Here is a 230,686-nt window from a genome sequence, read left to right as displayed (position 1 = left end):
TCTTGATAGTAAAGATACGCTTGCGTTAACCCAGGTTAAAAAATAATTAGGCAGGGGGAGATTTGCTCATCTGTTTGTACATTTGGCGGGTGAAAAAGACCGTGGCCATATTTTTTATGTGTATTTATATGCTGTCATTCTCAGAAATGCATCAGTTTCTGCGTGTGCCGGTATTAATACAACATTTTATAGAGCACCGGCAACTGGACCCTTCTGTGTCCTTACTTTCTTTCCTGAATGAACATTACATTCATCAATATGTAAGAGATGCTGATTATCAGCGCGACAATCAATTGCCTTTTCGGCATGCTGATTGTTGTGCCGTTACAACAGCCATAAATTGCGAATGTCCGGCTATGACGTTTATTGAATTGCCGGTACGTTCCACGGAAACAAAGACTGAGTTTGTTTTACTCGATGAAGAAAGTCACACCCTACTGTCAATAGCAGACATTTTTCAACCTCCCCGTTGCGCTTAATTCTATAGCAATTTTCTATTAATGTTGAACTAATGTGTTCAATCGTTTAACGATTGCGTGAATATTACAATTGTTTCATTGCACGTGATGCACGGGTGTTTTGCTGGCATTTTATTCGCTGGCTGAGCCTGGGGCGGTTTCACATTTGATCGTCTGTCCCGACTTATCGGTATCTCACGATTTAAAGTTTCACGATAAAAAGTATTTAATGATCCAGGCAATCATTCGTTTTTCAATAAAGAATAAGCTGGTAATCGGTTTATTTGTTTTGACCCTTTTGATCTGGGGCGGTTATGCGGTAACCCGGTTACCAATTGATGCTGTTCCTGATATTACCGATAACCAGGTTCAGGTGATCACCACTTCGCCATCATTGGGCGCGCCCGATGTAGAGCGATTGATCACCTTTCCCATTGAACAAGCAAACAGCACGATCCCCGGTCTCAAACAGATCAGGAGTTTTTCCCGTTTTGGGTTGTCGGTAGTAACTATTGTTTTTCATGAAGAGGTGGATTTATACTGGGCCAGGCAACAAATTGCCGAGCGGCTGCAACAAGTGCAAAGCCTGATCCCTGTACAACTGGGCAAGCCTGAACTGGCGCCTGTAACAACCGGTCTCGGGGAGATCTATCAATATGTGGTAAGAGCCAAAAAAGGATATGAGCAAAAGTATGATGCCATGGAGTTGCGTACCATCCAGGATTGGATCATTCGCCGGCAATTGCTGGGCACTCCCGGAGTGGCCGAGGTATCGAGTTTTGGCGGCCGGTTAAAACAATATGAAATAGCCGTGAATACCTCCCGTCTGAAATCGCACAACCTTACTATCAATGATATATTCACCGCTTTGGAAAAGAATAACCAGAATACGGGCGGCGCCTATATTGAAAAAGGCCCCACAGTCTTATTTATTCGCAGTGAAGGGTTGATCTCAAACGAACAGGACATTGGTAATATAGTAGTAAAAACAATGGAGGGTGGCATACCAGTGCTAATACGGGATGTGGCTGTCATTAATTTGGGTAGTGCCACCAGGTATGGGGCTATGACGTATAATGATAAAGGTGAAGTGGCGGGCGCCATAGTGATGATGCTGAAAGGCGAGAACTCATCGGCTGTGATAAAACGGGTGAAGGAAAGAGTAAAACAGATACAACAAACCCTGCCGGAAGGAGTGGTGATAGAACCTTTTCTGGACCGTACAAAAATGGTGAACCATGCAATCGGCACGGTTCAGAAGAACCTTATTGAAGGCGCGTTGATCGTGGTGTTTGTGCTGGTAGTATTCCTGGGTAACCTGCGGGCAGGATTGGTAGTGGCGTCTGTTATACCGTTATCAATGTTATTCGCCATTATATTGATGAATATATTTGGCGTAAGCGGAAATCTCATGAGTTTGGGGGCCATTGACTTTGGGTTGATCGTAGACGGAGCGGTGATCATTGTAGAAGCGGTAATGCACCGGTTAAGTCATTCAAAACATTTCTCGGGGATAAACCGGCTTAACCAAAGCAGTATGGATGAGGAAGTTCACCACAGTGCATCAAAAATGATGAACGCAGCCATTTTTGGTCAGATCATTATACTTGTTGTATATCTGCCTATATATTCATTACAAGGCATTGAAGGGAAAATGTTCCGGCCCATGGCGCAAACAGTAACCTTTGCTTTATTAGGGGCCTTCCTGTTATCATTCACTTATGTGCCTATGGTAACTTCCCTGTTCATCAGCAAAAAGTTATCGCACAAAAAGACGTTCAGTGATCGCATGATGGAGCAGTTTGAAAAAGCATATCAATTTGTGCTGGAACGAATGCTTCGGTTTCCCAAATTAATTATAGCCGGAAGTATAGGGGCCTTTGTGATCAGCCTGCTTATATTTTCCCGCCTGGGTGGAGAATTTATTCCCAAGCTTGCAGAGGGGGATTTTGCCGTTGAAACCAGGTTACTTACAGGAAGCAATATAAATGCTTCGGTAAATACCTTAACGCAGGCTGCACATATTTTGAAAAGCCGGTTTCCCGAAGTTCAAAAAGTGGTAGGCAAGAATGGCAGTAGTGAAATACCTACCGACCCCATGCCGTTGGACGCCAGTGACCTGATGGTAATCTTGAAAGATAAAAAGGAATGGACAAGCGCCCGCACCTATGATGAGCTGACTAACAACATGCAGCTGGCGTTACAGGAAATTCCAGGCGCTACGTTCGGGTTTCAATACCCCGTGCAAATGCGGTTCAATGAGTTGATCAGTGGGGCTCGTCAGGATGTGGTTTGCAAGATCTTTGGCGAAGACCTCGATACCCTGGCCCACTATGCGGATAAAGTATCGTCCATAATAAACGGAGTAAAAGGGGCAACCGATCTCTATGTAGAGACCGTTACCGGTATTCCACAAATTCTGGTCACGTATAACAGAACGGCTATAGCGCATTATGGATTGAATATCGAGGATATAAACCGCGTGCTGAATACTGCTTTTGCCGGGCAAAGCGCCGGACTGGTTTATGAAGGCGAACGGCGGTTCGATCTGGTAGTGCGATTGGAGAACCTGCAACGGCAGGATGTAACTGATGTTCAAAACTTGCTGATCCCTACACCAACCGGCGCGCAGGTACCACTTAGCCAGGTTGCAACAGTAGCGATCAAAGATGGCCCTAATCAAATACAACGCGAAGATGCCAAAAGAAGGATCATTACCGGATTCAATGTACGAGGACGGGATGTTGAAAGTGTGGTAGAAGAATTGGATAAAAAGATAAAACAACAAATACAGCTGTCAAGCGGGTACTACATTGTATATGGAGGTCAGTTCCAGAACCTGACCGAGGCGAGACAGCGCTTAGCCTTCGCAGTGCCAATTGCCTTATTGCTGATACTGGTAATGTTATACTTTGCCTTTGGAAAGATCAAGTATGGGCTGCTTATTTTCACGGCCATTCCATTATCTGCTATTGGTGGCATTCTGTTGTTATGGATGCGGGGGATGCCCTTCAGTATTTCTGCCGGTATTGGTTTTATAGCCCTGTTTGGCGTGGCCGTGTTAAACGGCATTGTACTGATCGCTGAATTCATTCGATTAAAGCATCATGGCATACACGATATAAAACAAATTATTATGGAAGGAACGCGTATAAGATTGCGTCCGGTCTTAATGACTGCCTCTGTAGCCTCGCTGGGTTTTTTACCCATGGCCCTGAGTCAGGGACCCGGCGCTGAAGTACAGCGACCACTGGCAACTGTTGTTATTGGTGGACTGATCACTGCTACCTTTCTTACGTTGATAGTGTTACCCGTGTTGTATTTGTGGGTGGAGAAATGGAAGAGCGTAAAGGCAGTACCACAGGTAGCTATAATGCTCATCGGGTTATTTGTATGCCAGTCTGCGTTTACCCAAACTGGTGTTGAACGATCACAATCGCTGGACCAGCTGTTGCAACAGGCCAATACCAACAACCTGTCCTTAAAAGCCAGCAGGTCGGGCATTGGTTACTGGAAACAATTACAAACGGCTACCGCTGAATTGCCTCGCACACAGATAGGAGGTGAATATGGTGGCATTAATAGTGTAAATAACGATACCCGGTTTTACATTAACCAATCATTTGAACTTCCTGTGGTTTATCGGCGGCAACGAGAATTGTATGGCGCAGAGGAACAGGTGGCCAATAGCCGGCTAGCATTAAAACAACAGGAGTTGCAGAAAGCTGTGAAGGCGGTATTCTATAATATGGTTGATCTGTTGGAGCGGCAGAAGCTATTGCTTCGGCTCGATTCCATTTACAGCCGGTTTCTGGATGCTGCCAACTTGCGGTTAAAAACCGGTGAAAGCACTATGCTGGAAAAAAGCAATGCCGAAACACAGATCCAGCAATTGAAACTGCAACAGGAGCAGGTAAAAGCCGATCTGCGGATGGAACAACAACAATTGCAATGGTTGTTGAATACAAAGGATTATCTGTTGCCAGCGTACCACTCATTGAAAAAGGAACATGAACAGGTAATTGATACCATGGCGGTGATCAGTCATCCGGCAGTACAATTGCAGCAGCAACAGGCAAAAGTTAATGCCGCGCAAACCAATATTGAAAGGGCAAGGTTGAATCCTGAGTTTATGGTGGGGTATAGTAATCAGTCTATAATTGGTTACCAAACAAAAGATGGCATTACGCAGAAATATTATAGTGGCAGCGACCGCTTTAATATTTATCAGTTGAGTGTAGGCCTGCCCATCTTTAATAAAGCCGTGAAGGCGCGTGTTAAGGCCGGTAAGTTACAGGAAGAAACAACCCGCCTGGAAGTAGATGTTACCAGCCAGTACCTCACCAATCAATGGCAGCAATTAAATGAATCGTATAAAAAATATGCTGTTCAGGTACAGTATTATGAAGCAACCGGGTTACAACAGGCGGCCCTGATAACCCGGAACGCCCGCCTGGGTTTTGAAAAAGGTGATGTGAGTTATGTGGAGTGGACCCTGCAAATGAATAATGCTGTTAATATAGAACTGGGTTATCTGCAAGCTGTACATGCCCTGAACAACACAATTATTGAACTGGAATACTTAACCGGAAAATGATCATTACATGAAGAACCCATTTTTATATATAACTGTTTTATTCTTCTGCGTTTCCTGCTCATCTGCTGATAAACCGGAGGAAGCAAAAAAAGAAGTGGATGCCAATATGGTGACCATGACCGATGCCCAAATGAAAAATGCGGGTATTGAAGTAGGCACGGTGCAATCGCAAAACCTGAACGACGTATTAAAAGTGAATGGACTGGTTGATGTACCGCCACAGAATATTGTATCGATTAGTTTTCCCCTGGGCGGTTATCTTAAAAATACCACCTTGTTACCGGGTATGCATGTAAATAAAGGACAGGTAATAGGTGTTATTGAAGACCAGGGGTTGGTCCAGTTACAACAGGATTACCTGATGGCCCAGGCCCGTTTACAATTTTTGCAACAGGAATATGATCGTCAAAAAGAATTGAGTGAACAACAGGTAAGCGCGGCCAAAACCTTTCAACAGGTGCAGTCCGATTTTTCAGCACAAAAAGTATTGGTAAAGGGATTTGCCGAAAAGCTGCGGCTGATCAGTATAAACCCCGGTTCATTGAATGAGAACAATATCTCCCGAAGTGTTCCCATGTATTCACCTATCAATGGATTTGTATCGAAGGTGAATGTAAATATTGGCAAGTTTGTAAATGCCACCGATGTATTGTTTGAACTGATCAATCCGGATGACATCCACGCAGCCCTGACGGTTTTTGAAAAAGATATGCCTAAAATAAAAATAGGCCAGGTGGTGAAAGTTTCATTTGTGGATGAACCGGGTAAGGAATACGATTGTGAAGTGATCCTGGTTACGCGGAACGTAGATGTAAATCGCAGTGGTATAATTCATTGTCATTTTAAAACAAGACCCGGCAATCTGTTACCCGGCATGTTCCTGAATGCTACTATTCATTTAGAGAACGTTCCCGCGCTTACGGTGCCCGAAGATGCGGTGGTGCGTTATGGCAATCAGCAATACATTGTACAGGCAACAGGTAAAAGCAATTTTCAACTGTTGAATGTGGAAACAGGGATTCGTGAAAAGGAACGGGTAGCCATCAGTTCAAAGACCACTGAGTTGTCAGGCATGCAGATTGTTACGAAGAATGCCTATGCCGTGTTGGGAAAGATGAAGAATGCGCCGGAAGAAGAGTAGGTTACCAGGAATTGACCTGTAAGGTTCGATTGATCTGCTTGATTGTTCAAGACTCGATGATGAACCTTACAGGTCGGTTCCTTAAAATATATAACTTATACTCTGTAATCTTCTCTTACAGGGGAGAATGCATCCAGTACTTTAACGAAAGTACGGGCAATGGCACTGTGGGGTACATTACCGGGAATAACATGCACCATGCCGGGCGTCAATAACATTTTTTCACCACCGATCACCATTTCCAGTTCACCTTCCAGGATAAAAGTTATTTGTTCGTGTGGATGGCTGTGTTCCGGTAGTTGGGCGCCTGGTTGAATGTCTACAAATGAAAGGGTCATGGTATCGCCATGCACAAACCGTCCGTATAAACCAGGAACTATTTCTTTTCCTTTAACGTCATCGAGGTGTTGCATACAGATCTTTTTTATAATTAACGTTCCATAAAGCAGGTGCTGCCGCCTACCCACTGTTTGTTCTTGTTATAATTTACTCCAATCATTTTGCCTTTGCTTAAACGGGCCAGGTTGATAACCGGTTGAGGACGGTCCCAGTCTTTTTTCCAAACATACATGATCCTGATCTCGGCTTTCGCTGGCTCGTCGGGTGTTTCAATAATAGCGGCGTATTCAACTTTCCGTTGTAAGATCCAGTTGTGCGGGTCATTTATTTTTTCAATGTCCTCACGGGTTACGTCTATCAATACGCCCTGGCCGGCAAAAGAGAACAATGGTTTTAATACATAATTCTCCAGGTCGGGTGGTAATTGTTTTATTTCGTTCAAAAAGTAGGTAGTGGGCACGTAGGGGTGGTGAAGAAAGGGCAGGGTGTACTTGCTGATGCGGTAAAACCAGTTGGGATGCGGTACCCATTGTACATTCAGGTTTTGCGTAATGTCGCAATACTTTCCTAATGCTTCTTTCTTTGCCAGCAGTTCATCAAATATAACGCGGTTGTAGATGCGTTTAACGGCTGTTTTTTTTCCGTCACGCATATAATACAGGTCTTTTCCTTCCTGTATCAGTTCTGTGATGCAAACGGGTTGAATACCGGTATATTCCTGGGTTAAATAAAAGTCAATGCGTGTTTTTTGTTCGTGGGGTTTAATTTCCAGCAGAATGGTATTTTCAACCGGCACATCATCCACGATCACTTCTTTCAATAGCTTCAAATAACTTTCATGGGTGTGTCCGTTCAGATACTGGCTGTAATTCTCAGGTATGGGAAAGTAGTTTCTAAACAGATCGGGGTAATACACCTGGAAGCCAAACAGGGTGGGGAAGCCCTGCATTTCTATTAACCGGGGTTCAGGCTGTTTATCCTCATTCCAGCAAATGCCAAAATCAAAGCAAAGCATGTCGCAGCGGTCGCTTTCATTAGGTACATGTTCGTGGGGAGGAATGGCCGCATCGGTCATTTTTTTGAATGCCGGATCTGTGATCACATCGATGATGTGTTCGCAGGCATCTATCATTTTGGCGGTAAATTCTTTATCTACGAATACCGGTGTTTCTGAAAGCCTGAATTCAATGGCGCCGGGATATTTACTGTTTAGGTCTTTTAAAAAGGCTTCGTACTGTTGCTCGGTGAATGACTCATTAAACGCTTTCCGTATTCCGGGAACCATAACACAACTGTTTTGCCGTTGAAGTTACGAAGTTCTGGGTTTTAAGTTATTAGGTTCGTAAGTTATTGGGTTAGGTTCAGAATTCCAGGTTCAAAGTTCCGGTTTGCTGGTTTAGAGTTTTGGGTTCAGAATTGCGCAATGAGTTGTATTGCTTGCAGCTTACAGCCTGAGGCTTGTAACTGTATTCCTACTGCCGATTGCCGTCTTCCCTTTGCCTATTGCCTACTGCCTTTCCTGCAGTTATTGCTTCAATTGCCAGATCGAGAAAATTGGGAAGAATATGCGAGTAGGTATACAGGATCTTATCAGGATCATTAAGCTGCTCAATCATGGATTGCCATTTTTCGAACCCATGATTTTTAATGACCATTTGTTTTTTGTCTTCCCTTTGCAGGTATCGGCTCATACCGGGCGCATCGGCCTCGGGGTGAAACTGGGTGCCAACCATGTAATCATTAAAACGCAGTCCCATAATAGCGCGTTCCAGGGGCACATGCGGCCGTTCTTTTTCAATGGCAAGGATAGTAGCACCTATACGCCGTAGTTGGTCATGATCGGGTTCCACCACCTGGTAATTACGGCTGTCAACCGCATAAAAAGGGTCCTGTAGATTAGTAAAAACTGGGTCTTCTTTGCCACCAGGGAGCATATGAATTGGAAAAACGCCAAAAGCGGTGGATTTACGTTTGGTTACATTGGCTGCCTTAAAATACCGGACGGCCAACTGAAAGGAGTGACAGACAAAGTACACATGTTTTTTAGGTCCCTGGGTCAGGTGGTTGTGTTGTTCCACCTCGCGGATCCAGTTAAAATACTGGGGTTCCCACTCGGCATCGGTAGCCAGCGGCGAACCGGGGCCGCCAGAAGAAATGTATATATCATGATGTAAATCAGGCAACTCGCATTTAAGCCGAACATCAAATTCCTCGACCACCAGGTTTATGCCATGCGCTTTACCATACTGATGCAGGATGTCCCTAATGCACCGCATACCCTCATTTACCTGGCCTTCATACAGATCAAGAAGGGCCAACCGTATGGTGTTTGGTCTAGTCATAGTAAAGCTGCAAACATAACGCATTTTGTGATTGTCATGTTGCAGCTTATACATTAACAAATTAATGGGGGAATGGTTATTTCACCAGCACCTTTAGCATTTCATCGGCCACCAGCGCATTGCCTTTGTCGTTCAGGTGAACGCCATCCGCAGTAAGAATGCCTTTCTCTTTGTTTTCCGGATTATTGGCCAGGTTATAGGCCAGGAAGGTTTTGCGTAGGTCAACCAGGGGGCAGTTATTTTTGACGGCAACAGCGCGAACGATATTCGCGTACTTGTTCAGGTCGCCATCCTGTTCATTGGAGAAATCAGTTTTTTCGCCAATGGTGGCAGGTGTACAAAGGATCACTTTTATATCTTTTGCCTGCAACTTCCTGATAATGGCATTATAGAACTGTTCGAATTTGGGCGCATCGGTACCAGTACCGCCTTTCTTATGCCATACATCATTAACGCCTATCCAGATCACTACAGTAGTGGGGTTTTTAGCCAGCACATCGTCTTCCATACGTAAATAAAGGTCATACACTTTATTACCGCCAATACCGGCGCCAGCTAATTCGTACTGGTCCTTTAGGCCCTTTTGTGCCATCAGGCTGCCCAGCACTGTTATATAACCTGTAGGCGATACGCCGGCTGCTGTAATGGAATCACCAAAGAAAACGACCTTTTGTTTTTGCTGCATACTGGTAAAACTTACTAATGTAATTGCGATGAATAAAGACACATACTGAAGCAATCTCATGGTTAATCGATTTTGAAGAAGAAAATATGTACTAAAACCCAGGCAGCGAATTTAATTGCAAAAGTTTGTATTTTTAACAGTATCCCCGGTTGCTGCCTCAAACACTTTCTGCTATCTATTAAAACTAATTGCATGCATGGCAACCCTTCATTAAAAAAGGTATTGAGACCAGTGCACCTTTGGGCACTGGCGGTTGGTTTGGTTATATCCGGTGAATATTTTGGCTGGAACCTGGGTTGGGCTGTTGCCGGAACAGGCGGTTTTTTGATTGCCACCATCCTGGTCACGATCTTTTACGTAACATTTATTTTCAGTTTTACCGAATTAACGGCTGCCATACCACAGGCTGGCGGCCCCTTTGCTTATGCTTATAAAGCACTAGGGCCAATGGGTGGATTGATAGCGGCTTATGCCACGCTGGTAGAATTTTTACTGGCGCCACCGGCGGTGGCTTTTGCCCTCGGCAGTTATGTACATTTTCTGGCACCGGCCCTCCCGGTCCTGGGAATAGCTATTGGCTGTTATATAGTGTTTACTATTATTAATTTTTTAGGTATTAAGGAATCGGTGGTGTTCTCGTTGGTGGTTACCCTGCTGGCGGTTGCTGAATTATTGTTGTTCATGGGGGTTGTGGCGCCTGGTTTCAAATGGGAGAATTTTAACCGCGATTCCATGCCTTTTGGCTGGGGTGGTGTTTTTGCCGCACTGCCATTTGCCATCTGGTTTTACCTGGCCATTGAAGGGGTTGCTATGGTGGCTGAAGAAGTGAGAGACCCGCAACGTACCATTCCCCGCGGCTATATTTATGGTATTGTGACCCTGGTGCTGCTGGCTTTTGGGGTCATGTTCTTTACTGGTGGGGTTACCAATTGGCATAACCTGGCCCATATTGATTACCCGTTACCAGAAGCCATTAGTGCCGTATTGGGAAAGCAAAACAGCTGGACCAAGGTCTTTGCGGGGATAGGGCTGTTTGGGCTGGTGTCCTCGTTTCACGGGGTTATAATCAGTTATAGCCGGCAGGTATATGCGGTGGCCCGCGATGGATATTTACCGGCCGTGCTGGCAAGGGTTAATTCGCGGCATAGAACACCGCATGTGGCAATGATCGCAGGCGGAATTGTGGGTATTCTTGCCCTATGTATTTTCAATACCGGCGATGTAATTACCCTGAGTGCATTGGGGGCAGTGGTGATGTATATCATCAGTATGATCAGTTTGTTTGTATTGCGTCGTAAACAACCGGGCCTGGAACGCCCATTCAAGGTACCTTTGTATCCCTGGTTCCCCCTGATTGCGTTAATACTGGCCGTAGTTTGTTTGATCGCAATTGTTTGGTACAATCTGTTTCTGTCGTTGATCTTTTTTGGTGCATTGGCTTTACTAATGATACTGTTTGCGGTTTTTAGGAGATCAGGTCCTTAGTTCCTTATTAACTAAATAACTCCCAAACTAACAAACTCACTAACTTCTTTATGGCTTATCGATACACCATACAGCACCATACTTACCAGTTTGAGACCATCGCTACGCTTTTGGCGAAAGCAAGTCCATTCAGATCGGGTGATGCGCTGGCGGGTGTGGCTGCTGTGGATTATAAAGAACGGGTGGCGGCGCAACTGGCGCTGGCCGATGTGCCATTGAAAAATTTTCTACAGGAAGCCGTTATCCCTTATGAGCAGGATGAAGTTACCCGGTTGATCATGGATGCTCATAATGCGGCCGCTTTTGCTCCGGTGGCTCATTTTACCACCGGCCAGTTCCGCGACTGGTTGCTGAGTGATGCAGCTGATACCGTTACCTTACAACAATTGGCGCCGGGACTAACGCCTGAAATGGTAGCCGCTGTTTCAAAATTGATGCGCAACCAGGACCTCATTAGCGTGGCCAGAAAGTGTGAAGTGGTTACTACTTTTCGCAATACGTTGGGATTAAAAGGCCGGTTATCGGTTCGATTGCAACCCAATCATCCTACAGATGATCCCAAAGGAATTGCCGCCAGTATTGTTGATGGGTTGTTATATGGCAGTGGTGATGCGGTGATCGGCATAAACCCGGCTACCGATTCTCCCGGTCATGTACTAACGCTGTTGCACATGCTGGATGCCATTATTCAACGATTTAATATTCCCACCCAAAGTTGTGTGTTGTGTCATGTTACCACTTCCTTACAACTGGTTCAGCAAAAAGCGCCGATCGACCTGGTGTTCCAGTCTATTGGCGGGACCGAAAAGACCAATAAAAGTTTTGGGGTGAACCTGTCTTTATTACAGGAAGCGTATGAGGCGGCTTTGTCGTTGCAGCGCGGTACGCTGGGGAACCAGGTGATGTATTTTGAAACAGGGCAGGGGAGTTCTTTATCTGCCAATGCGCATGAAGGAGTTGATCAGCAAACCTGTGAGGCAAGGGCCTATGCGGTGGCCCGCAAATTCTCTCCCTTGTTGGTGAATACAGTGGTGGGTTTTATAGGGCCTGAATATTTATTCGATGGCAAACAGATCATCAGGGCGGCACTGGAAGATCATTTTTGTGGCAAACTGCTTGGACTGCCCATGGGGGTGGATGTTTGTTATACCAATCATGCCGAGGCCGATCAGGACGATATGGACAACCTGCTTACTTTATTGGGAGTAGCCGGCTGTAATTATATTATGGGCATACCCGGTGCCGACGATATTATGTTGAATTATCAATCTACTTCCTTTCATGATGCTTTGTATGTGCGTAAGGTATTAGGGTTACGCCCTGCTCCCGAGTTTGAGCAATGGTTGTTAAGACAAGGGATCATGAATGAGGAGGGAATATTATTGCCGGTGAGCGATCGGCATGGGTTGTTAACGCTGGTAGATAGGCAATAGGCAATGGGAGAACGGCAGACGGCAGACAGCAAACGGCAGACGGCAAACGGCAAACGGCAGACGGCAGACAGCAAACGGCAGACGGCAAACGGCAAACGGCAAACGGCAAACGGCAAACGGCAGACGGCAGACGGCAGACGGCAGACAGCAAACGGCAGACGGCAAACGGCAAACGGCAGACGGCAAACGGCAGACGGCAAACGGCAGACGGCAAACGGCAGACGGCAAACGGCAGACAGCAAACGGCAAACGGCAAACGGCAAACGGCAGACGGCAATACACCTCTGCACGCAACAAAGAACGCTGAACTTTGAACTGAACCGAATGGATATTCAAAAAACGATAGTACAACAGGATGAATGGGCTTCATTAAAGGAATATACAGCCGCTCGTATAGCCTTGGGCAGGACCGGAACGGCTGAACCATTGCAATCGCTGTTAGCGTTCAGGATGGCGCATGCCAATGCACGGGATGCGGTGTATGCCGTATTGGACCAGCCGATGTTATTGCATGAACTGCAAATATTGCAGCAGGCTGTTTTTACTTTGAATACTCAGGCAGCCAGCCGCGGCGAATACCTGCAATACCCCGACCGTGGCCGGCGGCTGCATGCAAATGCTGCGGCTCAATTGAATGACTTCAACAGTACAGGCTACGATATTTGTCTGGTGCTGGCCGATGGTCTATCTGCCACTGCTATTAATAACCATGCTATTCCTGTATTGAAATTGTTATTGCCGCTTTTTGAAAGCGCCCGGTTATCTGTAGCGCCTGTCTGTATGGTACAGGGAGGACGGGTGGCCATTGGGGATGAATGCGGTTACTTGTTAAAAGCAAAACTGGTTGCTGTGCTTATTGGGGAGCGACCGGGTTTGAGTTCACCCGATAGTTTAGGGGTATATCTTACCTGGCACCCTGCACCGGGGTTGACCGATGAGTCGCGCAACTGTATCTCCAACATCAGGCCAGAAGGATTGAATTATCAAACTGCTGCGGAAAAGATCTTCTTTCTGATCAATGAATCATTGCGGCTGCAATTGTCGGGCGTAGCATTGAAAGACAATGCTGGTGGTGTAATTGAAGGTTGAATGTAGAAAGTTGAAGAGAGAAGATAGAAGGGGGAAGGCTTGCGCGAAGGCGGGTTGAAAGTGTGAGTTGTGAAAGGGGAGTGGTGAGTGAATTCGCGATAATGTAGCTATCTGAAAAATCGGGAACCCACTCACCACTGACCGTTGACCTCGTTTATTGCAGCTTCAATTTAAACTGACCATTCGAAATAACTGCAGAATCAGCATTGGGGTCAGTGCTGTTCATCAAATATAGTTTGCCCGAAAAAGTACCACTTATTGTTGTTGTGGTGATCTCGGTAAAAGTAACCTGGAATGGATTGGCATCATCGTACCGGCTGGCGAGCATTTTATCCGGCTCTATGGTGTTTGGGTTATAAAGACATCCCAAAATATAATCGGTAGTGGGATCAGTCTCTTTGTAAGTGCCCGGTGTTAATGGGATTGTTGATATAATGGAGAAGCCCAGATTTTCATTATCAGCTGGATCATTATTAGCTTTTCCATAAAAAGAATAGCTGGCTGCGCCTGAAGGATCCGCTACTTTCATAGCCCCAGGAGCGAAATTAAATGTTTTGTCTACACTGCCTATTTTGCATTTCAAATAGTATTGGGATACGTCTTCCTCAACACTCTTTTCTTTACCACATGACGCAATAAATACAGCCAATAGCATGACAGGCACGCTAACCAGGAATCTTTTCATACCGGAACAGATTTTGACCAAAGATATTTTTTTTCGGGAATTTCCTATGAATGTGGGGACGGAATTGGCGCTTTTAACGCCTAATTGTGTATAAATATTGTAGCGATACTACATGTTATGAAAAAAATGGATGCAATGAGTTGTTTACCGATTACAAAAAAATCTGGTACAGGTTTCATGTTACAGGGCCAAATACCTGAAGAATGCGAAAGAATAAAAGCATACAGCATGTCGGGCCTTGTAACCTGAAACTTGTGACCTGTTTATATTCCTGCCAGGAACTGGCTGTGGATGTAATCCACCACGTTCACCAGACTGTTAGTTTGTTGAAAAACCTTAAGCTGGCGGTCGGCGCCGGTGCCTTCTTCCATCAGTTTGGTAATATAATTAATGGCATGGCGGCTGCCCAGTTCATCTACCACATCATCTACAAAATCGAGCAGCTCGTATATCAGCACCCGGGTATTGACCTCTTCTTCCTTTCCAAAGTCGATCAGTAAACCGTCGATGCCATAGCGGCTGGCCCGCCATTTGTTTTCGTTGATGAGGGCGCGTGAGTATTGAATGAAGTTCAGGTTTTGTAAACGCAGCTTGTATATTTTGGCGCAAATGCCCTGGAATAATGCGGCGATGGCTATTGTTTCCTGTACAGTTAATGGTACATCGCAAATTCTGAATTCAACCGTATTGAAAAAAGGATGCACCCTGAGGTCCCACCAGATCTTTTTAGCATTGTCAATGCAGTTGGTTTTCACCAGCAGCTTTACAAAGTTGTCATAGTCCTCAATGGTATCGAATGTTTCGGGTATGCCGGTGCGGGGGAACTTGTCAAATACCTTTGTACGGTATGATTTGTACCCGGTGTTCCTTCCTTCCCAAAATGGCGAATTGGTGCTGAGTGCGTAAATATGGGGTAGAAAATAGCGAGTTGAGTTGGCAATGTGGTTGGCCATTTCCCGGCTTTCCATGCCTACGTGCACATGTAACCCAAAAATAAGGTTGCTTCGGGCGGCATCCTGAAGTATGTCCAGTATTTCTTTATAGCGGGCATGATCGGTGATCAACTGGCTTTCCCAATGACTGAAGGGATGGGTGCCTGATGCCCCTATCGAAAAGCCCAGATCGCCGGCAATATGGGAAATAGTACGGCGCAGGTTACTTACATCTTTAAAAGCTTCATCAACATTGCGGCAAACATCTGTGCCTACTTCTACTACAGCCTGGTGCATTTCGGCTTTTACTTTATCCCTGATCACTTTCTGTCCTTCGGTCACGATCCGTTGCTGGTGACTTTTCAACTCTCGGCTAACCGGGTCAAGCACCATATATTCTTCTTCAATGCCAAGCGTAAAATGCGATAAGTTGATATTTGCCATTGATTCGTTCTTAGTTCTAAGTTCTTAATTTTGAATTCGCAAAGGTACCTTGTTAAAATTGGTTTCAATTTATTTATTCATATCCTTCAGCCCTTCTCACCCCATCAACTTATTAACTGGTCAACATTGCTAAGCTCTCTGTTTCTAATTTTTCATTCATCATTTCGCCAATGTATTCCCGGTTAATGCTCCGTCTGGTATATTCACCCCAGGTAAGGTTATCTTTTCCGGGCTCATGAGAAAGCGCTCTTTCAATGGCATAGGTAGCTGCTGTATCAACTACCCATTCAAAATTATCATCGCCTACACTTGGCCGGTCAGCATCGGGCACCGGGTTGCAAAAATCAATGGCATAGGGAACGCCATCGCGTATGGCCAGCTCTACCGTATTGAAATCATAGCCCAGGTATTGATTGATGCGTATCACCAGTTCTTCCATCTGGTGCAACCGATCGGGCGTTGGCTTGAATGTACTGTTGTACCGAAGATGATGGGGATTACGCGGCTCGTATGGCATTATGTGCACATATTTACCACCGATGCAATAACACCGATAATATTCCTCAAACACAATTTCTTCCTGCAATAACATGACCAACTGGCCGGTTTCGCGGTGGTTATGGAAGAACTCTTCTTTGTTGTGCAGTTTGTATACATGCTTCCAGCCGCCGCCGGAAAAAGGTTTCATATAAGCGGGAAAGCCAACGTATTCAAAGATCTTTTCCCAGTTCAATGGGTAAACCAGGTTGGCAAACGATTCTGGGCTGGTATCGGGCGGTAATTCGAAGGAAGGCAGGATAACTGTCTTTGGGACAGGAACTCCTATTCTGGTAGCCAGGCAGTTATTAAAGAATTTTTCATCGGCACTTCCCCAGAAAGGATTGTTTATGACGGCGGTGCCGCAAATGGCTGCGTTTTTGAGGTAGGAGCGATAGAAGGGCACATCATGTGAAATGCGGTCGACGATCACATCATATTCAGCAGCAGCGCCTTGTATTACTTTGTCTATGTGAACAGGTTCGGCAATAATATCAGGTGTATTCCGGCCGTTTACACATTCTATAAATGCCATGGGAAAGGTCCTTTCCTGGCCAAAAAGAATTCCTATTTTTTTCATATCAAGCGCATTTAAATGATACAGATGCTATTGCACAAAACCTTGTTACCAAATTTACAATTCCTTTACATTTAACGTTACTGCTAAAGCAGATTTACCTAATTTTGGCCGGCTATGCAAACAGAAGTTAGTACGGGTATCATGGTAGAAACGATTGAATTGCCATCTGAAGCGCTCCAACGTACCATCACGATCAATTTTTACGGCCCCTCCAACCATTCCGCCAATCAACCGATAGGTTTATTACTTTTCAATGACGGTCAGGATATTGAAGCCATGGGCTTTGATAAAATGGTAGCATACCTTCTTCAAACAGAAGCCATTACGCCATTGTTGTGTGTTGGTATCCATGCGGGTGATGAAAGAATGCTGGAATATGGAATGATCAGCAGTCCCGATTTTAAAGGCCGGGGTGCCAAAGCCGGTCTGTATCGCCAATTTATAATAGAAGAATTATTGCCCTATATTCATACGCGTTATGCTCACCTCACTTTTAATGAAACTGCATTTGCCGGTTTTTCGTTGGGTGGCTTAAGTGCGCTGGACCTTGTATGGAACCATCCTGAAATATTTTCCAAAGTGGGCGTATTCTCTGGTTCTTTATGGTGGCGGTCGAAAGACAGGAAGGACAAGGATTTTAGTGAGGCCAACCACCGGTTAATGCACCGCCAGATCAAACAGGGGAAATACCAACCGGGGATGAAATTCTTTTTTCAATGCGGAGAACTGGATGAAACTGAAGACCGTAATGGTAATAACGTGATCGACTCCATAGACGATACCATCGATGTAATGCGTGAACTGATGGCCAAAGGCTGGCTGGAAGGGAGAAACATGCGTTATCTGCAATTGCCTGATGGCAAACACGATATCCGCTCCTGGGCCAAAGCCGTGCCTGTGTTTTTGAAATGGGGATGGCGGAGAAAAAGTGCCTAGATCAATTTTTACAATTCATTTTATAAATAAAAACGTCCCGATACAATCGGGACGTTTTTATTTATACTGTGCTAAAACCACTATCTGGTAAAACCATTATTTTTAACGGTCAGCGATGTGGTCCCCATTTGGCTGCTTAAATTAAGACCATAAGCAAAGGTAGCCGTAGACCGGATCTTTGTTCCTGCAGGTATTGCCGGAATGGTCATATAAATAGCATTTGTATCTGCATTTGTAAAGCGGATCATATTCGTCTTATAAAAATCAACTGTGTCGTATTTGACTTTGAAGGTCTTCATAAGATTACCACTCAACTGCACATTGGTAACTGAATCCACTGCTTTCAGTGTTATTGCAATTGAATATTTGGGGACTGTGTCTTTTACATACCCAACAACTTTGAATTTAAGCGTATCACCTTTACTCAGAATGGTGTCCCTTACATGTGAAATGCTGCTCAGGTTAAAAACAGTAGGAGGGGGTGTATAAGGAGGAAGCACATCATGATCGTCACAGGCTACCATAAAACTCATCACCACTGCTAATATCGATAATGCTATAGTTCTCATAATTGATTGTAATTAAATTATTAGTTAAACATATACCGGATACCAAATTGCATTTGCCAACGGCTACCAATACCAGTACTGTTGGTGAAGCTATTGGTATATGGAACTGCGTTCGTAGCATCCTGGTATGGGAATGAATAGGTAGGCGTTTTGTTATCTGCAGCCAGACCTTCATATTTCAACAGCTGGAAGCCCGATGAGTTGCTGCTTAAATTAGGCGTTTTGACCAGACCCCAATACTTGTTCAGGAAGTTGCCGGCATTGATCAGGTCCAGTGTCAGACGCAGGGTATGTTTGTTGGTTTCTTTTTTACCTTTTGAATAGAAATAGATATCCTGGGTAATGTTCAGATCTAATTTCTTGAACCAGGGGTAAACCCAGGCATTGGCCTTAGCATACTCACCGCGGTGTGAATTCAGGTAATTGTCCTGTTTGATATAGTTGTCTAATTGTGTCCAGATCTGTGCTGCGGTCCTTGTATCTGTGCTATTGGCTACAGGTACCAGGTTAATTTCGCTGGCATTGCGCGGAATGTAGATCAGGTCATTGGTATTACCATCGCCATTTACATCACCATTGTAGATGTAAGAGCTGGCGCCACTTGTTGATGCTTCAAATACAGCACCGATTGAAGTGGCAAAATGGTGACCGTAATCGAATCGGTAGCTGGCAAATGCAAGTACACGATGTGGTTGATAGAAGGAAGCATAAGCCAGGTTAGCGCTGTTAGGGTCAGCATTACCAACAGCTCTTGCGCTCCACAATGAAGAAGCGGTGCTACCACCTTCTGCCACGTTTTTAGAAGCGCTATAGGTGTAGGCAACACTGGCAAACAGGTTTTTGAAAGTTTTTTCTACTCTGGCAGTCAGGTTATAACCATAGCCTTTGTGGGAGTTGCTCATTAAAATAGCTGTACCAATCGAAGGATCATCTAAGGTATTGTTGGCAAAACTACTGCTGCTTGGTTTATTATAGTAGTATTTATTACTTCTATAAACATCGTAGGAATTGGTGCTTGCTACAATGTACCGGTTCCTGTTATCTACACCGCTTAATTGAAAGGCGCTGTCTTGTTTCAGGTTCAAATTAGAATAGTAAACGGCATTGATATCTTTGAAATAAGAAGCCTCCAGTGTGATGGTCCAGTCGCCAGGTAATTTCTTGTCAATGGCCAAATTTGATTTAAATACTGTAGGATATTTAAAGTCATCTGCAACCATTGCTGTGCTGTAGCTGGTATTTGATCCGCCGGTGGCTGGTTTATAACCAAAAGGAACTTTGGATGTTTGTAAAGCGCCAAACTGGATACCATTATTGCTGGCCTGGTTGCTGATCCATACAAAAGGTGGAGGACCAGAGAACACACCGGCACCGCCACGGACCTGCAGCGTTTTGTTGTTAAATACATCCCAGTTAAAACCAATACGGGGAGATATGATCAATGCATTACCGGGTGCTTTTCCAATGTTATATGTTTTACCGTCTTTGAACGCTAATTTGTCAAAGTAAGGATTGTCGGTAAATGATTGTTTGTAAATAGTCATATCTGCACGTAAGCCATAGGTAACAGTAAGGTTATTTAACAAGCGCCATTTGTCCTGTGCAAAGAAACCCAGTTCGGTTGAACCGGCATTAGCCCAGGGGAAACTACCATCGGGCAGGGCTGAATATTGCAACACATAGTTGGTAGCATTGGCTGCACCATACAGTAAGCTTAATCTGAAATCGTTCAAACTTGCAAACTGGTATACACCACGATAGGCAGGCGCAAAAGCGTTCTGGTATTTTCTGTAATAATCCTGTGTTCCGAAGGTCAGTTCATGCGCACCTTTATACATTTTGAAAATGTCTGATATCTGAAATACATCGGTATTCAGCGTATTGTTATACGTATACATTTCATAACCGAATGAAGTGAAGATGTTTCCGTTGGCTGCGCCATCAAGGATATCTACAAATGGCATGGTATCATTGGGAGAGTGTGGCGTACGGAAGTCTCTCAACGCGGTATAACCGATCTGTAATTTATTGGAGGCTGTATTTCCGAACCGGGTATTCAGCTCAGCAATAAAGATGTTGAAATTGTTGTTGATGCCATAACCTGCTGCAAAAAAAGGCAGGGCGTTGTTGTTGGCTGAACCTGAACCGCTGGTATTAAGTGAACTACCATTGTTAGGACGGCTGCTGCTGGGGAACTGGTCAGCATACGACTTCAGGTAATTGTATTTAAAAGTAAGGGTATTGTTTTTGTTGATGTTCCAGTCGAGTTTCAGTGTAAGCTTATCACTTCTGGTTTTGAAGTTATAGCCCTGGTATTTGCCGGGGTCATAACCACCCAGTTTTGGATTGTTTTTCAACAGATCAATTAATGCTTCCAGTGAATCTTTATTGGCCCGGCTCACGCTGCCGCTTACCGCTGGGTGCGACGCATCAGAGGCTGTGAAGCTGGTAGCGGGTAATTCCTGGCGAACCTGCTCGCCGCTTACAAAGAAGAAAAGTTTGTTTTCAATGATAGGGCCACCGACGGAGAACCCACGTAAGTTATAGTTGATGTTAGTTTTGGCAACGGCCACGTTTCCTACGTCATAGCCTTGTGTGCCAGCACCTTTCATGAATGTATATACAGAGCCTTTAAACTGGTTGGTTCCACTGCGGGTAACGGAATTGATACCCGTACCGGCAAATCCACCCTGTGTAACATCATAAGGAGAAAGGTTTACCTGTATTTGCTCAATGGCATCGATACTGATAGGCTGTGAGTTTGTTTGCCCACCTAATACAGATGAAAGACCAAATGAGTTGTTGAAGTTAGCGCCATCAACGGTCATGTTGTTGTACTGATTGGTACGGCCGCCAATGTTTAAACCATTGGCAGTTGGTTCCAGCCTGGTAAAGTCCTGTAACGACCGGTTGATGGTAGGCAGCCTTTCAATTTGTGTGCGGTTGATGATCTCCTGGCTACCAATATGGCTGGTATTGAACGTCTTGTTTTGACGGGATGCAGCCACTACAATTTCTTTAAGTTCTTTTCCATCACTCACCAGTCCAAAATCTGCTTTAAACTCCTGACCCAGCAACAGGTTGATATTTTCCTGTTCTGTTTTTTTATAACCTACATAGGTTACTGTAACAGTGTAAGGGCCACCTACACGCAGGTTGGGTAAATTAAAGCGGCCATCTTTACGGCTTGAAGTAGCATACTTTGTTCCTGAAGGAGTGTGAAGGGCAATTACTGTTGCACCTGATAAGGGGGCGCCACTTTCGTCTGTCACTTTACCTTGGATCTCAGATGTTGTTTCCTGAGAAAAAACATTGGCTCCAAGACATAACAGTGCCAGGAGTAGCATAAGAGTGCATCTTCTCATATTACTTGTTTGGTTTTAATTCGTGTGCAAAGAAACACGGCAGTTAGTACGTTAATCTCATTCAAGTTATTACCAAATAATTAAATCTCCTTAAGAAATCTGTATTTCAAATTGTGTTTGTTAATGGGACGTTATTCTATTACTATTTGGATGTTAGATTCTAACAAATGTTATAATCTAACATGTAGGAAATTTGTGGGTAGCAAGGAAATACATTGCATAAAAAAAGCCCCGACTATACCGTCGGGGCCTGTTATAATGGTTGTTATAACCTTTATTAATTGAAAATATAACGCAATCCTAACTGAATGCCCCAGGTGCTGGTGGTTGAATAGTTAGGTTGATAGGCTTTTGTTGGACCAGCAGGATCAAACGTGAATTTTGGTGCAGATTGAACAAATGGACTTTGTGTTCCCAATATACCCATATCCTGGAATGTACCAAATGTATAGCTGTACCGGTAACCCCATTGGCTGTTCAGCAGGTTTAAAAGGTTAATTACATCTACACTAACCTGTAATGTGTGTTTGGTAGTGCCTGATCTGTAAATAAAATCCTGTAAAACACGCAGATCAAGTGAGTGGTTCCAGGGCAGGGTGGCACCGTACTTGTTCATGTATTCACCTTTGTGGTCCTTCAGGTATTTATCATTTTCGATAAATTTAAAGAACGCATCGCTTTGTTGTTGAGCAGTATATTTTACACCGCCCAATGTAGCACCTTCTACAAACGAAATTTCTGAAGGATCTTTTGGTATATACATTACATCATTACGCTGACCGTCGCCATTGATATCGTTAGCATACCGGAAGGTGTAGCGTTCCTGTGGTTGGGCTGTATAAAAAATGCTGAAGGTGGTGGCCATTTTTTTATCCGCATATTCCAGTCTGTACGACCCATTGGCTACTATACGATGGGGGATGGAATAGTTGGAATAACCCATGTCGGGTTTGTTGGGGTTGAAGGTAATGTTGTTGGTATTGAAGCCGCTGGCGCTTTGGTCTGAACTACCAATGGCAACTTCTTTAGCGAGGGTATAGGTGTAAGCGAGGCCTGCTTCCCAATGCTCGGAGAAGGATTTTTGTAACTGAGCAGTTAACGACAGACTGTACCCTTTGCTGATGTTGTCCATTACGATCATCTGATTTACCAGGGGAACTGGTCTTGCAGCTGCAACATTGTTAAAGATTGGCCGTTTGTCAGCACCGTTTGCCAGTGTACCTGATTCGGGGCCTAAGTTGGCATTGCGGAAATATACGTTGTTGATCTGCTTTGTATATATCGCTTCGAATGTGGCGGTATAACTATTGGCGAAACGTTTGTCAACGGCCAGATTCGACCGCCATACCTGTGGCATTCTGAAATTTTTAGCAGCTGCGCTGTACGAAGACCCGTTAGGGATGGAAGTACCCACGGGTGCAGGATTTGGTGGCAGATAGGCATTTCTATCTGTGCTGTAGGTAATATTATTCAGTTCAGTAGAACCCGAGGCCGGTTGATACAAAGCGCGGATCACACCATCATCACCCACCTGGTTCACTAACCAAATAAAGGGAATACGACCGGTAAAGATGCCCGTACCGCCGCGAACCACTAATGATTTATCACCCTTTACGTCATAGGTAAAGCCAAGGCGGGGCGACCATAAAGGTTTTTGATCGGGCCATTTACTTACATCGAATTGCTCATCAACCCCATTGGGATCTTTAAATACCTGTTTTGCCAGCTCGGGATTGCTAGGTGGGGTGTAAGGATACATAGGAAGATCTACCCGTAACCCATAGGTAACTTTTAATTTAGGAGTAACTGCAAACAGGTCCTGTATGTAAAACCCTAACTGTGAAAATTTGGCTTCTGGTACTTTTATGCCACTGGGGTTGGTTGGATCATATGCCAGTGCATATATAAGCGGAGTTTGATTGTTCAAAAAGGAATTCAGATCGGCATACCGGTAATAAGCGGGGCCGGCTGCACTGGTGAATGAGTTCGCGAACTTCATGGCATCGAAGCTAATGCCCCCCGTGAAGGTGTGTCTGCCCAGGTTGTAGGTAACATTATTCGCTATGTTAAAAGCTTTGTCCTCTATTTCATTCCTATAGGAAAAAAGATCGGTGCCGAAAGAAATGTACACTTCGTTAATGGTGGGACTTTTCATTATATCAACAAACGGTACATTGACGTTGGGCACGCGGACCAGGTTATTACTGGTATAAGAAGCAATTAACTGGTTGCTCCAACTGCTGTTGAATGTGGAATTCAACTCTGCCACCCCTGACCATACTTTCACATTGTTCTTGAAGTTGGTACCGGTATAGGCCATGCCGCCGTTTGAGCCACCACGACGGCTGTTATTGAGACCTTGTACGCCGTTAATGCCGGTAACGCTGGATGCGTTCACCAGATCATCGTCATTCGTTTCTGAAGTAGTATAACGAAGGGTTAAGCGGTGCTTCGTGGTAATATTCCAGTCTACGCGGGCCAGGAATTTTTTATTGTCGGTCTCAAAATTATATCCCTGATAACTTCCCGGATCGAAATTGTATTTATTGATGATGTAAGTCCTCAATGCATCAAGGTCGCTGGCCAATACAGATGTGGCGTTGGGATCAGTAACGCCATCTTTTTTGGCAACATAAGTTTGACCAGGCTGTGTTCTTTTTTCTGACTCAAAGTTGGCAAAAAAGAACAGTTTGTCTTTAATGATGGGGCCACCCACACTGGCGCCGTATATTTTGGTTGAACGATTGGAATTGGGGACCTCTGTTCCTTTTACCTTTTTACCATTGAATTCCTGGTTGCGGTAGTACCCATAAACGGTTCCGTACCAATTGTTGGTCCCTCTTCTTGTTACCGCGTTAATACCACCGCCCACAAAACCAGTTTGACGAACATCATAAGGGGCAATGTTCACCTGTACCTGGTCAATGGCATCGATGGAAATGGCCGATGTAGCACCACCGGGCACCAGGCCATCACCACTGCGGCCAAAGTTGTTGTTGAACAGCGACCCATCAATGGTAATATTATTGAACCGGTTGTTCATACCTGCGAAACTGGTACCATTACTTTGTGGGGTTGCACGGGTAAGGTTGGTCAAACTGCGGGAAACGTTGGGCATGTTTTGTACCAGGCGGTTGCTGATGTTGGTAGAGGCGCCCGTTTTTTCTGTTACGCCCTTGCGGCCTGCCGTAACTACTACAGAGGTCATTTCTTTGTCAGACATGTCTGTTTGCAGATCGAACTTTTCACCCAATGGGATATTTATATCTCCTTTTTTGTAGGCAGCATAGCCAACATAAGTTATGGTGACATTGTAAGGTCCGCCGGGTGGCAGGTTATTCAGATCAAAAACACCCCCGGTACGGGTAATAGTTTGAAAAACAGAGCCGGTGGGCTCATGCCGTAGCACCACGGTTGCCCCAACCAGCGGTTCCCCCTTGCTCGATTTAACTGCGCCAGTCATGCTACTGGTTGTCACCTGCGAATACCCGCTTCCTATTCCGGAACCAAGTAGTAACAGGGTTAGTAAAATAGCCATAAAATTTCTCATATATGCTGTATTTAAGTTTACAAACATTAATTCAAGAGCACGGGAAGTAGTAGATAGAAAGAGGGGTGTCAGCAGTTTAACCTGACAGGTCTTGTTGGTGAAGTGGACAGCTGGTTACGTTGAAATAAATATAACAGATCAGGCAAAACCAGAGATGGTTTTGATCCATGCCGTTGAGACAGTTTCATAATGTTGCAGCAAATGTAGCTGAAATAAAAAATTTAATGCTGATCCCTTAATTAAAAGCAGTCCACAGGTTATTAACGCTAACAGGCATGTATGAATATTACCCAAATACCTGTATGCCATGGTTGTCCGTTGCCAGTCTGAGAGTGACCCGGATTTTATGTATGTAATAGAGGCAATTGGAAGTCTTAAAAGGCTGCATGAAGGTTAAACGTCAAATAAATAAAATTTCCCAATCATGCGGGAGGCAACCTGGAAAGGGAGGAGGCCGTAAAAAGGAAGGAGGGCCAGACAAATGAACAATTCATTTACCGGCGCGTTATTTATCTGTGATAGAAAGCGCAAATAGTCAGTTGATTATAAGCATTGGTTAAGGCCTGATTGATTCCTCAATCTCCTTGTCTGCTCATGAGTGCGGGCTGTTTGCTTTCCTGTTTTAGTTAACTTTGCCGAAATTTTGATAACATGTTGGATTCCATAGAAAGTGCCATAGAAGACATAAAAAATGGTAAACTGGTAATTGTTGTGGACGACGAAGACCGTGAAAATGAGGGTGATTTTCTGACCGCCGCGGAAAATGTGACCCCTGAGGTAGTGAATTTTATGAGTAAATACGGCCGGGGCCTTATTTGTGCTCCGTTGGAGGAGGACCGCTGCGCGGAATTACAACTCGACCTGATGGTCAATAATAATACGGCCCTTCACGAAACGGCCTTTACCGTATCTGTAGACCTGCTTGGGCATGGCTGTACTTCTGGTATTTCAGCCCACGACCGGTCAAAGACCATTCAGGCATTGATTGATCCCAATACAAAACCTGAAGACCTGGGCCGCCCAGGGCATATATTCCCCCTGCGGGCAAAGAGAGGAGGCGTTTTACGCCGCGCCGGGCATACAGAGGCAGGGAACGACCTGGCCCGTTTGGCTGGTTTTAAACCTGCGAGCGTGCTGGTTGAAATTATGAACGATGACGGCTCTATGGCCCGCTTACCGGAGTTGGAGGAAATTGCCAAAAAGTTTGATCTGAAGCTGATCTCTATAAAAGACCTGATCGAATACCGGTTGAAAACCGATTCGCTGATAGAAGAAATTGTTCGGGTTGATATGCCTACCAAATGGGGCAATTTTAAACTGATCGCCTTTAATGAAAAAGGTACCAGCAATGAACACCTGGCACTGATAAAAGGGGAATGGCAGAAAGACGAACCCGTAATGGTGCGGGTTCACTCATCCTGCTTTACCGGTGATATCCTGGGTTCCATGCGTTGCGATTGCGGGGAACAACTGCACGCTGCTATGGAACATGTTGAAAAAGAAGGTAAAGGCGTGATCTTATATATGAACCAGGAAGGTAGAGGTATTGGCCTGGTGAATAAATTGAAAGCCTACAAATTGCAGGAAAGCGGTTTTGATACGGTTGAAGCCAATCTGCACCTGGGTTTTCCAATGGATAAACGGGATTATGGTATCGGTGCTCAAATATTGCGTTACCTGGGTATTTCCAAATTGCGTTTGTTGAGCAATAATCCGAGGAAACGTGCCGGTTTGTTGGGCTATGGGTTAGAAATTGTAGAAGCTGTTCCTATTGAAGTAGTGCCTAACCCGCATAACGAAAAATACCTTACTACCAAAAGAGACAAACTCGGTCACGAGATCCTGAAGAAATAATTTTACCTCACTAATTTCCATGCGCCAAGTTTATATAAGTGCCATCCCAATGTACCGGGGTGGCCTTTTTTATTTCTTTGTTATTTAATTACTACCCGTCTCTGTTTTGGAGGTATCATTAACCGGTGGTGGTTTGATCTGTTTCTTTCTGTCGGCACGCCACAGATCGCTCAGGCGTTCAAAATCGCGGCGATAGCTGATACTGGCGCCGGAACGGTTTTGCCGGGCACCTGTACCTGAGAGGTAGTTGTAAGAGTCGCGGTAAAAGAAGGTGAGCACAAGTTTGCCGTCCTGGCGAATTTTCCAGTCGGCAGAGATATCGGGCAGGAACTGCAGGTTTTTAGTGGCCTGTACCTGTTGAGCCGATAAACCAAAGTCAACGGCGCTGCCAAATGTGAAGGTGAGGCGTTCGTTCAAAAAGCTTTTACCAATATTGAAGTTGAGGTTGGTACGGTCGATATTCAGTTTGCTGCGATCGATATTGTCAACCAGGTTGGAGCCGTTGTACAACTGCGCATTGAAGTTTACCTTAATGCTTTTATCGTTGAACAGTTTCTGGAATACGTTAGAGAACTGTCTGCTCAGTGTACTGGAGAGTACACCGGAAATACTGTTCACCACTACGCCGCTGAAAATATTACTGCCCAACGCACTCTGGTTGCTCGAGGAAGATACAGGGCCAAAGCTGTTGAATACGATCAAAAAGGCCACCTGTTTGTTCAACTCATTTTCGTCGCGCCTGATGAGTTGCAATATAGCCAGGGCATCCGGATCATCTTTTAACGGGCTGTTGGGTGGCAGTTGGATGTCGAACTTAATATCCGGCTTCATCAGGCTTTGGGTAAGCATGGTTTCCACAATTACCTTACCGCGCGATTTGCGCACGTTTGAATTGGCAATGGTAACGGCATCTGTTGCCAGGTCGCTGAAGCGCACGTCGTCTGCTTCGTATTCAGCATTGATCTTGATATAGGCATCGTAAGGATCGCCCTTCCATTGAATATAGTTACCTGAGTTCTCCTGTAATTTAAATGGCTTACGCAGCAGGGACTGGAAATTGAAATTATAATTACCGCGGTCGATGTTATACACGCCATTGATGGTGAAATCGCCATCGGTACTGGCTTCCATTTTAAGATTTCCATGCCCGTTAGCCTGTATGATATCACCGGTTAGCTCATCGATGATCACATACATATTGGCCAGGTTGTTGGCAGTTACATCGAGTGACACATGCAGGTTGCTTTCTTCTGCATTGCGTACCACCTTCATTTCGCTACCATATTGTTTCCACACAATAAAATTCGCCTGACCGCTCTCTCTGCCGGTTGATGAACGGATATATAGTTTGGAACTATCGGCTGGTTCGCCCCGAACATCCAACCGCATGTCTTCCAGGGGGCCTCTGAATGTGGCATTGGCCTTGGCGAACAAGGTCCCAAAAAAGGGATCTTTGGTGGAGTTAGTGGTATTCAGTACCAATAGTTTATTGGAACTGAAAGCAAAATCGAAAAACAGGTTGTCAAAAGCTTCGTGGTGTAAAATGCCTTTGGAAATATGACCGGTATTGCCAAATTCGTCTTTAAAGGCAAAGGTGCCAAAGTCGATGGCCCCATCTTTGAAATCGAACACTGCCGAAGGGATTTTGTACAATACGTTGGTATAGATCACCCGCAATTCGCCATCGCGCAGTTGCATGCGGCCCAGGTATTTCAGGTTGTTGGGCGGGCCCACAATGCGAAGCTGCCCGGTAGCATACCCATTCAGGTCGGTGAATACGTCGTTCAGGTATTTGTCGAGCAGGTTGATCTTCGTATCACGGAAGTTGCTCGTAATGTCAAGCGGCGCGGTGTTGGCTGTATCTGACAGATCGTACAGGCCTTTAACGTCAAAAATGTATTTGTCGTTTTCTGAAATGGTGCCGAAGTTAACCTTACCGGTCCTTTGGCTATAGCTGGCTGTTAATTTAAGCTTACCTATAGAGTCGTTATCGAGCCGGAATTGTTCGGCTTCGCCTTGCATATCAACCACCCTTTTGCCAAAAGGATCAATAATGTCTATGTTGGCAGTTAACAAACCTTCGAGCCGGTTGTCGGGTACTACATACGGCGCAAAGTCACCAATATTTACTTTAGTGAGTTCTATTTTTATATCATTGGTGGTGCCTTCGCCAGATGGATTGGTGGTAACCAGTATTTCCTGCTGACCGTTGTAGATCTTCACCCCTTCGGCTGAAACAAGTTCCTTACTTAATATCAGTTCTCCATTCTTTTCAATAGTCCAGTTTTTTCCATTCAGGTCAAAATTCGATTCATTGAAGGTGATCTGTACTCCGGAAGGCATGGTTTGCACCCGGGCAAAAAGATCAGCCGAGTTGAGTGTTTGGTTGGCCGCAGTTTTTAATTGCACCAGCGACATGTCATTGGCCGACCGTACGCGTAATTCGGTACCTGGAAAATGCAGGCTGTCGTTGATGTACACATCGGCAATGGAATTAGTGAGCGACAGGGTATCGAAATTACCGGTGCCCTTGAGGTTAAGGTTATAGAAGAGAATATTTTTATACCCGAACTGAGGCACCTCTGCATTCAGGTCCAGCAGGTTTTCCTTGCTGTTAATACGGCCGGAAACAGTACTAAAGTTAAACCCGCTGAGGTTTTTATCGATAAAGCCCATGTATTCATCCACTTTTTTAGTGGTGAAAACAAAGCTGAAGTTCTCGTTCTTCAGTTCCTTGTGCGACGGTTTTATGTAGCTGGGGTAATATTTATTCAGGAATAACCTTACCGCATCAGGCAAATCTTTGATGGAGAATTCGCCTACCAGGGCGCCATCAAATTCATTACTTACTACCGTAATTACTTTATTATTTCCCATGGCCTTCGATTCAATACTCAATGAATCGAACGAAATGGGTTTACTGTTTTTCAACACCGAAGCCTCATAAATACGGGCAGTACCCAGAAAGTTGTCGATATTACTGCCGGTAAAGTTCATCCTGAACTTACCTTTTACTTCAATAGAGTCGGTGGTAAGTTTAACATTATGCAGATCGGCCTTACTAATTTCGGCATCGAAGTTAAAAGTAGGTACTTGCTTGCTGAAGTCGATCAATCCGTTCAGGCGTGCCATTAAATTGGGATCGTTACTGATCACTTCCCCATTGAACAGGCGTTTGGCCACCGTTCCTTTTACTACAATGTTCTGATAATTGTAATTATTTACATCAAGCGAGCGAATAAAGCCGTCGAGTTTGGCATTGAGTGTACTGGCTTTTAGTCCATGACCGTTCACCGACCCTTTAAAATTGATCTGGCCCACCTGGGGCGCATCCAGGAATTCGCCCAGGGCAAATGACCTGGTTTCAATACCTCCCGTGTAAATGGTGGGCGCATTGTCGGGGAACTTCATGTTCACGTCGGTTACCACCACACCCAGCTTGGTTTCAAGGGTCCCAAAGGTTACAAAGTCTTTTATAAAGCCGGTGAAATTTCCCTTGAAGCGCAGGTATTCGAGTTTATCGAGCCGGGGTTGTGTAATGTCTTTCAGGTCGGGAATAAAGGTGACGGCGTCGCGATAAGTAGTGCGGAACTCATTCGCCTCAAAGTCGATATAGAATTTATCGAAATTGGTCATACTGTTCAGGCGAATATTTCCATTGAGGTAAGTATCCTTTCCAGCTTCTATGATCAGTTTGCGGGCTGTCAGGTTTTCAACGGTGCCTTTTACTTTACCCGTAAGCCGGATCTCTTTTTTCCAGTTTTGTAGTTCGGGAGCAAAATAGGCAATATCATCGCTGTTTATGACGGCATTGGTTAAGTCACCTTCCATGCGCACTTTGTCAACAAAGTCGCTCATATCGTCGAAGGTGGCATAGCGCATGGCAAAGAAGTTCGAAAGATGGCTGCGATTGGTTTGAATATTGAGCCGGGCAAATTCCATTGCTTCCGGATGCCATTTAACCCGGGCATCGAGTTTTTTCACAACGAATCCGCTGCGTTCTTTGGTTGAAAGCCGTAAAACAGCTGAAAGGGTATCCTGTTTGAGGGCTACTGTGTTGAAAGTGGCATTGATATCAGAGAACTGGATATGGTTGCCATCGAAATATTTATAGGGGAGCCTGTCTGTATGTACATCGCTGTAGAATGTGCCTTTATTGAGGACAAGTCGGTTAACCGCAATGTCCCAGTTGCCTGGATTCCAGCGCAGGTGTTTGGGATCGTTTATGATAGCGGTAGTATCGTCCTTGGGGCGTAGTGAATCGGGGCGGTTGCCATCATAGTTGTAAATAGCAAAAACCGGTTTGTCGATATCGATGGTATTGATGTGGACTACCTGTTTCTTCAGATTGATCTCTTCAGCATTCACATCCATTCTGGTCAGTTGCAGTGTCATGTTCTCTCCACGCCAACCATCCAACTGTTTCAATTGAATATTGCGCAATTCTACTTTCTCAAGGTCCAGGTCAATATTGTCCTGTTTTTTAGGTTCTTTTTTTTGAGGACTGCTGAAATAGTCTGCCAGAAAGCGGTAGTTCCAGGTGCTGTCGCTGCGTTTTAATTGAATGACCGCATTTTCGAGTCCGATGTAGCTAAGTACTACGCGGTCTTTTAGGAAGAACCAGTCGGTAATATTCACCTTTACGGTGCCGGCATACAACAGGGTATCGTTGTGCTGGTCGTTTACAAGAGTGCCCTCCAGCAACATTTTATTGAATAAAGCGAAATCAACGTGTTTAATACGAACATTGGCGTGGAGGTTCTTGGAAAGTTTGCCCGTGACCTGTTTTACCAACCAGTTTTGAACCGGAGTGGTTTGAATAGACAGCCATACCAGTATGATCAGTCCGATCAGTACCAGTAGCACGGTCCGGGATATTTTCCAAAACTTTCTCAGGGTTGGAGCGTATTAAATGTAAAAGTAATAAAACCGTTTTCGATATGGCGCAAAATCAGTACCAATGAATTGTTTTTGTGCAACTTTTCAGTGGCTTTAACATAGCCAGGAACCTGTAATGTGTCTGTTGCTGTCTTGTACATACGTAAAACGGGTGTGAAGGTTGGTTATTTCACTGGTTTTTAACTGAAAAATGGGCCAAATGGTTCAAAAAAAGGTAAACAGGGTAAATGGGTGGTTTTGGTCGGTTAGGTACGACCCGATCAGGCGCAGTAAGATAGAAAGAAAAGGGTTGGGGTCCTAGTGAGTGAGGGAGGAAATTATGATTTTAATTTTTTCATGCTATTGTTTGCCAGCAAAGATCTTATTTGGGAAATGGCAATTTCATTGAGTTGTTGCAATCGTTGCGATTGCGGAAGCTCCTGCCGTAAAAGGACTGCATTGATGCTTTCAAGATTACTAAGTACAACCAGTTGTTCAAGCGACGCTTCATCCCTGATATTGCCTGTTTTGCCCGGATTTTCTTTTCGCCAGTCGGCAGCTGTTTTTCCAAAAAGGGCCATATTTAACAGGTCCGCTTCACTGGCATAAATAGCACCGGTTTGTTGACGGGTGAGTTGAGGAGGTATCAGGGTTTCTTTAATGGCATCGGTGTGTATCCGGTAGTTTATTTTTGAAAGGGTCCGTTGCAGGTTCCATTCCAGCTGGTGGGTTTTGTTTTCTTCATCTTTAAGGCGTTGGAATTCTTTAATGAGGTATAATTTAAATTCTGCACTAAGCCAGCTCCCGAATTCAAAGGCGATGTCTTTGTGGGCGTAAACGCCACCACCATAACGACCTGCCTTTGAAACAATACCAATAGCATTGGTAGCTTCAACCCATTTTTTGGGTGAAAGGGCAAAAGTATTCAAGCCTGCCTGGGTTTTAACCCTATCGAATTCGATAGGGTTAAAATGGGGGTTATAAATTAGCTCCCAAATCCCTAAAAATTCAATGGTATTGCGATTACGCAACCAATTGTAAAGAATAATTTCATTTCCGAAAGGCTTTGCCATATCTGTCAAAGAAATATAATCCTGCTGATTTACTTCAATGATCGTTACGGGTGTTTCTTTTACAACAATGACTTTATTAATAGACATACGGGTTATTGTTTTGTTGTATAAAAGTACAACAAAGCAGGATTTATAGCAGTTGATTTAGATCAAAATATTATATATAAATATTTGATATCGTTTACTTAAGGCGGTTAAAATCTGTCCTGCCTCAATGATTCTTTGCCGGATCTTTTATGCCATCGCTTTTGTTATACGCTTCAGATTTACCTTTTTCGATCGACAGGCTTTGCCAGCCGGTGTTTTTGATCTGTTTGCCAATGTACAGGATCTGCCCCACGTGGTAGGGGTAGTGTGCCAGCTGGCGGTTGATGGCGTCTATTACCAGTAACGGTTCTTCACGAATGTAAATGGTTTTTAACAGGTCGTTTTCGGTGAGGGAGTTGAGGGCACCCAGAAAGCATTGCCAGCCTTTTTCCCATAATGCCAGCAATTGCTGTTTGGAATAATTATGTACCTGGAATTCCTCGTCCCGGTTCCGCCAGGCTTTTTCCCCATCTTCGGTAAGGAAGTTTGTCCAGCGGCTTAGCATATTGCCCGACACATGTTGTATAATGACTGCAATGCTGTTGGAGGCTTCATTGGGGGCGAAATGAAAATCGGCATCTGCTAACTGCCCAAATGTTTTTTCGCCCAATTGTTTGTAATAGCGTAACCGCCTGATGGTTGTTTGCAGATATTCTGTTCCTAATGAAGCGTTCATAGCTGAATATTTGTATTAAGGTATGAATTCGGTAAAAATTTCCGGTGGTGCAAGATTAATTATTAAACTCAAAGGTCGCGAATGCCGACGCTTGCGGTCGGCATCCTGACACGCGAAGCATCGTCGGGACACTTTCACGTTTTACGTTTGATGTTTCACGGCTCTCCGCCGGTGGCAGACTGGGGGGTTAATACCCCGCAGCCGCATCGTCGCCCCGGCTATCGGCTACAGCTTCGATGCGTCCGTTTTCAATTTTTATTACTTCCGTGCGGCCAATAGCACCACGTTGCGTAACCTTGTACCCCATTTGCTGTAACTGTTGTCGTACAGTTTGGGGAAATGCCGCTTCCACATAGATCTCATCGGGCAACCATTGATGATGGAATTTGGGTTTATTCACCGCATCATCTGTGCTCATATCAAATTCAAGCATATCTACAAGCGTTTGAAATACCGAGGTTGTTATAGTAGTGCCGCCCGGAGTACCAACAACCAGATATGGTTGGTTCCCTTTCAACACAATAGTAGGCGTCATGGAGCTGAGCATGCGTTTCCCTGGTGCTATAGCATTAGCATCGGCGCCTACGGCCCCATACATATTGGGCACGCCAGGTTTTATACTAAAATCGTCCATTTCATTATTCAGGAAAAAGCCGGCACCGCCTACTACGGTTTTACTACCATAACTTCCATTTAGGGTAGTGGTCACTGATACGGCATTCCCATTTTTATCACAAACGCTGAAATGCGTTGTTTCTTCGCTTTCAGGTATTATTCCAGCCTGAATGGCCACACTGGTACCGGCAGTTTGCTTGTTATAATCCTTCATTCTATTGGCGGCATACTCCTTGCTCGTCAGTTTTTTTACAGGCACTTTATAAAAATCAACATCGCCCAGGTATTTAGCCCGGTCGGCATAGGCGCGGCGTTCAATTTCCGTCATCAACTGTACTGCCTGGGCCGACAAAAATCCATATTCTTTCACCGGCTGATCTTCTAACATATGCATCATTTGTGGCAACAGCACCCCACCACTGCTTGGCAAGGGCATAGTGATTATTTTATATGTTTTGTAATCAAAAACAACCGGTTCGCGTTCTTTGGCCTCGTATTTTTTCAGGTCGTCATATCCAATGATCCCATTGGCCCTTTTCATTTCTGCTACAATTAGTTTGGCTGTTTCTCCTTCGTAAAAACCCGCCTTGCCTTTATCCCTGATGCGTTTTAATGTATTGGCCAGGTCCTTCTGAACCAGGGTATCGCCGGCCTTCCAGCCGTTTTGTCTTATAAAAACAGGGGTAACGGTATTGTATTTAGCAAACTCTTCTTTATGGTTATTCAGGCTTCTGGCCTCACTTTCGGTAATAGCAAATCCCTTTTCGGCAAGGTCTATAGCGGGTTGTATTAATTTTTTAAGGGGCAGGCTCGCATATTTCATACAATCGAATAAACCCGCAATGGTACCAGGAACACCCGATGATAAGTGACCATTCTGGCTTAATGCTGTTTGTGCATTGCCCTGTTTATCGAGGTACATATCACGGGATGCCTTATTCGGAGCTTTCTCCCGATAATCGATGGTTATATTTGAACCGTTGGCCAGCCTGATAACAGTAAAACCACCACCGCCAATATTCCCTGCCGCGGGATAAACCACTGCCAGGGCCAATTGAGTGGCAATAGTGGCATCAATTGCATTGCCTCCCTGTTTCATAATGGCTACACCAATTTCGCTGGCCAATGGGTGAGCGGAAACAACGGCACCGGTTGAACCGGTGATCTTTTTCTGAATAGTGTATTCATATGGGTTAACCGCGGACAATGGGGCCGCATGCTGCCCGAAACACGCTGTGGCCAGCAGTACTAACGGAAATGTGTATAAAAAAGAGACTTTCATATTTTAAAAAAATTGAGTAGCTAAAATTAACAAAGCAAAATTAGCTACTGGTTTTTTTTATTATTGAGTTAAATGTTCTAATTTTAGAACACTAACAAAAACTGTTTACGGGGACCAAACCACATGAGCTTATGAGAAAACGCAATAGTTCACGGCGTATAGCAACCTTCTATGCATCTCAGTTATCTCAGCTTCTATGTGTTTTGCGGGTTTTTGCAAACTATATGAATTTCAGACAGGCTAGATTAATTATCATCCCTAATATTTACGCAGACATTTCCATATTAAGCAGAGCAGTCAGGTAGTGACATCTGCCAATCACAATGATCACTAGCGCAGAAGAGCATTTGCGTTCTATATAAACTCTTAGTGGTCACATGAGAAAATAAAAGCATTTCACCCCGGTGAAGTGCTTTTTTCTTTTACCCCGATTTAGTTATTTTCACAGAACATTCTTCCATTATGATGAAAGTTCCTGCTTGCGTAACATTATTATTGATCATTTCCAGTCTGGCATTGGCACAGGTGAAATCGCCCGATCAGTACCTTGGTTACAAATTAGGTTCCCGGTATACTCCTCATTTTAACATAGTAAATTATTGTAAGCAGGTTGCTGAAGCAGTGCCGGAGATGGTAAAATTGGAGCAGTACGGAACTACCAATGAAGGCCGTCCCCTGCTTTTGTTATATGTAACCTCGCCCGAAAACCTTGCAAACCTGGAAGCCATCAGGCAAAACAACCTGCGGCTGGCGGGTATGGGCCCCGATAAAACATTGCCCGATGATAAAGGTCCGGCCATTGTGTGGTTGAGTTATAATGTGCATGGCAACGAGACCTCCTCTTCGGAAGCTGCCATGCTAACCCTGTATGAATTGGTAAACCCGGCCAATACAAAAACAAAAGAGTGGTTACAGCATACCGTTGTTATTATAGATCCCTGTATAAATCCAGATGGCCGCGACCGGTATGTAAACTGGTTCAACTCAGTAGTAGGCGTGAATCCCAATCCCCAGCCTTTTACCCGTGAACATTCAGAACCCTGGCCAGGTGGCAGGCCCAACCACTATTATTTCGACCTGAACCGCGACTGGGCCTGGCAAACACAGATTGAAACCCAACAGCGTATTTTGAAATACAATATGTGGTTGCCGCAAGTACATGTAGACTATCATGAACAATATTATAATAATCCTTACTATTTCGCACCTGCTGCAGAACCCTATCACGAGGTTATAACCCCCTGGCAGCGCGAGTTTCAAACTGTTATTGGCAGAAATAATGCCCGCTATTTTGATCAGAACGGCTGGTTGTTCTTCACTAAAGAACGCTTTGATCTTTTCTACCCCAGCTATGGCGATACTTATCCTTTATACAAAGGGGGCGTTGGTATGACCTTTGAACAAGGGGGACATAGCCGCGGGGGCGCCGCAGTGATAAACCGCGATGGCGATACCCTTACTTTGTGGGACCGCCTGTATCACCACGTAACCACTGGCATGAGCACCATTGAAGCCTCTGCGCAAAATGCCACAAAACTGGTACAGGAATTTAAAAAGTATTACGAAAAAGCGCGAACAACACCACCCGGTGAGTTTAAGGCATATGTTATTAAAGCAGATGAAGGTTGTAAGATAGTACGCCTGCAACAATTGCTCAACCGCAATAACATAGAATGGAATAAAGCTGGCAATGCCAGTTATACCGGGATCAATTATTTTACCGGTAGATCCGGAATGGTAAAAACCGATAGCCTTGATATCGTGATCAACGCCAACCAGCCCAATGCGAACCTGTTGAAAGTGCTGTTTGAAAGAAATTCTCACCTGAGCGACTCGGTTACATATGACATAACTGCCTGGTCGGTTCCCTTTGTTTATGGCCTAACTACTTATGGGTTGAACAGTTATGTGACTGGCCTGACAAAAACAACTGCAATAGACAAACCCAAAGTAAAAGCATTGAATGGCGACAATAGCGTTGCCTGGCTTATTCGTTGGAACGGATTGAACAGTGTTCAATTCTTAAGTACCATTCTGCAGAAAAAAATAAAAGTGCGTTATGCAGAACAACCATTCAAGGCCGGTAACGAAGATTTTGATAAAGGCACCCTGATTATAACCCGCACCAGTAACCAATCTCAGGGAGCTTTATTGGGGGGGATTATCAGTGCTGCCGCCCAGAAGTCTTGTATTGGATATACAACCGTTTCTTCTTCATTTGTTGATAAAGGGTTTGATTTTGGTTCCGAAAAAGTACACGGCATGCAGGCCCCCAGGATCGGGTTGCTGGCAGGTGACGGCGTATCCTCATTAAGCATGGGTGAAGTGTGGCATTTCTTCGATACACAGATCAATTATCCCATCAATATTATTTGGGCCAATGAGTTAAGCAGGAACATGTTGCGTGAACTGGATGTGCTGATAATGCCCGATGGTAATTACCGCTTTTTAGCAGACCGCACGCTGAATGATGCACTGAAAGAATGGGTGACCAATGGCGGCCGGCTGGTTGCACTGGAGAGTGCCGTGGCACAACTGGCCGCTGCCGACTGGGGCATTAAAACAAAGAAAAGTGATGATGATAAGGGGGATAAAACAGACGACAAAAAAGAAGATTATAGTATGCTCCGCCGCTATGAGAACCGCGAGCGTGATTTTATTCCGGGGTTCAACCCCGGTTCCATCTACAAAGTAGAGCTGGACAACTCGCACCCGCTCGCATTTGGGTATGATGATGCCTATTATACGCTTAAGCAGGATAACACCATTTACGAGTTTTTTAAAGACATGGGTTGGAATGTAGGCGTGATCAGGAAAGACAACCAGGTAGCAGGTTTTGTAGGCTCGAAGCTGAAAGATAAACTGAAGGACGGCCTGTTATTCGGGGTGCAGGAAATGGGCCAGGGCAACGTTATTTACCTGTCCGACGACCCGCTGTTCAGAAGTTTTTGGGAAAATGGAAAACTGCTGTTTAGTAACGCGGTATTTATGGTAGGACAGTAGGGGCAATAGGCAATAGGCAATAGGCAATAGGCAATAGGCAATAGGCAATAGGCAATAGGCAATAGGCAATAGGCAATAGGCAATAGGCAATAGATTTTTGGCGGCGTAAGGTAATTATTAATCTCAAATGTCGAGAGCCTTTCACGTTTCACGTTTGACGTTTCATCCGCCAGCTGGCGGAAGGCTCAAATTTCGCGAGTCCCGTCTGCCGTCTGCCGTCTGCTGTTTGTTAAAATTTACCAGCGGATTGGCACACTCATCCGCATTATGTTATTTTGCCCCCGGTTTCAGATCAAAACTTTAAGAATGAATGAATTTTACCCTGGGCGTTTACTGATACTGCTTGCATTGCTGTATGTATTACCCGTATCAGCACAAACACCCCCTTCTTATACTTCGGCCGATATTTTCCTGCAAATAAAAAAATTGAAAGTATTGGGATCGGTGCTCTATATGGCCGCCCATCCTGATGATGAAAATACCCGTTTACTGGCCTGGCTGTCGCGTGAACGATTATACCGCACCGGTTATTTGTCGTTGACCCGTGGAGATGGGGGACAAAACCTCATTGGCGACGAACAGGGCATCGATCTGGGTTTGATCCGCACCCAGGAGTTACTGGCCGCCCGCCGTACCGACGGAGCAGAACAGTTCTTTAGCCGGGCTTTTGATTTTGGATTTAGTAAAAGCACGGATGAAGCACTGGAAAAATGGGGGAAAGAAAAAGTGCTCAGCGATGCGGTATGGATCATTCGTAAATTTCAACCCGATATAATTATTACCCGTTTTCCTGAAGACAGCAGGGCTGGGCACGGACATCACTCTGCTTCGGCAGTAATTGCCCACGAAGCCTTTAAGGCAGCCGCCGATCCCAATCGCTTCCCCGAACAATTCAAATATGGCGTTCAACCCTGGAAGGTAAAACGCATTTTGTGGAACACATTCAATTTCGGCAGTACCAATACCACCAGCAACGATCAATTGAAAATAGATGTAGGTGGTTACAACGCACTGGTGGGAAAAAGTTATGGTGAAATAGCCGCCGAAAGCCGTAGCATGCATAAAAGTCAGGGCTTTGGAGTGCCAGGTAGCCGGGGCACCCAGTTAGAATATTTTACCTTAACAGAAGGTGAGACCCTGCAAAACGACCTGATGGATGGCGTTAATGTAAGCTGGTCAAAAGTAGAAGGTGGCGCTGCTATAGAATCGCAGATCGATGAGGTGCTGAAGAACTATTCTTTGGCAGAACCACAAAACTCAGTACCTGCCCTGGTGAATGTATACAGATCATTGCAGGCATTGAAAGATGGATACTGGAAGAAACAGAAAATGGAGGAAGTGCAACGGTTGGTTGAAGCATGCAGTGGTTTATGGCTGGAAGCCAGCACCGCCAATGAAATGGCTGTTGAAGGGGATTCCGTTAAAATCAATATCACCGTCAATAACCGCCTGGGCGTGCCTGTGGAACTGAACAAGATCAATCTCGATGTGCTGGACACCACCATGAACATGAGTCTTGACAAGAACCGGAATTTTACCCTGCAAAGAATATTTTATGTATTCACTACCAAGCCCATTTCACAACCTTACTGGCTGGAACAAAAAATGGCCGATGGTTCATTTACTGTTAATGACCAGCAACTGATTGGTAAGCCGCAGAACGATGCGTCTTACCAGGCCCGGTTTGATGTGGTTATTGCCGGACAAACTTTCTCCTTTACCAAACCGGTACTCTACAAACATACTGATCCAGTGAAAGGAGAATTGTACGAGCCGCTGGTGGTTGTGCCTTCATCAACAGTAACTACAGATCCCAGTATTATAATTTTCAGAAAAGGAGAAAAACAAGCAGCCGAGGTTGCTATAACTGTAACCGCCAATAAAAAATTTACTGACTACAAGGCCCGTATTTCAAAACGGCTTACCTATAACAACACAACTAAAACCGATAGCAACTTTAATATGTTGCCCGGCATGCAACGGGAGTATATTTTTAATATCGACAATAGCATGCTGAAAGAAAAGGAACAGGATTTTGTGCAGGCCTTTGTTGAATTGAAAAACGGAACAGAAGAGCAACCGGCTTATTTGAATTTGAACAATATCCGGTACGATCATATTCCTTATATCCATTACTTTTATCAGGATGCCATTAAAGTATTGAATATAGATATAAAGACAGTTGGTAAAAAGATCGGTTATATTGAAGGGGCGGGCGATAAAGTAATTATTGCGTTAAGACAAATGGGGTATGAGGTAACCACCCTGGATGAAAAAGATATTACCCCCCTGCAATTAAAACAATTTGATGCCGTGATCACCGGCGTTCGCGCATACAATGTGCACGATTACCTGGAAGGAAAATACGAGGTGTTGATGGATTATGTAAAGAATGGCGGTAACCTGATTGTACAATACAATACTGCGAATAATATAAGTTCAGTAACTTCAAAAATAGGACCCTATCCCTTTGCTATTTCCCGTAGCCGGGTTACCGATGAAAAAGCAACCGTTAACTTCACGTTGCCCGCACATGATGTGTTAAACTATCCTAATAAGATCACCGCCAGGGATTTTGAGAACTGGGTACAGGAAAGAGGTATTTATTTTGCCGAACAGTTAAATCCCGCATATGAGACACCCTTATCAATGGCCGATCCTAATGAAAAGGAACAGAATGGCAGTCTGATCATCGCCAATTATGGCAAAGGTAAATTTGTATATACCGGTCTGGTGTTCTTTCGCGAATTGCCAGCTGGGGTGCCTGGCGCATACAGGTTGCTGGCCAATATTATTGCTTTAAATAAAAAGAAGGGATTTTAGATGACTTCATTATCAAAACGTGAATGGTTTTTTATAATAGCTATCATAGTTGGACTTATACTGGGCAAACTGATCAAGAGAGTAACTATAGGACTGGCTTTAGGAATATTGTTGGTAATGATGGTGGTCATGATCTTTTCGAATAAAAAGAAATAACAGGTCAAATTGATTGATATGTCACCCGTTGAACAGGAAAAAATACCCTTGTTTAAAAAATGGCGTTACTGGTACTGGCTGGTGATCGGGTTCCTGTTATTGCTGATAGTTTTATTTTACTTATTCACTAAACATTTTGCATGAATTTTTCCGGGTTAGACTGGACGGTGCTTGTACTTACCTTACTACTCATTATTGTGTATGGGGTATATCGCAGTCGTACGTCAAAGAATCTGGAAGGATACTTATTAAGTAACCGGCAAATGCCCTGGTGGATCGTGATGCTAAGTATCATGGGCACTCAGGCCAGCGCCATCACATTTTTGACCGCACCAGGCCAGGCTTATAGTGATGGAATGCGGTTTATACAATATTATTTCGGGCTGCCATTTGCTATGGTGGTGGTGTGTATTGCATTTGTACCCGTTTTTCATAAACTAAAAATATTTACCGCTTACGAATACCTGGAACAACGGTTTGATATAAAGACCCGTTTGCTCACTTCTTTCCTTTTCTTATTATCCCGCGGTATTTCAACCGGTATCAGTATTGTAGCTCCCGCTCTGGTTTTACATAGTATGCTGGGATGGGATATAACGTTCACAAATTTATTCATGGGCGGACTGCTGATCATTTATACTGTAAGCGGTGGGGCAAAGGCGGTAGCTTATACCCAGCAGCTGCAGTTCATTATAATTTATGCAGCCATGTTTATTGCTGCCTGGTGGGCGCTGAAAATGTTGCCACAGGGCATAGGAATAACAGAAGCATTGCATATTGGCGGTAAGTCGGGCCGGTTGAATGTAATTACAACGGGGTTTACGGAAAAGGGCTTCGACTGGAAAGACAAGTACAATATCTGGAGTGGTGTAATAGGCGGATTCTTTTTGGCGCTGAGTTATTTTGGTACCGATCAGAGCCAGGTTGGCCGCTATTTAACGGCTCGCAGCGAAAAGGAAAGTAAAATTGGTTTATTATTGAACGGACTGGTAAAAGTTCCTTTGCAATTTGGCATTCTCCTTATCGGTGTTTTTTTGTTTGCGTTTTACCAGTTTAATAAAGCGCCGGCTTACTTTAACCTGGCCCAGGAAAGAACGTTGAAGCAAAGTGTGAATGCAAAAGAATATGCGGCTGCTTCCCAGCAATATGATCAGTTGCAGGCAGAAAAAAGAAACACGGTAGTGGCGTTGGGCAATGCCTTGCAACACCATGATAAAACAAGCATTGATCAACTGCGCACCCAATTACAGCAACAACAACAGCAGGCCACTGCTGTACGTGATTCTATTCAAAACATTGTAAAGAAAACCATTCCCGATAGCGATGGCAATGATACCAACTACATTTTTTTACGGTTTGTAGGCGACTATTTACCCAATGGGCTGGTGGGGCTTGTAATAGCTATTATCTTCCTGGCATCGTGGAGCAGTATTGCAGCGGCACTACATGCATTGGCTTCCTGTACCATGGTTGATTTTCATAAGCGGCTATCGAAAAAAACGGCCACCCCTTTACAGGAATATCGCTGGTCGCAAACCTATGCATTAATATGGGGCCTGTTTTGTATAGTGGTGGCCCAGTTTGGTCATAACCTGGGCAATAGTTTAATTGAAGCCGTGAATATCCTCGGCTCCTGGTTTTATGGCACCATCTTAGGGATCTTTTTGGTGGCCTTTTATCTGAAAAGGGTGGGCGGGAACGCCGTATTTACTGGCGCTATATTGGCCGAAATAACAGTAATTATTGTATATAGCTTAAACCTGCTCTCGTTTTTATGGTTGAATGTGATTGGGGCCGTTTGCGTAGTAGTATTTGCAGGATTAACACAGGTACTTTTCTTTCGGCAATCCGGAAAACAGCTTCAGGCCCCAAGCTACACCCAACCTGAAACTTAGAACTTAATAACTAACTAAAGAACTAATTCCATTTGAATATTGCAGCGTTCATAAGGCGTTGCTCTTCTTACTACTTTCTTGAACCCCAGTTTGTAATAAAGATTAATAGCCGGTTGTAATATGGTATTGCTTTCGAGATAGAGTTTTTTCGCTCCGAGGGTTCTGGCTTTTTCTATGGCTGCCATGCCTAGCAACCAGCCAATGCTTTTACCCTGTGCAGCCGGTGATACCGCCATCTTGGCCAATTCATATTCATAATCAGGATCAGCCATTTTTAGCAGGGCACAAACACCAACAGGTTCGTTGTTATACAGGGCCACCATTATATGCCCGCCTTTATCAATAATGTTCTTTTGCGGATGGTCAAGGGCCTTATGATCGGCCGCTTCCATTTTGAAATATTTCGAGATCCATTCTTCATTCAATTGTTTGAACGCATTCAGGTAAGCGGGGGTGAAATCCACGATCTGTACATCACGGCTTTCGCGTAATTTTTTCTGGTCCTGCACCCTGCGTAATAACGACTTTTGGTTTAATAAGAATTCCCATTCTTCAATAGCCTTCCAGAGATCATAATGGGTTTGGGACAGCGCCGCTTCAATGGCGGAAGTCACGTCCTGGTATTGTGGGGCAATATCTTTTACGATCTCTTTTCCTTTTTTTGAAAGGCCAACCACATTTTTACGACCATCCTGCTTGTCCTTTTTTTCAAGAACAATACCCTGTTTTACCATTTCCCTGATAATGGTACTTACAGAAGGGTGCGAGTGGCCAATTTCCTCAGCAATGGCGGTAATGGTTTTATCTGAGCCCTGTGATAGGGCATGAAATACCGGGAACCATTTTGGTTGTAAACCAACATTATACATTTTATAAACCTGGCCAGCATCCTCTGTGATCTGATCACTTAACCGGCGTAACCGGCTGCCGAGCGCCATTTTGCCGGCATTGTTGTAAAAGTCCATTGTTTAATTAATTATGTAATTGATTACGTAATTTACATCGTAGTTTTATTATGGCCAAAAAAAAGGGTGAGCTTCTATTTAAGAAACTCACCCTTTTCAAAAAAGATACCATTATTTCAATGTAGCCAGTAATTTCTGGTTCAATGATACATAATCGTCGTTTTTGGCTTCTTTAGCCAGTTCAATTGACTTGTTAGCCGATTCAGTGGCTTCCTGTTTTTTACCCAGTTTGGCCATGCAATTGGCACGTTGATAATAAGCCCAGAACGCTTTAGGATTTTGCTCAACAGCTTTGTTGAACCATTCCAATGCTTTGTTCAGGTCTTTACCATTTTCCATATAGTACACAGCAGCAGGAAAATAGGGCGTTTTTGAATCGTCTGTTTTCATCGCTTCGTTTATCTGAGACATTACTTTGGTGTCCACATCAGTTGTGATGGGCAGCACTACATCAGTTTTATCCCACATCATATGCAATTCAATGCTGCTTGATTTCACATTGGCAAATTGCATAGTAAAAGTTTCTGCTTTGTCTTTTGCACCGAGGGGTTTGGCCTGTACCCGCACCACATCATTTTCCTGTTTGTAGGCAGCAGCTTGCGTAACATCCAGTTGTTTGGTAATGATGATGGTCCAGGAATCTTTGTTGGGAATAGTTAATAAACCGTATTTGCCAGCAGGTATTTTTTGACCACCTATTGTTACTTCATCAGCGAAGGTAAGGGTAGTAGCGCCATTGGCACCGGTACGCCATACTTTGCCAAAAGGCACCAGGTCGCCAAATATTTTACGGCCTTTCATACCTGGACGGGAATATGACAATTCAATAGAGCCCAGACCGAAGTCCTGTTTAATAGTTTGTGTGCTCGAAGGAGCGGGTGTTTTTAATTGCGCGTTGGTAGCAATTACGAATGCAAGCAAGCATACAATCAAACATATCTTTCTCATGACGAATGAATTTTCGCGAATGTAAGCTATAAAAGAATTATACAAGGTAGAATGTTGGATGAACGGATCATTAAAAACGCACGATCACCGTTACCCTTGCTTTGCGTACTTTTTTTATAAACTTCCAGGAAGGTCCTTGCATGATAAGCCGGATGGCTTCATCGTCACATGCTTTTGAGAGTGATTGTTCAATTTTAAATTCGGATAAAGTCCCTTTCTTATTTACTTCAAAGGAAACAATAACCTGGCCGATAGAACCATTGCCGCTAGGCGCTATTTTTTTATTTTTTTCGAGGTATTGACCGAAAGCAATCCAGCCACCTACAGGTTCTGCATCGTATACAATGTTGTTAGGCAATTTGTTTACAGTAGCAGATCTATATCTGCCATTATAGGCTATATTATCATTTGTAGCGTACGTAGCATTGGCGGGTTGTAATTGCAACTGGTTCATGTTGGCATTGTTTTCCAATGTGAAACTCTGAGTGCCATAACCTAATACATTAACTGCTACGTCTACCACCGAATCGGAGGCTGGTATTTTAAAGAGACCTGATTTGTCAGTTATGAAATTATTGTTGTTTTTGGGGATCTGCACATACGCATTGGCAATAGGGTTATTATTTTGATCGGTTACTTTACCTTTTATAACACCGGTGAGGTTTTTGTCAACACCTGTTGTTTTTTTAGGGCTATTGCCTTTTCCGATCGTGATCAGTTCTGTTTCCCGCTCTTTATTTGCGTTATTATAGGCCGATTCTTTTTGCGCTCTTTTATATTCTGGAGCCGCTGCAGCTGCTACTGGTGGTGCTACAATTTCCTGTTTGGCAACGGCTTCGTCATTCGCTTCTTTAACTGCTCCCCAATAAGCCTTGTTTTCCAGCGTAATTGTATCTGTTTTTGAGCGCAAACGGAAGGTTTCTTTCCGGGCAGGGGCGGTAGTTGGAATTTCGGCTGCCTTTTTGTTTGCTACAACTCCCTCATTTGCCTGTTGATCGCGGTAAACGCGCGGGGTTGGGGCTACGGTCTTACCCCTTTCAATACTTTTTGCCGGTGCTGAATCGGTGCTCAGCGCTGTTTCTTTTCCATCTTGTAAAACAGGTGCTGGTTCGGGTTGTTGTGTTTCCTTTGCTTTTGTTTGGGCAACAACCAGAGATGGGCTTTTCTCATCACGTGAATCATTCACCAGGCTGTAGATCCATACACCGGTAATGATCACCAGCACGGCAGCGGCGGCGGCCTGCCAGTACCGGAATGGTTTAAACGCCACTACTTTGGCGGCAGGGGCGGTACGGGTTTGAAATTGTTGTTGTAATTGTTGCAGCTGACCGGTAACCAGGTTTTCATCGTGTTCTTCAAAGGCCTGTTGCATACCTTCCATGGCATCAGCCAGGAACGGATCATCCAGCGCCGCTTTTTCCATCGCGTGCATTTCCCGGGCAGATAATTTCCCTTGCACATATCGCTGGATATCTGCTGCCGTGTAATGGATGATATGGTCCTTATGATCGCTCATCGCTGTCAGTTGCGTGCTATTGCTTCTTCATTTTTCATTCCCTTTTCCATACATATTTTCAAATTGCGCCGGCCATTCTGGATAAAGCTGCGAACTTTATTCCATTCAATACCGGTTTCTGCCGCAATTTCTTTATAGCATTTATTTTGCAGGTAGAACAACTCTACCGACTTCTTTTGCTCTATTGATAAGGTTTCCAAACAACGTTCCAGCTTTTGCAGGTTTTCCTCTTTCAGCTGTATGCCATTCAGATGCATTTCTTCTTCCAATTGCATACTGTCGGCATTAAATTCTGTTGTTTTCAGGTTTTTGGGAGTACGTAACTGCATGAGGCAGTGATTTTTAGCCAGGGTATACAGCCAGCTTTTAAAATTGTCTACCTCATGTTTGGGCAATTTGACCACCAGTTCCTCAAAGACCTGCATAACTGCATCTTTGGCCGACTCAGGCTGTTTCAGGTACTTCAGGCAAACTCCATAGAGCAGGTCCATATACCGTTGAAACAGAATAGCCAACACGTCCATGTTCCGCGATGTGCGAAACAGGGCGACCAGCTCTTTATCTGGTAACTCATTGGTTGGTATGTTCTTTATAAATGCCACAGCCGGCTAAAATTAACAAAAGAAACAGTAAGTCGTGTATGTATTTAATAAGACGGTCATATGAGTCATTGGTTGCAATTTTTTGGGGAACCCGTATGTAATTTTTTGAGCGGCTACATCTTCCTGATAAATACTTGCTATATGCCCAGATCTTTACGTCTTACTGTACCCGATCCCTGCCATGAGAACTGGCAAAAAATGACACCCCAGGAACAAGGCCGTTTTTGCGGTTCCTGCCAAAAAGTGGTGGTGGATTTTAGTGTAATGACTGATAAAGAAATGCTGGATTATTTTTCAAAAGCCAGTCAGCAGGTGTGTGGCCGTTTCTCAAACGACCAGTTGAATAAGGAATTGACTTTACCTTCCACCCGGAAACGGTTTACCTGGGCTTATGCATGGAGTGTACTACTGGCTTCGTTGATCGTTACCAAATCAAATGCGCAAGGCAAGCCAAAGGTCAGAAAAGTAGATTTACAAACCCATAAAGTAGATGTTAGAAACATAAATTTAAGTTCCATCGCGGGATCAACTTTGATGGGCTTTACTGTATCCCAATCCCAATCGGATCCAATGGAAGCCGCTATGAAAGGAGTGGTACTGGATGCCCAAAATAAACAACCGGTAATAGGGGGCAGTATTACTATTAAAGGAACGAAGAATGGAACCATGGCAGATACGTCGGGTCACTTCTCTTTGCAGATTGGCTTGAAGGACTCCCTTGAATTTAGTGCCATTGGTTATGAAACGCAAACGCTCGTAATAGATAGAACCACCAACTGGGGGCCTGTAAAAGTATTTTTAAAGCCTTCTTTTGCTGCTTTGCAGGAAGTAACTGTTGTTGCATCTGGAACCATAATGGGTAAAATGATGCAAACGGGAAGCGTTACCAAATGCGTGGCATCAACCAGGTTGGAAAAAATACAACGGGTTATCAATGACTGGACGCCCGCAGCAATAAAGAAAGATATTAAGATCTACCCAAACCCGGTGATGCGGGGCAATAGTATTCAGGTAAAACTTAATTTGCCACAAACGGGTGAGTATAGACTTGAATTACTGAACACTGTTGGACAAATAATGCTGATTCAGCCCTTATTTATGCAAACAAAGGAGCAGCAGATAGATTTATATACACAGACAAAATGGAGCGCTGGTGCTTACTGGGTCCGCATTTCATCACCCAAATCAAAAAATGTTTTTGAGGCGAAGGTTTTGTTGCAATGATCCGGATTTCTTTTATGGAATTATAAACTGATTCACATCTAATAATAAACGGTGCCTTATGTCAAAAGCTATACAAATTCGAATACCCGAACCCTGTCAGGAGAACTGGCAAAACATGACCCCACAGGAGCAGGGCCGTTTTTGCGGATCGTGTCAGAAAACGGTAGTTGATTTTACCTTAATGACCGATAAAGAGATCCTTGCCTATTTTTCTAAAGCAGCAGAGCATACCTGTGGCCGTTTTTCAAGCGATCAGCTGAATAAGGACCTGAAGCCAACAGTGATCAAAAAGCGTTTGTCCTGGGCATATGCCTGGAACATTATCCTGACCACTTTCCTGATCACGGAGGCAAATGCCCAGGTTAAACCGGTGAAGAAGAAAAGTCCGGTAGTACAATTGCCTGAGCAATTACCAATAACAATGGGCACATATGAAGAAGTAATAGTGGCAAAAGAGTTAAAAGGGAATGTTATTGACAGTACCACCAATCAACCACTTTCTGGCGTCAGCATACTTATAAAGGGCACCTCAAAAGGAACGATTTCTGATTCGTTGGGAAATTTCACGATAATAATAAATAATGATGATCCACATGAATTAACGGTCAGTTATGTTGGTTATAATACGCAAATACTGCATATAGATAGCAATACCAACTGGGAAGGAGTAAAATTAACTTTATCACAAATCATATTAGATGATATTGTTGTGGGAGGGGCTGTTGTTGCCCATAAGGTTCCTAAAAAGAAATTTATCAACGACTGGATACCTGCTGTCTTTAAAAAAGATATCAGAATATACCCAAATCCCGTTGAAAAGGGTGATGATATCCGGGCAAGTCTTTCCTTAAAACAAGCTGGTGAGTATAAACTGGAATTGTTGAATGTGCAGGGCGAAGTAATGACCATGCAGAAACTGGTAATGGCTACAAAAGAACAGGCGGTAAATGTACCAACACAAAGTAGTTGGGCTCCGGGGATCTATTGGGTACGTATTTCAGCGCCAGGTGTAAAAAATGTATATCAGTGTAAGGTGTCTATACAGTAATATTTTTTTTACAGGGTTTTCTCAGGTTCCAATGAGTAGTGATTGTTTTCTATTTCATGGTTCTATACCGGCTGTAAGGCCGGTATTTTTGCTACATAAAAAAGCCATCCTAACTTAGTCGGGATGGCTCAATATCTTTGTGAAGCAATTGCGTTTACAAGTCTTTTAAGAAACTGAGATCCATTTGGGCTAACATTCTGTTTGATTCCTCAATTTTTTGGGGAAGTTTTCTTACTCGAGAAGGTTCATCACTCACTGTTAGATTAATCCCCAATGAGGCAGCGTATTTAATTATCCGCAACTTTTCAAGCTCTGTGTCCATGGCTTCTGTTATTCTCATACTTCAAGAATTTGTCTTGGTATTTAAACTAGATTTCCCCCTGAACATAAAAGCCATCCTAACTATGTCGGGATGGCTGAAGTATCTTTGTGTTGCAATTACCTTTTTAAAGCTAAGATTCGTTTGGTTTAACATTGTGTGCGACGTTTCTGTATTTTTCCGGAACAGGTCTTTTTACAGCAGGTCTGTCTAGCACAGTTAATTTAATTCCCAAAGATGCCGCATATTTAATTATCCGCAACTTTTCAAGCTCTTTGTCCATGGCTTCTGTTATTCTCATACATCAAGATTTTGTATTGTTTTTTAAAACTTGATTTTCCCCCTGAACATAGAAGCCATCCTAACTTAGTCGGGATGGCTTAAGTATCTTTGTGAAGTAATTGCGTTTACCTGTTTTTTAAAAAGCTAAGATCCGTTTGGGCTAACAATCTGTTTGCTTCCTTTGTTTTTTCGGATTGTATTTGCAGAGAAGGCCTGTCGAGTACGGTTAATGTAATTCCCCTGGCTGCGGCCAATTTAATAATCCGCTTTTTTTCCATTGCTGCTTTCTGGGCTTCTGTTTTCTTCATACAACAAAATTTTGTATTGTTTTTTAAAGTTACGTTTTTTTCGCTGAACATAAAAGCCAAAGTAATTTATTCCTTTTTGAAACGTGCCCTCTTTGTAGGTACTCCTTTCCGTGAGTGCACCAATTATTTCAAACTCAGTACTTAATTCTTCCAGGTTTAGTGTGATCGCCATGCGGTACAATCTTGTCCTTGCAGGAGTGCTTCCACTAATGAAAACCCATTTACCAGGATACTGATCAAAAAATACTTTTAAGGCTTCTACAACGGTTGCCAATATCTTATCCCTGTCCTTGTTATTATCCCTTGCCAAATCATCTATACTTCTGTCCGCATTTTTATTTCCTAATTCCAGATTCAAGATGGCTTCATCATCCATATAAGTAAATCGAATTATTTTGAGAATATCGCCTTTGGGACCAATACTCATAAATTCATACTCGAGAAAGTCACTTGAAACAAGCAACTCTTGATACCTCTCATACTTCATATGGCTATAAATATTTCTGAACTGTTAAATTAAAGAATACTTTAATTATAACTATCATAAGTACACTATAAATGTTTTTGAGTATACATTTATACTTTGAGGAGTACAACTATTAACCTTATCCCTTAAATGCCGGATGGAATTGTTGTAAAGTGTCGCGCAGGAACTCGCGGTCTAAATGCGTATATATTTCAGTGGTAGTAATGCTTTCATGTCCCAGCATTTCCTGTACCGCACGTAAGTCGGCGCCGCCTTCCACCAAATGCGTGGCAAATGAATGCCGGAAGGTATGGGGAGAAATGTTCTTGGTGATGCCGGCTTTCTTTACCAGGTCTTTCAATAGCAGGAAGATCATTACGCGCGTCAATTTGGCGCCTCTGCGGTTTAGGAACAGGATATCCTCATGCCCCTTTTTTACCGGCATGTGTACGCGGATGTCTTTTTTATAGATCGTAATGTATTTTATCGCCGATTCGCCAATAGGCACCAGGCGTTCCTTATCGCCTTTACCAGTTACGCGAATGAACCCTACATCAAGATACAGGGCCGATAATTTCAGGTTCACCACCTCGCTTACCCGCAAGCCGCTGCTATACATGGTTTCCAGTATGGCCTTGTTTCGGCCGCCTTCGGGTTTGCTCAGGTCTATCTCGGCAATGATGGACTCTATTTCCTCAAAAGTGAGTACATCGGGCAGGGCACGTTTTAGCTTCGGTGTTTCCAGCAGGGTAGTGGGGTCTTTGGTAACGATATTCTCAATCAGACAGTATTTATAGAACGAACGGATGCCTGAGATGATGCGGGCCTGCGATGTAGGCGTCATACCCAGTTCGCTCACCCAGCGGATGAACTGTTGGAGATCTGGCAGGGTAACATTGGCCGGACTTTGTACATTGTGCTGCTCATGCAGGAACTGGGTCAGTTTCTCAATATCGCGCAGATAGGCCTCTACCGAGTTATCGGATAGCGATCTCTCCAGTTGTAAGAATGCCTTGAAGCCTTTTTTATAAGGGTCCCACATAGTATCTGGTTGAAACAATATTGTGTTACCTCAACAACGCTGTTGCCCCGTAACAAAATTTGCTATATTCGTTGCTCAAAAATAACGCATCCCTTTTATGTTGATGAGTCTTCTCAAGATGAAACGTAAAATGCAGGCCAATCGCCCTGCTTTCAGACGGTTCCTGACCAAACTGGAAAAAAATCCACCCAAAAAGCTTGATAACCTGGCTGTGGAAATGGATAAGGCTGTCTGGGGGGAGACCGATTGCCTGGCCTGCGCCAATTGCTGTAAAACGATGACGCCTACCTTCACCACCACTGATATTAAACGCATCTCCGCCCATCTTGACATGACGGAGGAGGCTTTTAAAAAGAAATGGCTTAAAAAAGACCGTGCCGGTGACTGGATAAACACCAAACAACCCTGCCAGTTCCTGAACCTCAAGGATAATAAGTGTTCCATTTATGAAGTGCGGCCAAAAGACTGTTCTGGTTTTCCTCACCATACCCGTCGCCACATGGTCGATTATATGCACGTGTTCAAACAAAACATTGAATATTGTCCGGCTACATTCCGATTGGTTGAAAGGATGATGGAGCGGGTGAATGGGGACGACTCAGCATCCACTCATAAATAAACATCTTCGATAAAAAAGAATTCCGGCGGCTGGTCTTTTAACAATGTAATGGATAGAATATTAAACTGTACCTGCCGCCATTGTGGATTCTTCCGTATATAGGCATTGGCTCCGCGGATCATGTTGTTTATTTTCTGTTTTGTAACGCTTTCTTCAGGATGACCAAAGAGAAGATTGGTTCTGGTTTTTACTTCAATAATGTGTAACACCTGGTCCCGGAAAGCGATCACGTCAATTTCAAACCGGGCATAACGCCAGTTGCGGTCCAAAATGGTAAAGCTCATTTGTTGCAGGTAATCAACAGCCATGTCTTCCCCCTTTTTGCCGGTGTCATGATGCTGATAGCTCATAGCATTTTTGTATAATTGCAAATTACTGAAGTTCTATGTCGAATACTAAAATATACAAACTGGAAGGTAAGGTTCAACATTATACCTGGGGCGGAACCGATTTTATTCCTGCCCTGTTACACCTGACCAATACCGATAAAAAGCCTTTTGCGGAATACTGGATGGGCGCGCATGATAACGTGCCTGCTGAAGTAGTACTGCCTGACGGTAGTAAGCAACCGCTGAATGGGTTTATAAAACAGGATGCGGCCGCTTTACTGGGGTCGAACGTGAACAAGCGTTTTGGTCGTTTGCCCTACCTGTTTAAAGTGCTGGATGTAAAAGATATGTTGTCTATTCAGGTGCATCCTTCCAAAAAGGCAGCTGAATCGGCCTTTGCCGCCGAAAACATGAAAGGCACACCGTTGAACGCATCGAACCGCAATTATAAGGACGATAACCATAAGCCTGAGCTGATGCTGGCGTTGAGCGATTTCTGGCTGTTGCATGGTTTTAAAGCGCCTCAGGCCCTGGTGACCATTCTGATGCAAACACCCGAATTGCAGTTCCTGGTGCCGGTTTTTGATGGCAAGAACTATCATGCCTTGTATGAACTGGTGATGACCATGGACCAGCATGAAGTGGAGGAGCATTTGCAACCCTTGCTCGATCGCATTGTTCCTTTGTACGAAAAAGGGTTTTTAAACAGAAGCGAGGAAGATTTCTGGGCAGCCCGGGCAGCCAAAACATTTTGCGATGCCAATAAAATTGACCGTGGTATTTTCTCCATCTACCTGTTTAACCTGGTGAACCTGAAACCGGGTGAAGCCATTTTTCAGGATGCCGGTATACCGCATGCCTACCTGGAAGGACAAAATATGGAGATCATGGCCAATTCTGACAACGTATTACGGGGTGGTCTAACCAATAAATACATCGATGTGCCGGAGCTGATGCACCACACAAAGTTTGAACCGGTAATTCCCGATATTTTAAAGGGTACTACCGGGTCAGTTACGGGAGAAACGGTATTTCCTACACCTGCAGCCGATTTTGAACTCCGCAGGCTGGAATTAAAGGCCGGAACCCCTGTTGCGCTTACGGCCGCTACAGCCGAGATCTATTTTGTGTACGAAGGGGCTGTAAAAGCTTCAGCGGACGCCCATGAGATCAACCTGGAAAAAGGGGCCGCATTGTTTACGACTGCCGGTGCTTCTTTTACCTTTCAGCCAGCACAGAATGCGTTGATTTTCAGGGCAACAGTGCCTCAATAGTGCTTTTAGGCTGATGAAGCTCATTATGATTTGTGTAACTTTTGAATTAACTTTGCATACATTTTTATAGATATGAAAATCAATAAATCAGATATCTGGGTACTGGTAATAATGGTGGTAGTGGCTGCCCTGTACCGGGTTATCCCCAGCCGTCCGTTTGGCTTTGCCCCGCAATTGGCTTTGGCATTTTTCAGCGGTGCTATCTTAAGAGATAGAAAAGTAATGGCTTTTGTGTTGCCGCTTTTATCCCTGTTTATCTCCGATTTATTATACCAGGGGCTGCATGCCGCCGGACTTTCCTCCATCTGGGGTTTTTATCCCGGTATGTGGATCGACTACCTGGCTTATGCTTCAGTGACCGTTTTTGGGTTCTTCCTGAGAAAGATCACCGTAGTAAATGTGTTACTGACCGCACTGGCTGCACCCACTTATTTCTTCCTGTTAAGTAATTTCTTAACCTGGACCGGTTTGAACGGCTACGATATGTATCCAAAAACCTTCGCGGGTTTAATGACCGCTTATGCTGCCGGGTTACCATTTTATCCATACAGTGTTTTAAGTACGGTTTTGTTCAGCGGCGTACTGTTTGGCAGCTGGTACTTTATCAACCACCGTTCGGTTAAACCTGTAGTTGCTGCACACTAAACATTTAGCAGAAATATTGACTAAGCCCCGACGGTACCGTCGGGGCTTTTTTATGGCTGGTAATGAACCGATCTCTGTTTAGATTTCGCCTAACCTCACAGGGACCTGACAGGGACATAACAGGGACCTCACAAGGACCTCACAAGGACCTCACAAGGACCTCACAAGGACCTGGAAGGGACTTTCTCCCTGTTAGGTCCCTGTGATATCCCCGCTTTGTCCTGTCCTATGGCTTTAAAAGGTCACTGGAATGCCACTCGAATGCCACCAAAATGCCATAGGCTATGGCATTCTTATGGCATTCCTATGGGATTCTTATGGCATTCTGAGGCTGGAAATGGCTATCTGGAGTGAATCTGGAGAGAATCTGACTAGAAGAACTTTCGGTGCAGTTGTACAGCATAAAAGGTCTTTTAGAGGCACTTAGATGTTTAGTAAGGAGAGTATTTCTGCTTTTGAAATACCATTCAGGTAGGAGGTGGCTGTTTTAATAAGCTTATCCGACAGCTCCTTTTTGGTGTTTTGCAGTTTTACAATTTTTTCTTCGATGGTGCCGGGCGTTATTAAGCGTACGGCCACCACGTTCTTTTTTTGACCAATGCGGTAGCTGCGGTCAATAGCCTGGTTTTCAACCGCCGGGTTCCACCAGGGATCTACGATATAAACATAATCAGCCGCCGTTAAGTTTAACCCGGTCCCACCGGCTTTTAAACTGATCAGAAAGACACGGATGCCTGCCTCGTTTTGAAAATTATGTACGGCGGTTTCCCGGTTCTTTGTTTTGCCGGTCAGTAATTCAAATGGAATATTCCTGGCTTCCAGTTCCTTTTGTATGAGGTGGAGCATGCCCACGAACTGGGAAAAAATAAGGATCTTATGTTGAGGCGATTTGCTTTCAATCTGCTCCAGCAACATTTCTATTTTGGCAGAACCATCGCCCTGCAGTTTTTCATCTTTCAATAATTGGGGCGAATTACAGATCTGTCTTAACCGGGTTAGTCCGCGCAGCACATGCATGGAGTTTTTAGAAATTTCCTCATTGGTTATATCGGTTAAAAAGTCGCGCAGTTCTTTTTCACAGTCATCATACACTTTGCGTTGTTCTTCACCCATAGGGCAATAACAGATCATTTCCGTTTTATCGGGCAGTTCGGTTGCCACTTCTGCTTTGGTCCTTCTTAAGATAAAAGGGGCTATTTTTTTTTGTAATTCTATCGACCGGCGTTTTACTTTAAAGGTATCGATGGGAGTTGAATAAATATGTTTAAAGTGTTGCTTGCTCCCTAACAACCCCGGACAGGCGAATGACAACTGGGCGTACAGATCGAAGGTATTGTTTTCTACAGGTGTACCGGTAATGGCAATTTTATTTCTCGATCTCAATAACCGGGCAGCCTGGTACCGTTGCGATTCAATGTTTTTGATGTTTTGCGACTCGTCGAGAAAAACGTAATTGAACGTATAATGCTGTAAAAAAGTAATGTCTGAGATCAGCGTTCCGTACGACGTTAAAATAATTTCATAGTTATCAAACGAGCTGGTGTTCTTCTGTCTGTCCGCGTTATATAAAGTTAATATTTTTATAGAAGGGGCAAACTTTTGTACTTCTTCCTGCCAGTTGAACAGGAGAGAGGTTGGCACTACCAGTAGATTGGTATTTTGAGTTGTTTTGTTTCTTTGTAATAAAATAAAAGCGATGATCTGGATAGATTTACCCAAACCCATATCATCGGCAAGAATACCGCCAAAATTGTAATCGTCAATAAAGTTCAGCCAGTTTAAACCCTGGTGCTGGTAATGGCGTAATGAACCATGAAATTCATCTGGAACTTCCACTTCCTGTATGGTAGTGTTAGTCGCTATTTTTTCTGTGTATAAAGAAAGCTCTCTTTTTACCGATGTATCGAGCATTTGTTCTTCATAGAGCTTTTTTACTTCTGAAAAATTGATCTTGGGCGTAATGAGGTTGTTGTCGATGATTTCACCAGAAGTAAAATAATCGGCCAGCTTTTCAATCCATTGTTCTGGCAGAATGCCTAAGGTGCCATCGCCTAATTGTACATATTTATTTTTATTACGCACCGCATGTTGTAACCGGCTAAGCGAGGCCTGCTGGTTGCCAAAACCTACTTTAATATCTGTAGAGAACCAGTTCAGTCCGCTGGTTACCTTAATGGAAACTTTTGCGCGGTGGCTGTTTAACCGGTTTCCTTTTAGCTTATTAAATCCATAAATAGTAATGCCTTCCTTTTCCCATACTTCAAAAGCAGTAAAGAACCATTCTTCCGCTAAAAAACGGCTTTTATGCAGGTAAAAATGTCGAAGGTCATTATCAAGCTGTTCAAAAAAATCGGGATGTTGTTTTATCAGCAAGGCAATGAACCCCGTTTCCGCCGGTTCATTCCGGTACATGGTTTGTATTTTCCCTTCCTCATCGGTTATATATAACTGCCTTTTCGTTCGAACGGGAATTTCTATGTTGCCGTATTTCATTACCGGGTCAATTATTACGTAATTGCCCAGTTCGCTTAAGTAAATAACTTTCTCCAACCCTTCGCCGATCCCAGGTTGTATTACCTGTTCTGCCATAGGAGAAAGGCTGTCGGGGTATACGATGGTCAGGTGGTCGGCCAGTGGGATTATGATATTCTCCTGAAATGATTTGAATTTAGATTCATGAATGCGAATAAGGCCATTGGTGCGGGCAAAGAACCGCACCACATTTACCAAATGAAAATTGCCAATTACATAAAACGCATCGCCTGTGTGAAAGAAGTAATCGTATTTGATGCGCAGCTCGTTCCAGTTATATTCTTTTCCATCAATGGTTGCCTGCAGGGTCATTTCGTAAAAAGGTTCGGCCCATTGCACCCATAAGGAAAGGTCCTGTACTGGCGCTCCCATGGTTACCGGTTGAATGGAACCGGCAACAATATTCTCTGAAAATTCGGGATTGTGGTAAAAGAAATCCAGCTGTAACGGATTCTTTATGATCGATTTTAATGCATCGAGATCGCTGGCTGTTCTGGCTGCAGTTGGGTTATTTTGAAAACGGGCAATGGCAGAAAAGAATTTGATCTCAGTGACATTGTTTGTTTTCAAAGTAAGATCAAGCGGATTGATAAGCGTTAAAGGGTTTTTAATTTTCCCTGCTTGTGTTGTTTCCGCCTGATACAGTTCAATGCATAATTGTTTATGGAATTTATATTGTTTTAAAACTATAAACAGTTTGGCGTTGCCCGGATCAGTAACGCTTACCGGTATTGATGGTTCGTCTTTCGGCAGCAATTGCTGAAAGTCGCTCATAAATTCTGATGTGACCATAGGATCTGTCTTTTACGGCAATCGGCAATCGGCAGTCGGCAATCGGCAATCGGCAATATTGGCCTCGCGAAATTCAAGCCTTCCTTAATCGTGAAACGTGAAACGTCAAACGTGAAAAACAGCCGCAAGCTGCAAGCAATACACCTCTTCGCGGCATCCCCTTATCAACTCCATCAACCCTATCAACCTCGCAAGGCGGGGCAGGCTCTTCAACTTTACTTCATCCTTGTCAACCTGTTAACGTGTCAACGTGTTAACTGGTCAACTCACCACTCACCCTTCATAACCAACATCGTCCAACAAATTACTGCCATCTGCGGCTGCGGTAGCTAATTGATCGCAGCGGTTATTAAATGGGTTATCGGCATGCCCTTTCACCCATACAAACCTGAGCTGTTGTTTCTGCATTAATTTATAAAAGCGGGTCCACAGGTCTCTATTCTTTTTACCCCCTTTGAAATCTGTAGCGATCCAGTTTTTCAACCAGCCTTCCATAACAGCTTTTACTACATACTGGCTGTCGGAGTAAATGGTAATATGCAGACCCTCGCGGTTCAAGGCTTCTAAGGCAACGATCACGGCCATTAACTCCATGCGGTTATTGGTAGTGCGTCGATAACCGCCAGAAAGTTCTTTGCGGCTATTTCCCCACTGCAGGATAGCCCCATACCCACCCGGGCCGGGGTTTCCACGAGATGCACCATCAGTATATATGACCAGTTCTTTATTCGTAGTAGTTGCCAAAATGAATACAAATTATTATTTGAGGCGGCAAGATACTATACCTGAATGACACCCGTATTAAAAGGTGGGATCTCAGGATTGTGATTGACTGCAGCCAGGCTTTCAGAAATTATTTGCCGGGTTTGGGCCGGGTCTATAATGGCATCAACCCATAAGCGGGCTGCTGCATAATAGGGGGTCGTTTGTTTTTCGTATTTGCCTTTTATATCGGTTAACAGCTTTTGTTCTTCTTCGGGCGATACTTCGCTGCCTTTGGCCTTCATAGCGCTTACCTGTATCTGTAACAGCGTTTTGGCAGCCTGTTCGCCACCCATTACGGCAATCTTAGCATTTGGCCAGGCATAAATAAAACGTGGGTCATAGGCTTTTCCGCACATGGCATAATTACCGGCGCCATAGGAGTTTCCTACAATAACGGTGATCTTGGGTACTACTGAATTGGCTACGGCATTCACCAACTTAGCGCCATCTTTTATAATACCGGAATGTTCACTGCGCGAACCCACCATAAAACCGGTAACATCCTGCAGGAAGAGCAGCGGTATTTTCTTTTGATTACAGTTCATAATAAAGCGGGCTGCTTTATCGGCGCTGTCATTATATATAACACCGCCCATTTGCATCTCCCCTTTGGCGCTTTTTACTATGGTGCGCTGGTTGGCTACAATGCCCACGGCCCAGCCATCGATACGGGCATAGCCACACAAAATGGTTTTGCCATAATCCTGTTTAAACTGTTCAAATACCGAGTCGTCGGTTATTTGTTCAATGATCTGAAGCATATCGTAGGGGCGGGTAGAGTCAGCCGGAATAATGCCATAGATGTCCTCCGCATTCTTTTTGGGCGGTTTAGGTTTACTACGGTCAAAGCCGGCCTGAGGTGTATGCCCCAGTTTCGACATGATCCTTTTCACCTGATCCAGGCATTCTTCTTCTGTTTTGAATTTATAGTCGGCAATACCGCTGATGGCATTATGGGTTTCCGCCCCGCCCAGGGTTTCGGCATCGATGTTCTCGCCAATGGCGGCTTTTACGAGGTAGGGTCCGGCCAGAAAAATGGAACCATTGCCTTCCACCATCAGTGTTTCATCGCTCATGATAGGTAGGTATGCGCCACCTGCCACACAGGCGCCCATAACGGCAGCAATTTGCGTTATGCCCATGGCGCTCATGCGGGCATTATTTCTAAAGATCCTGCCAAAATGTTCTTTATCGGGGAATATTTCATCCTGCATGGGTAAGAACACACCGGCACTGTCGACCAGGTAAATTACCGGCAGGTGGTTTTCCATGGCAATCTCCTGCAGGCGCAGGTTCTTTTTGCCGGTAATGGGAAACCAGGCACCAGCCTTTACGGTTTGATCATTGGCCAGGATGACACATTGCCGTCCGCTAACATAGCCAACACCGGCAACTGTGCCAGCGGCGGGGCAGCCGCCTTGTTCTTCATACATTTCCCAGCCGGCAAAAGCGCCGATCTCAATAAATGTAGTATCCGGGTCGAGCAGGTAATCGATGCGTTCGCGGGCCGTTAATTTGTTTTTTTCTTTCTGTTTGGCAATCGCTTTTTTACCACCACCCAGGGCCACTTGTGCAAAACGTTGTTTCATTTCGCTGAGGGCCCGTTTTATAACGTCCTCGTTGCGGTTAAACTCAAGATTCATGTAGTTATGTAGTTTGTGCTTTTATTTTACTATCGCAAAGGCCATTCCGTCGTATTCTTTTATGCCTACCATTTGAAGAATGGTGGCGCTAACGGCGGTATTTGCGCCCAGCATGGCATTAAAACGCCTGGCGCCTTGTACAGCAGGCTCGGTATTATTTTCATCCAATACTTTTCCATCGCGAATGACATTGTCGGCCACAATGAGTGTACCGGGGCGTGATAACCGAAGCGCCCATTGAAAGTATTCGGTGTAAGGAGGTTTGTCGGCATCGATAAAGATCATATCAAAAGGCCCGGCGCCTTCTTCTACCAGTTGAGGTAATATGTCAATTGCCTTACCGGTCCTGATCTGTACCTGCGAGGCCAGTCCGGCACGGTCAATATTTTTTTGTGCTACAGCGGCATGTTTGGGATCGTATTCAAGGGTAATGAGTTGGCCATCTTTGGGTAAGGCGCGGGCCATCCAAATGGTGCTATATCCGGCCAATGTGCCCAGCTCGAGGATGTTTTTGGCTTTGCACAACAGCGCCAGCAATTGCAGAAACTTGCCTTGATTGGGTGAAATACTGATGGCGGGCATACCTGCTTCCGCCAAGGAATGGGTGGTGGCAATCAATGCGTCGTCTTCATGGCCCACTAAATTGCTTATATATTGGTCTACCGATTCAAAAATTTGATTATTCATTTTTTGTTGCTGGTATTTGTTTTATATAATCTACTACCCCTAACATATTGGTTTGCCGGTTGAAGGTCTTTAGTTTTTCCTGAATGGCCGGATATTCATTGAAGAAGGGCAACAGTTTTTCTTTTGCCTGGTCATACCTTTTTTCCCGCATATTTATATACACCGGAAAGGCGGCGTACTCCGGTTTATTGTCTGTTGTTTTTTCGAAAATAAGGTTGGGATAGGGCTCAAAACAACCCTGCCGGGCATCGTACCCATTATATAAAACATAATACACATTGATCTTTCCGGTATAAATGATCTGGGCAAAGGTGTATTTGAGTTTCGACATCCGGCTTAACATAGGGTAATCTTCACCATATATTTCCAGGTTCGAGAGCATTTTAAAATGCAGGGTGTCGGTGATAAATCCCTGCAGATCGGGGATCTGGAATTTCTCTTCAGGATCATTGTTGTTCAATTTAAACCGGAGTTTTTCAGAGGGGTCAGGGAACCACCTTACCAATCCCTCTTTCTGGGTCGCATCTTTCAGGATTATGGTGCCGTGGACAAAATTTTTGATAAAAGGGTAATCCTGAGCGCGTACAGAGCAGGTTATGAACAAGCAAACAATAATAATTAAACTTTTCATAGTACTATTGTTGTGGTGAATTTAAAGAAAATGTGGTAAATAGCCGGTTCGTAGCGTTGTTAATATTTTATAACTTAAGGGGGAATGGGCGGTCCTGTGGGCTATTATTAGCAAATAAATATTCTATGTGGAGGAAAAAAACTGCCTGGTTAATTTTATTAGTCCTGGCCATTAGTATTAAAATCTTTTCTTTATTTCCTGATGCGGTGGAGCGATATTACGCATCGGGGATCTATCCTGTCATTTCAAGGCTGCAACGTATTTTATTTGGCTGGTTGCCAATTAGTGTGGGCGATATTTTTTACGCACTGATAATTGTATGGTTGATACGGAGGCTCATCAAAACCATCAGGCGAATTGTAAAAAAGCAAACAAATAAGAAGTACTGGCTCCAGGCCCTGGCACAAACGGGTTTTATCGTATTGGTGATATATGTTTCATTTAATTTATTATGGGGGTTGAATTACAATCGCCGCGGGGTGGCCTATCAGTTAGGCTTAAAGGTAGAACGGTATTCGAAAGAAGATCTGGTGCAGGTGATGCAACAGGTGGTGGTACGGTTGAATGCGCTTGATTCGGCATCCCGCGTAAATCGCGAAGCCATGCAGCGCAAACGGAATTTATTTAATGGGGCTACAGCAGCCTACGATCAGCTGGCACTAAAGGAGAAGCATTTCACCTATTCATTCAGTTCGGTGAAACCTTCTTTATACAGTTACCTGGGAAATTATTTGGGGTATACGGGCTATTATAATCCATTCAGCGGGGAAGCCCAGGTGAATACTACCGTGCCTTTGTTTGTACAACCCTTTACTACCTGTCATGAGATCGGCCACCAGTTGGGATATGCCAAAGAGAATGAAGCCAATTTTGCGGGGTATTTGTCTGCCAGCTCATCCAGGGATCCCTTGTTCCGGTACTCTGTATATTTTGACCTGTACAGCTACTCAAGGTATTATTTGTATGCGCAGGATTCGGTTGCAGCCAAACAGCTCGATGCGCAGTTACCACCCGGTGTTAAGGTTGATTACCATGCATTGAGGGATTTTATAAAAAAGTACCGGAATCCCATAGAGGAGATCATTGATCACCTCTATGGCCAATACCTCAAAGCCAATAATCAGCCAGGCGGTAAATTAACTTATAATGAAGTGGTAGCCTGGCTGGTGGCGTACTATAAAAAGTTTGGAAAAGAAGCTATCTAGAACTTATTCTTCCACATCATGCTTTCAACCGGTTTGTCGGGTTGTCCGCTGTATTTGGCGTCCTTCTTTTGGTTGTATTTAACGGCGATCTCACCTTCAACCGGGAAATAGATCAACTGGCCAATGGGCATGCCTTTGTAGACCTTTACAGGTTGTTTTACTGAAATTTCCAGGGTCCAGTTACCGCAAAAACCAACATCACCCTTACCGGCAGTGGCATGGATATCGATCCCCAGACGGCCGGTAGAGGATTTCCCTTCCAGGAATGGCACATGGGCATGGGTTTCGGTATATTCTTCCGTTACGCCCAGGTAAAAAACATGCGGATAAAGTACAAAACCATCATCGGGTATTTCGAAATACTCGATCTCATTGTGTTTTTTGGCATCCAGGATATGCTCCCGGTAGGTAGCCAGGTATTTACCCAGGTGCACATCGTAGGAATTACTACCCAGGCATTCACGATTATAGGGCTCAATGCGGATGCTTCCTTTCTCAATTTCTTCCAGTATGCGTTTATCCGACAAGATCATGTGATGTGATTAGTTTATATTTGATAGTTATTTAACCGACTGTACGCTGCGCTTGAAAATTGGTGCAATGTAAAATCTAAAATGCTACTGTGGCACTGTTTTATCAACATAATATTAACGAAAATACAAAATTGGGCATCTGGCGTATAGAAGAGCCGGAAGCGTTTTACCTGGAAAAAGTACCGTTGAAGAAGGGCGTTTCACATCCATATAAACGGCTGCAACACCTGGCTGGCCGGTTTTTACTGCCCACCCTGTATGCCGATTTTCCCCTGGAGGAAATACTGGTAGCCGATACCCGCAAGCCCTTTCTGGAGAGTGAACAATACCACTTTTCCATTTCGCATGGGGGCAATTTTGCGGCAGCCATCGTCAGCAGCCACAGCCGGGTGGGGGTAGATATTGAGCTGGTTTCTTCCCGAATAGTGGCCATTTCCCATAAATTCCTGCATTTTAATGAAAAAGTGTTCCTGAATGCCTGGACCCACCTTCCCAAAATTCACCTGGAACTGACCACCGTCTTATGGAGCGCCAAGGAGGCGATTTACAAATGGTACGGCCATGGTGAACTCGATTTCAAAAATCATATGCAGTTAAACGGACCCATCACCTTTAAGGCAGATGAAACCATCGTTTGTCCCTTTGTATTTCAAAAACGGGAACCGGTTCAACTGACTGTGGAAGCAAGAATATTTGACCAGTTGGCACTGGCTTGGGTCATGACGGAAGGGTAGGAACTACTTCCTACCTATTCATCAACAAGCAGCGTGTCTGTATCATCAATAAGATCCAGTTGAATATTTTCGCTGCCGGCGATGCCTTCTATGGAACCTTTAATATGAGCTGCATTCAGTAACACCTTTTCCAGTTGCTTTTGTCGCATCTTCCACAGTTTTTCCATGGCCTCCCGTTCTTTCTGGATCGACAGGTTCATAGCCTGGAATCCTTCCCTAATGGCTTTCCACTGCTCGCTGAATTCGTTGCTGGTTAAATAGGCATACAGCATGTTCATTTTATCGCCCTTGTTCTCATGCGTTTTGGCTGCCGTGAAAATTTTCAGAACGCTGTCCCGCAGCACATGCACCAGAGCCAGTACATCGGTAAAGGAGCAGATCCAGATGCCATCGAGCTGGGTGAAGGTAGACACCTGTTCGGGCATGGCCTGGGTTACAATAACGCCAATATCGGCAGCGGTACTGCGCATGTCGGCCTTTAACTTCTCGATCCAGTTCTTATCAAAATGTTTGGTGCGTTTACTCTCAAAGATGATCTTGCCGCATTCCTGGCCATGGCTGTTGCGGATGGTCAGGGTACAGTCGGCCCCACGAATTCCTTTTCCTACCTCGCTTACGACATCGAACGGAAATGCAGATTTCAGCATTTCTTCCAGGATCAATTCCTGTACTTCCCCTTGTAATTGCATGGAACCCTGTTCGGCTTTGCGTCGCATTTCTTCGGCCAGTTTTTTCTGGTCGTCCAGCTGTTTTTCCAGTTCCCGCAACCGTAACTGATATTCGTTTTCGCGGGTAGCTGTTTTTTGTTCTTCCAGTTTGCGCAATTCTTCCGACAGCTTCACCCGTTCTTCCTGCAGTTTTCGTTGTACAGAAAGTTCCAGTTCGGCTTCTTTATTTTTCAGGGCCTGCTCTTTTTGCAGAAATGCTATTTCTTTTTGGCGGGCCTCTACCAATTTGTTTTCCTGGTCTTTATTGGCTTGTTGCAGTAACTGCAATTTGGTTTCGAAGTCGGAGGAAATGGTTTTACGCAAGCTGGTCTCTACAGATTGTTGGACCCGTGTCGTTTCTTCCTGTAGCTTTTTGGCAAATTCTATATCCTTATGTTGGGCTTGTTGAATGAGTTCTTTTTCCCGCTTTGCAAAATCCTCTTCTTTCTGTTTTAGGAAAGTTTGCATCTTTTCTCGCAGCTCTTTTTTAATATCCTCAGAAACAGCGTCTTCAATGGCAAATTTCTGTCCACAACCCGGGCATTTTATTTCTGTAGCCATGTACGAATTTTGCGCAATTTAAGAAAAAGGTGAGTTGTATGGGGGGATCGGCCGGCAGGGGATAAAATATAGTGGCCAAATTAAAATTGTAAGTAGCACACAATCATAAATGTTGCATAGGGAGGGTTATGGCAGCATCAACAAATCATAAATTAGTAAATGTTTACCTTTACCCATTCCTCATATTTTTTTTCATCAATCCAGAATTTTGTTACTTTCGTATACGCCTGCGCCCGAGTTCTCCAAGCAGTGCGCCCCAACCAAGCGAAATTCTGAGATTGCCCATTGTTATTATGTCCCATCAAGATCGATGCAATCAACCTTGTCCTGATATCTGTATTTTAAGTCATTACAATGCCGTACATATGTTTACTAAATGTTCTGGCTTATAATACCACTGGTATAAACTACAAATAATATTTCTTAAAGGTGGCTTTGTTTACTGGTCAGGCAGCTCTAACATGAAGGTTTCTTCCCGATTTTACCAATGGATGTATTCATAAGATGAACATGTAATTGAACGGAAGGCAATAGGTTATATCTAACGGTTAATCATATTTGCAAATTAAACCCTTCGTAGTTTGGCTACCCATAAACAAATTGCTGACCTAATAGGTAAGCACCGTAGTAATACATTAAATGAGCAAGAAAAGCAAGAGCTGGAAGCGTGGTGCGAACTGTGTGATGAGAACCGGAGGATGTTTGAACGTTTAAATAGCCAGGGCTTTGTTGCTGGTATCCTGCTGGAACTATATAACTCAGGTATAACCGCAGAAGGCGGGAAGATCAGATTGATGTTCCCGCATCAAAGAAAGCGGACTTTTATAAGGGCCCTGCAAATGGTGGCCATTATTATGGGCTTGTTGCTTACGGGTGTAACCGTATATTCACTCCTGCACCGAAACCGTGTTAATAAAATCATATCTGTTGATAACCATTCAAATAATGGCTCAGGCGACAGCTTGTTGGCCGATGTGCACCGGGTTGCATTAAAGCTGGCAAATGGGCGTACCGTATACCTCGACAGCAGTAGAAATGGTTATATCGCACTGCAGTACAGATCAGTTATCTATAAGCAGGGCGATGCGGTGCGCTATGAATGGTCAACAGGGAATGCGGAACCGGAACTGGAGTATAATACGGTCACCACACCGCGGACCAGAAAGTTTGTGGTGGAATTGCCCGATGGAAGCAAAGCCTGGTTGAATGCTTCTTCAAGCATCACCTTCCCCACGGCGTTTATTGGTAAGAAACGCATGGTGCAAATTACCGGGGAGGTATATTTTGAAGTGAGCCACGATGAAATGGTGTTGGGATCGGGGTTAGTAAAGAAACCTTTTGTTGTGTATGTTGATCCGTTGCGAGGAACAAAAAGTGCCGGTGCTGCGATTGAAGTATTGGGGACCCATTTTGATGTGAATGCATATGGAGATGAACCGGTTATAAAAACCACGTTGCTGGAGGGAAGGGTAAAAGTGACAAATCAAAGTAGTCAGGCCATTGAGAATGATAAAAAGTTACAAACCCGGGTTGCTATGGCGTCTGTCATTTTATCGCCCGGGCAACAGGCGAGGGTCAACGGGGATGGACAGTTGGAGTTGGAAAAGTATGCAGATATTCAGGAGGTAATGGCCTGGCATAAAGATCTTTTCATATTTAATGATCTTGAAATAAAACTGCTGATGCAACAGCTTGCCCGGCAGTACGATTTTGAGTTAGTTTTTAAAGAACCTGTTTCCGGTCATTATACTTTATCCGTTATAAGGCAAACATCCATTGATCAGGTATTAAACGCGCTTGAGTATGCAGGCGGAGTACATTTCCAGGTTGAGGGACGAACAATTACCGTTTCTCAATAGGAGCCAGTGTAATTAATATGTCTGTTTCGGTTAAAGTTATCTGGAACTGGTAGGGGACCGGTTCTAATTATTTTAATGTGTAATTGATATTAGTCTGAGGGCTAATCACAACGTTTAAGACCATGATCAGAATTTGGCTATTCCTTATTTTATTGGTGTGTATTTCGGGCTTTGCGCAAGCGCAGTATACGATCTCTGTGGATAATGTCCCACTTAAGAAATTATTAAGACAGGTTCAACGGTCCGGCAAATTCTATTTTACCTATAGAAGTGATTTTGTTCCGAATGCCAATGTTTCGGTACACGTAAAAAATGGTACCATTGAGCAGGTGCTTGAACAGGCGTTTAAAGGATTGGGGTTAGAATACATAATCCTGGATAGCATGATCACGGTGCGACCTGATTCAACTGCTTCCCGGTTGCACCCACCTGAACAGTGGACGATAGCGGGCATGGTGATCAATGAAGCGGGGGAACCGTTGGTAATGGTCTCGGTACAGGAAACCGGAAGATCATCAGGCACCACCTCCACAAGCGATGGAAAATTCACGATCACCGTGAAACCCAACACACGGTTGACCTTTAGTAGTGTGGGTTATGAACCCGTTGAGAAACTGGTTAAAGACAAGTCATCTCTTACCATCCAGTTAAAGCACCAGGTAAAAGACCTCGATGAGACCGTTATTACCGGGTATGGTAAAACCTCAAAACGATATAATACCGGCTCCATCTTCAAAGTAAACAGCGTTGACATTGCCCGTCAGCCGGTTTCTGATCCCCTGGCCGCCTTACAGGGCCGTGTGCCCGGTTTGCTGATCACCCAAAGCAATGGCTTGCCGGGTTCTTCCTTCAAAATTCAATTGCGCGGACAAAGTTCTATCGGCATAAATCCTGGCTATTTACCACCCAATGATCCCTTATTTATTATTGATGGAGTTCCCTATGCCAACAACAACAATTTGTTGCAGACCGTTGCTTCTGGCTCCGCGTTGGGTGATGCGGGAAGAAGCCTGCTTTCGTTTATAAACATCAGTGATATTGACCATATTGAAGTGCTGAAAGATGCCGATGCAACGGCCATTTATGGAAGCCGGGGCTCTAACGGCGTCATACTTATCAGTACCAAGAAAGGTAAGCCCGGGCCGCCTTTATTTACTTTTAATATCAATACCGGTTTTAGCCGGATTACTCGCTACCCCACGATGTTGAATACGGGGCAATATGTGCAGATGCGGAGAGAAGCGTTGGAAAATGATAGCCTGCCTATAGATAATCTCAATGCGCCTGACCTGGTAACATGGGATACTGCCCGGTATACCGATTTTAAGAAAATGTTGATTGGTGGGGAAGCCGTTACCAGCAATGTCCAGCTTTCCGCCATGGGTGGTTCAAAGCGGTTGCAATATTTTATGGGGACTGCTGTTCACCGGGAAACGACTGTTTTTCCGGGTGATCTTAACAATAGAAGAATATCAGGGCATATAAACCTTCATTACCAGAACCGCGATTCCAATTTTAATGTGACCCTGTCTGTTATTGGGTTGAATGATAGGAATAAATCAATTTCAAACGATTTAACCAGTTATGTAAACCTCGCTCCGAATACCCCTGTTTTATATGATTCTTTGGGGAAGTTAAACTGGATCCAGGGGGATCTGCCCTTTATAAATCCCCTGTCCCATTTGTTGAAAACCTACGAATCAACAACCAATAATGTGTTGGGCAATCTGGATTTAAGCTATCGCCTTGTAAAGAACCTGGTTTTTAAAACAAATATTGGCTATAACCGGCTGCAAATAGATGAACTCAGTTTACAACCGGCCAGTAGCCAAAGTCCGGTTACGGTGCCTGATGCCAAAGGGTCGTCCAATTTTGGAAAAATAAGGTATAACAGCTGGATAGCGGAACCACAACTGGAATACAACCGGTACCTAGGAATAGGCAAGATCTCCGCATTGGTGGGTACTACCATGCAGGTGCAAGAGCATACGTTGAAAACGACCAAGGCTCTAAATTTTCCGGATGGCGCACAATTACGAAATGCAGGGGAAGCTGACTCTATCTTTTGTAAAAAGGCGAAGTCCGAATACCGGTATGGCGGGGTGTTTGCCCGCCTGAACAGCGTTCTTTGTGATAAGTATTTAATAAACCTGACCGGTCGTAGTGATGCCAGCAGCCGGTTTGGCCCGGGCAAACAGGTGGGTAACTTCTGGTCGGCCGGTGCGGGTTGGCTTTTTTCCAATGAGCCCTTTATAAAGGATCATCTTTCATTTGTCAGTTTTGGAAAACTGCGGGCAAGCTATGGGGTTACCGGGAATGACCAGATCGGGGATTATAAATACCTGGACAAATGGCAGGATGTAGATGGTGCTTATCTGGGGAACCGGGGGATCACTCCGGTACAATTGGCCGATAGTAATTACAGTTGGGAAGTAAGCCATAAACTAGAGGCTGCACTTGAGTTGGGACTGATGAAAGATCGCTTAATGATCTCAGTGGCTTATTTCAGGAACCGGACCGGCAATCAATTGATCTCGTATAGCCTGCCCGGTGTTACAGGTTTTCTTAATTACGCGGCAAAAAATTCCCCGGCGTTGGTTCAAAATACCGGCTGGGAAATACAATTACAGGCAAAGAACCGGTTTAACCAGGATTGGCAATGGTATGGGAATGTACTTTTGACTATACCCAAAAATAAATTAATTGCCTTTCCCAACCTGGCAAGTTCCTCTTACGCCAGTAACCTGGTTATTGGTAAATCGCTTTCGGTATTAACAGGGTATTCCTATACTGGGGTTAATAAGGCAACCGGCATCTTTGAGTTTTATGATCAGGATGGGGATGGGGAGATCAACTCTCCGGGCGATTACCGCATCCTGGGCAATTTTGATCCGGTTTGGTATGGCTCCGTGCAAAACAATCTGCAGTATAAAGGCTGGCAACTGGATGTATTTTTTGAATTCCGAAAACAACGAGCAAATGGATATCGGTATTCGATGTATTCGCACGGCAGTCCGGGAGCTACGAACGATAATCAATCCACCTTGGTTTTAAACCGTTGGACACAAAATCCCGATAATGCAGGAGTACAACAATTAACTACCGGAGTTAACGATAAGCTCGCTGGTGCTATTGATAAATTTATGCAATCGGATGGTACGGTTGAGGATGCCTCTTTTTGCCGGTTACGAAATATTGAATTGTCCTGGCGGCTGCCGGCAAAATGGCTGCAGCAAATTTCGGTAAGAAACTGCCGATTGTATTTGCAAGCTCAGAACCTGTTTACGATTACTCCGTACAAAGGGACTGATCCTGAAACCCAGAATATATTTACATTACCTCCATTGCGGACGATGGCGGCGGGGATTGAGTTAAGTTTTTAAAAATTGAATATGAAAAGGACGTGGTTACTTATCAATAAATGCCTTTGTTTAGCCAGTGTGTTATGCATGTTCACCACCGGATGCAAAAAGCTGGTACAGGTGGACGAACCGGACGATTCGTTGACCACTTCGGCTGTCTTCTCCAATGATTCCCTGGCGCAGGCCGCTGTAACTGGCTTATATATCAAGATCATGACCAATAGCAGATTTTTTTTAAATGGGGGAATGAGTTTGTATCCTGGGTTATCAGCTGATGAATTGCAACGTACGTTTACCCTTACTGCTGAAGATCAGTTTTTCAATAATGCTATTAATACTAATAATACTCTGATATATGTCAATCTGTGGAAAGCTGCCTATGCTTACATTTATCAATGTAATGTTTGTTTAGAGGGATTGAATAAATCAAATTCAGTTAGCAATGGTTTAAAAAAGCAATTGCAAGGGGAAGTACTGTTTGTTCGGGCGCTTTGTTATTTTTATCTGGTGAATTGTTATGGGGCTGTGCCCTTAGCATTAAGCACCAATGCTGATGTAAATGCGATGTTACCCCGGAAATCAGTTGAGGAGGTGTATAAACAAATAGAGGGAGATCTTTTAGCTGCCAATGATGCGTTGTTAAGCGACAAGCCCAGCACTACTCCTACAAAATTTGCAACCCAGGCCTTGCTGGCTCGGGTGTATCTATATATGAAAAATTGGGGCAAAGCAGCTGAGATGGCTTCAGCTGTTATTGACTCCAGGCAATTTTCTTTAGAGGGTGATTTAGCCGACGTTTTCAAGAAAGACGGCAAAGAAACTATCTTTCAATGGGCGCCGGTTATTGACAGGATCAATTCGGCGGAAGGCTTTATTTTTGTACCCTCTTCGCAATCCGTAAGGCCTACTTATATGTTGACAAAAGAGTTATTGAACTCCTTTGAAGTTGGCGACCTACGGAGATCGAAATGGGTGAATTCTTTAGCAATAGGTGGGGTTACTTACTATTATCCCTATAAATTTAGAATATTTACTTCTTCTACCTCTCCTCAGGAGTACAATGTAGTGTTGCGGCTGGCCGAACAATACCTGATCCGGGCGGAAGCCCAGGCGCAGCAAAACAACATTTCGAATGCAATAATTGATATTAATAGTATTCGGACCAGGGCTGGATTACCGGTCTTTTCTACTACCGTCAGCAAGGACGAGTGTTTGCAAAAAATAGAACAGGAACGGCGAATTGAATTGTTTGCAGAATGGGGCCATCGCTGGTTCGATCTGAAACGCACCAACCGGGCTAATTCGGTGCTGGGTTCAAAGGGAAGTAGTTGGACAACAGAGGACCAGTTATATCCCATTCCATTAACCGAACTGGAAGTTGCCCCCAATCTGAAACAAAATCCTGGATATGAGTAGCCGTAATGATAAATAAAAAGGCGTATCATGCCTTCGCGATTATATACCTTTGTTGTATAAACGCAAATAAAGCATGATACACCTCGTCGTTTAAGGATTAGGGGTGAGAATAAAGTAATTTGTCAGGGTTGCCATTGTTAGGAACAGGTACGCCGTATTGGTTAACTGTTACGTTTGCGGGTGACCAGCCTTTTTCCTGTAAGGTCTTTGGGTTTGAGGTGCTTTCATTATAACCGGTAAGCGAAATTTCATTAGCTAAGGTGTTTTGCCGGCCAAGCCAGCTGGTGTTGACATCAAACCAATAATAGTTTGTTTGTCGGATTGCTGTGGTTGTTGGTTGGGAATTGGATTTGAAATTAGGTGTTACGGCGTACAGGGTTGTCAGCAGAATAACGAGGGCCGACAGAAACAGGGTTAACTTCGTTTGTCTCATAATGTTGGTCTGCTTTTGTCCTTCAAAAAGCAGGAAAAACTTTGAGTGTATAGATGATTGTTGTTCCCGATCACGCAGGGCATAAGTCTCCCTGTCCGGTTTTATACCGGATATGACAATTGAGGAGTAACGCAATAGAGGATGTGGTAAGGGGTTCGGAAATGGTTAATTGGGAAATGACAGGAAAAGTGATCTTTCTTGAAAAAGGTTATAAGAAATGGTTAAGGGGAAATGACAGGAAAAAGTAACACTCTTTTGAAAAGGTTAAATGGGAAATGACAGGAAAAAGTGATCTTTCGTGAAAAGGCTATAAGAAATGGTTATTTGGGAAATGACAGGAAAAAGTAAACTTTCTTGAATAGGTTAAATAGAAATGGTTCCGAGTAGTATGTAATAAGGAAATAAGGATAGACGTAAGGAATGTAGAAAACCGTAGAAGCAAAAACATGAGCTCACTTTCAATTCCTGCGCTAAAGATAGGAGAAAGAATATATATTTTATAAAAATTTTTAACAATTAGTTAGGACGTGAAATGATGCAAAATATGACTTGAGGAAATTTATAATGTCTAGTCTTAGTGTTTTCACTCTTTTGCTCATACTAATTTGAAAAACTGTAGCATAATTCTCCGTTGATTCAACAGCGTGATGACTGGATCTCAACTTTAGTAGGTGTTTTCTTTACTGCACAAACAATTTTGTTTTTTAGCTTTCTTCTTTTTCGGAAGTATTATTCTTTCTTCCGCATTTATTTCATTAATAGGGATTGACGCAATATGTAAATAGTTAGAGATGCAACTATTACAAGAAATTATTTTTCTCTCTCTTTAGTACAGCGACCCTTTCCTGGTGTTTTTATTTATAGCGCTTCTATTAGAATACCTGTAGAAGCAATTTGATTCATGTCAACGGTTTTTACCTCCGAATATCCTATTGTATAAAAGGGTACCACCAAAAGAAAGAATATTAACGTTTGCGACATTTCAAAAACAACAAGCCATGAGGAATTTAGAAAACTTAGTCACAGAGAAAAGTAAACGCCTTAAACAACAACGGATCCCTGAATTTGAAAAAGTGTTCCAATTGTTCCATCCAGCTCTTTGTTTTTTTGCCCGCCGCCTCGTAAATGATCCTGCTATTGCCCAGGATATTGTAACCGACGTATTCGTAAAGCTCTGGCAAAAACAAGACGATTTTAAAACGATGTATTCTGCAAAGGCTTTTTTGTACATCAGTACCCGTAATGCCTGTCTTAATCACAACCATAAGGTGCATTATCAATCCCGGATCAGGGAAAACATCCGCCAACAATCGACCGAGGTAGAATTGCATGAAATGAATGAGGCCATTCATACGGAGGTGGTAAACCAGGTTTACAATATCGTAAAAGACCTGCCAGAGAAATGCAAAGAGGTGATGTTGCTGAGTTATAACAAAGGGCTCGATTGCCATGAAATAGCCCGCCGCATGCAGCTTTCTGTGCATACTGTCCGTAATCAGAAAAACAGGGGGGTGCATTTAATAAAAAACAGGTTCAACTTCAGAGAAGAGCTGGTACCTATTTTGTAAATAACCAACAATAGTAAAGCCGAACACCCAACGCAAATGAGCATTCAGGCGTTGGGTGTTCGGCTTTTTTATTTATTGAGCATTATACCTTCCTTCTGCCTTCCAGGATCCGGTAAAACGACCGGCTGCGGATTTCCTCCATGGTAAGTCCGGTGGCTGTAGCTTCCTGTTCCGTAATAGCGCCGCAGTTCATGGCTTTTAAAAAGAAGTTCAACAATCCCTGTCCGGTGGCGGCATCGTCAAAAATGTCTTTGGTGAGCGTAGAGATAGCCGCCCGCTCAACAAACGTTCTTAACCGGAACACCGCATCTTCATAGCTGTTTAAAAAGAAATTATAAGTGGCTGCATACCGCATGGGCAATTGGGCGGGATTCAGGTCCCAGCCCTGGTAAAAGCCATTGATGAGCGAATGCATGGTATGATGGAATCCGGTCCGCCAGGCCTGGTGTACCGATTCCCGGTTTTCTGTCATTTGTTCGAATGTAAGGGCCTCACCCCGATGCGGGCCAATAGGCATTACATTGGTTGCGCCGTCTGATAAAAAAATGCCTGTCCCTGCCAGTGCTACCTTGGTCATGTGATGGGCAAAATCGCAAACGGGGTGCGCCATAGTCTGGTATTTCGCCGTTATTCCGCACGAAGCAGTATAATCATAAGTCCCGAAATGGGCTGCTATACAGCGTCCTTCACTGGCTTTTATGATCCGCCATAAAGGATTACGGCCTTCTTCATCCATGATGATCTGGGTAGCTTCTACCATAATTTCCATTTTCAATGAACGGGGTGTTAGCTGATGTGCTTTTTCAAACAGATCAAACAAACTTACCAGCGTTACCACCTGTTCGGGAATGGTCACCTTGGGCAGCATCACAATGAAATTGTTTGGTAAAACCCCATGGGTTTGCTCGAGCAGGGTTGAAAGAAAAATGTCCAGCGTGCGTACGCCCCGTTGTTTCAGGTCTTCAGTAAACGGTTTTATGCGAATACCAATAAACGGTGAAATGGTATTGTTCTTCATCCCGGTGGCCAGTTCCTGCGCTGCCTGTACGGCAGTAGCATCTTCTTCCGCATCGGGCCTGTTGCCAAACCCGTCTTCAAAATCTATTCTGAAATCTTCAACCGCTTCTGTTTGCAGCTTTTGAATGATCTTGTTGTATACGGTATAGGAAAGCCAGGCGGGTTCCTGTTTCCGTTCTGCCGCTGGTATTTTATTCAGCTTGTTGGTAAGCGCTTCCACTTCATGTTGATGCCGGGGCAAATATTCGTACCCGGTCAATTGCAATACATTCGCCAGTACTACAAAATTGGGTGCATAGGTTTGCAGGTTCTTTAAGGCTATTTCACCCATCTTAACGCACGTGTCTGCTTTGAACAGATTGGCGCCGCCATAAACCGTATGGATCGGTTGGCGATCCGGTTTGTCGCCCGGGTATGTTTGCTGGAACCGGAGATTGGCTGTCTGTAATTGACCTAACAACGTCTGTTTCTCATTTTCCGGGATGGAAAGTTTCATGCTATTTTGATTGTGGGTTTCTTTGCTTATTAAGATCCACGATAAGTGGAATAACCATATGGATTTAATAACAGCGGTACGTGATAATGCGAGCCATCGATGATGGAAAAGATCACTTCTACAAAAGGATAGAAGGAAGGGATCATTTGCTGTTTATAATAATCTCCGGTCTCAAATTTGAGTTTGTATTGTCCGGCAGGCAATACGGCTTCTTTAGGCAGCCAGTCGGTAATGCGGCCATCATTGTTGGTAATGCCCCGCACCATTTCTTTCCAGGTATCGTCATGCTGGTGGTATAAAACGATCAATACACCGGGAGCGGGTTTGCCCTGGGTTGTATCCAGGATATGTGTAGTGAGCTGGCTCATAGAAGATGAGTGTTTTATTCGGTGATGCCAAAAAGCTTTTCCAGTCTCAGTTTAGTGATCTTCAATTGTTCTTCCATGGCAATTTGTATCTCCACTTCGGGATTATTATATAGCCGCTGTTGTAAAAGCTGCAACATGTCATCGGCCGATTTGCCAGTAGCACAGACGATAAAAATAAAGCCAAACCGTTGTTCGTATGACTGGTTCCCAGTGGACAGTTGTTGCAGGGTTTGTTCCGAAGCTTCCTTCACCGATGCCTGCTCACCTTCCGCCCATTGCGCAGATGATGCAAACTTTTCTTTCCCTATTTCCATATTGCCGATCTTGGGATGCTGAGAGAATGCCTCCTGCCAATCGGGTTCGTGGCAGAGATACCATTGCTCCTCGGCTATTTCAAGCAGATCTACCAGGTCTTCGGCCGGCAAGGCGCCCAGCATGTTATTTACCCAGGTATTGCTGCCACAACAGGAATGCAGCAATGCTCTTTTTTCTGTTATATCGAGGTGATCAAATTCGGCGATGGTCATAGACAATGATTTTGGTTGTTATATAACCGTTGGGAATCTATTCACGTTTTTATAATAAATGTAAACTGCCGGCTCTTTGCCCATGGCTGTGAACCATTGCTGGCAGTAGGGGGCCATCCAAATGGCATCGCCCTTTTTTATGGGGTACCATTGATGATCGAGCATATATACTCCCTGCCCCTGCAAATACAGCAAACCATGTTCCATGATGTGGGTTTCTACAAATGGCAAATGCCCGCCAGCATCGTAGGTAAAAATATTCACGGCCATGTCAAATGATAAGTTGTCTGGCAGCAATACCTGTAATCGCAGTGCAGGATCATTCAAATAGGCAGGGCCGGGAATGGCCGCGGCATCCCCAAAAATAGTTACAGGTACCGGTGCTTCCTGCAAGGGTTCATACACTTTGTGAAAAGTGAGGATCTTTGTGCCGGGGGCGGCATCATCAAACACATATTCCTTTTGAATGGGAACATATACAAACTGCCCATTGGTCAATACTTTTGATTCCCCGCTTACGGTGGCCTTGCAGCTGCCTTCCATGATGTAAAAGAATATTTGCGATTGATTGGTGCTTCCTGTGAGGGTGCCTTCTTTCTGTAAGGTGATCAACGTTTGGCAAAGATGCGCGCCCATCTGTTCATTGATGATCACATTTACAATACAGTTTGTCCAGCCGGGCACATTGCTGTTTACATAGCCATCGGGACAAATAACGGCATGGTTATTTTTTACGACCGATCTTGTTAGCGCTGATATTTCCATATTAACCGCGGTTATGTTTTTGAATAAGAGAATGTATGAATGCTGCCGACACTTTAACTGCAGCGGCCAGGTCTTTTAATTCAACATTTTCAAGGGGATTATGACTGATACCTTCAAAGCAACGTACAAACAACATGGCCACCGGTGCAACGGGCGAAATGGCTACGCCATCATGCCCGGCACCACTCACCAGTTTTATTACTTCATAACCTGACTGTTGAACCGCTTGCGCCAATAAATAGTTTAATTGGGCATTACAGGTGACCGGGTTGCTTTCCTGTACAGGCTGCCACTGCATATTTACGCGACGTTGCTGGCAAATAGCGAAAGCCAACCGCTCCAGGTGCGAATGGCAGGAATTCAAAACCTGCTGATTGGCACTCCGCAGATCGAGGGTGATCTGTACTTCACCGGGGATCACGTTGCTGGCGGCATGGGTGATCTGCAGGGTGCCAACTGTTGCTACTACCTGTTGTAAATGGCTGGCTGCAAAACGTTCTGCCTCCAGTATAAATTCTGCGGCAGCGCACAAGGCATCATGCCGCATATCCATGGGGACCGTGCCGGCATGGCCTGCTTCTCCATGGAATGTTATGGCAATCCTTTTTTGTCCGGCAATGGCGGTAACAATACCAACAGGAATATCTTTTTCAAATAATACCGGTCCCTGCTCAATATGAACTTCAAAATACCCCAGCCAGTTTTTGGCGGGTATAGCATCCTGTGCTAATACGGCCGGATCACCACCCATGTGCTGTATTACTTCCTGCAAGGTGAATCCCGTAGCATCCCGTTGACTGAACAGGTCCTTATCAAAATGACCTGCCACTACTTTACTGCCTAAATAAGTTGTATGGAAACGGCAGCCCTCCTCATCGCAGAAAGCGATCAATTCTATGTGAAAGGGCAGGTTGGTGCGTTGTTGTATTAATTGTTCCAGCAGGCTTATGCCTAAGAGCACTCCTAAGGGGCCATCGAATTTGCCGGCATTGATCACGGTATCAATGTGCGAGGCAATAACTAAGGTTTTGGCATCGGGCGACTGGGATAATAACCGTCCTCTTACGTTGCCAATATTGTCGATGTGGGTTTGTAAGCCCGCCTCCTGCATCCAGTGGGCGACAAGGGTCCTTCCCTTAATAAATGCTTCGGTGCCGAATGTGCGGGTAATAACACCTGGCGATTCGCTGATGGATGCCAGTTCATTGATCCGTTGCAGAATAGTGTTTGCTTGTTGTAGGTTATCGGGGGTCAAGATGTAATGATTTTTCCTTTGTTCAGAACAGGGAAGTTGCCCTGTTCAAATATTAGTTGTCCGGCCAGCCAGGTTTGTTCTACCACCCCATACAATTCCAGGTTGATGTAAGGGGTTATTTTATGTTTATGATGCAATGCTTCCGCTGTAACCCGGAATGAGCTATCGGGGTCCCATACTACAAGATCTGCGTCGAAACCTTTGCTGATCTTCCCTTTCCTTTTTTGCAGACCAGGTAATACTGCTGGTTTTTCACAAAGCCATTGCGCTATATGAGAAACCTGTAGGTTTCTTTTGCGGGCTGCTGTCCAAAGCACAGGTAATGCGAGTTGCAGCGAAGCAATACCTCCCCAGGCTTTCATTAGGTTCCCTGAATTGATCTCTTTCATGGCCGGCGGCGCGGGTGAATGGTCGGTTGCTACAAAATCAATAACACCTTCCTGCAAAGCCTGCCATAACTGTTCGTTGTTCTCCTTTTCCCTGATGGGCGGCGCACATTTGTAAGGCGTTTGTGCATCGGGGATCTCTTCTGCATTAAAATACAAATAATGCTGGGCCGTTTCAACGGTTATAGGTAATCCTTTTTGCCGGGCCTGTTTTATTTGTTCAATGGAATTAGCCGATGACAGGTGTACAATATGTACCCGACACTGATACTGTTCACAAAGTCTTATCATCAGGGCAATGGCGTCATCTTCCCATTTCCTGGGCCGTGATGACAAATAGTTTTGATAGGACCGCTCGTTGCTAACCGGCGGTGGTTGTACGTTGGTTGTTAGTTCACAATGCACCAGCAGTGGTAGTCCATATCTGGCAATAATGGGCATCACCTGGTGCAGATAGGGTTCGGTACTATTGGGAAATTCATCGATGCCGGAATGGGTTAGAAATGTTTTAAATCCTAGCACCCCTTTATCAATCAGCTTTTCTATTTCGGTAAGGTTGCCAGGCACTACGCCACCCCAGAAGCCACAATTAACCTGTAACTGTTCTTTCGCTGCTGCCAGCTTTTGGTCGAAGGCATCACCGGTAGTGGTAACAGGAGAGGAATTCAAAGGCATATCAACCAATGTGGTAATGCCGCCAGCTGCTGCCGATCGGGTAGCGGTGGCAAACCCTTCCCAGTCGGTTCGGCCGGGTTCGTTGATGTGTACATGCGGGTCAATAATACCCGGCATGAGCACCCTTTTGCCAATATCGATCGCCGTTTTGCTGACCTCGCCCGGCAGGGAAGGTAGTATGTCGGCAATGATGCCATCTTTGACCAAAACGACCCCTTCCCGCATCCCTTCGGGTGTACAAATGTTTTTACCGCTGATGGCGAGGTCGAACATGGCGGAATATTTAAAACTGCGCTACTAAAAATAGACAATTAATTGTTTAAATTGAGGATACATTCCACCAAAATATGCAGCTATGTCAATTAAACTGGGTAAGAATACCTATGGTAAAAATGCTGTAAACCTGTCAAAGATCATTCGCCACCCCGATTACCATGAATTCAGGCAGATATCAGTGAATGTGATATTGGAAGGGGATTTTGAAACTGCCCATACAATAGGCGATAATTCCAAGCTATTGCCTACTGATACACAAAAGAATACGGTGTATGCGTTGGCGAAGGAACACTTTGTTTCCTCCATTGAAGCCTTTGGGCTCTACCTGGCCAATTATTTTGCCAGCAATAATCCCCAGGTGTCCCAGGTCCGGATTGAGCTAACGGAGCACAGCTGGACGAGGATGCGTTTCAATGGCACAATACACCCGCATGCCTATTGCAGTGGTGGAAATGAAAAACATACTGCTACTATCGTACAAAATAAAAACGGTATTGAAGTAACTACCGGTATAACCGACCTGCTTATCTTAAAAACAACCGATTCTGGTTTTGAGCGTTATATTAAAGACCAATACACGACCCTGAAAGAAACCAGTGACCGCATATTTGCCACACAATGTGAAGTAAGCTGGGTGTATAACTCTTCCAAAATTTTGTTTGTAGAATTATTTAATGGCATTCGTACTACCCTGTTACAAACTTTTGCAGATCACCACAGCCTTTCTGTGCAGCATACTTTATATGCCATGGGTGAGGCTGTGCTGAACAAATTTGCTGTAGTAAATGAAATAAGTTTGAAGATGCCGAATAAGCATCACATCTTATTCAATCTGGAACAGTTTGGAATGGATAATAAGAATGATGTTTTTATTGCTACAGATGAGCCATTTGGTTATATAACAGGGACGATAGTACGGGAATAGGGTATTCACCAATCCATAAACACCATACCGGCGCCACAGATAAAAAGTGATAACCCGCCAATTGCGGGTACATACCGCTCCAGTTTTTCTGTTTTCAGAAAAGAGATGCCATAATAACCCAATGTGACCATTACAAGCATAGTAGCCAGTGTGAAAAGGGTATAAGTGACAATCAACAGGCTCATTCCCCACCAGTTGTTTTGGGCGGCAGGAAAATATAATAAGGGGATCATTGGTTCACAAGGGCCTAACAGAAAAATTATGAATAATACCCAGGGCGTTACCTTGTATCTTTCCTGTGGCTGTACTGCCTCTCCATGTGTATGTTCATATACATAAATGGAACCATCTTCAATCATATCAAAGTGTTTATGGACTTTGTTCCTCCTCGCCCGTAGCCAGCCCCAGCTTCCGTACACCACCCCAAACAATAATAAAACCCAGCCTGCCAGTCCACCCCGCACATTTTCAAGCCAGGCGATCTTTGATAACGACCAGCCAAGGGCTGCCCCTCCCAATCCCAAAACCACAGAACTCCAAACATGGCCGCAGCCACAAATAATTGTCCACAGTATTGTTTTACCAAAACGCCAGCCCCTGGCTTTGGAAAGTGCAACAAAAGGCAGATAGTGGTCCGGGCCTGTAATGGTATGCAGGCAAGCAATGCCTGTTGCTGTTAATAGTAGTATTTGTAATTCAGTTAGCATAGCCCAAAAGAACGTTTTGATGTTGCGATGGCCAGATCGGCGATCTTGTTGAGGCAATGGAATAAGGGTTCTGCTTTATTACCCAATATTCGAATAAAGATGGCGGTATTGGTCGGAGAACTGATGCCAACGCTGAGGCCGATCTGTTGTTGTAACCAGGTGTTGACCGCTTCATAAATAGGAGGAATATTTTCAGGGTTATCCAATATTATCAGGCTTGCCTGGTGCGAAAAGCCTTCCCACTGACCAATGGTATGCATATCAACTACGCCTGGTTGCACCAGGCAGTTTTCTTTGATGATCAACCGGCCTTGCATAAATATATCTGTAACGTTGTGATATTTTACAAACTCAAATCGTTCCCCGTTTAGTTTCCGGCCGCAGGTTAACAAATCGCTCCAGATCAACCGGTTGTTACCTTGCAGATAAATTTTGTTGCGTACGGTAAAAACAGCTTGTTTATGCGGTACAACGGGGTGTGGGATGTATACAAAAGTGGCACCTTTTTGAAGATATACTTCCATTACCTGGCTGGCGCCTTGCTGCATAGGGAATAATCGCTGATAAGATTGGGTGTGTAACTGCAAATGGCAATTCTCCTCCAGATCGATCTTTAGCCGATAGTCGTCACCTTCCAGAACACCGGGTGAGGAGCACATCAACATTAAATGTAACAGCCCTGATTTTTTATCTTCAGTAATATCGGCAACCTTGAAAGGCGGTGTATAATAGCTTTGTTTAAGATAAGTGAGGTCATGTCGTACGGCGGATTGTATGTATAGGGTTGCTTTCATGGGTGGATGTCCGGTTTTTCTATTTCCTCGAGTAATGCATAGTGCTTTATCCAGTCGATCACCTGCGGTAAGCCCTCTTTACTCACCAGGTTTGTAAAAATAAATGGCTGTCCGTTTCGCATTTTCACGGCATCGCTTTCCATCACTTCGAGGCTGGCGCCTACATATGGAGCCAGATCAATTTTGTTGATCACCAGTAGGTCACTACGCGTTATGCCCGGGCCGCCTTTACGGGGAATTTTATCACCTTCCGCCACGTCTATTACAAAGATGGTCACATCGGCCAGGTCGGGACTGAAGGTTGCAGAAAGATTATCGCCACCGCTTTCTATAAAAATGATCTGAACGTCAGGAAAGCGGCTTGCCATTTCTTCAACGGCTTCCAGGTTCATGCTGGCATCTTCTCTAATGGCAGTGTGCGGGCAGCCACCGGTTTCCACACCAATGATCCTGTTGGCCGGCAGCGTGCTATTGTTGGTAAGGAACGCCGCATCTTCCTTTGTATAGATGTCGTTAGTGATAACCCCAATGCTGTAAGCGGGGTATAAATGCCGCGTTAACCGTTCTATCAGGGCGGTTTTACCGGAACCCACTGGTCCGGCAATTCCTATTTTTATATACTTTCTTTCCATGCCTGTTTAATTTCTGTGTTCATGACATATAGAGTCTCGAATATAATTGCTCGTGCTGCATACTTCGAATATCAAAACCGGGGCTGCACACACCAATCATATCTTTATCTGGCTGTAAATTGTTTTGTACCAATTGGGTTATTAGGGGCTGTAATGAGAACAACAATTCCTGTCCGCTTTGCTGGCTTAACGGAATAAGCTTTACACTATTGGTTACAAATCCTGTGGCCGCATTGTAATAAAAACCAGTGAGTGCATCAGCTTTGGGGATCTGCAGCACGCTGGCTATCATGCCAAATGAAATGCAGTAATGACCGGTAACCTGTTTTGCCTGAATGGCTGCTGCATATCTGTTTATCCAGTCATTGTTACAAACAGGTTGAAATATTTTGATAAGCCGCCATCCTAATTTCTGGCTGGCCTGCCTCATTTCTTTTGGCAATTTAACTGCCGTACAAAGATCATCCAGGTATTTAATTTCATCGCCTTGCATGGTTGTTATGGCCTCATAAGCCAGGGAAACAAAAGCAGCATCCGTAAAATGAATATTTTGTAACAACATACCGCTTACAAAGTCTTTGGCCGTTGTAACGTCTTTTACTATGCCCAATTGAACATAGGTTTCCAGGCCTGCAGAATGCGAAAATGCACCTATCGGTAAAGCCGGATCACTTAATTGTAAAAGCCATAACAAAGCAGTGTTCATAAAGAGGTATTTGTCAATTGCATGATCTTTGAAAATAAGCTGTTTGGGTGATGACTATGCGGTGCCACCGTTGATTTCAATGGGTACAACAATTTTCTTTTATCTTGTTTTATGGAATAGCCCTGTGATGATAATAACCTGAACAAAGGCATATCAAATGGCACCAATACTTCATCTTTCTCAAAAAACAGGGGCAGGTGTTTATTACCTATTTCATAACAAACCGAGGCCATTTCAAAAAGACCTGCCGGCTGTATTACTAACACATCGCAAGGAAGAATATCTACTGCTATGATAAAGATGTCATCTTCAAATAAGATATCACCCTGAGCAAGTGCTGGGCCTTTGTCAAGGAACTTTAATGCCAGAACATTGCCTGCCAGTGTTTGCTTACGCATAATACGTTTGCTGGTTTCGTACCATTCCAGTGGCAGCCAGTCGATATACCGGTTATTGATAGGAATAGTAGTGAGATGTCCTTTTTTTTGTTGTATCAGCATCCGGGAAAGTTTGTGCGGGTGGTTAAAATAGGAAATACCGCTGTGCCAGTGGCGCCACTGCAATTGGCTCGCAGGTCACTGGTTGGTTATCGACTCTCACTTCATAGGTTTCAGGATTTACATCTATTACAGGAGTGGCATTGTTGTGCACCATGTTTTTTTTAGAAATAGTACGGCAGTTCATTACTGGCAGTATTATTTTTTTTAATCCGTAATGCTGTACAATATCCTTCTCCAGAGATAGCTTTGATACAAATGTGGCACAGGTGGCATGTACCGCTTTGCCATAAGCGCCAAACATCTGCCGGTATATTACGGGTTGCGGGGTGGGGATGGAGGCATTCGGGTCGCCCATTTTGCTGGCAATGATCATCCCTCCTTTGATGATCATTTCCGGTTTGACCCCAAACAGGGCGGGTTTCCATAACACCAGGTCGGCCAGTTTACCAGCTTCCAATGAACCTACATACGAAGAAATGCCATGCGTAATGGCTGGATTAATGGTATACTTGCTGATGTATCTTTTTATGCGGAAGTTGTCATTCCCAGTTCCATTATCTTCAGGTAAAGCCCCCCGCTGCAGCTTCATTTTATGAGCTGTTTGCCAGGTTCGAATGATCACTTCACTAACCCGGCCCATTGCCTGGGAATCGGAGCTCATCATGCTGAAAACACCCATGTCGTGTAAAATATCTTCTGCCGCAATTGTTTCCGGTCTGATACGGGAGTCGGCGAAGGATACATCTTCCGGAACAGATTTATCCAGGTGATGACAAACCATGAGCATATCCAGGTGTTCATCAATGGTGTTTACGGTGAATGGACGTGTAGGGTTGGTAGAAGAGGGTAATACATTGGGATACATGGCGGCCTTGATGATATCGGGTGCATGCCCGCCGCCGGCTCCCTCAGTATGGTAGGTATGTATTACCCGGCCGTTGATAGCATTTATAGTATCTTCCAAAAATCCGGCTTCATTGAGGGTGTCGGTATGAATGGCCACCTGTATGTCGTACTGATCGGCGATACGAAGAGCGGCATCGATAACCGCAGGAGTACTTCCCCAGTCTTCATGGATCTTTAAACCCAGGGCGCCGGCGGCAACCTGTTCTTCCAGGGGAGGCAGGGCTGAACAATTGCCTTTGCCTAAAAAACCGAGGTTCATCGGAAAGGCATCTGCCGCTTCCAGCATCTTTTGTATGTTCCAGGCACCTGGTGTTACCGTGGTGGCATTGGTGCCATCGGCCGGACCAGTACCACCGCCGATCATAGTAGTGATGCCACTGTAAAGGGCGTGATCTATTTGTTGCGGACAAATGAAATGAATATGGGTATCTATACCACCGGCTGTAGCAATTAAACCGGCGCCCCCATGGATTTCTGTAGAAGCTCCAATGGTCAGGTTGGCATCCACGCCATCCATCGTGTCGGGGTTACCGGCTTTTCCTATAGCAACGATCTTACCATCTTTAATGCCAATGTCGGCCTTCACAATGCCCCAGTGATCGATGATCATAACGTTCGTGATCACCAGATCGGGCACCCCTTCGTCACGGGTTGCCCGGGCCGATTGTGCCATGCCGTCGCGGACCGTTTTGCCGCCTCCAAATTTGGCCTCGTCGCCATAAACAGTGAAGTCCTTTTCTATTTCAATAAATAACCCGGTATCGGCTAAACGCACTTTATCACCTGTGGTAGGGCCATACATATTGGCATATTTGATGCGGTTGATGTGCAGGCTCATGCATGTTGGTTTTTGAATTGACCGGAGAATGCATTTTGTACCGCCTGGTCTTTATTGGATGCCGATGCCTCGCCATTCACCAGGTCATTAAACCCGAATATTTGTTGAGCCCCGCCAATGGTAACCAACTGCACTTCTTTTTCTTCACCGGGTTCAAAACGAACAGCGGTGCCTGCCGGGATATTCAAACGCATGCCATACCCCGCTGCCCTATCAAACTGCAATTGCCGGTTCACTTCAAAAAAATGAAAATGAGAGCCGACCTGTACCGGGCGGTCGCCGGTGTTCACTACCACCACGTCAGTTGTTGTGCGATCTGCATTGGCAATAATATCATCAGGCTGTAAAATGTATTCTCCAGGGATCATTGAGCTTCGTTTATTATCTTATTGGATCGTGTACTGTAACCAGTTTGGTGCCATCGGGAAAAGTGGCTTCTATTTGTATTTCCGGGATCATTTCGGATACCCCTTCCATTACGTCATCCCGCGATAAAATGGTGGCACCATATTGCATGAGTTCAGCAACCGATTTGCCGTCGCGGGCTGCTTCCTGCAGGTGGCTGCTGATAAGCGCTATTGCTTCGGGATAGTTGAGCTTCAATCCTCGTAACCTTCGCTTCTCAGCCAGCTCCCCGGCTAAAAACAATAATAGTTTTTCCGATTCTCTGGGTGTAAGATGCATAAATAAAAATGATGATTCGGGTGTGTAATAATGGGAGTACGGAGTGGCAGGCAATAATTTAAGTTAAGAAAAAAAATGACACGGGTGACTATAACGGGTAAATATATTTACTGCAATCAGGTTATTAAAGAACTGTTCTAAGTGTATTTGAATTTCGATTGTTTAAGATCAATAAATAGCAAGAATAAACGTTTATTGTCGGATACAGTTATGGGTATCCTATATTTTTGTGGGATGAAGTATGATGTGTATGCTGGGGTGAAAATTAAGTCTGACTTTAGCACATTCGAATTTATGAGTGAAGGGCATAATGGAAAAATACCAAAGAGAATTCAATTTACAGAAACCCCATGGCCTAATATCTATAATTTAGCTTTTGGGGATATTAAGGAAAATGGAGATCTTGATGATTTGACAATTAGTAATAACGGCGATAGAAACAAGATTTTAGCTACTATATTAAAGGTTGTTGAAGACTATACTGTTAAATTCCCCGAAAGGTTTGTATTTTTTAGTGGAAGTACAGAGCATAGAACTAGATTGTATAGAATGGCGATAGGTCTGCATTTTGAAGAATTATCTTCTAAGTTTGAGATTTATGTTGACATCAAAGGCGAGCGGGATTTTATTCCTTTCCAGAAAGCGTTGAATATTAGGGCGTTTTTAATTAAAAGAAAAATTTACTAAATTTGGTATATGAAAGATAAAGTTATAAAAGTATACAGCGAACTGTTTAAAAGGGAATTTATATACATTATCGACGATACAATAAAACCTTCCCCAACTACTGGTGATGGCCTTGTTGCCCGTAAATTAAGAGAAGCAAATGAGCATTTGTCAAAAATCAAAAACCTCGACGAAATACTCAAACGTCACGCTAACGATTTTTAACACGAGTAATCTTTGCTGCTAAGGCATTTGTATTTTAAAGGCATTTTAATTGTAATGTGAGAAAGGAAATCAAATATTATAGCCCGCTATTTACAAGAGAGGTTACATTTATCATGGACGATGAATGGAAACCTGAGCCATCAAAATTTGCTTTACGCAAACTAGAAAAAGCGGTTGAGTCTTTATCAAAAAGTAAAAATCTAGACGAAATACTCAAACGTCAAGCCAACGATTTTTCACACGAATGATTTTCGCTGCTAAGGCATATACTATTCATTGTAATATGAAAAAGAAAATAGAACGCCAACTGTATTTTATAGTAATGGGATTAGGTTCACTCTTGACCCCAATATGAAGCCGTTGCCTTTTTCTGGGTCACTCGTGCGTAAAATTGAGGAGGTAAATGAAAAGCTAGCTAAAAGTGGGTACAAGAGCATTGAAGAAATGCTTAAACGCGCCAACGATTCTTCTTCTGAATAATCTCCGCCGCAATACTAATAGCAATTTCTTCCGGAGTTTGACTATGAATAGCAATACCAATAGGCGCATGAATGGGTTGCAATAAAGAATCCGGTACGCCTTCCGCCCGGTAATCGGTAAACATCTTTTCTATCTTGCTTTTACTGCCCAGCAAACCAATATACCCGAACTGTTTTTTCCATAACGTTCTGATCACAATGTCATCGGTGCGATAACCAACCGTCATCACCACAAGATATTGATGGTTGCCACCGGAAATCAATTCCTCCAACTCTGTATAATCGGCAAGTATCTTCTTCTCGTGTGCATACTCGTTCTCCATAAACGTTTTTAAGCTGGAACGATCGTCATACAGGTGTATGTAAAAGTCCATGCTTTGCATCAGTTGACAAAGCGCCAATGCACAATGCCCTGCTCCAATAACATGTAAATGATTTTTATAACCGGTTTTTTCCTGGTATATCCAATCCGTTTGTGACGTCAGAGAAAAATAATAATCTGTATCAGGGATGTCTGTCATGAATTGCAAGCCCGCAGGAGATAATTGTAGCGTACCGTTTTTGTTTTGTTCCAGGCTGGCGATAAGCTGTTGAATGGTGTTGGCGTCAGATGAAGACACCCGGTATAGCCAAATGGTTTGTTCCCCTGAACAGATCATGCCGCTTTGATTAGCAGGGGCCGTTTTGTTGTGGACCTGTTTTCTGAGATCAGGCAGTATTTCCTTTGAAGCATTTAATTGATCCTTCGCCATTTCTATGAACTTGTGTTCCATAATGCCACCTCCAATGGAACCTTCGGTTTCTCCGGCTGCATTAACTGCCATAAAGAAACCCGGTCGGCCCGGACTACTCCCTTCGCTTTGCAACACATACAACAACATTACCGATACCTGTTGTCGCAGGCTGCTATTTATCAACTGCCAGATGTTTACTTGTTTCTTCATGAGGTGGAATGGTTCCTTCTTGTGGGGTTGCGTATAAAGCCATCAATACTTTTTCAGGGGTCATGGGTGCATCAAAGGGAAAGTGACCTTTTTTATTAAAGGCGCGTATTGCGTTGCGTAAAGCGAAATAAGCGCCGATCCCGTACATCAATGGTGGTTCGCCCACTGCCTTTGAACGGAAGATGGCCAGGTTGTCATGCGGCGTTTGTAAGAAATCAATGGCTATTTCTTTAGGTACCGAATAAATGTCGGGCACTTTGTAAGTGGACAACGCATTGGACCGAAGCCGGCCTTCTTTGTCGTACACTACCTCTTCCATGGTCATCCAACCAATGCCCTGAACAATGCCGCCTTCTATTTGTCCAATATCAACAGCAGTGTTCATGCTGGAGCCAAAGTCGTGCACTACTTTAACGGAATCGACTGTATACGTTCCGCGGAGGCAATCTACCGTTACGCCAATGATCCCGGTCCCATAAACATGATAGGCAAATGGATGGCCTTTTTCTCTGGTGGCATCAAAATGAATATCCGGGGTTGCATAATGGGCATGTTCAGAGAGGCCAATTCTTTTTGTATGTCCTGCCATTACCAGCGATTTCCAGTCACGGTCGGTTTTCATGCCATTCACCCAAACAAATTCATCCTGTAAGGTGATGGCATTTATTGCAACACTCAGTTCTTCTGCTGCCATTTTTCTTAATCTGTCTGCAATTGCAGTACAGGCTAATAAAGTGGCTTTCCCATTCAGATCGGCAGTAGCGCTGGCAGCCGAGGGGGACGTATTGGCTATCTTAAATGTATTGGTACTATGTATTTTTATTCTGTCGGGGTGGATGGAGAATGTGTTGGCTGCTACCTGCAGGATCTTGGTGTTTACGCCCTGGCCCATTTCAACGGCGCCGGTGGTAATGCCCACGCTGCCATCGGTATATACATGCACCAAAGAACGGGCCTGGTTCATCAGGGTTTTAGTGAACGAGATGCCAAAACAGACCGGCATACAGGCCAGGCCTTTTTTATGCCATTTATTGGTAGTATTGAATGCGTCAACTTGTTTACGCAAGGTGGTGAGGTTGTATAAACCAGTTGCTTTATTCCAGCATTCGGGTGCTTCGCTTTGCGCTTTTTGTCCGTACGGAAATTCATCACCGGTTTGCAACAAATTTCTTTCCTGTATAACAGCAGCATCCACCCCTATTGCTTCGGCCGCCTGGGCAATGGCTGATTCTATCATGAACATGCCTTGTGGACCGCCAAAACCCCGAAAGGCGGTATTGGGCGGTAAGTTTGTTCTGCAGCTATAAGCGGTTGCTTTTACATGAGGAACAAAATAGGAGTTAGTACAATGGAACAGAGTGCGTTCCATTACAGCGGGTGACAGGTCTGCGGCGGCACCGGCATTCTGATAAAAGGTTACTTCATAAGCCATGATCTTCAATTCCGCATTCAGGCCTATCTTAAAGTCGGCGGAATAGGGATGGCGTTTACCAGTCATGGCCATGTCTTCCATGCGATGCAACGAATATTTGACTGGCCGTTTAAGATGATGCGCTGCCAGTGCACACAATGCAGCCCAGGTATTTGCCTGATCTTCCTTGCCGCCAAAACCGCCGCCCAATCTGTTCACTTCCACTTCAACCAGGTGCATGGGTAAACCGGTTACCCGGCTAACGGCGCGTTGAACGGCAGTTGGCCCTTGTGTGGAGGAATATACTTTAAGGGCATTATGTTCCTGCGGAACAGCATAGGCGCCCTGGGTTTCAATATACAAATGCTCCTGCCCGTTGGTATCGGCCCGGCCTTCAAAAATATGGGCGCATTGCTGCCATGCCTGATCGGTATTTCCCAATTGAAAAGTGCGTGGTGGAATGATCAGTTCACCCAATGCCTGCGCTTCCCGTGGATCGGTGATCACCCGTAAGGGTTCTATAGCAACTTTTATTTTTTTAACAGCTGCGCGCGCTGCATCAATTGATTCGGCCACCACAAATGCGACCGGCATTCCACAAAAATGTACTTCATGATCGGCCAATAACGGTTCATCTGGTACTATACCGCCGATCTGGTTTTCGCCGGGAATGTCTTTATAGGTAAAGATGCGTACAACACCCGGATGGGCAGTAGCTTCACTCGTATCTAAACTGGTTATCACGCCATGGGCCACCGGTGACCCAAAAGCGGCGCCATATAGCGTGCCTTGTATTAGAGGGATATCATCCAAATAAATGGATTCGCCCCGCAAGTGTGTATATGCATCGATATTTTTCATAACGCTACATGATTAATGGTCGGTAAGCTGCAATGCCGTTATAAAATGGGCCTTTATCAATTGGCCCAGTAACAATCGCTTATAGTCTGCGGTGCCCCGGGCATCACTAATGGGGGCTATTTCTGTTTGTGCAATGGCTATGGCCTTATTAATGCTTATTTCAGTAATGGGCTGTCCTTTTAAAAATGCATTTGTTTGTTCAAGCAGTTTGGGAATTGGCGCAACACCACCTGCTGAAATTCGAATGTCCTGTATCTGGTTACCCTCCAGGGTGTAACAACAGGCGGAGTTCACACTGGCAATATCCAGATTGGTACGCTTACTTACTTTTTCAAAATTAAAGCGGGTATCACTGGCAGGTAGTGCAAAGGAAATGGTTTCCAATTGCTCATCAGCCTGCCGGTCTAAGTTTTTATATCCTTTATACAATTTTCGCAGGGGGATTTCCCGCTGTTGGTCGCCATTGCTGAATACTAAGACAGCATCCAGTGCCAATAAGAAAATGGTAAGGTCGCCGATAGGGGAGGCGTTGATCAAATTGCCGCCAACTGTTGCGATGTTACGGATAGGCGTAGAGGAGATCAGCTTTATATGCTCGTTCAACCGGGGAAAGTGTTGCTGCAGAAGAGGCGATTCATACAAGTCGGTCACCGTTGCTGCTGCTCCAATAATGCATCGGTTGCCTTGCCGGCTAATTCCTTTCAGTCTTGTATCATCGAACAAAAAGCGGATCGCTGCGTCCTTTAGAGAATCGTGCTTTTGCACATACACATCAGTGCCGCCACCCAGCCATTCTGTAGCAGTAGTTGCATGGGACTGTCCGTTCAATTCGGTTCCCAATAAATATAACCGTTGTTTTATTTCAGCAAACCAGCCTGGTAAAAAGCGATTAGCTGAAAGAAATGAGATAGGATCTGTGTCTTGTCTGGCCTGCATCAGGTGAGCTATTTTGGCTGCTGCCCGTTCAATAGATTTATAACCAGTACAACGACAGATATTTCCATCCACCGCAGCAATGGCATTTTGCTGGGTGGCACTTTTGCCGCTTAAACAAAAGCCAGCCAGGGATACCACAAAACCGGGGGTGCAAAATCCGCATTGGGTAGCTGATTCATCCTGCATGGCCTGTTGAATGGGGTTTAGCCCTTCCATATTCAGCCCCTCAATGGTCACCACGTGTTTGCCATGTACATTGCCTAAGGGAGTCAGACAGCTGGTAAGTGACCGGTATCGTAATTCATTGTTATTCAATTCGCCTACCAACATGGTACAGGCCCCGCAGTCTCCTTCATTGCAGCCAACCTTGGTTCCGGTCAAATGTTGGTGATACCGCACAAAATCAAGCAGTACCATTCCGGGCGGCAGACTGGTTGCAATGTCTTTGTTATTGAGAATGAATTTGATCAATGGTTAGGCTGGTTTCTTTAAAGTTACCAAAATCCGGGCAGAATGTGGTTGGTAATGGGCAAAGGGCCCTCCTACGCTAAAGCTTCGGCGGGCGAGGCAATCGGCAAGGTAATTATTATCTCAAAAGTCGCAAACCCTTTCACGTTTCACGTTTCATGTTTCATGTTTCATGTTTCGCGATTGTGTGCTCATTTGCTGCTTAACCAGTATTATTTTCTCCTCTACTTCTATGGCTCCTTCAATTCGCAAGACCGGGCAGGTTAATGTTTGCAACCATTGTTCATGCCGCTTTTTATTGCGGCCGGGCTGGTTACTGTCGTCATAGGCGAGCGCCCAGTCAATAAATTCCTGGCTGCTTTGCGAGATCACTTCACCGTAACGTTCTTTTTCGCGTTCTACCAAACGTATGGCGCGAATTTCCCGAGGTATCCATAAGTATATTACGAGGGAGTATTGTTCTTTCAAAAAATGCCCCCAGCTATCCAGAGAGCCGCCTACCATCCATTGGATTTCTTTTTGTATATCGGCAGCCAGTTTTTGATCGCGTAGGGCGGGTTCACGCCGAATCTGAAATGGCGGATCGGTTTCTTCCCAATAATAAAGATCAGCATCAAAATAAGGGATTGTTAATTCCTGTGCCAGGGCATTACCGAGTGTGGTTACACCACTGCCCGAAGCACCGATGATGAGCAAACGCATATGGGAAATTGCTTATTTTAATAAGTTCAGATCAGGCTGAGCGTACTTATACACTTTAAAGTAAAGGGTGGTCTTGGTTTGATAAACGCCTTCAAATTTTGAGATCTCATTGATAAACTGCACCAGGTGGTCATTGTCGCGGCACATTACATCTACCTCCAGATCATAATCACCTGAGGTCATGGCAAGAAAACTTACTTCTGGCAGTTTTGAGATTTTCTGGGCCACCTTTTCTTTAAACGTGGCCGGTCGTACAAAAACAGCAATGTGTGCATAAGCCCGGAAGCCTACCTTGTCAGGATTTACCCGGCCAATGATATTAATGGTGCCTTCTTCAATTAATTTATTTACCCTGGTACGGACCGTGCCAATAGACACATTCAGTTTTTCTGCTATAACGGTGAACGACATCCGGCCGTCTTTTTGCAAAAACGACAAAATAGAAAAATCCAATTCATCAAGCGGGAAACCGTTTTTCTCCATATGACAAAGATGCAACAAAAATAAAAATACTATCTAATTTTTGGTCAGGTACTAAATTAATTTTAATTTACTATACCTGTTTCTGCAAAATCTGTAGTACTAAAAAATGTCTCATCATGAAGTACTTACCTGTTCAGAACTATATTAATGGACAGTTTGTGGATGCGTCAACAGACCAAACACTGCCCGTTATTTCTCCGCTTGATGGAACTTTATTGGCAACGGTCCCTTTGTCGACCCCTAAAGACCTTGATGCTGCGGTACGGGCCGCGAAGATCGTGTTCCCTGCCTGGAGTCATACACCTATAAAAGAAAGAGTGCAGGTGCTGTTCCGGTACCGGCATTTGTTGGAAATGCATTTGAAAGAACTGGCTGAATTAGTGAGTGAAGAGAATGGGAAAACCATGGGGGAAGCCATTGCTGAAATAGAGAAATGCATTGAGCTCACGGAGTTTGCTACCTCCTTGCCGCAACTCGTTACCGGCGAAGTGCTTGAAGTAAGTAAAGGGGTGGAATGCCGCACCGAACATGTGCCATTGGGTGTGGTGGCTTCCATTGTGCCGTTCAACTTTCCAAGCATGGTGCCCAACTGGACAATTCCCAATGCTCTTGCGTTGGGTAATTGTATGATCATAAAGCCTTCTGAAAAAGTGCCGCTGAGTGTGGGACGATTGGCTCAATTATTAAAAGAGGCCGGATTGCCCGATGGCGTATTTAATGTAGTGAATGGCGACAGCACTATCGTGAATGCCATTTGCGATCATCCAGGCATTTCAGCAGTGTCGTTTGTAGGCAGTACCAATGTGGCGAAAATAGTTTATCAACGTGCTACACATCATTATAAAAGGTGTCTGGCATTGGGGGGCGCCAAAAATCACCTGTTGGTGTTGCCAGATGCCAAAGCCGACATGACCGCACAAAACGTTGCGGCATCTATGAGTGGTTGTGCCGGTCAGCGTTGTATGGCTGCCTCGGCTATGGTGGCAGTAGGAGATGTTGATCATATCATTAAAAAAATATGTGAAGAAGCCAAAAAGATAGTGCCGGGTCAAAACCTGGGTGCTGTGATCAGTAAGGAATCAAAAGAAAGGATTGAGCACTATATTACTGAGGCGGAAGCACAGGGCGCCCGCATTCTTCTTGATGGCCGGAATGCTACGGTTGCCGGTAAAGAATTGGGAACCTATGTAGGGCCTACCGTTATTGATTATGTGAAACCTGATATGAAGGTGGCCAAAGAGGAGATCTTCGGCCCGGTGATCAGTATCATGCGTACCAATACCGTTGATGAAGCCCTGGCCATTGAAAATGCCAATCCATATGGGAATGCAGCCTCGGTATTTACACAAAACGGCGGCATGGCACGCTATGTGATTGACAGGGCGAGCGCCGGTATGATCGGTGTTAACGTTGGTGTACCTGTGCCCCGTGAGCCTTTTTCTTTTGGTGGATGGAATGAAAGCAAATTCGGGGTAGGCGATATAACCGGTAAAAGTTCAATTGAATTCTGGACCAAGCTAAAGAAATCGACAGTGAAGTGGAATCCTGAGGCGGGGGTGAATTGGATGAGTTGAGTGAGAGTTGATCAGTTGACCAGGAAGAAAGCAGCTGGATTCTCACTCTCGACTTCCTCTATCCTGTGTAATGAATTGCTTCAAATTAATTAAGCATGTCACAATCAATAACCATATCGGAGACACAGGAGATCATTCGTGATAATATGGATTATACGCTTTTCTCCTGGAGTAAACAAAAAGGCATTGCGCCCATTGCGGTGAAATATGCCCGGGGTGTGTACCTATATGACTACGATGGCAAACGATACCTCGATTTTTCTTCCGGTCTTATGAATGTGAATATTGGTCATGGTAACCAGCGAATAACACAGGCTGTTACTGAGCAAATGCAACAGGTAAGTTATGTAACACCCAGTTGCGTTACCAAAGTGCGTGGGGAGTTGGGAAAAAAGCTGGCATCAATAACACCGCCTGGACTAACAAAAACCCTGTTTACTGTTTGTGGGGCCTCAGCCATTGAAAATGCTATTAAACTTGCCCGGTTGTATACCGGCCGGCATAAGATCATAGCCCGGTATCGCGCTTTTCATGGAGCCTCTTATGGTGCTATGACAGCAGGTGGCGATCCGCGTAAACTAGCCTCCGATGCGCAACAGGCGCCTAATTTTGTACATGTGGAAGATCCCTATTGTTATCGCTGTCCCTGGGGAAAAGAGATCACCACCTGCAGCCGCGAATGTGTGAGCCACCTGGAAAGAGTGATTGAGTTTGAAGGGCCAGGTACTGTTGCTGCCATTCTCATGGAAGGAGAAAGTGGTTCATCGGGATGTATTAAATATCCACCAGATTATTTACAAAAAGTACGCGCCCTGTGCGATAAACACAACATTCTGTTGATAGCCGACGAAGTGATGAGTGGGTTTGGCCGTACCGGCAAATGGTTTGGGGTGGATTATCATGGCGTGGTGCCTGATGTCATAGCTACAGCAAAGGGAATAACAGCCGGCTATTTGCCGCTAGGTGCCCTGATCGTAAGTGATGCTATTGCAGAATATTTTAACGACCGGGTGTTGTGGCTGGGGTTAACCTACTCGGCCCATCCGGTAAGTTGTGCAGCAGGGCTGGAAACGCTAAAAATTTATGAAGACGAAGGGCTGTTGGAGAATGCCACCAGCATGGGCCATTATATTGATGAACAGGTAGAATTGTTGAAACAAAGGCATCCCAGCATTGGGGACTTCAGAAATACCGGTCTGTTGGGTTGCATTGAACTGGTGAAGAACCGGGCGACGAAAGAGCCTATGGCGCCATTTAACGCCAAACCCGATGAAATGGTCATTATGAACAAAGTGGCGGCAAAACTGAAAGAGTTGGGGATGTATACATTCGTTCGGTGGAATTATATTTTTATTGCGCCACCGCTGTGTATTACTAAGGAAGAAGTGGATGAAGGGCTGACCATGATCAGCGAGGCGATCAAAATTGCGGATGAATTTGTAAATTGAAGTGGGGCGTTAGGGCATTAACCACACTACGATGAAAAATGAATCACTATACAGTGAAGACCTTGCTCCTGTTCCGGTAATCAATCGCAAATGGAATACCTGGAACTACGCCGCTTTATGGATCAGCATGAGCCTGTGTATCCCTACCTATATGCTGGCCAGTTCATTGATTGAAGGGGGGATGAATTGGTGGCAGGCCATTCTTACTATTTTTCTGGGCAATACAATTGTACTGATCCCCATGATCCTTAACGGACATGCCGGTGCGAAATATGGCATTCCGTTCCCGGTGTTGGCCCGGGCCAGTTTTGGGGTTCGGGGCGCTAATATCCCCGCTATGTTGCGCGCCATTGTTGCCTGTGGCTGGTTTGGTATTCAAACCTGGATAGGGGGCGCTGCCCTCTATCAAATGATAAGAGTATGGAACCCTTCTTTGCCTGAGATTGATGCCACTTCTTTATTTCCGCAGGCTGTTCCATTTATCTGCTTTATAATTTTCTGGGCACTCAATATGTTTATTGTTTATCTGGGTGTTGAAAGCATCAGAAAGTTGCTGGTGTTCAAAGCGATCTTTCTACCTGTGGCGGCATTGGCACTATTGTTCTGGGCCATCAATGCATCCCACGGGTTGGGGCCTATTTTAAAACAGCCCTCAAAATTTGCTACAAGTGCCGATTTCTTTCATTTTTTCTTTCCCGCACTAACAGGGATGGTTGGGTTTTGGGCAACCCTCTCGCTCAATATTCCTGATTTTACCCGGTATGCGAAAAGTCAACAAGCGCATATAAAAGGACAGGCCATTGGTCTGCCACCTTCCATGACTTTATTTGCTTTTATTGGCGTTGTAGTAACCTCTGCTACAGCTATCGTTTATGGTACTACCATTTGGGACCCTGTGGTATTAGCAGGAAAATTCGAAAGCAAATTATTGGTAAGTGTGGCCATGATCGCAGTGGCTATTTCAACATTGGCCACCAATATTGCCGCTAATATTGTTAGTCCGGCCAATGACTTTGCCAACCTGGCGCCTTCAAAAATATCTTTTCGCAAGGGCGGTTATATAACCGGCGTGCTGGGGATACTCATTTTCCCCTGGAAATTGATCGCTGATCCTACGGGTTATATTTTTACCTGGCTTATTGCGTATTCCAGTTTATTGGGACCTGTGGGTGGTATTATGATCGCCGATTATTTTTTCATTCGAAAACAAAAACTGGTAACCGACGACCTGTATAAACTACAGGGGCAATACACTTATAGTAAGGGATTTAATCATGCTGCTATTATGTCGTTATTGATTGGGATAATTCCAAATATTCCCGGTTTTCTGACAACTATAAAGGTTATAGCGCCAGGCAATATGCTTAACTGGATCACCCATTTGTATAATTACGCCTGGTTTGTTAGTTTTTTCTTTTCAGGAATTGCTTATTTATGTATGATGCGAAATTATAGACCTAAGCTATCAAATTCTGTCACTGCAAAAGATGAAACCCATCATGTCGCTATTGATTAAAAACGGACGGATCGTTACTGCAGACGCGGATTTTACTGCCGATATTTTTGTGGTGGATGATACCATACAAACTATTGGCAGGAACCTGGATGTGAAAGCAGATCAGGACATCGATGCCACGGGTAAACTGGTTTTTCCTGGTGGCATAGATCCGCATGTACACCTGGATATGCCTTTCATGGGAACCTTTTCGAGCGATAATTATGAAACCGGAACAAGGGCTGCCTTATTTGGCGGCACGACTATGGTGATCGATTTTATTCTGCAAAAGCAGGGAAACAGTCTGCAGGCGGCACTCGATGAATGGCGTTCGCGTTCCGATAATAATTGCGTAGGAGACTATAGTTTCCATATGGCGGTGACCGATTTCAATGATGCTACAAGACCGGAGATACAGAAGATGATAGAACAGGAGGGCATCACTTCCTTCAAAACCTTTATGGCTTATAAAGGGGCGCTTATGATCGATGACCGGCAGATGATCGGGCTGATGGAAGAGGTAAAGAAATATGGCGGACTGATAAATGTTCACGCCACCAATGGTGATATGATCGATTACCTGGTGGCTAAACACCGGGCAGAGAAGAAGTTGTCGCCTTTGTATCATTATTTATCACAACCAGAGATAACCGAAGCGGAAGCCTCAGAGCGGTTCGCCGACATGACCTATTATACCGGTTGCCCTGGTTATATTGTTCATCTCACTTGCGAGGGTGCTTTGAATGCGGTTCGCAATGCCACCCGGCGCAACCAGAAAATATTTGTGGAGACCTGTATCCAGTATTTAATTCTTGATGCCTCTTTATATGAAAAGGATTTTGAAGGCGCCAAGTGGGTGATGAGCCCGCCATTGCGCCAACCAAAAGACCAGGCTACTTTATGGGCGGGTATTAATCAGGGATTGGTGCAGGTAGTGGCGACAGACCATTGTCCGTTTAAATGGGAACAAAAACTCATGGGCAAGAATGATTTTTCAAAGATCCCCAATGGCCATCCTGCTATCGAGAACCGGATGGAATTGTTATACAGTGAAGGCGTAAATAAAGGGAAGATCACGTTAAATAAGTTTGTTGAAGTGACCTGTACCAATCCGGCAAAGATCTTTGGTATGTTTCCGCGAAAGGGAACGCTGGCACCGGGAAGTGATGCTGACATAGTGATCTTTGATCCCAATGAAACACATGAGATATCTGCAAGCACGCATCATATGAATGTTGATTATTCCGCGTATGAAGGCTGGCCCATTACCGGGAAAGTGAAAACGGTGATCTTGCGTGGAAAGGTGGCAATTGATAATGAAAGGTGTTTGGTAGAGAAAGGGTATGGGAAATTCATTAAGCGGAATAAAGTGGAGCAGAAGATATAGAGAAAGGCAATAGGCAATAGGCAATAGGCAATAGGCAATGGGCAGAGGGCTGCGCTCCATGTTGGATGCCGTCGCGGCAATTAATAACAAAAGTACTTAAACTTAAGACCTCTTCCTCCACTGGAGGGGCGGCCTACAAGACTTTAATACAATAAACTATGGCTAGAATTATTAAATCGGGTTTAATTCAAATGAGTTTGCCGAAATCGGAAGGGGAAGGAACTATTGAAGAGATCAAGGAAGCGATGGTGCAAAAGCATATTCCATATATTGAACGAGCCGGTGAGCAGGGCGTGCAGATACTTTGTTTGCAGGAGATCTTCAACACGCCGTATTTCTGTCCGGGCCAGGACAGGGCCTGGTATGAATCGGCTGAGACAGTGCCGGGGCCAACTACCGAACGCATGGCCGCTTATGCCAAAAAATATAACATGGTGATGATAGTGCCCGTGTATGAAAAAGAACAGGCGGGTGTGCTGTACAATACTGCTGCCGTGATAGATGCAGATGGCACCTTTCTGGGTAAGTATCGTAAGAATCATATTCCGCATACTTCCGGTTTTTGGGAGAAGTTCTTTTTTAAACCAGGTAATTTGGGGTATCCGGTGTTTCAAACCCGGTATGCAAAAATAGGTGTGTATATCTGTTATGACCGGCATTTTCCCGATGGTGCCCGGGTGCTGGGTTTGAATGGCGCAGAGATCGTTTACAATCCATCGGCCACTGTTGCCGGTTTATCACAATACCTGTGGAAGCTGGAACAACCGGCACATGCGGCTGCCAATGGATATTTCATGGGTTGTATAAACCGGGTGGGGCTGGAGAAACCCTGGAACCTGGGGAAATTTTATGGCTCTTCTTATTTTGTTGATCCGCGCGGACAAATATTTGCCCTTGCATCAGAAGATAAAGATGAATTATTAGTAGCCGAATTTGATCTGGATATGATAGAGGAAGTACGTAGCATTTGGCAGTTTTATAGAGACCGGCGGCCAGAGACATATGGAAAGCTTGTGGAATTGTAAAGTTTGAGTACCGAGCCTTCGACCCGTCGATCCTTCGACTCCGCTCAGGACACCCAGGGCAAGCCCGTTCAGCACCTGTAACATGAAACCTGTAACTTGAATCTTAGAGCATGCCTATAAAAAATAACCGGTTAACGGCTGAGGAATATGAACAAAACTTCAGCGATCTTCACCCGCCATTCGACAGCAGGGAATCGGCGCTGGTTGAAGCCAATCGTTGTTTGTTTTGTTATGACGCACCCTGTACCAAAAGTTGTCCTACCGAGATCAATATACCCAAGTTCATCAAGCAGATCAGTACAGACAATGTAAAAGGTTCGGCCCATACCATATTTGTTTCGAACATTATGGGCGCAGGTTGTTCCCGGGTATGCCCGGTTGAAAAATTATGTGAAGGTTCCTGTGTGTATAATTTGATGGAAGAAACTCCCATTTCAATTGCCCGTTTACAACGCTATGCTACTGAACAGGCGCTGCAAAAGAAATGGAAGTTGTTTGAACGCAAACCTGCTACCGGAAAAAAAGTGGCCATTGTGGGTGCTGGTCCGGCCGGGCTAAGTTGCGCCCATGTGTTAAGCAGGGAAGGCGTTGATGTAACTATCTATGAAAAGGAAAGCAAAGGCGGTGGGTTAATGACCTACGGCATTGCCGCCTATAAAGTAACGCCCCAATTTTGTGAAGAAGAGGTGAAATATATTACTTCTGTCGGTGGTATCAATATTAAATACAACCAGGAATTGGGTAAACATATTTCATTAGCTGAGTTACAACAAAGCTATGATGCGGTGTTCCTGGGTTTTGGGGTGGGGTTGGCGCGACAATTAAATATTCCGGGTGAAGAACTGGAAGGCGTGGTGGATGCTATCCGGTTTATTTATGATATCCGGGCCGATGCATTTCATACAGTACCTGTTGGTGATAAAGTGGTGGTGATTGGTATGGGCATGACGGCCATTGATGCGGCCACGCAGGCAAAAAGGCTGGGTGCCAAAGAAGTTACATTAGTGTATCGAAGAACACAATCCGAGATGCCCTGTACAGAAGCAGAACTGGACATTGCAAAATTAGATGGCTGCAGCATTATATGGCTGGCGGCACCAGCCATGATAAAAGGAGCGCATGGGAAAGCAACCCAATTGGTGTGCAACACCATGCAATTGGGCGAGCCTGATGCCAGTGGTCGTCGTTCACCGGTTGAGTCGGGAGAAACGTTTACCCTGGACGTGGATATGATCATAAAAGCTGCCGGACAAATCCCTTTTGTGGAATTAGTTAACAACAATCAGTTGAAGCATGCGCATGGAAAGGTTGTAACGCAAATGAACGGTTCTACCAATATTCCCGGTGTATTTGCGGGAGGTGATTGTGTGAATGGTGGAAAAGAAGTAGTGGATGCTGTTCAGGACGGAAAGTTGGGCGCAAGAGCGATCCTTGAATATTTAAATGTATAGTTATGGCCGACATATCAGCAAATTTTCTCGGTATAAAGTCTCCTAACCCCTTTTGGTTAGCAAGCGCCCCGCCTACTGATAAAAAGATCAATGTGCTGCGGGCATTTGAAGCCGGCTGGGGCGGTGTTGTTTGGAAGACACTGGGTAGCCAGGTAAAGAATGTTTCGAGCCGTTATTCTGCTGTAAACTATAATGGCAGTAAAGTAATGGGGCTGAATAATATTGAACTGATCAGTGATCGTCCGTTGGAACTGAACCTGCGCGAAATAAAAGAATGTATAAAGTTATTTCCCGACCGGGCCATGATCGTTTCGTTGATGGCTGACAATACCCGCGAGAAATGGCATGAACTTATAGCCCAGGTAGAAGATACCGGTGCACATGGACTGGAGTTGAACTTTGGTTGTCCGCATGGAATGACGGAACGGGGTATGGGCGCAGTGGTAGGGCAGGACCCGGAGATTGCAAGATTAGTAGTGGAGTGGGTGATGGAAAAGGCGACCATTCCGGTGATCACCAAGCTTACCCCCAATGTGCATTCAGTGGTTCCCAGCGGAAAGGCTTCAGTTGAAGCTGGTACGAATGCATTGTCTCTTATTAACACCATCCAATCAGTTACAGGCATCGATCTGGATACCTTTGTACCCAATCCATATGTAGCCGGTAAATCCGTTTTTGGCGGGTATTGCGGCCCGGCAGTAAAACCCATTGCACTCAAAATGCTTGCTACTATCAGTCAGGACCCGGTAACTTCAAAAGTGCCTGTTTCCGGTATTGGTGGCGTTAGTACCTGGAAAGATGCGGTGGAGTTTATGTTATTAGGTGCCACCACTGTACAGGTATGTACGGCGGTAATGAAACATGGATTTCGGATCGTAGAAGACATGTGCGAAGGATTAAATAACTGGATGGATGAAAAAGGATTTAAAACCATTGATGAGTTCATCGGTAAGTCGGTGCCGAAGCTTACGCAATGGGAAGAGCTGGATATTAATTACCATATCGTAGCCAATATAGATCAAAACAAATGCATCCACTGTGGCCTTTGTTATATTGCCTGTGAAGATGGATCGCATCAATCGATCAACCTGCAATATGGAAAACCTTATAATACATACACCATTAAAGAAGATGAATGTGTGGGTTGTAATTTATGTAAGTTGATTTGTCCGGTTGATGACTGCATAACTATGGTAGAACAAAGAAAGGGGCCTGAATACATAAATTGGAAGGAATTTCAGGAACGAGGTATGCCCTTGAACGATCATTGATCCTCCCCACTTACCCTGAATATTCTTGTCACGCGGTTAACTTTCTCTTTATTTTTTACCACAAAGTGGTATTGCCTTTTTTTTTATACAATGTACCTTCACTTCCGATCCGGCATCTCCCTAAGCCCCGTATTCCCCAGATGTAGATATTACAACCCGCCATCGCATGACAACCAGCTACAAGATATTATTCATGGTAGACCTGCTGAATGAGTATTACAATAATTTCCAATGCCGGGATTTTAGTATACTGGCTTCAGCGGAAACCACCCAGGTATTACAAGATCACCAGATGGTGTTTAAGATCATTGGAAATAAACTGGTGGTACTGGCGAAAGTTCAAACAGACGCAGAGAATGAAGATAAACTGATGATGCCAATAGCTTCGGATACCAGGTTTTTGTTTTACCTGAGTTTGAACGAGCCCTTGTTTACTACTGTCACCAATCTAAATGTTGACGGGCTGCGTTTGAACCACCGGTATTATTTCAGTAACCTGAACCAGAATAGATCAGGCGATTCCTTACACCTGAGCCGGCGGATAAAAGAGTATAAGCGTACGAACGCCTATAACCCCGGTGACCTGGTTGATGATGGTGATGGAATAATTTATGAATGTATACAAAAAACTTTTAGTGGCATCGATATAGGAGATCCGGCCTTTTGGTTTCATCGGGGACCAGTACAATATGTATCCTCGAACGACCTGGTGAATTGTATAGCCCGAAACAACCGTTTTCAAACAACAGCAGCCGCTAAAAAATTTACTATAGAGGTGTTTGGCCTGGATACATCAACTCACCAGTATACGCTGCCGATCCCAATCACTAAGAATAGGGTGCTAAGTGAAGTTGCAACAAAAGACGTATTGGTTGATCTGTCAGAATTGTTGCCCAGCCGTTATAAAGTTCAGATCAACACGGATGTGTTCGATGTGTTTGTAGATGATGCCATGATATCCCAGAACCTGTTTGGGGTTATTGAAATATTCAACTGTATACCGGCAGCCAGTGATTTTGCCCTGCTTGATAGTACAGGTAAAGTAAAAGATACACTGGTGGGTGGTAACCTGCAATGGCTACGGTATCAGGTCCGGTTTGCCAACCGGTTGGCGGGTGCTAGCACACAGATCGTTCAGCAGGAGCCAGATAACGTAGAACAGGAGATCAAAAGATATCATGATGAGCCCAACATGAAACCGGTAAATTTTCCACAGCTGTTTGTAGAAGCGTTTATTTATTTTCTGCAACATGGGCATCTGCCCTGGGGGAGCCCGGTCACTAATCACCATGTGTGGCAGGAAGAATTGGAAAACCTGTTGATCACCGGTTTTGATGAAAAGACAAAGGGAGAACTGGTGCAATTATTAAAACAGCCAGATGTACAACAGCGGATCTTATACCAGGTGCCGGATGAAGTGTTCATAAAGCTGATGGTGCAGATCAATGCAGGTATTGAAAAAGACATCACAAACCTCATTAACGATATCAAACACCTGGTAACCGATGCGGAGGAAAGAAAAACGGTGCTGATCTTGTTCCGCCAAAGTGTAATTACATTTATTTATGAAGTGAGCTCGCATCAATTTGCAGGACATGTGTATGCGCATTTTGTACATCAGTTGTCGGCCCAGGGTAATCTGAGGCATATTCAGATCAGAAAAGGAAAGCTTCGTAATACGGTATTAAAAAAGGCAATACCAGCAATGCGATGGAGAACAACTACAGATGACCGAAACGCTGAATACGAACACAAAGCGCTGTCTTATGAAACGAATAAAAACAAGATAAAACAAGAAGGCATCTATATACAAAATGCCGGACTTATTATAATAGCTCCCTTTTTACCGGTCTTTTTCAAAAAGCTGGGGTTATATGATGGCGTTGTTATCACCGATAAAAGCCGCGCCGTTTACGTGCTGCAATATATAGCCTCGGGAAGGATATGGGTCGCTGAGTTTGAATTGGGGCTGGCGAAGATCTTGTGTGGCATGGAATCAGATACACCGGTAGAGACTTATTTTCAATTGACCCATGAGGAGAAAACTGCCATCAATGATCTGTTACTTTCCACTATAGAATACTGGAGCATTTTAAAAGATACTTCACCAGATGGTTTGCAGCATACATTTCTACAACGGGCTGGTAAACTTCAGTTCATTAATAACGAATGGAAATTACAGATAGAACCCAAGGCCTGTGATGTATTGTTACAGCATTTCCCCTGGAACGTTAATATGATAAAGCTACCCTGGATGCCATTTATGTTGAAAATGGATGGCGTATACAAAGAATACCATAAGCAAGATATGTCGTTTTGATATACAGGATCTCTTATATGTGAATAAATAATTTTCCCATCTCACCAGTAGAATTATTGGCTCGTACTTGCTAAACAAGATAAATTAGTATGACTATTTTATCCGCGGGTTAATATCCGTAGACCTACCGTATTATTTTCATTTTGCCCAATTTGGTGTACCTCCTGTTTAAATAAGCTGCCTGAGCAACAAAGGCGGCAAGGATTTTTTTTGTTTTTACTGTGTGCTGCATTCAAGCGAGATGCATACGGTAGGCTGGTGTATTCACAATTCACGAAAACCAAACCTCATAACTATGAAACAGATCATTTACACTTTCATTTTTACCTGTCTTGTTCAAACTATAAGGGCGCAAACGCCACCGGCCACCTGGCAGGAACATTGGTTTGAACACAACCAATTGCTTAATCGTAAATTCTACGACAATGATGTGGCGGTTTATTACGATAACGACGTGAGCAGTTCCGTTACCTGGCCCTATACATATATGGGCGATGTGTGGCGGTATGTAAAAAATGTATACGGCTCATTCGGTAGCGATCCACACCTGTTTGCTATTTATCACACCAATAAATACAGTGGCGGTCATCCATCCACGTATTTCGATGCCAGTCATGACAACCGCAATGTGATCGATGTGGGCCCTGGCCCCTGGACAAGCGGTGGTACTGGTGGCGATCTTGATATCTCAACGCATGAAGTAGCGCATATTGTAGAAGGCGCCAGTAAGGGTGTGAAGGGATCACCTGCTTTTCCCATTTGGGGTGATAGCAAATGGGCGGAGATCTTTATTTATGATGTATACCTGGGTTTAGGAAAAAGCACTGAAGCTACCCGCTGGTATAATCAGATGCAGAACTCAACCGATAATTTCCCGGTAACCGGCACGCACTGGTTCCGCGATTGGTTCTATCCCATTTATCATAATTACGGTGGCACCCAGGTACTGAACCGATTCTTTACGCTGCTGGCGCAATATTTCCCCAAGAGTGGAAATAGTTATTCCCGTGATATGAACTGGGGCGAGTTCATTCATTTCTGGAGCGGGGCTGCCGGCGTAAGTCTTAAACCATTAGCTACAGCTGCTTTCGGTTGGACAACTACTTTTGAAACCCAGTTCAATCAGGCGCGTAATGATTTTCCTTTTGCGTATGGGACCGGAGTGGTGAGTGTGTACAAGCATTGTAATTATGGCGGCTACGTAACCACACTGGGCGTTGGCAATTATACCTTAAGTCAGCTACAGAATATGGGCGTATTGAATGATGATATCTCCTCGGTAAAAGTGAACAGCGGTTACCAGCTGCAGCTGTTTCAGAATGATAATTTCACGGGCACCTCCGTTACGCTTACGGCTGATGCCAGTTGCCTGGTGCCAAATAATTTCAACGATGTAACGTCGTCCCTGAAGGTAACTGCTACCAGTGTGGCTGCCGCAAGAGAAACAACTACGTTGCCGACTGATAGCCGGTTGGCCATTTATCCCAATCCTGTTGTAAATGAATTGCGATTCAATACCACGCAATCCATTACGGGAGCTACCCTTCGAATACTGGATGTGATGGGCAGGGAAGTGTTGAGTGGTCGCCTGGTCACTAACCACATCGATGTGTCGAAGCTTGCTGCCGGTGCGTATACGCTGGTCATCATTAATAAGGGAAATACGATTAGTCAAAAGTTCGTAAAAAGCCATTAAACCATGAAACAGTTTCTTGTCATATGCATTTTAATATGCCTTATACAAAACACCTTCGCTCAATCGGGCATCTATGGTGGCGGCCCGGTTTATAAAAACCGCAGTTATTCCATCAGCGAATTAAAAGGGTCTGGTTACACATGCGTAGTAGTATGGACCATTCACATTGATGCCAGCGGCAACCTGAATTTTAATGCCGAGTTCCCGCTGGTGCAAAACGGCTCTTATATTGGCGGTTCCACCTATCCCAATTTTGCCAGTGATATAGCTTCGCTAAAAACGGCGCCTACTACTATTAACCGGGTTGAGTTTTGTTTGAGCGCCTGGGGAAGCAGCACCTTTGCCAATATCAGGGACCTGATCAATGCACAGGGCACAGGTTCTACCAGTATACTGTATCGAAATTTTCAAGCGATCAGAAATGCCTTTCCAACAGTAGATGCTATAGGGTTTGATGATGAAAGCACCTATGATGTTAGTTCGGCTACTGCTTTTGCCGTTATGTTAGGTGGATTGGGATTCAAGGTATCGCTGGTGCCTTATACGGCTGCGTCCTTCTGGACAGGCGTTGCCACCAATACCAATAATCAACGACCCGGTACGGTTGACCGGGTAGATCTGCAGTGTTATTCCGGTGGTGCGGGTAACAATCCCTGTAACTGGAATTTTGGAAGTATTCCAGTATATGCTGGTCTGTGGGATGCGGAAAAAACAACCAGTCAGGTACAAAGTCAGTTAACAACCTGGAAGAATAGCTGCAATATAAAAGGAGGTTTTATGTGGTTGTATGATGATTTTGATAATACTACCGGTACGGAGGCATATGCAGCAGCCATTAACAATGCATTTAGCGGCGGGGGAAGCACAACCGTGGCCACTTTTTATAAGGATTGCAATTATGGGGGAAATGCGGTTGGTTTAGCCGCCGGCAGCTACACCTTAAGTAGCCTGCAAGCCAAGGGTATTGTAAACGATGATATTTCTTCCCTGCAAGTGCAGAGTGGTTATCGGGTCACCCTGTACTGGGATGATAATTATGGTGGTGCTACCCTGGTTAAAACCGCCAGTGATGCTTGTTTGGTGGACGACGGCTGGAACGATAAGGTCTCCTCTTTAGTAATAGCCGCAACGGCTGCAGCAACCGCGCGAACATCAATTACGGCTGCAACCGCAACTACCACCAATCTGCCTGGCCAGCAAGAGCTGAAACTGATTAATGCCCCTAATTTGGCCGGCATTCCTGTTCGCATATACGATATCACGGGCCGGCAGGTACTCCTGGTGCGGCCAATATCGAACCGGATCAACATTGCCTTGCTATCGCCGGGTGTGTATGTGCTGGTATATACCGTTCAGGGAGTTCAAAAGACACAACGGTTTATAAAATAAACCCATAACGCTGAAGCAGGAGGTGAAAGGTAGATGCAGGGGGATCCAAATTTTCGGGATCTTCTTACTTCCTACCTCTTACCTCTTGCTTTATGTATTTTATCCACCAATACAATTTTTTATTTATCTTGTCTATGTATTACCAGGTGGATATCATACATTACAATCATGGCGCCAATATCAAAAGGAAAATTCAACAACCGGCAGTGGCTTTTGATCCTGATCCTGTTTGCGATGATGTCGGTTATTTCGTTCTACATTTTTCAACATGCTTTTGCGTACCGGTATGTGCAGGTAGATGTATTGGTGGCCGCCACCAGCCTCACCCTTTTCTTCTTTTTTATATTACTGGTAACTATGCAGGGCTTTAAGGCCGTGGATATTTACGAAGAGCAGCTTACTGTAAAATGGCGTTTTGCTTCCCGCACAGTTGATAAGACCGAGATCACTGCTTATGGCATTACTACCCGCAAGCAGATCAATTATATCATAATAAAAACTACGGGTGATGATGTCGTATTACCTGAACTCCTGCTCAATAATCATGAGGAGCTGATCCATCAGTTACAGCGCTGGAAAGTAAAACAAAAGTTTGAACTGCCTATTACTCGGGATGCACGCTTCGAGAACCGCGGTACCGGGGTTATCCTGATGATCGTGGGGGCGTTCCTGTTCGGATTCACCATCAAGTCAGTTATTTCGCCAGAGTTTTCAGTTGACGGAAGCAAACTGATAACCTTAAGCGGCCAGCTCAGCATGGCGCCTGAGATCAAAATGCCCTCCAATAAAAATGCATATGGCTCCATTCAATTATACCTGATCGAATACCCGGGCATCAACTTTAACATCGATGCAGTAGGGTTTAATTCCATAAGCGCCAGACAACTACAGGGCGCCAGCCGGGGAACACCGGTAGAACTGTCTATTCTGAAGCATGAGTATGCCATTAAGATCAAGAAAACAGAAGCCCCGGGCTATTTTGAAACGCATTACCAGTGGGCAACCATATACACTTACAGCCTTACATTAAATGGCGACCCAATATTAACGGTAGATACCTACAATGAAAGCAAACACTCGCTGGACAACAGCAACAAAAAATGGAGTGTACTGATTGCCATTATAGCCATTTCCATGTTTATATATGGATTTATTTTATACCGGCAACGGCACCGGGTGCCTCTTACCTCTGCCGGTGTAAAACCAGTGACGAAACAGATCCCCGAAAAGGCATAAGATGCGCCAATACTGAACAGCCGTTGTATCGAAACCGGACAGGTTTTAATTGCCCGTACATGTAATAAATTGATATGCATATGCCCGCCATTCCGGCATTTTATTGGTGCTGCGGAATGTATAAATCACGGCTATGCTATTTAATTATATAAAGACTGCCTGTAGGCATTTATGGAAAAACAGAACTTTTTCTGCTATTAACATCGCCGGTCTTTCTATAAGCATTGCATGTGCCCTGTTCATATTGCTGCATATAAAAAATGAGCTCAGTTATGATAAGGGGTATTCCAAATCTGACCGAATATTCAGGATCACTTTAGAAAACACTGGTGAAGGGGAGCGGCACTGGGCGCCCATTTCATTTCCGGCTGGTGTGGAAATGAAACAATATTTTCCGCAGATAGAAAAGGTGGCGCGGTTTTACCGGCCTTATCCTTATCAGGTGTTTAGTTATTCGTCGGCGAAGGGGGCTGTAAACAGGTTTGAAGAAAAAGCCGGATTCTTTGCAGATGCGTCTGCCATCGAACTCTTCGATCTTACATTAATAAAAGGGAATGCGCAAACGGCGCTGTCTGAAACCAACAGCATTATTATTTCAGAGAAGCTGGCGAAAAAATATTTTGGTAATGAGGAGCCATTGGGGAAGATCATTCAGGAAGACCTGAATAAAGTACCCTTGAAAGTGACCGGTGTTATTAAGTCTTTTCCTTTTCCTACGCATTTGCAGTTTGATTACCTGCTTTCCATGCCTACCATTCACCGGTATATCGATGATCGATCGTTGGAAAACAAGACCTGGTCGGCTTTTTATACTTATGTACTGCTCAATGGAAAAAGTTCAAAAACTATCATTGAATCCAGGATGCCTGAATTTATACTGGGCTATTACAGATCAACAGGTGAAACCCCGCGCGCGATCCTTGGCTCCCGTAAACTGCATTTACAGCCTGTTAGCGCTATTCATCTGCATTCAAAACTGGAGAAGGAAATGTATGCGAACAGTGACATCAGGTATGTATATATTTTCTCAGTAGTGGCCATATTTATTCTACTGGTTGCAGCCGTTAATTTTATTAATATCTCAACTGCCCTGGCGTTTAACCGCATGAAGGAAATAGGCATGCGTAAAGTGGCCGGTGCTACCAAACAACAACTGATCAGACAGTTCTTAGGCGAATCGTTCTTAACAACAATGCTCTCAACGGTGGTGGCCTTGTGTCTTGTTAAAACGGCAATGCCTTTGTATGCCTGGCTTACATCCAGGGACATGCAGTTCAATGAACTGCTCACCTGGTCTAATTTGACTGTGCTGGTATTGCTTATACTATGTTGCAGTCTTTTGGCCGGGGTTTATCCTGCCTGGTTTGTTGCGAGATTTAACCCCATTAATGCGTTGAAAGGAAAAAAGAACAACCGCTTCTCTTTAAATTTTGTTCGGAAGGGATTGATCGTTTTTCAGTTTGCCGTTTCTGTATTTATGATCTTTAGCACCATCATCGTTTACAAACAATTGCAGTTCTTTCATAATAAAGACATGGGGTTCGATAAAGAACAGGTAGTGGCCGTTACCATGTATGGTCCTATGTGGCGACATTTCGGCGCACTGATCAATGATATAAAAAAGAACCCGGCTATCAGTCATTATTCTGTTGTGTCTACCTTACCAGGTGACCGGTTCAGTATGCAGCCATTTTATCCGGTTACCGCAAACAAAGATGATGACCAGCCTTCCTGTAGAATTATGCAGGCAGATGAGCGGTTATTGCCTACTTTACAAATCGGGTTAAAAGACGGCCGCAATTTCTTTAACCAGTTTCCTGAGATAAAGCATTCGGAGTTTATTATCAATGAAGCTGCTGCAAAAGCCTTCAGGTTGAAGAATGCTGTTGGGGAAAAATTTATATTGGACAGGGATACCGGGGAAGTGGTGGGTATTATTAAAGATTTCAATTTTGCGTCCCTGCATTCGGCGATTGAGCCACTTGTAATAAAGTATGATCCATTCCAGGCTAATTATTTGCTTGTAAAAGTGCAACCCCATGAAATGCAAGCTACCCTGAAATTCCTGGAAGCTGACATCAAATCGCTTTTGCCTGAAAGCAATTTCACTTATACGTTTATTGATGAAAAGATGAACCGGTTGTATGAGGCTGAAAATCAGCTGAGCCGGGTGTTTAAGGTGTTTGCGGCGTTTGTTATTTTCATAGCCTGTCTTGGTTTATTTGGCCTTTCTGCCTACAGCACTCAATTACGTACCCGCGAAGTAGGGATTCGAAAAGTGCTTGGCGCTTCTGTATCGAACCTGACAATATTGCTCTTAAAAGATTTTATACTGCTGGTGTTGGGCGGCATGGTGATTGCCTGGCCTTTTGGTTGGTGGGCCATGAACCAGTGGCTCGATGGGTTTGCCTATCGCATTCACATCGATGGCTGGGTATTTACCCTTTCGGGTGTGTTGTCGGTAACAGGTGCATTGGCAACCGTTAGTTACCAGGCAATCAAAGCGGCTTTATTAAATCCGGCACTAAGTATTAAAGCTGAATGAGATTTTATTGTTTTTAATTAACCTCTTGGCATCAGATGTTCAGGCAATGGAATCTCATGGCTTAGTGAATCCGGAATGGGATCACGGCGGCTGGTTTCAATGGGAATAATGCCCGACCAGATTGGCAATGGTTTATCTTCTTCCTCATCATTTGGCATTCCACTGCGTGTTTTGGCAGAAGCTTCATCAATGTCGAACGCCAAAACCGTTGTTTTACGCACCTCATTTTCCTTCATTGGTCTAAGATAATCCCAACTGTTGGGCACAATTTTATTGGTGAGCCATTCCAGGACATTCCATTTCATGGAAGGCTCTTCCATTTTTTCACCCTGGGAAAACAGGACTACCGAACGGTAATTCACTGAATGGGAGAACGCTGATTTCGCTACTACCAATGCATCGATCAGGGTTACCGAAATACAAACCGGTACCCCTTTTTCCAGTTCCCAAATAAAATGGCTGCCTACAGATCCATGGATGTACAATTTATTTTCGCGTCGCACAAAAGCGGTGGGAATGCTGAATGGTTTGTTTTCAAATACATAACTTATTGTGCAGAAAAGCGCTTCGTCTAAAATGGAGTAGATCGTTTCTTTGTCGTAAGAAGCCCGTTTAGCAGAACGGCTAGGAATAAGATGTGACTGTGGAGCCATGTTTGGTTGAGTTTTTTACAAAATTGTACCTTTATTGGATGGGTGTAATCATCCGGTTTATTTAAAGTCAGTAGTCCACTTTTATATGCAGGCACTTTCAACCCTTATTTCGATCCAAAAAGACAGCGCGCAACCTGTGTACCTTCAGATTGCCAATCAGTTAATGATCTTTATTAAAGATGGTAATTTACAGGCCGGCCACCGCCTGCCCAGTACCCGGCAAATGGCTGACTGGTTACAGGTGCACCGAAAAACGGTGATCCAGGCTTATGATGAATTACTGGCGCAAGGCTGGCTCGAAAGCCGTACCGGAAGCGGCACCTATGTTGCCAAGCATTTACCGGAAATACATCCACGTAGTTTATTGAACGGTTCTACCAAAAGTTTTAACCCGGCGCATACCGCAGGCTTTGAATTTGAAGTCAAGCCCCACCTGGATAGACCAATCGTTTGGTCAAAACATAAATTTCACCTCGACGATGGTTTTCCCGATTCCCGGCTGGCGCCGCTGGAGGAACTGGCGCGGGCATACAGAAGTCAATTGCTTACGGGTAATCCCTATGTGCGGTTAGGATATGGCGATACCATGGGGGCGTTATGGCTGCGGCAGGTGCTGGCAGATTATTTAAACGATACCCGTGGATTAAAGATCACGCCTGAAAACGTGTTGATCACCCGGGGAACGGTAATGGGACTGTATCTTTCCTGTACAGCCTTTTTGAAACCAGGAGATAATGTGGTAGTAGGGGAGCTGAACTACAACGGCGCCAACATGAATTTTTTACAAAGCGGCGCGAACCTGTTAAAAATACCGGTTGATGAAAATGGTATTGTGGTAGACGCGCTGGCAGCCATTTGCCGCAAACAAAAAGTGCGCATGGTGTACATTACTTCACATCATTTTTACCCAACCACCAGCGCCTTACGGGCCGACCGGCGTATTGAACTACTTCGGCTGGCAGAGCAATATGGTTTTATCATTTTTGAAGATGACTATGATTACGATTTTCATTACCTGAGCAAACCACTGTTGCCTTTAGCCAGTGCCGATAAGGCCGGCATGGTGATCTATTGCGGTTCTTTTACAAAAACAATTTCCCCGGCATTCCGGGTAGGATATGTGGTAGCCTCAGAAAATGTGATCCGCCATCTGGCTATGTTGCGGCGCATTGTAGACCGGCAGGGCGATATTCTGCTGGAGAATGCCATTGCCGAGTTGTTGCAGAATGGTATTATACAAAGATACCTGCGCAAATCGGTGCGTACTTACCGCCAACGGCGTGATGTGTTTTGTGAGTTGTTGAAGACGCACCTGAGTGATCATATACAATTTCAGGTGCCGGTGGGCGGGATGGCCGTTTGGACGCATTTCGACCCGGCCATTAATTTAAACGTCCTTACCCAGAAGGCGCTGCAATATGAATTGTATTTTTCTACAGGGTTTAGAAATGAAGAGGGGAAGGCCGTGTTAAATGCCACCCGCTTGGGTTTTGCTTCTTCTACTCCGGAAGAACTGGAATGTTGTGTTGAGATTCTACGGAAAATATTAAAGGCTTAAAAAAGCAAGTGGGTCCCTGATCGTCGGGACCCACTTGCTTTTTGTTTGCACGCGCCTGCCAGGCAGCTGGCGGAGAAGGTGGGCAGCGTTATTCTCCCCAGGGTGATTTATGTTCTTCTTTAAATTTATTTAAAACCCGGGTTATTTCCGTGGTATCCATTTTTTGCCAGGCATTAAAATAGGGAGCTACGATCGTATTGGTATTTGTTTGCGGATGTTTTTCCTGTAAATAAGAATAGGCTTCCCTGAAATACTCAGATAAAGAATCTTCGGCCAGGTTCTCTTTACCCCAGGACCTTACACTGGTATTATCCATGCCTATCATTAACCAATAGAGGTACGCGTTGTAATTGCTGGTTGCCTTTTGGGAGTAAATGAAACTGTTGGGATTGGCTTTTATAAAATTTTCCCACCACACGGTGCGGTCGGCGAAAACAGTTGGTTTAATAGTAAGACCTGCATCTTCCTGAAATCCTTCTTTCTGTTCAATTGCCTCTTGAATAAGGTATTGCTTCATGGGAGCGGAAACATAAGCTGTAAACTGTTCAGCCAGAAAATGCTGGCTCTGTTCAATAAATACTTCACCTTCTTCTGAACCCAGCTCAAAGCCATTTCTATCCAGGCGATTTTTTACAGCTTTTTGTCTTTTCGACAGCGGCTTCATTTTTCCATTCTCATCGCCCCAGAGAAACTCTTCATATTTGATTGAATCTTCGGCCATATGCTCATTTAAATAAGCGCAAATAAGAGAATGGAACTGGTTATAGATATAAAAAGCCGTATCGCATGCTGCGGCAGGCTGTTTTTTAAACAACAGTTTAAAGGTGTCTATTGCCAGATGGCACGCTTCGGCTGATTGGGTATCGAGTCCGGCCATATAGCGGTCGAATTGTAACAGAACAGGATTGCCATATTGAAACAGGGGGGCATTGTTTCGGGCGTGTACGGGCTTTGGGGCTTTTTGAGTGGGCGCTTTTTTTTCTGTTTGACCACAACCAAAGCAAAGCACTGCTAAAAGCAGCATGTGGGGCATTTTCTTCATGGAGAAGGGGTATAATTTGTCGTGAAGATAATATTGGACGATGAGATGAAAAATAGGAGCCCTATCTTTTTAAAAAGATAAAGATGGCGCCGATCAGTGTCAAAACGATCACTATCTGGCGGTACAGGTCATCTTTAATGCGGGCCACCAGTTTTATACCGCACCAAAAACCCAAGACCAGGAAAGGCACCAGCGCCAGATCGGTCAACAGCGAGGTGGTAGTAATATTATTCCAGTAAAATATTTGAAAAGGCAGTTTAAACCAGTTAATAATAAGAAAGATCCAGGCGCCGGTTCCGATAAAATCATTTTTAGGCAAACGCATAGCCAAAAAATAGATATTCGAAAATGCACCTGCCAGGTTGCCCAGCATAGTGGTAAAGCCGGAGACCAAACCCATACCAGATACAAATAATTTGTTGTTGGGCATTACCAGGGCTTTGCGGAATTCTATCACCAGCATGATCACCACAGTAAGCAAGATAATGGTGGCCATTACTTTTCTGAAAATAGCTTCGTTCAGGTCTTTCCCTACAAATACGCCCACCAAAATACCAATCATCATCCAGGGCATTAGTTTTATCACGTGTGGCCATTGTGCATGCCGGTGGTAATACTTTACGGCCATTACATCTGCCACACATAATAATGGCAATACAATACCCGTGGATGCCTTACCGCCGAATACAATGGTCATTATGGTAATATTCAGCATGTCGATACCCTTGAGGCCGGCCTTGGAAAGTCCGATTATAAAGGCCGACAATGCTATCAATAATAAACTGGTAGTAGAGTACGCTGCAAATATTCCCATGTGCGATGTATAAGTATAAAAAAACTCAAATATAACAATAGCGCCCCTTTTTATAAACATTCCACTACCCTCATAGTGATAAGGGGAAAGTATATTCATTGAGGAGCATGCATGCGAACATCTTTCCATTTTTTAAACCATAAATTTTATCACCATGAATTTGAAACTAACGATTGCCATGGCCTGCGCCGCCATTTGCCTTACCTATTGTAAAAAAGACAAATCCACACCTGAACCGGAAGTAGAAGCTGCCTGGTCGTCAAGTGCCCAATGGGGTACCTGGACTAACGGTGGTTATACGCTTTATAATAATATCTGGGGAAGTGGGGCCGGTTCACAAACTATTTGGGCAAACAGCTATAGCAATTGGGGCATATGGGCCAACCACCCCAATACCGGCGGGGTAAAAGCCTATCCCAACTGTACCCGTAATGTAAACCGGGTGCTCGGTTCCCTAAGCTCACTCACCAGCAGCATCGGTGTTACCTCACCGGCTGGCGGTGCCTGGAGTTCCTGTTACGATGTTTGGGACAATAACCACCAGCATGAGATTATGCTGTGGATGAATTACACCAGTAACAGCGATGGTTCCGGTAATATTAAACCTATTTCCGCTACATGGAACGCATCGGGCAATCCCGTGCCGGTGTTTACCAATCTTTCAGTAGGCGGTGCCACCTGGAATGTTTTCCGCGGCAGCAACGGTGCCAATAATGTGTACTCCTTCCTGCGTACTACAAAAACCAACAATACTACGGTAGATATCAGGGCCATTGCCAACTGGATCAGGAACCAGGGCTGGTTTGGAAATATCACTATTGGCGATGTACAATTCGGCTATGAGATCACTTCAAGTTATGGTACTAATGGTGCTGGTTTGCAGTGGACGACCAACAGTTACTCAGTAAGTTTTAATTAATGCTGCTTATATGATCAAGCTGTTCCGATTGGCTATCATCATTGTATTCTTGCCGGCATGCCACAAGGACACAAATGTGGTACGTACGGTAAAAGAGGAAATGCTTGCGGCGGTAAATGCCCTTCGACAAACGGGCTGTACCTGTGGCAATACCTTTATGCCGCCGGTAAAACCGTTGCAATGGAATGATACCCTGGCAAAGGCTGCTCAGGCGCATGCCCGCGATATGGACGCGAATAATTATTTCAGCCATATTTCACCAGGGGGTACCTCACCAATACAACGCACAATGGCCCTGGGTTATGCCGGCAATTATGTAACCGAGAATATTGCCCGTGGGTATGCTGAGCTGGGACCTGTGATGACAGCCTGGGAAATAAGCGAGGACCATTGTAAAGCCATGATGGATAGCTTGCAAACCGAACTGGGAGCAGGGAATATAAACACCTATTGGGTGCAGGAGTTTGGGAGCAGGAGGTAAGGGTGTTTAGTTGACCAGTTAACATGTTAACCGGGTTGATATGGTAGCAGGAGGTGGGAAGTTAACAGGTTGACAAGAAAGGCAGACCCTGCGAGTTTATAAGTGATGTAAGAGTTAAGAAGTAGGAAGTATCGAACCGAAGGCGAGAAGCAGCGTCTGATTATGCCGTTTCACGTTTGACGTTTCATCCACCAGCGGGCGGAAGGCTCAAATTGCGCGAGTCCAAAATTGCCGATTGCCCATTGCCGACTTGTCCTTGGCGTAGGCGGATCCACGAATAAAAGGGTGAGTCTCCATGTGAGCTCACCCTTTCTGTTTATTGTAATAATTTGAATTACAGATGTATAGGGTAGTAGCTGTTGATTGTTGACCAGTCACTAAAAAGAAATAGATCCGTACAGTAACTGCCGGATCTATTTCCTACACAAAAAACTACAGAGGATAAGAACGTTTTTTGTGTAGTTGATGTCAAAAAAATAATCCGGCCAGCAACGCTACGACCGGAGTTAGATGTATACTTGAAATACCAAATTACATCGGGAAGAATTGCGACACTTCCCCCCGACCGAACAGATACTAATATACGAAGAAGTTATACAAAGCGCTACCATACTGGCTTCGGGGAAGATTATTTTGATCAATGTCAATTGTTGATTGAATTCAAAAAATTCATTTCAATCATGACGGTGGTCATGGTTTTTTATGTGTAAAAAACATACCTTTCTGCATATCTTATCACTTCCTCCCAGATATCCTGCGAATTGCTTTGATCCACGTATAACTCCAAATTTATTCTATATGAGATTGCAAACGAAAAATGGATATCCAGAGGTAGTGTTGGCTTCAAAATGTGAGACAAGTTTTTTTTATAGTACAGCAGATTGGCTTAGACACGAGATTGGAATTTCGTTTTGCAATAAAGAGAAGCAAAATGAGATGATATACTGGGAATTTTGTTTTGGCGAAGGCATTGCGGTGTTGAAGTATGACCCATCACTGGGGATATCGCTTTGTCCGGCCGAGTTTGGAAAAGCAACAACAGAAGAAAGAGCAGCTTTCAAAATGTTGATGGATACAATGAAAAATTGCTAAGGCGCTTGTACGTATGAAGCCTGGCTTTCACAGCTAGTGTGACAATTTCTTCTTATTAATTTTACATAAAGGCGGGAGGAATTTCATTTTTAGAAAATTAGGCTGTTAAGAGTATTTGAAATAAACATTATATTTGTTAAGCTTTTTGTTTGGAAGCCGACTAACGCTAACGAATGAATCAGTAAATTTTCCTCTGAAACAACACATCTGAACTCTGATTTTGGCTGAAAACCAATCATTAATCAATGTCCTGGTTTTTAAAGCAGCTAGGCGCTGCTATTCTGAAATTCTCTGAAAACGCTCAATTCCGTTCTTGTTACACATTAGCCAATGTGCCTGATATTTAGCGCGCCATAACCATTCTAAAACTTACTATACAATGAAAAGATTGCTTGTTGTTAATAACAATAATGAAAGCCATAAAGTAATGGAAGCTATGCCTATATTCGACACCGGCACTGCCACCTACTCGCGTAAAGTACAATCCGACAGACTAACGACATTATTTAACCTTAATACCAATGTAAATAAGTATAAAAAGAAAGAAGTGATCTATGCAGAGGGCAATCATCCTGTACAGTTGTATTTTATCAAAAAGGGAATTGTAAAAACATATAAATGTAATTCGGAAGGAAAGGAACTCATAACGGGCATATATGGCGAAGGAGAATACCTTGGCTATGTAGCATTGCTTGAAGAAACAGTATATAAAGATATTGCAGTGGCCGTAGAGTATGCCGAACTGGCGGTTATCCCAAAAGATGAGTTTGAAGGAATGATGGAAACTGATTGGCAGGTAGCTCGCAAATTCATCAATCTGCTGGCCAAAGATATTGCGGAGAAAGAACAGTTGCTTTTGGGACTGGCTTATAACTCCCTTCGAAAAAAGGTAGCAGAAGCATTGATATTATTGAGCCGTAAATATAAAGATGCTATAAAGATCAGCCGTGATAACCTGGCCGCTATTGCCGGTACGGCTACTGAATCATTGATAAGGACCCTGGGGGAATTCCGGCAGGAAAAACTCATTGATATAAGCGAAGGGTACATTACCATCATCAATGAGGGCAAACTTAAAACAATGTTGAATTAAAATGCATGATGATTATAACGGGACCAAAAATGGAAGCGGCGTGACCGCGAGAGCAATCAGGGAGTGTATCATGGCTGATACACTCTCTTTTTTATAAACCCAGGTCTTTTGACTTTATAGTTATGATCTCGTATTTAACGCTGGTCCCCCGTTTGCTGTCGGGCATTTTAAGGGTTTCAGCAGATTTGGGTCTTATGCCGTAGAAGTCTTTCGTTTTTGTATCCCAGGTACCGCCATTGGCTTTTATGTAAGTCACTTTTACCCGTACCCGGTTAAGCATATAATCGGTAGGATTGATCACGGTTATCTTAAGGCCTGAAATGCCACCCAAATTCTTGTATTCGTAGTCGTTGCTTTCAACCTTTACGTACGTCATAATATTTTCACGCACCATCTTTTTTACTTTGGCGTCACTGGCGTCTGCGCCTTGCTTTCCTGTATTTATAATATTGATGGCATCAGAAGATTCCCCGCCTCTAACTACGGCGGCTAAAACACCCAGTACTATTACGAATGGAATAAGTATGATCCAGCGAAGGGATTTTTTAGAAGCAGTATTTGCCTCCTTGCCAGGGATATCAGGTTTTTTCATAAAGTCGGATTTTTCAGGATATGTGATGCTTACCAGGCACAAAAATAACCTTTTTTCTTGGAAAGGGAAATAGCACTATTTTATCGATCTCGTTAAAAAATAGGCAATTATCAGGTTTTTTATAAAATCCATTTACCTTCGAATAATCATTTATGATAACCCTGCGCACCTATACACCGCTAACCTTGTCGCCAATTGTAAAGTCAATGTGGCAACTTAAAGTATATGGGGAGGGTGAAACAGTGTACCGGGAGGATATTTTGCCTGATGGCCATCACGAGATCATCTTTCATTTTACAGGTAATATTGCAAAAAGAACAACAGAACAGGCAACCTGGGTGAATGAACCAGACGCGTTTTTTGCCGGACAAACCTTGCATAGTTACTCACTTGAACTGGAAAACAATGCGTTGTTGTACGGGATCCGGTTTCATCCGCATACCTTGAACTTGCTGTTTGGTTTTCCAGCCCATCTGGCAACAAACAACCTGCTCCCCATTTACGACATTCCGGCTGCAAATATTTTAAAAGATTGTATCACCCCCACTTTTGAGGAAACTTGTAGTAATCTGGAAAAGGAATTGATGCAATTGTGTAAAGGAGTTGACCTATCGGCAAATAAATTCCAATATATTAATTATGCAGTGCATGAAATAATAAAGCATAAAGGGGACGTTTCCATAAGTCATTTATTAAAAGGGACTGGCGTATCGCAAAGGCATTTTGACACCTTGTTCAATCAATCGGTAGGTATTAACCCCAAGCCTTTTTGCAATATTATAAAGCTCAATCATTTTATCAATTATAAAAATACATATCCCCAGAAAAGGCTTATCGAATGCTGTTATGAATCGAATTTCTTCGATCAATCGCATTTAATAAAATTGTTCAAATCAGTTACCCGCCAATCTCCAAAGGAATATTTCCGGAATTATAATCACATTAATGATTATTTCTCAGCATTATAGCCAGTTCATTTTTTTACATTTTTTTGCCGCCGGTCGGTAATAGTTTTGGAAAAAAATAAACATGAAGGGCTATATTATTGTAGTGTTGCTTTTCTTGTGCTGTACCGTATATGCGCAGGACAGCCAGGTGGCTCATTTCTCGTTTTGGAAGCCAAAAGCCGGACAGCAAAAGAATTTTGAAAATGGATACAAACAGCATCTGAACTGGCATAAAACAAACGGCGACCAATGGACCTGGTATGGCTGGTATATTATATCAGGGCCAAGAGACGGGTTGTTTGTGGACGCTACCTTCAATCATAAATGGGGTGATTTTGATAAACCGGTAAAACCGGCAGAAGATGGGGCCGATAATCAGTTACACACACATCCATTTGGCGATTTTATTGCTGGGAGCAAATGGGTCTATTTACCCAATCTGAGCATTTCAGACAGTAGCAGTCTGCATTCGAAATTCCTTCGCCTGGTAACGATCGGGGTGACAGATATGCCAACAGGTAAAAAAGTAATTGAAAAGCTAAAAACTATTTATCAGACTACTGGCATAACCACATTCCTAACCTTCAAAGCAGTTGATGGTAGTGATCTTAACCAGTTGTTCCTTTTGATTGGGTTAAATAATTTTCAGGAATATGGCAGGGTTGAAAATTTGCAGGAAGAGCTTTCGGGCATAGAGGGGAGCCTGAAGATAAAAGTGATAACAGCAATAACCTCAGAAACGCTGATCTACAGGGCCGACATGAGTTTATTTCCGGGTCAGCGATGAATGATCTCACACAAATATAATTCCCATAATAAAAAGATAATACTGGAGCTGTTACTTTGAGATTTTATACAGTATTTCGCATTCAATGCACCAGTAATAATTATGAGATTGGTACGCGGTATCTTGGGAATTTGTTTTTGTTTGGCGATCATGCAGGGGTTGATAAACCCCGCTGCCCACGATAAAGGGGTAGGACCGGCCGTGGCTTACTTCAAAGAACAAGCCCGTTTGTTTGGTATTGCTACTACTCAATTGCAATTGGCCATTGCTGACATCAATGCCAACGATTCCCTGTCTGTAATAAAAGCCCGCAAGGCACTTGTTCAAAGCAGGCTCCAATATAAACGGATAGAATTTTTCCTGGAATATTTCTTTACCACTTCAGCAATGATATACAACAGGGCTCCGAAATACGAGATAGAGGAACCCTATATGGAGTACCAGGAGCCGGTTGGCTTGCAGGTGATAGAAAATTTGTTGTTTGAGGATAATGTGGCCCAAAAGAGAACGGAACTTTTGCAACAGATCGATGCTGTTCAGTCCTCTGCAACAGACCTCCCGGCCTTGTTATATGGTTTCCAGGGTACCGACCGGCAATTGCTGGAAAGTATACGGTTGGAGTTGATCCGGGTGATCACTTTGCATCTCAGTGGATATGATGCTCCTTTTTTGAAATCAGGTATTGCAGAAGTCGGCAATGGAGGCAATACAGAAAACAATTAGTCCTTTTTTAAGTAGTAATATCACGGCAGATAGTGTTTCAACATACCTGTCGGGCTGTATCAGTTACCTGCAACAACACCCTGATTTTGACTCCTTCAACCGCCTGCACTTTTTGACACAATTGGCATTGCCCTTGCAACGGCACTTCGGCAAACTGGTCACCGATCTGCAGCTGGACCTGAATACAACAGATGGCGTACTCAATTATAAAGCGGCCGATATTTTTAGCCCCGATGCATTAAATCTTCAAGCCTTCCCCGGTGGGAAAAACTATTCCAATACAGCCCTGGTGCAATTGGGCAAACAGTTATTTTTTGAGCCTGGCCTCTCAGGCAACAATAAAGTAAGTTGTGTTACCTGTCACGATCCCGCCAAACATTTTACGGATGGGTTGCCAAAGAGTTTGACCATTGACGGGCATTCGCATGTGGCACGCAATGCTGCTTCCCTGTTGTATGCAGGTTACCAGTATGGCCAGTTTTGGGATGGCAGAGCCAAAAGCGTGGAAGAACAGGTGAAGACCGTGCTGAACAATGAGCAGGAAATGAATGGGGGAGAAATAGTAATATCCGCCCTGCTGGCACGTAAAACATACTATAAGATTGTGCTCGATTCCATATTTCCCGCGTCAATTGACAGTATAAACATAACGGAGAAAGTGGCAATGGCACTGGCTGCTTATGTACGCACCCTGAATTTTCGGAATGGCCGTTTCGACCAATACCTGCAGGGAAATGCAACGGTATTGACCACCCACGAGATCGATGGTTTTAATTTATTTATGGGCAAAGCACAATGCGGAACCTGTCATTTTGCGCCGCTTTTTAATGGATTAACCCCTCCGCTGTATAATCTGTCAGAATTAGAGGTGTTGGGAACTACCAGCACCGACAATCTGTTAAAGCCCGAACTGGATAGTGATGCGGGCCGCATTAGGATCTTTCCCATATCTTATTACGACAAAGCATTTAAGACCCCAACGGTTCGCAACACATCTGCTACCGGGCCGTATATGCATAACGGTGCATTTAAAACGCTGGAAGCGGTGATCGAATTCTACAATAAAGGGGGCGCCGTTGGTATGGGATTGTCATTGCCAAATCAAACTTTATCTGCCCGGCCATTGAATCTTTCCAAAGAAGAAGTAAGTGATATTATCAGCTTTCTGCATACGTTGGAAGATAAAATCCCCAATCAGGGACCGGTGACTTTTAGCACAAAATAATAAATGGGTGTTGAGCGTTTGGGGGCAGTAAATCTTAAACCCTAACCACCAGATGTTTGTATTAAAAGGCACGACGGAAATAATTGAAAATGTAAAAGATGGAGAGATCATTCAAAATGGTTGCCCACAATGCCGTAAAGACTTATTATTAAAGCAGTTTAGAGTTTGGAATACAATTTTTCTGATCCCATATCTGCCTAGCGGGGACACCAGAACTGTGTATGAATGTGTAGGTTGTTATGAAACTTTTGACCCCGTTTATAGGAACACCTATATAAACAGAGGGAAATATCTAAATCCTACGCGAAAAGAGATCAAAGAGTTGACGGAAACATTCTCATTGACTTTTATAGCTTCCATCTTAACTTGTGACAATAGACCAATGGAAAGTGTTTTGGCTCTTTTGAAAGAATTTGCAATAAAGTACAATATTGATGAAGAGACCCATGAAGAAAAGTTTGGTGCCGATTTCCTCTCTCAGCGAGAGCTAACTAAAACAGTTTTTGAATTGTATGACCTGTTTAGAGATTGTTTTTCCGAAGAATTAATAAATATAGTACTAGCTCAAAATGTAGAATACAGTAATCTTATTGACCTGTCAGAAAAAGAAACTAAAGTTTTATATACATTCAGCAGACATTGGGGACTGACAAAAAGCGAATTCGAAGAACTACGCAAAAAATAAAACTGCAGCTTATAGTAAAGATGTCCCTGGGATAATTATGGAAAATCCCGGGACGCAGCATCTTATAAAGTATTATGGGAATAAAACTAATATCAACTTTATTTATAGCAACCTTTTTGAATGGAATGGATCTGACACATAGCCCCGCTGGAAAAACTTACAAAGCGCTCCTGGCTGCAGGTTGCAAAGAATTCGACGACGGTGGTTGTACGCTTTTTGAATATCGATTGTTATGCTTTAAAAAAGATTCTGTTGATGTTTCTTTACAAGTAATTGCCAATTGTTTACCAGAAGAAAGGGAAATATATTATAATCGTCTCTACGACACCAAGACCTATAAGTGGAAGATCAATAATAATATCATTACCATTGAAGGGCTGGGCGATTATGGCAAATTGAAATTCCGGGATTCAATGCTCATTGGGGAAGAGATCAGAACAAGAGAAAAAATTGAATTTAACGAAGCGCATAAATAGGAACTGCTGGCTTACCTCGTGAAAACACACATGGAAGTACTTTTAATTTCAGTTCAATGCTTTAAGTTGCCGGGCAGGTCCGGTTTACCGCCAAATAAAAAAAGGCTGTCCCCATGATTGAATCGGGACAGCTTTTTTATTAATGGAGTCAGGTGATCATCAAACGATTCTTAGTCACTTCGTTTACTTCTACCTCGCTGTATACTTAAAGTTGTGAATAATAACTTCCACCTCCTTACCATCAGAAGGTGCATTGCCATCATACAGCCATAAATTCATATGAATGGGCATGCTTAAAGTACTGATACTTGATGTAGGTGAACTACAGGTAGCACTGGCAAACAGGTTGGTATCATCATTATAAAAACCGCCCACGCTTTTAAATACTACTGAATTAGGACTGCGTGTAAAGCGATGTGTAGTGTAGGTACCGTTTAATGAGAATTCTTTCGAGTACTCCCATGGGCCCTGACCATTGGCCGCAGGCCATACGGTGTAGTTTAAGTTTGGCCAGGCAGCGTTGCCCCACCGGGCAAACTCAATATCCATTTCATCGTACTGATCATTGCCGGAGTAGTTGAATAAACCCAGTACAATATTTTTGTCGAACGAGCCAATGGCGCCTTCTACCTGCCATTGATAAGTGCCGTAGCCAAAGTTTTGTGTGCTATAGATCTCAGCACAGTTCCATTTGCCAGTAGTGGCGTTCTTAGTGATCTTTAAGTGTAACCATCCGTTGGCATCAACCCAGGCATTACTGCCATTGAAAACGTTGGGGCCGGGGCCACCTGTGGCGGTGCCGGTGTTTCTGATTGTCCACGTATATCCGCTAAACTGAACGGTGGTAGAAGCACGTGCCTGAGAGGCTGCTTCGCTGGGTGAAGTGGGGGAAGGCGCTTCGTCGGTTGCTGAATTTTTTTGGCAACCTGCCACAAGCACTACAACCGCCATTGCATACACGAAATTTTTCATTAGGTAAAGTTTAAATTATAAAAAAGGATAACTGATCGTACGCTCTTTTCCGGCCAAAATGATGCCAGTGTAAGTAATAACAGCTGCTAATATTTTTCAGCAGCTATAAACAATGGGGGATAAAATAAAGTATAAAATCCATACTTACGGCCTGGCGGCAGACAGAAAACGAATATCTGTACTTAGCTATTGAATTAAAGCAATTGATGTACATTAACAAAAGCAAATCAAAAGCCGAACGAGACCCAGGCAAGAGCCTGGTCAGACATAGTGTAGATTCTAGTGATATAGGGCATATATGTACTACATTTCCCACGGAACTGCAAACAAAACGGCAGCAGAATGACACCCGCAGTGGCATTTCAGTGGCATTCCAGTGGCAGTTCAGTGGCACTCTTAGGCGGGAAATGGCCTGTTGGACTACATCTGGTAAGAATCTGACTGGGGTTTTGAGCGAATTTGGCTGGGACTAACTACGATTGTGGTATCGGTTGGTATAGATTTACACCGTTATCGGTAGTGTCTATGCGATAATATGTATTTAAATGTCCTGGTTGTAAAAGTTGGGTAGTGTGTTGCTGGAAGTGAGATGATGGCTGCAGTTGCCTTTAATAGCGTTACAGGTGGATTGTACAGGACTGACTGCTTCTCCTAAACGAACCCGGTTTGCCAGTGCCGGTAAAGGGGGAAATTTTATAAATTGGGCTGCCGTTATGAGCGGAGCGTTCAATGAATATTGCCGCAGCCAGCCCTGAACGTTAAATGCTATTTTAATACGACCATACTTATGACAATTAAACTACACACAGGCAATCAAATTATTGACAAAATAGACGAGTTTATTAAATTAGGAGGCTGTATTCAGTTTAAGGTTTTTGACGTTGAAAATATAGACAATTCCTATCAAACACATTTAGAAATTGCTAAAAAAACACTGATCGAAATTTCCAGTGATTGGGAAGATCATATTCAAAAAGTTTCAAAAGAATTACATAAAGACAAAGGACAGTATTTTAAACAAATACATCACTTTGACAAACTTGAAAATTCAGGAATTCAAATTTCGAACAGAGACTTTCTGGGCCCACAATTCGACTTAACAAACAATAAGCTTTTAATAAAAGGAGTACAAAACTTTTACAACATTTACTTTTATTACGACACAGACGAAGATGAAAAAAATGCAATTGACTTTAATAAAATAAGTAATCAATTTAATTTTAGAGAGACCGATGGAGTTTCAGGTGCTTTTTGTGGCGCATTTTTAGAGCCACCCTATGCAATTAAAATTGGAAGCAGCATTTTTGAACACGGAAAGTATTTTCTTGATTTTTGCGACTTGTTATTTTCAGACCTTGCAAATATTGAGGTTTACCGATGGAGTGTCGACAGCTCCAATTATTTTGACGCAGGGAAAGAATGGTGGGGTGCACATTTTTGGACAATCTACAATCCAGCTAAAAATATTTACATTGGGGCAATAGCATCAACGACCGATTAACACGTCGCACAACGCTATCGTCGGGGGCGACGCCAAATAATAAAGCCCCCGATGTATCGGGGGGCTTTGTGCCCAGGACATGAATCTCAATATCCTGAGCGTCAATTATTTATTTGCGTTGATTGTCAAATTCTTGACAGTAATTTCTAAAGAGCCGCCAGGCGTGCTTGTATCAATCGATTTTTGCCGCTTTCTGCCTGTCATGGCAAATATAAAAGTATCCTGAGAATACTATAACAAGTAGCAAAATTCTGTCCGTTGTTATGATCCCAACCCTTGGATTATTATTAGTATTCGCGGACTTTAGCGAAATGGTTATTCGGGTCTACATAATAGTAACCCAATTTAGCGACTGAATCTACGCCATAAGGCCTCTCATCTGTTATTAGTAATTCATTCTTTTTGATTGTCAGAAATACCCAATTATTAATAAACTGACTTAAAAAGTGATGCGCTTGAGCGTCAGATCCTCTGTAAAGAACGCAATTAGCGGATGAATCTTTATTGTACCATTGTTGTACTTCACTGACTGTATAACTTTTTTGAATCGGACTGGAAACTTTGCAGCTTGCAATAATAGACATGATGAGAAGCACGATAATAGTGTTTTGTTTCATTGGTAATGGATTAAATGAGGAATACCTTATTCAAAAGGATTGTCATCTTAAGGCAAAAGGGATGCCAGACATTTGAAATAATGATATGTGTTTATTTGCGATTTTGGTGTGATAATACTACTTCGTATAATCACAGCTGATGGTAAGGAGTAATTACGAATTATGAAAATGATTTCCGTTTCAATTGAATTTGCAGTTACAAGTTGCTTCTAATAAAAAAACCTCCATTTCTGGAGGTTCAATTTCTGACCTTAAATCTATTGTTTATGAGATAAGAAGGTTAAAGAAGGCATTCTTGACAGGTGTAAGTCGCAACTATTCTGTTATAAATTTTGCATTATTTGAAATGTGCGATCCATCATTGATGTCAACTATGAATAGTCCTCTTTTTATTGTTCCTACCAGGGGAACATTTATAACATTATTGCCTGTATAAACATTCATCTTCAAATTCATGTGGAGTCGACCGGATATATCAAAGATCTTAATGCAAATGCTTTTATTAAACTCGGAATTATAACTAATCAATAATTTATCAACTACCGGATTGCTAATGATTTTTAATTTACTGTCGTTATCGTCATGCTTAAAAACCAAGACCCTGGAATATTCAGAATTTGTATTACCAACCAGTTTTATTCGATACATTACTTTTGCATTGCTGCCATTATTGTCATCAAAACTGTAACTTTCTTTGCCAGGTATGTTGGTGGCCTGAAGTACACCTGCTAAACTATAGTCATTCCCATTGAAACTTTTTTCAACTTCAAATCGTTGGGCATTTGTATTTTCATCGACCACCCATTTTAATGAAATGCGATTGTTAGTTACATTGCCCTGTAAGCTGAGCAATTTAACAGGCAAAAGAATACCCACCGTGAAGTTGATTGTTACTGTTGCAATATTAGAAGTCATGGGAGCAAAACCAGCGTCCCTAAGTTGATAAGTAAAAGTGGTACTTGAACCAGTAAAGCCGGGATTGGGTATGAAAGTAAAGCTTCTATCCGGATTAAATACTACGGTGCCATCAATTGAATTAGTTACAATAGAGGGTTGAATAAATTCACCATTAGGGTCGTTATCGTTTGTCATAACATTACCCGAAACCTGGTTGCCAGTAATACCGTTATAAGAATCGTTTATTGCTATAGGAGCGCTGTTACAGTTGTTAGTCGGGCCATAATAAGCGTTTGCATTTGTGTACAGATCATCAAAGATCAACCGTGAGTTGCCATCACCCGTACTGCCGCCTAAACGAAAAACAAGTCGCCGGGTGCTGGCTGATGCAAGCGTAAAGGTATTATTATAGGTTTGAGTGGTAGCAGGACTGTTTTTATCCATCGAGATAGTATTTAAGGAAGTGAAATTCCCGCTAGTGTCAATTAGACCAATTTCAATTGTTCTGGTTGCATTACCATGAAGTACAGTTGATAATTTGTATTTGAATGAAACCTGCAAAGAAGTAGTAATATTCAAATAAGGGGTTGAAATATCCCGGGTGCTTGAACCGCTTACGGGAGGCTGACTATATAAACTTCCTGAACCAGCGATAGGACTTACAGTGCCATCGCTGCTATGATCCATATTTACAAATTGCCAGCAATTACCGGAAAGGCTGCTTAGGCTACTTTCAAAGCTATCACTAAACTGAGCGAAAGAACAGTTGGAGACATGGCATAATATGCCCGTTACCATTAGGGTAAAAATGTGTTTCATTTTCTAAGGGTTTAAATCAATCAATACGGTTATTCGTAGGATTAAAGTCCCATAGAAATATTGGAAAGATTATTCGAAGGATTGGATGAAGACAGAGGCGTGGTTTTCGAAAGGATGTATAGAATCGAGAATAAATGTAATGGCAAATTTTTCCAAATGCAAGCCCTTCAACTGGTAATTGATTTTAATCAAATGAACCATAGGGATGGAGCTGCGCCCGTAGCGAAGCTGTCATCTATACACATACGGACTTCAAAAATATGCTGTTATTATATTTGTTGGCCTGGAGACTTTGGATCCCTCCAATCAAGCGTAAATAGATAGGCCAACTTCCTGCATAATTCCAAAAAGTCGAAAGGTTTTCTGAGGAAAAAGGTTGCTCCCAATTCCTTCGCTTCTTCAAAATAGAGCGGTTCAAAGATGCCAGTAAAAATTACGACTGGAATCTTAGCGTATTGAGGGAGCTTCCTAATACGGATCAGTACCTCTTTACCGCTAATATGCGGCATGCGCCAATCAAGAATTATCATGTTCGGGGTCGATGAAGCATCATAATTTGCCATCCTGGCGAGGGCTGAGCCTGCATTTTTCTCGCATATTAATTTGATACTTGGGCAACATTCTTTTAGGGCAACGGTAAAAATAAAATGTTCCTCTTCATCATCATCGATGAGAAGTACCTTTTCAGGGAAATCCATGCTTATTGGGTCTTGTAATAAAACAATAGGACCTAACCAAAGGAGTCATTCGCATTGCGAAGTGGCGCTACATAACAATTGAAAAAGTTAAGACAGCCTCTAACAGAAAGACTGCCTTAACTGAATTAAATAGTGCTCCGTAATTGACAGTAATGAAATGAGGTATATGGTTATAACTCAGATGCAAATATAATGTATTTTAAACATATGAAAATAAGTGCAAATACTTACATGAGTGCTTATAACATTTTTTTTCTATCAGTGGATTGATTTTTGTTATAAGTCAAACATGCATCACAACTACCAGCAACTGGATTTGCAAACGTTAATTGACTTGCTGGCAGAGGAAACGGAAAAATATACAAATGCTTTTATTATTGGCAGTTTAAAAGAAAGTAACCAACAAAGGGCAATCATTAATGCCCTTGTTGAGGAAATCAACATTCGGAAAAATGGAGCAGTGGTTAAAGACACAGATCAAGGAAATTCCGTAATGGCAAATAACTTTCCTTGCTGCTAATCGCAAAAGCATCCGATGCCTGCGGCTTGCAAACACCGGCTCAGATTAGGTTAAAAAAAGTAGAAAGGGGCGATAGACCCCTTTTTCTTTGGCAGTAAATAGGAATATGAATTGCATAAAGTGTCATTAGATTCATTTATGAAGGGAGGAATCCAACATATATGCTTAGCAGAAGATGATCCAGATGATTACCTTTTCTTTTCTGAAACCCTAAAGGAGATAAATAGTGCCATAAAACTGACATGGTTCCAAACTTGCGAGGAGCTACTGACCTTTTTAAAGACTGGCTCTGAGTTACCTTGCCTGATTGTGTTAGATATGAATATGCCCAAAATGGATGGTCAAACCTGTTTGGTATCGATAAAAAAAGAACTTGAACTCAGTCATATCCCCGTTATTATCCTTTCAACAGCGGGTCACCTTACTACTATAAATACGGCTTACCAGGCTGGTGCTTTCAAATATTATCATAAACCCGGCTCTATTGATGAATTTCGGAAGATAATAACCGAGATCCTTACTACTCCTATACAGTAATGTTAGTTTACTTTTCTAGTATTCTCCGCTAACTTAATTGTGTGAACTTTGGTTTATTTGTGGAATTTTTTCTACAATCCCAGTCTCGCGGTTTTCTTTTACAGAAAGCATATCCACCAATGATCGAATATGATTTCTTATTTCTTCAAGGTCACTTACAGTTGAGCCCAATTCCAAGGCCCATGTAAATTTTCGCATTTCTTGAATAACAATAGCTCTTAACTCAGTAGCAGTCAAACGTTCATACTGGGAATCCATGCCAACACTTTTTTGAGTATGAAAGCAATACTTATTCCAGATAATGGTACTTCATTCTTAAACCACAAGACTTGAAAAAATTACATTATGTTTTGGTATGCTGTTTGTGCTTTTTGGGCGTTTTTGTCGCATTAAAAATTCAATAATCCATACCCTTAAAACCATGTGGAAAATCATAAAACCCGGTGCAAGAGTATCCCTGGGCGATACAGTCAGGTTCCTGCCATCTAGTAATAGTTCGAAAATTTACCAGGTATTTAAAATAGAACAGCATTACTTTGAAATTATAGTTAAGCTCACAAACGATAATTGCATGGAAAATCCTGTTCGTAGAATAATCAGATATATGGATATTGGTTATCACATAGGTATGGAGGTATGGACTGATCCTTCTCAGTCTTTAACGAATGGCCTGGATGAGGGCCAAAGTAATCCGGATCTGCAAGCGTACTAATGATTCCCCTTAATATAAAGGTGTAAAGCCACTTCAGTCAAATTCCCACTTTAAAAGTAATCACCCTATAAAACAAACAATCATGGTCTTAAAGCAATTGATCAATTTTTCTATTATTAGCTTTATTAGCGTAACCTCTTTTGCTCAATCTGATGCTGCCTGGTTAAAAGGCGGTGTAAATTTTGCGAACGTTTCTTATAATAAGGACGGTGAAGTAGATGATGCGAACATGTTGACCTCTTTTCATGTAGGTTTCATGGGCGACATTAGCATTGGAAAGGTATTGGCAATTCAACCTGGAATTTTATTAACCGGCAAAGGTTCGAAAATACAAAGCGGCAAGTCTACTGATAATTTTTATTATAAGGCTACAGCAAATCCTCTTTATATTGAAGTGCCCATAAATCTGGCAATAAAAATACCGCTGGCGTCTTCGGAGTCAAATTTCTTCTTTGGTGCTGGCCCTTATATAGCAATTGGCGTGGGTGGTAAAAGAAAAATTGAAGGCCGAAACTTTGCAGTTTCATACAGCAGTAAGGAGAAGATCGAATACAGCAATGATGACCCAACTACTTTTAATAATGAAGAAGGGACAGGCTTGGGCGTAATGAGAAGATTTGATTATGGGCTGAATGGTACCGCAGGATTTGCACTTAAAAATGTACTGATTGGCCTTAATTATGGATATGGATTAGCCAAACTTCAATCAGGATCAAACAACTCAAAAGATAATGACAATAAACACCGGGTATTAAGTATATCTGTAGGCTTTAAGCTGTAAATGTTTTGCTGGTATACGAATTGCATTTATCATTTCGGTTTTTCATAGGATATTGGATTAAACGGGGCTTTATTTCTATATAGCCCCTTTTTTGATTATTGGTGGAGATGAGTATTTTCAATGAAAGCACATACTCATGCAAAAAGAGCTGAGTGGAATGAAAAAATGCCCTCTATTGAGGGCATCGGACTTAAATAATATGAAACAAACTTTATTTAATGGGAAGTAATTCTTTTCTATTTGCCCATTCAAGTTTTGCCTTTTGTAAATCTGTAACAAACTGTGGATTGTTGTACCAGTATTTAAGTAAATGCCATCCTATAACCCTTGAAGCATCATTGTCACTGGGATAGTGAATACCCATCAATTCCCTTGACCAACGAACCTCCGCAGCAGTTTTAATAAATTCCTTTCGCTTGTCAGGGATTAACTCCCCAAATAAATAGGCTTCAGTATATGACCATAATGAATGGCCGCTAGGAAATGATGGCGAATTTATTCTTGTTAATGGCTTCAACGCTGGCTCCAAATGGTAAGGGCGAGGGCGCTTGAAATACATTTTCAATCTGAACTCAGTTACTCGAATATCCTGTATGCAATTCATTAAAAGTTGCGTGGTTGCCGGAAAATCCTTGTAATTTATTTTTTGACCAGTGGCGGTAGATAGTATATAAAAAAGCTGCTGCCTATTTTCATTAAAATCTGAATCAAGCGGGTTAATTATGTTTGGCCACGAGCCAATGTTAGCGATATATTCAGCACGCTCAATTTCTTGCTTGTTACGGGTATTTTGCAATTTCAGCAAATAGTCAAGTTCAGCCCTGGTTTGATCCGAACTGTTGGCCGGAAATTTTATCAATTCCGGAAGTTTGGCTTCATCTTTAGGAAGAAGATACGCTGCCCGCCACAGGGCATTACTCAATGCCCCTTTGCTATATTCTGACCAGGGAAACTGTATGGTGTCGAGCAACTTCCTGGTTTCTGTCGGAAGCATGCTTAGAACCTTGATTGGTTTATAGGCTGGACTGACTGGCTCCAGTTCTGGAATCTTTTGTGCCTGTATTGCCTGCAACATTGCAAGAGAGAATAATATTAAAGAAAATAGAAACTTGTGTGGTTTTTGACTGTATTTCATCGAATGGCATTTATCATACGACGGAAAAGGAGTAAAAAGGACACAACTTTTTCAGAATAAAAAACACCGGCAGGACTACCGGTGTTTTACTACAAGTCTCAATAGGTTATTTTCCTTTACAGCAGGAACCTTTATCACAGCATTGTTCCTGTTTGGGCTTTTCCTTTTTTACATTTTTTTTCTTAATGCCTCCTGCAAAAGCCGCTACCAATGCTAATGATGATAATCCCGCTAAAACTAACTTTTTCATGAAAAGATTTTTAAGTTAATGAATGAGCTATCATTATTACGACGCGGTAGCTTCAAAAAGGACACACGGTTAGAACAAAATTATTTACAACAGGAACGAACCTCATTCTTTTTGCAGGATACAATGTTCCCATACGAATCGAATTCGTAATTACAGCACTGTAAAATTACTTCTCTGAGCATTTTTCTTGCCCTTTGTACCCGAGCTTTGGCATTCGTAAGCGTTATATTGGTGGCTTTTGCATAGTCCTTTATTTTCAAAGCGTCGAGTTCTACCATTATTATCGCGTTACGATATATCTCTGGCAAAGAGTCGATAAATGAACGAAGGCAGCAATCTGCCAATTGATATGTACTATCTGTTGATTCATCTGGCTCATTGGAAATTTCAGGAGGCGTTTCGTTTATGATCGAAGATGTAGACTTACGCCTATAATAATCTACAACGGCATTGGTAGTAAGTCTTGTGAGGTATGCGCTAATATTGTCTGCCTTTTCAATCTTTGACTGGTTGAGTAATATTTTTAAGTAAACCTCCTGTATTATATCCTGGCAATAATCCTGGTGCTTTACTTTTCTACATACAAGATCTGCCAACTCCTTTTCAAATGACTGATGAATTGTTTCCAGAATATTTTTCATCCTTGTTTATTTTAAACACCTTTTCGCAAGCTCTCTGCATAAGCATTAGGCAAAGGGCTATTCTCTACTGCTTTTGCCGCTTTTTCTACATCGTACTCAAAGCGAATAAACTCAACTTTTATTGAATCCCTGTCGCCTATGCTGCTATTATCATTTATGTGTAATAGTACATACCCGCCTCTTGAATCACCATCTTTGGGTTTTCCTACAGATCCAATATTTATGGCATGCCTGAATCGCTGTTTTCCATCTTGCTCAGCAGCCAGGATCCGATGATAGGGTTTATGCGTATGGCCGAAACACATAATATCGGCATCAGCGTCCTGCATAATACGTACCATACTTTTTTCCTCCCGGTCTTCAAACAGATATTCGTTTATCTTTCTAGGACTGCCATGAACTAACAGCAGGTTTAGCTTATCGTTGTTTAGTTGAAATTCAACTTTTATATGCGCAGGTAATGTTCTTAAATACTTTCTTTCTTCTTCCTTTACAATTTCATTAGTGAATGAAATGGAAACAGTGCCATTAGCCTTTTCTGTGTCGGTCTTATAGGCGCAGCCACAGTCGTCAATGCTTCTACCAATACCAAAGTCATAATTACCGGCTATTGTAGGGATGCGGCGCTTTTTTATTTCGTTTATGACCTCATTGGGCCAAATGTTGTAGCCTACCAAATCTCCCAGGCAGTAAATGGCATCCGGGTTTCTATTGTCAACATCTTTAAAGAACGCCTCCAATGCTGGTAAATTGGCGTGTATGTCTGAGAATAGTGCAATTTTCATCCGTTTAACTTAATTGTGTTTTAGTGTAATATTTGTTCCTTAGCCAGAAAGCAACATTGACCAACGCGATCAAAGCAGGTACTTCTACTAATGGGCCAATTACTCCGGCAAATGCCTGTCCACTATTAATTCCAAATACCCCGATAGCTACAGCAATAGCCAATTCAAAATTGTTACCTGCGGCAGTAAAGGCAATAGAAGCGTTGCGGGAATAGTCGGCCCCAAGCGCTTTGCCTAAAAAGAAGCTGACCAGGAACATGATCGCAAAATAGATAACCAGCGGTATTGTGATCCGTATAACATCCATCGGAATGCGTACTATCAGTTCACCTTTCAAACTGAACATTACAATAATGGTAAATAACAAGGCTACCAGGGTAATTGGAGAAATTAGTGGAATAAACCGGGTTTGATACCATTGCTCGCCTTTTATTTTAAGCAGAGCAAACCGGGAAATAACCCCTGCTGCAAAAGGAATACCGAGATAAATGGCAACACTTTGGGCAATCTGGCCGATCGTAATATTTACCTCAAGTCCTTTTAGTCCAAATAATGGCGGCAACAGAGTAATAAATACATAAGCATAAACGCTAAAGAAAACAACCTGGAAGATGCTGTTTAAAGCCACCAGGCCGGCAGCATACTCCCTATTTCCTTCGGCCAATTCATTCCATACTATAACCATAGCGATACAGCGGGCCAGGCCGATCAATATCAACCCCATCATATATTCAGGGTATCCGTTTAAAAACAGGATGGCAAGGAAGAACATTAAAATTGGGCCAATTACCCAATTTAATAAAAGCGAAGTGCCTAATATTTTGGTGTTTTTAAACACTTCACCCATTTTTTCATACCTCACCTTAGCCAGAGGTGGGTACATCATCAGAATAAGCCCAATGGCAAGCGGAATATTGGTTGTACCGCTGGAATATGTGTTGATCACTGCTGGTATGGAAGGCATAAAGTAACCTAACGCAATTCCGATAGCCATTGCAGCAAAGATCCATAAAGTAAGATACCGGTCCAGGAAACCAAGTTTCTTTCGTTCGTTTGCCGGATCACAATTGTTTGCACTCATTAGGGCAATTCGTTTTGTTATTATATAGATTTTTTCATGACTATTGCACTTACAGGACATACGCTGCTGAATTCAGTAGAACCCTTTATTTCGTCAGGCACTTCGGATCGTTCTACCCGTTGATAGTTCTTTTTATCAAAGTAGGCTGATGCTGTTTCTGTAAGTAGATATATCCGGCTAAGTTTTAAATCAAAAGCATGTTTCTCCAGTGTTTCTACAAGTGCGGTCGCAACCTTCTGGTTTTGATAATCTTTCCGAACCACCATCGAGCGCAGGAGGCAAAAAGGCGGATAGAGTTCAAGCCCTATGACGCCTATAATATTGCTGTCACTAACAGCGACAAAAAAATGATCAAGATTACCAGGCAAATCATCTACCGGCAACTTTTCGTTTTTAAGTAATTCAATAATAGATTGCCGGTTAGTTTGATTTGCCTGGATGATTTTCATAACTATGATTTTTAAAGATTAATTGCAGCAATCAGGTCCTCAACAGGATTTTGCAGCCGCTGGTTTTTCCGCATATACCGTAATACTATAAATGCCTGTATTGCTGTTTCTAAACTGTTTAATTGCTGGTTCAAACATATAATTTAATAGAATATCGTCTGGAATGTGAATGACTTTTTCCTTTTGGATCGTGATGTTTTCAAATCCATTTTGCTCTATCAATTCCAGGTATGCCTGTTTTTGGATTGCGCCCGACACACAGCCAGCATACATTTCCGCTGCCTGCTGAATATTGGCAGGTAAAGTTCCTTCCAGTACAATATCGGAAATAGAAAAATGACCGCCCGGTTTTAGAACCCGATATATTTCTTTTATAACGCCATCTTTGTTGGGCACCAGGTTCAGCACACAATTGCTTACTATAACATCAGCGACATTGGAAGTAACTGGCATTTTCTCTATATCCCCCTGCCTGAACTCTACATTATTGAATCCCCTGACCTCTGCGTTTTGTCGTGCCCGCTCTATCATCGCCGGGGTAAAATCGATACCAATCACTTTGCCGGTATCGCCTGTTTCGTGCCGGGCAATAAAGGCATCGTTACCTGCGCCGCTTCCCAGGTCTATGACTACATCGCCCTGTTTTATTTTGGCAAATTGGGTGGGCAATCCACAACCCAATCCCAGGTCGGCGTCGGGGTTGTAACCCTCCAGGTTAGTATAATCGTCACTCATGATGTTGTATACATCTGTTGAGCAGCAGCCCGAGCCGCAGCAGGATGATTGATTGGTTTCTTTATCCTGCAATGCGATCTCACTATATTTCTGTCTTACTATATCTTTTAACTCTTGATCAGTTGTCATAAAAAACGATTTATTGTTTTATTGCAATATTGCGATAAATGAGAGCAAAAAAATTTAACAGCAGTTATCCTTATTTTTATAAGCAACAAAGAAGGTATCAAAGGCTTCTTTGTATTGTTTCCATACTTTAGGATCTATGCAGTAGCAAACACTTGTACCTTCAATAGTGCCCTGAATTAAACCAGCATTTTTAAGTTCTTTCAAATGTTGCGAAATGGTTGCCTGTGCAAGACCCAACTCGTCTACTAAATCACCGCAAACACATGCTTGTGCCTTGATCAAACTTTGAATAATGGCAATGCGGGCCGGATGGGCCAATGCTTTCATCATTTGCGCCAGCTTATTCTGCTTATCGGTAAATATTTCGGTTTTTGTAAGTCCCATATCTATCGCAATATTACGATAAATATAATTCGGCCCAAAATAAAATTCTATTATTTGCCACTTTCTACCGCCGAGATCAAAATATAAAGGTTTTAAAATAAATTGCCGAACTCAGTAACTGCCTAGCTTCCAAAGAATTCAACGCTGATGCAAACTAAATTGAGTATGGGAGCTGTAGTTGATGGTAAGGTGTTAAAGGTGCCTGCATGGGTGGGGAAGATTTTCTTAAGAGTTAATTTCAAGCTTATATCCTTTGCCGCGTATAACAACTATTTTGATGTTCGGATCAAATTCAAGTTTTTTTCTAAGTTTTGATATGAACATATCGAGACTGCGGCCTACTATAACACCTTCATCTTCCCATATCTCTTTTTGTAGCCGGCTTCGATCTATAGCTTCGTTAGGTGATAATGCAAAAATGCGTAATACACGTGTTTCAGTTTTGGTGAGGTCGATGGTATTTCCATTTATCATGAGCTTACGGGCCTCCGCGTTGAACGACATTGAACCCATAGTGAACATTTCATTATGCTCGCTTTCATCATTATGCTGATTGTCAGGTAAGGCTTTCTTCGGTTTAGCATATCTAAAAAACATAAATCCTATAAATGCTAAAAATGAAAGGCCGCCCAGTAAATATCCATTCTTTGCTGTAATGATACCCGTTGGTTTAAATTTAATGTTGATCATGTAACATCCTACGGGTTGCCTTCTTCCTTTACAGGTTATTATATCATCTTTCTTATTTTTTGATATAGAATATCCATAAGCTACACTGGCATCGGCACAATTCAGTACATTAACAACATAATCACGTGCAAGCGATTCCTTGGCTAACAAACGCTGGGTAGTATTGACGAGAGAGTCGGTTTGAAAAATAAAATCATTCTCAAAACTGATCTGGTATTCATTTTCGGCGATCTTTTTTATTGGAAGTATCCGTGATGTACTGTCGCCCGACTGAAGGAGTATTTCATGTCCGATTCGGCGAAGCAAGACTTCTCTTCTGGCAAAGTCAAAGTCATCATTGCCGATCATGCTAAAAGCCACGCAGATTATAGCGATAAACGTGAGTAATAATAATCCGCCCAGGTGCTTTCGTTTGACTGGCAAGAGATTTCTTCTAACAAGCATAATGTCAAGATATTATTTACAAAGTTTACACTATTATTTACAATCCGGGTTCCTCCGTCAGAATATTATCAAAGTATTTTTGTTGCACCAACTTTAAAAGGATACGAAAAGAAATGCCTTAAACGGATTTGATTGATCGGGAGATAGATCTATGTTACTTAAAACTACAAAAAATATGAAAAAAGTTATTTATGCGATCTTACCGCTGGTTGTGGTAAGCGGACTGGTATTTGCCAATCGCGAAATCAAAAATGAAGCTTCTAAAAAATCAGCCCCAAAGCCACTCTCTGCTGCTGAAAAGAATGCCGAATTGAAAAAATGGAAAATGGAAGCTGTTATAACCTCTCTTTCTCAACCGAAAGGCTCACGATCAGGTTTCAGAGCGATGGTCAGGATTAATGGTTACGACTATATTCTTAATTTGGGGCTGGAAAACTCTAATGAATTTCAGCAATTGCATAGCCTGAAAGTTAACGACAAAATAATTGTAAGCAGCCAAAGTGTATTTAGTGTATTGTACACGCCCAACTATTCATATCCAATAATATTGGGCGACTATGTAGAACGAGATGGTAAAATAATTTATAAACGTGCCCCTCGCAAAGGCGGTTGCTGAGTAAAGTTATGATGGAAAGACCTTTACGGAATTTAAAGGTAAAGAGAGTCAGAAATAACATTTTTAGCCGACACTTTTAAGGTTGAAAAAGGTGACAAGAGTTTGATATACACTAAAATAAAAAACCCTGTAAATCAAAGACTTACAAGGCTATAATGTGCCCAGGACAAGATTCGAACTTGCACGCCGTTTCCAGCACCACCACCTCAAAGTGGCTTGTCTACCAGTTTCAACACCTGGGCACTTCAATTGGGTCGCAAATTTAATTGATTTACTGATATGTAGAAAGTTTTTCTAAACCTGGTTTGAGGAAATTTAGAAATTATGTGGTTTTAAGTTGTTTTAAAAGTCTCTTCCTTATTTCAGTACAATCCTGAAAGTAGTTCCCTTGCCCGGTTCGGAATTCTTTACAAATAATTGTCCTTTATGATACTGTTCTATAATACGTTTCGACAGGCTTAGTCCCAGTCCCCAGCCTCGTTTTTTGGTAGTAAAGCCCGGTTTAAACACTTTGCTGATGTTCTGTTTGGCAATTCCTTTACCTGTATCGGTAACATCGATAAAGGTTTGTCCATCCTGTTGCCAGATGTTGAGCGTGATCATACCCTTTCCTTCCATTGCATCCAGGGCATTTTTCAGCAAGTTTTCAATAACCCAGTCGAACAGGGGTGGGGAGAGCATGGCGTAGATCTCATTAATATTACGGGTATTCAACACAAACTGTACTTTTCCCGGGGCGCGTTTGCGAATGTATTCTACCATGCTTGATACCTGGGTAACAATATTATGGTTTTCGAGGTGGGGCTTACTGCCGATCTTTCCAAACCGGTCGCTCACCAGTTTAAGGCGGTTTACATCTTTTTCCATCTCCTGCACGATCTTTTCACCGGAATAAGTTTCCTTCAGCATTTCTACCCATCCCTGTAACGACGTTAAGGGGGTGCCCAGCTGATGGGCGGTTTCTTTGGCCATGCCTGCCCAAACCTGGTTTTGCGACGAACGAAAACTGGTAGTAAGCGCCAGCAGGGTAATAATAATAAACATGCTTACAATGAACAATTGTACCAGGGGGTAGTACCGTACCTGGTTTAACAAGGAGGTATGTCCGTAATAATACAGGTTTTTTTCTACCGGGTTCAGCGGATCAATCCATTCGATGGTAGGGTTTTGTGAACGGAATTCGCCCAGTTTTTTCAGTACATAATTACTATCACTGGCCACGCTGGCCGAATCGAGGTTCACATGGTCAAGGATATGTCCCTTTTCGTCAGTAACAATAATGGGTACTGTATTATTTTCCGCAATGATTATGCTTACCAGTTTATCACTTAACCCCGTGGTGTCGTGCAATAATAGTTTGGTGGCTTCTACCCATTCTTCTACTTTCTGTCTTTCTTCCCGGCCAATTTTGCGGGCAAGATACTGGGAGTAAAAAACGGTACCGCTTACAATTGCTATCGCAATGAGGGCTAATCCGGTTCTCCAGTTAAAAAGCGGTTGAATCATTCAACTAATTTATAAAAACCGTTCCTTTGCATCCTTTATTTGCTTGAATTATTTTTACACCAGCATGGCAACACCGCTCGTATCGATAGTGATCCTAAACTGGAATGGTCGGAACTTTCTGCAACAGTTTCTGCCCTCCGTGCTGGCGACTACCTATAATAATAAGGAAGTAGTAGTGGTAGACAATGCCTCTACCGATGACTCCGTCGCCTACCTGCAGCAGGATTGGCCAACGGTGCGCATTATTCAAAATGAAGCCAATTTTGGTTTTGCGCAGGGGTATAATGAAGGGTTGAAGCATATTCAGGCGGATTATTACGTGCTGTTGAATTCTGATGTGGAGGTAACGCCTACCTGGCTGGATGCAATGGTGGAACTGCTGGAGAAGGACAGGGCCATTGGGGCCTGTCAGCCAAAATTATTGCAGTACGATAATAGGGAACTGTTTGAGTATGCCGGTGCCGCTGGCGGGTGGCTCGATTACCTGGGGTATCCCTTTGCCCGGGGCCGCATCTTTGATGTGTGCGAAAAAGATGAAGGGCAATATGATGCCGCAGTGCCTATTTTCTGGGCCAGCGGGGCTGCCATGTTTGTGCGCGCCAACCTGTATCATGCCCTGGGCGGACTGGATGAATATTTTTTTGCTCACCAGGAAGAAATAGATTTTTGCTGGCGCCTGCAGTTGGCCGGATATAAGGTCTTTGCCTGTCCGCAATCAGTTGTATATCATGTGGGCGGAGGAACATTGCCAAAGGGTAATGCAAGAAAGGTATTATTGAATTTCAGGAACAATCTGGTGATGATGGCAAAGAATCTTCCGTGGTATGAGGCAATATGGAAGATAAGTTGTCGTTTTTGGCTCGACTATATCTCAGCTATTAAATCTTTGATCTCGGGACAGAAGACTTATTACCGGTCGGTGATGAAAGCGCATGGGGCATTTTTAAAATGGCTGTTTGTAAGCAGGAAAAAAGGACTTTTTCCGCCGAAAAAGAAAAATGAGCTGAATGGTTATTTACATAAAAGCGTTGTCTGGAGCTATTTTGTAAAAGACAAAAAGACTTTTACAGAAATTGTTGATAATAAAGCGTGAACTTTTAGATTGAACTATTATTTTTGCACTGCAATCAAATGAGTTATGGAACAACTGGAAAAAGACCCCCGCGATAAAGACTTTAAAAGAAGCTGGGTAAATTCATCTGTATTTTTATTTTACCTGCAAGTATTTTGTATTCTGGCATTCGTATTGGGTGGCTGCTACAGCCTGTACACCCATCGTTATAAAGGAAAACCCAAAGTGGAGGTTCCTGCGAATACCCAGTACACTCCGCAGTATAAATAATTGAAGATTAGTAAGAAAAATTTGGTCAGTATTAAGTAATTCCTATCTTTGCACTCCCAATAACGAAAACAGCTAACGAAAACGAAAGCTGCGAAGTAAAATAGGAAAAGTTCTTTTCAAAATATTCATTGTCCTGATTCAAAATCAGGACGATATGCGGAAGTAGCTCAGTTGGTAGAGCGCAACCTTGCCAAGGTTGAGGTCGCGGGTTCGAGCCTCGTCTTCCGCTCAAAATTCCATCCTCAAGGTGGAATTTTTTGTTTCATTAAGGTCCTAAGGTATGGTACCAGGATCTGGTATTTGGTGTAGATTTAAAATAAGTTACCCGGGTGGTGGAACTGGTAGACACGCAGGACTTAAAATCCTGTTGGCAGCAATGCTAGTGTGGGTTCAACTCCCATCCCGGGTACAGGTCAAGAAAAAGGCTGAGATTAATTTCTCAGCCTTTTTTATTTTAAGAAATTGCAGTTAAGTATAACTGATAGCTATTGAATAATTCTATTTTAGTGAAATGTATCAAACAGAGAACACTCGTATAAAATCCCTGGACGGTTTGCGCGGCCTTGCTATTTTACTGGTGTTATTTCTTCATCTGTTCAATCATGGTTTTTTATATCCCTTTTTTACATTCGGCTGGATAGGCGTTGAATTGTTTTTTGTCTTATCAGGTTTTCTTATCACCGGAATATTAATTGATACAAAACCTAAAAAGGGATTTATTCAATCTTTCTTAGTTAGAAGGGCTTTGCGAACCCTTCCATTATATTACCTCGTTCTTATCCTATTCGGGATCATTGCTCCATTCTTTGGCCCTACCAGGTGGTTTGCCCAATACCAATTTTTCTTTTGGACGCATACCAGCAATTTTCTTTTTTTAGATAAGGGATTTTTTAATCCATTAGGTCATTTTTGGAGTCTGGCATTAGAGGAACAGTTTTATCTCATCTGGCCCTTTATTGTTTTAGTAGGTAATAAAAAGCAAATAATCGGAGTGGCTATTTCTCTTATTGTTTTAGGAATAGGTTTGCGGTTTGCTTACAGTGATCCAATGCTATTTTATGGAATGCCATTAGCCCATTTAGATGGTATTTCAATGGGGGCGATCATTGCCATAGTGATTCGATTAGAAACTAAAATAGTATGTAAGCACATCAATGCTGTTTTTCTACTTCTAATTATACCGTTTTTGGTTTTTATGATCTCAGGGGCTTCTGAGAAGAAAGCGCCATTTACATTAACAATTATCTCTTTCTTTTTTGGGATCATGTTACTGTCTGCTCTTCATGCAGGAGTTGTAGAAAAGATCCTTTCCACTAAAGTGCTGCTTTTCTTTGGCAAATACTCTTATGGAATGTATGTGTTTAACAGCCTTTTCTTTTATTTCAGTAACTGGGCGGGGGCCGATAGGCTGAGTGAAAATCAAAGACTAATAGTTTATTTAGGCGATTTCATACTAACTATTATTGCCAGCTACATAAGTTATCACTTGTTTGAGAGCAAGTTTCTGCGATTAAAACAAAAACATTATTCCCAGCCTGTATTGAAGTAGAGATACTTACACCTGCTATAATTATAGCGATTTGTCGTGATGATCAATAAGCAGGATGGTGCAGGATAGCGAAGCAATGAAATGCGCATTACTTTATAATGGTCAAAGGCAATGTTCGGCCATTGACTACCTCAAAAAATAGTTTCAAAATAACTAGTATTCTAGCGTATTGCCGAGCGTTTTAATATAGAAGCCTGTTTCTATATTTATTTTAAATGATTGCCAAATGTTGCTGTATGGAAAATTTGCTAAACGAATGCAGGCTGATGTACCGATCAATAGATCAGCAAATTAAACAGAAAATATCCCACCCCGCTGAAGAGCTTCACTGGATTGAATGGGCTTTTAACTTATCACTTCATGCCTGGGCCGGCATTGAAAAATTAGTCAAACAACACCAGTTTTTAAATGCCAAAGATGAACTGGTATTTTACAAATTCCTGAAACCAAAATTCGTCGGTCTGATCGATCACTTTCCTTTGTTGTACAAAGCAGTTTTATTTATGCCCGATGATATAATAGACAGAAGTATCTATTGGGAGAGTGAATTGGAGCAATGTAACCTTTTAATTATTGAATTTAAGGGACATTGCAGGAGTTGTGAGAAACAACCTGGGATTGACAGCTTTTTCAGGAAACAAAACGATCTGCTGTCGCCAGAGTTTGGCTCAAATATAAACAAGGCTAATATATCTTCTATTCCCTATGATCTGCTGCTGGGTAAATTGGTAGCCCTGGAAAAATTCAGGAAGTTCCTGCAGGCAAAAGTTTGCAGGGATTTATCTCTTGAAACCTCATTGGTGGCGTAGTGCAAAATGCACTTCCCGGTGTTAGGCTTTTTTATATCTTTAGTATGAAAAAACCTACCCATCCAATGTTCAAAAAATTATTTCCTGGCCTGTCAGCGCACTCCAAATTAGTTGAAGATATCAGAAATGATAACTATAAAAACTGGGAGACCCACTTTAATAATTACAACAGCACAAATAGTAAACAAGCCGATCCGGTTAAACTGCATTCCCTTGGATTGGAAATTTATGAAAAGCATTTGCAGGAGGTTATTGAAGACTATTCAATCACCGAAGAAGAAAAAGGCGTACTTTCTAAAATAAAGGGGTATTTCCAGTTGTCCGATGCTGCCATCAATTCCATTAAAAGCAAATATGCAAAAAAAGCTGTCACTGGTCTTTCAAAACAAAGGCTGGCCGATAATCATTTGTCTGAAGAAGAAATACAGGAGATCGGGCTGTTTGCAAAAGAATTAAATGTTTCAGTTGAAGAGGTGACCCGTATTAATCAGCAAAATGCGTTGGAGTTATATGAAAATGCTGTTAAGGATGTGATCTCTGATCATCTGGTCACTGCTGATGAACAGCAATCATTGAAACAACTGGCCCAACAACTGGGCATCGATATTAGAGAAGCTACCATTGATAAGCGATTAAAAGAAGACTATTATTACCTGGTATTATTAAATGCCCTTGAGCAGGGGTATCTGCCTCAATGTAAACAGCCATCTGTATTAACCCAAAACGACGAGGTAGCCTATTGGGAAATAAGCTCCAACTTCATATTCGCGAGAACGAATACCACAGGGTATTTCAGTCAGAGCAGCAGGGAAGGAATTAAAGTAGCAAAAGGCATTTCCTATAAATTGGGTTCAAGCAGAAGCACGCCTATCAGAGAGCATGTAAACGATAACCTTCCGGGGATCTTTGCTATAACCAGTAAGGGAGTAGTGTTTGCGGCCAGTCAACAATCATTTGCTATCCCATTTACTCAATTACATTCATTCGATACCTATAATGATGGGATTGGGTTGCAAAGAAATAGCACCGAGTTGGTTTTGCAGTTCTACGACAAACAAATGTCAGAAGTGATATTCAAAGTGCTCACCAATGCTATTAATGCCCATGTATAAAAGAAAAACTCCCCCCGGCTCAGCCGGGGGGAGTTTTCTTTTTATTTTGTAAACATTGTGCTCTCTGCCTTTCCTGTCTTGTTATCCATCAGTTTTATTACATAAACACCTCTCGGTAGTTTGCTTACATCCAGTTTTGCCTGGTTGTTACCATCAGTGATCCTTGTTCTTTTTAGTTCCATGCCCGACATATTCACCAACACCATGTCTTTATTCTGCAGGTCATTGGCCGTTGATTTCAGATAAACATAATCTGTAGCTGGATTCGGGAAAATAGTAAGGATATTGGTTCCGCTGTTTTTATTAGAACCAGCAATGTTACTAATGGAAACGGTTTGAGAATAAGAACTATCGCTGCCGGTTGTTACTGCTTTGATCCGATAATATTGAGCATCACCCCCTTTGTTTACATCCACATACTGGTATTTTGTAGTGGTTGTACCGTTTTTAGCATTATAGGGAACGTTTGCTAGTTTTTTGAATTTAATGCCATCGTCGCTTTTTTCCACTTCAAAGTGATTGGTAATATCGTTGGTGGTTTCCCAGGTTACCGTATTCCCGTTGGCCCCTGGTAGGCCTTTAACAGACAGGAATTGTACCGGCAGGGTTGTACTGCTTAGCCTTACTGCCGACATAATTTGTGCAATGCCCGCATCGATCATCCCAATGATAGTAGGGACAACCTGATCATAGAAATCTTTTTCGATGCCGATGTTCTGTCCAATATTTGCTGCTGCACCATAAACATTCAGCGCATAATCCCATTGGCCAGGATCGCTTGAAGAGGTATTGGCGAACACCTGGTCGTTTTGATTCAATTTCTTTTCTGAACCATCCATATTAAAACCCATCAGTCCGCCGCTTAAATGATATACGTTACTTTGATGGATCAGCTGTGGTCCGTTAAATGGCTGTATGTTAGGGTCGGTAACGTTGGAAGAAGTGGCTATCCAGAAAATATTATTCTTCATGGTTAACACATTCGGGATCCATGGTGTTGAAGCGATGCCTATTAAGTTTCTTACATCGGGTAAACGTGGTGCATGTGTTTCAATAACGTTGTTGTTGTAAAACTGCAGGTTTCGTACATCCACGCCATAACCATTATTAGTATTTATCCAGAATACGTGACCGTTGTTGATCAGCAAATTGTACCCAATAACATTGTTAAGCGCCTGCTGGCCTGAGGAGCTCCCAAACTCCATAAAACCCAGGTTCTCACTACATTTATTATACATTATTTTGTTATTGCTAACCGCACCATACATTTCTATGGCGCCTCCATCGATCTGGTAATCGTAGCTGTTGCTATAACATTCCTGTATAATGTTACGGGTGATGGTATTATAAGAACCACCGATCATTATGCCCATGGCGCCAAAATCGTCCCATTCAACATCGGGCGTATTCAGGATCATTCGCAAATTCAAAATGGTGCAATCTGTGATGGTATTGTCGTTTCCGCCATCAATGGATACACCGCAGCCCAATTTTGAGATGGTAACGTTCTTTATCACGTTATGCGATCCATTTCCATTGGTGCCATAAATGTAAACACCATATCCAACGTTGGCGTTTACATTATGATTCCACCAGGGAATATAATCGTCGGTCAATTCAATGCCGTCGATCACAATGTAATTGGCCTGGTTTAGCCGGATAACGGTTCTGTCGTAAACATTTTGCTCGGTAGGACTGGCTATGTTATACTGAAACTTTGGTGCATTGCCATCGCCATAGCCCATGATCACGATCGGCGCACCCGCGCTGCCTGAACTGTTGAGGGAAAGCGTACCGGTGTACCAGCGGTCTCTTTTAAAGAACAGCGTATCGCCGGGTTTGAAGTAATTGATGTACCATGGTATGTCATTTATAGATCTCCATGGGTTGGTCAATGTTCCTTGGTTTGATCCCCAGCCATAGGGATCTACATAATAGTTAGTGGCATAGGAATTTAGGGTCGCTAGCACAAATAGTGCTATGAGACACAGGGATACTGGTGTTTTCATTGTTTTTCAAAGATTAATCAGGCCTTAAAATAATGGTGTTCAAAACTAGCTTTTTAAAAAGCCTGGAAAAATAGCTATATCCGTTAGATACACGTTTATGCTTATTTTTTTGCAATGGGCAGTATCTATTGTGCCAAAAATTATAACGGGATAAATTTTCCCCACATTAAAAAGCTTCCCCCACACTAACGTTGATGTTGTTACGCTGTGTAATAATTTCTTAATACGCATACCCGAAAAACACTTGATATTTTTGCGCGCTCCAAATAGTTGTATGACCTACAATTATAAAAGCTTGGGGGAGGCTACCGGGGCCTGAGCGCTTTTGTCGTTATTGGCGTTTATCCGGATTTACCTACGGCAGTCAGTTTTTATTGAAAAAGGGGGCTGGGAGGAATTTGCCCGGAATTATCAATATTCAACCTGGTAGAAGACAAAAACGTAATTTAAAGCAAACAAAAATAAGATGAGCTACAAGAATAGTCTAATGAACCGGGTAGTTGGTATTGTATATGGCGGATTGCTGATAGTGATCAGCATTTGTAGCGGTACTGCCGCTACGGCACAATCAAAAGAGCCAAATCCCAAAGATCCCTGGGCGCCTGTAAATATCAACAATATGCCACCGGTAGCGAGCCTTACCAATGGGGTATGGTTAAAAGGCGATCTGCACCTGCACTCCCGCCACAGTAAAGAATCGTCTAATAATCCTGTTTCAAAGATCATAGCCTTTTCCAAATCGGTTGGTATAGATTATATCTGCATTACCGACCACGACAATCATGTTGATGGGGATGTTGCCAACCATACCTGGGCCGATCCTGAATTCAAATCAGACTCTGTGTTATTATTGTATGGCGCTGAGTGGACCACTAACCGTGGGCATGGTAATGTTTTCTCAGCCAGACCTTACGATCACCAACGCCTGTATTTTGTTCGCGATCAACGCGACATCGTGATCCAGTCCATAGTAAAAGAACTGGGCATTCATTTGTCTGCCAACCATCCCATGGGACCTAAAGATCACTTCGGTTATTCTTACGACATGGTCAGTTCTATGGAGATCTGGAATTCTGCTGTTTGGCAAAAGAATGTCAATGCCCTGTTGATCTGGGACGACATGCTTTCTTCAGGTCGTAAGATCACCGGAAGAGGCGGAAGTGATGCCCACCATGGTGTGCCTGATTCACCCGACAAAGCAACGGCCAACAGCAAACAAGCCACCGCTAACTATGTGGGAACGCCCACTACCTGGGTATTTGCTACAGCCCGTACCCAACAGGCCGTGGTAGATGCGCTTACCAATGGAAGGGTTTCTGTGAGCGCCAATCCTTTTGCGCCGCGCGTTGAATTTTATGCAGACCTTGATCAGGATGGTAAAATGGATATGATGATGGGTGACAATACCAAACCCACGGGTAAGCCAGCCAAATTCCGGGTGCAGCTAACTGGTAAAACAGTTGCAGACTCAACTTATACCGTAAGTGTTGTAAAAAATGGAGATCCTTTCAATACTTTTAAAACAACCGGAAAAAATCCGGTGATCGAATTTACCGATACACCGGCGGTACAAGGCCGTACCTATTACCGTGTTGTGGTGGAAGGGCCGTCAACTCCATATCCCCAGGTACCAGTATCTCAAACACTGAGCGGTAACATGGTCGCATTGTCGAACCCGATATACTTCAACTTTGATCCTAACTTTTGATGGGTAGAAAATTAAAATAACAATTACATAATACACCTTGTATGAAAACATTGTTTTGCTTCGCAATAGGCGCACTAGCGTTTCAAATGGGTGGTGGTCCCGGTATTCCCGGCAACACACCTATCAATAAAATTCAGATAATTGGCTCGCACAACAGTTATAAAAGAGCTATCGATCCGGCCCTTTATAAAGTGTTTATGGAAAAGGATTCCGGCAAGGTAAAAGGATTGGCCTATGCGCATATTCCTATCGAAGAGCAATTAAAAATGGGGTTGAATAACCTGGAGATCGATTGTTACCGGGATGAAAATGGCGGCAAATACGCACATCCAAAAGGGTTAGAGATGGCTACCGGGCAGGCGCCTTATGATCCCAATGGTGAAATGTTGAGACCGGGTTATAAAGTATTTCACGTACCTGATTTCGATTTTCGCACCGATTCCTATACGTTTGCAGGAATATTGCAAAAGTTAAGGACGTGGTCAACAGAACATCCCGATCATAACCCGGTATTCATAACCCTGGAAACAAAGGGCGGTGATGCCGGATCAGGTACAGAAGATTTGAATGTAAAGGCTATGGATGATCTGGATGAAGAATTGGTAAAGAACCTGGGAAAAGAGTATCTGATTACGCCCGATGATGTTCGTGGTAATTATGCGACTTTGGAAGAAGCTGTACTAAAAGGTAACTGGCCTACGTTAAATGCAGCGAAAGGTAAATACCTGTTTGTGCTGGATGACCATGGCGCTAAACGGGCTACTTACATGAAAGGACATCCTTCTTTAAAAGGGCGCATCCTGTTTATAAATGCTGAACCCGGTACACCCGAAGCGGCTGTTATGATCAGGAATGGTTCCAAGGAACCGGGTATAAAAGAACTGGTGCAGAAAGGCTATATCATTCGTACCCGGGCCGATGGTGATACAAAGCAGGCACGTGTGAACGACCGTTCTTACTTTGAGGCTGCCTGCAATTCCGGTGCACAGATCATTACCACGGATTATTATCTGAAAAGCACCTATTTTGATAGTCCTTACCAAATTTATTTTGAAGGCGAGAATAAATACATCCGCTTAAATCCGGTTAACAACACTGGTAATAAGCAATAGCATCGTCTAACGTAAGTTTTCAGTAGATACAATTTAAGGCTTCATCAGGTGTAAATACCGTGATTGAAGCCTTTGTTGTTTGTGAGTTATTAAGTTCATTTGTTCGGTGCTCGCAATGCTCGAGGTCTATTTATCCCCAATGCTATCCTGATAGTTCCTCAATTCCTCCGCTTTTGGACCTCATTGCTTCCCCGGCGCCCGAGGAGGCGAAGTGAAGGATCTGTATAGGCAAAGTGAAGGTTTCGAGGAGGCGCAGTGAAGAATCAGTATAGGCAAAGAGAAGGAATTAAAAACCGTCACAGGTTTTCGACCATTCGTCACACCGGTTTCTGCTGAACCGTCACACCAAAAATGAGTTTTCAGTAGAGAAATTCCCATTCGTCCCATCGATTTAAAGGTAACCGTCCCACCATTTTCCTCGAACCGTCCCACCAAAATGAAATTTCCGAGGAGAAATTACCAAACGTCCCACCGTTTTCCGAAGCTCGTCCCAGCGGTTTCCGAAGCCCGTCACATGATGGAAACATCGTATAAAAGCATTGGGTACCTTTGTATACCGACGAAGCGAAGCTTGTCGGCATGCTGACAGGCTTCGCTTCGTCAGCATTCGTATACGACCAGTTCTTTGACTTATGGGGTAGATAGGTTAAGGGCCTTTCTATTTGACCTTTTTCTTTTTTACCGCTTTCTTTTTTGCACCAGCCACCTGCAGGTCATTGTAAAAGGCGCAAACCTTTTTCATTAAGCAAATGGGGCATTGGGGAGTGGGGTGGCAAATTTCCCTGCCAAGGAACGACATCGCCATACCGGCATCCCATTCCTTTTCCGGCAACAATTCCATCAGCTGTTTTTCGATCTTTTCAGCATTCGTGGTATTTACAATGCCCAATCGGTTTGACACCCGTATGGTGTGCAGATCAACAATGATCCCCTGAGGCGCCCCTTTAGCGCCGCGCCGGATCACGTTGGCTGATTTTCGTCCAATACCAGGCAATTCAACCAATGATCCTATCTCAAGCGGAATATTGCTGTCGGTTTTTATGGCTGTGGCTATGTTCACCAGCCACTGTGCCTTGTGCGCAAAATTCCTGACTTTGCTTATGAGAGGAAATAGAGATTTGGGGTCTGCTTTTGAAAGGGATCTTATATCGGGGTATGCTTTAAAGAAGTCCGGGGCCAACTGGTTAATAAGGCTATCAGTGGCCTGTGCCGACAAAACAACCATTACAATCCATTGATAGGGATTGGCCGCATCGAGCGGATGCTTTTTGTTTTTATACTTTTTCAGCAGCGGCTCCAGTTCAACAGACCAATCAATTGTTGAACGTTTCATATGACATATTATATTAATGAAGTTACTTAATATGAATTGCATGGGGAAGCCTTTAGTACTATCTTTCGCCAATAATAAACGCTCCCATGAAAAAAATGATCACAGCAGGTATGCTGGTTATACTTTTTGCCTGCTCTTCACAACCCAGGACCGATAGTAACGCCGCTACTCCTAAAGTAGTCACCGATACCAATGTGTCAAAACCGCTGGTGGCAGCGGCTTCTGATTCAATAGCTCAACCGGAAGAACTAAAAGGAAAAAGCCGGTTGCAGCAACTTTCCGAGCGGAATGTTTTTTCAACTATTCAGGCCAAAATATTACCTACGCTGCCTGAAAAACATCAAAAGGTTTTGGGTGGTGACCCTGATCTTAATGTATTAGCATTTGCTACCGGCGACTTATTTCAAAACAATAAGAATGATTATGCTTTTATTGTTTATGATAAAAAGCACCAGGTGATCTCCATTCTACTGTATGATGAGCTGGCTGATAGTTACAGACAATTGTACGAGTCCTTAAAAGTGAATGATGAGATCAATAAGCTTGATTGTAACAATGATTGTGGCCGTCTTGATGAAAATTTAGCGAGTGAAATTGCCGATCAGGCCGATTCTTATATAAAGGACCCAGTAAGCTTTATCGCCAATAAACAGATAAAGATCTCTGACCTAACAAAGGATGAAGATATTCTTATAAAAGATGGCTGTTTGTCAAAGAATGCCAACAATGCCAATATTAAAAACGGGCTTTGTATTGCTACCAGCTTTGTTTATAATAACTGGAAGTGTTTACGATACGATAAAGCAAAAGATGCGTTTACAATTTTCTTTTCCCAAACTTTTGCAGATTAGAAAGCAAGAACAACTTTCAATACAAAGGTCGCTTTTAAGCGACCTTTTTTAATGCCTGGATGACAAGGAACCTCGATTTTATATGTATGTACAAAGTTCCTTATTTTTGGGACAGATTTAATATTAGCCATATGAAGACGAACCCGATTCGGCTGTTGCCTGGTTTTGTTTTGTCTGTATTGCTTTGCCAGACATGGGAAATGGGATATACCCGGCAATTTCCTGCCAGGCCGCCCAATATCATATTCATAATGGCCGATGACCATGCATACCAGGCCATCAGCGCGTATGGTTCTACACTGATTAAAACCCCTAACATAGACAGAATTGCCCGGGAAGGTGCGCTCATGAGCAATGGGTTTGTGACCAATTCGGTTTGCAGTCCCAGCCGGGCGGTGATCTTAACGGGTAAGTATTCCCACATCAACGGACTGCGCGATAATGGCACTTATTTTAACGGCGCGCAACAAACCCTGCCTAAGATCCTGAAAGAAAATGGTTATCGTACAGCTATTGTAGGTAAATGGCATTTATGGAGCGAGCCCACCGGTTTTGATTACTGGAATATCTTGCCGGCACAGGGACATTATTACAATCCGCCTTTTATAAAGATGGGGAAGGATACATGCTACAAAGGCTATGTGACCGATATTATTACCGACCTGGCGTTACAATGGATCGATTCGAACAGGGGCCAGCCCTTCTTTCTGATGCTGCACCACAAAGCGCCGCATCGCAATTGTATGCCGCCATTGAAATACCTGCACCAATTCGATGAGGTGAAATTCCCCCTTCCGGCAACCTTTAACGATAGCTATAAGAACAGGCCTGCCTTGCAACGGCAACAAATTTCGGTGGCGCATGACCTCGATCTCCGGTACGATACCAAGATCCCCTGCGACACCTGTGCCGTAACCACAATAAACAGTTGGGCCCCGGCTGAATGGCAACGCGAAATTGAACGGTTAACCCCGGCGGAGCGCCGGCAATGGGATTCCGCATATGCGTTGGAATATGAGCAGTTTAAAAACATTCACGATCCGGCCGCGCTGGTCAAATTCCAGTTTCAACGGTATCTGGAAGATTATTTGCGTTGTGTTTTATCGGTTGATGATAATGTGGGCAGGGTGTTGCAGTACCTCGATGAGCATGGACTATCCGAAAACACCATAGTGATCTATACTTCCGATCAGGGATTTTATTTGGGTGAACATGGGTTGTACGACAAACGGTTCATGTATAATGAGTCGTTTCGGTCGCCCATGGTGGTGCGCTATCCGGCGAAAATCAGGCCCAAACAGCAGGTCAGTCAATTTACGCTGAATCTCGACATAGCGCCTACTTTACTGGATTATGCCGGTATTGCCATCCCCGCCGATATGCAGGGCGCTTCTATGCGGCCGTTGCTGGAAAAGGGCAAAACACCCAACTGGCGCAACGAAATTTATTATCACTATTATGAATTATCATTTGGGCTCACACGTCATTATGGTATTTACACCGGGCGGTATAAACTGATACATTTTTATGACCCCATCGATGCCTGGGAACTCTATGACCTGAAGAAAGATAAGCTGGAAATCAATAACCTGTATAACGATCCCAGGTATCTGAAAGCGGTTAAAGCGCTGAAGGAGCGGTTGCGCAGCCTGCAGAAGTTTTATAAAGATGAGGTAAATTGGTGAGTCGCATATGGGCAGTCGGTAACTAGGGCACTCCGACTCGTCGGAGCGCCAGTACGGGGGACGACCTGTAAGATTCGCCGTCGGGTGTTGAACAATCAGTGGATTTAAGCGATCCTGACAGGTCGTGTTTTAATCAATTAAGCGACCTGTTAGAGCCTGCCCCGATTCGTCGGGGTCTGTTCATTATGATGCTTGCAAAGGAATTGACCTGGTTCCCTGTAAATCCTGTCAACCATATCAACCTCTATCAACTTCTCATCAACTGATCAACTTCCACCCTTATTACCCTTATCAACTATCTCTCCGGGATTCAATTGTATATACAAAGCTATCCGCCTTATAATACCCCAGGTTATACTCAATAGGCCTGTCGCCCTGGTCGTATACAAAGCGTTTGCGGAACAGGATGGGGCTGCCGGGTTCCACTTCCAGTTTGCCCGCTATAAACTTGCCAGCTGCTTTGGCACTGATCTCCTCCTTCGATAAATTAGCTACTACCAGGTGATCTTTCTCCAGGATTTCATACAGGGGCCGCTTGAAATCTTCCTCACCGGTTAGGCCAACCCGGGGATGAAAGAACGATACAAAATATACGAAAGGGCCTTCAGGGCGGCCTCTCAGCCTTTCCAGCTTCAGCACTTTTTTGTCTGTACCGATCTCAAAAAAATTGGCCACCGCTTCATCAGGATACACCCAGGTAACATGCAGTTCGAAATTTTTGATGGGAATGCCGCGGGCCTGCATTTCCTGGGAGAAGCTCAGCCAGTTCTTCGATTTGGAACTTACCGATGCTTCAGCCACCTTGGTGCCAATGCCTTTTTTACGTATCAACAAACCTTCATATACCAGCTTGTTCAGGGCCTGGCGTAAGGTGGTACGGCTAATGGCCAGTTCTTTGGCCAGGTCTACCTCATTGGGCAGAAACTTGCCCTCGGCATACTGAGGGTCCCTGATGATATTCCGCAACAATTCCTCGGCTTGCAAGTGTAATGGCACATGGCTTTTGTGATCGATTCGAAGCTTCATGCTGGATGATTTTCTGAGCTGATACTAACAAAAATAAAAAAATATCACGTCAATAGTAGTATGTTTAAATGTATGTACATATATTTGAGATGGATAGGATCTGCAATTGTTACCGCCTCAGCCTGTTAACCCACGCAATAAACGATAGATCGATCAGCAGATCTTCCACCTGCACGCACCCTGTTAAAGCTGCTTATTCAGCATGTTGTATGTAACCAAATTCTATAATCTTATTCAACCAGCTCTCGCTTATGAATTACTCAACAAATTGCGCTGCGGCTCCAAAAAGAAACAATGGCTTCGGGCGTAACAGGGGAGGAGGTGAACCGGGTAAGCGGTTTACTTCTTTTTTTTATTTGCTGTTGGTTCTTGGGATTGGCCACCTTCAACCGGCAGCTGCACAAACTGAAAACACTATCCATGGGGTGATCTCCAACAGTCAGGGCGATCCTTTGGCAAATGTATCGGTGGTAGTAAAAGAAACAAAACGCGGAACTGCCACTGATTCATCAGGACAATTCTCTATTGCCGCAAAAAAAGGACAAACGCTTGTATTCTCCATGACCGGGTATACCGGCAGGGAATACCTGATACGGAATGACGGAATAGTGCAAATGTCGCTCACTGCCAGCGCTATATCGCTTGATGATGTGGTGGTGATTGGTTATGGCGCCAGGAAAAAAGCCACACTTACCGGTGCGGTAGCCGCCGTTACCGGTAGGGAAGTGGTCACTACAAAAAACGAGAATATCCAAAACATGCTTACTGGTAAAGTGGCTGGTTTGCGTGTGGTACAAAACAGCAGTGAACCTGGAAGTTTTGACAATACATTCGATATAAGAGGCCTCGGTACGCCGCTTGTTGTCATAGATGGTGTTCCGCGGACCAACATAACACGTCTGAACCCGGCAGATATTGAAAGCGTTTCCATTTTGAAAGATGCTTCTGCGGCTATTTATGGGGTGCGGGCGGCCAATGGCGTGGTACTGATCACCACTAAAAAAGGGAAGAAGGGCAAGCTGAGCCTGAATTATAATGGGGTGTATGGCCTCCAGTTCGCATCGCGGTTGCCCAAACCAGTTGGTATTTTCGATTATATGACCCTGGTAAATGAGCAACGGATGCATACTGTAAATGGCGGTACGCCCTTGTATACCGAAGCCGATTTTGAAGCCTATCGAAATGGCACAAAAGTAGCGGCCAACTGGCAGGATGCTATCATTCGTAAAGCTGCTCCCTTTACCCAGCACGACATCAGCGTATCGGGGGGAACCGACAACACCACTTATTTTGTAAGCCTTGGTTATCTTTCACAGGATGCCATTTTTAAAAGCGATGACGTAAACTATAAGCGGTATAACATGCGCTCGAACCTGAGCACAAAAATTGCCAGGCGGTTGACTTTCGATGTAGACATCTCTGGCATCCTTGATGAAAAGAACCAACCTTACATTTCACCCTGGTATGTTTTTCGCAGTCTTTGGTACCAGCCACCGGTGCAGAATATCTATGCCAATAATAATCCGGATTATTTCAACAATGTGCCCAGCAACCTGAACGGCGTTGCGCATTCCCGTTCGGATGTGAATGGCTACTACAAACAAAAAAATAAATGGTTTCAATCATCGGTTAGCTTAACCTATGAAGTGCCGGGTATAAAAGGATTAACATTTAAAGGATTATACAGCTATGACTTCAGAGACAGCGGCAATAAAGCATATATGAAGGCGTACAACCTGTACAACTACAATGCCACCAATAATACCTATGAACCGGTACCACAGCAAACACCCGCTACGATCAGAAGAGACATTTCCCAGTTCCCCGGCAGCCTGTTGCAGGCTTCTGTAAATTATAATCACCTGTTTGGCGATCACAACATGTCGGCGTTGTTATTATATGAAAGGAATATCAAGAGTGCTGACAATTTTTATGGACAACGGGAACTGTCGCTGGCAGTTGACCAGTTATTGGCGGGTAACAGCCTGAACCAGCAGACCAATACTTCATCGAACATATTTTACAAATACATCAATGCCTCTTACGTAGGTCGTCTGGCTTATGATTTCCGGGGTAAATACTTTGCAGAATTCACGTTCAGGGAAGACGGGTCCTCGAAGTTTGCAGTAAACAAACAATGGGGTTTTTTCCCTGCAGGTTTTGTTGCCTGGCGTATTTCGGAAGAAAAATTCTTTAAGAACATCCGGGCGCTTTCCTTCATCAATAACTTCAAGTTGCGTGGTTCGTATGGACTTACCGGTGATGAGAACACCTCCACCTATCAGTTTTTTGCAGGTTATAATTATCCGGCCAGTGGCAGTAGTACTGGCACTCCGGCCGGTGCAGTGTTTGATGGCACCTTCGTAAGTGCGGTACAAAGCAAAGGCCTGGCCAATCCCAATATTTCCTGGTATACAGCCAAAATGCTGAATGTGGGGGTTGATGTGCAAGCCTGGCGCGGTTTACTGGGCCTGACATTCGATGTGTTCCGCCGCAACCGTTCCGGTTTACTGGCCACGCAGGCACTGACCCTGCCCGATGTGGTAGGTGTAGGCTTACCACAGGAAAACCTGAATGGCGATCGTACAGAGGGGTTTGATCTGGAAGTGAACCATGAGAATCATCTTGGCAAGCTGAATTATTTGGTTAAGGGTACGTTGGGGTACACAAGGACCATGAATACTACCCGTGCATCTGCCCGGGCTGGCAATTCGTACCTGAACTGGAACAACAGCAATTTTACCGCTTACCGTTGGAACAATCTCTATTGGGGGTATGGGGCCGATGGCCAGTTTGGATCGTATGATGCTATAGTGAACAGTCCGTTTTATGTGCCCAGATCTACAGTTGTTGGTGATTATATGTACCAGGACTGGAATGGTGATGGGCAGATCAGCACGCAGGACAATCAACCCATCACCACTGCAGGAATGCCTACTATTACTTATGGCTTTACTATTGGCGCGCAATATAAAGGCTTTGACCTTAGCATGACCTGGAATGGTGCTGGTAAAGTTTACGTATCCTACTTTGAACAATTGAATACACCACTTTGGGCGGGTGGCGGCGCGCTTGAGCAATTTATGGACAGATGGCATCCGCTCGATCCAACGGCAGATCCATACGATCCCAATACAGTATGGGTGCCCGGTCATTTTGCCTATACCGGAACGGTACCTTATACTAATACACTGGCCAATGCATCCAGTGCGGCTTACTTACGGTTAAAGACAGTTGAATTAGGCTATACCCTGCCACAACGATTGTTGAACAAGGCAGGGATAAAAGGCCTGAGAGTATATGCCAATGGGTATAACCCGGTTACCATCACCAAACTCCGTTACCTCGATCCGGAACATCCTTCCAGTCAGTTTGGTTACTTATACCCACTTGATATTAAACTCACCTTCGGCTTAAATATTCAATTATAATTATCACCATGAAAAAGCTATTATATATTGTATTATCATTTTTGGGGATACTGGCAGCTTGTGAAAAGCTGAATGTACCTCCCATGAACGTGCTGCCTGATAAAGATGTATTTACAAGCGAGGCTGGGGTTACCGCGTACTTTGCACGGATGTACAGCCGATTGCCGATTGAAGATTTCAAATACTCGCCCACCATAAGTTTTAACGCATTTGTTGTTGGTTCCTTTAGCGGTATTACCGGCGAAGCATTGAGCCGGGATATGGGTAATGTAGTTGAAAGTTTCAATTACTGGGGCGATGCATATGCCCTGATCCGGGAAGCCAATTACTTTATGGAAACATTGCCCGGTTATGCCAATAATTTCAGTGCGGCACAAGTGAATAGCTGGACGGGTGAAGCCCGGTTTATCAGGGCCGTTACTTATTTCGCATTGGTTAAACGCTATGGCGGCGTACCCCTTGTTGATAAAGTATTGACGAAGTCAAACCAAACCGTTGATGAACTAACTGCTACTATCGATGAATTAAAGATTCCCCGTTCAGCAGAAGAAAAAGTGTACGACCTGATTGCACAGGACCTGGATTTTGCTTACACTAACTTGCCCGAAAGCAACCAGGCAGGCAGAGTAAATAAATATGCGGCAGCTGCTTTTAAATCGCGGGCTATGTTATTTGCAGGGACCATTGCCAAATACAATACTATCAATCTCACAACGGGTAGCGAGCGCCTGTGTGGCATACCGGCTACTAAGGCAAACACCTATTTTAAAGCCAGCTTTGATGCGGCAGCTTTACTAAATGGCAAATACAGTTTATATACCAAGAGTTTTGCCGCAGGCGACAGAACCGCCATTTACCAGAATTACGTTAATCTGTTCCTGGATGTAACCAGTCCTGAGAATATTTTTATTCGTCAATATAAATACCCCGATGCGGTGCATGGGTATGACGCCCTGAGCGTGCCCAAACAATTGGAAGGACCAGGTGGGAACTATTCTTCAGAAACAAATCCGACGCTCAATTTTGTGGAGATGTTTGAAGGCCTGCCCAGAAATGCAGATGGCACTTTTCAAACCCTGGATGCCAATGGTAAATATCTTTTGTATGATAACACCATGGATGCGTTTGTGAATGCAGAACCAAGATTAAGGGCAACGGTGGTCCTGCCTGGGGATGTGTTTAAAGGGCAAAGCATTGAAATGCGTCGGGGCATATATACTGGCAGGGCCACAGGTGGCATCAGTCGTATATTACCTGCAGGTTCAACTTCTGCTTATCCAGCTTCAACTGTAGTAAGCTCAGCGGCTGTATTACAAACGCCCTATACATTACCTAACGGGACCAAAATGAATCCTGCCGGCGCCAGTGGCATCTTTACCAACCTGGCAGCTAATGGTACAGGTGGAAGTATCACTGGTTTCTCTGTGCGTAAATACCTGGTACCCGATAAACCAACTTCGCAAGTAGTGACCAACCGCTCAGAGCAAAGCTGGCTCGAGATCCGGTATGCCGAAGTATTGCTGAATGCAGCCGAATCAGGGTTTGAATTAAGTGCTGCCGGACAAGGCGCCACCTATCTGTCCACTGCATTGACAAATCTTAATCTTATAAGGACCCGGGCGGGCGCCACACCGGCCGCTACCCTCACCAGTGTTGATACCATTAGAAGAGAAAGAAGAAAAGAGCTGGCTTTTGAAAACAAGATCTACTGGGACCTGAGAAGATGGCGCATATTAGATCAGGAGCAAAATGGAACATTATACAAGGTGTTGATGCCTTTCTATTCATCGGATGCCGGCAAATACTTTTTTGATGCCCGTACCGATGAAAGAAACGTACGCTTCACCTTCGACACCCGGTGGTACTATATGCAAATACCACAGTCAGCGATCACCAAAAGCCCTAACCTCGTTCAAAATCCTGGCTTTTAATTCTATTAATTATGAAAAAGATAGCTCATTATATTATCCTTGGCGCGGCACTGCTGTCAGCAGGTGCTTGCTCAAAAAAATTAGATAATTATGCGGCGCCCAATCAAACATTACAGGGCAGGATCATCGATGCCGGAACAGGTAAAAACGTTCCCAGCGAAGTATCGGGCGAAAATGGCACCGGTACGCGCATTCAATTGCTGGAATTAAGCTGGAGCGATAATCCAACCCCTTTATACCTGGCCGCCATGCAGGATGGTACGTATAACAATACCAAGATCTTTGCCGGCCACTATAAAATTTCGGCCGATGGTGCCTTTGTGCCGTTGGTTCAAACCGGCCCCAACTCCGTTGATAAGAGCAAGGAAATAGATATTCAGGGTGGTGTAACCGAAGTTGACTTTACGGTAGAACCCTTTTTGCGGATAGAATGGGTAGGGGAACCTGTTTTAAATGCCAATGGAACGGTGACTGTAAAATTTATAGTTACGCGTGGTACTACTGATCCCAATTACCAGTTGAATGTAACGGATATTAATTTGTATGTAAATAACTATCCTTATGTAGGGCAGAGTGCCAACAGTTATGATCCCCGTTATTCCAACCGTGTTAGCTACAGCGGCACGGCCGGTAATAATTTATTAGGTCAAACATTAACCTTCACAACTACGGGTGGTGTCTTACCTGGCAAACGGGATTGGTATTTGCGGGTAGCTGCAAGAACTACGTTCCCGAACCTGGGCAAGCCGTTCAATTATACCGATGTAAAAAAAATATCCATCCCTTAATATAGGTGTGGGCATTGATCTCAAATAGAACAGAACAGCGTAAATTAGGATGTCCGGCCTTATTACCTTGCCCGCCGAAGCTTTAGCGTAGGCGGCCCATCAGCATTTCAATAACAACATTAAGATTCAATAAGCAGCATTAAAATCTGTATAGTATGTACGAGACTTCGGAGAATATGGTAGATAAAGAAAAAGACATAGGTAATAAACGGCGGGTAAGTTCGCAGCCATTATTGCCACAACAGATACAGGTCCCTGCAACCGCCAGTAGAGAATATAACATGTACCCGTTTCATACATTGGGAGCTGATAAAATTTTTGATGGCTACCACTCATTGGCGAAATGGATGACAGGGCATCAACAGATCATAATCGATGGCTACGGGGGAATTTTCTGGAAGGAAGTAAAACAGTGTCTGCAAACAGCATTACAGGCAAACGGAATGAACGTGCATTGGATCGATGTAAGCACCTGTATGAAAAAAGAAGAAGTGATAGATGAGATGGTAGCGCCGTTCCTGGGCATAGAAGACTCGGTGTGGGGGACCAAATGTAACTTCAAGCTGAGTGATTTTTTCAATATGAACGAGCTGCTGTCGCTGCAATCCAAACCTGATGCCGATTGCACTATTGTATATGGTACCGGTGCCGCTCTGATTTCCTGGGATGCCCCGGTTGTGTACCTTGATCTGCCAAAGAATGAAATACAGTACCGCATGCGTGCAGGCAGTATTACTAATCTGGGCAACAAAAAGGTGACCCGTTCTTCAAACATGTACAAACGGCTTTATTTTGTGGATTGGGTAGTGCTTAATGAATATAAAAAGAACTTACTGCCAAACATTTCTGTGATAGCCGACGGGCAATGGAAAGAATCGTTGAACTGGATGCTGGCCGATTCCCTGCGGGAAGGGTTGTCGGCAATAAGTAAGAACGTATTTCGCGTGCGGCCCTGGTTTGAAGCCGGCGCCTGGGGTGGTCAATGGATGAAAGCGCATATAAAGGAGTTGGATAAAGAGGAAGTGAACTATGCCTGGTCCTTTGAACTGATCGTTCCTGAAAATGGGCTGGTCTTTGAAAGCAATGGCAATTTGCTGGAAGTATCTTTCGATTGTTTAATGTATCAGGAAAATAATAATATACTTGGCAAACATGCTGGTTTGTTCGGATATGAATTCCCGATACGCTTCGATTTTCTGGACACCTGGGAGGGAGGGAACCTCTCCATACAATGCCATCCTACATTACAATATATCCGGGAAAATTTTGGTGAGACTATCACTCAGGACGAAACCTATTATATTCTCGATTGTAAGGAAGACGCACAGGTGTTCCTGGGTTTCCAGGAAAACATTGACCCAGCAGCATTCCGGCAGGTGTTGGAAAACAGTAAGGCCAGTAAACAGGAAATAGCTATTAATGACTATGTGTTGTCACATGCTGCCCGGAAACACGAGCTGTTTTTAATTCCAAACGGAACGGTACACAGCGCCGGTGTAAACAACCTGGTTCTTGAAATAAGTGCCACGCCTTATATATTTACTTTTAAAATGTACGACTGGTTGCGGTTAGACCTTAACGGTGAACCAAGGGCCATCAATATAGAACACGCGTTCAATAACCTGAATTTTGAAAGAAGGGGAGAAAAGGTTAAAGAAGAATTGATCTCCAAACAAATGGTGGTTGAGCAGGGGAATGACTGGCAATTGGTACATTGCCCCACTCATCCGGCGCATTTTTATGATGTGCACCGGATCGAGTTTGTAACCCGTTATACAATACAAACCAATAATACCTGTCATATCCTGATGCTGGTAGAGGGCAGTTCTATTTCGGTTGAAACGGCTGGTGGGGATCTTATTGCGTTTAACTATGCTGAAACTTTTGTTATCCCAGCTGCGGCAACCCAATATACCCTCATCAATAATAGTACGGGCATTGCAAAAGTGGTAATAGCATTTTGTAAGGAAAATATCACTGAACTAAAATAATAGCAGGCATTATATGAAAAAAATGTTATTGTTTATCATTATGAGTAGTTACGTTTTTGGCGTAATGGCTCAACAGAAAGAACCGGTTGAGTATGCTGATCCGTTACTGGGGACTTCTGAATCGCGCTGGATGTTAAATCCGGGCGCCACCATGCCCTTTGGGATGGTGCAGTTAGCGCCCGATAACCAGGGCGGCGTTTGGAAATCCGGATACGAATATACCTTAAACAATATTGGTGGTTTTAGTCATATTCATTCCTGGACAATGGCCGGTTTATCGGTTATGCCTACGGTTGGGGCATTGAATACGCGCAGGGGGCCTACAGATGGTCCCACTACTGGCTGGACTACCGGTTACCGCTCAAGGATCTATAAAGAAACAGAAAAAGCCAGTCCGGGTTATTATGGCGTAAAGCTTATGAATGGTGATATTACTACCGAACTTACCAGTACTACCCGCGCCGGATTTTTCCGGTTTACCATTCCGGAAGAAGAAGACCTGCATATTCTACTCGACCTGGATATTCCTTTTGAGAATACTGCTGAGATCCTGGATGCAAAGATCACAAAAGTAAACGATAAAGAAATTGAAGGCTATTCAAAACAAAAATGGAGTTGGAATGAATACATTGTACATTTTGTAGTTCGCTTTAACAAACCCATTGAAAGCTTTGGTGGTTGGAAGGGCAATCAAAATATAAAAGATGTAAACGAGGTGGCAGGTAAAGGGCGTATGGGTGCTTTTGCCAATTTCAAAACGGCAAAAAATGAAGTGTTGTTGATGCAAACAGCCATTTCACTGGTAAGTATTGAGCAGGCCCGTCTAAACCTGGACACAGAAATGAATCCGTTTAACTGGAATTTTGATGCGGTAAAGGACAATGCTCATAAGGTATGGAACAACCTGTTAAGCAAGATACAGGTACAAGGTGGAACCGAAACGGATAAAAAGAAGTTCTACTCCAACTTATACCGCTCCTATGTGGCGCGCACCACCTGGAGTGATGTGAATGGCAAGTATGTGGATGTGAATGAAAAGGTACAGCAAACAAAACCAGATTCCCCCATTTATGGCAGCGATGCTTTGTGGAATACATTCTGGAACCTGAACCAATTGTGGGCGCTGGTGAATCCTGATCTGACAAACAACTGGGTGAATTCATTACTGGAAATTTATAATACAGGCGGCTGGTTACCAAAAGGGCCGGCAGGTATAGAGTATTCAGGTATTATGGAAGCCTCGCATGAAATTCCACTTATTGTAGGCGCTTATCAAAAGGGCATCCGAAATTTTGATGCAGAAAACGCTTTCAGGGCCATGTTGCATCAGCAAACAACTCCAGGTGTAGTAACGCCCGAAGGTGGTTTTGCCGGTAACAAATTTTTTGAGGCATACATGAAACTGGGGTATGTGCCTACTGAAGAAGGTCAGGTTTCCAATACGCTTGAATATGCATACGACGATTGGTGTGTATCGCAAATGGCCAAAGCCCTTGGGAAGAAAAATGAATACGAACAATTCATTAAGCGCGCAGGGAATTATAAAAATGTGTTTGATACTGCCACCAAATATATTCGCATGAAACACCGCGATGGTTCGTGGGTGAAAGAGTGGAACCCCTATTGTTGTACCTCATTCAGCGGTCCTGGTTATTTGGAAGGAAACGCCTGGCAATACAGTTTCTTTAATCCGCATGATGTGCAGGGGATCTTGAATCTGATGGGAAAAGAGGAATTCAATAACCGCCTCGAAGAAGGGTTTAAGAAATCGACCCGGTTTAATTTTAATGCCGAAGGTGATCTGTACGACCGGGTGCCCATTAATCATGGCAATCAGCCAAACATGCAGGCCGCCTGGTTATTCAACTACTCCGGTAAACCTTGGCTTACGCAAAACTATACACGCGAGATCATGGACCGCTATTATGGTTCAACCCCACTACATGGCTGGCTGGGTGATGAAGATGAAGGACAAATGGGCGCGTGGTATGTAATGGCGGCTATGGGGTTATTCGAAACAGAAGGAGGTACTTCCGTAAAACCATTTTATGAAATAGGCAGTCCGATCTTTGAAAAGGTAACCATTACATTGAACCCAGCCTACTATTCAGGTAAGACCTTTACCATAGAAGCGCACCATGTGTCGGAGAAGAACCGGTATATTCAATCGGCTTTATTGGATGGAAAGCCATTGAACAAACCCTGGTTCTATCATGCAGAATTGGTAGATGGCGGCTCACTGGTGCTCGAAATGGGCCCTGAACCCAATGTGAACTGGGGCAGTAAATCAGGCGATGCACCACCGTCTATGTCGATGCCGGTTACTTCCAAAAAGTCAAAAAAATAATTCAATTCAAGAAAAGCACCTGATATGCTAACTAATAATAAAGCGGTTTATCTTTTTCTGATAACAGGGGTGGTATCGCTGGGCGGATTTTTATTTGGATTTGATATGGCGGTGGTATCGGGTGTTCTGCCCTTATTGAAAACGCAGTTTTCGCTGTCTCCTGCAATGGAAGGCTGGTTTGTATCGGCTGCATTGGTAGGGTGTATTATTGGGGTAGCCATTTCCGGTGAGTTAAGTGATCGCCTGGGAAGAAAGAACCCATTGATGCTGGCCGCACTTTTATTCTTATTGTCGGCGCTTGGGTGTTCCCTGTTGCCTTCGCTGTCGGGTATTATTGTGGCACGTATGATGGGTGGTGTGGGTATTGGGCTGGCAAGCAATGTAGTGCCGTTGTATATTTCGGAAATAGCTCCCAGTCGTATTAGGGGTAGGTTGGTCACTTATTACCAATTTGCTTTAACCCTGGGCATTCTGGCGGCATATTTAACCAATTCGGCATTGTTGAATTATGGAATAGCACATGGCAATGAAGCCACGGATTGGCTGCATAGGTTGCTGGTAAGTGAAGTATGGCGGGGCATGTTTGCCGTTGGAGTGGTACCAGCCGTATTATTCTTTATCGGCTTGTGGATGGTGCCGGAAAGTCCGCGCTGGTTAATACAACAACAACGTATCCAGGAAGCCACTATTATACTTCAGCGTATTCATAGTGTCATAGATGCCCAGGCCAGTTTGCAACAAGGGCAACAGTTACAGCTGCAGGATAAAAGGATCACGTATCGTACCTTGCTGGAACCGCATTGGCGCAAAGCGTTGATCATTGGAATGCTGTTGCCGCTCTTCTCCCAGTTCAGTGGTATCAATGCCATCATTTATTATGGCCCCAGCATCCTGAACAAGGCCGGTGTTTCGCTTAGCAATTCCCTGTTAAGTCAGATCATCTTTGGAGGTGCTAATATGTTGTTTACTTTACTTGCTATCTGGAAAGTGGATAGCCTGGGCCGGCGGCCTTTGTACCTGGCGGGTACAGCAGGTGCCACCATCAGTTTGATTTTGACCGGTATTTGCTTTTTTACCGGTGTTACAACCGGGTGGTTGTTGTTGGTTTGTGTACTGGCATTCCTGGCCTCCTTTGCTTTTTCTATAGGACCATTGAAATTTGTAGTAGCATCAGAAATATTTCCAGGCATTATTCGGGGGCGTGCCATGGCCATAAGTATAATGGTCATGTGGGTTGCCGATACTATTGTGGGCCAGTTAACACCCATGCTGTTAAAAAGCGTTGGCGCTGCTTTTACGTTCTGGCTATTTGCGGGGTTCTGTTTGATCGCCTTTTTTACCGTATATAAATTGTTGCCTGAAACAAAAGGCAGATCGCTGGAGCAAATTGAAAAAGACTGGAAGGACCAACCGCAGGAAGACCTGTTTGTTACACACGTTGGTCATTAAACAATGTTTACAAAAGATGACAAACTCATCCATAGTTATAGGGGCAGATATCGGCGGATCGCATATCACCGCAGCGCAGGTTGATTTAACCAATAAACAATTGATCACTTCTTCCCTGGCGCGATCGTCAGTGAATTCATTGGACTCCGCATCGGAAATAATTCGTACCTGGGCGCTGTGCATTAAACAGGCCATGCAACATCGGCAATTCGGGAAAGTTTGTCTGGCAATGCCCGGTCCCTTTGATTATACAACCGGCATTTGCCTCATCAATGAGCAAAACAAATATCCATTGTTATATGGATTGAATGTAAAAGAATTACTGGCGTCAGCCTTGGGGATTTCGATCAATGATATTTATCTGAACAACGATGCTGCCTGTTTTTTACAGGGTGAAGTATTTAGTGGCAGTATAAGCGGTTACCAACCTGCCGTGAGTGTTACGCTGGGTACCGGGTTGGGAACGGCCATTTATGAAAACGGCGCAGCCAGAAGCGCTGACTGGTGGAATATTCCTTTTCGGGATGGAATAGCAGAAGACTATCTAAGCACCCGTTGGTTTGTAAAACAATATACGGCCATTACGGGCAACCAGGCCGATGGAGTTCGGCAACTGGCTGCACAGGCCATGTCGAACAGCCTGATAAAAGGGCTGTTTGCCGAGTTTGGCAAAAACCTCGCTTCCTTTTTGAACCGGTTTATAGATAGTACTAATGCCCGGGCCGTCGTTATTGGCGGAAATATCGCGCAATCGTACCCGCTGTTTAAAAATGCCTTGTTGGCTGAATTGGAAAGTCGTCATGCAGACGTTTACATCACTACATCGATCCTGGGTGAACTGTCAGCAGTTTTAGGTGCCGGAAGCTTTTGCCTGCAACCTGGTGTTCTCTAAAGATCCACTCAAAAAATACCTATTTTGAAAAAAGAATTGCTTGCCTTTATTGCCTTGTTAGTGGCCGTTAACTGTAAAGCACAGAATGCGGCCCATCTTACTCAATTTGTTGATCCCAATATTGGTACGGCACATTGCCGATGGTTTCATTATACGCCGGGTGCTGTTCCCTTTGGGATGGCAAAACCTGCACCCGCTACCAATGGGTCTTATGGAAATGCAAATGGCTGGGAAGCTACCGGTTACGATACCCGGCATCAATCTATAGAAGGGTTTCCAAATTTTCACGAATTTCAGGTAGGAGGTATTGTATTTGCACCCATCACCGGTAAACTGCAAACAACGCCGGGGAAACTGGACAACCCGGATGATGGTTACCGATCGCGTTTTGATAAAAAAGAGGAGATCGCAACAGCCGGATATTATGGGGTGCTATTGAAAGATTATAATATAAAAGCTGAATTGACTTCCACCAAAAGGGTAGCTTTTCATCGCTACACTTTCCCACAAAGCGCGGCCTCACACATATTATTCGACATTGGCAATAGACAAGGGGAGAGCGGGCCGGTAAAAGATGCCAAAGTGTATTTACTGCCCGATGGCCGCGTGGAAGGTTTTGTTACCACGTTACCGGTATATGTACAGAAATACCAGCCCGGTGCTGTGATAACTATGTATTTCTCTGCGGTGTTAGACAAAAAGCCGGAATCATTTGGGGTATTCAATGGTACCGATATAACAGCAGGTAAAAAAGAAATTACCGGTAATGGCGCCGGTTTGTATCTCACCTTTGCCACCAGGGAACAGGAAGCCATTACTATTAAAGCGGGGTTATCTTATACCTCTATCGAGAATGCACGGTTCAATCTGCAACAGGAGGCTGCCAGGTTATCGTTTGATGAAGCAAAGCAACAGGCGCATGATACCTGGGAGCAATACCTGGGCAGGATACAGATAGACACCAGCAATCACGATAATACGGTAAAATTTTATACAGGCTTGTATCATGCTTTATTAGGAAGAGGGTTAGCCAGCGATGTGAATGGTGCTTACCCAAAGAATAATGGCACGGTAGGACAGATCCCGCTGGACAAAAATGGTATTCCGGTCCATAATCATTATAACACCGATGCGGTATGGGGTGCTTATTGGAACTTAACTCAATTGTGGGCATTGGCCTATCCGGAATACTATTCCGACTTCATTAAAAGTCAGCTGTTGATCTATAAAGATGCTGGCTGGCTGGCAGATGGTATTGCCAATAGCCGTTTTGTATCGGGCGTAGGCACCAATATGGTAAGTATTGTATTTGCCGGCGCCTTCATGGCCGGGATAAAAGATTTCAATATACAGGAAGCCTATGCTGCTGCCAGAAAGAATGAACTGGAAGGATATGACCGGCCGCGCGGTGCCGGTAAACTGGATGTAGATAGTTTTATAAAATACGGATATGTAAACCATTTAGATAAAGGCAGCCAATTCGAGGAAACATGGATGTTCTCCGCCTCACATACGCTGGAATATGCATTCAGCGCTTATGCTATGGCGCAATGGGCAAAGCGGTTGGGCAAAGCTGCCGATCACAAAACTTTTTTACGGCTGTCGAAAGGGTGGGAGCTATTGTTTGATCCCACATTAAAGCTGGTGCGCCCAAAACTGGCCGATGGTTCGTTTGTCGATCATTTTGATCCAGCCCAGCCCTGGCGTGGATTTCAGGAAGGTAATGCGTTGCAATACACTTATTTTGTTCCGCAAGACCCCAGGGCACTGGTAGCGAAAATAGGCAGCAGTACGTTTAACACCCGCCTCGACAGCACCTTCACTATTTCAGAAAAAGCGCTTTTTGGCGGGGGCGCCAATATTGATGCCTTTGCCGGGATTGCTGGTTCGTACAATCACGGTAACCAGCCCGGTTTGCATATTTCCTGGCTGTTTAACTTTTCGGGCAAACCATCTCTAACGCAAAAATGGGTTCGCCTGATCTGTAATAAGTTTTATGGAACTGAACCCGTTCATGGGTATGGATTTGGACAGGATGAAGACCAGGGACAACTGGGCGCCTGGTACGTGATTGCGGCTATGGGTTTGTTTGACGTAAAAGGGCTTACTGATTCAAATCCACAAATGGGTATCGCCGGTCCGTTGTTTAATAAGATCACAGTTCACCTTAATCAAAAATATTATCCCGGTAAACAATTTGTGATTGAAACGACCAATAACAGCGATCTGCATCCGTATATCCAAACCATGCAACTGAATGGTAAGACCCTTCATCAGCCGTTTATTTCCTTTGCTGAGATAACAAAAGGTGGAAAGCTGTTGGTGAACATGGGGGAGAAGGCGGTGGATGGTTATTAATAACCAGTTGATAAAAAAAAGTCCGCTGGCATGAAATGGTCAGCGGACTTTCAAATATATATCCTTTCAATATATTATTTCTGTGCCAGCATGGCACGCTCTGCAATTTTTAATTTATACTGGATCAATTTATACCAATAGGCAAACCAAAGAATAATGCCCAGAACTATGATGATCAGTTTAAAAAATGGGATCGGTAAAAGACTTAAGCAAAAGCAAGTTGCATAGGAAATACCTAATTTATAAGTAGGTTTCGAACTTTCCATAAACGGATCATCGGCAAACACAGAATCACCAGCGGTAGTGGCCAATTCACTAAGTATTGAATTGGCAATTTTATTGATCACCACAAACGACCATATAAGACCTAAAACCGGAATAAGCTGAAACCAAACTTGTTTGGGGGGCATCAGGCGGTTTTCTGGACGAATAAACTCTAAGGTCCCTTGTTGGGTCAACACGAAAAGGACCATTAAAATAAAGAAAATGCCCAATAGCAGGAGTTGGATAAACGCTTCAGAGCCAAAATCAATCATAGTTACAGTTTAAAAAATGGACGGAATCGATACAGGTTAACTCCCAAAAGTAAAAAGCCTCTTTCATAATTGCAAACAACCGGGAAAAGTATAATTCTTGTCGTATTATGTATAAATACGCCAGCCGGGAGCTGACGAACTTTGTGTTGTAAATAAAAACAATCGTTATGACAACAGCACAAAACAAAATAGCTCTGGTAACCGGCGGTAGCCGTGGCTTAGGAAAAGAAACTGCCCTTAAGCTGGCGCAAAGAGGCAACAACGTTATTATCACCTATAATTCAAAGGCTGCCGAAGCAGCAGAAGTGGTAGCTGTAATTGAAAAATTGGGCCGGAAAGCAGCCGCGCTTCAATTGGATGTAAGTAAGGTACACAGCTTTGATACGTTTTCACAAGCGCTTTCCACTTTGCTGAAAGACAAATTTGCCACTGACCATTTTGATTTTCTGATCAATAATGCAGGCATGGGATTAGTAGTTCCTTCTTTTGTGGCTACCACTGAAGCTATGTTTGATGAGATGATGAATATCCATTTTAAAGGGGTGTTTTTTCTCATTCAGAAATTATTGCCTTTACTCCATGATGGGGGCAGCATTACAAATTTATCAACCGGCTTAACGCGGTTCACCTATCCCGGTAGTGGTACGTATGCCAGCATGAAATCGGCCATGGAAACACTGACCCAGTACTTGGCAAGAGAGTTGGGCGGACGTGGCATCCGAGTGAACATAGTAGCTCCCGGCCCCGTACCTACTGATTTCAGTGGCGGTCTAATCAGAAGCAATCCACACGTTCAGGACGCTATAAGATCAAATACCGCATTGCAACGATTGGCCACTCCTGATGATATTGCCGGGGTGATCGCATTCCTGTGTTCTGATGATGCCAAATGGGTAACTGCACAACGGATAGAGGCCTCTGGAGGTATACATCTTTAATAGCAGCTGGCAGGGAAAGGCAGTTTCGCCAAACTACCTTTCCCAAAATTTGTTTAATTTAACAAGGATCTCTTAATTGTGTGTTATGGAATACGTAGATATTCATTCAATTTCGGAATTGCATGCCTTTTATAGGTATGAAAAACCCACTCACCCATTGATCACCATCATTGATTGGGCAAAGGTAGACAGGAGCCAACGGAAGAAAGGCGATATTTTTTACCGGCTGAATATGTATTCTGTTTCCTGTAAAAAATTCAAAGGGGAATTTAAATATGGCCGTTCCACGTATGATTTTTCAGAGGGGTCATTGATATTTACCGCGCCCCATCAGGCATTACAACCCGATCCTTCCTTTGAGGTTCGGGAAGGCTGGGCCCTGTACATTCATCCTGATTTCCTGAATGCTTCAAAAAAAGGAGCAGCATTGACCGGTCTTTCCTTTTTTGGTTATGATACGAATGAGGCGCTGCATATTTCCGATGGGGAGAAGAATATCCTGGAAGAATGTTTGAATAACATTCAACGGGAAATAGTACAGAATATGGATTCCCATACTTATAACCTGATGCTGACCAACCTGGAACTCTTCTTTGGTTACTGCACCCGGTTTTATGAGCGTCAATTTCTAACCCGGGTTAAAGTGAGTAATGATACGTTGGAGAATTTTGAACGGCTGTTGAACGAATATTTTGCACAGGACACATTGATTGAGACCGGATTACCGGATGTGAAATATTTTTCGTCGCGATTGAATCTGTCGTCAAATTATTTATCTGACCTGCTTAGTAAATACACTGGTAAATCTACCCAGGAGCACATTCATTTAAAAATGATTGAAAAGGCCAAGTCTTTGTTGTGGAGCAGTGAAATGGCTATTTCGGAAATAGCATATCATCTTGGCTTCGAGCATCCTTCCCATTTTACAAAACTATTTAAATCAAAGACCGGTAAATCACCAAAGGAGTTCAGACATCCTAATTAATCGTAACTGCAAATAGTATAGGAAATATCATAATTTTGATATGCTCCATTCCATTTATTGCACAGATATCACCCGAAAATGCACACTTAACGGCGATATCTACCCATATATCAAAAAGTTATTCTACTGGTTAAGAATATTTTATTTTTGGTCCTACATCTCATGATCAAAACTAATTTAATGAAGAAAATTTTATCCTTGAGCCTGTTTTTAGCAGCAGGAGGAGTTGCTTTTACTCAAACTTTCAATAATGGATTGTATAAACCAGATCTAAATACTGTTCGCTGGGGCGGTCCATTAAATGAAAATACTACCATAGACCTGAGCAATAATTTTTTCTTTAATGTTGCCAATGGAGGAACGAATTATTTCAAAATATTACCTAATGGAAATGTTGGTATTGGCGCCTATGGAGCTGATCCTTCCACTCAATTTTCGCTTGGTAATAACCTGGCAAATTCAAAGCTAGCTTTATGGGATGGCTCTGATGGTCTGGGAGGGAGACTCCGATATGGATTTGGTGTTCAACCCTGGCAGTTCAGATTGCATTTACCGGATGCAACTGCCCGTTTTTCATTCCTTAGCGATGAAGCAGGCTCTAACGAATTAATGACAATTCAGGGAAACGGCAACGTTGGTATTGGAACAGCCAATCCTCAGGGCAAACTGGCGGTGAAAGGAGTGCTCTATGCACAAAAAGTAATTGTAACGATGACCGGTTGGGCAGATTATGTATTTGATCCCAAATATCAGTTACGGCCATTGAATGAACTGGAACAGTATATTCAGCAACAACAACATCTGCCCGAAATTCCAACAACTGCTGAAGTGCAAAATAATGGCATTGATGTTGGCGAAAATCAAACGTTGTTATTAAAGAAGGTAGAAGAACTTACTTTATATATCATCGACCTGAATAAACAAGTTAAAAGCCAGCAGGAGGAAATTAATTCGTTAAAAAGGAAGTTGAAGAAATAAGGCAATACAACCAGTCTGAGGACAAAAGAAACGTTGTGGATACAAACTAAAAGAGGTTGTTTTTTTAACGACCTCTTTTAGTTTATAATATATTCTAATTCGCATCCCACCACACCTTTATGTATATTAAAGCAATACCCGGGAAGTTGGCATTCCTTGTTACTTCCGAGTTGGGATATATTAAGCGTTCAGGCATTCTGCCTGCCCCTATGGTACTGGCCGCGGAAGTGGTGAAGAAATCAGGATAATTTGTGCGGCGCCATTCTGTAAAAGCTTCAAAACCCTGGTTGCCGGTCATAGCCAGCCATTTTTGTATAATGATGGCCCTGATCTGTGCCTGTGTTCCAGCTGGCCACTGTGCTGCTGGTGCTGAGGCTAAGTAGGTAGATAAGCCAGGCACATTATAAGAAGTAAAACTCGCCTCAATGCCTTTCGTGAACAAGGCCTGGGCGGACAGTGGTGAAATCAGCCAACCTCGTGCCACTGCCTCTGCCTGAAGAAAATAACTTTCAGCCGCCGACATAAATTTAACTGGTGCATTGGCGGATTTGTCGTTCTGTCCATTGGCGCCTACAACAGGTGAGGGCAATGAGTATGTGCTGGTATTGGTTCTGTAAGATCCCTGTTTGATTCCAATGATGGAATCAACACCGGATGAATTGATATACCGGTTAAAAAATACATCGGCTCGCGGATCATGATTTTGCGTCATGAATTTGGCCACTGTTTCACTGGCCACCATGTTTTGTGTGCGGCCCAGGCCAAGCATTTCAGAGAACAGGGGATTTTGATTCCCTCCAATTGTACTGTAATTGATCTGGGCATCAGTTTCCAGGAACAGCGTACCAGACAGGCTTAAAGGTGCCAGGATCTGTACTGATATTTGTGGTGCAACTGCCGATAACCGTAAGCCCGTCCGTAATTTAAAAGTATTGGCAAAACGCAGCCATTGTTCCATATCACCCTGAAAGATGAGGTCATCGCTTGAAGGAGTTACTTCCGCGTTAACATCAATTAATGCAATGGCACGGTCGGTATACGCAAAAATGCTATCGTAAACCTGTTGTTGTGAAGTATACGACGGATTGGTAACATTGGGTATTGCGGCCTGGGTTAAAGGGATATCGCCAAATGCATCGGTGGCTAACTGCATGTCATAAGCTTTCATTAATAAGGCTATGGCGGTATACTGGTTTAAGCTTTCCTTTCCTTGTGTAAGGTTTAATATTTCCTGTATATCCTGTAACGCATCGGAATACATCATGCGCCAAACCCGGTCAAAATCAGTAGTGGTACTGGCGTATTGATCTATGCTTCTGTATTGTGAAGACTTGGGGTTTTGAGTCCAGTATTGCGCCCAAAAGCTGCCGTATATTTGAAGGGGATTGCCCAATACATGCCCTATTGCTGCCTGTACAGCGGGTAACAACAGATCTGGTGATGCAGTAGTTGATAAATTCGGGTTGTCATTCGTATCTAAATATTTCTTGCAGCCGGCAATACCGATGGCGGTAAGCAGCAACAGTGTAATGCAGCTTTTCTTTATATAATGAGTTGTCATAGTTAATCTTTTTAACAGTTAGAAACTGGCGCTTATGTTAAATCCAAAATTCCGCTGGGATGGCTGGGCTGTGAAATCGAAACCCTGCAAATTGGTAGCACCGGCAGAATTAATTTCCGGATCAACATATTTGTTGACAGAAGGCACCCACAGGAACAGGTTGTTCCCGAACAAGCCAAACGTTACATCGCCAAATGGGCCGTTTTTAAGCGCGCTTTTTTTCATTTTATAACTCAGGCTTACTTCCCGTAATTTAGTATAGGAGGCATCGAGCACATTGCGCCCATAAGGCAGATTGCTGAAGTAATCCTGTGGTAACATTTTAACCGTTGTGTTTTCTACCAGTTTATTGGTGGCATCGTAATAAACTGAGTTGGGGAAGATGTAAGGTTCACGCCCATGTTCTGTTGTTTCCCAGGCCGTACCATTAAAGTCAATTATATCCTTGGTACGAGAAACAAATTGCCCACCGCTTTTTCTATCAAAAAGAATATTGAAGCTCCATTGGTTGTACCGTAGATTGGCACCCACGGAGGCTACGTATTTGGGGTTATAGGAACCAAAATAAATAGCGCCGGTTGTCTCAAGCGGAATACCTGTTTTAGGATCAACGATCACTCTTCCCTGATCATCGTGCTGAATGTCCACACCATAAAAAGTTCCATATGGTTTTCCTTCAGCCGCTACTGCCGCCATATCTGCCAATCCGCCCAGTGAAACCTGGGTCACCCCTTCCTGTTGCAGGTCAACAACCTTATTGCTGTTATGGGTGTAGGTTCCATACAATTCAAGCGAAAAGCCTGAGGAAGTACGAATAGGGGTTCCGCGCAAACTTAATTCTATACCTTTGTTTTCCACAATACCACCATTGATCACTTTACTGGTAAAGCCTGATGATTCAGCAATAGGAATGGTGAGTATCTGGTCCTTTGATCTGTTTTTGTATACAGAAAAGTCAACGTATAAGCGGTTGTTCCATAAATTCATCTCCGCGCCAATTTCATAGGCGGTGGTGATCTCTGGTTTCAAATTGGGATTACCGATACGTCCGTAGCGTGTAAGGCCCGGTACGCCGTTAAAAGGAAAGGTAGTGCTACCAAAGCTGCCTTCAATTTCAGCGCGTGCATAATAGTTGTTTAACAGGAATGGATTGGCATCGTTACCTACCTGGGCCACACTCGCCCGTAACTTTCCATAATTTAAGATCTCTCCCAATTTCCCGTCTTTCAACAGTTCAGAGAAAACAAAGGAGGCGCTGGCGCTTGGGTAGAAAAAGGAGTTGTTGCCTTTGGGCAGGGTAGAGCTCCAGTCATTACGCGCGGTGAGATCGAGGAAGACCAGGTCTTTCCATCCAACTGTTAATTGTGCGTATAAACCCATTAAACGACGACGGCTGTACTCATTATAGTTATATAGGGGACCGTTGCTGTTATCGAGGTTATACCAGCCCGGAACAATAAGGCCAAATGATTCATTGGTGCTTGCATCCAGCAGGGAGGCGGTCCTCTGCCGCAGGTTGTGCCCGATCATCAGGCTTGTTGTAAAATCAGTACCGAAATCTTTTTTGGCAGTGACCATCAGGTCGTGTACCAATTCACTTACATTGAAAGTATTTTCCCGGTATTGTCCAACTTCCGAGTGCACATTTTGCCGTCCATAATTACCTGTTGTTTCATCTGCGGGATAGTAGGTGAATTTGGGATATTTAAATCTTCTGCGGTCTGAATATACATCGGCACCTATTCGTTCCACAATGTTCAGCCATTTTATCGGCTTCCAGGTAATGGTAAAATTACCGACCACCCGGTCCACATCATTTTCATTATGGTAGTTCTCCAGTAAATAATAAGGACTTACGGTATAAGCGGCATAAAAACCATAAACGGGTTCGCCACGGTCGTTCAAAAATCCATACCCATAGTAAGGATTGTTCAGGTCTCCCATTTTATCGAGGGGAATATTGCGCGGAGTTTGCAATACGTTGTCATACACGGAACCCGGGCCTTGTCCGCCCTGTACCAGGTTACTATTGATACGGCTGTAATTGACGCTTATACTGGCTGAAATATTATTACTCAGGTTGGCAGTACCATTGAACCGGGTGTTGTACCGGTTGTATTTATCCTTATTACCAGGCATTATACCATCATTATTCAACGTGTTAAGAGATAGATAAAACGTTGTTTTTTCACCTGAACCGGCAAATGACACCGTGTTCGCGATTCCTTTGCCCAGCTCAAAGAATTTTTTTTCATTGTCTTCTGCTGCTGAATAAGCCATTTTCTGTCTTACCCCATTGATCTCCTGTCCCCATTCTATTGTTTCACCAGTAAATGGCGGCCCCCAGCTCCAGTTCTCAATAGGATCATTAAAGTATTCATTATTGCCATTGGCGTCAAAACCAATTTGATATCCCTGTCCAAACCCATTTTGAAATTTGGGCATTTTTAAGACATCAGAAAATGTAACGGTTGAACTAACGTTCACCTCATTTTTCTGGCCCTTTTTTCCTGACTTCGTTGTAATAACAACGGCGCCATTGGAGGCGCGGGATCCATACAGGGCTGCTGCTGTTGGCCCTTTTAGTACGGTTATTGACTCAATATCTTCTGGATTGATATCGTTACCCCTGTTACCGAAGTTCACGGTGCTTCTGGGGTCAACCACTCCACTGTTTTGAGTGCTTCGTAAATCACTTCCACCCAGGAAGTCAGAGTTATCAATAGGCACACCATCCACAACAATGAGTGCCTGATTGTTACCACTTATTGATGAGCCGCCTCTTAATACAATACGCGTAGAGCTGTTGGGTGCTCCGCCAATACTGGTAATATTCACTCCGGCCACTTTACCCTGCAAGGCGCTTAACGGACTGCTACTTCGACCATTAAGCAGTTCATCGCTTTTCACTACAGGCGCAGAATAACCCAGCGAGCGTTTATCCCGCCGGATGGCGTTAGCGGTAACTATTGTTTCCATCAGTGTGCCGGCTTCTACCTGTAAGGAAATGTCAATAACCGTGCGGTTTTTTATTGGCACTTCCATAGTCTGGTAAGCCACAAAGCTGAATACAAGGGTGGCATTACCATCTATATTGTTGAAACGATAAAGGCCTTCTGCATCTGTCGACGTGCCGGTGTTGGTACCTTTGATAGTTACAGAAACGCCCTGCAACGGTTGCTGGTCGTTTGCACCAGTAACTTTGCCGCTTACTGAAATGAATCGTTTTCCGGGTAATTCGTTAGGATTAGCTGTTGCTTTAAATGAAATGTTGAGTAGAACGAGAAGGATGATACATAGAAAGGACGATGAGTTGCTTTGGTTGGTATCACTACTTTTCATACACGGTTAGTTTTATGGTGTATAAAAAATCTAATAAGCCATTAGGAAATTTGTGGCCTTACAGATTTTAACAAAATAATCGCAGAAAATTCCATGCCCCAAATATTGCTAATTATGATTCATGGGTATGAATTACCAGGTGGTGGTATGAAAAAAAGAATAGCTAAGAAGCTAATTATTGGGAATGATACAATAATAAAAAAGCGCCCCATTTTAAATGAGACGCTTCCCTTTGAATATCGTGCAAAATTGTTTTAGAAATTTTGTATCGAACCTATTTTGAAAATTGAGCTATAATCGGTTTCGTCCAAAAATGGCCCCACGTAATAAGGCAATGATCAAAGTAAAAAAAGCAGAGCCAACTACTGCCCAGACGACAGGAAATGTTTTTCCACCCACTTTGATAGCAAAGATCTCGGGCAGGCCAAATTTGCCGGCTATCCATAACCCAATATAAGCACCGATAAAGCCAACGATGATGGAAACAAAACATCCCCCCAAATCGTACCCGGCCAAAGATTGACCTACGCCACCGCAGATGGCGGCAATTACTAAAAGTATAAGCAACTCAGTGAGTGTCATAGTGAAACGGTTTTTATAAATATAAGCCATTGCAATTTGAATGCCGCAATAAATGTTTTAATTTTGCACCCATTCAAAACAAGGTCAACCTTGGGTTATGTAATCGTCTTCACATATAATCCTTTCTGATTGAATGCGCTATCTGGAGCGCGTTCCACTTTTCTATTATTCATTAATATAAAAACGCGGGATCTGATAACAGATCTGATGCTGGATCTATATTTATTTTATGCAATCTGAGAAATACGGTCGCACGTATCATTATCCGTTTTCACCTGGTACTACCAGCGATGACCGGATCAATTTTGAATACTGGAGCGACCTTCAACAAATACATTCGGTAGTGCATACCGAAAAGCTCGACGGCGAAAACAACTGTTTGAGCAAATGGGGGGTGTTTGCGCGTTCGCATGCAGCCCCAACCACATCACCCTGGACGGCCACCTTGCGTGAGTTTTGGCAATTGATAAAAAATGACCTGGGTGATCTGGAAATATTTTTAGAGAATTTATATGCTGTTCATTCCATCCGGTATCAACAGTTAGATCATCATTTTTATGTTTTTGCAGTACGGGAAGCTGGTCAATGGTTAAGTTGGGAAGAAGTACAATTTTACGCAGCCATGCTTGAGTTGCCAACCGTACCTGTAATTGAAATAGAAAGCACACCTGATAACCGGTTGTTGTTTGAAGAAAAGATGTTGAAAATAACTACTACAACCGGTGCTTTTGGACCGGTTGATACAGCTACCGGGCAACGCTGCACCCTGGAGGGCATTGTGAGTAGAAATGCGGCTGCTTTTCACCGTACTGCATTTGCAAACAACGTATTTAAATGGGTGCGCAAAGGGCATGTAAAAACAAATGAACACTGGACCCGGAACTGGAAACGGGCATCATTGAAACAAGAAGGAGGTAATTATGTGGACGATAACAACCGATAAAGATTGGGATTGGTTACGCCGTCATTATGAGTGGGTGCGTGATATGGAGGAAGTGCCGCAAGACCCCGTCCATCATGCCGAAGGCAATGTGGCCATCCATACGCGCATGGTACTTACGGCATTGCAGCAGTTGGGAGGGTATAAACAACTGCCGGCGCAGGACCAGGAGATGCTATGGGCTGCTGCCCTGTTGCATGATGTGGAGAAGCGCTCCACCACCGTGCATGAAACTGATGGCAGCATCTCATCGAAAGGACATTCAAAAAAAGGCACCCAAACGGCGCGGCAGATCTTATACACGCAAATACCCACACCATTCCTTATGCGGGAACAAATGGTGCAGCTGGTGCGCTATCACGGCATGCCCATTTGGGCCATTGAAAGAAGGGACCTGGCCAGGGTGATCATCGAAACCAGTGTAATGGTTGATACATCAATGCTTGCCCTGCTGGCAAGGGCAGATGCATTGGGACGGGTATGCAACGATCAGACCGACCTGTTATACCGCATTGATCTTTTTGAAGCACTTTGTCAGGAATATGATTGCTGGGGGCAACCCAAAGCATTTCAAACGCCGCATGCACGGTTCCATTATTTTAATAAAACGGACAGTGACCCGGGTTTTGTTCCATTCGATAATTTTAGCGCTACGGTAGTGATGTTAAGCGGATTGCCAGGTGCTGGGAAAGACAGGTATGTACAACAGCATTATAAGGACTGGCCCGTGATCAACCTGGATGACATCCGTCGGAAAAACAAGATTGCACCCACCGATAAAAGCGGCAATGGTACCGTGGTGCAGCTGGCTAAAGAGCAGGCCCGGGAGTATTTACGCAAAAAGCAACATTTTGTTTGGAATGCTACCAACATCACCAGACAAATGCGTGCACAACTGGTGGAGCTGTTTGTTGCCTACAAAGCATATGTTAAATTAGTGTACGTTGAAGTACCCTATGCAACGCTGCATAGACAGAACAAAGACCGCGAAGCGATGGTGCCAGGAAAGGCAGTTGATAAATTAGTATCAAAACTGGAAGTGCCGGCGCCCTGGGAGGCACATGAGGTGATCTATTATATTAAAGAGTGATAATAGACCAACGGTTATCTTAAAAGGGATTTATGGGTTTAAAATGAGCGCGGTAAGAAGTAAGAAGTAAGAAGTAAGAAGTAAGAAGTAAGAAGTAAGAAGTAAGAAGTAAGAAATAAGAAGTAAGAAATAAGAAGTAAGAGGTGAGAGGTAAGAGATAGGAGGTACGAGGCGCTAATTTCCTACTTCTTACTTCCTATTTCATAAAGTTTGAAAAGCAAAGGAGACTCTTACATTTAAGACTCCTTTCTTATGGGATAAATTCACTTCCATTCGGCCGCCGCACTCTTTCAACTATAAAAATGTATTTAATGTATTGGAAGGGTAACCACAGATCGTCATAACCAGGGCCGGGATTGTAGCTGTGCAGACAAAGTTTGTTAGTTTCTGTATTTGCTTCAGTAGGGCATTTCAACAGGCAAAATTGTTCACCCCGGTAATCGATAATAAATACAAGGGGTTGTTGTAAAGGAACATCCGCCATGTTTTTTACAGGTAATAATCTACCTAAGACCATACTGCCGCCGGGGATCGATCTCTCTGTATGGTCATTCATACTGTCGCCCTGGTTGGGAAACCAATAGTACCGCTCACCGGCAATTTTATCCGGAGCATCCAGATAGTACCTGGGTTTGCCCAATGTTTTTTTCAGTTCCTGTTCATCCTCGTTGTTAAGAGGTTCCATACAGCACCGATTTACAGTTTAAAGATAACTGTTATATTTTGATATGAAAAGATAATACATCATTACAATAAGATATTCCATTTTTTACCGTTGCAGCCTGCTCTAATTTGCTTTACGCGATTGCATTGCTATGTTCACCTCTGATAGCTCTGTCGCTCCCCTGTACGAAATCAATTTTGCACTTATTTGTTTTGCTCAACCTGCAAGGTTGTTCCGGTTAATCGTTTGTTTTTTAAAACCGGGATACACCTTACCAGATTGTATTTATACTGTTTCATTTAAATCAATTTAAACTAACGTATGCTTAGCTTTTCACAAGCTAAAAAGTGTGTACGCACTTTTTTGCCATTCCTATTATTCTTTGGTTGTTCTATGATAACATCCGCGCAAACCCCTATTTATAAGATCGATCTGAATCAGAGCGGCCGCTCCGATGCCGAAGTAAATGAATTAGGGTATATTTCCTGGACCCTGCCGGCTACTACAAAGGACACCGCCACGCTTTCACTGAGTGGCGGCGTAACGGTTAAACTAATACGAAAAGGACCTTATGGCGACAAGCTTAGTACCAACTGGTTCAAGAATATTATCGGGTCGCCAAACTATGCCCGGTTGTGTGGTGATGGTGTAAGGGTTAATAATGGCACCAGTGGCGCGCAAATTGAAATGCGCATCAGCGGATTGCCGGCCGGCCGTCACAGCATTCTTACGTACCATAATAATGTTGATAATCCACAGAACAACACTTTTGTTCCAATAGATATATACCTCGATGGGATGATGAAATACGATAACCTGGTAGCAGGCATTCGGGATTCCGTATTAGCCAGGGTACCTTATGCCTATATGTATGCCGATGCGCTGCCTGGTCAGGACATTGTAGTTTGGTACGTGGCCGATACCAGCTTTACAGCCAATAACAAGAATTTAATGATCAATGGTATTGAGATCAACAACGGTAATCCTCTTTACATGGCCCAAACGCCTGTTCCGGCAAATGGCGAAGAACATGTTGATTGTGATAACGGTTCTACGACCGTGGCCTGGACAAATGCATTCAATGCCGTTGCCAGTCATGTTTATCTCGGAACTGATTCTGCTACTGTAGCGACTGCCGGTATTGGTTCACCGGAATACCTGGGGCGTACTACTAATAACAATGTTGCCGTCAACAATCAATACAGTATGAACACCTATTATTGGCGGGTTGACCAGGAAGATGCCAATGGCGATATCAACCATGGCCATGTATGGTATTACCGTCCCCGGCAACTGGCATTTAAAGACGCAGAAGGGTATGGCCGCTTTGCCCGCGGTGGCCGAGGCGGAAAGGTAGTACATGTAACCAACCTGAACGATGCCGGTCCCGGTAGTTTGCGCGAAGCAGTTACCAATAATGTTGGTCCTCGTACCATTGTCTTTGACGTTTCCGGACTGATCACGCTGCAATCGCGTTTAGTGGTCAGCAATAATTATGTTACCGTTGCCGGACAAACTGCACCGGGCAAAGGCATCTGTATTCGCAGCGCACCCTTTGGCATGGGGGGCAACGATGTGATAGTACGGCATGTACGGGTACGGGTAGGCGCTGGCATTACTTATGATGGTATGGGGTTGAATGGCAACCACAGCATCATCGACAACTGTTCCATCAGCTGGACGATCGATGAGGGCTTTAGTTCCCGTGGTGCCAAAAATATCTCCTTGCAAAGGACCATGATTGCCGAAGCGCTTAATATAGCCGGCCACCAGAATTACCCGGCCGGTACCGCCCACGGCTATGCAGCCACTATCGGTGGCAACACGGGTAGCTTTCACCATAATTTGCTGGCGCATTGTGATGGCCGTAACTGGAGCATGGGCGGGGGACTCGACGGCAGTGCCTATTATGCAGGCGAACTGGATATTACCAATAATGTGGTGTACAACTGGTACGACCGTACCACCGATGGCGGGGCCCATGAAGTGAATTTTGTAAACAACTATTATAAACCGGGCGCTGCCTCTAAACTTTACGTTGCCATAACTGCCAACCATGAAGGCGTGGGGCTTGGCACCCAGCAATATTATGTGAGTGGGAATGTAATGCCTGGCTATTTTGATGAAACCACGCAAGATCTTGGTAAACGCATCAAGATAACAAATGGGGCTATTGTTAATTGGCAAACCTGGTTTACCTCGCCATTTTTCAATTCTTACGTTACCACCCAATCTGCCAAAGATGCGTACAAACAGGTATTGTCGAATGTAGGTTGTAATGAACCTGTTTTTGATGACCATGACATCCGGATGGTAAATGAAACGCTCAATGGCACCTACACTTATAGGGGCAGTATTTCCACCCTCCCTGGTTTGCCCGATAACCAGGCCGATGTAGGTGGCTGGGAAAATTATCCCGAAGAGCACCGGACTGCTACTTTTGATACTGATAACGATGGGTTGCCCGACTGGTGGGAAAACATAAAAGGGTTGAACAACAGTTCTGCTGCCAATGATTTTTCCGATGCCAATAACGATGCTGATCACAATGGGTTCACCCAGCTCGACGATTACCTGGAATGGATGGGTGGTCCACATTATTTTATGACACCCGACAATACTTTGTCAATTGATCTGAAAACACTGGCCCGCGGTTATACCAATAGTCCGGTGTTCACCACCGCTAATGTCGTGAATGGAGGTGTAGCGGCTGATCCAGCCAACCCCGGCACTGTGATCTTTACACCCACTGCGGCCGGACTGGCTTCATTTGCCTTTACTGTTACGGATGCAGAAGGCAGCACAATGACAAGAACAGTTAACATTCTGGCCGATGTCAATGCAACGCTGCCCGTATCGCTGGTAAATTTCCAGACAAAAAGAAAAGATGCCACCACTGTGGCAGTAAGCTGGGAAACAGAACAGGAAACCAATAACGACCATTTTGAAGTCCAACGCACCTTTTCGCCTGGTATTCCATTCACAACCATTGCTACCATTTCATCTAAGGCAAATAAGGGAAACAGTGCCGTAAAGTTAATGTATGAGGCGAAAGACCTGAACGATAACAATGACATATCCTATTACCGCCTGGTGCAAAAAGACCTCGATGGCAAATCAACATTCTCAGGAATAAGGACTGTAACCGGCAGCGATGTATTATTACAGGCCAAAGTTTGGCCAGTTCCATCAAAAGGCCGGTTCAGCGTTTTGTTCAATAATGCCAAGCCTATTACTGCCGTACGCATTTATAATATTGATGGAAAGGTGGTTGGAAAAGAAACCATCATCCAAAGCGGTGTAGTGAGATCATTTACGATCACCACCCCAGGTACCTATTTTATAAAAGGAATAGATAAAGAGACCGGGGAGGTGGTATTTACAAACAAGGTGGTGATTGAATAACCTTGTAGTCTCAACTAATTATTGCTGTACATTTTTATTATGGTTCACTCTTTTAGGCAATTTCCGTCCCCGGCGTTCCCGTCGGGGGCTTTTTATTTGATTCATTCTTTATCTTTGGTTCAAAGTTACCTGGCCCTGTACCCGTTTTAAATAACTGGGTATGTATACGCTGACTGTTTCTGAAAATATCTTGAAATTGGGACCACACAACGGCGTCAATATTCCATTACCGGCAGTGTAGTAATACTGGCGTCAAGGATAGAGCAATTGAATAAACAATTCGGTTCGCAATTGCTGGTTTCGGAAGACGTAATGCAGGTGATGGATAAGAAAATAGGTGCAGCTGCCACCAATTTCGGTTGTGTAGCCCTGAAGGGATGGCATAAGCCGGTTACGGTATATAAGTTGGCGTAATGTTACCCTCGTTCAAGTCTGAAGTACATCGGGATCTTTACCTTTGCCTTTACTTTTTTACCATCTTTTACAGCTGGCAGAAATTCAGGTTGGAATAAGGTTATTACCCGTATCGATTCCTGGTCAAGGGCTGGATAAACGCTTTTTTCAACCTGGTAATTGATGGCATTACCCTCCTCATCAAGCGTTACAGTCACTAATACAATACCCATTTTGTTATGGTCGATAGCCTTTTGGGGATACCGCATCGTCATATTGAGAAAAGATTGCCATTCCTTTATGGAGCGCAGCCATATCGGGTCCTGATCTGCTTTGCCTTCTATCCATTCTCCATCTGCAGACTGATACGAGTATGAAAAAGTGGAGTCAGGTTGCCGGATGATAAATTCATTTTTACTGAAATCGTATTGCAAGGTGATTTTACCATCATAATCAAAAAAAGTCCAGATACCTGTTCTTTTATTTTCAGCATAGGATTTCCAAGACATAAGCAATCCTCTTGAAGTGTGTCGTTGCCAGGTGCTGTCTTTTTTATCCATTATATAGTAGCCGCTGAGCACTACATTGCCATTTAAGTAGTGTTGGTAGAGTCCTTGTTTTACAGTTCTATTTTCTTTTAAAACAGAATATACCTTCCTTTCATTATTATATTTCTCACCTGTTTCAACGATCTCTTCTGTTTGTTGTGAAAATGATTTAATGGCTATAAATAACAGGATCAGTAAGGGGCCTACTGTCAATTTCATGAAAAGGGGTTTTGAGTAGGCGCAATTTAATAAAAATTAAACCTCGTTCATATTAAATGGCAGTTTTCTGATACGCTTACCCGTTAAATCAAATATGGCATTACACAACGCAGGTGCAAATGGGGGTAAGCCCGGTTCGCCAACGCCGCCGGGTTTTTCTTCATTCTCCATAATGTATACCTCTATGTCTGGCACATCCATTATACGTGGCATATGGTATTGGTGAAAATTGGTTTCAACAGCTTTGCCATCGGTAAAATGGGTTTCATGGGTAGTAGCAGCGCCCAGGGCCATTACAATACTGCCTTCCACCTGTGCCCTGATGATATCAGGGTTCACATACCAGCCACAATCCATTACGGCTACAATCCGGTCGATCTTTAATTTGCCATCTGGCTGTTTCGATACTTTAACGGCTTCCCCTACCATACTTTTAAAACATTCTGTGATGGCCATACCCCAACCGGAGTTTTTTTCACGGGTTCGCCAGCCGGTTTTTTCTTCAAGCATTTGCATAAGGGCTTCGGCACGTTCATCGCGTAGTTGCAGGCGATGGAAATCGAGTGGGTCTAATTTTGCGGCATGTGCCAGTTCGTCCATAAAACTTTCGTAGGCAAAACCATTGGTAGAGGCATATACCGAACGCCACCACATAACAGGAATAGGCGATTCGGTAGGTATATCAGAAAAGCTATAATGATCGAGCCCATTGATAAACACTTCGGGCAGGCCTTCGGTAGTGCTGCCATTGAAATTACTCTTATCGGCATGAGGCCATTGATGGTCCATATTCTGTGCCGCCATTTTTGTTTGAAAAGCAGTAATGCGCCCATTGTCACTTATGCCTGCCTTACATTCGTACACCGCGCCGGGGCGAAAAGGTCCCTGTGTCATATCATCCTCACGTGTCCATACAACCTGTACCGGGGCTTTTATTTCTTTTGAGATCAATACAGCCTCGGTAGTATAATCTGTAAAGGCTTTTCTGCCAAAACCACCACCGAGAAAAGTCATGTGAACGGTTATGTTTTCCATGGGCATTTTAAAGCGCTCGGCCAGGTCGCGCTGTATCCAGTCGGGCCCCTGAATAGGGCCCCAGACAGTAATTTGATCGTCCTTTACATCGGCTACACAATTGAGTGGTTCCATACAGGCATGAGCCTCGTAGGGCGTTTCATAAATGGCTTCCAGCTTCTTGGCGGCTTTATCGTAAGTGGCATCAAAATTACCACCCGTACGTTGCGACAGTCCGGGTTTCCTGAGGTCTTCTTTCATTCGGTTATATAAGGCGGCAGTATCCAGGTGTTCGAATCCGGTAGTATCCCACTCTACTTGTAACGCTTTACGGGCCTGCATGGCTGACCAGGTATTGTCAGCCACAATGGCTATGCCTTCCCGAAGGGTATCAAATACCGGCATTTGTACTTTAAAAACATGTTTCACCCCGGGCATGGTTTTTACGACGCTGTCGTTATAGGTTTTAACCTTTCCCAAAAAGTAAGGGCATCTTTCTACCACAGCATACAACATACCGGGTAATTTTTTGTCGAGCCCAAATTCCGCTTTGCCATTTACCTTGGGCGGCGTATCCTGCCGGGGTAATGGTTTGCCGATGATCGTATAATTTTTTCTTTCTTTGAGGGCTACCTGTTTGGGTGGCGTAAGTTTGGCAGCTTCTTCTACCAGTTCGCCATAAACGAGTTTTTTATTAGTAGGACGATGAATGACTTTTCCATCCAGCGCATAACATTCTGTAGCGGGCACACCCCATTTTTTTGCAGCGGCCTCCACCAGCATTTCGCGGGCAGTAGCGCCGGTCCTCAATAAATGTTTATAAGCCCCACGAACAGTAGAACTTCCGCCCGTGATCTGACTGCCGCCATATTTAGTTTGATGACCAGGGCCAAAGGCAATCGAAACCTTATCAAGCGATACTTCCAATTCTTCGGCGATCATTTGTGGAACTGCCTGAAAAGCGCCCTGGCCCATTTCGGCCCGGTGGTTAATTATATTAACCTTACCGGATTTGTCGATAGAAATAAATGCATTCAGCACAATGCCGAGGTCCTCGGCTGTTGCTGCAGTAAGGATGGTGCTTTCTTCTGCCAGGGCAGGAAAATAAAAACCTATGGTAAGGGCAGCGCTGGTAAATGAGGACAGCTTCAGGAAAGCGCGCCGGTTGATGGAATTTTTTTGTTGCATAACATAGTTTGGTTTAACAGGTGGAACAACTCGCCGCAGTGGGATCAGAAGCTTTTTGCCGGCGGCTGTTTCAACATTGCCGCTGCTTTATGAATGGCTTTACGAATACGGGGATAAGTCCCACAGCGACAGATATTTCCCTGCATAGCGAGGTCAATATCCCGGTCGGTAGGGTTGGGATTTCGTTTGAGCAAGGCCACTGCCGACATGATCTGTCCGCTTTGGCAATACCCGCATTGTGGTACCTGTTCCGCTATCCATGCCTGTTGTACTGCGTTTGTGTTATCGGAACTTATTCCTTCAATGGTTGTTATTTTTTGATTGCCTACTGCTGATACCGGCATGGAACAGGAACGAATGGCATTGCCATTAAGATGAACGGTGCAGGCGCCACACTGGCTCATGCCGCATCCATATTTTGTACCGGTCATATTCAACAGATCGCGCAAAACCCATAGCAGAGGCATTTTGGGATCAGCTTCTACGGCATGCATAGCGCCGTTGATACTGAGTTTGTAGGAAGCCATAATGTGGATGGTTTAGAATACAATTAAGTTACAACAAAGGCAAGGTGGCTTCCAACTTATTATTCTAATGGTAAAGGAATTATGCCCAACGCCGTTGGTCGAATTTGTATAAAATAATATTTGTCAACTGTTGTAACTTTAATAAAGCAGAAGTACTAAAATTTTTCCCATATGAAAGAAATTCAGGCCATTATACAGGCCTATGAGGAAGCGCAACAACAGGGCAAACAAACTGCCCTGGCTACCGTGGTGCATGTACAGGGGTCTTCATACCGCCGTCCAGGCGCCCGTATGTTGATTACCCAGGATGGTCAATTGACCGGCGCCATAAGCGGTGGTTGCCTGGAAGGCGACGCCCTGCGCAAAGCATTGCTGGTGATGGCGCAGCAGCAACCCATGCTGGTGACGTACGATACTACCGATGAGGACGACGCCAAACTGGGGGTAGGGCTGGGATGCGAAGGCATTATTCATATTGTAATAGAACCCATACAGCCCGCCTTGTCAGATAACCCCATTCAATTATTAAAGACTATTAGTGCTCAGCGGCAACATGCCGTGCTGGTGATGCTCTTTTCCCTGAACGACAGGCGGGAGGTACAACCAGGCACCTGTTTATTGCAATTGCCAGGTGAAACTGTAACAGCCCGTATGACGAATGAGGCTTTGCAACAGGCATTGACCACAGACGCCAAAACCGCTTTTATAAACCAGGTATCGGCTACTAAAACATATATCTCGGAAGGCAAACAATTCACCGCATTTATTGAATTGATAAAGCCTGCAGTATCAGTGGTTATAATCGGGGCCGGGAATGATGCCATTCCCGTGGCCCAAATGGCGCATTTGCTTGGCTGGCAGGTAACGGTTGCTGATGGCCGGCCAGCGTATGCTACAACTGCCCGCTTCCCTACGGCCAACAAGGTACTGGTTACCAAACCTGAAAATGTAGTGGAGCAGGTAATGCTGGATGCACAAAGCGTGTTTGTGCTGATGACCCATAATTACAATTATGACCTGAAAGTGTTACGGCAGTTGATCAGCCAGTGTATACCCTATATAGGCATGTTAGGCCCCCGAAAGAAGCTGGTGCGCATGCTTGATGAGTTGAAGTCCGATGGCATAGAACCTACTGCTGCACAACTGGCTACTGTATTTGGACCCGTTGGACTGAACATTGGGGCCGAAAACGCCGAGGAAATTGCATTATCCATTATTGCAGAAATTAAAGCAGTTATTGCGGGCCGGAACGGGGAATCGTTGCGCAACAGCGCCGATACCATTCACCCGCGGGTGGAGAAGGAAATTGAGGAAGTGAAAGTGAGTTGACCAGCTGGCCAGTTGACGAAAATCGCACCATTTTAACCAAATACAACATTTATAAATAGTTCGTTTAGGGAGGTGGATATGAGCATTTTTCACACCGATATTATAATTCTGGCTGCTGGCGCTTCTACCCGGTTAGGCCGCCCCAAACAATTACTGCCCTGGCAGGGCGTAACGTTGTTACAACATGCGGTGCAAACTGCTCTCACGGTAGCCGTGCAACCGGTGGTGGTGACCGGCGCCAATGGGGATCACCTGGCGGCGGCACTAGACCCCGGTCAGGTGAAACTGGTATTTAATCAAAACTGGCAGCAGGGGATCGCCTCGTCCATCCGGTGCGGCTTAAAGACCTTGCTGAACCGTACACCCGAGCCCGACCAGGTGATCTTTATGGTGTGCGACCAGCCATTTGTAACGGCCGGATTGTTACTTGACCTTATTAATGAACAGCAAAAAAGCCGCAAACCTATAGTCGCCAGCGCCTATGCCGGTACGCTGGGCATTCCTGCGCTTTTTGATAAGTCCCTGTTTTCGCAACTGCTTGATTTGCAGGGTGACACGGGGGCGAAGCGGTTGATTCAACAATATGGGGATGAAGTGGCCTCGGTTGCATTCCCGGAAGGAATGATCGATATTGATACCGAGGGTGAGTATAAAGAGTTGGTTAATAAGACAACTGATTAACTTGTAAAATAGTCGACTGATCAACTTCACTTCCCAATTCTGCCCTTTTTAAGTTAATTTTACTACTTCACCATACAGCAGGCTAATGTTAATTGATCAGTTCAACAGGGTGCACGATTATTTACGGATTTCACTGACCGACAATTGTAATTTTCGCTGCTTTTATTGTATGCCTGAGGAGGAATATGAGTTCACGCCCGCTTCCAAACTGATGCAGGCGAACGAAATTGAGGCAATTGCGAAAACCTTTGTTGGTCTTGGTGTAAAAAAGATCCGGCTTACCGGGGGCGAACCGTTGGTACGAAAAGATGCCGCCGAAATTATTCATGCCCTGTCGAAATTGCCAGTTACATTGACCATGACCACCAATGGCGCCCGCCTTCATGAATTTATTCCAACTTTAAAACAGGCCGGTGTTACGTCCCTCAATGTAAGTCTTGATACGTTACAGGCCGATAAATTTCAACTCATCACCCGCCGTGATCAATTTCAGCGGGTTTACGATAACATACACCTGTTGCTCGAAAACGACATTCGCGCCAAAGTGAACGTGGTGGCAATGAAGGAGTTCAACGACCAGGAGATCAATGATTTTGTTCGGTGGACGAAAGACGTTCCCGTACATGTGCGTTTTATTGAATTCATGCCCTTCCAGGGTAACAAGTGGACGAGCAACAAAGTGCTTACCTGGCAACAAATTTTACAGATCGTTGAAGCGGAGTTTTCATTCCTTCCCCTGAAAGATGAATTGAACGAAACTGCAAAAAAATATATAGTACCGGGGCATGCCGGTACCTTTGCCGTTATAAGCACTATGAGCGCACCTTTTTGTGGTACCTGCAACCGCATGCGCCTGACTGCTGATGGCAAAATGAAGAACTGTCTTTTTTCAAAAGAAGAAACCGATCTGCTCACCGCGTTGCGCAATGGGCAGGATATTATTCCCCTTATAAGCCAAAGTATTCATGCAAAGGCCAAAGAACTGGGCGGACAATTCAGCGCCGATTTTGAACATATTGAAGCCAGCGCTATTCAAAACCGCAGCATGATCACTATTGGAGGTTAATACCAGCATCATGATCTCTGTAATAGAAGCAAAAAATATGATCCGCGCCAATGCTACCGCATTGACGCCTGTGACCGTTCCATTACAACAAGCCGCTGGCCTGATATTGGCTGCCGACGTTTTTGCCGTCGCAGATATTCCCGCTTTCGATCAATCGGCCATGGACGGCTATGCGCTCTCATTTGCCGGTTTTGAATTGCATAAAACCCTGGCTATTCATGGTGAAGTGCCTGCCGGTGCGCCAGACTTATCACTGTTGCAACCAAACCAGGCTATGCGCATTTTTACCGGGGCCCCCGTACCTACCGGCGCCGATACGGTAGTGATGCAGGAAAAGGTACAGGTAAACAATGGTCAGTTGAATATTCTCGACGATCAGTTAATAACAGGAAGCAACGTGCGGTTAAAAGGTTCCGAAATAAAAGCCGGCGAACTGGTGTTATCAAAAGGAAAGAAACTAACGCCGGCGGCTGTGGGTTTTTTAGCTACCACGGGTGTTGCGGAAGTACTGGTATTTCCAACACCGGTCATGAGTATTATTGTAACCGGTAATGAATTACAGCAACCGGGCAAAACGTTGTTGCACGGTCAGGTATATGAATGCAACTCCTTTCAGTTGCGGGCTGCATTGCAGGGCTTGCAAATAGAGGAGGTACCGTTGTTTGAAGCAAAGGACGACCCACAGGTAGTAAAAGACACCTTGCAATATGCATTAGACAATAGTGATGTGGTGTTATTAACAGGTGGGGTGAGCGTAGGTAATTATGATTTTGTGCCCGAAGCAGCGGCCGCCTGTGGTGTAACCACCCTGTTCCATAAATTAAAACAACGGCCGGGGAAACCATTGTATGTGGGTAGAAAAGGAAACAAGTGGGTGTTTGGGTTACCGGGCAACCCATCATCGGTGCTTACCTGTTTTTATGAATATGTAGTAACAGCACTGGAACAGTTGATGCAGGTATCTCCTGTTTTAAAAACTATCCAGGTTCCCCTGTCTAAACCATATTCCAAGAATGCAACACTCACTTTTTTCCTAAAAGGTTATTACGATGGGCAAACAGTAGTGCCGCTGGATTCTCAGGAATCGTACAGATTGCGGTCATTTGCCATGGCCAATTGCCTGTTGTGTTTGCCAGAGGAAAAGATGGAATTTAGTGAAGGAGATTTGGTGGAGGTTCATATATTACCAGAGTAAAGTAATTTTGTGATATAAATCCTTAATATGCCGGTACAGGTCATTGTGTTTGGACAGCTAACAGATATTCTGGGGCATCAACCAGTTACCATGGAGGATGCGCCGGATACCAGTACGTTGATACAGCAGTTGAATCAACGCTACCCGGCATTGGTTAATGCGCCTTACATTATAGCGGTTGATAAGAAGATAGTGACAGGAAATACCACATTAACAGGTGGTAATACGGTTGCGTTGTTGCCGCCGTTTGCGGGGGGATGAGGTTGAAGTTAGTTGACCAGTTAACAAGGTGACGAGTTTGCCAATTTGCCATTCACGATTCACAAAAAACGAGCTCATGACTACAGAACGCAAGATCAAAAATATATTTACACAAGGACCCATTCCGGCTTCCTTTATTGCCGATAGTATTCAGAAGCACGATACAAAAACAAACATCGGCGGTCACAGTATTTTTTTAGGACAGGTACGTGCCGATGTGATAGATGGCAACAAGGTAGCGGCCATAGAGTATACAGCGTATGAAGAAATGGCTTTGGAAAAAATGCACCAGATACGTGAGGATATTTTTGCCAAATACCCGCTCGTATGTATGCATGTGCATCATAGCCTGGGCAAAATTGCCACCGGCGAGATCTGTTTGTTTGTATTTACTTCCGCTGCCCATCGCAAAGAAGCCATCGATGCCTGTACAGAAACCGTGGAAAGAATAAAGGCAGAATTACCCATTTGGGGCAAGGAGATTTTTGAGAATGAGTCGTACCAGTGGAAAGAGAATATATAATTAAAGAAGTGAGTTGTGAGTTGTGAATTGTGAATGGGCTCGCTCTATTCAGGAGACCTGAACATTAGCGAACTCACGAAAATTGTAGATGTCTGAGAATTTGGGAATCCACTCACAACTGACTATTCACAACTGACAATAAGCAATGAATAACATCACCAATAAAGTATCAAGTTTACGACAAGCAACAGCTACCGCAATCGTAAAAGTATCCAAACAAGAGACCATCGAGGCCATACAACAACGTAAAGTGCCCAAGGGCGATGTATTTGAGTTCAGCCGCGCTGCTGGTTTGCTGGCTATTAAAAAGACAAGTGATGTTATTCCCGATTGTCATCCCCTGCCGATAGAGTATGCAGCCATTACTCATGCCATTGAAGGATTGAATATCATCGTGACCGTAGATGTACATACCATTTATAAGACCGGGGTAGAAGTGGAAGCCATGCATGGTGCTTCCATAACTGCCCTCACTATGTACGATATGTTAAAACCCCTGGACAAAGGGATTGAGATCAGCACCATCAGGCTCGAAAATAAAAAAGGCGGCAAATCAGATTTTAAGGATACTTATCCCAAAGACCTGAAGTGCGCGGTGATCGTTTGTAGCGACAGCATTGCAGCTGGAAACAAAGAAGACCGTGCCGGGAAAGTGATCGTCCAAAAATTAAAGCAGTTCAATCTCACTGCCGGTTTATATATGATCATCCCTGATGAATTAACAGTTATTCAGGCAAAAGTAAAACAGTTGGTAAATGAAGGCTATAACCTCGTTTTATTTACTGGAGGAACCGGGCTTTCTCCACGCGATGTTACGCCTGAAGCCATTACACCGCTCCTTGACCGCACCATTCCCGGCATAATGGAAGCTGCCCGCCAGTACGGGCAACAACGCACCCCTTATGCAATGTTGTCACGCGGGGTGGCTGGTTTTATACAAAACACCCTTGTGATCACCCTGCCGGGTTCTACCAAAGGCACAGAAGAAAGTATGGATGCCCTGTTCCCATACATCTTCCATATTTTCCGCGTAGCAGAAGGAATGAGACATGATTAAAACAATGCTCATTGCTGGATGTAGGGATTGTGAGATTTACTTATTGTCGGATTGCCCACGAATGGGCAAATCCCGAAATCTCTAAATCAGAAATCTCCAAATAGAAGCCTCTTTGTAGAAAAAAAGCTACAATTACACCCTTTATGCAATATTGGTAACGCGTTGTTGCTGTGTGACCTTGGTATAGTATTTTGATATTTAAGGCAATTCTTCAATACTATCCACTTTTAAAACCTTAAGTTATGCACAGCAACCGTGATAAATTAATGAGCGCAGCCTCAGGACAAAGGTTAGCATCCGTTGTAGGAGGAATTATGTTAATTGGCAGTGCATTCAACAAAAATTCTTCCAGACGATTTTTAAAGGCCGCCGTTGGGTGTTTCTTAACCTACAAAGGAATTGCCGGCCGACGCTCATTTGGCGAAATGTATCGTTCCTTTGAAAAGGTATCAGCAGGCCGAACCCTCAATATCAGGGTGTCGATGGTCATAAATAAACCGCGGGAAGAAGTATATGTTATGTGGAGAAACCTAAGCAATCTGCCCCTGTTTATGAAACATCTGCAGGCCGTAGACGAACAGGATGAAATGTATTCGAACTGGATAATGGAACTCCCCGGTAAAATAGGTACGATGCAATGGCATGCAGAGATCGTGAAAGAACGTTATGGTGAAATGATCGCCTGGCAAAGCCTGCCGGGGTCATCTATAGATAATGCAGGTAAAATAGGTTTTCGCGATTCTCTGGGCGGACAAGGTACCACTGTTGATGTTGTATTCACTTACCATGCTCCTTTAGGAAAAGCCGGCGAACAAATAGCCCGGTTGTTTACACCAGTTACCAAACGCTTAATAGAAGAAGAAATAAGAGGATTTAAAAACTTTGTAGAGACCCACGAAACGATTTTGATTCCCCGATAGCGATTATTGGATTTTGAGATTTAGAGATTTTGAGATTTGTTTTGAGTTCAGCATAAAAATCAAATCCCAAAATCTCTAAATCCTAAAATCAGCTATACCTAATTCGGAACATATTGTTTCAGGTGTACTGAATCCTCAAAGAATGAGGTAAGGATCAGGATATCTTCAGGGCCACACAACTTCATACGCTGTACATCAAATACCGGGGCAATTACTTCAGGAGGTGCTGCAACCGGCAGCATACTATGGAGATTTTCCAGTAATCTTTTTTCGCTCAGCGCTTCTGTAGCTACCTGTTGCTCGGTTTGCGGCCAGATGTTTTCATACACTTCTTCCTCATATGTTTTACCCGACAGGAACAGGATAGGCACCAACTTGTTCACTTCACGTATTTTTCCCGCCAGTAAAAGATTGGAATCCGCGGATCTATTGTTGTCGAGTAATACAAGATCGGGGTTTTTATCAGCGTAATATTGCCAGGCTTCCGACGTATTCATACAATACCACACGCGATAACCAGCCTGCTGCAACACCCGTTTTACAAAAAGACCCAACACCAGATCATCCTCAGCCAGTAATATAGTAACAGGTTTCATAAAGAGTATAGTATTAATGACTTTTTCGAATATTAATTGTGTTACCTAACAAATTTTTTAAAAACAGGTTTTACGGTAAAGCGGGAAACCGGCATCAATAGGAGTTATTTAACATTACTATAAGAGATGTCTTTAAAATAAGACACCAATCCTTCCATGTTAACCTGCAATACAATGGTTTTATTATTGTTTGTTAGTTCCACAAAATAGTTGTCCTCATCTTCAAACGAATTACCATATAAGATCATATCACTGTTGTTGTACTCGTTATCATCAAACAGGATAACCGTTTGTGGGGTGTAATCCTTATAATATTTTTCTATCTCTTTTTGAGCACTGGCAGGAAGATCTGAGAAGCTGGCGGGTGTAGTAGTGCCAATAAGCGTATTAGTAAAGTCATAAAAGGCTTTCATCTCTTTCCCGTTCAAAGTAAAAGAGGCTTCTTCAAAGGTGGTCCGCTTCCAGTTCACATTGGTTGCTTTAGGAAAATCAACCATAAATTGCTGTGCTGTCATGTAGTTGGGCGTAATGGCTGCTTTCTCCCTTTTTATCAATCTGTTCTCTTCACGTTGGGCCTTACTTGTTTTGTGTAGAATAAATCCTGCGGGTTCATTATAAACCATTTCGTCTTGTGCAAATGTGGTCGTAGCGGTAAATACCAGCAGACTACCGATAATAATTACGTTTTTCATACTTAAAATTTTTAACGTCAATATTGATATTTAGTGAGTATATGACGGCAGTAATTGGTAGGGTGTGCTGTGGATGCTGCCGATTAACGGGGCAATAACTGATGTTAATGGAAAGCACGAGGTGAGGTATAAAACAAAAAGTGCACTACATAAGCAGTGCACGTAAAAAAAATAAAATTCCCACTATTATAGGTGCGATAAGTGCGGCATCAAATGTTTGCGCATGGCATTGGGATATGCTTCAGGATTGTTATCATATAATATTTTAACCAGATCAGCATGGGTTACCGAGCCAACAGAAGTATGATCGAGCTTTGATTCATATTCCACTACATACTCAAATACCGGCATCAGAATATCCTGGAAACGTTTTAAGGTTTCATTACCGGCCATATCATATAAAGTAGAGTGGAAGTCAACCTCACAACGGATGCGTTCAATTTGTGTGGTGGCTTTTTGTTCGCGTTCAACTATGGCATCGAGTTTTTTCATGTGTTCTTCCGATTTTCGGCGGAACAACAGATCTCCTAACCCAACCTCCAGCACTAACCGTAGTTCAAACAATTGTTTGCGAACATGTTCATCTAATATAGTAGGGTGAATGATCAGCTCAAGCCCTTTCATTACATCAGGCTGGGTTAGTATCATACCTCTTTTCTTTCGCGATTCAATCATCCCTAACATACGCAGGCGGCTGAGCGCTTCCCGCACTACGTTTCTGCTTACGCCCAGGGCCTGGGCTATTTCCGTTTCTTTTGGAATGGGATCACCCGGTTTTATAGATCGTTTAATGATGTACTCGCGCAGGTGGTTCTCCACCTGGTCGGCCATCGTGGTATAGGCGATAGGCTTCAGTTTAAAAAGGTCTTTGTCAATGCTCATATTGTCAAAAATAATAAAAAATTACCTGAATATGTAATACTTAATAGGGTTGCTGTTTTTTAATAGGAAAACCATTTATCCCCATTTACACAATCGTTTGCGTAACTGGGCAGCAAAGCAACCTTTAGAGCTGCTTGCCGAGCAAAAGATCCTTGTGTGGTTCGAAGTAATTTTAGTTGTATAAGATATTGAAATGATGCATTCTATACATTAAACACGCAGGAGGGACACTCCGTGTTCCAGACCTCTTCTATAGGCAGAAAACAGGCTACAAAGTTATCATGGGTAAATTGACACCCAAAATTATTTGGTTTAGATAGCAATAGTTCTATATTTGTAATATGTAGGACATAACTACCTATTGTACGTATTGCAAAACTAACGTCAAGCCATTTATGAAAAAGACTCTTACCTGGTTACTCACTGGTTGCTGGTTAATGATTAGTATCACTTCATTTGGGCAGTCGAATCCCGTGGTATCGGGGACTGTAAAAACGGCCTCCTCCGAAAAATTATCGAATGTCACTGTTACCGTAAAAGGAACGAACAAAGCTGTTGTTACCGATAACAGTGGCCATTTTGTACTCAGCGTAAGTTCGTTGAAGGATACGCTGGTATTTTCTTATATAGGTACCCAACCCAAAGAAGTGCCTATCAACGGACAAACAATAGTGAATACTTCGCTGGATGCCGAGGCCACATCCCTTAGCGATGTAGTAGTGGTTGGGTATATGACCCAAACAAAGAATAAAACAGCCGCTGCCGTATCTAAGCTGGCGGCTGAAGAAATGGTTAATACCCCCAACCCAAACCCGGTGCAGGCTTTACAGGGGAAACTGGCCGGTGTTTCGGTGCCTATTGTGAACGGACAACCAGGTTCGGGGGCTAATAATATCCTGATACGCGGTGGAACCAAGCTTAATTCTTATGGTACAGGGGTGGGAACCAGTGGCGGAAATGCCAATAGTAATGTTGACATATCTGACCCGTTGGTAGTGATCGATGGCGTATTCCGTTCTTTAAACGATATAAATCCCGATGACATTGAATCCTTCCAGGTGATGAAAGATGCTGCGTCCACTGCGGCCTATGGCGCGCGTGGTGCAAATGGCGTAATAGTAATTAAAACCAGATCGGGTAAGTTTAATGCAAAGCCAACTGTTACTGTTAATTATCGCCGCAACTATGACACCCAGATGCGCGATTACGACTATCTAAGTGCTAAAGATTACCTTACACTTGCCCGCACCACAGTAAAAAATACCGCTGATGCGCTTAATAAAGACAATCTGCTGAACAAAGGTGGCTTTTCCGCAGGTACTACTGTTTTCACTCAAAAAGGACAATATAGCAATTCCATCAACTTAACTGCTTTGTACGACAATATTGTGGCAGTGGAAGGGCAGGAATATGTAGATAATTTATTAACTAAGGGATGGGAAGTAATGGATGATCCCATTAATCCGGGGACCCGATTGTTGTATACCGACAATCACTACCAGGATATGTTATGGAATACCGGGGTTACCGATAACTTCAACGCCAGTGTGAATGGTGGTGGTGATAACGCCAACTATAATGTGTCGCTGGGTTATGTAAACCAGGGCGGTATTTTTGTGGGCACCAACTACAAACGCTATAATGCATTGGGCAACTTTGGTTTCAAGGTTTCCAAAAATTTCAAACTGGATGCCTCGGTGACTTACCAGAACGTAGTTCCCAACTATGTGGAATCTTATACCAACGACCTGGTGCGGGCTACCCGCATTACTCCTCTTATCCGTATTTTCCGTGACGATGATACACCCACGTTTGGAGAAGTAACAAGTACCCGCAACCGTTTTCATACGCTGAAATACGACGATACCCGGGTGAACACCGAACGGATGATCTCGCGGTTGGCAGGAGATGTTACCATTACTAAAGGCCTGCATTTCAGACCGGCTGTTTCCTATGTATTGGAAGACTACCGGAATATGTTGTCTAGAAAAGCTTATCCCGGCAGCGTACAATTATCTACAAGCCGGCAGAAATACGAGAATACCAATAATATCCGCCAGTTGATGATCGACCAGATCCTGCAGTATGATCATTCTTTTGGCAGTCATAACCTGAGCGTGTTGGCCGGTTTTAACTATACCCGCTACCGGGAGAATGAAATAAAAATAGGGTCACAGCGGGCTACCAGTGATTATGTATATACCATAGAAGAGCCAACCACCACTATCGTCAACGATCAGATCGTTACCAACGTGACTGATTTAAGTACCACTTTGGTTGACAAACGGTCTGCCAGTTATTTTGGCCAGTTCAGTTATGACTATGACAGCAGGTACCTGTTAAGCGGTTCATTGCGGTATGATGGCTTCTCTTATTTTGCGCCTGGCAATAAGTATGCTTTGTTCCCTGCCTTATCGGTTGGCTGGAACATCCACAATGAAACTTTCTGGAAAAGCCAATATGTAAGTGCTTTGAAACTGAGAGCGAGCTGGGGCAGCGCCGGTTTGAACGACCTGAAAGTGGGTGATACTTATGGAAGCTATGTTGGTACCACCTATGCTCAAACCTCCGGCATTGTGCGTGAGAATCTTGCCAACCGGAATTTGAAGTGGGAGTCTACGCAAACAACTGATCTGGCTGTTGATGCCGGATTCATGAAAAACCGGATCATGCTGACGGTAGATTTTTACAACAAGCTGACCAACGACAGACTGGCTTCCAGACCACTACCATTGGAAGGGCCATTTGCCTCGGTGGTTTATAACAACGGATCATTACGGAACAGGGGTGTTGAAGTAGAATTATCCGCCACTGTTTTTAAATACAAGGAATTTACATGGAAAACCAATTTCTCATTTGCATTTAACCGCACCATTGTTGTGGACCTGCCAAACAATGGACGGGCCAAGAACCGTCAATTTGGTGGCACCGTATATGATCCTGCTTCAAAGAGTGAAATTGAAGTAGGTGGTTTTGCCGAGGGCGAGCGGCCGTATAGCCTGTATGCATTCAAAGTTGATGGTATTTTTTCAACCGATGCAGAAGCTGCTGCCTGGGGTAAAAAAGACCTGATGGCTTCTCCTGATGGTCAAAAAACAGGTAAGCATGCGGGTGATTATATTTGGGCCGATCTCAATGGCGATAATATCATCGACAGCCGCGACATGGTGTTTATGGGGTATCGTGCGCCCGACAAGATCGGTGGTATGCAGAACACTTTCACCTTTAAAAGCCTCACCCTGCGTTTTGCCATGGATTATGCACTGGGGCATGTGATCAGCAACGGTGCGTTGGCCCGTTCACTGGGACAGGGCAGGGCATTCAATGAAGGCGCACCGGCAGAAGCATTGGGTAACGATATCTGGAAACAACCCGGTGATGTAGGAAAGAAATACGCCCGTTTCTCTTTTGCTGATTATGATTTTGGGCAGCGTAACTATATCCGTCAGGTTACTACAGTAGGTACTAATAATTCTTATGGGGTTGATGTAAGCACCATGTTCGAAAAAGGCGATTTCCTGGCCTTCCGGGAAATATACCTGGGTTACGAACTACCAAAAGACCTGGTGAGAAAAACACGTTTGGGAGGCATCAATGTTTTCGGCAGTATTTATAATATAGGTTATCTCACCAAATACAAAGGGGTGAATCCCGAGACGTATACCGGGTTTGATGCGATCGGTTATCCGCGTCCCCGTCAGTTTTCATTGGGCGCTACTGCGCGGTTTTAGTACAACCTATTCATAACGATTGTAATTACAGAATATGAACAAATTATTTCTTCTTTTTATAGGCTGCTGGTTGCTGTTGATAGGGACCAGTTGTGAAAAGTTAGTAGAATCCAAAACCGAGTCATCCATTACCGATGATGAATATTTTCAAAATGAAAACGATTTTGAGCCGTATGTGGTGGGAATATATATGTACCTGCGGGGTTCTGCAAAGGTAGGTCCGCAGAATATCACTGGTATTGCCAACAATATTACTTTTGGTACTGAGCGGGGTGAGGAACTGATCTCTGCACTCAATTCACGCTTTGGCCAGGCCTGGACACAGAATATTTCTCCTACTTCAGGTGCCTTCGATTACACCAACTGGTATAAAGCCATTGGTAATTGTAACCTGTTACTCGCAAAAATTGAGAATTTTCCCTTTGCCAATGAGAACAACAAAAAGCGGGTGATGGCGGAAGCTTACAATTTGCGCGCTTATATCTATTTCAGTTTGGTACGCATTATTGGCGACGCCCCCATCATGCTACAGGCCATCAACAATAGTAGTGACAGTATACCGCAATTACCACGATCAAAAGCTACTGATGTAATGAAACAGATCGTTGCAGATCTGGATATGGCGATCAGTTTGTACCCGGCAAAAACCATTTCCAGTAAATACCGTTTTTCTTATGCATCGGCACAGGCATTAAAAGCAGATGCCAAATTGTGGAGTGCAAAAGTATTGGGTGGTGGTGCCAATGATTTCAACGACGCCATCACCGCACTGGCCGAGGTGGAGAAAACAACTGGTTTAGCCCTGCGTACCGATTTTAAAGAAGTAACAACCGTGCGCGCCAATAGCGAGGTTATTCTGGCAGCTTATTTTAACCGCGATGAATGCGGCGCCAATTATGGCCTCAATGCCCTTCCTTATCAAACCGGTATTACCGGTGCTGTTAATATCGACAGTTTGCCCTATTGTATCACAACTTCAAACGGTCAGGGCGCTTATCAGATCAGCACCAAATCAAAAGCCCTGTTTGCCAGTGGTGACAAACGCATTCCATATACCTGGGTTACTGAACGCCAGCCTACTACATTTAAAATTTCCTGGATCACCAAATTACCCGGAAACAAGTACCCGGACGATAGGGTATCTGACAACGACATTATCATGTACCGCCTGGCTGAGATTTATCTGATGGAAGCGGAAGCTTATGCAGGGATCAGCAATACAACAAAAGCGATCGATTACCTGAATAAGACCCGTAACCGCGCTGGGATTGGAGCTTATATCGGTGGCGCCGACAAAGCAAGTGTAGAAAGGGAGATCCTGGATGAGCGTGGCCGTGAGTTGTTCTTTGAGAACAAACGCTGGTACGATCTGGTGCGTTTTCATAAAGGAGGAACTATTGATGTGTATACCTACGTTCCAAACCTGGTTGGAAAAACAACTCCATTGTTCTGGCCGCTGGCTGCCAACGTAATGGCCAACAATGGCCAGTTACTGCAAACAGATGGCTATTAATGAAGGCAAAGGTGAAAAAAGATTTTAGTAAAGAATAAATGTATCATGGAGCCATTAAAAGCCGTAGAAATTAGAGGTAATTGGGCTACTTTATTAATACCCATTAATAATGATGACAGCATCAATTACCAGTGCCTCTCAGCAACGATCGATACCCTGATTGCCATGCAGGTAAATGGGATTTATTCAAATGGAACGGCCGGTGAGTTTTATAACCAAACCGAAGATGAGTTTGATACCATCAGTCAGCTCCTGGCTCACAAATGCAACGCGGCCCGAATGCCTTTTCAGATCGGCGCCTGCCATACCAGTCCGGTAATGGCGCGGGAAAGGGTGAAACGGGCGGCTGCCCTGCAACCAGGCGCTATACAGGTTATTCTGCCCGATTGGTCGGCGCCTTCCATGCCGGAAGTGATCAACTATCTGCGGGTTTTAACCGAAGTGGCTGCACCGGTACCATTGGTGCTGTACAATCCGCCTCATGCAAAAAAGCGTTTGATCCCTGAAGAATTCTTTCAACTGAAAGAAGCTGGCATTAACCTGGCAGGTTGCAAAACAGTAGGAGGGGAGGCGCAGTGGTATATAGCCATGAAAAAATGGGCGCCGGAGTTATCATTATTCGTGCCTGGACATCACCTGGCTACCGGGGTTAGTTTGGGCGCGCATGGTGCCTATTCAAATGTAGCTTGTATACATCCGGTAGCTGCCCAACTATGGTACAACCTGATGTTGACAAACATGCCAAAGGCGTTGCACATAGAAAAAGGTATTCAGCTTTTTATGAGCCAGTATATACAGCCATTTATCAGTACCCGGGGATATAGCAACCAGGCGGCTGATAAACTGCTGGCAGCCATTGGCGGATGGTCAAACACAGGTACACGTTTACGCTGGCCTTACATTGGCATCGATGACAGTGAGGTAGCCAAACTGCGCCCCATCGCGCATGAATTGATGCCGGAGTTTTTTGCATTGCCCGCCGAAGCCCTGGCGAAGGAGGGCAGCGGGAGGCTTGGAATTTAAAGTAGATTACACTATGCTAAGAATTGTAAATTATTGCTGGCTGATTGGTTTAATTACGTTTGTTTGGTTGCCTGTTTGTGCCCAGACAAAACCCGACACCCTGTCGCTGTTTGTGTCTGGCACGAATGGGTATAAAAGCTACCGCATCCCGGCCATTGTAACTACTACCAAAGGCACGCTGCTGGCTTTTTGCGAAGGCAGAAAGAACAATGCAGCCGATGCCGGTGATATTGACCTGGTGTTAAAACGTTCTACCGATGGCGGTCGTACCTGGAGCGCGCAGCAGGTTATCTGGAACGACAGCACCAATACCTGCGGCAATCCTTGCCCGGTAGTGGATGAAACAACCGGTACCATTTGTTTATTGAGCACGCATAACCTGGGCGATGACAAAGAAGGCGATATTATAAAGAAATTAAGCCGTAGTACCCGTACTGTATGGATCACCAGAAGTAATGACGATGGGTTGACCTGGTCAGCTCCCGAAGACATTACCGCTACCACCAAGAAAAAGGAATGGGGCTGGTATGCTACTGGTCCCGGCATTGGCATACAAATAAAATACGGTCCACACAAAGGGCGCCTCGTAATACCTTGTGATTTCAGTTACGACGATTCTACCACCATTCCAAAGGAAGGCCATCCAGCTATGGGTTCGCATAGTATTTATAGTGATGACCATGGTGTTACCTGGAAGCTGGGCGGTACTATTACGCCTAAAATGAATGAATGCCAGGTAATAGAAGTCGCAGATGGCAATGGCACATTGCTGATGAACATGCGTTCCTATTTTCAACGCAACTGCCGCGCACAGGCCATTAGTTACGATGGTGGCATTACCTGGACGGCCCCCGTTGATGTGCCAGCGCTGATGGAACCTGTATGCCAGGCCAGTATTGTTCGGTATGTGTGGCCCAATAAAAGAACAAAAAGTACTATGCTGTTCCTGAACCCTGCTTCTGCAAAACGATTAAATATGACCATCAGGGCAAGTTATGACGATGGACAAACCTGGCCCATTGTCCGTACCCTATATGCAGGACCATCAGCCTATTCCTGCATGACCATTTTGCCAAATGGAACTATTAATTGTTTATACGAGGCAGGGATTAAAAATCCTTATGAAACCATCATTTTTCAAAAACTGATAGCCAAAGAACTGTTGATTAAGTAAAACAAAAAATAATGAGCACACACATGAGTCATCTCAGCGGACTGATATCTGCACCCTTTACCCCGATGAATCCCGATGGAACCATCAACTTTAGTAAAGTACCCGATGTTGTGAACCTGTTAATTGATAATAAGGTAAAGGGTATGTTTGTTTGTGGCAGTACCGGCGAAGGCCCGTCCCTGACTACGGAAGAAAGAAAGCAACTGGCAGAAGCATTTGTGAAAGCAGCCAATAAAAGATTACTGGTATTTGTGCATGTGGGCCATAACAGTATTACGGAAGCACGGCAACTGGCGGCCCATGCGCAGCAAATTGGTGCCGATTATATCTCCGCAACGCCTTCAACATATTTTAAAGTAGATTCCATTGATCTGCTGGTGCAATGTCTGCAGGAAATTTCGAAAGGCGCCCCCGCCTTACCATTGTATTACTACAACATTCCAGCGTTGACAGGTATCAGTCTCGATATGGTGAAGCTGCTTGAAAAGGCAGGACAGTCCATCCCTACATTTGCCGGGATCAAATACACTGCCCCATTGATCCACGATTACCAGGCCTGTATTAACTTCGATAGTCACAAATACGATATTTTATACGGTACCGATGAAATGTTGCTGGGCGCGCTGGCTACCGGCGCCAAAGGCTTTATTGGAAGTACCTACAACTTTGTGGCGCCGCTGTACAATGCCCTGATAGAAGAATTTAAAAAAGGTAATTTGGCTGAAGCACAACGATTGCAATATATTTCGGTTGAAATGGTACGGGTGATCGTAAAACATGGCGGGTTACGGGCACAAAAAGCCATGATGAAACTGATCGGCCTCGATTGTGGTAATGTGCGTTATCCGTTGAATCCGTTTAAAGAGCAGGAATACAAAGTACTGGAGACCGATCTCAGAAGTATCGGTTTCTTTGATTGGATCTGTAAACCGAAGGAGAATAAAATGAGTGGGGTTAACCTGTAAGTTTGTAACATAAATGTAGTAAGAAACTGAAGTAGGAAGTATGAAGTAAGAAGAGTGATACATAGTACACTTCTTACTTCTTATCTCCTACATCTTACCTCATAAACCTATGACCACAAAGGCTGCTTGCCACAGCAATTGCAATATGAAAAAAAGTATTCAACATATATTTCTCTTCTCACTTTTCCTGATCACCTGCCTCTTTACAAAAGCAGAAGAAACTCCCAAACCCTATCTCCAATGGTCACAGTTACCGGCAATACCTGATCAAGTTGGTTTTGCCGGGTCGTTTGCTGGTGTATCGAATGGCGCACTGCTGGTTGCAGGGGGCTCTAATTTCGGAATGGGTGGTACCCCCTGGAATGGCGCTACCAAAACCTGGTACGATAAGATCTTTGTGCTGGAACAACCCAATGGCCATTGGAAAGAAGCGGGCAGGTTGCCACATCCGCTTGCATACGGCATCTCAGTGACCTGGCAGGATGGTGTAATTATCGCCGGTGGAAGTGATGCTACCAGGCATTACAACGAAGTGTGGTTGCTGCGATATAAAAATGGCGCTATTGAAAGGGAAGAGCTGCCTGCCTTGCCTACTCCCATTGCCAATGCCTGTGGGATTATTATAGGTTCCAGATTATACATTGCAGGCGGAATAATTACCCCTGCCGCTACACAAGCCTCAACAAATTTCTGGGTGCTCGATCTGGGCCAGCCTGCTGCACAGCGGGCGTGGAAAAGCGAGGAACCCTGGCCTGGCCCGGGACGAATGCTGGCCGTTGCGGCCACCCAGGAAGGCGCCTTCTATTTATTAAGCGGTGCAACGCTTACCAAACAGCCTGCCGATAGTGCCGTGCAGCGCAGCTTTTTAAAAGATGCCTACAAATACGTTCCGGGCAAAGGCTGGAACCGGATAGCTGATCTGCCGCAATCTGTTGCAGGGGCACCCTCACCTGCATTCACAACAGGACAAACGCATTTACTGGTCTTTGGCGGTGATAACGGAAAATATTTTGACCAGAATGCAAGTCTGCAACAAAAACATCCAGGCTTTTCTAACGAAGTATGGATGTACAATTCCATTACCAATACCTGGAGCTCCATAGGAAATATTTTTACAGATCATAGAGCAGATGCTGAAGGCAACCCCCTTAACAGTACCTGGGCGCCGGTTACCACAACAGCGGTTGTCTGGAATGGTAACCTGGTGCTGCCAGGTGGCGAAGTGCGCCCCGGCACCCGCACTAATCGGGTGTTAATGGCCACCCCGGTACAACCACCCGGGGGATTCCGTCTATTCGACTGGACCATTGTTGGCATTTATTTTTTGCTGGTTATTGCCATCAGTGTGATTGTATCGCGTAACATGCAACGAACTACCAGCGGTTTCTTTTTGGGCGGTGGCAAAATTCCCTGGTGGGCAGCCGGGTTAAGTATCTTTGGTTCCAAACTAAGCGCGCTTACTTTTATTGCCATTCCCGCCAAAGCATATGCTACAGATTGGGTTTACCTGTTGAACAATGTGATGATAGTGGTGGTGGCGCCCATCGTAGTGTATTTCTATCTGCCTTATTTCCGCAAACTAAAACTCACCAGCGTGTATGAATACCTGAATATCCGGTTCAACCGGCAGGTAAAATGGCTGGGCAGTTTAACATTTGTGTTGTTCCAGGTAAGCCGGTTAGGCATTGTGATCTATTTACCGGCGCTTGTATTGAGCGCTGTCACCGGTATCAACATCTTTATCTGTATCATTGGTACCAGTTTGATCACCACAGCATACAGCGTGTCGGGTGGTATTGAAGCCGTTGTTTGGACGGAAGTAATGCAGGTAGGGGTATTGCTTGGTGGTGCACTGGCCACGCTTTTCTTTATTGCCGGTTCATTAAATGGCGGTTTTGGGCAATTGTTCACCGAAGCCATGGACCACGATAAATTCCGGCTGGCCATTACTGACTGGACGATCACCGAACCTGTCTTATGGGTAGTATTTGTGGGTGGGTTTCTGACGCAGCTGGTTACCTATTCCTCAGATCAGGTGGTGGTGCAGCGTTACCTCACTACTTCCACCGAAAAAGAAGCAAAGAAATCAATTTATACAAACGCCATACTGGTAATACCTGCCTCCCTTATTTTCTTTAGTGTGGGAACGGCATTGTGGGTGTATTACCGGCATCATCCGGCTGCATTGAACCCGCATGGCCGTACCGATGATGTGTTTCCCTGGTATATAAGCAACCAGTTACCAACAGGATTGGCCGGACTGGTAATTGCCGGTTTGTTTGCCGCTACCATGTCAACCATCAGCAGTAGTATGAACTCCATTGCCACCGTGATCACCACCGATTTTTATCAAAGCGCGCGGCCAGCCAGTACCGATAGGCAACGGTTTGCGTTTGCCCGCTGGGTTACCGTATTATTAGGAGCGCTGGGTTGTTTGATCGCTATATACATGGTGTACCTTCGGAATGCTTCCATTTGGGACCAGTATATTAAGATAATCGGGTTGTTTGGCGGTTGTTTGGCCGGTATGTTTGTAGCGGGTATCTTCTTCCCGCGCATCACCAGTAAAGGTATTTTTATAGGCTTTGTGGTAAGCGCTGTTTGTTTGTATTTTATTCAGGCAGCAAATATCATCAACTTTTTTCTGTATCCGGCAGCAGCCGTATTGATCTGTGTGTTGGTGGCGTATATAGCGAGCGTTGCCCTGGGCGCATCGCCCACCGAAGCCAAAGGGAAGATGTGACCCCAAAGAGTCGAAAGATCGTAAAGGTTGAGCTCCAAGGAGCGAAACGCTCCCATAAACTAAATAGCCAATATGTAACTTCTATTACATATTGGCTATTTGCTTAAATTCTTTATTGTCTGCCGTTTGCCTCGCCCGCCGAATCCGCCGGCTGGCGGAGAAGGAGGGCCTACTGCCTTATTGATAACTATACTCAATCTTCCCAATCAACATCTTGCTTTTAGCAAAACACTCATCCTTCTGTTTCAATCCTCTTGCATCGTACTTATAATACCATTTCTGATAATCGGCGCCCCCGGCAGTAGTTACCAGCATCATGGTAACCCATCCGGCATCGTTATATTCAAAAATATAATCAGGTAATAATCTTTTTGCGCGGTTATTAAATCTTACTACATCGGTTAAGCGGTTTTTGTCGTCGTAGTAATAATACACCACAGGTTGTTCCGTTCCGGCGTGTACGCTTCTTTCTTCACCCACGTTCTCTTTTTCATCGAGTTTAAAGGTCACTACTGTAGTATCGGTGCTGTTCTTTATTTTCAGCATTTTCTCAGGTTTGCCGGCTTTATTATAAAAATAAAGGTGTTGTTCCCTGGTGGAGTAGCCGCCGGGCGAAAAAGACATATTGGTGATACCGGTAATAAGATTGTTAGCGTCGTAGGTGTATTGAATGATCACCTTGTTGCCATCAGTGGTATCGATACTTTGGGTCAGTAGTCCTTTCTCGTTAAAATAATGCGTGATCTCGTCTTTACCGCTGAGGCTGGTTGATGTTTCGGTAGTGATGGAGGTAGCCGAAACAGCCTGTGAGCCGCCAAAACCTTCAATGGGTTGATTATTGCCATCGAAGCTGGTCATTTTCACCGATCTTATTTTATTAGCCTGGAATACAGCCCTTTTTTTGACAATTTCATTGGTCATTATCAGGTCGTTGTAGTAATGCTGACTATACGCTGTATGAGCAATAAAACTAATAAGAAGAGATAGCCCCAAAATTCTGGTCATATTATAAACAGCTTAATTTTTTAGCGCTTTAGTAACGAATATTTTGGTCCAATAATACAACGGAACCGTGAATTTTTCTGTAAAATAACCTGTTTCCTTATTTTTAGTTAAAATTTATACCTTTTGTCACACAGTAAAGAACGTCACGAGAAAATTTGCCTGAACTGTAATGCCGAATTGAATGGGAGATATTGTCATATGTGTGGACAGGAAAATATTGAGCCAAAAGAAACAGTTTGGAGCCTGGTAAGCCATTTTTTTTACGACATTACCCATTTTGACGGTAAATTTTTTAGCACTACAAAGCTGCTGATCATCCGCCCGGGGTTTCTGCCAAAGGAATACATCGAGGGCCGGCGCGCGCGTTATCTGCACCCCATCAGAATGTATGTTTTTTCTTCCGCTTTATTTTTCCTCTGTTTATATTCCGTATTCCATTTTCATGGCGGGGAAGAGGGGGAAGATAAAAAAGATAAAAAGACCGAATTCATTACCTCGTTACCCGATTCTGTTAAAGCCAAGGCTTTGTCCGACGCAAAGGATAAAGAGGATTCAATGGTTGTAGAAAGGGCCCTTGATCTGGCCCGGCCCTATATGCGAACACCTGAAGAAAAAAAGGATACAACCGCTTACTATTCAAAAAAGATTGGCAAGACCAAGAATAATTTTTTCATGGTCGATCCGCATTTGGAGTATACTTCCATTAAAGAGTATGATTCCATACAAAATACGCTGCCTGCAGCAGAAAAGGATAGCTGGTTTAGACGACATAGAAATCACCGCCAAATTGAGTTGAACGCACGTTACAAAGGCGACCAGAAGGCCATGTGGCGCGACCTGCTGGAGAAATTCGTTCACACCTTTCCCTATCTGTTGTTCATTTCATTGCCGTTGTATGCCTTTTACCTGAAGTTATTATACATTCGACGTAAACAGTTCCTGTATGTAACACACGGCATATTTTTAATATATCTGTATATCTTTACCTTCATTAACTTGTTAGTGTACTTTGGGTTGAACAAGATACACGAGTCAATGGACTGGGATTGGGTTGGCTGGATAGAGGCAGCAGTATTGTTATATGGGGTATGGTATGCCTACAAAGCCATGCGGAAATTTTATGGGCAGGGCAGAGGTAAAACACTGCTCAAGTTTTTTATCCTGAATACATTCGCTTTCTTTTCGATCATTTTCCTGTTCGTTGGATTCTTTTTATTTGCAGTGTTTAAATTTTAACAATTTGGTGATATATGGCACAACAACAACAAACGGTAGCAGATGCATTTATGCGCCTGGTAGGTATTATGGACGACTTGCGGGAGAAATGTCCCTGGGATAAAAAGCAAACGATACAAACCCTTCGGCCCCTGTCCATTGAAGAGCTGTATGAACTGGCCGATGCTATCACTGATAATGACTGGAAGGGGATCAAAGAAGAGTTGGGCGACCTGATGTTGCACCTGGTGTTCTATGCCAAAATTGGCGCTGAGCAACAACAGTTTACTCTGGAAGAAGCCATTCATGGCATTTGCGATAAACTGATTCATCGCCATCCGCATATTTATGGCGATATACAGGTAAAAGACGAAGAAGAGGTAAAGCAGAACTGGGAAAAGCTGAAATTGAAAGAAGGGAAGAAGTCGGTATTGAGCGGCGTGCCTGTTTCGCTGCCAGCCGTTGTAAAGGCAACCCGTCTGCAGGAAAAGGCCCGCCAGGTAGGATTTGAATGGGATAACCGCGAACAGGTTTGGGATAAGGTGACCGAAGAAACCCAGGAATTGCACGAAGCGGTTGCGGCCAATGAACCCGATAAAATAGAGGAGGAGTTTGGCGACCTGCTTTTTTCCCTGATCAATTATGCACGATTTTTGCAGATAGATGCTGAGAATGCTCTGGAAAGAACCAATAAAAAGTTTATTTCGCGGTTTACCAAAATGGAACAACTGGCATTACAACAGGGTAAACCCCTGGTCGATATGACCCTGACTGAAATGGATGCCATCTGGAACGCGATCAAAAAGCAAAACCCCGATACTTGAATCATTTGCAGCACAAATTACTAAACAGGCAAACCTATACACTATTGGCTGCCATTGGCCTGTTTACCCTTGCATATATTTTGAACAGGTATGTGACCGATGTTACTTCGCCCCGGTACTTTGCCCGTTTAATTCAGAACAGGATCCAGCAAAAGGAAAAAGACTTTCAACAACTCGCTGCCGATACGGCTTTAATGGGTTCGTTGGTCGATCAAACCTATAGTGAGGCCACGCTGCAAAAGCTGCTCGATACCAAGAAGGGGTATGGGTTATACATTTATGACGAAACCGAGTTTGATGTTCCCCCAGCCCTTCTGTTCTGGAATACACAATTGATACAACCGGTAAAACATTTGTCAGAAGACAGTATGAGCAGCCGGCTCGAACGGTTGTCGAATGGTATTTATGTGCATACAGCCCGTATTCTGTATCTGCGCAATGATCGCCGGCTTATTGCTGAAGCGCTTATCCCGGTAATGCGAAAGTGGCAGTACAATGTAGAAACAGAGAACCTGCAAAAAGAATTTGTAGACCTGAAAGGTGCCACCAGGCAGGTTGACATCTCCAATACTGTAACCGATTTTCCTGTAAAAAACAGCTCTGGCGATGTGTTGTTTTACTTACAGCAAAACAACATGTATGGCAAACCGCATAATACCTGGGTTATTTTAACAACCATACTTGGGTTCTTCCTGTTATTTCTCTTTCTGCACCAGCTGGCAGATATTGTTAGCCATAGGTATGGTATCTGGTATGGCATTTCCCTGCTCACTGGCGTGGTGCTGGCCATGCGATTGATCGTGTATGGCTTTCCTGAAATTCTGGCTTTGCGGCAGTTCGAATTGTTCGACCCCGCTATTTACGGGTCAAGCTTTATATTAAGTTCCCTGGGCGATCTGTTGATCAATGCCCTGCTGTTATGCTGGGTGATCACTTTCATAAACCGGCGTATTAATATCTCGGCTATACGCCCTTACCACGAGCCCTGGAAGAACTGGCTGGCAATGATAGCCTCCGTAAGCGCCCTGGTAATTGTGACCTTTACGTTTGCCGCCATTTTGCAAACCATGGTGTCTGATGCCAAGATCTCTTTTAATGTTACCAATTTCTTCAGTTTAATCGCCACTCCATACAGCTTTATCGGATTTATAGTACTGGCAACACTGGCCCTCAGCTATTTTTTTATGTCACAGATCTTATTGACGGTGGCGGGGAAAATGGTAGGTGACCGTAACTACTTTATGTTCATTATTGTAGGCGCCATCGGATTAATGATCCTGACCTTCACCACCAACAACAGCATTGTGGAGCTGTGTTTGTATGTGTTGCCCTGGCTGATGGCTTTTATGTGGTTGATGCAACAACGCATTTTTGCCGGACTTAATTTCAGGCTGAACGTATCGGAGGTATTATTCTGGTTGTTCGTGTTCTCTTTTTCCATGTCGGCGGTGATCATTTTCGAGAATGGGAAAATAGAGCTGGTGCAACGCAAACGTTTTGCAGAAAAGCTTGCATTACAGTCCGATCCCATGAGTGAGCACATGCTGAGCTTCACCCTGGCCTACCTCGATAGTAATTTTGTGGTGCAGAATATGAGCCGGTTCAGCAAATCACAAACCAATGCATTTCTTAAAGACAGTATCGTAAATAAGAACAGCGATGTGAATACCCGGTATAATCTGCGGTTATTCACGTTCGATTCCACTGATGCCCCTTTGTTCAATGATGAGCAGGCTTCATTCGATACCCTGAATACGATCTTCCTGATGCAGGGTAAGAAAACTGCTATCCCGGGTATGCGTTACTTCGAGCAGTCGTTCGATAAATTCGCTTACATCTACCGGCGTGAAGCATATCACGATACAACAAAAATGGGAACGCTGTTTGTTCTGGCCGATCCCCGCCGGTATAAATATGAGGCGTTAACACCCGAGTTGTTCAGATCGAACAACCCAATGCTGCCTGAGCAGTATTCTTCCGTATATTCCTACGCCATATACGACGCTGACCATAACCTGATATTGAATTACAACGATTATGCCTTCCCAACCCATTTGGCCAATTGGCTTATACCACAGAATGAATTTGAGCGACGCCGGAATAATTCCTTTGAAGAGTTGTGGTACCGGCCTTCGTCAGAGAAAGTGGTGATCATTGCCCGTAAAAGCAATACGTTCATTGAGGCCATTACTTTATTCGCTTACCTGTTCAGTACCTTTTTGTTCCTGCTGGCATTTTACCAGTTCAGTTCGCTTATCATTAAAAGCCGGTTCCATTGGTCGGCCTTGCGGCAAACCTTGCAGTTAAGCATCCGCTCGCAAATACACAGCACTATTTTGATGGTGAGTTTGCTGTCGTTCTGTGTAATTGGTGTGGCCACCATCCTTTTCTTTATAAACCGGTACCAGCGTAATAACCAGGACCGCCTTACCCGGGCCATGCAGATCATGGTGAACCAGGTACAAACAAATATCAACAGACAGCATCCGCTGGACGATTCATTGTTTTATGAACCGGTATTTAGTGAACGGATGGAGGGGTTGATAAGGGAGATGTCGGAAGTACATGGCATGGATGTGAACCTGTACGATACCGTTGGTGGTTTGCGGGTTACCAGCAATCAGGATATGAATATTTATTCAAGCGGGGTGTTGAGTACCAAAATGAATCCGCTGGCCTATTACCGGCTGTATCATTTACAACAGATCCAAACCGTGACCAATGAACAGGTTGGCAAGCTCGATTACCTGAGTATTTATTCACCCATCCGTAATGAGCGGGGGCACGCAGTAGCTTTTTTAAATATACCTTCCTACAGTAGCCAGGCTGAGTTGAAGCAGGAGATCTCCAACTTCGTGGTAACGGTCATCAACCTTATTGCGTTCATCTTCCTGATAGCGGGTGGTATTGCATTGTTGATCACAAACCGCATTACGCAGTCGTTCACCATCATTAGTCAGAAGATGCGGGAAGTGAACCTGGGTAAAGAGAACGAAGCCATTGAATGGAAACGGGATGATGAAATAGGCGTGTTGGTCCGGGAGTACAACAAGATGGTGACCAAACTGGAAGATAGTGCGGAAGCCCTTGCCAAAAGCGAGCGTGAGGGCGCCTGGCGACAAATGGCCCGGCAGGTGGCGCATGAGATCAAGAACCCACTTACTCCAATGAAGTTGAGTATTCAGTATTTGCAAAAAGCCATCGCCAATAACTCAACCGATGTAAAAGTGCTTACTACTAATGTAGCTAAAACGCTGGTTGAACAGATCGATCACCTGTCGAAGATAGCCTCTGACTTCTCGCAATTTGCGAATATTGGCAATCCCAAGAATGAAGTATTTGACCTGCATGAAATGTTGCAGTCGTTGGCCTCTCTATATAATACGGGCGGTAACCTCGACTTTAAATGGTCGCCGATCGAGCATCGGGTATTGCTTTTTGCCGACCGTACGCAGTTGAACCGCCTGTTCACCAATCTGCTGCAAAATGCAGTGGAGGCCTGCGCCAACCGCGATCATCGGGTCATTCGAATGAACGAACATTTGAACGGCGAGTATATAACGGTAAGTGTAACAGACAATGGCGAAGGCATTCCGGAACAAACGCAATCGCGCATCTTCACGCCCAACTTTACAACAAAAACTTCCGGTACCGGTTTGGGTCTGGCAATGAGTAAAGGTATTGTGGAGCAAGCCAAGGGAGAGATCTGGTTTGTTACCAAAGAAGGGGTAGGCACTACGTTCTATGTGAAAATACCGTTATTGAGAGCGAACTAAACAATCAAAAATATAAGGGTCGTACCCGGCTTGCCGCGTACGACCCTTTCTAAATAACTTACAAGCCTAATAATGGCCTTTTATATTCCTCTTAATTTCTTTCTATTAGCTAAGTATTCCTCAAATTGCTGTAAGCTATAACTACTAAGATTCTGTTGTTTTGTCAATCCGCCTTTTTGGGCAGCCAGCACTCCATAACGGCAGTCATAACCATCAATCGAGTGCGCATCGGGGTCAATGGAGATCAATACGCCTTTTTCAATGGCATAATCAATCCAGCGCCAATCCATATCTAAACGGCGGGGGTGTGCATTCAGTTCTATCACCACCTGGTGTTCAACACAGGCATTGATGACAGTTACATGATCAACCGGGTAACCGGGTCGGCTGAGTAACAACCGGCCTGTCATATGGCCCAGAATGGTAGTGTATGGGTTACGAATGGCGTTCAATAACCGCATCATGGCTTTGTCTTCTGTCATTTTCAAGTTGGAATGCACGGAAGCGATCACCAGGTCGAAGGTGGAGAGCACATTATTGGAATAGTCCAGTGCGCCATCACCTAAAATATCACATTCAATACTTTTGAATATTTTGAAAGGTTTCAGTTTTTCGTTCAGCTCATCGATGTAATGGTGTTGTTCACGTATCCGTTCTTCTGTTAATCCATTAGCGTAAGCGGCGCTTTTACTGTGGTCGCTGATCACCAGGTATTCATATCCCTGATCAATACAGGCTTTGGCCATATCTTCCACCGTATGCACTCCATCGCTCCATTGGCTGTGGCTGTGAATGATGCCCCTGATATCACCAGGTTGTATTAAGGTGGCCTGGTTGCTTTTAGTCGTCAGAACGGTTGGCTTTTCCCGTAAGGCGGGTGCTATAACCGGCAACTGTAAGGCAGAGAAAATGGCTTCTTCCGATTCATAGGAAGCTGTAGGGTTCCAACCCGGTAAAGCCTGACAGGCAGCAACAAAGTCTGTGCTGCCGCTGGTTTGAAAAAGAACAGTATTGAAATTTTCAGGCATAGCCCGGTAAAACTTCAGCAATACATTCTCAGGGCCCAGTACGCTGAAGATGTCTTCCAGTGTTTCCTGGGTTTTGTAATTATCGGGACCCAGGAAGGCCAGCAATTCCTCGTCTGTAGCGGTAGTGACCCATTCCAGTTGGTCAATGATCTCAACCTGGCGCCTGAATTGTCCCGTAAGGGCAAATTGCTGTTGTGGGAATTGTTTTTTAAGCGTGGTGTCAATGGCAATTGCGTACACTTCCGTTTCCGCATACAGGTGACTGCCCTGGTTCTTCATATAGAACTCGATGGCATCCTGAACATTCTTTTGGGTTTTCTCGCCAAAACCTTTGAAAAGCGTTAACCTGTTTTCGTTACATGCATATAACAGCTCCCCAACAGATTCAATGCCCATCTCTTTCCAGATGGTGGCTATCTTTTTAGGGCCCAGTCCTTTTATGTTCATCATTTCCAGCAGACCGGGCGGTGTTTTGGAAATGATATCTTCCAGGGCGCCCAATTTGCCCGTGCGAAGTATTTCAATTACTTTTTTAGCTACAGAATCACCAATGCCTTTTATGGATACCAGTTTATCTTCCGGCATTTCGGCCAGAGATTGGGTTACTTTCTCAATGGCAAAGGCAGCACTGGAATAGGTTCTCGACCGGAACGAATTTTCCCCATGCATATCCATCAATTTGGCAAGCAGGGAAAATTGGTCGGCTATGAAGTAGTTGTCGATCATAAGAATAGTGATATGCTGCTAAATTAATCCTTTCCGGTTTACCAAAGAGGTTCCTGGTAAGTATTAAAAACCCGTAGAATATTAACAGATTGGTTTAGATCATCTGTTGTATAGGTAATTAAAAAAGGAAATCTGTGAACGGGTTTGCAACGAATGTTTTTATATCGAACAGCAGATGAGGTGGGAGAATGAGCAATGCGTTCAAAATATTCACTAATTACATTTGCAAAACGGTACCCAAGATCGGTAGCAAGCGAATTATAGTATTCAATGGCCACGTCTATATCATGAAGGGCAGTAGGAGTAATGTAAATGGTATACAACGTCAGGGTTTTTTATACCGATGTTTGATATCATTCCAATTTTGTAAATAACCTGGATTAGATGCAATATTGGCAAGTTCATTATCCAGGGCAGCTTTTTGTTGTTCAGTAAGTTCAATCGCTTCTTCGTCAGGGATTGGTTCAACTGCATGTACTTTGATCAGGTCTTCGATCAAAGCTGCGGCATATTCTTTTTTTACGCGGATATGAAAAGTATTTTCAGACATAATAACGTTTGGTTTTACCAGGCATTGCCCTAAAACTTCATGTAATTTACTACAAAAATGGGTTGTATCCAAGTGGTGAACGCACGCTAGGGAACATCGTTTTGGCGGGGCCAATCGGCAAAGGAGATGATTGGCCCCGCCAAAACGAGTAGTTTGTAGTAAGTTGTGAGTGAGGCCGCCGTTTTTCAGAAGTACTGAAACTTCGGGAGCCTACTCACAACTGACAACTCACCACTCACCCAAACCTTCGCGAATTTTCGAAAATTACAGATGTCTGAAAAATCGGAAACCCACTCACAACTCACCACTCACCACTCACAATTCCACCACCACATCATCCTGTTCAACAAACACTCCCTCGTTCAATACTACATTCTTTACCACTGCCGCACTCGGTGCTACAATGGTACTTTCCATTTTCATGGCCTCGATAACGAATAAGGGCGAGTTCTTTTGAACGGCATCGCCGGTTTTTACCAGTATTTTCGACAGCTTGCCTTGCAGGGGAGCGCCAATTTCATTGGGCATACTCACCTTCTTATGCGTTGGTTTTACAGATGTAAAACTCTTGTCCTTTATAAAAATAGAGCGGGTTTGTCCGTTCAGTTTAAAGAAAACCTGTTTGTACCCATTCTCATCCGCCTGGCTCATATGTAAGAACTTTATGAGAATGCTTTTGCCCGGCGCCAGTTCAATGAGCGTTTCTTCATTGGGCCTCAGTCCATAAAAGAAATTGGGCGAGGGAATGTAATATACTTCCCCAAACGACATTTTAAACTGATGGTATTCGTCAAATACCTTGGGATAAAAAAGGGCGCTTAACAGATCAAGGTCCGAATACTGTTTGCCATATTTGGTTTCAAAGGTCGACTTTTCTTTTACCAGGTCCAGCGGTTGTAAGTGTGCGTTGGGCCGGTCGGTAAATGGTTTTTCGTTTTTAAGGATCAGTTTTTGCAGCGTTTGCGGAAAGCCGCCCGGTGTTTGTCCCAGGTCGCCGCGAAATAGACCGATCACTGAATCGGGGAAGGAAATGGTTTCACCTTTATCAAAAATATCCTGTTCGGTGTAGTCATTGGCCGTCATGAACAGGGCCATATCGCCCACTACCTTCGAGGAGGGGGTTACTTTTACAATATCACCAAACAGCTTATTCACCACCACATAGTTCTTTTTGATATCGGTGAACTGGTTTTCCAGGCCCAATGAACGTGCCTGGGGTCTTAGATTGGAGTATTGTCCGCCAGGTATTTCATGGTCGAACACTTCAGCGGTCCCGGCTTTTAATTGTGATTCGAATGGATAATAATATTCGCGCACATCTTCCCAATAGTTGGAAAGTTCATTCAGTTTGTGCAGGTTCATGGGCATTTCTCGGGCATGACCCTGCATCATGGCTACTATGGAGTTGAAATTAGGTTGCGAGGTAAGTCCCGACATGGAGGCAAGCGCCACATCAATAACATCAACACCGGCTTCAATGGCTTTCAAATAGGTAGCTGACTGAATAGAGGAGGTATCGTGGGTATGGAGGTGGATGGGAATGTTGATTGACTTCTTTAACTCACTCACCAATATACCTGCCTGCATGGGTTTTAGCAGTCCGGCCATATCTTTTATACCCAGGATATGAGCGCCGGCATCTTCCAGGCGTTTGGCCAGGTCAATGTAGTATTGCAGATTGAATTTCTGATTGCGTTGCGGGTCAAGGAAATCGCCGGTATAGCAGATGCAGGCTTCGGCGAGTCCTTCCGTTCTTTCCCGAACGGCATTAATGCTTACCTGCATGCCTTCGAGCCAGTTCAGCGAATCGAAGATGCGGAAGATATCGATGCCTTTTTTCCAGGATGCTTCAATAAATGTTTCTACCAGGTTATCGGGGTAAGCAGTATAACCTACGGCGTTAGAGCCGCGGATCAGCATCTGGAACAGGATATTGGGAATGCGTTCACGCATTAATTGCAGACGTTGCCAGGGGCATTCATGCAAAAAGCGCAGGGCTACGTCGAAGGTGGCCCCGCCCCACATTTCAAGCGAGAATATTTCCGGATGGTTTTTGGCCACTGTTTCAGCCACCTTTAACATATCGGTAGTACGTACCCGGGTAGCCAGCAGCGATTGGTGTGCATCGCGAAAAGTAGTATCGGTATATTGAATGCGGCCATTGTTCTTGAGCCAGTCAATGAATTTTTCACGGCCCATCTCAGTAAGCCGGTCTTTGGAGCCTTTAGTAATGTTTTGAGTTACGGCATCGGGCACAACCGGCGTGCGAAAGGTAACAGTAGGATTAACAGTTGGCACATCGGGGTGGCCATTCACTATAATTTCGGCCAGGTATTGAAGGGCTTTGGTGCCACGGTCCATTCTTGGTTCAAAATGAAACAACCCGGGATGGTTGTCGATAAAATCAACTGTAGCGAGCCCATTTTGGAAAGTAGTATTTTGTAACACGTTTTCGAGGAACGCAATATTGGTCTTTACACCGCGTATACGGAACTCTTTTAACGTGCGTACCAGCCGGTCACAGGTCTCAGCGAGGTTGCGGCCACTGGCGGTGATCTTTACCAGTAAGGAATCGAAGAAAGGAGAAATGCTAACGCCAGGGTAGGAGCTGCCTTCATCGAGCCGGATACCCGGGCCTCCCGCATTGCGATAAGCGATAAGCGTACCGAAATCGGGTTTAAAATTGTTGGAAGGATCTTCGGTGGTAACCCGGCATTGTATGGCCACACCGGAGATTTGTAACTGTTCCTGCGAAACAATATTGATGGGGGCTTCGGTCAGGGCTACGCCCTGGGCTACCAGCAGCTGGCTTTTTACAATATCGATACCGGTTATTTCTTCGGTAACCGTGTGTTCAACCTGGATGCGGGGGTTTACTTCAATAAAATAGATGTTCTCCCCTTTATCAACCAGGAATTCAACGGTGCCTGCATTGTTATAGCCAACCTGTTTGCAAATGCGAATGGCATAGTCGTGTAATTTTTGACGTGTTTCCTGTTTCAAAGAAATGGCGGGAGCCACTTCCACTACTTTTTGAAAGCGGCGTTGCACCGAGCAGTCTCTTTCAAAAAGGTGAATGATATTGCCATGGTGATCGCCGAGTATTTGTACTTCAATGTGTTTGGGCGATTCTATGAACTTTTCAAAGAACACCGTATCGTTACCAAAAGCAGTTTTGGCTTCATTGCGGGCTTCCAGTACCGTTTTCTCCAGGTCTTCTTCATTGCGTACAACGCGCATCCCGCGGCCACCGCCACCTGCAGCCGCTTTAATGATAATAGGATAACCGATCCGTTTGGCTTCCTGTAAGGCGATCTCTTTTGATTGAATATCGGCCTGACTGTCTTCGATCATGGGCACACCGGCCTGTTTGGCCACTTTCTTGGCGGCGATCTTATCGCCCAGCTGGTCCATTATGTGAGCAGTGGGGCCAACAAACACAATGTTTTCCTCTGCGCATCTTTGGGCGAACCGTGCATTTTCTGACAGGAAACCATAACCGGGATGGATAGCATCGGCTTTTTCACGTTTGGCAACGCTGATGATGGCTTCAATATCGAGATAAGGTTTCAACGGGTCGTCATTTTTCCCGATCTGATAGGCTTCATCGGCTTTGTAACGATGAAGGGAGTAGCGGTCTTCAAAAGTGTAAACGGCAATGGTCTTAATATTTAACTCTGTAGCGGCACGCAATACCCGAATGGCAATTTCACCACGGTTGGCAACAAGGATTTTTTTAAACATGGCAAGCAGTTGTAGTTTTTGTTTATTTATCGATAAAGGAATCCTGTAAAGCGATGTTGTTTAGCCGCATCAACCAGTAAGTTTCGGTATTGTGGTACGGATACACGAAACCATGTTGACGATTATTTCACATGTGACCTTAAAAATGGTGCCAGGGTAGAGGGAGATAAGTGGTTTTATATAGGCTTATGTAAACAGGAATGAGGTTGCTGATAAAGCCGGTGTAAAAATAAGAAGGGAATGGTTACGATGAATGATAGGGGGGATGTTATTTAATTAAGAATAGGCAATGGGGGAAAGGCAGAGGGCAGTAGGCACTGGGCAATAGGTGGGGCACCCTCCAAAGGGTGGCTCACCTTTTTTAAAACGGCAAACGGCAAACAGCAGACAGCAGACGGCAGACGGCAAACGGCAAACGGCAAACGGCAAACAGCAGACGGCAGACGGCAAACCTGAAACGTGAAAGAAATACACAGGTCGTTCGCTTAGGCTCAGGATGCCCGGGACTCAAAAGAAAACATCCTTCGCTTACACTCGGAATGCCCGGGAATTTCAAGAACCTAATAACATACGAACTTAATAACTGAAACTTACAGTGCGGAACAAACAACTTCAACAGAAAGGCCCAGAACTCAGAACTAAAAAACTAAAACCTCTGAAACTAAGTCTGGTAGCGGATTTCAGGGGATATAGGTAAGCATTGAGCGAAGTTGAAGTAGGGGCAATAAAAAAGTCCCCTCGGAACCGAGAGGACTTTGATATTTTTTGCTTTCAAAGCAAGCTGAAATTATTTCTTCTTTGCAGCTTTCTTCTTCTTAGGAGCAGCTTTTTTTACAGCTTTCTTTGCAGCTTTTTTAGCGGCTTTTTTCTTAGTTGCCATGTTTACGTGAATTTAACGGTTAGTAAATAGAATTTAACAGATGTAAAAATATAAACTATTTCCAAACCGCCAAAAATTTTTTCACTAAATGTGAAAAAATCCCTATGCAGGCAACTTTACGAATAATGAATTACGCTACTGCTACTACGCTAACGATAGTCTTATCGTTCTTGGTTTTTCTGAATTCAACAACACCATCAGTCAATGCGAAAATGGTGTAGTCTCTTCCGATACCAACATTTTTTCCGGGATGATATACGGTGCCGCGTTGACGTACGATGATGTTACCAGAAATAGCTGATTGACCACCGTAGATTTTAACGCCCAGGCGTTTGCTATGTGAGTCGCGACCGTTCTTTACGCTACCTTCCCCTTTTTTATGTGCCATGGTAGATTGTTTGAAAATTTTTTAAAATGATGTCTTATCTAGCAGAACCAACATTCAAATAACAAGAACCAAATTCATGTCCTGATAAACTCAAATGCACTTGCTCAAAAAAATTGGAGCTTGCGATTTGTTTATTGGAATGTATTAAGCGATTGCTGTTACCTGAATTTTCGTGTAATGCGTGCGGTGGCCATGTTTCTTGCGGAAACCCTTTCTTCTTTTCATTTTAAAAGCGATCACTTTATCGCCTTGTACTTGATCAAGGATTTCTGCTTTAACAGTACCTTTTACTGCACTGCCTACAGACAGTTTACCTGCATCATCTAACAGCAGGATTTCTGAAAATTCAACTTTGTCTCCGGCTTTACCGTCAACACGCGGTACATATAAAGTTTGGTCCTTTTGAACCTTAAATTGCTGTCCGGCGATTTTAACTATTGCAAACATAGGTTTCCAAAATTAGGAGTGCAAAGGTAAGGGTTTGCAGCAGATTGAGAAGGCTTTAAAGCGATTTTTTTTACAATTTTCAGGGCGAAAATGACCGCTTTGGGGGCAAATTTATGAGAAATACTGATTATTAGCTATTTACAATACCGTGGCATTTGAATTGAATAGGGTATTATATATTATATATGTAGCTGAATTCCGCATTCCGTTGCCTGCTACCGGTCCCCTACAGGGTCGGTTAGCGCCGGAAAACCGGGAACAGGTTCCTGGTAGCCGGCAAACCGCTACTCAGATTTTAACACTCTCATCCTCGAACAATCAGACATTGAATGAGTTAATAATAGCTTTGCGTTAATTACCGCAAATCAATCTTTGCGTATTTCACTATTTGATGTAGGTTTGTTTTTCCTAAAGATGGAATAAGGGATTCATGAAAATAAAATCGTTACTGGCAAAACCTTTTGCCCATTACATATACAAAGGCATTAAAAAAGGTATGACCACCGCAGTAGCAGACCAGGAAAACATCCTGAAGGAGCTACTTAAAATAGGTAAGGCAACTGAATTTGGTAAAGAACACCATTTGCAGGAGATAAATGTGCATGAAGAGTATGTGCAGGCCGTACCGGTGCGCGACTACGAACAGTTTAAGCCCTATATTGAAAAAATAAAGGAAGGCAAACACAACGTGCTATGGAAAGGGCTGCCTATTTACCTGGCTAAAACCTCCGGCACCACCAGTGGTGTAAAATATATTCCCATTAGTAAAGAAAGTATCGATAACCACATCAACACGGCCCGTAATGCCTTGTTATGTTACATTGCCGAATCGGGCAATACCAACTTTACTGATGGCAAAATGATCTTTTTATCGGGTTCGCCCGAACTGGAACGTATTGGTGGCATCCCTACCGGTCGTTTAAGCGGTATAGTGAACCATCATGTGCCCAGTTACCTGCGCGCTAACCAGTTGCCTTCTTACGAAACCAATTGTATTGATGATTGGGAAACCAAACTCGATAAAATAGTGGCTGAGACCATTAACCAGGATATGACCCTGATAAGTGGTATTCCGCCATGGGCGCAAATGTATTTCGACAGGCTGCAGGAGAAGACCGGTAAAAAGATAAAGGAGATCTTCCCTAATTTCTCTGTACTGGTACACGGTGGCGTAAACTTTGAACCATACCGCAACAAGCTGATGGAAAGCATTGGTGGCAAAGTGGCTACTATTGAAACATTCCCTGCATCGGAAGGCTTTATGGCATTCCAGGATTCACAGGATGCCGAAGGTTTATTATTGAACACCAACAGCGGCATATACTTTGAGTTTATTCCTGCCGGTGAAGTATTCAATGCCAACCCTACCCGCCTGTCGTTGAAAGATGTGAAAGTAGGAGAGAACTATGCCCTGGTCATCAACAGCAATGCTGGGTTGTGGGGATATAATATCGGCGATACGGTAAAATTTGTTTCAACCAATCCATACAGACTGGTAGTTACAGGCCGTATCAAACATTTTATCTCTGCATTTGGTGAGCACGTAATAGGAGAAGAAGTAGAGCAAAGCCTTATAAAAGCAGCAGAGGAAGAAGGCGTGCATATCACTGAGTTCACAGTAGCGCCTATGATCGCGCAAGGAAAAGGAAAATCATACCACGAATGGTTTATCGAGTTTGAGAACAGACCTGCCAACCTCAACGGGTTTGCTGAAAAGGTAAATGAGAACCTGCGCAAAAAGAATATTTATTACGACGATCTTATCACTGGCAATATATTGTTACCATTGCAAATTCGCCCGGTTAAAAAGCATGGGTTCATCGATTATATGAAATCCATAGGTAAATTAGGCGGTCAGAATAAGGTGCCCCGGTTAAGCAATGATCGTAATATTGCAACTGCACTTGAAAAATATGTAGAGTAGTTTTAACGTTAAGGCGGTCTGATTTAGCTTACTAAAAAACTTATTGAAACCGGAACATGTCGAACAGTTTTCCACACCGACGCATAGCAATATTCGGCTCAACAGGCTCTGTTGGCAGTCAGGCATTGGAAGTAATTGCTTCCAATCCCGATAAATTCACCGCCGAAGTATTGACTGCTTTTAGTAATGAGGAGTTGTTGATTAAACAGGCCTTACAATTCAATCCCAATATTGTAGTAATAGGTGATGATAGTAAATACAAAATAGTTAAAGACGCCCTTTCTAATACCCATATCAAAGTATTCGCCGGTGAAAAAGCGCTGGAAGATGTGGCCAGTATGGATTGTTACGATATGATGCTGGCTGCCATCGTTGGTTTTGCCGGCTTACGACCTACACTATGCGCGCTGGATGCCGGTAAGGCCGTAGCACTGGCCAATAAAGAAACACTGGTAGTGGCAGGTGACATTGTGATGCAAAAGGCCATCGAAAAAAGAGTGCCTGTTATTCCGGTCGATTCAGAACATTCAGCCATATTTCAGTGCCTGGTAGGCGAAACCCGCAATAAGATAGAGAAAGTTATCTTAACAGCCAGCGGCGGACCATTTCTTGGTAAAAAACCCAATTACCTGGTGAATGTAAAACGCGATCATGCATTGCAGCATCCCAACTGGCAAATGGGCGCCAAGATCACCATCGACTCGGCCACTTTAATGAACAAGGGATTGGAAATGATCGAAGCCCGCTGGTTGTTTGACCTGGGCCCCGATCAGGTACAGGTACTTGTTCATCCTCAAAGTATTATACATAGCCTGGTGCAGTTTGAAGACGGCAGTATTAAAGCCCAGATGGGGTTGCCCGATATGAAGCTGCCCATTCAATATGCCCTGGCCTTCCCCCACCGTATACCCAACCAGTTCCCGCGGTATAATTTCAGGAATCCCGCACAGCTTACATTTGAGGAACCCGATACCAAAACATTCCGCAACCTGCAACTGGCCACCGACGCTCTTTTTAAAGGCGGGAACCAGCCCTGCGTGCTGAATGCCGCCAATGAAATTGCCGTATTTGCATTTTTACGCAATCGTATTGGCTTTTTGGATATGACCGACCTCATTGAACGAACCCTGCAGCACGTTCCGGTTATTGAAAAACCCACGCTGGAAGAATATTTTGACAGCGATGGGGAGGCCCGTAATTTTGCTGCCTCCCTTATTAAGTTATGAGGTCCCGAACAAGCCCGCCGGGATGTCGGCCAAAAAGTCGGCAAATGAACAGTGACGAGCCCTATGTGTTGTTCATACGGTGCCTTAAGCTTTCAACCAGTAGCTGTTTTTCAGTTAATTTTTGTGAGCGGTTAAGGTAGTTGCAGGATTATTCAATATTTTGAGCCTAATTTAAAATAAACACACCGCGTATTTAGCGTAAATATGATCACATTGTTAGCAATAGACTGGGCTGTAGTAGGTATTAAAGCCGGACAATTAATATTATGCTTATCCATATTGGTCATCTTGCATGAGATGGGCCACTTTTTGCCCGCCAAATGGTTTAAATGCAGGGTCGAAAAATTTTATCTGTTCTTCGATCCCTGGTTTTCAATAGTAAAAAAGAAAATTGGTGATACCGTATATGGAATTGGTTGGTTACCCCTTGGTGGTTATGTAAAGATCTCCGGGATGATCGACGAAAGCATGGATAAAGAGCAAATGAAGTTGCCACCCGAACCCTGGGAGTTTCGCAGTAAGAAACCCTGGCAGCGTTTGATCATCATGATCGGCGGTGTTACGGTTAACCTTATACTCGGCTTCTTCTTATTTGCCATGATCCTTTGGCATTGGGGCGAAGAATACCTGCCAGCTAAAAATGTAGTGTATGGCGTTTATGCAGATAGTTTGGGAAAAAGTATCGGACTGAAAGATGGCGACAAGATCATGTCTGTAAACGGTAAGGAAATTGAAAATTTCAGCCGGTTGAGTACCGATATCATCCTGAACGAAGCCAAAACCATACAGGTTATACGGAATGGACAGAACATGGATGTACCAGTACCAGAAGGTACTATCGGTCAGTTGATCAAGCGTAAAGGCGATCCGCTGGCCTACCCCCGGTACCCGGCTGTGGTAGATAGCGTGAATGAAAAAGTATCTAAGTTTGTTTCAGGTGCATTGCAGAAAAACGACACCATTCTTGCTTTTAACGGGCAGCCGATCACG

191 protein-coding genes and 3 tRNA genes (1 of these 194 only partly in view) are annotated in these 230,686 nt (G+C 43.9%); 103 read left to right on the top strand and 91 right to left on the bottom strand.

Annotated features, from left to right (window positions below):
• The first annotated feature begins 128 nt into the window (after positions 1 to 128).
• From J7I42_RS32520 to J7I42_RS32510, 3 genes are all read left to right on the top strand, one after another.
• Positions 129 to 479 carry a hypothetical protein gene (locus J7I42_RS32520; RefSeq protein WP_209144240.1) on the top strand — a complete coding sequence of 117 codons (351 nt, stop codon included), beginning with the start codon at positions 129 to 131 and terminating at the stop codon, positions 477 to 479.
• Positions 480 to 687: 208 nt separating this feature from the next.
• Entirely contained in the window at positions 688 to 5,055 is a 4,368-nt protein-coding gene (locus J7I42_RS32515) for a CusA/CzcA family heavy metal efflux RND transporter (RefSeq protein ID WP_209144238.1), read from the top strand.
• Between the two features lie 7 nt (positions 5,056 to 5,062).
• Positions 5,063 to 6,196 (top strand): efflux RND transporter periplasmic adaptor subunit, encoded by a 1,134-nt coding sequence (locus tag J7I42_RS32510; protein ID WP_209144236.1) that lies wholly within the window; start codon positions 5,063 to 5,065, stop codon positions 6,194 to 6,196.
• A gap of 95 nt (positions 6,197 to 6,291) precedes the next feature.
• On the opposite strand, the gene J7I42_RS32505 is transcribed toward J7I42_RS32510, so the two are convergent.
• The 4 genes from J7I42_RS32505 to J7I42_RS32490 form a co-directional block, all read right to left on the bottom strand.
• Complete coding sequence (locus J7I42_RS32505) at positions 6,292 to 6,609, bottom strand: cupin domain-containing protein (RefSeq protein ID WP_209144234.1); 318 nt, start codon at positions 6,607 to 6,609, stop codon at positions 6,292 to 6,294.
• Positions 6,610 to 6,626: 17 nt separating this feature from the next.
• Positions 6,627 to 7,820, bottom strand: coding sequence for an ATP-grasp domain-containing protein (locus J7I42_RS32500; protein ID WP_209144232.1), 1,194 nt, complete (start codon positions 7,818 to 7,820; stop codon positions 6,627 to 6,629).
• Between the two features lie 187 nt (positions 7,821 to 8,007).
• Positions 8,008 to 8,877: a type 1 glutamine amidotransferase gene (locus J7I42_RS32495; RefSeq protein WP_209144230.1), complete on the bottom strand. Its 870-nt coding sequence runs from the start codon at positions 8,875 to 8,877 to the stop codon at positions 8,008 to 8,010.
• A 76-nt stretch (positions 8,878 to 8,953) separates the two neighbouring features.
• Positions 8,954 to 9,622 (bottom strand): SGNH/GDSL hydrolase family protein, encoded by a 669-nt coding sequence (locus J7I42_RS32490; protein ID WP_209144228.1) that lies wholly within the window; start codon positions 9,620 to 9,622, stop codon positions 8,954 to 8,956.
• A gap of 132 nt (positions 9,623 to 9,754) precedes the next feature.
• On the opposite strand from J7I42_RS32490, the gene eat reads away from it, so the two are divergent.
• From eat to eutC, 3 genes are read left to right on the top strand one after another with little or no spacing between them, the layout of a single operon-like run.
• Positions 9,755 to 11,047, top strand: coding sequence for an ethanolamine permease (eat, locus tag J7I42_RS32485; protein WP_209144226.1), 1,293 nt, complete (start codon positions 9,755 to 9,757; stop codon positions 11,045 to 11,047).
• A gap of 50 nt (positions 11,048 to 11,097) precedes the next feature.
• On the top strand, positions 11,098 to 12,480 hold the full coding sequence (locus J7I42_RS32480; RefSeq protein WP_209144223.1) for an ethanolamine ammonia-lyase subunit EutB: 1,383 nt from the start codon (positions 11,098 to 11,100) through the stop codon (positions 12,478 to 12,480).
• 3 nt (positions 12,481 to 12,483) lie between these two features.
• The gene (gene eutC, locus J7I42_RS32475; RefSeq protein ID WP_209144221.1) at positions 12,484 to 13,569 is read left to right on the top strand and encodes an ethanolamine ammonia-lyase subunit EutC; all 1,086 of its coding nucleotides are present in this window, start codon (positions 12,484 to 12,486) and stop codon (positions 13,567 to 13,569) included.
• Positions 13,570 to 13,723: 154 nt separating this feature from the next.
• Here eutC and J7I42_RS32470 read toward each other — a convergent pair whose 3' ends face one another.
• The 3 genes from J7I42_RS32470 to J7I42_RS32460 all read right to left on the bottom strand — a co-directional run bounded on the left by J7I42_RS32470 (position 13,724) and on the right by J7I42_RS32460 (position 16,747).
• Complete coding sequence (locus tag J7I42_RS32470) at positions 13,724 to 14,254, bottom strand: hypothetical protein (RefSeq protein WP_209144219.1); 531 nt, start codon at positions 14,252 to 14,254, stop codon at positions 13,724 to 13,726.
• A 263-nt stretch (positions 14,255 to 14,517) separates the two neighbouring features.
• A complete protein-coding gene (locus tag J7I42_RS32465; protein ID WP_209144217.1) occupies positions 14,518 to 15,630 on the bottom strand; it encodes a carboxylate-amine ligase in 1,113 nt (370 codons plus the stop codon).
• Positions 15,631 to 15,742: 112 nt separating this feature from the next.
• Positions 15,743 to 16,747 (bottom strand): ATP-grasp domain-containing protein, encoded by a 1,005-nt coding sequence (locus J7I42_RS32460; protein WP_209144215.1) that lies wholly within the window; start codon positions 16,745 to 16,747, stop codon positions 15,743 to 15,745.
• Positions 16,748 to 16,861: 114 nt separating this feature from the next.
• On the opposite strand from J7I42_RS32460, the gene J7I42_RS32455 reads away from it, so the two are divergent.
• Entirely contained in the window at positions 16,862 to 17,683 is an 822-nt protein-coding gene (locus J7I42_RS32455) for an alpha/beta hydrolase (RefSeq protein WP_209144213.1), read from the top strand.
• Positions 17,684 to 17,763: 80 nt separating this feature from the next.
• On the opposite strand, the gene J7I42_RS32450 is transcribed toward J7I42_RS32455, so the two are convergent.
• The 3 genes from J7I42_RS32450 to J7I42_RS32440 all read right to left on the bottom strand — a co-directional run bounded on the left by J7I42_RS32450 (position 17,764) and on the right by J7I42_RS32440 (position 25,167).
• The gene (locus tag J7I42_RS32450) at positions 17,764 to 18,252 is read right to left on the bottom strand and encodes a hypothetical protein (RefSeq protein ID WP_209144211.1); all 489 of its coding nucleotides are present in this window, start codon (positions 18,250 to 18,252) and stop codon (positions 17,764 to 17,766) included.
• Between the two features lie 20 nt (positions 18,253 to 18,272).
• Positions 18,273 to 21,617, bottom strand: a complete 3,345-nt coding sequence (locus tag J7I42_RS32445; protein WP_209144209.1) for a TonB-dependent receptor — start codon at positions 21,615 to 21,617, stop codon at positions 18,273 to 18,275.
• Between the two features lie 277 nt (positions 21,618 to 21,894).
• Positions 21,895 to 25,167 carry a TonB-dependent receptor gene (locus J7I42_RS32440; RefSeq protein ID WP_209144207.1) on the bottom strand — a complete coding sequence of 1,091 codons (3,273 nt, stop codon included), beginning with the start codon at positions 25,165 to 25,167 and terminating at the stop codon, positions 21,895 to 21,897.
• Positions 25,168 to 25,818: 651 nt separating this feature from the next.
• On the opposite strand from J7I42_RS32440, the gene J7I42_RS32435 reads away from it, so the two are divergent.
• Positions 25,819 to 27,021: a bifunctional 3,4-dihydroxy-2-butanone-4-phosphate synthase/GTP cyclohydrolase II gene (locus J7I42_RS32435; RefSeq protein WP_209144205.1), complete on the top strand. Its 1,203-nt coding sequence runs from the start codon at positions 25,819 to 25,821 to the stop codon at positions 27,019 to 27,021.
• Between the two features lie 84 nt (positions 27,022 to 27,105).
• On the opposite strand, the gene J7I42_RS32430 is transcribed toward J7I42_RS32435, so the two are convergent.
• The 4 genes from J7I42_RS32430 to ggt all read right to left on the bottom strand — a co-directional run bounded on the left by J7I42_RS32430 (position 27,106) and on the right by ggt (position 35,632).
• Positions 27,106 to 31,887: a translocation/assembly module TamB domain-containing protein gene (locus J7I42_RS32430; protein ID WP_209144203.1), complete on the bottom strand. Its 4,782-nt coding sequence runs from the start codon at positions 31,885 to 31,887 to the stop codon at positions 27,106 to 27,108.
• Positions 31,888 to 32,237: 350 nt separating this feature from the next.
• Complete coding sequence (locus tag J7I42_RS32425; RefSeq protein WP_209144201.1) at positions 32,238 to 33,059, bottom strand: KilA-N domain-containing protein; 822 nt, start codon at positions 33,057 to 33,059, stop codon at positions 32,238 to 32,240.
• Positions 33,060 to 33,183: 124 nt separating this feature from the next.
• The gene (locus J7I42_RS32420) at positions 33,184 to 33,735 is read right to left on the bottom strand and encodes a DUF1572 family protein (RefSeq protein ID WP_209144199.1); all 552 of its coding nucleotides are present in this window, start codon (positions 33,733 to 33,735) and stop codon (positions 33,184 to 33,186) included.
• A gap of 187 nt (positions 33,736 to 33,922) precedes the next feature.
• The gene (gene ggt / locus J7I42_RS32415; RefSeq protein WP_209144197.1) at positions 33,923 to 35,632 is read right to left on the bottom strand and encodes a gamma-glutamyltransferase; all 1,710 of its coding nucleotides are present in this window, start codon (positions 35,630 to 35,632) and stop codon (positions 33,923 to 33,925) included.
• A 462-nt stretch (positions 35,633 to 36,094) separates the two neighbouring features.
• Here ggt and J7I42_RS32410 point away from each other — a divergent pair, with 462 nt between their 5' ends.
• From J7I42_RS32410 to J7I42_RS32395, 5 genes are all read left to right on the top strand, one after another.
• Positions 36,095 to 38,635 carry a M14 metallopeptidase family protein gene (locus J7I42_RS32410; protein ID WP_209144195.1) on the top strand — a complete coding sequence of 847 codons (2,541 nt, stop codon included), beginning with the start codon at positions 36,095 to 36,097 and terminating at the stop codon, positions 38,633 to 38,635.
• Positions 38,636 to 38,941: 306 nt separating this feature from the next.
• Positions 38,942 to 41,458 carry a PIG-L family deacetylase gene (locus tag J7I42_RS32405; protein WP_209144193.1) on the top strand — a complete coding sequence of 839 codons (2,517 nt, stop codon included), beginning with the start codon at positions 38,942 to 38,944 and terminating at the stop codon, positions 41,456 to 41,458.
• Positions 41,459 to 41,614: a hypothetical protein gene (locus J7I42_RS32400; protein WP_209144191.1), complete on the top strand. Its 156-nt coding sequence runs from the start codon at positions 41,459 to 41,461 to the stop codon at positions 41,612 to 41,614. It abuts the gene before it with no gap.
• Between the two features lie 18 nt (positions 41,615 to 41,632).
• Complete coding sequence (locus J7I42_RS35490) at positions 41,633 to 41,758, top strand: hypothetical protein (protein WP_262898172.1); 126 nt, start codon at positions 41,633 to 41,635, stop codon at positions 41,756 to 41,758.
• Positions 41,755 to 43,509, top strand: coding sequence for a sodium:solute symporter (locus J7I42_RS32395; protein ID WP_209144189.1), 1,755 nt, complete (start codon positions 41,755 to 41,757; stop codon positions 43,507 to 43,509). Before J7I42_RS35490 ends, J7I42_RS32395 begins: the two co-directional genes overlap by 4 nt.
• Before the next feature lie 14 nt (positions 43,510 to 43,523).
• On the opposite strand, the gene J7I42_RS32390 is transcribed toward J7I42_RS32395, so the two are convergent.
• The 4 genes from J7I42_RS32390 to J7I42_RS32375 all read right to left on the bottom strand — a co-directional run bounded on the left by J7I42_RS32390 (position 43,524) and on the right by J7I42_RS32375 (position 47,540).
• On the bottom strand, positions 43,524 to 44,474 hold the full coding sequence (locus tag J7I42_RS32390; RefSeq protein WP_209144187.1) for a bifunctional helix-turn-helix transcriptional regulator/GNAT family N-acetyltransferase: 951 nt from the start codon (positions 44,472 to 44,474) through the stop codon (positions 43,524 to 43,526).
• A 111-nt stretch (positions 44,475 to 44,585) separates the two neighbouring features.
• On the bottom strand, positions 44,586 to 45,422 hold the full coding sequence (locus J7I42_RS32385; protein WP_209144185.1) for a DUF2911 domain-containing protein: 837 nt from the start codon (positions 45,420 to 45,422) through the stop codon (positions 44,586 to 44,588).
• Positions 45,423 to 45,492: 70 nt separating this feature from the next.
• Complete coding sequence (locus J7I42_RS32380; protein WP_209144183.1) at positions 45,493 to 46,938, bottom strand: energy transducer TonB; 1,446 nt, start codon at positions 46,936 to 46,938, stop codon at positions 45,493 to 45,495.
• 5 nt (positions 46,939 to 46,943) lie between these two features.
• Positions 46,944 to 47,540 carry an RNA polymerase sigma factor gene (locus J7I42_RS32375; RefSeq protein WP_209144181.1) on the bottom strand — a complete coding sequence of 199 codons (597 nt, stop codon included), beginning with the start codon at positions 47,538 to 47,540 and terminating at the stop codon, positions 46,944 to 46,946.
• 141 nt (positions 47,541 to 47,681) lie between these two features.
• Between J7I42_RS32375 and J7I42_RS32370 the strand changes: the two genes are divergently transcribed.
• Both J7I42_RS32370 and J7I42_RS32365 read left to right on the top strand, forming a co-directional pair.
• A complete protein-coding gene (locus J7I42_RS32370) occupies positions 47,682 to 48,764 on the top strand; it encodes a carboxypeptidase-like regulatory domain-containing protein (protein WP_209144180.1) in 1,083 nt (360 codons plus the stop codon).
• 58 nt (positions 48,765 to 48,822) lie between these two features.
• Positions 48,823 to 49,812 (top strand): carboxypeptidase-like regulatory domain-containing protein, encoded by a 990-nt coding sequence (locus J7I42_RS32365; RefSeq protein WP_209144177.1) that lies wholly within the window; start codon positions 48,823 to 48,825, stop codon positions 49,810 to 49,812.
• Between the two features lie 154 nt (positions 49,813 to 49,966).
• On the opposite strand, the gene J7I42_RS32360 is transcribed toward J7I42_RS32365, so the two are convergent.
• The 4 genes from J7I42_RS32360 to xerD form a co-directional block, all read right to left on the bottom strand.
• Positions 49,967 to 50,152: a hypothetical protein gene (locus J7I42_RS32360; RefSeq protein ID WP_209144175.1), complete on the bottom strand. Its 186-nt coding sequence runs from the start codon at positions 50,150 to 50,152 to the stop codon at positions 49,967 to 49,969.
• 112 nt (positions 50,153 to 50,264) lie between these two features.
• Positions 50,265 to 50,432 (bottom strand): hypothetical protein, encoded by a 168-nt coding sequence (locus J7I42_RS32355; RefSeq protein WP_209144173.1) that lies wholly within the window; start codon positions 50,430 to 50,432, stop codon positions 50,265 to 50,267.
• Positions 50,433 to 50,668: 236 nt separating this feature from the next.
• Positions 50,669 to 51,208: a DUF6934 family protein gene (locus tag J7I42_RS32350; RefSeq protein WP_209144171.1), complete on the bottom strand. Its 540-nt coding sequence runs from the start codon at positions 51,206 to 51,208 to the stop codon at positions 50,669 to 50,671.
• A 118-nt stretch (positions 51,209 to 51,326) separates the two neighbouring features.
• The gene (gene xerD, locus J7I42_RS32345; RefSeq protein WP_209144169.1) at positions 51,327 to 52,229 is read right to left on the bottom strand and encodes a site-specific tyrosine recombinase XerD; all 903 of its coding nucleotides are present in this window, start codon (positions 52,227 to 52,229) and stop codon (positions 51,327 to 51,329) included.
• A 97-nt stretch (positions 52,230 to 52,326) separates the two neighbouring features.
• Here xerD and J7I42_RS32340 point away from each other — a divergent pair, with 97 nt between their 5' ends.
• Positions 52,327 to 52,848, top strand: a complete 522-nt coding sequence (locus tag J7I42_RS32340; protein WP_209144166.1) for a YkgJ family cysteine cluster protein — start codon at positions 52,327 to 52,329, stop codon at positions 52,846 to 52,848.
• Here J7I42_RS32340 and J7I42_RS32335 read toward each other — a convergent pair.
• Positions 52,839 to 53,198 carry a YraN family protein gene (locus J7I42_RS32335; RefSeq protein WP_209144164.1) on the bottom strand — a complete coding sequence of 120 codons (360 nt, stop codon included), beginning with the start codon at positions 53,196 to 53,198 and terminating at the stop codon, positions 52,839 to 52,841. The genes J7I42_RS32340 and J7I42_RS32335 overlap by 10 nt on opposite strands.
• A gap of 35 nt (positions 53,199 to 53,233) precedes the next feature.
• Here J7I42_RS32335 and manA point away from each other — a divergent pair, with 35 nt between their 5' ends.
• On the top strand, positions 53,234 to 54,451 hold the full coding sequence (gene manA, locus J7I42_RS32330) for a mannose-6-phosphate isomerase, class I (RefSeq protein WP_209144163.1): 1,218 nt from the start codon (positions 53,234 to 53,236) through the stop codon (positions 54,449 to 54,451).
• A 72-nt stretch (positions 54,452 to 54,523) separates the two neighbouring features.
• The gene (locus tag J7I42_RS32325) at positions 54,524 to 55,096 is read left to right on the top strand and encodes a DUF6580 family putative transport protein (protein ID WP_209144161.1); all 573 of its coding nucleotides are present in this window, start codon (positions 54,524 to 54,526) and stop codon (positions 55,094 to 55,096) included.
• 423 nt (positions 55,097 to 55,519) lie between these two features.
• On the opposite strand, the gene J7I42_RS32320 is transcribed toward J7I42_RS32325, so the two are convergent.
• The 5 genes from J7I42_RS32320 to J7I42_RS32300 all read right to left on the bottom strand — a co-directional run bounded on the left by J7I42_RS32320 (position 55,520) and on the right by J7I42_RS32300 (position 62,146).
• Positions 55,520 to 58,420 (bottom strand): DEAD/DEAH box helicase, encoded by a 2,901-nt coding sequence (locus J7I42_RS32320; RefSeq protein WP_209144159.1) that lies wholly within the window; start codon positions 58,418 to 58,420, stop codon positions 55,520 to 55,522.
• A gap of 273 nt (positions 58,421 to 58,693) precedes the next feature.
• Complete coding sequence (gene rnhA / locus J7I42_RS32315) at positions 58,694 to 59,164, bottom strand: ribonuclease HI (RefSeq protein WP_209144156.1); 471 nt, start codon at positions 59,162 to 59,164, stop codon at positions 58,694 to 58,696.
• A 35-nt stretch (positions 59,165 to 59,199) separates the two neighbouring features.
• Positions 59,200 to 60,828 (bottom strand): acyl-CoA carboxylase subunit beta, encoded by a 1,629-nt coding sequence (locus tag J7I42_RS32310; protein ID WP_209144154.1) that lies wholly within the window; start codon positions 60,826 to 60,828, stop codon positions 59,200 to 59,202.
• Positions 60,829 to 60,849: 21 nt separating this feature from the next.
• The gene (locus J7I42_RS32305; RefSeq protein WP_209144152.1) at positions 60,850 to 61,515 is read right to left on the bottom strand and encodes an O-methyltransferase; all 666 of its coding nucleotides are present in this window, start codon (positions 61,513 to 61,515) and stop codon (positions 60,850 to 60,852) included.
• Positions 61,508 to 62,146: a hypothetical protein gene (locus J7I42_RS32300; RefSeq protein ID WP_209144150.1), complete on the bottom strand. Its 639-nt coding sequence runs from the start codon at positions 62,144 to 62,146 to the stop codon at positions 61,508 to 61,510. The genes J7I42_RS32305 and J7I42_RS32300 overlap by 8 nt, the downstream gene beginning before the upstream one ends.
• Positions 62,147 to 62,271: 125 nt before the next feature.
• On the opposite strand from J7I42_RS32300, the gene J7I42_RS32295 reads away from it, so the two are divergent.
• The gene (locus J7I42_RS32295; RefSeq protein ID WP_209144148.1) at positions 62,272 to 63,351 is read left to right on the top strand and encodes a DUF3810 domain-containing protein; all 1,080 of its coding nucleotides are present in this window, start codon (positions 62,272 to 62,274) and stop codon (positions 63,349 to 63,351) included.
• On the opposite strand, the gene dcd is transcribed toward J7I42_RS32295, so the two are convergent.
• A complete protein-coding gene (gene dcd, locus J7I42_RS32290; protein ID WP_209144146.1) occupies positions 63,348 to 63,884 on the bottom strand; it encodes a dCTP deaminase in 537 nt (178 codons plus the stop codon). The genes J7I42_RS32295 and dcd overlap by 4 nt on opposite strands.
• Positions 63,885 to 63,973: 89 nt before the next feature.
• On the opposite strand from dcd, the gene J7I42_RS32285 reads away from it, so the two are divergent.
• The gene (locus J7I42_RS32285; RefSeq protein ID WP_209144144.1) at positions 63,974 to 64,618 is read left to right on the top strand and encodes a 4'-phosphopantetheinyl transferase family protein; all 645 of its coding nucleotides are present in this window, start codon (positions 63,974 to 63,976) and stop codon (positions 64,616 to 64,618) included.
• A 14-nt stretch (positions 64,619 to 64,632) separates the two neighbouring features.
• On the opposite strand, the gene J7I42_RS32280 is transcribed toward J7I42_RS32285, so the two are convergent.
• Complete coding sequence (locus J7I42_RS32280) at positions 64,633 to 65,886, bottom strand: DUF2130 domain-containing protein (protein ID WP_209144142.1); 1,254 nt, start codon at positions 65,884 to 65,886, stop codon at positions 64,633 to 64,635.
• Positions 65,887 to 66,467: 581 nt separating this feature from the next.
• Between J7I42_RS32280 and J7I42_RS32275 the strand changes: the two genes are divergently transcribed.
• The 3 genes from J7I42_RS32275 (at position 66,468) to J7I42_RS32265 (ending at position 72,523) form a co-directional block, all read left to right on the top strand.
• Positions 66,468 to 67,745, top strand: a complete 1,278-nt coding sequence (locus J7I42_RS32275) for a FecR family protein (protein WP_209144140.1) — start codon at positions 66,468 to 66,470, stop codon at positions 67,743 to 67,745.
• 122 nt (positions 67,746 to 67,867) lie between these two features.
• Positions 67,868 to 71,128, top strand: a complete 3,261-nt coding sequence (locus tag J7I42_RS32270) for a SusC/RagA family TonB-linked outer membrane protein (RefSeq protein ID WP_209144138.1) — start codon at positions 67,868 to 67,870, stop codon at positions 71,126 to 71,128.
• A 9-nt stretch (positions 71,129 to 71,137) separates the two neighbouring features.
• Positions 71,138 to 72,523, top strand: a complete 1,386-nt coding sequence (locus tag J7I42_RS32265) for a RagB/SusD family nutrient uptake outer membrane protein (protein ID WP_209144136.1) — start codon at positions 71,138 to 71,140, stop codon at positions 72,521 to 72,523.
• Between the two features lie 97 nt (positions 72,524 to 72,620).
• Here the strand turns inward: J7I42_RS32265 and J7I42_RS32260 are convergent, their stop codons facing one another.
• The gene (locus J7I42_RS32260) at positions 72,621 to 72,956 is read right to left on the bottom strand and encodes a hypothetical protein (RefSeq protein ID WP_209144134.1); all 336 of its coding nucleotides are present in this window, start codon (positions 72,954 to 72,956) and stop codon (positions 72,621 to 72,623) included.
• 998 nt (positions 72,957 to 73,954) lie between these two features.
• On the opposite strand from J7I42_RS32260, the gene J7I42_RS32255 reads away from it, so the two are divergent.
• Positions 73,955 to 74,524, top strand: coding sequence for an RNA polymerase sigma factor (locus tag J7I42_RS32255; RefSeq protein ID WP_209144132.1), 570 nt, complete (start codon positions 73,955 to 73,957; stop codon positions 74,522 to 74,524).
• Positions 74,525 to 74,606: 82 nt separating this feature from the next.
• Here J7I42_RS32255 and J7I42_RS32250 read toward each other — a convergent pair whose 3' ends face one another.
• Genes J7I42_RS32250 through allB form a run of 6 tightly spaced genes read right to left on the bottom strand, consistent with a single transcriptional unit; the run spans position 74,607 to position 80,286 of the window.
• The gene (locus J7I42_RS32250; protein WP_209144130.1) at positions 74,607 to 76,037 is read right to left on the bottom strand and encodes a DUF6986 family protein; all 1,431 of its coding nucleotides are present in this window, start codon (positions 76,035 to 76,037) and stop codon (positions 74,607 to 74,609) included.
• Between the two features lie 29 nt (positions 76,038 to 76,066).
• On the bottom strand, positions 76,067 to 76,405 hold the full coding sequence (gene uraH / locus J7I42_RS32245; RefSeq protein ID WP_209144128.1) for a hydroxyisourate hydrolase: 339 nt from the start codon (positions 76,403 to 76,405) through the stop codon (positions 76,067 to 76,069).
• 14 nt (positions 76,406 to 76,419) lie between these two features.
• Positions 76,420 to 76,932, bottom strand: coding sequence for a 2-oxo-4-hydroxy-4-carboxy-5-ureidoimidazoline decarboxylase (gene uraD, locus J7I42_RS32240; protein ID WP_209144126.1), 513 nt, complete (start codon positions 76,930 to 76,932; stop codon positions 76,420 to 76,422).
• An 18-nt stretch (positions 76,933 to 76,950) separates the two neighbouring features.
• Positions 76,951 to 77,697, bottom strand: coding sequence for a (S)-ureidoglycine aminohydrolase (gene allE, locus J7I42_RS32235; protein ID WP_209144125.1), 747 nt, complete (start codon positions 77,695 to 77,697; stop codon positions 76,951 to 76,953).
• Position 77,698: 1 nt separating this feature from the next.
• Positions 77,699 to 78,952, bottom strand: a complete 1,254-nt coding sequence (locus J7I42_RS32230) for an allantoate amidohydrolase (RefSeq protein ID WP_209144123.1) — start codon at positions 78,950 to 78,952, stop codon at positions 77,699 to 77,701.
• Positions 78,949 to 80,286 (bottom strand): allantoinase AllB, encoded by a 1,338-nt coding sequence (gene allB, locus J7I42_RS32225; RefSeq protein WP_209144121.1) that lies wholly within the window; start codon positions 80,284 to 80,286, stop codon positions 78,949 to 78,951. Before allB ends, J7I42_RS32230 begins: the two co-directional genes overlap by 4 nt.
• A gap of 82 nt (positions 80,287 to 80,368) precedes the next feature.
• Between allB and pucL the strand changes: the two genes are divergently transcribed.
• A complete protein-coding gene (gene pucL, locus J7I42_RS32220) occupies positions 80,369 to 81,214 on the top strand; it encodes a factor-independent urate hydroxylase (protein ID WP_209144119.1) in 846 nt (281 codons plus the stop codon).
• A gap of 5 nt (positions 81,215 to 81,219) precedes the next feature.
• Here the strand turns inward: pucL and J7I42_RS32215 are convergent, their stop codons facing one another.
• From J7I42_RS32215 to ureA, 8 genes are read right to left on the bottom strand one after another with little or no spacing between them, the layout of a single operon-like run.
• A complete protein-coding gene (locus J7I42_RS32215) occupies positions 81,220 to 81,921 on the bottom strand; it encodes a hypothetical protein (protein ID WP_209144117.1) in 702 nt (233 codons plus the stop codon).
• Positions 81,915 to 82,715 carry an urease accessory protein UreD gene (locus J7I42_RS32210; RefSeq protein ID WP_209144115.1) on the bottom strand — a complete coding sequence of 267 codons (801 nt, stop codon included), beginning with the start codon at positions 82,713 to 82,715 and terminating at the stop codon, positions 81,915 to 81,917. The genes J7I42_RS32215 and J7I42_RS32210 overlap by 7 nt, the downstream gene beginning before the upstream one ends.
• Complete coding sequence (ureG, locus tag J7I42_RS32205; protein ID WP_209144113.1) at positions 82,712 to 83,347, bottom strand: urease accessory protein UreG; 636 nt, start codon at positions 83,345 to 83,347, stop codon at positions 82,712 to 82,714. Before ureG ends, J7I42_RS32210 begins: the two co-directional genes overlap by 4 nt.
• 19 nt (positions 83,348 to 83,366) lie before the next feature.
• Positions 83,367 to 84,053, bottom strand: coding sequence for an urease accessory protein UreF (locus tag J7I42_RS32200; protein WP_209144111.1), 687 nt, complete (start codon positions 84,051 to 84,053; stop codon positions 83,367 to 83,369).
• The gene (ureE, locus tag J7I42_RS32195) at positions 84,050 to 84,553 is read right to left on the bottom strand and encodes an urease accessory protein UreE (protein WP_209144108.1); all 504 of its coding nucleotides are present in this window, start codon (positions 84,551 to 84,553) and stop codon (positions 84,050 to 84,052) included. The genes J7I42_RS32200 and ureE overlap by 4 nt, the downstream gene beginning before the upstream one ends.
• A 22-nt stretch (positions 84,554 to 84,575) precedes the next feature.
• On the bottom strand, positions 84,576 to 86,297 hold the full coding sequence (gene ureC / locus J7I42_RS32190) for an urease subunit alpha (protein WP_209144106.1): 1,722 nt from the start codon (positions 86,295 to 86,297) through the stop codon (positions 84,576 to 84,578).
• A complete protein-coding gene (locus J7I42_RS32185; RefSeq protein WP_209144103.1) occupies positions 86,294 to 86,665 on the bottom strand; it encodes an urease subunit beta in 372 nt (123 codons plus the stop codon). The genes ureC and J7I42_RS32185 overlap by 4 nt, the downstream gene beginning before the upstream one ends.
• A gap of 13 nt (positions 86,666 to 86,678) precedes the next feature.
• Positions 86,679 to 86,981, bottom strand: coding sequence for an urease subunit gamma (ureA, locus tag J7I42_RS32180; protein WP_209144101.1), 303 nt, complete (start codon positions 86,979 to 86,981; stop codon positions 86,679 to 86,681).
• Between the two features lie 234 nt (positions 86,982 to 87,215).
• Here ureA and J7I42_RS32175 point away from each other — a divergent pair, with 234 nt between their 5' ends.
• The 3 genes from J7I42_RS32175 to J7I42_RS32165 are packed head-to-tail and all read left to right on the top strand — an operon-like array spanning position 87,216 to position 88,120.
• Positions 87,216 to 87,668, top strand: coding sequence for a DUF6934 family protein (locus J7I42_RS32175; protein ID WP_209144099.1), 453 nt, complete (start codon positions 87,216 to 87,218; stop codon positions 87,666 to 87,668).
• Between the two features lie 9 nt (positions 87,669 to 87,677).
• On the top strand, positions 87,678 to 87,872 hold the full coding sequence (locus tag J7I42_RS32170; RefSeq protein WP_209144097.1) for a hypothetical protein: 195 nt from the start codon (positions 87,678 to 87,680) through the stop codon (positions 87,870 to 87,872).
• Positions 87,873 to 87,928: 56 nt separating this feature from the next.
• On the top strand, positions 87,929 to 88,120 hold the full coding sequence (locus J7I42_RS32165) for a hypothetical protein (RefSeq protein ID WP_209144095.1): 192 nt from the start codon (positions 87,929 to 87,931) through the stop codon (positions 88,118 to 88,120).
• A gap of 200 nt (positions 88,121 to 88,320) precedes the next feature.
• On the opposite strand, the gene J7I42_RS32160 is transcribed toward J7I42_RS32165, so the two are convergent.
• The 5 genes from J7I42_RS32160 to J7I42_RS32140 all read right to left on the bottom strand — a co-directional run bounded on the left by J7I42_RS32160 (position 88,321) and on the right by J7I42_RS32140 (position 94,156).
• Entirely contained in the window at positions 88,321 to 89,295 is a 975-nt protein-coding gene (locus J7I42_RS32160; protein WP_209144093.1) for an XdhC family protein, read from the bottom strand.
• Entirely contained in the window at positions 89,258 to 91,567 is a 2,310-nt protein-coding gene (locus J7I42_RS32155; RefSeq protein WP_209144091.1) for a xanthine dehydrogenase molybdopterin binding subunit, read from the bottom strand. The genes J7I42_RS32160 and J7I42_RS32155 overlap by 38 nt, the downstream gene beginning before the upstream one ends.
• 12 nt (positions 91,568 to 91,579) lie before the next feature.
• On the bottom strand, positions 91,580 to 92,974 hold the full coding sequence (locus J7I42_RS32150) for an FAD binding domain-containing protein (protein ID WP_209144089.1): 1,395 nt from the start codon (positions 92,972 to 92,974) through the stop codon (positions 91,580 to 91,582).
• 153 nt (positions 92,975 to 93,127) lie between these two features.
• Complete coding sequence (locus tag J7I42_RS32145) at positions 93,128 to 93,673, bottom strand: P-loop NTPase family protein (RefSeq protein ID WP_209144087.1); 546 nt, start codon at positions 93,671 to 93,673, stop codon at positions 93,128 to 93,130.
• Positions 93,674 to 93,685: 12 nt separating this feature from the next.
• Positions 93,686 to 94,156: an Lrp/AsnC family transcriptional regulator gene (locus tag J7I42_RS32140; RefSeq protein WP_209144085.1), complete on the bottom strand. Its 471-nt coding sequence runs from the start codon at positions 94,154 to 94,156 to the stop codon at positions 93,686 to 93,688.
• Between the two features lie 116 nt (positions 94,157 to 94,272).
• Between J7I42_RS32140 and J7I42_RS32135 the strand changes: the two genes are divergently transcribed.
• From J7I42_RS32135 to J7I42_RS32080, 12 genes are all read left to right on the top strand, one after another.
• Positions 94,273 to 95,730, top strand: a complete 1,458-nt coding sequence (locus tag J7I42_RS32135; protein WP_209144083.1) for a CoA-acylating methylmalonate-semialdehyde dehydrogenase — start codon at positions 94,273 to 94,275, stop codon at positions 95,728 to 95,730.
• Between the two features lie 95 nt (positions 95,731 to 95,825).
• On the top strand, positions 95,826 to 97,178 hold the full coding sequence (locus J7I42_RS32130; protein WP_209144081.1) for an aminotransferase class III-fold pyridoxal phosphate-dependent enzyme: 1,353 nt from the start codon (positions 95,826 to 95,828) through the stop codon (positions 97,176 to 97,178).
• A gap of 31 nt (positions 97,179 to 97,209) precedes the next feature.
• Positions 97,210 to 98,694, top strand: coding sequence for an NCS1 family nucleobase:cation symporter-1 (locus J7I42_RS32125; protein WP_209144079.1), 1,485 nt, complete (start codon positions 97,210 to 97,212; stop codon positions 98,692 to 98,694).
• Positions 98,678 to 100,060: a dihydropyrimidinase gene (gene hydA, locus J7I42_RS32120; protein ID WP_209144077.1), complete on the top strand. Its 1,383-nt coding sequence runs from the start codon at positions 98,678 to 98,680 to the stop codon at positions 100,058 to 100,060. Before J7I42_RS32125 ends, hydA begins: the two co-directional genes overlap by 17 nt.
• 158 nt (positions 100,061 to 100,218) lie before the next feature.
• Positions 100,219 to 101,085: a nitrilase-related carbon-nitrogen hydrolase gene (locus J7I42_RS32115; RefSeq protein WP_209144075.1), complete on the top strand. Its 867-nt coding sequence runs from the start codon at positions 100,219 to 100,221 to the stop codon at positions 101,083 to 101,085.
• 110 nt (positions 101,086 to 101,195) lie between these two features.
• Complete coding sequence (locus J7I42_RS32110; RefSeq protein WP_209144073.1) at positions 101,196 to 102,536, top strand: NAD(P)-dependent oxidoreductase; 1,341 nt, start codon at positions 101,196 to 101,198, stop codon at positions 102,534 to 102,536.
• A 2-nt stretch (positions 102,537 to 102,538) separates the two neighbouring features.
• The gene (gene preA / locus J7I42_RS32105) at positions 102,539 to 103,807 is read left to right on the top strand and encodes an NAD-dependent dihydropyrimidine dehydrogenase subunit PreA (protein WP_209144071.1); all 1,269 of its coding nucleotides are present in this window, start codon (positions 102,539 to 102,541) and stop codon (positions 103,805 to 103,807) included.
• Positions 103,808 to 103,973: 166 nt separating this feature from the next.
• Positions 103,974 to 106,127 carry a contractile injection system tape measure protein gene (locus J7I42_RS32100; protein ID WP_209144069.1) on the top strand — a complete coding sequence of 718 codons (2,154 nt, stop codon included), beginning with the start codon at positions 103,974 to 103,976 and terminating at the stop codon, positions 106,125 to 106,127.
• Between the two features lie 295 nt (positions 106,128 to 106,422).
• Complete coding sequence (locus J7I42_RS32095) at positions 106,423 to 107,823, top strand: T9SS type A sorting domain-containing protein (RefSeq protein WP_209144067.1); 1,401 nt, start codon at positions 106,423 to 106,425, stop codon at positions 107,821 to 107,823.
• Positions 107,824 to 107,826: 3 nt separating this feature from the next.
• A complete protein-coding gene (locus J7I42_RS32090; RefSeq protein ID WP_209144065.1) occupies positions 107,827 to 109,212 on the top strand; it encodes a T9SS type A sorting domain-containing protein in 1,386 nt (461 codons plus the stop codon).
• A 168-nt stretch (positions 109,213 to 109,380) separates the two neighbouring features.
• Entirely contained in the window at positions 109,381 to 110,448 is a 1,068-nt protein-coding gene (locus tag J7I42_RS32085; RefSeq protein WP_209144063.1) for a hypothetical protein, read from the top strand.
• Between the two features lie 133 nt (positions 110,449 to 110,581).
• The gene (locus J7I42_RS32080) at positions 110,582 to 112,993 is read left to right on the top strand and encodes an ABC transporter permease (RefSeq protein WP_209144061.1); all 2,412 of its coding nucleotides are present in this window, start codon (positions 110,582 to 110,584) and stop codon (positions 112,991 to 112,993) included.
• A gap of 17 nt (positions 112,994 to 113,010) precedes the next feature.
• Here the strand turns inward: J7I42_RS32080 and J7I42_RS32075 are convergent, their stop codons facing one another.
• A complete protein-coding gene (locus J7I42_RS32075; protein WP_209144059.1) occupies positions 113,011 to 113,646 on the bottom strand; it encodes a pyridoxamine 5'-phosphate oxidase family protein in 636 nt (211 codons plus the stop codon).
• Positions 113,647 to 113,731: 85 nt separating this feature from the next.
• Between J7I42_RS32075 and J7I42_RS32070 the strand changes: the two genes are divergently transcribed.
• Positions 113,732 to 115,204: an aminotransferase-like domain-containing protein gene (locus tag J7I42_RS32070; RefSeq protein ID WP_209144057.1), complete on the top strand. Its 1,473-nt coding sequence runs from the start codon at positions 113,732 to 113,734 to the stop codon at positions 115,202 to 115,204.
• Positions 115,205 to 115,292: 88 nt separating this feature from the next.
• Here the strand turns inward: J7I42_RS32070 and J7I42_RS32065 are convergent, their stop codons facing one another.
• Together J7I42_RS32065 and J7I42_RS32060 are read right to left on the bottom strand one after the other, a co-directional pair.
• Complete coding sequence (locus tag J7I42_RS32065) at positions 115,293 to 116,246, bottom strand: hypothetical protein (protein WP_209144056.1); 954 nt, start codon at positions 116,244 to 116,246, stop codon at positions 115,293 to 115,295.
• Positions 116,247 to 116,307: 61 nt separating this feature from the next.
• Entirely contained in the window at positions 116,308 to 117,060 is a 753-nt protein-coding gene (locus J7I42_RS32060; protein ID WP_209144054.1) for a sulfite exporter TauE/SafE family protein, read from the bottom strand.
• Positions 117,061 to 117,214: 154 nt separating this feature from the next.
• Between J7I42_RS32060 and J7I42_RS32055 the strand changes: the two genes are divergently transcribed.
• From J7I42_RS32055 to J7I42_RS32040, 4 genes are all read left to right on the top strand, one after another.
• Complete coding sequence (locus J7I42_RS32055) at positions 117,215 to 117,979, top strand: GH12 family glycosyl hydrolase domain-containing protein (protein ID WP_209144052.1); 765 nt, start codon at positions 117,215 to 117,217, stop codon at positions 117,977 to 117,979.
• A 10-nt stretch (positions 117,980 to 117,989) separates the two neighbouring features.
• A complete protein-coding gene (locus J7I42_RS32050) occupies positions 117,990 to 118,460 on the top strand; it encodes a CAP domain-containing protein (RefSeq protein ID WP_209144050.1) in 471 nt (156 codons plus the stop codon).
• 798 nt (positions 118,461 to 119,258) lie between these two features.
• Positions 119,259 to 119,552, top strand: a complete 294-nt coding sequence (locus J7I42_RS32045) for a hypothetical protein (RefSeq protein WP_209144048.1) — start codon at positions 119,259 to 119,261, stop codon at positions 119,550 to 119,552.
• Between the two features lie 379 nt (positions 119,553 to 119,931).
• Complete coding sequence (locus tag J7I42_RS32040; protein WP_209144046.1) at positions 119,932 to 120,645, top strand: Crp/Fnr family transcriptional regulator; 714 nt, start codon at positions 119,932 to 119,934, stop codon at positions 120,643 to 120,645.
• A gap of 91 nt (positions 120,646 to 120,736) precedes the next feature.
• On the opposite strand, the gene J7I42_RS32035 is transcribed toward J7I42_RS32040, so the two are convergent.
• On the bottom strand, positions 120,737 to 121,237 hold the full coding sequence (locus J7I42_RS32035; protein ID WP_209144043.1) for a hypothetical protein: 501 nt from the start codon (positions 121,235 to 121,237) through the stop codon (positions 120,737 to 120,739).
• 152 nt (positions 121,238 to 121,389) lie between these two features.
• Between J7I42_RS32035 and J7I42_RS32030 the strand changes: the two genes are divergently transcribed.
• The 6 genes from J7I42_RS32030 to J7I42_RS32005 all read left to right on the top strand — a co-directional run bounded on the left by J7I42_RS32030 (position 121,390) and on the right by J7I42_RS32005 (position 126,080).
• Positions 121,390 to 122,205, top strand: a complete 816-nt coding sequence (locus tag J7I42_RS32030) for a helix-turn-helix domain-containing protein (protein ID WP_209144041.1) — start codon at positions 121,390 to 121,392, stop codon at positions 122,203 to 122,205.
• A 61-nt stretch (positions 122,206 to 122,266) separates the two neighbouring features.
• Positions 122,267 to 122,971 (top strand): hypothetical protein, encoded by a 705-nt coding sequence (locus J7I42_RS32025; RefSeq protein ID WP_209144039.1) that lies wholly within the window; start codon positions 122,267 to 122,269, stop codon positions 122,969 to 122,971.
• 102 nt (positions 122,972 to 123,073) lie between these two features.
• Positions 123,074 to 123,694, top strand: coding sequence for a hypothetical protein (locus J7I42_RS32020; RefSeq protein WP_209144037.1), 621 nt, complete (start codon positions 123,074 to 123,076; stop codon positions 123,692 to 123,694).
• Positions 123,669 to 124,919 carry a cytochrome-c peroxidase gene (locus J7I42_RS32015; protein ID WP_209144035.1) on the top strand — a complete coding sequence of 417 codons (1,251 nt, stop codon included), beginning with the start codon at positions 123,669 to 123,671 and terminating at the stop codon, positions 124,917 to 124,919. The genes J7I42_RS32020 and J7I42_RS32015 overlap by 26 nt, the downstream gene beginning before the upstream one ends.
• A gap of 52 nt (positions 124,920 to 124,971) precedes the next feature.
• Positions 124,972 to 125,604 (top strand): hypothetical protein, encoded by a 633-nt coding sequence (locus J7I42_RS32010; protein WP_209144033.1) that lies wholly within the window; start codon positions 124,972 to 124,974, stop codon positions 125,602 to 125,604.
• Between the two features lie 125 nt (positions 125,605 to 125,729).
• Entirely contained in the window at positions 125,730 to 126,080 is a 351-nt protein-coding gene (locus tag J7I42_RS32005; RefSeq protein ID WP_209144031.1) for a hypothetical protein, read from the top strand.
• A gap of 189 nt (positions 126,081 to 126,269) precedes the next feature.
• On the opposite strand, the gene J7I42_RS32000 is transcribed toward J7I42_RS32005, so the two are convergent.
• A complete protein-coding gene (locus J7I42_RS32000) occupies positions 126,270 to 127,052 on the bottom strand; it encodes a glycoside hydrolase family 16 protein (RefSeq protein WP_209144028.1) in 783 nt (260 codons plus the stop codon).
• Positions 127,053 to 127,839: 787 nt separating this feature from the next.
• Here J7I42_RS32000 and J7I42_RS31995 point away from each other — a divergent pair.
• Positions 127,840 to 128,553 carry a hypothetical protein gene (locus J7I42_RS31995; RefSeq protein WP_209144026.1) on the top strand — a complete coding sequence of 238 codons (714 nt, stop codon included), beginning with the start codon at positions 127,840 to 127,842 and terminating at the stop codon, positions 128,551 to 128,553.
• 287 nt (positions 128,554 to 128,840) lie between these two features.
• Here the strand turns inward: J7I42_RS31995 and J7I42_RS31990 are convergent, their stop codons facing one another.
• From J7I42_RS31990 to J7I42_RS31980, 3 genes are all read right to left on the bottom strand, one after another.
• The gene (locus J7I42_RS31990; RefSeq protein ID WP_209144024.1) at positions 128,841 to 129,170 is read right to left on the bottom strand and encodes a hypothetical protein; all 330 of its coding nucleotides are present in this window, start codon (positions 129,168 to 129,170) and stop codon (positions 128,841 to 128,843) included.
• A 315-nt stretch (positions 129,171 to 129,485) separates the two neighbouring features.
• A complete protein-coding gene (locus tag J7I42_RS31985; RefSeq protein WP_209144022.1) occupies positions 129,486 to 130,886 on the bottom strand; it encodes an Ig-like domain-containing protein in 1,401 nt (466 codons plus the stop codon).
• Between the two features lie 269 nt (positions 130,887 to 131,155).
• The gene (locus J7I42_RS31980; protein ID WP_209144020.1) at positions 131,156 to 131,584 is read right to left on the bottom strand and encodes a response regulator; all 429 of its coding nucleotides are present in this window, start codon (positions 131,582 to 131,584) and stop codon (positions 131,156 to 131,158) included.
• Between the two features lie 289 nt (positions 131,585 to 131,873).
• Here J7I42_RS31980 and J7I42_RS31975 point away from each other — a divergent pair, with 289 nt between their 5' ends.
• The gene (locus J7I42_RS31975; RefSeq protein ID WP_209144018.1) at positions 131,874 to 132,104 is read left to right on the top strand and encodes a hypothetical protein; all 231 of its coding nucleotides are present in this window, start codon (positions 131,874 to 131,876) and stop codon (positions 132,102 to 132,104) included.
• A 138-nt stretch (positions 132,105 to 132,242) separates the two neighbouring features.
• Positions 132,243 to 132,641: a response regulator gene (locus J7I42_RS31970; protein WP_209144016.1), complete on the top strand. Its 399-nt coding sequence runs from the start codon at positions 132,243 to 132,245 to the stop codon at positions 132,639 to 132,641.
• A gap of 33 nt (positions 132,642 to 132,674) precedes the next feature.
• Here J7I42_RS31970 and J7I42_RS31965 read toward each other — a convergent pair whose 3' ends face one another.
• Positions 132,675 to 132,899, bottom strand: coding sequence for a hypothetical protein (locus J7I42_RS31965; RefSeq protein ID WP_209144014.1), 225 nt, complete (start codon positions 132,897 to 132,899; stop codon positions 132,675 to 132,677).
• 163 nt (positions 132,900 to 133,062) lie between these two features.
• On the opposite strand from J7I42_RS31965, the gene J7I42_RS31960 reads away from it, so the two are divergent.
• Both J7I42_RS31960 and J7I42_RS31955 read left to right on the top strand, forming a co-directional pair.
• Complete coding sequence (locus J7I42_RS31960) at positions 133,063 to 133,353, top strand: hypothetical protein (protein WP_209144012.1); 291 nt, start codon at positions 133,063 to 133,065, stop codon at positions 133,351 to 133,353.
• A gap of 82 nt (positions 133,354 to 133,435) precedes the next feature.
• The gene (locus tag J7I42_RS31955; protein ID WP_209144010.1) at positions 133,436 to 134,134 is read left to right on the top strand and encodes an outer membrane beta-barrel protein; all 699 of its coding nucleotides are present in this window, start codon (positions 133,436 to 133,438) and stop codon (positions 134,132 to 134,134) included.
• A 211-nt stretch (positions 134,135 to 134,345) separates the two neighbouring features.
• On the opposite strand, the gene J7I42_RS31950 is transcribed toward J7I42_RS31955, so the two are convergent.
• The 9 genes from J7I42_RS31950 to J7I42_RS31910 all read right to left on the bottom strand — a co-directional run bounded on the left by J7I42_RS31950 (position 134,346) and on the right by J7I42_RS31910 (position 140,857).
• Entirely contained in the window at positions 134,346 to 135,269 is a 924-nt protein-coding gene (locus J7I42_RS31950; RefSeq protein ID WP_209144008.1) for a phosphatase PAP2 family protein, read from the bottom strand.
• Between the two features lie 106 nt (positions 135,270 to 135,375).
• Positions 135,376 to 135,519 (bottom strand): hypothetical protein, encoded by a 144-nt coding sequence (locus tag J7I42_RS31945; protein ID WP_209144006.1) that lies wholly within the window; start codon positions 135,517 to 135,519, stop codon positions 135,376 to 135,378.
• Between the two features lie 80 nt (positions 135,520 to 135,599).
• Complete coding sequence (locus tag J7I42_RS31940) at positions 135,600 to 136,160, bottom strand: sigma-70 family RNA polymerase sigma factor (RefSeq protein ID WP_209144004.1); 561 nt, start codon at positions 136,158 to 136,160, stop codon at positions 135,600 to 135,602.
• 11 nt (positions 136,161 to 136,171) lie between these two features.
• Entirely contained in the window at positions 136,172 to 136,945 is a 774-nt protein-coding gene (locus J7I42_RS31935; protein WP_209144001.1) for a metallophosphoesterase family protein, read from the bottom strand.
• 4 nt (positions 136,946 to 136,949) lie between these two features.
• Positions 136,950 to 138,026 carry an ACR3 family arsenite efflux transporter gene (gene arsB / locus J7I42_RS31930; protein WP_209143999.1) on the bottom strand — a complete coding sequence of 359 codons (1,077 nt, stop codon included), beginning with the start codon at positions 138,024 to 138,026 and terminating at the stop codon, positions 136,950 to 136,952.
• 20 nt (positions 138,027 to 138,046) lie between these two features.
• A complete protein-coding gene (gene arsN2 / locus J7I42_RS31925; protein WP_209143997.1) occupies positions 138,047 to 138,475 on the bottom strand; it encodes an arsenic resistance N-acetyltransferase ArsN2 in 429 nt (142 codons plus the stop codon).
• Between the two features lie 39 nt (positions 138,476 to 138,514).
• Positions 138,515 to 139,339: an arsenite methyltransferase gene (locus J7I42_RS31920; RefSeq protein WP_209143995.1), complete on the bottom strand. Its 825-nt coding sequence runs from the start codon at positions 139,337 to 139,339 to the stop codon at positions 138,515 to 138,517.
• Positions 139,340 to 139,393: 54 nt separating this feature from the next.
• Positions 139,394 to 139,723, bottom strand: a complete 330-nt coding sequence (locus J7I42_RS31915; RefSeq protein WP_209143993.1) for an ArsR/SmtB family transcription factor — start codon at positions 139,721 to 139,723, stop codon at positions 139,394 to 139,396.
• Positions 139,724 to 139,948: 225 nt separating this feature from the next.
• Positions 139,949 to 140,857, bottom strand: coding sequence for a winged helix-turn-helix domain-containing protein (locus J7I42_RS31910; RefSeq protein ID WP_209143991.1), 909 nt, complete (start codon positions 140,855 to 140,857; stop codon positions 139,949 to 139,951).
• Positions 140,858 to 141,032: 175 nt separating this feature from the next.
• Between J7I42_RS31910 and J7I42_RS31905 the strand changes: the two genes are divergently transcribed.
• Entirely contained in the window at positions 141,033 to 141,473 is a 441-nt protein-coding gene (locus J7I42_RS31905) for a hypothetical protein (RefSeq protein WP_209143989.1), read from the top strand.
• Between the two features lie 158 nt (positions 141,474 to 141,631).
• Here J7I42_RS31905 and J7I42_RS31900 read toward each other — a convergent pair.
• A tRNA-Leu gene (locus tag J7I42_RS31900) sits at positions 141,632 to 141,715 on the bottom strand.
• 115 nt (positions 141,716 to 141,830) lie between these two features.
• Entirely contained in the window at positions 141,831 to 142,979 is a 1,149-nt protein-coding gene (locus J7I42_RS31895) for a sensor histidine kinase (protein ID WP_209143987.1), read from the bottom strand.
• A gap of 64 nt (positions 142,980 to 143,043) precedes the next feature.
• Between J7I42_RS31895 and J7I42_RS31890 the strand changes: the two genes are divergently transcribed.
• The 7 genes from J7I42_RS31890 to J7I42_RS31860 all read left to right on the top strand — a co-directional run bounded on the left by J7I42_RS31890 (position 143,044) and on the right by J7I42_RS31860 (position 147,791).
• A complete protein-coding gene (locus J7I42_RS31890; protein ID WP_209143985.1) occupies positions 143,044 to 144,072 on the top strand; it encodes a glycosyltransferase family 2 protein in 1,029 nt (342 codons plus the stop codon).
• A gap of 45 nt (positions 144,073 to 144,117) precedes the next feature.
• On the top strand, positions 144,118 to 144,321 hold the full coding sequence (locus tag J7I42_RS31885; protein ID WP_014216823.1) for a hypothetical protein: 204 nt from the start codon (positions 144,118 to 144,120) through the stop codon (positions 144,319 to 144,321).
• A gap of 156 nt (positions 144,322 to 144,477) precedes the next feature.
• Positions 144,478 to 144,550: transfer RNA gene (locus tag J7I42_RS31880), tRNA-Gly, on the top strand.
• A gap of 94 nt (positions 144,551 to 144,644) precedes the next feature.
• A tRNA-Leu gene (locus J7I42_RS31875) sits at positions 144,645 to 144,730 on the top strand.
• Positions 144,731 to 144,832: 102 nt separating this feature from the next.
• Entirely contained in the window at positions 144,833 to 145,870 is a 1,038-nt protein-coding gene (locus J7I42_RS31870) for an acyltransferase family protein (RefSeq protein WP_209143983.1), read from the top strand.
• A 236-nt stretch (positions 145,871 to 146,106) separates the two neighbouring features.
• Positions 146,107 to 146,679: a hypothetical protein gene (locus tag J7I42_RS31865; protein WP_209143981.1), complete on the top strand. Its 573-nt coding sequence runs from the start codon at positions 146,107 to 146,109 to the stop codon at positions 146,677 to 146,679.
• 44 nt (positions 146,680 to 146,723) lie between these two features.
• Positions 146,724 to 147,791: a hypothetical protein gene (locus J7I42_RS31860; RefSeq protein WP_209143979.1), complete on the top strand. Its 1,068-nt coding sequence runs from the start codon at positions 146,724 to 146,726 to the stop codon at positions 147,789 to 147,791.
• Positions 147,792 to 147,832: 41 nt separating this feature from the next.
• Here J7I42_RS31860 and J7I42_RS31855 read toward each other — a convergent pair whose 3' ends face one another.
• The gene (locus tag J7I42_RS31855) at positions 147,833 to 149,761 is read right to left on the bottom strand and encodes a T9SS type A sorting domain-containing protein (protein WP_209143977.1); all 1,929 of its coding nucleotides are present in this window, start codon (positions 149,759 to 149,761) and stop codon (positions 147,833 to 147,835) included.
• A gap of 505 nt (positions 149,762 to 150,266) precedes the next feature.
• Between J7I42_RS31855 and J7I42_RS31850 the strand changes: the two genes are divergently transcribed.
• Both J7I42_RS31850 and J7I42_RS31845 read left to right on the top strand, forming a co-directional pair.
• A complete protein-coding gene (locus tag J7I42_RS31850) occupies positions 150,267 to 151,508 on the top strand; it encodes a CehA/McbA family metallohydrolase (RefSeq protein WP_209143975.1) in 1,242 nt (413 codons plus the stop codon).
• A 41-nt stretch (positions 151,509 to 151,549) separates the two neighbouring features.
• Positions 151,550 to 152,620 carry a phosphatidylinositol-specific phospholipase C1-like protein gene (locus tag J7I42_RS31845; protein ID WP_209143973.1) on the top strand — a complete coding sequence of 357 codons (1,071 nt, stop codon included), beginning with the start codon at positions 151,550 to 151,552 and terminating at the stop codon, positions 152,618 to 152,620.
• Positions 152,621 to 153,278: 658 nt separating this feature from the next.
• On the opposite strand, the gene J7I42_RS31840 is transcribed toward J7I42_RS31845, so the two are convergent.
• Positions 153,279 to 153,953 (bottom strand): endonuclease III domain-containing protein, encoded by a 675-nt coding sequence (locus J7I42_RS31840; RefSeq protein WP_209143971.1) that lies wholly within the window; start codon positions 153,951 to 153,953, stop codon positions 153,279 to 153,281.
• 86 nt (positions 153,954 to 154,039) lie between these two features.
• Here J7I42_RS31840 and J7I42_RS31835 point away from each other — a divergent pair, with 86 nt between their 5' ends.
• Together J7I42_RS31835 and J7I42_RS31830 are read left to right on the top strand one after the other, a co-directional pair.
• Positions 154,040 to 154,804: a hypothetical protein gene (locus tag J7I42_RS31835; protein ID WP_209143969.1), complete on the top strand. Its 765-nt coding sequence runs from the start codon at positions 154,040 to 154,042 to the stop codon at positions 154,802 to 154,804.
• A 131-nt stretch (positions 154,805 to 154,935) separates the two neighbouring features.
• Positions 154,936 to 156,489 (top strand): sulfatase family protein, encoded by a 1,554-nt coding sequence (locus tag J7I42_RS31830; protein ID WP_317196276.1) that lies wholly within the window; start codon positions 154,936 to 154,938, stop codon positions 156,487 to 156,489.
• 291 nt (positions 156,490 to 156,780) lie between these two features.
• On the opposite strand, the gene J7I42_RS31825 is transcribed toward J7I42_RS31830, so the two are convergent.
• The gene (locus tag J7I42_RS31825) at positions 156,781 to 157,515 is read right to left on the bottom strand and encodes a GntR family transcriptional regulator (RefSeq protein ID WP_209143965.1); all 735 of its coding nucleotides are present in this window, start codon (positions 157,513 to 157,515) and stop codon (positions 156,781 to 156,783) included.
• A gap of 251 nt (positions 157,516 to 157,766) precedes the next feature.
• Here J7I42_RS31825 and J7I42_RS31820 point away from each other — a divergent pair, with 251 nt between their 5' ends.
• From J7I42_RS31820 to J7I42_RS31785, 8 genes are all read left to right on the top strand, one after another.
• Entirely contained in the window at positions 157,767 to 160,946 is a 3,180-nt protein-coding gene (locus J7I42_RS31820; RefSeq protein ID WP_209143963.1) for a SusC/RagA family TonB-linked outer membrane protein, read from the top strand.
• An 8-nt stretch (positions 160,947 to 160,954) separates the two neighbouring features.
• The gene (locus J7I42_RS31815) at positions 160,955 to 162,877 is read left to right on the top strand and encodes a RagB/SusD family nutrient uptake outer membrane protein (protein ID WP_209143961.1); all 1,923 of its coding nucleotides are present in this window, start codon (positions 160,955 to 160,957) and stop codon (positions 162,875 to 162,877) included.
• 11 nt (positions 162,878 to 162,888) lie between these two features.
• Positions 162,889 to 163,665, top strand: coding sequence for a DUF3823 domain-containing protein (locus J7I42_RS31810; RefSeq protein WP_209143959.1), 777 nt, complete (start codon positions 162,889 to 162,891; stop codon positions 163,663 to 163,665).
• 155 nt (positions 163,666 to 163,820) lie between these two features.
• The gene (locus J7I42_RS31805; protein ID WP_209143957.1) at positions 163,821 to 165,656 is read left to right on the top strand and encodes a class I mannose-6-phosphate isomerase; all 1,836 of its coding nucleotides are present in this window, start codon (positions 163,821 to 163,823) and stop codon (positions 165,654 to 165,656) included.
• A 13-nt stretch (positions 165,657 to 165,669) separates the two neighbouring features.
• A complete protein-coding gene (locus J7I42_RS31800; protein ID WP_209143955.1) occupies positions 165,670 to 168,003 on the top strand; it encodes a GH92 family glycosyl hydrolase in 2,334 nt (777 codons plus the stop codon).
• 24 nt (positions 168,004 to 168,027) lie between these two features.
• Positions 168,028 to 169,452: a sugar porter family MFS transporter gene (locus J7I42_RS31795; protein WP_209143953.1), complete on the top strand. Its 1,425-nt coding sequence runs from the start codon at positions 168,028 to 168,030 to the stop codon at positions 169,450 to 169,452.
• Between the two features lie 16 nt (positions 169,453 to 169,468).
• Positions 169,469 to 170,344 carry an ROK family protein gene (locus J7I42_RS31790; protein ID WP_209143951.1) on the top strand — a complete coding sequence of 292 codons (876 nt, stop codon included), beginning with the start codon at positions 169,469 to 169,471 and terminating at the stop codon, positions 170,342 to 170,344.
• 24 nt (positions 170,345 to 170,368) lie between these two features.
• Positions 170,369 to 172,702, top strand: a complete 2,334-nt coding sequence (locus tag J7I42_RS31785; RefSeq protein WP_209143949.1) for a GH92 family glycosyl hydrolase — start codon at positions 170,369 to 170,371, stop codon at positions 172,700 to 172,702.
• A gap of 74 nt (positions 172,703 to 172,776) precedes the next feature.
• Here the strand turns inward: J7I42_RS31785 and J7I42_RS31780 are convergent, their stop codons facing one another.
• Positions 172,777 to 173,238: a hypothetical protein gene (locus J7I42_RS31780; protein WP_209143947.1), complete on the bottom strand. Its 462-nt coding sequence runs from the start codon at positions 173,236 to 173,238 to the stop codon at positions 172,777 to 172,779.
• A gap of 167 nt (positions 173,239 to 173,405) precedes the next feature.
• Between J7I42_RS31780 and J7I42_RS31775 the strand changes: the two genes are divergently transcribed.
• From J7I42_RS31775 to J7I42_RS31765, 3 genes are all read left to right on the top strand, one after another.
• Positions 173,406 to 174,176 (top strand): SDR family NAD(P)-dependent oxidoreductase, encoded by a 771-nt coding sequence (locus J7I42_RS31775; RefSeq protein WP_209143944.1) that lies wholly within the window; start codon positions 173,406 to 173,408, stop codon positions 174,174 to 174,176.
• Positions 174,177 to 174,261: 85 nt separating this feature from the next.
• The gene (locus J7I42_RS31770; protein ID WP_209143942.1) at positions 174,262 to 175,161 is read left to right on the top strand and encodes a helix-turn-helix domain-containing protein; all 900 of its coding nucleotides are present in this window, start codon (positions 174,262 to 174,264) and stop codon (positions 175,159 to 175,161) included.
• Between the two features lie 180 nt (positions 175,162 to 175,341).
• Positions 175,342 to 176,139 carry a hypothetical protein gene (locus J7I42_RS31765; RefSeq protein WP_209143940.1) on the top strand — a complete coding sequence of 266 codons (798 nt, stop codon included), beginning with the start codon at positions 175,342 to 175,344 and terminating at the stop codon, positions 176,137 to 176,139.
• Positions 176,140 to 176,233: 94 nt separating this feature from the next.
• Here J7I42_RS31765 and J7I42_RS31760 read toward each other — a convergent pair whose 3' ends face one another.
• The 3 genes from J7I42_RS31760 to J7I42_RS31750 form a co-directional block, all read right to left on the bottom strand.
• The gene (locus tag J7I42_RS31760; RefSeq protein ID WP_209143938.1) at positions 176,234 to 177,700 is read right to left on the bottom strand and encodes a SusD/RagB family nutrient-binding outer membrane lipoprotein; all 1,467 of its coding nucleotides are present in this window, start codon (positions 177,698 to 177,700) and stop codon (positions 176,234 to 176,236) included.
• An 18-nt stretch (positions 177,701 to 177,718) separates the two neighbouring features.
• On the bottom strand, positions 177,719 to 181,042 hold the full coding sequence (locus J7I42_RS31755; RefSeq protein ID WP_209143936.1) for a SusC/RagA family TonB-linked outer membrane protein: 3,324 nt from the start codon (positions 181,040 to 181,042) through the stop codon (positions 177,719 to 177,721).
• 291 nt (positions 181,043 to 181,333) lie between these two features.
• On the bottom strand, positions 181,334 to 181,654 hold the full coding sequence (locus J7I42_RS31750) for a hypothetical protein (RefSeq protein ID WP_209143934.1): 321 nt from the start codon (positions 181,652 to 181,654) through the stop codon (positions 181,334 to 181,336).
• Between the two features lie 199 nt (positions 181,655 to 181,853).
• On the opposite strand from J7I42_RS31750, the gene J7I42_RS31745 reads away from it, so the two are divergent.
• Together J7I42_RS31745 and J7I42_RS31740 are read left to right on the top strand one after the other, a co-directional pair.
• Positions 181,854 to 182,567: an RNA ligase family protein gene (locus J7I42_RS31745; protein WP_209143932.1), complete on the top strand. Its 714-nt coding sequence runs from the start codon at positions 181,854 to 181,856 to the stop codon at positions 182,565 to 182,567.
• Positions 182,545 to 183,654 carry an AAA family ATPase gene (locus J7I42_RS31740; RefSeq protein WP_209143930.1) on the top strand — a complete coding sequence of 370 codons (1,110 nt, stop codon included), beginning with the start codon at positions 182,545 to 182,547 and terminating at the stop codon, positions 183,652 to 183,654. Before J7I42_RS31745 ends, J7I42_RS31740 begins: the two co-directional genes overlap by 23 nt.
• 250 nt (positions 183,655 to 183,904) lie before the next feature.
• On the opposite strand, the gene J7I42_RS31735 is transcribed toward J7I42_RS31740, so the two are convergent.
• Positions 183,905 to 184,339, bottom strand: coding sequence for a hypothetical protein (locus tag J7I42_RS31735; protein ID WP_209143928.1), 435 nt, complete (start codon positions 184,337 to 184,339; stop codon positions 183,905 to 183,907).
• Positions 184,340 to 184,639: 300 nt separating this feature from the next.
• On the opposite strand from J7I42_RS31735, the gene J7I42_RS31730 reads away from it, so the two are divergent.
• Both J7I42_RS31730 and J7I42_RS31725 read left to right on the top strand, forming a co-directional pair.
• A complete protein-coding gene (locus J7I42_RS31730) occupies positions 184,640 to 187,723 on the top strand; it encodes a T9SS type A sorting domain-containing protein (RefSeq protein ID WP_209143926.1) in 3,084 nt (1,027 codons plus the stop codon).
• Positions 187,724 to 187,990: 267 nt separating this feature from the next.
• Positions 187,991 to 188,137, top strand: coding sequence for a nucleotidyl cyclase domain-containing protein (locus J7I42_RS31725; protein WP_378573186.1), 147 nt, complete (start codon positions 187,991 to 187,993; stop codon positions 188,135 to 188,137).
• 2 nt (positions 188,138 to 188,139) lie between these two features.
• On the opposite strand, the gene J7I42_RS31720 is transcribed toward J7I42_RS31725, so the two are convergent.
• The 3 genes from J7I42_RS31720 to J7I42_RS31710 are packed head-to-tail and all read right to left on the bottom strand — an operon-like array spanning position 188,140 to position 191,612.
• Positions 188,140 to 188,883, bottom strand: coding sequence for an energy transducer TonB (locus J7I42_RS31720; RefSeq protein ID WP_209143923.1), 744 nt, complete (start codon positions 188,881 to 188,883; stop codon positions 188,140 to 188,142).
• Positions 188,884 to 188,919: 36 nt separating this feature from the next.
• Entirely contained in the window at positions 188,920 to 191,085 is a 2,166-nt protein-coding gene (locus J7I42_RS31715; RefSeq protein WP_209143921.1) for a xanthine dehydrogenase family protein molybdopterin-binding subunit, read from the bottom strand.
• 44 nt (positions 191,086 to 191,129) lie between these two features.
• On the bottom strand, positions 191,130 to 191,612 hold the full coding sequence (locus tag J7I42_RS31710) for a (2Fe-2S)-binding protein (protein ID WP_209143919.1): 483 nt from the start codon (positions 191,610 to 191,612) through the stop codon (positions 191,130 to 191,132).
• Between the two features lie 171 nt (positions 191,613 to 191,783).
• On the opposite strand from J7I42_RS31710, the gene J7I42_RS31705 reads away from it, so the two are divergent.
• From J7I42_RS31705 to J7I42_RS31670, 8 genes are all read left to right on the top strand, one after another.
• Positions 191,784 to 192,941 carry an XdhC family protein gene (locus J7I42_RS31705; RefSeq protein ID WP_209143917.1) on the top strand — a complete coding sequence of 386 codons (1,158 nt, stop codon included), beginning with the start codon at positions 191,784 to 191,786 and terminating at the stop codon, positions 192,939 to 192,941.
• Positions 192,942 to 193,019: 78 nt separating this feature from the next.
• The gene (locus J7I42_RS31700; protein ID WP_209143915.1) at positions 193,020 to 193,622 is read left to right on the top strand and encodes a nucleotidyltransferase family protein; all 603 of its coding nucleotides are present in this window, start codon (positions 193,020 to 193,022) and stop codon (positions 193,620 to 193,622) included.
• A gap of 85 nt (positions 193,623 to 193,707) precedes the next feature.
• A complete protein-coding gene (moaA, locus tag J7I42_RS31695) occupies positions 193,708 to 194,688 on the top strand; it encodes a GTP 3',8-cyclase MoaA (RefSeq protein ID WP_209143913.1) in 981 nt (326 codons plus the stop codon).
• Positions 194,689 to 194,698: 10 nt separating this feature from the next.
• Positions 194,699 to 195,883: a molybdopterin molybdotransferase MoeA gene (locus J7I42_RS31690; RefSeq protein WP_209143911.1), complete on the top strand. Its 1,185-nt coding sequence runs from the start codon at positions 194,699 to 194,701 to the stop codon at positions 195,881 to 195,883.
• 27 nt (positions 195,884 to 195,910) lie between these two features.
• Positions 195,911 to 196,144, top strand: a complete 234-nt coding sequence (locus J7I42_RS31685; RefSeq protein WP_209143908.1) for a MoaD/ThiS family protein — start codon at positions 195,911 to 195,913, stop codon at positions 196,142 to 196,144.
• 76 nt (positions 196,145 to 196,220) lie between these two features.
• Positions 196,221 to 196,667, top strand: coding sequence for a molybdenum cofactor biosynthesis protein MoaE (locus tag J7I42_RS31680; RefSeq protein WP_209143906.1), 447 nt, complete (start codon positions 196,221 to 196,223; stop codon positions 196,665 to 196,667).
• 145 nt (positions 196,668 to 196,812) lie between these two features.
• On the top strand, positions 196,813 to 197,724 hold the full coding sequence (gene moaCB / locus J7I42_RS31675; RefSeq protein ID WP_209143904.1) for a bifunctional molybdenum cofactor biosynthesis protein MoaC/MoaB: 912 nt from the start codon (positions 196,813 to 196,815) through the stop codon (positions 197,722 to 197,724).
• Positions 197,725 to 197,966: 242 nt separating this feature from the next.
• Entirely contained in the window at positions 197,967 to 198,644 is a 678-nt protein-coding gene (locus tag J7I42_RS31670) for an SRPBCC family protein (RefSeq protein WP_209143902.1), read from the top strand.
• 98 nt (positions 198,645 to 198,742) lie between these two features.
• On the opposite strand, the gene J7I42_RS31665 is transcribed toward J7I42_RS31670, so the two are convergent.
• The 3 genes from J7I42_RS31665 to J7I42_RS31655 form a co-directional block, all read right to left on the bottom strand.
• Positions 198,743 to 199,240 (bottom strand): response regulator transcription factor, encoded by a 498-nt coding sequence (locus J7I42_RS31665; RefSeq protein WP_209143899.1) that lies wholly within the window; start codon positions 199,238 to 199,240, stop codon positions 198,743 to 198,745.
• A 104-nt stretch (positions 199,241 to 199,344) separates the two neighbouring features.
• A complete protein-coding gene (locus tag J7I42_RS31660) occupies positions 199,345 to 199,932 on the bottom strand; it encodes a hypothetical protein (protein ID WP_209143896.1) in 588 nt (195 codons plus the stop codon).
• Positions 199,933 to 200,118: 186 nt separating this feature from the next.
• Entirely contained in the window at positions 200,119 to 200,814 is a 696-nt protein-coding gene (locus J7I42_RS31655; protein ID WP_209143893.1) for a FadR/GntR family transcriptional regulator, read from the bottom strand.
• Positions 200,815 to 201,209: 395 nt separating this feature from the next.
• Here J7I42_RS31655 and J7I42_RS31650 point away from each other — a divergent pair, with 395 nt between their 5' ends.
• From J7I42_RS31650 to J7I42_RS31625, 6 genes are all read left to right on the top strand, one after another.
• Positions 201,210 to 204,545: a SusC/RagA family TonB-linked outer membrane protein gene (locus tag J7I42_RS31650; RefSeq protein WP_209143891.1), complete on the top strand. Its 3,336-nt coding sequence runs from the start codon at positions 201,210 to 201,212 to the stop codon at positions 204,543 to 204,545.
• 34 nt (positions 204,546 to 204,579) lie between these two features.
• A complete protein-coding gene (locus tag J7I42_RS31645; RefSeq protein WP_209143889.1) occupies positions 204,580 to 206,058 on the top strand; it encodes a RagB/SusD family nutrient uptake outer membrane protein in 1,479 nt (492 codons plus the stop codon).
• A gap of 45 nt (positions 206,059 to 206,103) precedes the next feature.
• Positions 206,104 to 207,081 carry a dihydrodipicolinate synthase family protein gene (locus J7I42_RS31640; protein ID WP_209143887.1) on the top strand — a complete coding sequence of 326 codons (978 nt, stop codon included), beginning with the start codon at positions 206,104 to 206,106 and terminating at the stop codon, positions 207,079 to 207,081.
• Positions 207,082 to 207,094: 13 nt separating this feature from the next.
• On the top strand, positions 207,095 to 208,255 hold the full coding sequence (locus tag J7I42_RS31635) for a sialidase family protein (protein WP_209143885.1): 1,161 nt from the start codon (positions 207,095 to 207,097) through the stop codon (positions 208,253 to 208,255).
• A gap of 11 nt (positions 208,256 to 208,266) precedes the next feature.
• Positions 208,267 to 209,220 carry a dihydrodipicolinate synthase family protein gene (locus J7I42_RS31630; RefSeq protein WP_209143883.1) on the top strand — a complete coding sequence of 318 codons (954 nt, stop codon included), beginning with the start codon at positions 208,267 to 208,269 and terminating at the stop codon, positions 209,218 to 209,220.
• Positions 209,221 to 209,365: 145 nt separating this feature from the next.
• Complete coding sequence (locus tag J7I42_RS31625; protein WP_209143881.1) at positions 209,366 to 211,963, top strand: sodium:solute symporter family transporter; 2,598 nt, start codon at positions 209,366 to 209,368, stop codon at positions 211,961 to 211,963.
• A 177-nt stretch (positions 211,964 to 212,140) separates the two neighbouring features.
• On the opposite strand, the gene J7I42_RS31620 is transcribed toward J7I42_RS31625, so the two are convergent.
• Positions 212,141 to 212,968, bottom strand: a complete 828-nt coding sequence (locus tag J7I42_RS31620) for a hypothetical protein (protein ID WP_209143879.1) — start codon at positions 212,966 to 212,968, stop codon at positions 212,141 to 212,143.
• A gap of 123 nt (positions 212,969 to 213,091) precedes the next feature.
• Here J7I42_RS31620 and J7I42_RS31615 point away from each other — a divergent pair, with 123 nt between their 5' ends.
• The 3 genes from J7I42_RS31615 to J7I42_RS31605 are packed head-to-tail and all read left to right on the top strand — an operon-like array spanning position 213,092 to position 218,783.
• A complete protein-coding gene (locus J7I42_RS31615; RefSeq protein WP_209143877.1) occupies positions 213,092 to 214,204 on the top strand; it encodes a DUF3667 domain-containing protein in 1,113 nt (370 codons plus the stop codon).
• Between the two features lie 14 nt (positions 214,205 to 214,218).
• A complete protein-coding gene (gene mazG / locus J7I42_RS31610; protein WP_209143875.1) occupies positions 214,219 to 215,007 on the top strand; it encodes a nucleoside triphosphate pyrophosphohydrolase in 789 nt (262 codons plus the stop codon).
• Positions 215,004 to 218,783, top strand: coding sequence for a sensor histidine kinase (locus J7I42_RS31605; protein WP_209143873.1), 3,780 nt, complete (start codon positions 215,004 to 215,006; stop codon positions 218,781 to 218,783). Before mazG ends, J7I42_RS31605 begins: the two co-directional genes overlap by 4 nt.
• Positions 218,784 to 218,863: 80 nt before the next feature.
• Here the strand turns inward: J7I42_RS31605 and J7I42_RS31600 are convergent, their stop codons facing one another.
• From J7I42_RS31600 to rplU, 6 genes are all read right to left on the bottom strand, one after another.
• On the bottom strand, positions 218,864 to 220,537 hold the full coding sequence (locus tag J7I42_RS31600; protein ID WP_209143871.1) for a DNA polymerase/3'-5' exonuclease PolX: 1,674 nt from the start codon (positions 220,535 to 220,537) through the stop codon (positions 218,864 to 218,866).
• Between the two features lie 38 nt (positions 220,538 to 220,575).
• The gene (locus tag J7I42_RS31595) at positions 220,576 to 220,860 is read right to left on the bottom strand and encodes a type II toxin-antitoxin system RelE/ParE family toxin (protein WP_209143869.1); all 285 of its coding nucleotides are present in this window, start codon (positions 220,858 to 220,860) and stop codon (positions 220,576 to 220,578) included.
• Positions 220,861 to 220,862: 2 nt separating this feature from the next.
• A complete protein-coding gene (locus tag J7I42_RS31590; RefSeq protein WP_209143867.1) occupies positions 220,863 to 221,087 on the bottom strand; it encodes a hypothetical protein in 225 nt (74 codons plus the stop codon).
• A gap of 315 nt (positions 221,088 to 221,402) precedes the next feature.
• Positions 221,403 to 224,831: a pyruvate carboxylase gene (locus tag J7I42_RS31585; RefSeq protein ID WP_209143865.1), complete on the bottom strand. Its 3,429-nt coding sequence runs from the start codon at positions 224,829 to 224,831 to the stop codon at positions 221,403 to 221,405.
• Positions 224,832 to 225,841: 1,010 nt separating this feature from the next.
• On the bottom strand, positions 225,842 to 226,099 hold the full coding sequence (gene rpmA / locus J7I42_RS31580; RefSeq protein WP_209143863.1) for a 50S ribosomal protein L27: 258 nt from the start codon (positions 226,097 to 226,099) through the stop codon (positions 225,842 to 225,844).
• Positions 226,100 to 226,243: 144 nt separating this feature from the next.
• Complete coding sequence (rplU, locus tag J7I42_RS31575) at positions 226,244 to 226,546, bottom strand: 50S ribosomal protein L21 (protein WP_014216885.1); 303 nt, start codon at positions 226,544 to 226,546, stop codon at positions 226,244 to 226,246.
• A gap of 430 nt (positions 226,547 to 226,976) precedes the next feature.
• Between rplU and J7I42_RS31570 the strand changes: the two genes are divergently transcribed.
• The 3 genes from J7I42_RS31570 to rseP form a co-directional block, all read left to right on the top strand.
• Positions 226,977 to 228,470, top strand: a complete 1,494-nt coding sequence (locus tag J7I42_RS31570) for a GH3 auxin-responsive promoter family protein (RefSeq protein WP_209143861.1) — start codon at positions 226,977 to 226,979, stop codon at positions 228,468 to 228,470.
• A 56-nt stretch (positions 228,471 to 228,526) separates the two neighbouring features.
• Positions 228,527 to 229,696 (top strand): 1-deoxy-D-xylulose-5-phosphate reductoisomerase, encoded by a 1,170-nt coding sequence (locus tag J7I42_RS31565; protein ID WP_209143859.1) that lies wholly within the window; start codon positions 228,527 to 228,529, stop codon positions 229,694 to 229,696.
• A gap of 204 nt (positions 229,697 to 229,900) precedes the next feature.
• Positions 229,901 to 230,686, top strand: the 5' portion of a protein-coding gene (gene rseP / locus J7I42_RS31560; protein ID WP_209143857.1) for an RIP metalloprotease RseP. 579 nt of this gene lie beyond the right edge of the window; only the first 786 of its 1,365 coding nucleotides appear in the window; the start codon lies at positions 229,901 to 229,903; the stop codon falls past the right edge of the window.

Source organism: Niastella soli (genome assembly GCF_017742245.1).
GTDB classification, from domain to species: domain Bacteria; phylum Bacteroidota; class Bacteroidia; order Chitinophagales; family Chitinophagaceae; genus Niastella; species Niastella soli.
The sequence above is the reverse complement of the archived record's forward strand: the minus strand, read 5'-3'. Positions and strand labels throughout refer to the sequence as shown.

Bases quoted from the DNA above. Each gene is read 5' to 3' on its own strand.
- J7I42_RS32085 (WP_209144063.1), top strand. From the start codon at position 109,381: ATGGCGCCAATATCAAAAGGAAAATTCAACAACCGGCAGTGGCTTTTG.
- J7I42_RS32470 (WP_209144219.1), bottom strand. From the start codon at position 14,254: ATGAAAAGATTCCTGGTTAGCGTGCCTGTCATGCTATTGGCTGTATTT.
- J7I42_RS31820 (WP_209143963.1), top strand. From the start codon at position 157,767: ATGAATTACTCAACAAATTGCGCTGCGGCTCCAAAAAGAAACAATGGC.
- ureA (WP_209144101.1), bottom strand. From the start codon at position 86,981: ATGCATCTTACACCCAGAGAATCGGAAAAACTATTATTGTTTTTAGCC.
- J7I42_RS32140 (WP_209144085.1), bottom strand. From the start codon at position 94,156: ATGGAGAAAAACGGTTTCCCGCTTGATGAATTGGATTTTTCTATTTTG.
- J7I42_RS31685 (WP_209143908.1), top strand. From the start codon at position 195,911: ATGCCGGTACAGGTCATTGTGTTTGGACAGCTAACAGATATTCTGGGG.
- J7I42_RS31630 (WP_209143883.1), top strand. From the start codon at position 208,267: ATGAGCACACACATGAGTCATCTCAGCGGACTGATATCTGCACCCTTT.
- ureE (WP_209144108.1), bottom strand. From the start codon at position 84,553: ATGCTGATACAACAAAAAAAAGGACATCTCACTACTATTCCTATCAAT.
- J7I42_RS32495 (WP_209144230.1), bottom strand. From the start codon at position 8,877: ATGACTAGACCAAACACCATACGGTTGGCCCTTCTTGATCTGTATGAA.
- J7I42_RS32280 (WP_209144142.1), bottom strand. From the start codon at position 65,886: ATGGCTACAGAAATAAAATGCCCGGGTTGTGGACAGAAATTTGCCATT.
- J7I42_RS31660 (WP_209143896.1), bottom strand. From the start codon at position 199,932: ATGAAAAACGTAATTATTATCGGTAGTCTGCTGGTATTTACCGCTACG.
- J7I42_RS32055 (WP_209144052.1), top strand. From the start codon at position 117,215: ATGAATTTGAAACTAACGATTGCCATGGCCTGCGCCGCCATTTGCCTT.
- J7I42_RS31860 (WP_209143979.1), top strand. From the start codon at position 146,724: ATGAAAAAACCTACCCATCCAATGTTCAAAAAATTATTTCCTGGCCTG.
- J7I42_RS32155 (WP_209144091.1), bottom strand. From the start codon at position 91,567: ATGAAAAATATCGATGCATATACACACTTGCGGGGCGAATCCATTTAT.
- J7I42_RS31765 (WP_209143940.1), top strand. From the start codon at position 175,342: ATGAAGAAAATTTTATCCTTGAGCCTGTTTTTAGCAGCAGGAGGAGTT.
- J7I42_RS32505 (WP_209144234.1), bottom strand. From the start codon at position 6,609: ATGCAACACCTCGATGACGTTAAAGGAAAAGAAATAGTTCCTGGTTTA.
- J7I42_RS31950 (WP_209144008.1), bottom strand. From the start codon at position 135,269: ATGAAATACAGTCAAAAACCACACAAGTTTCTATTTTCTTTAATATTA.
- J7I42_RS32480 (WP_209144223.1), top strand. From the start codon at position 11,098: ATGGCTTATCGATACACCATACAGCACCATACTTACCAGTTTGAGACC.
- J7I42_RS31965 (WP_209144014.1), bottom strand. From the start codon at position 132,899: ATGGATTCCCAGTATGAACGTTTGACTGCTACTGAGTTAAGAGCTATT.
- J7I42_RS31635 (WP_209143885.1), top strand. From the start codon at position 207,095: ATGCTAAGAATTGTAAATTATTGCTGGCTGATTGGTTTAATTACGTTT.
- J7I42_RS31975 (WP_209144018.1), top strand. From the start codon at position 131,874: ATGCATCACAACTACCAGCAACTGGATTTGCAAACGTTAATTGACTTG.
- ggt (WP_209144197.1), bottom strand. From the start codon at position 35,632: ATGAAAGTCTCTTTTTTATACACATTTCCGTTAGTACTGCTGGCCACA.
- xerD (WP_209144169.1), bottom strand. From the start codon at position 52,229: ATGTGGGACCCTTATAAAAAAGGCTTCAAGGCATTCTTACAACTGGAG.
- J7I42_RS31945 (WP_209144006.1), bottom strand. From the start codon at position 135,519: ATGAAAAAGTTAGTTTTAGCGGGATTATCATCATTAGCATTGGTAGCG.
- J7I42_RS32175 (WP_209144099.1), top strand. From the start codon at position 87,216: ATGAAGTATGATGTGTATGCTGGGGTGAAAATTAAGTCTGACTTTAGC.
- J7I42_RS32065 (WP_209144056.1), bottom strand. From the start codon at position 116,246: ATGAAGAAAATGCCCCACATGCTGCTTTTAGCAGTGCTTTGCTTTGGT.
- manA (WP_209144163.1), top strand. From the start codon at position 53,234: ATGTCGAATACTAAAATATACAAACTGGAAGGTAAGGTTCAACATTAT.
- J7I42_RS31800 (WP_209143955.1), top strand. From the start codon at position 165,670: ATGAAAAAAATGTTATTGTTTATCATTATGAGTAGTTACGTTTTTGGC.
- uraH (WP_209144128.1), bottom strand. From the start codon at position 76,405: ATGAGCCAGCTCACTACACATATCCTGGATACAACCCAGGGCAAACCC.
- arsB (WP_209143999.1), bottom strand. From the start codon at position 138,026: ATGAGTGCAAACAATTGTGATCCGGCAAACGAACGAAAGAAACTTGGT.
- mazG (WP_209143875.1), top strand. From the start codon at position 214,219: ATGGCACAACAACAACAAACGGTAGCAGATGCATTTATGCGCCTGGTA.
- J7I42_RS32390 (WP_209144187.1), bottom strand. From the start codon at position 44,474: ATGGACTTTTACAACAATGCCGGCAAAATGGCGCTCGGCAGCCGGTTA.
- dcd (WP_209144146.1), bottom strand. From the start codon at position 63,884: ATGATCTTGTCGGATAAACGCATACTGGAAGAAATTGAGAAAGGAAGC.
- J7I42_RS32450 (WP_209144211.1), bottom strand. From the start codon at position 18,252: ATGAGAACTATAGCATTATCGATATTAGCAGTGGTGATGAGTTTTATG.
- J7I42_RS32405 (WP_209144193.1), top strand. From the start codon at position 38,942: ATGAATGAATTTTACCCTGGGCGTTTACTGATACTGCTTGCATTGCTG.
- J7I42_RS31715 (WP_209143921.1), bottom strand. From the start codon at position 191,085: ATGCAACAAAAAAATTCCATCAACCGGCGCGCTTTCCTGAAGCTGTCC.
- J7I42_RS32160 (WP_209144093.1), bottom strand. From the start codon at position 89,295: ATGAAGAAACAAGTAAACATCTGGCAGTTGATAAATAGCAGCCTGCGA.
- J7I42_RS32515 (WP_209144238.1), top strand. From the start codon at position 688: ATGATCCAGGCAATCATTCGTTTTTCAATAAAGAATAAGCTGGTAATC.
- J7I42_RS31985 (WP_209144022.1), bottom strand. From the start codon at position 130,886: ATGAAACACATTTTTACCCTAATGGTAACGGGCATATTATGCCATGTC.
- J7I42_RS31850 (WP_209143975.1), top strand. From the start codon at position 150,267: ATGAGCTACAAGAATAGTCTAATGAACCGGGTAGTTGGTATTGTATAT.
- J7I42_RS32410 (WP_209144195.1), top strand. From the start codon at position 36,095: ATGATGAAAGTTCCTGCTTGCGTAACATTATTATTGATCATTTCCAGT.
- J7I42_RS32490 (WP_209144228.1), bottom strand. From the start codon at position 9,622: ATGAGATTGCTTCAGTATGTGTCTTTATTCATCGCAATTACATTAGTA.
- J7I42_RS32170 (WP_209144097.1), top strand. From the start codon at position 87,678: ATGAAAGATAAAGTTATAAAAGTATACAGCGAACTGTTTAAAAGGGAA.
- J7I42_RS31885 (WP_014216823.1), top strand. From the start codon at position 144,118: ATGGAACAACTGGAAAAAGACCCCCGCGATAAAGACTTTAAAAGAAGC.
- J7I42_RS31920 (WP_209143995.1), bottom strand. From the start codon at position 139,339: ATGACAACTGATCAAGAGTTAAAAGATATAGTAAGACAGAAATATAGT.
- J7I42_RS31760 (WP_209143938.1), bottom strand. From the start codon at position 177,700: ATGACAACTCATTATATAAAGAAAAGCTGCATTACACTGTTGCTGCTT.
- J7I42_RS31825 (WP_209143965.1), bottom strand. From the start codon at position 157,515: ATGAAGCTTCGAATCGATCACAAAAGCCATGTGCCATTACACTTGCAA.
- J7I42_RS32500 (WP_209144232.1), bottom strand. From the start codon at position 7,820: ATGGTTCCCGGAATACGGAAAGCGTTTAATGAGTCATTCACCGAGCAA.
- J7I42_RS31995 (WP_209144026.1), top strand. From the start codon at position 127,840: ATGACAATTAAACTACACACAGGCAATCAAATTATTGACAAAATAGAC.
- J7I42_RS31750 (WP_209143934.1), bottom strand. From the start codon at position 181,654: ATGGCTTATATTTATAAAAACCGTTTCACTATGACACTCACTGAGTTG.
- J7I42_RS32510 (WP_209144236.1), top strand. From the start codon at position 5,063: ATGAAGAACCCATTTTTATATATAACTGTTTTATTCTTCTGCGTTTCC.
- J7I42_RS31810 (WP_209143959.1), top strand. From the start codon at position 162,889: ATGAAAAAGATAGCTCATTATATTATCCTTGGCGCGGCACTGCTGTCA.
- pucL (WP_209144119.1), top strand. From the start codon at position 80,369: ATGTCAATTAAACTGGGTAAGAATACCTATGGTAAAAATGCTGTAAAC.
- J7I42_RS31910 (WP_209143991.1), bottom strand. From the start codon at position 140,857: ATGCTTGTTAGAAGAAATCTCTTGCCAGTCAAACGAAAGCACCTGGGC.
- J7I42_RS32520 (WP_209144240.1), top strand. From the start codon at position 129: ATGCTGTCATTCTCAGAAATGCATCAGTTTCTGCGTGTGCCGGTATTA.
- J7I42_RS31720 (WP_209143923.1), bottom strand. From the start codon at position 188,883: ATGAAATTGACAGTAGGCCCCTTACTGATCCTGTTATTTATAGCCATT.
- J7I42_RS31650 (WP_209143891.1), top strand. From the start codon at position 201,210: ATGAAAAAGACTCTTACCTGGTTACTCACTGGTTGCTGGTTAATGATT.
- J7I42_RS32295 (WP_209144148.1), top strand. From the start codon at position 62,272: ATGTGGAGGAAAAAAACTGCCTGGTTAATTTTATTAGTCCTGGCCATT.
- J7I42_RS32335 (WP_209144164.1), bottom strand. From the start codon at position 53,198: ATGAGCTATCAGCATCATGACACCGGCAAAAAGGGGGAAGACATGGCT.
- J7I42_RS31895 (WP_209143987.1), bottom strand. From the start codon at position 142,979: ATGATTCAACCGCTTTTTAACTGGAGAACCGGATTAGCCCTCATTGCG.
- J7I42_RS32255 (WP_209144132.1), top strand. From the start codon at position 73,955: ATGAGGAATTTAGAAAACTTAGTCACAGAGAAAAGTAAACGCCTTAAA.
- J7I42_RS31790 (WP_209143951.1), top strand. From the start codon at position 169,469: ATGACAAACTCATCCATAGTTATAGGGGCAGATATCGGCGGATCGCAT.
- ureG (WP_209144113.1), bottom strand. From the start codon at position 83,347: ATGGAAAGAAAGTATATAAAAATAGGAATTGCCGGACCAGTGGGTTCC.
- J7I42_RS31845 (WP_209143973.1), top strand. From the start codon at position 151,550: ATGAAAACATTGTTTTGCTTCGCAATAGGCGCACTAGCGTTTCAAATG.
- uraD (WP_209144126.1), bottom strand. From the start codon at position 76,932: ATGACCATCGCCGAATTTGATCACCTCGATATAACAGAAAAAAGAGCA.
- J7I42_RS32130 (WP_209144081.1), top strand. From the start codon at position 95,826: ATGTCACAATCAATAACCATATCGGAGACACAGGAGATCATTCGTGAT.
- J7I42_RS31940 (WP_209144004.1), bottom strand. From the start codon at position 136,160: ATGAAAAATATTCTGGAAACAATTCATCAGTCATTTGAAAAGGAGTTG.
- J7I42_RS31840 (WP_209143971.1), bottom strand. From the start codon at position 153,953: ATGAAACGTTCAACAATTGATTGGTCTGTTGAACTGGAGCCGCTGCTG.
- rpmA (WP_209143863.1), bottom strand. From the start codon at position 226,099: ATGGCACATAAAAAAGGGGAAGGTAGCGTAAAGAACGGTCGCGACTCA.
- allB (WP_209144121.1), bottom strand. From the start codon at position 80,286: ATGTTCGACCTCGCCATCAGCGGTAAAAACATTTGTACACCCGAAGGG.
- J7I42_RS32455 (WP_209144213.1), top strand. From the start codon at position 16,862: ATGCAAACAGAAGTTAGTACGGGTATCATGGTAGAAACGATTGAATTG.
- J7I42_RS31690 (WP_209143911.1), top strand. From the start codon at position 194,699: ATGATCTCTGTAATAGAAGCAAAAAATATGATCCGCGCCAATGCTACC.
- moaCB (WP_209143904.1), top strand. From the start codon at position 196,813: ATGAATAACATCACCAATAAAGTATCAAGTTTACGACAAGCAACAGCT.
- J7I42_RS32210 (WP_209144115.1), bottom strand. From the start codon at position 82,715: ATGAAAGCAACCCTATACATACAATCCGCCGTACGACATGACCTCACT.
- J7I42_RS31680 (WP_209143906.1), top strand. From the start codon at position 196,221: ATGACTACAGAACGCAAGATCAAAAATATATTTACACAAGGACCCATT.
- J7I42_RS32250 (WP_209144130.1), bottom strand. From the start codon at position 76,037: ATGAAACTTTCCATCCCGGAAAATGAGAAACAGACGTTGTTAGGTCAA.
- J7I42_RS31625 (WP_209143881.1), top strand. From the start codon at position 209,366: ATGAAAAAAAGTATTCAACATATATTTCTCTTCTCACTTTTCCTGATC.
- J7I42_RS35490 (WP_262898172.1), top strand. From the start codon at position 41,633: ATGTCACCCGTTGAACAGGAAAAAATACCCTTGTTTAAAAAATGGCGT.
- J7I42_RS32215 (WP_209144117.1), bottom strand. From the start codon at position 81,921: ATGCTAACTGAATTACAAATACTACTATTAACAGCAACAGGCATTGCT.
- J7I42_RS31980 (WP_209144020.1), bottom strand. From the start codon at position 131,584: ATGGATTTCCCTGAAAAGGTACTTCTCATCGATGATGATGAAGAGGAA.
- J7I42_RS31700 (WP_209143915.1), top strand. From the start codon at position 193,020: ATGAGCATTTTTCACACCGATATTATAATTCTGGCTGCTGGCGCTTCT.
- J7I42_RS31905 (WP_209143989.1), top strand. From the start codon at position 141,033: ATGAAAAAAGTTATTTATGCGATCTTACCGCTGGTTGTGGTAAGCGGA.
- J7I42_RS31870 (WP_209143983.1), top strand. From the start codon at position 144,833: ATGTATCAAACAGAGAACACTCGTATAAAATCCCTGGACGGTTTGCGC.
- J7I42_RS31775 (WP_209143944.1), top strand. From the start codon at position 173,406: ATGACAACAGCACAAAACAAAATAGCTCTGGTAACCGGCGGTAGCCGT.
- J7I42_RS31755 (WP_209143936.1), bottom strand. From the start codon at position 181,042: ATGAAAAGTAGTGATACCAACCAAAGCAACTCATCGTCCTTTCTATGT.
- J7I42_RS31795 (WP_209143953.1), top strand. From the start codon at position 168,028: ATGCTAACTAATAATAAAGCGGTTTATCTTTTTCTGATAACAGGGGTG.
- J7I42_RS32080 (WP_209144061.1), top strand. From the start codon at position 110,582: ATGCTATTTAATTATATAAAGACTGCCTGTAGGCATTTATGGAAAAAC.
- J7I42_RS31570 (WP_209143861.1), top strand. From the start codon at position 226,977: ATGAAAATAAAATCGTTACTGGCAAAACCTTTTGCCCATTACATATAC.
- J7I42_RS32060 (WP_209144054.1), bottom strand. From the start codon at position 117,060: ATGGGAATATTTGCAGCGTACTCTACTACCAGTTTATTATTGATAGCA.
- J7I42_RS32445 (WP_209144209.1), bottom strand. From the start codon at position 21,617: ATGAGAAGATGCACTCTTATGCTACTCCTGGCACTGTTATGTCTTGGA.
- J7I42_RS31655 (WP_209143893.1), bottom strand. From the start codon at position 200,814: ATGAGCATTGACAAAGACCTTTTTAAACTGAAGCCTATCGCCTATACC.
- J7I42_RS32265 (WP_209144136.1), top strand. From the start codon at position 71,138: ATGAAAAGGACGTGGTTACTTATCAATAAATGCCTTTGTTTAGCCAGT.
- J7I42_RS31865 (WP_209143981.1), top strand. From the start codon at position 146,107: ATGGAAAATTTGCTAAACGAATGCAGGCTGATGTACCGATCAATAGAT.
- J7I42_RS31990 (WP_209144024.1), bottom strand. From the start codon at position 129,170: ATGAAACAAAACACTATTATCGTGCTTCTCATCATGTCTATTATTGCA.
- J7I42_RS32460 (WP_209144215.1), bottom strand. From the start codon at position 16,747: ATGAAAAAAATAGGAATTCTTTTTGGCCAGGAAAGGACCTTTCCCATG.
- J7I42_RS31705 (WP_209143917.1), top strand. From the start codon at position 191,784: ATGAAAGAAATTCAGGCCATTATACAGGCCTATGAGGAAGCGCAACAA.
- J7I42_RS32115 (WP_209144075.1), top strand. From the start codon at position 100,219: ATGGCTAGAATTATTAAATCGGGTTTAATTCAAATGAGTTTGCCGAAA.
- J7I42_RS32300 (WP_209144150.1), bottom strand. From the start codon at position 62,146: ATGAAAAGTTTAATTATTATTGTTTGCTTGTTCATAACCTGCTCTGTA.
- J7I42_RS32135 (WP_209144083.1), top strand. From the start codon at position 94,273: ATGAAGTACTTACCTGTTCAGAACTATATTAATGGACAGTTTGTGGAT.
- rplU (WP_014216885.1), bottom strand. From the start codon at position 226,546: ATGTTTGCAATAGTTAAAATCGCCGGACAGCAATTTAAGGTTCAAAAG.
- allE (WP_209144125.1), bottom strand. From the start codon at position 77,697: ATGGAAATATCAGCGCTAACAAGATCGGTCGTAAAAAATAACCATGCC.
- J7I42_RS32185 (WP_209144103.1), bottom strand. From the start codon at position 86,665: ATGATCCCTGGAGAATACATTTTACAGCCTGATGATATTATTGCCAAT.
- J7I42_RS31915 (WP_209143993.1), bottom strand. From the start codon at position 139,723: ATGGGACTTACAAAAACCGAAATATTTACCGATAAGCAGAATAAGCTG.
- J7I42_RS32310 (WP_209144154.1), bottom strand. From the start codon at position 60,828: ATGAATCTTGAGTTTAACCGCAACGAGGACGTTATAAAACGGGCCCTC.
- J7I42_RS32125 (WP_209144079.1), top strand. From the start codon at position 97,210: ATGAAAAATGAATCACTATACAGTGAAGACCTTGCTCCTGTTCCGGTA.
- J7I42_RS31640 (WP_209143887.1), top strand. From the start codon at position 206,104: ATGGAGCCATTAAAAGCCGTAGAAATTAGAGGTAATTGGGCTACTTTA.
- J7I42_RS32095 (WP_209144067.1), top strand. From the start codon at position 106,423: ATGAAACAGATCATTTACACTTTCATTTTTACCTGTCTTGTTCAAACT.
- J7I42_RS31565 (WP_209143859.1), top strand. From the start codon at position 228,527: ATGTCGAACAGTTTTCCACACCGACGCATAGCAATATTCGGCTCAACA.
- J7I42_RS31735 (WP_209143928.1), bottom strand. From the start codon at position 184,339: ATGGAACCTCTTAACAACGAGGATGAACAGGAACTGAAAAAAACATTG.
- J7I42_RS32025 (WP_209144039.1), top strand. From the start codon at position 122,267: ATGAAGGGCTATATTATTGTAGTGTTGCTTTTCTTGTGCTGTACCGTA.
- J7I42_RS32320 (WP_209144159.1), bottom strand. From the start codon at position 58,420: ATGGTCACATCAGAATTTATGAGCGACTTTCAGCAATTGCTGCCGAAA.
- J7I42_RS32000 (WP_209144028.1), bottom strand. From the start codon at position 127,052: ATGAAAAATTTCGTGTATGCAATGGCGGTTGTAGTGCTTGTGGCAGGT.
- J7I42_RS32015 (WP_209144035.1), top strand. From the start codon at position 123,669: ATGGAGGCAATACAGAAAACAATTAGTCCTTTTTTAAGTAGTAATATC.
- J7I42_RS32090 (WP_209144065.1), top strand. From the start codon at position 107,827: ATGAAACAGTTTCTTGTCATATGCATTTTAATATGCCTTATACAAAAC.
- J7I42_RS31665 (WP_209143899.1), bottom strand. From the start codon at position 199,240: ATGAAACCTGTTACTATATTACTGGCTGAGGATGATCTGGTGTTGGGT.
- preA (WP_209144071.1), top strand. From the start codon at position 102,539: ATGGCCGACATATCAGCAAATTTTCTCGGTATAAAGTCTCCTAACCCC.
- J7I42_RS32045 (WP_209144048.1), top strand. From the start codon at position 119,259: ATGAGATTGCAAACGAAAAATGGATATCCAGAGGTAGTGTTGGCTTCA.
- J7I42_RS32340 (WP_209144166.1), top strand. From the start codon at position 52,327: ATGTTGATGAGTCTTCTCAAGATGAAACGTAAAATGCAGGCCAATCGC.
- J7I42_RS32075 (WP_209144059.1), bottom strand. From the start codon at position 113,646: ATGGCTCCACAGTCACATCTTATTCCTAGCCGTTCTGCTAAACGGGCT.
- J7I42_RS32100 (WP_209144069.1), top strand. From the start codon at position 103,974: ATGACAACCAGCTACAAGATATTATTCATGGTAGACCTGCTGAATGAG.
- J7I42_RS32110 (WP_209144073.1), top strand. From the start codon at position 101,196: ATGCCTATAAAAAATAACCGGTTAACGGCTGAGGAATATGAACAAAAC.
- J7I42_RS31815 (WP_209143961.1), top strand. From the start codon at position 160,955: ATGAAAAAGCTATTATATATTGTATTATCATTTTTGGGGATACTGGCA.
- J7I42_RS31770 (WP_209143942.1), top strand. From the start codon at position 174,262: ATGGAATACGTAGATATTCATTCAATTTCGGAATTGCATGCCTTTTAT.
- J7I42_RS32435 (WP_209144205.1), top strand. From the start codon at position 25,819: ATGTTGGATTCCATAGAAAGTGCCATAGAAGACATAAAAAATGGTAAA.
- J7I42_RS32395 (WP_209144189.1), top strand. From the start codon at position 41,755: ATGAATTTTTCCGGGTTAGACTGGACGGTGCTTGTACTTACCTTACTA.
- eutC (WP_209144221.1), top strand. From the start codon at position 12,484: ATGGGAGAACGGCAGACGGCAGACAGCAAACGGCAGACGGCAAACGGC.
- J7I42_RS32260 (WP_209144134.1), bottom strand. From the start codon at position 72,956: ATGAGACAAACGAAGTTAACCCTGTTTCTGTCGGCCCTCGTTATTCTG.
- J7I42_RS31805 (WP_209143957.1), top strand. From the start codon at position 163,821: ATGTACGAGACTTCGGAGAATATGGTAGATAAAGAAAAAGACATAGGT.
- J7I42_RS32355 (WP_209144173.1), bottom strand. From the start codon at position 50,432: ATGAGAATAACAGAAGCCATGGACAAAGAGCTTGAAAAGTTGCGGATA.
- J7I42_RS32040 (WP_209144046.1), top strand. From the start codon at position 119,932: ATGAAAAGATTGCTTGTTGTTAATAACAATAATGAAAGCCATAAAGTA.
- J7I42_RS32005 (WP_209144031.1), top strand. From the start codon at position 125,730: ATGGATCTGACACATAGCCCCGCTGGAAAAACTTACAAAGCGCTCCTG.
- J7I42_RS32035 (WP_209144043.1), bottom strand. From the start codon at position 121,237: ATGAAAAAACCTGATATCCCTGGCAAGGAGGCAAATACTGCTTCTAAA.
- J7I42_RS31670 (WP_209143902.1), top strand. From the start codon at position 197,967: ATGCACAGCAACCGTGATAAATTAATGAGCGCAGCCTCAGGACAAAGG.
- J7I42_RS31740 (WP_209143930.1), top strand. From the start codon at position 182,545: ATGTGGACGATAACAACCGATAAAGATTGGGATTGGTTACGCCGTCAT.
- J7I42_RS32145 (WP_209144087.1), bottom strand. From the start codon at position 93,673: ATGCGTTTGCTCATCATCGGTGCTTCGGGCAGTGGTGTAACCACACTC.
- J7I42_RS31955 (WP_209144010.1), top strand. From the start codon at position 133,436: ATGGTCTTAAAGCAATTGATCAATTTTTCTATTATTAGCTTTATTAGC.
- J7I42_RS32020 (WP_209144037.1), top strand. From the start codon at position 123,074: ATGAGATTGGTACGCGGTATCTTGGGAATTTGTTTTTGTTTGGCGATC.
- J7I42_RS31745 (WP_209143932.1), top strand. From the start codon at position 181,854: ATGCAATCTGAGAAATACGGTCGCACGTATCATTATCCGTTTTCACCT.
- J7I42_RS31970 (WP_209144016.1), top strand. From the start codon at position 132,243: ATGAAGGGAGGAATCCAACATATATGCTTAGCAGAAGATGATCCAGAT.
- moaA (WP_209143913.1), top strand. From the start codon at position 193,708: ATGTTAATTGATCAGTTCAACAGGGTGCACGATTATTTACGGATTTCA.
- J7I42_RS31960 (WP_209144012.1), top strand. From the start codon at position 133,063: ATGTGGAAAATCATAAAACCCGGTGCAAGAGTATCCCTGGGCGATACA.
- J7I42_RS32400 (WP_209144191.1), top strand. From the start codon at position 41,459: ATGACTTCATTATCAAAACGTGAATGGTTTTTTATAATAGCTATCATA.
- J7I42_RS31620 (WP_209143879.1), bottom strand. From the start codon at position 212,968: ATGACCAGAATTTTGGGGCTATCTCTTCTTATTAGTTTTATTGCTCAT.
- J7I42_RS32050 (WP_209144050.1), top strand. From the start codon at position 117,990: ATGATCAAGCTGTTCCGATTGGCTATCATCATTGTATTCTTGCCGGCA.
- J7I42_RS31935 (WP_209144001.1), bottom strand. From the start codon at position 136,945: ATGAAAATTGCACTATTCTCAGACATACACGCCAATTTACCAGCATTG.
- J7I42_RS31600 (WP_209143871.1), bottom strand. From the start codon at position 220,537: ATGATCGACAACTACTTCATAGCCGACCAATTTTCCCTGCTTGCCAAA.
- J7I42_RS32370 (WP_209144180.1), top strand. From the start codon at position 47,682: ATGCCCAGATCTTTACGTCTTACTGTACCCGATCCCTGCCATGAGAAC.
- J7I42_RS32270 (WP_209144138.1), top strand. From the start codon at position 67,868: ATGATCAGAATTTGGCTATTCCTTATTTTATTGGTGTGTATTTCGGGC.
- J7I42_RS31730 (WP_209143926.1), top strand. From the start codon at position 184,640: ATGCTTAGCTTTTCACAAGCTAAAAAGTGTGTACGCACTTTTTTGCCA.
- J7I42_RS31645 (WP_209143889.1), top strand. From the start codon at position 204,580: ATGAACAAATTATTTCTTCTTTTTATAGGCTGCTGGTTGCTGTTGATA.
- J7I42_RS32325 (WP_209144161.1), top strand. From the start codon at position 54,524: ATGAAAATCAATAAATCAGATATCTGGGTACTGGTAATAATGGTGGTA.
- J7I42_RS32465 (WP_209144217.1), bottom strand. From the start codon at position 15,630: ATGGCAAATATCAACTTATCGCATTTTACGCTTGGCATTGAAGAAGAA.
- J7I42_RS31585 (WP_209143865.1), bottom strand. From the start codon at position 224,831: ATGTTTAAAAAAATCCTTGTTGCCAACCGTGGTGAAATTGCCATTCGG.
- eat (WP_209144226.1), top strand. From the start codon at position 9,755: ATGCATGGCAACCCTTCATTAAAAAAGGTATTGAGACCAGTGCACCTT.
- J7I42_RS32070 (WP_209144057.1), top strand. From the start codon at position 113,732: ATGCAGGCACTTTCAACCCTTATTTCGATCCAAAAAGACAGCGCGCAA.
- J7I42_RS32010 (WP_209144033.1), top strand. From the start codon at position 124,972: ATGTTTGTATTAAAAGGCACGACGGAAATAATTGAAAATGTAAAAGAT.
- J7I42_RS32420 (WP_209144199.1), bottom strand. From the start codon at position 33,735: ATGAACGCTTCATTAGGAACAGAATATCTGCAAACAACCATCAGGCGG.
- J7I42_RS31710 (WP_209143919.1), bottom strand. From the start codon at position 191,612: ATGGCTTCCTACAAACTCAGTATCAACGGCGCTATGCATGCCGTAGAA.
- J7I42_RS32350 (WP_209144171.1), bottom strand. From the start codon at position 51,208: ATGAAGTATGAGAGGTATCAAGAGTTGCTTGTTTCAAGTGACTTTCTC.
- J7I42_RS32360 (WP_209144175.1), bottom strand. From the start codon at position 50,152: ATGAGAATAACAGAAGCCATGGACACAGAGCTTGAAAAGTTGCGGATA.
- J7I42_RS32030 (WP_209144041.1), top strand. From the start codon at position 121,390: ATGATAACCCTGCGCACCTATACACCGCTAACCTTGTCGCCAATTGTA.
- J7I42_RS32305 (WP_209144152.1), bottom strand. From the start codon at position 61,515: ATGAATAATCAAATTTTTGAATCGGTAGACCAATATATAAGCAATTTA.
- J7I42_RS31780 (WP_209143947.1), bottom strand. From the start codon at position 173,238: ATGATTGATTTTGGCTCTGAAGCGTTTATCCAACTCCTGCTATTGGGC.
- ureC (WP_209144106.1), bottom strand. From the start codon at position 86,297: ATGAGCCTGCACATCAACCGCATCAAATATGCCAATATGTATGGCCCT.
- J7I42_RS32440 (WP_209144207.1), bottom strand. From the start codon at position 25,167: ATGAGAAATTTTATGGCTATTTTACTAACCCTGTTACTACTTGGTTCC.
- J7I42_RS32425 (WP_209144201.1), bottom strand. From the start codon at position 33,059: ATGTCTATTAATAAAGTCATTGTTGTAAAAGAAACACCCGTAACGATC.
- J7I42_RS32200 (WP_209144111.1), bottom strand. From the start codon at position 84,053: ATGAACACTGCTTTGTTATGGCTTTTACAATTAAGTGATCCGGCTTTA.
- J7I42_RS32365 (WP_209144177.1), top strand. From the start codon at position 48,823: ATGTCAAAAGCTATACAAATTCGAATACCCGAACCCTGTCAGGAGAAC.
- J7I42_RS31590 (WP_209143867.1), bottom strand. From the start codon at position 221,087: ATGTCTGAAAATACTTTTCATATCCGCGTAAAAAAAGAATATGCCGCA.
- J7I42_RS32380 (WP_209144183.1), bottom strand. From the start codon at position 46,938: ATGAGCGATCATAAGGACCATATCATCCATTACACGGCAGCAGATATC.
- J7I42_RS32385 (WP_209144185.1), bottom strand. From the start codon at position 45,422: ATGAGAAAGATATGTTTGATTGTATGCTTGCTTGCATTCGTAATTGCT.
- arsN2 (WP_209143997.1), bottom strand. From the start codon at position 138,475: ATGAAAATCATCCAGGCAAATCAAACTAACCGGCAATCTATTATTGAA.
- J7I42_RS31835 (WP_209143969.1), top strand. From the start codon at position 154,040: ATGAAAAAAATGATCACAGCAGGTATGCTGGTTATACTTTTTGCCTGC.
- hydA (WP_209144077.1), top strand. From the start codon at position 98,678: ATGTCGCTATTGATTAAAAACGGACGGATCGTTACTGCAGACGCGGAT.
- J7I42_RS31890 (WP_209143985.1), top strand. From the start codon at position 143,044: ATGGCAACACCGCTCGTATCGATAGTGATCCTAAACTGGAATGGTCGG.
- J7I42_RS31830 (WP_317196276.1), top strand. From the start codon at position 154,936: ATGAAGACGAACCCGATTCGGCTGTTGCCTGGTTTTGTTTTGTCTGTA.